The sequence below is a fragment of the Bacillota bacterium genome (assembly GCA_013177945.1).
Lineage (GTDB): Bacteria > Bacillota > DSM-12270 > Thermacetogeniales > Thermacetogeniaceae > Ch130.
This window is the reverse complement of sequence record JABLXW010000003.1, coordinates 1-170952: the sequence shown is the minus strand read 5'-3', so window position 1 is coordinate 170952 and position 170952 is coordinate 1. Positions and strand designations below refer to the sequence as shown.

The following is a 170952-nucleotide window of genomic DNA, read 5'->3' as shown; positions in this document are numbered from 1 at the left end:
TATGTGGCGAATATCTAGCATGAGACCTCACACTCCTTTTTGGGGTGATAGATTTTGGGTGCCGAGGTCTCTTTTCTTTTTAAGGAGCCGATCCCCTTCTTTTACCTACTGAAATTTTACATGGCCGTTGCATCAAGTGGGGGATGCTTTCTCAAAAGGGCTTCCTTCAAGCTGCCCTTCATCCTTCCAGTAAATCCGAATTTTATCACCATCCTTAAGAGGGGTTGTAAACTGGGCTTCCTGTCCGTTGACAAGCATGACAAGGCGTGCCGCAGCCCGGAGCGACTTCTGCTCAATAGTGATGTACTTAAAGACATCAGCCAGGATCGGAGTGGCTGTATTTTCGCTGCTTATTCTGATCTCATCACCATCTTCTATCACATCCTCAAGATCAACCTCGGTTCCGTTCTTTAAAATACGCCTCCCTCCCAAGGCTAAAGTGATCCGTTCACCGTTGACAAAAACCCCAATCTCTTTTTGGGCTAATCCAACCCCTTCCTCTTCCTGCAGCAAATCCTTAATCTGGTAAAAAACGGGGGTGGAGTCGTAAACCAGTTCGTCTCCTTCATTAATTTCATCTTCAAGCAGAGCGAGACGACGGTTTTTATAGATTCGAAAGGGATAGTAACTTACCTCCTTTGGCTTCCCGTTTAAAGTAACTTTTAGAATTCTCCGTGATAACTGAGATTCGGAAAAACCCAGTGCCGCCAGGGCCTCGAAAACCGTCCTCACCGGGCGGCAATTCACCCGAGCGCCATCTTCAAGAGGAGTATCTGGCGTTGCCGCTTTTCCGTTGACAAGAATTAAGGGCTCCAGTATTTTGGGGACTCCGTGATAAAATATTTTTACGGCAGGTACATCGGGAGGCAAAACATCTCTAACCAGTGCAGTGGCATCAAGGCCGGATTCCGGTTCCCCCACTTCGATTACAGCATCGGGAGGAAGAGGGGTATCAAGACCTGCCGGCACTCCGTTGAGAAAAATTTCGGCCGGCTGTCCCATTTTCCCTTTTATGATCCTGATTTTTCCATTTACCTCAACTGTCAGGGGGAGACCGGGCTTCCCGAGCAACTCCGTAAATCCCATTCCTGCCGCAAGGAGAGCATCGCCGACCGTGGTCTTTTCTCCCCGGAAAAACCTCACGCTTTTTCCGTTCACCTGAACCTGACTCAGGGTGAGGGCCTGGGGGCGCGCTGCCATCATTGCAATTCCCAAAGGAGTCACTCCCTCCGGGCCTGCAAGGATGCGGGTTAAACCCTCCACCCGGGGTACATCCTCGGAGCCCCGAACCGCCACCCGCTCCTTTGGAAGACCCAAAACGAGCGCCAGTTCCTCCGTGAGGCAGGGCGTCAAGCTCCCCCCTCCGATGCAGAGCACGGCCTGGGGAGGACCCTGATTTAATTCAAGGATGGTTTCACCAATGCGGCGGGCTATTTCCTGGATTGTTCCTCTTAAAGAAGCAATAATTTCCTCGCTCGACACCTTGTGCCGAATCCCCAAAACATCTTTAAAAGTGACAACTTCTTTTTCTCTTAGTTTTCGTTTCACCTGTTCTCCGACCATGAAATCTAAAAGATATAAACTGCACAGCTTCTCGGTAACCTCGTCACCGGCAAGAGGGACCATCGCAAAGGCAATCACGCTTCCCCCTGCAGTAACTGCGATATCGGAGGTGCCGGCTCCTATATCAACCAGAGCAAGATTCAGCTGGCGCATTGTAGGAGGGATGATGTATTCCAGAGCGGCGATCGGTTCAAGTGTCAGAACTTCTATTTCTAAACCGGCCCGCTCTAAAACTGCAATCAGAGAATCCACCACTACCTGGGGCAAAAAGGTTGCAATCAAATCTACTCCAAGCAGCCTTCCTCTGTGCCCTATAGGATTTCCAATCACTTCACCATCCAGAAGGTGCCTGACTACACTGTAACCAACGCAGTAATACTTATCTTTTTTTTCCTTATTTTGCGCCAGGGACTGTTCTGCCAAACGAATCGCTTCAAGTTCTAAACCCCGCACTTCATCCTCTTTGATTTCATACCACGGCGAGATAGTTCTTTCCAGCTGCTGGCGCCTTGTCAGTAAAGCCCTGCCAGCAGCAGCAACGGCAGCCTTCTGGAGGGAAAAACCTAATTTTTTCTCAAGCTGTCGTTTCACCTTGAGAACAACCCCGGCCACCTGGTTTACATCATGAATCTGTCCGTCAAGCATTGCCCTGCCCTGGTGTTCTTCCCGGAAAACAGCAAGCACTTTGGAAGATTCGGAACCTACCTGGACCACAAGACCCACGACAGACCTGGTACCGGTATCCAGGGCAAAAATAGTTTTTGGCTCGGCTCCCATCTCTCCCACCCACTCAAAAACTATTTCCAATTATTGACAAAATAATTTTCGATTCGATGGTTTAAGCTAAATTATAGAAACCGTGTCAAGGAGGTATTTTTTAACCAGATGAAGCTAAAACAGATTCTCTTAAGCCTGGCACTTGGTCTTGCCCTATCTTCTTGAGCATCTCCTCCTGCAGCATTTGCAAATCAGCTGCACAAAAATCAGCAGGCTGCAACATATGCCTGGCTTGACAACCGGGAAAGCTACCGTGCAGGCCGCTCTTTCCCGGTAGAGGTTACAGCCTACTGTCCATGCTCTCTATGCTGCGGCAAAAGCGACGGGATTACAAGCAGCGGCAACCGCGCCCGTGTAAACCGTACCATCGCCGTTGATCCTGAAGTGATTCCGCTGGGAAGTATTGTTTATCTGGAAGGAATTGGCACCTTCATTGCAGAGGATACCGGCGGCGCAATCAAGGGCAAGCGAATCGACCTGTTCATGGAAAGCCACAACCGCGCCCTGGCATTCGGAATCAAGAGAACAAAAGCATACCTTGTCCAGGAAAAAATTTGAATTTAAAGGACCCTTCTGTAAAAAAATGATGCAACGGCCTCCAATCCGAGCTGGGAGGCCTGGAAAATTTGTTCTGTGCTGCCGGTGAAGAGAACACCCCCCGGCCGCAGGGCGTCCCGAAATCGCTTATAGAGAAGCTCCTTTGCCTCCTCGGTAAAGTAAATAACAACATTTCTGCAGAGAATCAAATCGAAAAAGGAATCAAAGGGATCTTTGAGGAGGTCGTGGCGCTGAAAATTAACCAGTTTTTTAATTTCATCCTTAATCTGGTAAGTATCACCGCTCTGCAAAAAATATTTTCTCAACTGCTCCTTGGGAACGTTGGCAACCGCTTTTTCTTGATAAATACCGGCTCTTGCTTTTGCAAGCACCCTCTCATCAATATCTGTAGCTAAAATCCGGGGGAAGGGCCCAGCAACACTTTCCCGCAAGACCAAGGCAAGCGTATAAGGCTCTTCCCCTGTAGCACAACCCGCGCTCCAGGTCTTGGGGCGTGGGTTAACCTTTAAAATTTCCGGAAGGATCCTGGTTTTTAAAACCTCCCATTGAGGAGGATTCCGGTAAAATTCGGAAACATTGATGGTCAGGTGGTTGAGAAGCTTTTCCAGCTGCACAGGATTTTTCTGCAATTCGTGAAGGTATTCAAGATAATTGTGAAAACCCTGGGCGCGCATTAGTGAGTTAATGCGGCGCTCCATTTGAGGGCGTTTGTAGCTGGTTAAATCAATCCCGGTAATGCTTCCGATTTTCTTAATAAAAAGTCCATAATCCATTTGGCAGAAGACTGCACCACACTTCTGTTTAGCTTACCTCACGCAGCCAGTGGGCTGCGTCTCTGGCATGGTAAGTAACAATCAAATCCGCACCTGCCCGCTTAATTCCGGTAAGAATTTCAAGCACCGTGCTTTTTTCGTCAATCCAGCCCTGGGCTGCGGCAGCTTTCACCAGAGAATACTCCCCGCTTACATTGTAGGCAACAAGTGGACAAAGCACTCGTTCCCGAACCTCCCGGATGATATCGAGGTAGGCCAGAGCCGGTTTTATCATGACCATGTCTGCCCCCTCGGCCAAGTCCAGCAAAACCTCCTGCAAAGCCTCTCTCCGGTTTGCCGGATTCATCTGATAAGAGCGCCGGTCCCCGAAGGCCGGCGCCGAAGCGGCAGCCTCCCGGAAGGGCCCGTAAAAAGAAGAGGCAAACTTGGCTGCGTAGGAAAGGATGGGAATATGGGAAAAGCCGTGGTAATCTAATTTTTCGCGGATTGCCTTGACGCGCCCATCCATCATATCTGAAGGTGCGACAACATCCGCTCCAGCCCGGGCGTGGGAAAGGGCGGTTTGAGCCAAAAGGGGAAGTGTTTCGTCATTGGCAACTACCCGGTCCCTGATTACGCCGCAGTGGCCGTGGCTGGTGTAGCCGCAGAGACAGACATCGGTAATCACGATTAAATCCGGAAAGTGGGCTTTCAGCAAGCGAACCGCCTCCTGAACAACCCCCTGTTCGTCATAAGCCCCCGTCCCTGCCTCATCCTTCCCCTCAGGAATGCCGAAGAGCAGAACCGCCAGAATTCCAACCTCCCGTGCTGCTGCCACCTCCTGCAAGAGCAAATCAGGGGAAAAGCGAAAAACGCCGGGCATAGAAAGAACAGGATCCTTGCATCCAGTCCCGGGGCAGACAAAAAGGGGGTAGATCAGGTCCTGCACGGTAAGCCTTGTTTCCTGAACCAGCTCGCGCAAGGCAGGACTCTGACGCAGCCGGCGCAATCTCAACTGAGGATAATACAAGAAACTCTCCCTCCCTTCACCTGCCGATCACACTTCGCAGCTTTGAACTTCCGGAGAAAATGTCCCGCTTTCATCGCACTCCACTTCCAGGTCAAATAAGTTTTCCAGCACCTGGCTGTACAGATGGCCCTCGTGGGTGCCGGCATATTCTTTTAAACGCACGATCGGTGTATGCAAGAATTTGTTCATTAAAGAGTGGGCCAGGGCGCGGATTAATTTTTCGGAGCGCGCGTCCAATTTTCCCAAACGATTCAAATACCGCTTCAATTCCGCCTCTTTAATGGCTTCCCCCTTTGCCCGGAGGGCTTTGATGGTCGGAACAACCGACAGCGAACTGAGCCACCTCAGAAACTCCCCGACGGCCTCTTTGATCATTTCCTCGGCCGCCGCCGCAGCTTTCTTGCGCTCATCCATATGTTCAAGCACAACGTGCTCCAGGTCATCAATATCGTAGAGCACCACTCCGGGAATTTTTCCGACAGAGGGATCGATATCCCGGGGAACGGCAATATCAAGGAAAAAAAGGGGGCGCCCTCTCCTTGCGGCCACAGCCTGGCGAACCTGCCCGGCGGTGATGACAAAGTGAGGCGCGGCCGTGCAGCCGATGATGATATCCGCGCGCTCCAGTTGAGAGAAAAGAAGGTCGTACCGGATCGCCTCCCCGCCGTAGACCCGGGCCAGGGCTTCTGCCCGTTCAAATGAACGGTTTGAGACCAGGATAGTACTGACACCCTGGGCCACCAGGTGTTTTAAAGTAAGTTCACCCATCTCCCCTGCTCCAATGATGAGAACGGTACACCCCCGCAGATCACCAAATGTTTGTTTGACGAGTTCCACGGCGGCATAGCTAACCGAAACCGGGTGCTGATCGATCCCGGTGACGGTCCGGACGCGCTTTCCAATCCTGATTGCTTCCTGAAAAAGAGTGTTGACAACATTGTTTCCAACCTTCAGCCTGCAGGCCAGTTCGTAAGCTTCACGAACCTGCCCAAGGATCTCCGTCTCACCGAGGATCATGGAATCAAGACCTGCAGCAACACGGAACAAATGATTGATGGCTTCGTAACAGGTCCAGCTCTGGAAAAACCGGGAGGCCTCCCTGTCAGTGAGCTGCGCCTTGTTTTGGAGGTAATCTCCCAGAGCTTTAAGTCCTTCTTTAATTTGGGTTACGGCAGCATAAATTTCCGTGCGGTTGCAGGTTGAAAGAACAACACAGCCGTGCACGGGCGGCAATTCTTTGACTTCCAGGAGGACCGGAATGAGACCTGTTTTCCCAAAAGCAAGTTTTTCCCTCACCTCTACGGGAGCCGTTCGGTGATTTATTCCAACAGCAGCGATAAACATGCCTCCACCTGCTCCTTCAGGAGTTCTATATTTCCTCCTTTTAGCTGGTTAATTATATCCCGGGTTAAAATTTTTTCCCAAACCTTTTGACGCTGGAATTGATCGGGAATCTTGACCCGAATCTGCTCTCTCAAAGCTCCCAGTAAAAGGGCGAGTTCTCCGAATTCGGGGCCTATTTCGGTCTGCAAAAATTCCCGGAGGCGGCGTGCGAGCAGAGGATTCTTTCCCCCTGTAGAAATGCTGATGCAGAGGGGGCCCCGGTGAAAATATGCAGGAACGAAAAAGGTGCTTAAGGCCGGATTATCTGCAACGTTGACCAGAATTCCCCGTTCCTCACACATTCTTGCAATTTGCGCATTTAATGCCCGGTTATCGGTAGCAGCGATCACCAGCCGCATCCCCTCAAGATCACGCTCTTCAAACCCCCTGCGGAAGTACTGAAAATCCCCCCGCGCGGCCGCCCGGGCCAGAACCGGAGTTAATCTGGGGCTGACCAAAAAGATCGCCGCTCCGCATCTTTTTAGCCCCGCTACCTTCCGCTGGGCAACCTTTCCACCGCCGACAACCAGGCACTTCTGCCCCTCCAGCTTCAAGCAAACGGGATAGAGATTTGCCTGCTCCATAAGGTTTCCCCGCTTTTCAGGGAGATCTCCCAACTTTATTGAAGTATTTTGCCTCCGGGACGCGTAAATCCTTCTCGAAAGGCGATCATATCCAGCAATAAGGTCCTGACATCCTCCAGCACCCAGTCATCATGCCCTGTTCCCTTTTTCTCATTATAAGTTTTCAGGTAACCCCGGCATTTTTCGCAAACGTAGACTTCGTACCCCGTGATTTCGGCCACTTCAAAATACCTGAAACTCCTGTGCTCCTCGTTGCCGCACCAGGTACAGACAAGGTAGCGGTAGCACCACTCCGTAGCGCAGAGAGGGCATACCAGCACTCTCTTCCCATCCTCCCTCCGGAGGTAAGAAAGGAGGGGTTTTTCGCCGCAAACAGGGCAGTAATCTCGCATCCATTGCTCGTCCTGAATCAAAGAACGAGCCTGAAGAGCAAACTTTTGCAGAAAGGGGCGCATGGTCTGGTAAACAATGAAGTCTAGAAGTTCGGTTTCCTCCCGCAAATCAGCAGGGGGAGAAAAACTCCTGTTTTGCTTGAGAAAATCTTCGTAAACCCGGGGATGGGCAGCCAGATATGCACCGATTTTTTCAAGCTCAAAATTTTTTTCAGGTCGGTGTTTCGAGACTAAACGGCAAATTTCCTGCTGCAGCTCGGAACACAAACAAAGATCAACAAGGGGTAAATAGAAACTCAAGAGATTTTCACCCTGGCCCAGGCGCCGTTCAACCTCTTCTTGAGAAAGAGAGGGTTGAAAGTGGGAAATTTTCGGCAGGTAACTTTCCTGAAGCGCAAGCAGTTCGGCAAACAGGTTAAAGGCGCCCTCGATGATATTGTTGAGCTCTGTCAAGACAGTCCCTCCTCGCAGTTCTGGCAAGAAATAACAGAATAAAAGAGGGGGTGCTTTCCCAACCCCCTCTTTGAAATTTTAAAAAGCATCAATCCTTTCCATAAAGCTCCTGGTACCACTTTGTATGGTGGTGCTTAGCCCAGCTGGCTCTCACCTTTCCATCGCCGAACATCGCCCAGAAAGACTCACCAGAACCAGGGTGAAGGGAACCCAGATAAGCGTGAAACATAAGCTGGGCGGTCCCAATGATCCAGGCAACGTCATGAACAGGATAGGCAAGGCGAACCAGCCAGGCAGGAAAATTGCCAGGAAACCACATGACGATTCCACTTAAGGCGATGAGTAAGCCCATCAGCGGAAAAAGGAAAGAATTTATTTTCTGACCGGCATTGATCCTGCCCTGGGGCGGCATCTTGACAGGAAAACCCAGAAAATCAAGGGGAAACTTCATCATGAACTCAATTTCGTCTTTGCCCCAACTGGCTGCTTCCTTCATCCAGTTTACGAAGCTGCGCGGCCTCAGCAGAAGCCCAATTAAGGGAATTGCGATAAAGATGACTGCCATGATTCTGTGTACCAGATTTGCCCCGTTTACTCCTCCAAAAACCGGCGCAAGCCAACCACACCACTTAGAAGAGAACATCACCAGACCCGTTAAGAGCAAGATAAACCAGCAAATGGTATGGCTCCAGTGGACAAACCGCGCCCCGCCGCTGCACTTGAGAATTCTCTCTTCGCTCTTAGCCATGGAGTTTTTCCTCCTCGTGGGCAGCTTTGCCGGCCCCCATCAGGCGGGTTGTGAAGAAACTCAGAACCGAACCCGCTGCGGTGAGGGCAATCAGCCACGGCCCGTAAGGTTTAATGTAATCGTTCCAGGCAATCGTAACAGGCGAAACCTTGGGATCTTCGGGGAGACCATATTTGCTGGGGCGATCTGCAAGGACGTACAAAACATTTGTTCCTCCAACCTCGGTTTCCCCATAGACATTTGCCTGCGGACAACTGGGAAGGAGGGAGTTCACCCGCTCTTTTGCCAGGGCCAAAAGCTCCTCCCTCTTCCCGAACTGGAGTGCACCGGTTACACATGCTTTAACACAGGCAGGAGCCAGCCCTTCAGCAACCCTGTTTGCACACAGGGAGCATTTGGTTACTTTATCAATTGCAGCATTGTACTTAGGCACATGGAAGGGGCAGGCATAAGTACAGTACTGGCAACCCACGCACCTGGTCATATCCCGGACAACCGCGCCCGTCTCCGTTCGCGAAATCGCCTTCCGAGGGCACACCTTCATGCAGGCGGGGTCCAGGCAGTGCATGCACTGGCGCTTCGCAAAGTACCACTTTAGCTGCCCGTTTTCTTCGTACTCGTTATACGCCACAATGGTAAAGTTATTTGCCGTCAGGTCCGGGTGATTCTGGTATGTTCCCTTAAAGGTAGTGGGCTCAGCAGGGAGCTGGTTCCACTGCTTGCAGGCCACCTGGCACCCCCGGCAGCCGATGCACTTTGTTGTATCGATGAGTAATCCCAGATACGCCACTTTAGCTCACCCCCTTGTAGACATTGCAGAGCCAAGCCTTATATTCCGGAATTGTCGTGTTGGCATCACCGATATGGGGAGTCAGCCTGTTTGCCGGATCGCCAGTAGCCACGCCCTTGTACCCATAATGCCAGAGAATTCCGATTTGGTGGATCTTCTTCCCGTTTATATTGAAGGGCTTGAACCGCCTGGTGACACAGGCGATAGCAGTTACCTTCCCGCGCGCCGATTCTACTGTAACCACATCTCCATTTTTAATTCCTTTTTCTTCGGCCAGCTCTTCGCTCATCTCCACAAACACATTCGGCATTAGCTCTGCGAGCCACGGCAAGTTGCGCGTCATCGCCCCGGCCTGCCAGTGCTCAGAAACCCGATATGTTGTCCCGATAATCGGATATTTATCAGGGGTACCCTGCTCGTTCATAGGCGTATTCCAGATCTTCACAGCCGGGTTCAGCTGAACTGAAGAGAGGAGATTTGGCACCGGGCTCTCCCAGGGTTCGTAGTGCTCGGGGAAGGGTCCATCGGCCATTTTCGCAAAGAGGCCGCCCACACCGTCGTCCTTCATGATGAAGGGTTCTTTTCCGCCCGGATCCGAAGGTGCCAGCGTCGGCTTGAAATCAGGCACATCGAAGCCTACCCATTTTCCTTTCTCGCCCTTGGCCGGATCGCCTTTGGTGGGATCCCACCAAATCAGCTTCTTAATCTCAGACCAGGGTCTGCCCTCCAGATCTGCAGAACACCTGTTATAAACGATCCGCCTGTTAATCGGCCAGGCAAAGGCCCAATTGGGATACTGACCAATGCCGGTAGTATCTCTGTTGTCCCGCTTCTGGGTTTTGTTCCCCTCCTCCGTGTACATGCCGCAGAGGACCCAGACGCCGCTGGAGGTAGTCCCGTCATCTTTAAGATCTCCGAATTTCTCCATAAGCTTCCCGGTAGTCAGGTCATAGCCGTTGATCTCCCGCTGGACTTCATCTAAAAGCTTCTCTTCCTCCTCGCTGTAGTTCCAGGTGAGATCGATGATTGGCTTATCTTCCGGTTTCGTGCTCCCTGCATACAAACTCTTAATTCTTTTGCCCAGTTCGTAAACAATTTCGAGGTCGCTGCGCGATTCGCCAACGGGGTCGACGGCCTTCCAGCGGAACTGCACCCAGCGCCCGCTGTTTGTAACCGTTCCCTGCTTTTCAAAAGACGAACAGGCAGGGAGGAAGAAAACCTCTGTCTTGATTTTTGCGGGATCAACACCGGCCTCTCGAGACCAGAAGGCAGATGTTTCCGTTTCCCAGAGGTCAACGGCCACCATCCAGTCTAAATTTTCCAGAGCCTTGGCCTCTTTATTGGCGTTGGGGCCTCCGACAACAGGATTTGAACCAAAAACAAAGAGCCCTTTAATAACGCCGTCGTACATCGCCTCAAATAAGCCGATATGGGTGTAGTTCCGGTTGGCATCGCGCTTGGGAAGGTACTGGTAAGCGAATTCGTTTTCCCTGGTAGCAGCATCTCCGAACCACGACTTCAGCATACTGATGAGGAACTTGGGCCTGTTGCTCCAGAAGCCTGCCTTCGGGGTCTCCTTCTTGACGTAGCCTTCGAGGGTTGCGTATGCCGGATCGTTCGTAGGCGCCGGGTTGTAAGCTGTAAGGTAATGGCTGAGGAGCCCCATATCCGTGGAGCCCTGGACGTTGGATTCGCCCCGCATCGCCGCGATGCCTCCTCCCGGCACCCCGATATTGCCGAGCAGCAACTGGAGAATTGCATAGCTCCGGACGTTCTGGGAGCCTACTGTATGCTGGGTTGTCCCCATCGCATACATGATTACTCCGGACTTATCCGGCGCCCCTGTTGCCCCGAAAGCTTCCGCTACCTTTAAATAAAGATCTCTCGGAGTTCCTGTGATCTTGCAGACAGTATCTACATCGTACCGTTCATAATGTTTTTTGAGAAGCTGGAAGACGCAGCGCGGGTGCTGTAGTGTCGGGTCTTTGAGCGGTTTTCCCTCGGCATCGGTTTTATATGTCCAGGTTTTCTGATCGTATTTCCTCTTCTCAGGGTCATATCCGCTGAAGATCCCGTCTTTGAAATCAAACCCGTCATCGATGATAAAAGCAGCATTGGTATAATTTACTACGTAGTCGTGGTGGTAGAGCTTGTTTTGAATAACGTAATTAATCAAGCCCCCGATAAAAGCAATATCTGTACCCGAACGGAGTGGTGCATAGATATCCGCCATTGCCGAAGTCCGGGTAAAACGTGGATCTACGTGGATAATCTTGGCCCCCCGCTTCTCTCTGGCTGCTGTCAGCCACTTAAAAGACATCGGGTGGTTTTCCGCAGCGTTGCTCCCGATGATCAACGCACAGTCGGTATTCTGCAAGTCGTTCCAGTGGTTTGTCATTACACCTCTGCCAAAAGTTGGTGCCAGACCGGCAACCGTCGGAGAGTGTCATATCCGTGCTTGATGCTCGAGGAACACCACCCCGAGACTCCGCATTAACTTTGATATAAGGTAGCACTCCTCGTTATCCAGAGCCGCCCCGCCCAGGCTGGCTATGGCTTCCGTCCTGTTAACAGTAACTTCTACCTCTTTTTCCGCCCCGGTTTCGGGATCCTTTGTTTTTACTTTCTCCTTTGAGATAAAGCTGGAATCACGAGTTTCCTTGACTTTTTGTGCAATTTTTTCTAAAACCCAGTCCCAGTCCTTTTCCTCCCAATGGTCGCTTCCCGGCGCACGGTAAAGAGGCTTCCGCATCCGCCGCGTGTTGTCATAAATCTGGTAAAGCGCGGCCCCCTTGCTGCATGTGGACCCCTGATTAATGGGGTGATCAGGATCACCCTCGGTATTGATGACCTTTCCCTCTGCAGCATATACTACTAAACCACAACCGCACCCGCAATAAGGGCAAATTGTAGGAACCGGTTGAACGTTCTTGATCCGGAACTCTCCAACCTGAGCCCATGCAGGCGCGAGGTCGAAACCGAGGGCCGGCAAGGTGGCAACCGCGGCGCCAGAGATCTTGAGGAATTCGCGCCTTGTCAGTCTCACCTAATCCCTCACTCCTTTTTTCTTTTTTGGGCACTGAAGGAACCCTTTTTCGGAAAAAGGCCCCTCTTTCAACGAACTGCGCCTTTTCGTTTCCCGGTCTTGAAAACAAAAAACCTCCCCGCTCCTGAGTTTTTTTCACCCCCCATCATTTGTAATTAAATACAATTAAAATGAGCAATTTTAAGAAAATAAATCTAAGACAACAGTCCCTGTATAATATTCGTCAGCTACTTAAAAATTCCTGCTTTGTACAGAAATAAAAAGGTCCCCCCTTCAGAGGGAATTATTCCAAAAATTCAAAATAGTTGTCCTATCAAATAGTACCTTCCTCCTCTGCGAGTTCGCTAAACCGGGCATGCCTCTTTCTGGCTACTACTTTAGCCACAAGAATCCCCACTTCGTAAAGAACAAGCATCGGTGCCGCCATAATTGACTGGGAGAGAGGATCCGGGCCCGGGGTCAGGATCGCCGCAAGGATGAACGTGAAAACAATTGAATATTTCCGATTTCGCACCAGCCATTCGGGGGTAATCACCCCGATTTGGGCGAGAAAATAGACAATTAAAGGCAGCTCAAAAATTAGCCCGAAAGGAATTAAAAAGGTCAGGGTGAAGGAAAAATACTTGCTTATTGTCAGCATCGGCTCGAATTCCCCGGCAAGCTTGATTAAAAAGAAAACCGCCACCGGGAAAACTGCAAAATAAGCAAAAACAACCCCCCCTGCAAAAAGCAAAATGGAAATGGGAACAAGTCTGAGGATGTACCTTTTTTCATGAGGGTAAAGAGCAGGAACTAAAAAGCGCCAGAACTGCCAGAGTATAACAGGAGAGGCGGCAATCACCCCCGCCAGCAGGGCAACCTTGAATTTAGTGAAGATGCCCTCCGTCATTGCGGTAAATACAATATCATGGCCCAGATCCCGGACGGGCTTTGTAAGAACCGCCAGAATCTGGTCCACAAAAAAGAAGGAGGCGATGCTGGCAATGCCAACTGCAACAAGGGAAACAATAATGACCTTCCGGAGTTCTTCAAGGTGTTTCAGCAAAGGCATCGCTTCCTGTTCTGCCTCATGAAGTTCTTTTTCCGTCATGCTATCCCCTCCCTTACTGAGTTTAAAAATCCCGGTTTCCGACAAAATCCGTGATTGCAGCTAGAATTTGCCGGGGCGGGAGATCTGGGAGCAGTGCAAGCTGCTGTTTTGCCTTGGCAAGGTATTGATTGCAGAGGTTCTGTGCAGATTCCAGGGCACCCGAAACCCTAATCAACTCCAAGATCTCTTCCCATTCCGGCTCTCCTTTATTTTCGCTTAAAATAAGCTGCGCCAACCGGGGCCCCCAGGTTTCATCCTTTAAAGCATAAATGACGGGCAGGGTGATAATTCCCTGGCGCAGGTCGCTCCCGACAGGCTTCCCAAAAGTTTCTTCATTCCCCACAAAATCAAGAATATCATCGCTAATCTGGAATGCCATTCCTATATAATAGCCGTAATTCTTCAAACATCTCCCAACAACAGGCGGGGCGTCGCTGGCCACAGCACCGATCAGGCAGCAAGAAGAAATGAGAAGAGCCGTTTTTCGTTTGATTCGCCGCAGGTAAGCACGAACCCCCTGATCGAGTTTTCCGGTTGTTTCAATCTGCTCAATTTCACCTTCGCACATTTTAAGGCTTACCTCAGCAAGGATCCGGGCAATCTGAGCGTTTCCGTGCCTGGCAACAAGTGTCAGGGCCTGGGCAAAAAGGTAATCCCCGGTATACAAAGCAACGGGATCTCCCCACCGCGCCCTCACCGTGGGCAGGCCCCGGCGCGTGGGAGCACCGTCAATGATGTCATCGTGCACGAGGGTTGCCATGTGAATCAACTCAATCGCGACTGCAAGCGGCCCCAGGCGTTCGAGTATATAATTAGAAAACTTCCCGGCAAGAAGGACAAAGGCGGGGCGCAGCCTTTTTCCGCCGGCCCTGAGCAAATGGCCTGCGGACTCCCCCAAAACGGTCTTTGAGGTAAGGGCATACCTTTCCAACTCGGTTTCCACATATGCCAGATCGCTGAAAATCTCTTTTAAAATATCCCGGTAATTCATTAGCCCCACCTGAAGAAAATCGTCAAAGAAATAATTCGGGAACCCTCGGCAAACTCCTTTCAAGCGCAGCATGAAACTTTTTTCAATTTTCTGTTCGGTTAAGGAAAACGGTGCTCGTACCCTATTAAATTGAGAAGGCGCGCTGTAAAAAATTCTACCAGGTCCTCGATACTCCGGGGGCCGAAATAAAAGGCGGGCATCGGAGGGACGATATGAACACCGATTTCCGCGAGGGTAAGCATGTTCCTGATCTGGATGGGGTTGAGCGGCGTTTCGCGCGGCACAAGCACCAGCGGGCGCCTTTCTTTCAGCGTCACATCTGCAGCCCGCTCTACGAGGTTCCGGGACATGCCTCCTGCAATCCCCGCAAGGGTAGCCATGCTGCAGGGAACTACGAGCATTCCTTTTGTTGGAAAAGATCCGGTTGCAAGACAGCAACCAACATCCCGCCAGTCAAAGTAGGAAAGAGAATCATCCCTGGGGGCGTATCCCAAATAACCCCTGAGCTTCCGTTCGATTTCCTCTGGTGTTCCGCCCAACGTCCAGCCCAATTCGTCTTTGACCACACGCATTCCCGGCTCTGTGATGACTAAACAAATTCTTGTCTTGTGCACTTTTAAAGCTTTTAAGAGTTTTTCTGCGTAAATTGCTCCCGTAGCACCAGTAATTGCAAAAACCCAAGTATCCATCCAAAATCCCCCTAGGTGTTAAAACCATACTCCCGCCACCTTGCGGTGACCAGTTCTTTTATTTCCTGCAACATCTCGATCTCCTCAGGCCATTCCCTGAAATGCCCTTCACCGGGACCCTTTTTGGTGGCATCTATCCCCACCTTGGAACCGTAAGCAGGAAATGGAGAGGCATGGTCCAGAACTTCAACAGGACCCTCTACGAAGAGAAAATCCCGCTTTGGATCCACATTATTGTAAACCCTCCACCATACCTCGGCCATATCGTGCACATTTACGTGGGCATCCACCACAATAATCATTTTGGTAAACATCATCTGTCCCAGACCCCACAGGGCGCACATTACCTTTTTCGCGTGCCCGGGGTAGCTCTTCTCTATTGCGACAACCGCGCAGCTATGAAAAACTCCCTCAAGGGGAAGGTTTAAATCAACCACTTCGGGAAGATAAAACTTAATGATGGGGAGGAAAATTCTCTCGGTAGCTTTCGCAAGAAAACAGTCTTCCATCGGGGGCTTCCCTACAACAGTCGCGGGATAGATGGCATCCCGGCGGTGTGTGATGCAGGTTATGTGAAAAACCGGATACCAGTCGGGGAGGGAGTAATACCCCGTGTGATCCCCGAAGGGCCCCTCCAGGCGTTTTTCCTCGAGATCCACGTACCCTTCTAAAATAATTTCCGCATGGGCAGGCACTTCGCAGTCAACGGTAATGCACTTAACCAATTCCACCGGCTGCTGCCGGAGGAACCCTGCAAAGAGCATTTCGTCGAAGCCATGGGGAAGAGGTGTGGTGGCGGCATAAATAGTGGCGGGATCTCCTCCCAAAGCAACTGCCACCTCCATCCGCTTCCCAAAAGCCTGGTGTTTTTTATAATTCTCGGCCCCGTTTTTGTGAATGTGCCAGTGCATTCCCGTTGTTCTGGCATCAAAAACCTGAAGGCGGTACATCCCTGCGTTGCGCTGGCCCGTTTCGGGATCCTTTGTGAAGACAAGGGGAAGAGTGAGATAGCGGCCCCCGTCCCCCGGCCAGCATTTTAAAATCGGAAAAATATCCAAAGAAGCATCATCGGTATGAACGACCTCCTGGCAGGGAGCATTCTTGACCAGTTTTGGAGTCCAGCTGCCCATTTCCGCCAGGCGGGGCAAAAGTTTAATTTTTTCCAGGAAGGAGCCAGGTAAGTTCTGAAGCTGGAGAAGCTTCCCAACCCGGGCCCCGACCTCGTCGAGATCGCCGACCTCAAGCGCCAGTTCCATTCGTTCTTTGCTGCCAAAGGCATTTATTAAAACAGGAAAATCAGAACCCTTAACCCTTTCAAAAAGAAGAGCAGGCCCCCCTCGTTTGCTGATCCGGTCCGTGATTTCCGTAATTTCCAGAACTGGATCAACCTCCGCCTTGACCCTGTGGAGTAAACCCCTTTTTTCGAGGACCGTAATAAACTCCCGGAGATCACGATAAGCCAAATTTATCCCTCCCAAAACTGCCGTCAGCCTTGACTATTTTTGCTTATTTCTTAAGTTTAGCGCACATTTTCCGCAAAAACAATAAGGATCGCCCAAAATAAAAAAAGGTGCCCTAAAAAGCACCGTTTTTTATTCTCTGTTAATTTGCAGCACAGGATAGTTTCTCCGGGGTGGATAAAACAATTTCGCGTGCGGCTCTTTCAAGCTCTTCCTGACCGGGGCCAACCGAAAAGGATGCTAAAAATTCGAGCGCCCGATTGAGGTGAGAAAGAGAAAAGGTCGGCTCCAGGCCAATTTTCTTGGCACCGTATGCGATCCCAAGCTCCACACCAAAATGGCGCATCAACAATTGCTTTTCTTCATCCCCCCCTGCAAAAAGGCATCCCAGGGCGCAGCTCTCCCCAAAAAAACTGCCATACTGTTTCTTAAGCTGCTCTAAAACATCCCGGTTTTTCAAGGCACGCTCTTCCTGCCGGCCCGCTTCTAAAAGCGTGAATCCCTCACTCATCTCCCGAATCAACCGGGCCAGCCTGTCCAGCAAGAAAAGGCAGTCAAACTTACAGAGCAAAAAAAACAGATGCCCGAAAAGGTAATCCCCTCCGAGAATTAAAAACTGGCTTTCCTTTCTATTTTTTTGGGAGGGAAGGGTGTGAAGGGTGGTGGCCAGATAAATAAGCTCCATAAAAAGAGCAGGCAAAATCGCGGCCCCGGCATGTGCAAAAAGGCGCGCTCCCAACAAAACAAGCCCCGGCGGAATCACGCTGTCCAAATCAAAGTCCGGGTAAAATTGCTGAAGCAGCAATTTTGCCTGGGGATGGAGAAGCACTTCCAGTTTTTTAAAAACAACCTCAAGTTCTCCTTGGATTTCCTGAAAGAAGACCGGAAAGCGCCGGGACATCGAAAAAAGGTCCTCCCTATGAATAAGGGGTTCTTTGGAAGCAAGAACCCCCTCGCGATTTTTTCCCTAAAGAGAGACGCCTCATTAAGCTGCTCCAACTTTCCGCAGAACCATCACAGGATCGACAAACAATTTCTTAAAGCCAAGCACCTTGGGATCGAGACCTAAAGCCAGCCCGATTAACTGGGTGAAGAAGGGAATTGGCATCCGGTACTGGGTGCCATATTTCTTCTCAACGGTGATTTGCCGCATATCAAGATTCTGCTGGCAAAGGGGGCACGCGGCCACAATGCAGTCGGCACCTGAGTCCTTGGCAATTTTGAGGATGTCATTGCACAGCTTTGTGCAGGCATCCTCTCTGGTCATTCCCAGGGAAGCACCGCAGCACTCGGTTTTATAAGGCCAGGGTAAAGGCTCCGCCCCCAGGACGCGCATAATGTTGTCCATTGCCTGAGGATTTTCGGGATCGTCAACGAAATTTACAAGTTTCGGTGGTTTTACAAACAAGCAGCCGTAGTAGCAGGCAACCTTCAACCCTTTCAGGCTTCTTTTTACCTTTTTCCGAATCTCTTCCAAGGTCGCAGGATTTGCAAAAACATCGAGATAGCTCCTCAGTCTTACTTTGCCTGTATAGGGGCGCTCCAGCAAGGAATTTACCTTTCGCCGCAGGTCCTCATTTTGAAGCTCGTACTCAACAGCCGCAAACCGCTGATGGCATGCCGCACAGGGAGCAACCATTTCATTTACAGGCAGCGTTTCTGCCAGGGCCAGAACACGAGCGGGAAGAGCGAGGGATAATAAATGATCTGTCATGTGAGCAGAAGAAGCACCGCAACAGTTCCAATCGGGAACTTCAAGAAACTCAATCCCCAGGGCTTCAGCAACTGCATGACTGGACATCCCATACTCGATACCGCCGGTTTCCAGGGAGCAGCCAGGATAAAAAGCGTACTTTGCCATCTATTTTCCCTCCCTCCGCCTGGTCTCTTCAAAAATTTTCCTGATTTCTTTGCGCCCTTTGATCCGATGTGGGAACGGCTTGGCCTTGCCCTTGAGCATCATGGGAAGCCCAAACTGCATGTCCTTCATTAAGTTCCCCGTTCTCATGTTGTTCATCATCAAAAGGCCTGCCTCAAAAAGACGGCCGTAGCTCCGAACTGTTCCTAAAAATACGTCATTGAAAATGAGAACAAGCCTTCCCTTCTCCGTGTAACCATGCTTAACCGCCTCTTGACGCAGGGTGTCCATCACCCGGGCGACGTCAATATCCCTGATGCAGCGGGTTGTGCATGTGTTGCAGGCCATACAAACCCAGATGGTTTGGGATTTAAGAACTTCCTCCTTCATCCCCAGCATCAGCATCCGCATGATTTGGTTGGGAAGGTAATCCATCGCAAAAGTCCCCGGGCAGCCACCGGAACACTTGGCACACTGGTAACACTGCCGAATATCCTGACCACTTTCTGCGATAACCTTATCCACAAAAGACCGGTTCGTTTCCAAGGCCTGAGACAAATTGAACTCGCTCATCGCGACCCCCTCTTAAAAAGCGTAAAAATCTCTCATAGAGTCTATTCTCTCTTTTCTGAATAATTCCTCCTTTAGAAAACAAGAAATTTTTAATTTTCCTGAAAAACAAATAAGCCTTACAACACTCCTTGTAAGGCTTATTTGCTAACCCTTTTGTTTTTCTGGGCGGTCTAAAATAAATATCCCTCCTAAAGATTCACCGCCGCCCTCTGGCTAATTTCCATAATGCCGCGTCTTACTTCTGTAGCGGTTATGTGTTCAGCTTGAAATTTCTCAACAAGATACCGGCAGGCGCTCCAGGGATCAACCTTTTTTCCGCATGTAAAGACATCCACTGCAGCGTAGCCTAGCTCGGGCCAGGTATGGATCGCCAGATGGGACTCGGAAATTACCACTACTCCACTTACCCCTTGAGGGCTGAATTTATGGAAGACGCATTCTCTGATTTCGGCTCCTGCTGCAAGTGCCGCATCGATCATGTACTGCTGGACCTTCTCGATGTCGTCCAGAACCTCGAATGCGCAACCATAAATTTCAGCTAAAATGTGACGCCCCAAAGAGTCCAGATTTGTCATTAATAGTCTCAACCTCCTTTAAAAATTCTATTAACATGCATTATTAATGAAAAACGGAAGGAAATCGGAGCCAGTTCAATTTCTCCGGCGCCCGATTCCAATCCTATTAAATTTTAGCACTTCCTGATGTTTTGTCAACAAAATTTTTAGACTCTTCGGCAATAACTTCATTGGTTAAAACACCAATTCCTTCAATTTCGACACTGACCAGATCGCCAACCTGGAGCGGCCCTACCCCAAAAGGTGTCCCCGTCATGATTACATCACCCGGGTAAAGCGTCATGATGGTTGAAATATAACTCACCAGCTGCGCAACAGAAAAAATCATCTCCTTTGTTGATGAATCCTGGCGAATTTTACCGTTGACCGTAACTTTTATGTCAAGGGATCTGGAGTTTAAACCAACGGCAAGAAAGGGGCCCAGGGGGCAAAAAGTATCAAAGGATTTGGCCCTCGTCCACTGGCCGTCTTTTCTTTGAAAGTCACGGGCCGTAACATCGTTGCCGCAGGTATATCCGAGAATCCTGGAATCCGCCTCGGCCTCCGCCACGCACCTTGCTTTCTCTTTTATAATTACTGCAAGCTCTCCTTCGTAATCCACCTGGTGACTGCAGCGAGGGTAAACGATTTTCTGGCCGGGGCCTATGACCGCAGAGGGAGGTTTAAAAAAAAGAAGCGGTTCCCCGGGCAGTGCCATTCCGAGCTCCCGGGCGTGATCCCGGTAATTAAGGGCAACGCAAACAATTTTGCTGGGAGTACAGGGAGGAAGCAGGCTGGCCCCGGCCAGGGGAATCTTTTCTTCGGTAAGCCTCCAGTGTTGAAAAGGGCTGCCTTCAATCACTCTGATAAAATCTCCCTCAACCAGCCCCCAGGTCTCCCTTCCCTGATGATAACAGCGTGCATACCGCATTCGAACTCTCCTTTCTTGTGTATTAGAAAAAGGTTTCCTGCTCCTGCAAAATCAAAAAGAAAAGAGTAGCTGCAGGGAAAATAATGGCAGTCGCAGCTGCAACAATGCCCGAGTCATTAAAGATCAAAGCTGCAAATGCACCCAGCAGGCTTCCCTCGAGCCCTGCAGCAAGAGCAGGGTGCTTTGTTAAAACCCGGCGGAAGATTCCTATGGGGCGGTAAAAGAGAACCCCCAGCGCAAGGAGGGTTCCAATCAGAACCCGCGTCCAGATGGTGTATTTGATCAACCGGTAGTTCATCGTCAATTTTCTGGCAACAACCTCCAGAAAAGCACTTGCTCCTGCGGTCTGGATGGCCGAAACCAGCTGACCAAAATGGGAGCGCAGTTCCGGAGGGCGCAAATAATCCATAGCAAACAATCCCAAACTGGCCAGGAGCGAGGCGATTCCGATAACCAAAACTTCACGCTTGCGGATGCGAATTCCCAAAAATCTGAAAAAGGTATAGCTGAAGGCAACCAACAAAGCCAGCATCCCCCCAAAGTTGCTTCCCCACTGCGGTGCTCCGGTGATACCCACGGTAAAAAGGAGGAGGCCCCCTACCAAAAGAAGGAGACCCCGGGAACATCTGCCCAGGCGTTCGATAAAAAGTGAGGCCCCCATTAGCGCGGCACCCAAAAGAACGCCCATATACTCGTTGCCGATTCCGTAAAAGCGCGCTCCCGCCATCGGGTCGTAGCCCAGCACCGAATTTTTCTGAAAGAAATTTCCGGCGAGAGTATCACCAAGAAGCAGTCCTACAGTGGCCAGACAAAGAAACAAAAGGGAATCTAAGACTTTGTTGCGCGCCAGCCGGATGCTGCCCGCGACCAGAACGGCAACCATACTGAAAAATATGAGCAGGTACAGCCAGATGTTAAGGGGCGAAAAAGAACCTATCAGCAGCCAGACAGAAGGGACTGCAATGAGGCCCAGAAGAAAAGGGGAAAAATATTTACTTTTCCGGGAGTTGACCAGCAGGCAGAAAAGGATTCCGGCCAGAATGACAAGGTAAAGGAGAACATACCCTTTAACCAAGGTCGGGCGAAGAAGCGAGATAAAAAATGTCCTGGCTTCAACATCCGCAAGGATCTCGAGATTACCGGCTGCTGGTGCAACCGTCCAGGGCCGCCCCTCCATGTTTTTAAATTCGGGGGCTCCCAAATATTTAAGAATGCTCGGTGCGATATCGTATAAAGCAACAATTCCTGGCCTGCGCGTCGTGGGGGAAACCAGCAAACCAGGACTCATCTTCTCCCCCTGCACCCCGATAAAAGTAAAAAGCCTCTTTTCGTTCAAAGCATCCGGGGACGGGACCAAAGAGGCAACAATGACCTGACTGTGCCGGAGATCGGTGTTCTGCAATAACCACCCCAGGAACTGGTCGAATTCCCTCAGGATAAGTCTTCTTTCTCGAAGATAAACCTCATCGGTCAGATATTCTTTAGTTTGCTCCAAACGGACAAGATCGCCCAAATCGACGACAAGGAAATTGACCTCCTGCCGCAGGGCAAGAAAATCTTTCTTCAATGCCTGGTAGTCCGTGCGATATCCAAGCAATCCCTCCTGATGAGGCCGCAGCAGGCCGGTGGAAACATTTCCGGCATCAACGATTCCCCGCCGGTCCATCGCGATTACGGCCATGGACCGCTGCGGAACGCCGGGTAAATCAGCATTTCCCAAGGCACCGGTGCGCATTCCCGCCCGGTGCAAGGCATCCCCCAGTGCTCCCGGAACTGCATCGGCCTGACCAGCTTCATTCGCCCGGACAATCAAAGGCAAATCAACAACAACAAGATTCTCCGGGCGCGGAGTAAATCCCGTGCGCGCCTGAAAAAGAGACACGGGGTCCTGGCCCTGGTAGGTTTCGCTGCCACCAAAAACAAGGGTTTCCTCGGCAGTGCCAAATGCAACACTGCCGGCGCTTACTGTAGCCGCAACATGGGGAGATGTACGGGCAGCAGCGGTATTGGTGTTGAGAAGGGCCCCGGCCCCCTTTCTGAAAAAGGCCCGGAAGGCGGGAAGGTCGGAGGAATTCAGATCGCCCAGTTCTAAATAATTGCAAACCAGGAGGACTACCTGGCGGGGGTGATGCCGGCTTTGGGCCCAGATGGTGTCCTGTTTGAGAAAATAAAAAAAGCCGATGGTTAAAAAAATTAATAGAACCTTCTGAAGAGCCTTCCCTCTTTTTGCTTCCAACTCTATCCAAATCCCCTTATTATTTGAGAATCCTTTCCATCAAAACCTTTTCATAAATCTGCTCCGTCTTCTTAATCATTTGGGTGTGAGAAAAATTCCGCGCCACCAGCTCCCTCCCCTGACGGGCCAGGAGGGCGGCAAATTCCCGGTTTTTAAGCAGTTCCCCAACCGCCTGCGCCAGGGCCGCGGGGTCGGCCGGAGGCACCAGCACTCCCGTCTCTCCATCCCGGATAATCTCCCGGAGGCCCCCTACAGAAGTGGCAACTACCGCCAGGCCGCTCGCCAGAGCCTCGAGACAGAAGATCGAAAGCCCCTCCTGAACTGAAGGGATGACAGCTAGGTCAAAAAGTGACAAAAGGCGTGGAATGTCGGAGCGAAATCCCGTAAAGACAACCCTCTCCGTCAGGTTCATTTTTTTGGCAAGCTCTTCCAGGCTCTCGCGCTCCGGTCCATCCCCTACAATAAAAAAATAAGCGGGCCCGTAGTACTTGTCAACTAAAGGAACTGCTTCGATCAGGTACTTAATCCCTTTTCTCGGTTCAAGACGCGCCACTGCACCAACAACCGGTAAATTACGCGGCAGCCCAAACGAAAGGGGCGTCAGGTGCGGCAGTGTTCCCTGGTTGCTGAAGACCTGTTGATCTATTCCATTATAAATGACCGTGATTTTTTCAGGCGGCGTCCAGGTATACTTTTGGACCTCTTCCTGCAAAGCTTTTGATACGGTTATGATGTGGCTTGTCGCAAACCTGTTGAGAAAAGCCTGAAGAAACCGGAAAAAAACAAAAAAAGAGGTTTTGGCATCGAGCAGATTGTGAAATGTGGCAACAACAGCACGGTGCCCGGCAAAAAGTGCAGCCAGCCGCCCCAAAACCCCGGCCCGCAATCCGTGGGTGTGAACAAGATCGATTCTTTCGCTTTTGATGAGGGAGCAAAGAGTTCTCACGATCTGCCAATCCCTGAAGGGATCCCATCCCTCGGCAATTGGAACCGGAAAAATTTTTCGGGCGAAGGGTTCCAGTGAAGTGATGATTTCGTTGCCGGGGGGAGCAGCCAGGTAGAGATGGTACTTCTCGCAATTGAGACCCCGAAAAAGGATCTCCAGGTGTTTTTTCATTCCCCCCCGGGCCGGGCGCACTACATGAAGAACCCTGTAAACCATGGCCATCTCCGAAAGAATAAAGAAATAAACTTGAACAAAAAAACGGGGAATCATCCCCGCCGATTTCAATGGTCAGAGTGGCGGGATTTGAACCCGCGGCCTCTAGCACCCCAAGCTAGCGCTCTACCAAGCTGAGCTACACCCTGACTCCTCATCCGTATAAAATTTTATTAGTTTTTCCCTTCAAAGTCAAGGCCACTTTTCCCCTGGTAGCTGTCAACTCCGAGTGGGAAAAAATTTCCATACTTGGCGCTCTAACACATAAATTCGTGCATCAAAATTAACATTTTCCATGTTCGATTTAGAGAGAGAAAAACTAATTCGGTTTGGAAGGTTTTACGATATTTAACAGATAAAAAATGGCTGTTTTTTTAACCCTGCTATTTGAACCAATCCTTTCTGAAAAAGTGTGCGAGAACTTTGTGTAGCGGTACTAGTTTCCTTCCTTGTAAAACATCTTCCTGGTAATTTCCTGACCGGGCTCGACTACAACAAACCGGTCGTCCCACGGGCTCTTCACAAGAGCTTCCAGGATAGCCAGGGATCCAGGGATAATCTCGAACTTAAGACCAAAAACCTCTGCTGTTTTTTTGACCTTGGCTATGTAAGGGGTAATGTCGTAAACGCCTGTATCGATAAGGGCCGCCCGCGTGTAATTCTTCATCATCTCTTTGGCAAGCCACCGGGCCTTTTCCTTGCTGTATTTCCTAGTCCATTCGTGCTCTCCCAGATACATCGCCAGGGGTCCAGTGCCATCCTTTAAGAATCCCTTTGTAAAATAATAGGTTCCAGGTTGTTTTCTAAATTGCTCCAGGTACGCTTCCCTGGACCCCAGAAAGATGGCAATGCAGTCATCGGTTCTCGGCAAAACGAGTTTAGCCCGCTTCGTTTTCAAACCAACCGTTCCTTCTGAGCAGAGGCCAAACCCAAGCAGGATCACGTCCCACTTCTTTTCCTCTTCCAGTTCGGATAACACATTACTCAGTTTTTCGTTGAGCTTCTTGGGATAATCGTGCAAGCCTAACTCAATTTCCCTGATTTCAAGATTGGTAGGTACGATCTTTTTGATCTCCTGGGCCAAGGATTCGCAGATGACCAGGGCGGTGTTCTTCTGCTCCATTTTTTCCCTCCTGTTCTTCAGTGATTGGTATCATTCAGGTTATTCGACATATCGACTGATCCTTTTTTATAATCTTATCTTTGTTGATCCGACGCGAGGCCGCACAATCCTGAGTCATCCTCACTTTTTCAGCCCGCCTTACCTAAGAGATCCGCAACGTGCCTGAATACTAAGGACTTTAAAGAGGGTAGTTTCCGCCACCACAGGCTTAGTTTTCTTGCGGGCAGTGCCCTGCCTAAAGAGGTTGCGGCACCAGGCCAGTCGATTGAGCCAGCTTCTTCGGGGAAGAGAAGCTCCGCACATCCCCAATTTCGGCTAAGATGGTCATGATGCTCACCACATCCAGGCCCGGGACGCCGAGCAAGAGCCGGGCCTCTGGTATGGTCCTGGCCCTGGCGCAGAGTTCCCCCTCCAGGCCCCTGAGTTCCTTGTCCAGGGCGTCGATGAGCCCGAGGGCCGACTGGAAAAATGTTTCGTTTCCCCTTGAGGCAAGGTCAAGGTCTCAAGGAACTCCGGCCCTTTCGACCGAAGAGGTCGCTTGCTGGACTCTGGTAGCCGTTGCGTGCTAGCACCGCATGAACGATGTTCTTCAAGCGGGTCTTGAGCTGCATCAGGCGGGTGCGGTACTGGAGCAATACTCGCAGCTGGCGCTGCTCGGGAGTTGGCACCCAGACCTTTGGTGTGAAGCACCCAAAAGGCGAACCAGGGTTTCCGCGTCCAGCCGGTCGGTTTTTTGCGCTCCTTTCCTTTGGCATTTCTCTTTGAGTGTCTGAATTCCTATCTGCATAGCGTTGGCAGCAGCAATAACATCAACCATGTAAAGCTCGTAACTTTGGAACTTGGAGCTCACTGTTTCCATCCCAGGAATGAGACCTTCCTTAACGATTTCTTCCGGGGGGAATTCCGACCCCTAAAACAACTTCAAGGTGCTTCCTTCACCCGGGAAGCATTCTTGGCGCTTATAGCCTTGCCAAGTTAGCGAAAAAGAGCAAATTTCACTAAATTTCATTAATTTTAACCCCCCTAGCCGTGGAACTTCGAAGTTCTGGGAACTCCAGAGAAGCAGTAAAAATGTTGTTGAACCCAGGATAGGCGGAAAGCTCTACATACTCAACGGCGCGCGCGATTGCTCCCGCGCGTCGGCACTCGTGCCGCGAGAGGAGGGCGATCTTGGCTCCTGCCCCCGCGGCGTTGCCTATCTGGCGCACCTTCTCCAAAAGCTGCGGGGGAAGGAGGCCAATAGCGCAGGCACTCCTGGGATCGAAGTAGTTACCAAAGGCTCCAGCAAGGAGTACCTCATCCACGTCCTCTGGCTTGAGGCGGCGCTCCTCGAGGAGTACCTGGATCCCGGCGGCGATGGCTGCTTTGGCAAGCTGGAGCTGGCGCACGTCGCGTTGGGTAAGGAGGAGGGGCCGGCCGTGGGAGGTGGAGGCTTCGTCCGCGAGGAGGAAGGCGTTCGTGCCGTTATGCTCTACAATGCGATTTCGGTACCTTCGGGCGATGGGTGATTCTACTTCGAAGGGAGGAAGCATCCTCCCGCTCTTGTCGATGATGCCTAGGGTAAGAAGGCCAGCCGCGAGGTCGAGGAGTCCCGAACCGCAGATGCCGCGGGGCTTTCCTCCCCCGATGACCGAGTACTCCAAGTCCTCCCCGAACCAGACGTGGTCAATGGCACCAGCAGCGCCCCGCATCCCGCAGCTGATCTGGGCCCCCTCGAAGGCAGGGCCTGCCGCGGCCGAGCAGGCTATAAGGCCTTCCCCGGTCCCAAGCACAATCTCCCCGTTCGTCCCGATGTCTACCGCAAGCTTGACACCACCGCCGAGGTCCATCTGGGTGGCGAGGATCACGCCTACAGTGTCGGCCCCCACGAAGCCGGCGATGATTGGGAGAACATAAAGGCGCGCCCTGGGGTTTGCCCTAAGACCGAGTTCTGCAGCCCGGAGGACAAGGGGCTCTTTTACCACGGGCACGTAAGGAGAACGGGCCAGTTGCCCGGGAGGGATCTTCAAGAAGAGGTGGTGCATGCAGGTGTTTCCCACCACACTCAGAACGTACACGTCTTGAGGGCTTGCTCCTGCCCGGATGCTTGCCTCTGCAAGGAGTTCGTTAAGCCCAGCGATGAGGCACTGGTGGAGCTTTTCTAGTCCTTCCGGCTCCTCCGAGGTGTAGGCGATGCGGGAGATGACGTCTGCCCCGTAGGCGGCCTGGGGGTTAAGCATGGATGCAACACCCAGTTCTTCCCCGCTCCGGAGATCGAGGAGGTAGCAGACGATCGTCGTTGTTCCGATGTCGAAGGCGGCTCCCAAGAGCTTTCCGGTGGTATCGCCTGCTTCCAGCCCGAGGACCTCGGCGCCGGAGGTGACTGCAGTGAGGCGGTACCCGGAGGAACGGAGGAGGACAGGCAGTTCTCGCAAGACGTCAAGGGGAGGGGGAGGGGCGGCCCCGAGGGCGTCGCGGAGGCGTTCCCAATCGGGACGCTGGTCGGCCAGGGAGGGAGGGGGAACTTCAAGAAACGTCTTGGAAACAGGGGGAGCAAGGGCCACTACCCGGGACGCGGCCTCCATCAAGATCTGGGTTTCCTGCCTCACCTCCGGAAGAAAAACGGCAAGATCGGACCGGACTTCTACCATGCAGGCAAGGCGTATACCACCAGCAAGCTCTTCTTCCTCGAGGTGCTCTTTTTCCGCCGGGGCGGGAGGTGGGAGGGGAGCACCTTTTGCCTCCAGGCGCACGCGGCACTTCCCGCACCTCCCCTTCCCGCCGCAGGAGAACTCCAGCGGGACTCCCGCCAGGGCGAAGGCTTCCCGGAGCGTCTTCCCTTCCTTGACAACTGCTTCTTTTCCTCCGGGTTTGAAGGTGACCCGAAACTTCTTCATTTCTCACACCCCCAGCGGAAGCTCTGCTCGGCCAGTCATGACTTACCCGCGGCTTTCGACTCTCGCTTCCGGTAGTACCGAAGGTAATTGCGGCAGTAAGGATCCTCGCCTAAGACAAGCTCTGTTGCCCAAACGGTCGCCATCAGCTCTTCATCGAGAGGGTCGATGATAGCAGCGTCCATTCCTGCTGCCCGCGCCAGCACAAGGAAGGTTCTGTTGATGGTGCGCCTGTATGGCAGCCCGAAAGAAACGTTACTGAGCCCGGAGATGATGTAGACGCCAGGGAAGCGCTTCTTGATCTCACCGGTAGCCTCGAGAAACACCTGCGTTGCCTTGTGCTCTGTAGCAAGGGCAACAACAAGGGGATCGACGTAGATATTCTCTTCCTTTACACCATACTTGGCCCCTTCTGAAATCAGCCGCTCCGCAATCTCTACCCGCGTCTTGGCGTCTTTTGGAATCCCCCCTTCGTCAAGGGTAAGAGCTACCACTCCAAAACCGGAAGCAGCAGCAAGTGGAAAGACCTTTTCCGGCTTGCCCGGTTCGGCGGTGACCGAGTTCAGAAGACCTGGCCTCTTCACAAGCGGGAGGACCTCGGCCAAGGTCTCGGGGCGGGGGCTGTCGAGGCAGAGAGGTGTATCCACAGTTTCCTGAACAACTTCTACCAGCCACTTCAAGTCCTCAGGCTCACGCTCAGGTGATGTGCCAGCGTTCACATCAAGATAGTCCGCCCCAGCTTCTGCCTGCCGCTGCGCTAAATCAGCAATAAAATCTCGATCTCGTTCGGCAATCGCTTCCCGCACCTTAGTCAAAGTGCCGTTGATCTTCTCTCCAATAATAATCACTGGGCTTGACCTCCTTCGTGTTTCTCATGTTTTTCTTTTGTTTCTACAGTTTTATCCACCCTCAGTTTTGTCAAGGGTGAGGTTGGAACTCCTCGCTGTCGCCGAGAAGAGCTTTTAATTTTGCTACCACTTTTTCTAATTCTTCCCGATTAAAATCAGTTTTGTTTGTTCTCGGGATTCCCAGATCAGTAATTATAACCGAAACCTGGGGGCTGATCCCTGCTTCTTCAAAAAGAGCACGACCACACCCTTCGGAACAACCATCCACAAGCACCCAGAAAGGACTTTCCTGGGCTGCTTCTTTGAGGCTACTCACCCTTTGCAAGCGAAACTTCTCCCCAGAAGGTAAGCGAAGAAACCTGACACAACCTTCTTTCTCCAGTGCCTTTGCTGCACTGTAGGCAAGCAGAGATACATTAGAACCTCCCGGACATGTCACCACAATCACCTTTCGAGAAGGAGCCTTTTCAAAATTCGTTTTCCTTTACCTCCTTATTTCCAATTTTCCATCTTCAAGATAAATTTCTGAAGCCAAATGTCGCGGCCGATGATAAACTGATCCAAGATGGTCGTAATGAAATTGATCCACCCCCGGCGGAACTAGCCCCCCGGATAAACCCGAGTCCGGAGGTGCTACAAAGCTTGCTAAAGGGGTGGTAAATAAGAACGTCTTCGAGTTGACGGCACATGGCTACAGCATCCCGGAAGATTGCCGCGATGACCAGCCCAGGGCCACGTCTTCCGGGGTAAAGGTGTCATCCGAAGTGCGCAAAAGGTATTTGCCGTCCAGCTTTTCTTCTTCCTTTACTTTTTCCCAGTTGATCTTGAGCTTCCCTTTGGAGTCGAGCTTGAGGTAGCGGCCGTAGCTGGGATGACTCAGAAGCTCGCACAGTTTCCTGGCATGGGGGTAGATAGGCTTGCCGCTTGCTTTTTTGATCTCTTCCTTGAGGTCTTCGAGAAGGGCTTTGCGCCTGGCCTTGTCCTTTTCGGCTTCTATGGGGTTTCGTACCAGGACGTAACGCTCCCTCTTCTCTCCTTCACCGACGACGATCTCCTTTATACTTCAAGGTTGTTCCGCACCTTTTTGAACCGGCCGGCGCGGGCCAGGGCTTTTTTTGGCAACTTTCCTTGCCGCTCCTTAGCTTCTCCCCGGCTATTGTTTTGGCCACTGCCCTCTGCAGGTACTGGAGATTCTCCTCAGAGGTAAAACCCCTGTCCACTACGGTGATCACCCGGCCCAGTTTCCAGCCTACAAGGTCCTTCTTTACTTCCTCAACCACGGACATGTCACAAGTGTTCCCCGGCCACACCCAGCACTTTACCGGGATGCCTTCCCTGGTCACCGCAAGCTCTATTACCGCCTGCGGCAGGTCCAGAAATTTCCAGTGCTTCTCTCCAGCGCGTTTTGGCTTCGCTTGATTTAAAAAAGACCGCACCAGTGGAAAGCTGGCTGGAGAGCCGGGACCCGGAATTCGAGGCAAAACAAATGCAGATCGTCGGCTTAATTCTTTAGCCCACCGGGAAACGCCCTGGTGATCAGCGTTGATGAAAAGACCGGAAGAGTATTAGGGCGGCCCGAGCCGCCCAAGGCCCCTTCGCCCGGGACAGCCGGAAAAGATGGACGCTCATCACAAGCGCAACGGAACCCAAAGCCTTTTAGCGGCGCTTTTGGTTCACGAAGGACAATTTAAGTGTGCACAAGCACCGTAAAGTTAAGGAGTGGTTGTCTTTACAACAGAACCGGACACTTTGTTTTCACCCCCCCAGAGCCTCCTGGCTGAATCAATAGAACTCTGGTTCAGCATTTTAACGCGCAAAGTAATTAAACGCGGTATCTTTGCTTCCAAAGAAGAACTGGTTCAAAAAATAATACAGTTTATTGAAAAGTATAATTCAGAAGCAAAACCCTTTAAATGGACATATGCGGGTGATCCCTTATAAAGTAAAAATCTTGAGCAATTTTGGAGTACACCGCGTCCACCGGGGCGAAGATGGGATTTTGCCCCAGGGAGTTGTCTTTGTCTTTTTCGCCGTTACCGGGAAGGACTTCGATCTTTTTTATCTGTGTCTCCTTGCTTTTTTCTTGACGCCAGGAAAAAGGTGGTTATGTATGGTATTATAACAATATTGTTTTATGATGCGGTCTACTAGAATAACCTTTCTTCGGTAAACCCCCTTCCCCGTCCTCTTCCTCTACCTCGAAGGAGACCGAGGTGGTGTCAAAGTATAAAAGGTCCACTTCGAGGTTCAGGGAGGTGAGCTACCGAACCGTACACCTGCCACTGGTGGTCTTTCTCTGCCTCAAGGAGAAAATCCATGACCCGGTAAAGCTGGTGCACGCCCACTTCCTCCAGCTCCGGGATCACCACGTCTTCCTTTACCCAGTCCTCGACCTTAAGCTTGGAGGATGGCGCCAGGGCTCTATTGGCCACCATGGCAAAGATGGCTCTCTCTACCGGAGTCTGGAACTTGCGCTTTTTAGCAAGGCCAAGGATCGCTTCCTTTATGCCCAGCTCCCGCCAGAGCTGGTCTAACACCCAGGCACCGCCCAGGGGACGGCTCCCAAAAACTTCAACGCGCCTTGTGTTTCTCATGCCTGCTTTCTTAGTACCTCTTTCGGGCCAAGGAAACAGTTGATGCTTGCTACCAGCCGCTTTAAAGCCTCCCGGTCGACCTCCTCCTCGCGGCCGAAGTTGTAAAGCACCTTGCCTTGGAGCACCTGGCCTTGAGATCGTATACTAGCGAACTGGCAACAAAAAGCTGTAAATCGTGGCCTATGTAACTTCTTGATACCATCCACCTGTAAACCCCGCCAAGCCTTGAAAATCAAGCACTGCTCCAATCAAAACGCAGTTCAATTGCCTTGCAACTGTCGAACTCCGGGTTTCGTGATAACACTGTGCTGCTCCCGGGACATGTACGTGGAGTTCGTACCCCGGGCGGAAGTGAAAACCTTCACACCGGTGCAGCTAGCCGTCCGATATGGCATCCCCTGCTCGTGAACTTGCGCAAGGTCATGGGCTTCTTGCCAACGATATGCCGGCCCTACCGCCGGACAAGGTGGAGTCGGGCAAACAAACTATGTCAAGCGCAGGCTTTTTGGTCCCGGCGGAAGTTCACCGACCTGGACGACCTCAACCGCCAGGTCTTGGCCTGGTGCCAGGAGGTGGCGCTACTAAGGTGCCACGGCACCACCAGTAAACACCCCTAGATCTTGCGGCAAGAAAAGCACCTGTAGCCCTGCCGGAGCCAGCCAGACTCGCCCCCTTCCTGGTGGCGCGGCGCAAAGTCCAGCGGGACGGATTCATAGCCTACGAAGGTGTGCGTTACGGCGTGCACTGGACTTTGGCCGGCCGCGAGATGGAGATTCGGGTAGTCGGAGCCTGTCTGGGGCTTTCCTATCGGGGTCAGGTGGTGGCCCCGTACCGACGGGTAGCTGGCCCGGCTACGGTGGCCCTGCCAGGGCAAAGGTGGATCTCTCGTACCTTTAGAATCCTCCACTACAGCAAAGAGCAGCAGCAGTGCTCATCATTCGCTCCCTTCATCAAGAATTTAAACTAAACAGGGACTTCCACCCCTGCTTCTTTGGCCACCGCTAGCAAGGCAGCTTCGAGGCTATGTTCCTTCTCCTGAGACAGTGGGGTTCCCGGATGGCTCTGAAGAATCGCCTTAACCTGCTCGCGCGCTCTCCTAAAAATGTCCTTACTCCCTTCCTGCTCCCAGGCTGCTCTGTCTTTGCGATCCACAACTGGGCCCACAAAGTACTGCTCTTTCTTGAACCAATGTCTGGTGTGCTTTGTGGAGAGGAAGTCCCCACCTGGCCCTACCTGCTGGAACAGTTCTGCTGCCAGGGTTTCTTCATTGACAAGGATGCCCCTGGTGACCCTTTTGATCATCCCAATGACTTCAGCATCTATGACTAGCTTCTCCAGAGAAAAGGTGCCCACAAAATCGAGGATCCCGGCCCCCGAGATCACGTTGATCCCAGCGAGGGCAGCCAAAATCCCGCTCAGGGCTGTTTCAAAACCAGCCTGGGCATCGACAATTTTGGCGTCTGAGAGAGCAGCATAGGTATGGGTAGGTAGCCCGTAGTACTTAGCTACCTGGGCACAAACACAGGAAATCATCACCGCCTCCACCGCAGACATCGGAGTGGTCCCTGTCCGCATATCAAAGACCACCGGGGCCCCTCCATAGATCACCGGGATACCTTTTCTGACCACCTGGGCAAGGGTGAGGCCGCTAAGGGTCTCGGCTACATCCTGGACCACAGAGCCGATAATGGTGGCTGGAGAGGCAGCACCAAGCATCGACATGGAGATAAATTCAATTGGAAGCCCAAACCTGGCGCAGTCGATGATGTTCTGGGCGCTGATGTGAGTCCACTTCAGCGGGGGGGAAGGACAAATAGTAAAAATAGCGTAAGGCTTTTTCTCCACCTCGTCGTAAGAGTCCCTCACTGCCTTTAATAGCTCCCTCATCCAGCGCACGCCAGGGACACTGAAGGCTCCAGCAGTAACCGGTTTTTTCGACTCTTTCATCACCAGGTAGAGTCTGTAAAGATCCCCAACTTCGTAAGGAATGTCAGAGCAAACCAGGGCAGTGGTCTGGAAGTCGATTTGGGACAAAAAGTCGGTGATTTTAACAACAGCCTTCATGTCTGCACTGGTGGAGTCGCGCACAGTGATGCCATCATCTAGAAGCACCCGTATTGCCGCAGACCCTGGATCAAAATAATTGGTGTTGTTTCCCAGTTCAGCGTAAAATTCCCCATCACGGTCAAAGATGGCTATGGTCTCTGGAGCAGCCTCAATTGACTCCACCACCAGAGAAGGAGGAAACTTGACAATCTTCTTTTCCTTGTCTACTTTACACCCTGCTTCTTCAAGGATTTTCAAGGCTTCCTCAGAATCGAAGTAGACCCCTACATTTTCTAAGACCTTTAATGCCTCTTCATGAACCCTTTCCACTTCTTGAGGAGTAAGAAAAATCAAACGGGGCATCTTCTCAAAGGTGAACTTGGCCATCGCTTTCCCTCCTCTACTCTGAACGTCCAACAAGCTTTTTGGCGAGTTCCACAGCTTCTGCAGCACTACGGCCATAACCGTCTGCTCCAATCTCGTGAGCCCACTTCTCAGTCACAGGCGCTCCTCCCACCATCACCTTGAATCTTTCCTTAAGCCCTCTTTTCTCTAAAGTCTTAATCAGCTCTTTCTGCTCCATCATCGTCGTCGTAAGCAAGGCGCTCGCCCCAATAATCTCCGCCTGATGGGCAACGGCCTCATCGATAAATTTTTCCACAGGGACATCCACACCTAAATCAAACACCCTAAAGCCTGCGGTGCGGAGCATGACGGCCACCAGGTTTTTGCCGAGATTGTGAATGTCGCCTTTGACTGTTCCGATGACCACAGTTCCCAAGTGCTGAACGTCAGAGCCCCCGGTTACTAGGTGAGGCTCGAGGTAGTCAGCAGCCGCCTGAAAGACCTGGGCGGCAGCCATCACCTCAGGAATAAAAACCTCTCCCCTGTTCCATCCCTCTCCAAGCTCTGTCATTGCTTCTGTAAGAGCTTCCTGAAGAATGGCCTGGGGTGAAACTCCGCTCTTCAATGCTTTGGCGACGAGGGCAACAGTAACTTCTTCTTCACCAGCCATTACCTGTTCCTTAATTTCGACCAAAAGTTCTTTCACAAACATCACCTCCAAAGGTTTTTAAGAAGTCTACTGCAAAGAGACATATCAAACAAAAACCGCTTTAAAAAAGGAGCTTAAAGCCTTGGAGGGAGAACTCTGCGCCCAGGCTAAAACCCAGCTGCAAGTCCGGTTCTTGCTCGGCGTTCCGGGCCTGGATGTGGTGAGCATCATGACCATTTTGGCCGAGATTGGCAATGTACACCGCTTTTCCTCCCCCAAGTGACTCATGGCGCCTGCGCCTCCACCGGGGCATGAAAATTGTGCTATATGCTTTCCCTGGACCGCCCCGTCGAGCTCGCTGCTTCTTGGTACGCGAAGCCAGGGTGTTTTCCTGGTTCCCTAACAGATCCCACCAGGGTGTCAGCTTTTTCTGCTTCATCATTGTAGTCGTAAGTAGAGCGCTCATTCCTATTACCTGGCTTGTTCTGCAATGCCTCGTCGATAAACCTTGAGGACGTCCACTCCCAGGTCGATTACATTGAAGCCGGCGGTGCGCATCATGATCGAGACAAGGTTTTTCCCCAATGTTATGTAGGTCGCCCTTCACCGTACCGAGGACGATTGTCCCCAGGCTTTCCTCAACCACCCGGCCGGCGAGGTGCGGCACAAGGTAGTCCGCTAGTTGAAAACCTGGGCTCCGCCCATCACTTCGGGGATAAAAATCTCACCCCTGTTCCACATCTTGCCGAGCTCAAGCATAGCCGGGGTCAGAGCATCCTCCAAGATCCTTTCGGCTGTAACCCCGTTGGCAATGACCTCCTCAACCAGAGGTAATGACACATCCTTTGCGCCTTTTATCACTGCTTCTTTAATCCTTGCAATCAGATCCTCGCTCACTTCTAATCCCCCCTCTTTTCTTTCTTAATACGGGCTTCATTTTCGGCGATGATTCTCTCAAGTTCCTCCATCTCGGTTTCGCTCAAAATGATTTCCGCTTCCTTCCTCAGCAGGTCGAGGACTCCTTCATGCAGGATTTCGACCAGGGTACTGCCACCCGTCCTCTGCCAGCGATGGAAGTTCTTGCGGTTCAAATACCGGGGGCACCAGTGATCCCTTTCCAACTCTTTTGCAAGCTGATCGGACTGGTAATCTCCGCCAGGGCCGATTCGTTCGATCAGCTCTATACAAAATTCCTCTTCGTCTGGTTTGCTCCCTTCCATGAACCTTTTTACAAAACCGATCAATTCGTCGGCCAGGATGAGTTGCTCCAGGCTGCCCAGAAAGCCGTTTCCCATGTATCCGCAGTCGTGCACCAAGTTTGTGTCGCTCAATGCGGCTAGCAGGATGGAATATGCAGCATCTAACCCGGCCTGGGCGTCGACCGCCAGCGCGTCAGTATAGCCTGCAGTGCCAAAAGTAGGCAGCCGATAGAAGTGCCCTAACTGTCCTCCGATGGTGTGAGCGAGGGTCATTTCGGGCCCCCCGTACGGCGAGAAGCCCGTCCGCATGTCCAACACACCTACCATCATCCCGTGGATAAACGGCGCACCCGGCTTTTTCAACTGGTGAATCACCAGACCTGTCAGGCACTCGGCGTTGGCCATGGCGATTCCGGCAGCGAGTGTAGCTGGGGCGGTCCCACCGCACATCGAGCCCGTGCTGTAGGTAACGGGAATCCCGTACTCAGCGCACAGCAAGAGCTTCTCGAGAGATTCTCGGCCGTGTACCAGTGGAGAAACCGGTTCCGTGTAGACCACAAGAGTGGGCTTCTGCCTGAGCTGCTCGTGGCCCCCCGCGAGGGCAGCTGCCATGTCGATCATAGGCTTCAGTGTTCCCGGGTTTGCGGCATGGGTCAAAATGGGCTTATTCGAATATTTTCTGATTGCTAAGAATTGGTAGAGTTCATATAGCTCCAAGGTTACATCAGAAGCGAGGCCCAGCGATGACACCCAATCGATGTTTGTTAATTTTTCGGCCAATCTGGCGGCCCGCTCTGTGTCTGCAAGGACTGTCTGTCTGATCTCCCCTGAAAAAGGATCGATAAAGTAAGGAAGGTCCGCCCCCATACCGTAAGCTACCGTACCCTTTTCCAGCGGTAGTACCGTCCGGCCGTCCTTAGAATAGAGGCTGATACGCTCCGGAGCGCTTCTGATCGCGCTTTCCACAAGAGTTGGCGGAATCTTCACCCTTTCCCCGTCTACGTATGCTCCAGCCTCTTTCAGCAACTTTAAAGACTGAGGTTCCTGGACAAGCACTCCGGTTTGCTCCAGAATCGCCAACGACGCCAGGTGCAGTTGTTCAATCTGGTCTTCCGACCATATCCGGTAAAATGGAAAACCGTTGAATTTTTTAGTAGTGATCAAAAATCTTCCCTCCCCAAAACTAGAATCTTTAGAATCTTTCTTCCCCAAAACTAGCGGCACTCTTTTTCAATGTAGGCCAGTAAGGACTTTTCTATTGCTTTGGGAAGATCGGGAGCAACGAACTCGGCAAGGCGCTTTTTCCAGGTCTCGTGGGCGCTATCCAGGACAGATTTCCCGCTGGCAGACCAGGTGCTCCAGTTGGTGCGATCGCTAACAACTGGGGTGTAAAATTCTGTTCTAAATCGGGTAATAGTGCTGGGATGCTCCAGGAAATTGCCTGCGAACCCCGTTTCCCGGATGCTTTGAATATCATCATCCGTCAGGCTCTCGATCCCCCGCAGCAACCTTTTGATTCTCCCGCAGATCTCATCATCGACGATCCACTTTTCATAACTCACGGTGAGGAAGGAGTCCACCATGCCCAGGCCGTGTAAAACGTAGTCTACCTTGTTGGCAAAGGTGAACAACAAATTTGTTGTTGCTTCGATTCCTGCCTGGACATCGACTACCTTGGCGTCAGTTAGGCCTCCGCCTCCCCGGAAGGGCAGTTTGTAATAACGGGCAAGTTGACAAGCAGCTGTTAGTATCAGCGCATTCTCCGGCGCACCAGTACAGAGAATTGTGGTTTTCATATCGGCAATTGAGGACGTGTTTCCATATACCACTGGAGTTCCCGGTTTGATCAGCTCGGCCAACACGATGCCGGCGAGGATTTCGGCGTTGTTCTGGACAAGGGTACCAGCCAGGCTGGCGGGGGATGTCAGCCCTGCCATTGAGCAGGCGGTAACTACAACTGGCTGCCCAGCACCCGCGTACGTGTGGATCGCCTCCAGCATGCTATTGTCCCATCCCATAGGCGAAAAGCTGTTAACGATGGCAATGATAAAAAATTCACCGTCAGCCGGTTCTGTGGCAATCCTGGCCATCTCAAGGCATATCTCGGATTGCCTGCGTCCGTCCGACATCCCTTCAAGCGGCTTGTCGCTGTTCCTGATGCACTCCAACATGGAGATACAAACCTTCGCGTCTCCTCTCAGGTCAGCCGGGTCCACGATGGAAGCGTCGGAGATTTCGATGTGTTCGCTGCTCTGTTCTAGTTTGATAAAATTGATCAGGTCTTGTAGGGTGCCCGGTCTGCGGCCATTTTTTATATCGTGGACGTAAACCTCACCTCCCGTGGGGACGAAGACTAGAGATCCGTTCCCAATTCGGACAGACCGGTCGCGGTTTCTTGCGATAAGCGTAAACTCGCTCGGGGCGAGCGAGAGTGCTTCTTCGACCAGTCTGGCCGGGATTTTAACGACGCTTCCATCTACTTCAGCTCCGTGTCGGGCAAGTAGCTCTCTTGACTCCCGGTGGTGGAAGGTGACCCCCATGGTCTCAAGTAAGTCGAGCGTTTTTGAATGCAGTTCCTCAATTTGCTTATCTGTAAAGACCTTGGGTTCTAACAACATTTCAATTGCCTCCCGTATAAAGGGTCCCGTCACCGGCTTTATCGATAATCCTGTCCATCTCAGCCAGCACGGAATCGGGTAATTTTTCGACATTAAAGGTCTCAAGCACCTCTGCAGCTCTATCCGAGACCAAGTCGGCGATCGTCTTAATTATTCCTTCTTCGAGCCAAGTCTTTAGAGGTTTTCTATTCAGAAAGCTCGGGTACCATGTTTCCTTTTTGAAATACCTGAAGGTATGTTCCTCGGCGAGGAAGCTGCCGCCAGGGCCAACCCTCTCAATTACCTCGAGTGCAAGAGTCTCCTCGCTCAATTCAATTCCCTTCAAAAAGTGCTTCGTGAAGGAGATGCACTCGTCGTCGAAGAGAACTTTTGCCGGGCTCCCTACGGTGCCTGAGCCGAGTTCGCCGCCGCCGAACGCCAGATTTGCTCCTCCCAGTGCGGCCACCAAGGTGAAAAAAATTGCCTCTGCCCCGGCTTGGGCGTCAACTGCAAACGAATCCGTCGTTCCGTAGCTACCCCACGCCGGCAATCCGTAGAACTGAGCGATCTGTGCTGCAAGGGCTTGCATCATTGCTACTTCAGGGCCGGCTGCTGAGCTGTGTTCACCTTCACAGAAAGCAAACTCTATCCCATAGATGAAAGGAGCACCCCAGTGCTTGAGCTGGTGCAGCACGAGTCCCGATAGGACGGCGGCATTCCCCAAAGCCAGCGAACCGATGATCTTAGCTGGTGCCGTCTTTCCAGGGATTATCACTGGCGCGAAGACCACCGGGATACCGTTCTCTGCGGCCAGGAAGATCTGCCGGGTGGTTTCCGCGTCATAAATAAGCGGAGGTTCTCCCTTTAAGACGAAAGCAAGGGACGGGTTCCTGCGCAAACCGTCACGGCCTCCCGCGGCAGAGGCAGCAGCCATTTCCAGCAGAATTCTCATGTTATTGGAACTAGCAGCCCTCACAACAACCGGTTTTATACAACAGGCGCGCACCGCCCGGAAGCAGCACAGATCGGCCAAGCTGCCACGGCTGCCGGCAAGGCAAGCAACGAAATCGATGTTGGGGGCGTACTGCGCCATTGCTGCCATTTTTTCGGCATCCTTTTCCTCCGCCAGCCTGATTTCCCTGCTCTGGGGATCCATGAAGTAAGGCTGTCCGCACCCGGCTCCAAAGCTGATCTTCCCCGGTTCTAAGTACACCTTTCGGGAGCCATTCCGGTCGGCGAGAACAACCCTTTCCGGAGGACCGGAGAGCGCATCCCTGACCATTCCGGCGGGAATCCTTACAAGGTCACCATCTACGAACGCGCCGGCTTCTGCAAAAATCCTCAAGGCTTCACTATCTTGCACCCTGACGCCGACGCGCTCCAGGATTTCAAGTGATGCCAGGTGTAGGGCACGGATTTGACCCTCACTCCAGAATCCGAAAACATACGAACCGTCAGGCTTTTTAATGAGCATCTTTTCTCCCTCCTTAGTCGTGATCTCTGATTCCTATAAATCACCCTTTAGATAACTGCAGCAAGCCTTCGGGTACTGCGCGAGAGGAGTACCTGACCGGCAGTACCTGCAGGGCGTGGATAAAAAAAGCATTATCCGTGCGGCCGAAGTGCCGGGAAGCGATCTCCATTTCTGCGGTTATTCTTTGGGAAGTTCCCTCTTGTCTGATGGTTCCGGTCTTCCTCATGACTTCCACCATAATACCTTCTATTTTCCAAGCAGTTTCTTGCAGAGTTCGACCGCCGAGGCGGCGTCGGGGGCATACCCGTCGGCCCCGATTTCATATGCAAATTCCTGTGACACCGGGGCACCGCCTATGATGACTTTTACCTGCTCCCTTAGATTGGCTTCTTTCAAGGCTTCGATTGTATTCCTCATCATTTCCATTGTTGTCGTCAGCAAAGCGGACATACCGACAATGTCCGGTTGATTCTCTTTCGTGGCCTCCACAAACTGTTCCGGGCTGATATTGACTCCGAGGTTGATGACGGTAAAACCGCTGCTTTCAAGCATCATGGCCACCAGGTTCTTCCCGATATCGTGGAGGTCGTCTTTGACGGTACCCAGTACTACTTTGCCGATGACGGGAACGTCCTGCCCCACGAGGAGCGGTTTGAGCAACTCCATTCCCGCTTGCATCGCCCGGGCACACATGAGTACCTCGGGAATAAACATTTCGCCGGCCTTAAAACGCGGTCCCACGATGTTCATCCCGACAATGAGGCCATTGTTGATCACTTCAAGCGGGTCTTCTCCGGCGGTAATAGCCTGCCGTGTTAATTCCCTGACTCTTTCCACATCCCCATTGACAACACTTTTCGCCAATTCTTCAAAGATGGGCATATCACTTAACCTCCTTGTACTATAGAGTTATATTAGTTAGCTCCAAGCAAATAAATTTGATCTTTGACACAAATAAATTTGATCTTTGACAACCACACAGGAATCCTGGGGCAACTCGGATAAACATTCTCGTAGAGGCAGGGGGCTTCATTCAACCTCCTTGGGAAGCTTAGCTGTCCCGACGATAAGAGTGAAGCCTCGCCCATACGAGAGGTTTATTAGGGTATCTGATCAATTCGAGGGAAGTTGTAACCGGATGTCCAAGCGCGGTTCCCCTGGTCTGAGAAACAGCCTGTGATTAGCAGCTGATTCAGTCCGGCGCTTTAAAGAACTGAAAGAAAGCTTATTATGAGTTAAAGCGCAACCAGGGAAAACACTCAAGCGTTGCTACGAGAGCTGTTGCCACGCGTTTGGTTCATTTGATTTATTTACTCCCTTTGGAAAGATAACCGGCTGTCTGACCCGAATTACCAATGGTCCCCACCTAGCAGTAAAGAGTGACCAGGAATCCTTATGTGATTGTCAAAGATCTTTTAGCCTTAGTCTATTGACTTTTCATAGCAAGTCTTTCCGGTTACCCTTTAACTGTGTTTACGCAACAGGCTTTTCCGTTCCACTTACGCTTACTGTTTTTCTGAAAATAACGGTCAGGATAAGGCCGAAAACTGAAAAGAGCGCAAGGATGAGGAAAAAGTACTTGTACCCCAGCCCTCCCGGGTACTTATCGAGAAGGCGCCCCGCAACGTAGGGGATGAAGACATCGGGGGTGTACGCGATGAAAGAGATTAATCCTGTAGCTGTTCCGGTAAGGATGCGCGGTATGGCTCCCTCCTCAAGGAGGGCGTAGTAAATTCCGCGGAGTCCATAGATTGTACAACCGATGACAATGGAATTGACAAGCAGTACGTAGTAAAGCGACGCTCCCCCTTTGACAAAGACAAAAATGGACCAGCTAAGAACCAGGATGATAAAGCTATAAATGGTTGCCTTCGATGTGGTGATCCTGTCTGCAATAAAGCCTGCGACCGGAGATGCGAAAATAGAGGTCCACTCCATGATCGTGTAGAGGAGGCCTCCGAAAACAACACTCTGCTTGTAAACGTCCGTGGCGTAAGGAGTGATGTAGGTAATCCCGACGGAGGTGACGTAGGCGGAAAGGATGATGAGCATAACCATCCACACCGCCGGGAGTTTGACTACTCTGGTGATTCCCTCCCAGAGTGGCACCTGCTCCTTGTCGTCGCTAGACTCTTCCTGCGCGACCTCCTGCTGGTCCGAGATGCTGAACCAGCTTAGGAGGGCGATGATGAACACTCCTACCGAGAGGAGAATGATTGCCCAACGGAGCCCGATGGCGTTGCTTCCCATTTTGGCGAAGAGGGCGAGCGCGCCTGCGACTACGACTACGGTTATCAGGTTTCTGCCGGCCTCGAGGAAGCCGAAGAACCTTCCCTGCTCCGTGCTGGAACCGAGCTGCCTCGTAGCCTTGATCATGGCCGACCAGAAAGTGAGAGTTGTGAAGACGCCCATTAAAAGTTGGATGACGATCAAGATTTTAAACGGCGGAAACGTAGCCATCCAAAGACCCAGGAGTCCGACAGCGCTAAGAGAAAGCGTTACCAGTTTTCTCGGGGAAAAGCGGTCGGCTACCCAGCCCCCTGGCCAATAGAGGATCATGGCGGCGATACCGAGGGCGCTTCCCATCAGACCCAGCTGTGTATTGTTCAGGTGCATTGCTTCTTTCATGGGTATGTAGAAGTAACAACTCAGGTACGGCAGGATGTAGATGATGCCGCCGCCCATAGAGAGCACCGCCAGAATACCCCAGCGTCTCCATTTGCTCAGTTTCATTTTCATTTCATTACTAATCAAACTGGGTTCCCCCCTTGTGCAAGTTTGTCTTGCTTCCTGGCATCATTTCAGGTCGCGGTTTGACCGTTCACGTCATTGTAAGCAAATCCCTCCTCTCCCTGGTACTACTGCGGTTGTTTTTGCTGAAGTTCTTTGACGGCAGAAACGAAGAAACCTGTAGAGTATTTCGGAAATATGTGACCGTTTTTTACCTCTTTAAAGTGGATTTTTTTGTTGTTTCGGTAAACAGGAGAAACAAACTGTTGCCCGGCAGGTATTCAGGGAGAATAAAAGAATATGGGTACTTATAACATCCTCATCCTGTTTCAGAGCGGGGGTGTCGAACATGCACTTTCACAGCGTGGCGCTTGTCATCTGCGAGGCTATCGCGCCGGAAGTCGAGCACTTTCTCCCTTCATACATCGAACCACACGTGATCGAATTTGGTCTTCATAATCATCCTGGCAAGCTCAACGAGAGACTGCGCGCCGTGCTGCGGGATCTGGAAGAGAAAAGGGACTGGGATGCGATTCTCTTCGGTTACGGCCGCTGCGCCGATGGAGTGGTGGGCCTAAAAGCGAAAAGAACAAGATTAGTGCTACCGAAAGTGGACGACTGCATTCCCCTTTTTCTCGGCTCGAAGGAACGCTACTGCGCCCAGGCACGGGAAGAAGCTGGGACGTTTTATCTTACTAAGGGGTGGATCGAGAACGGAGAAAATCCCCTATCCATTTATTTGCAAAAGCCTGCCTGGACGAAAAAGTATCCTCCGGAAGTTGCCCGGTGGACGGCGCGTGAGATTATGAAAAATTACAGCCGGGTTGCCCTGGTGAATACAGGTTCTTACTGCCTGGAACCGTATATCGGCTATGCCCGGAGAACGGCGGAAACCTTTGGCCTTAAGTTCGAGATCGTTCCCGGTTCCCTGGAATACCTGCAACAACTCCTCGGCGGGCCCTGGAATGATGAAAGATTTCTTGTGCTCGGGCCGGGTGAAGCCGTAACAAAAGAGATGTTTTATGATGACGAAATTTTTGCCAGACTGAAAAGCAGTTAAACTTCCAACACCCTGTGCGGCAGCTCTCCGCAAGGAGTCTTCGCAGCTGCGGCAGAACTTTCATGCTCAGGATAAAACAGCCGGTTTCCCGGAAGCCGGTTTTCTTGTGCGCCCCGCATGGGCGAAGGCTTAAAGGTGAAAGTCCCGAGTGGCAAAGGTACCAGTAGTCGTTAGCTTAAGGCAAGGGTGTCCATCGTGAGATGGAATCTGAAGGAAGCCGGCGTCAAACCTCCGGTCCGAGGGCTACGAACCCCAGGCGAGGCTAGTGACGGTTGGATGAGCTTGCAAGACGAAGCGAGTCCTTTAACGTGCGGCTGCCAAGAGTAAATGGGGCGGATAGGTGGAGGATAAACAACGTTCTTACCCGGGGAGGTCTGGCGGGGAACGCCAGGTAACCTGGCAAACTACGTCAAGAGGCGTGGAGAAATAAGCAGAAGTCAGCAGAGGTCATAGTACCTTCCCACGACGTTAGGAAGAAGGGCTGAACATGAAAAGAGAGGGAAGCCGATAATGAGTTAGTTAGAGAGAGGAACTACGACAGCAGAAAATCCTGCAAGGGAGCTATCCGCGGAAGGAAGTAGTGAATCTACGGGAGAACTGTGGAAGCGCCGAGTTCCTCACCGGCACGAGACACCGAGTAACCCCGCGGAGGGCAGTACAACCTGATGGAGAAGGTGCTGGAGCAGGGCAACATGCTTCTTGTCCTGCGCCGAGTAGAGCGGAACAAAAGAGCGGCGGGAGTAGACGGTATGGAGATAAAATTCCTTAGTCCACATCTCATCGAGAACCGGCCGCGAATCAAAAAGCAACTGCTGGCGGGGACCTACCAAGCCGGACCCCTACGTCGAGTCGAAATCCCGAAACCAGACGAGGGTGTGAGGTTGCTGGGAATCCCCACGGTGCTAGGAGTTCGTTGCAAATAACCTTATTTTCATCTCGCTCCGTTGGGCTTGAAAAAATTGCGTCAGACGGAAAATGCATACATGAACCCCATAATAACCGGCCCAAGTCAAGAGAAGATCCTTTTACGTTCTCCTCCTCATAAATTTGCTGTTACATGGGCAGACTACCCCTATGCAGCTAAAGGAGGTGTGTGGCAGCTGCCAGGGCTTTCTTTTTGTGCTTTTTGGATAAGCAACTTCCAGTAACGTTTGAAGTTCGCTACGGCGCCGATTGATGTACGCCTGGAGAGTGACTTTGGCCAGACCGATGTAGCGGGCCTTCCGGAGACCGTGCCTCACCACTTCTAGTTGAAAAAATTTTTTCGGTTTTTGTTGGCCTTTTGGCATGATGCTATAGGGTTTTGCAACAGATTCCTAGACCGCCTTATCCAACAGGCCATACTACAAACACTCACTCCAGTCTTTGATCCAGGGTTCTCCCGATACACCTATAGTTTCAGGCCGGGCAGAAGTGCCCACCAAGCGGTGAAGCAAGCGAGGCAGTACATTGAAGAAGGTTACAGTTACACAGTTGACCTTGACCTGGAGAAATTTTTTGACCGGGTCAACCATGACATACCCATGGCCAGAGTGGCACGCAAGGTTAGAGACAAGCGGCTACTCAAGCTCATCCGGGCAATCTTGGAGCAGGAGTAATGGTAAACGGGATATGTATCCGAAACGAAGAAGGGACACCGCAAGGAGTCCTCTAAGTCTGCTGCTAGGCAACATCGTGCTGGACGACCTGGATGAAGGACTGGAGAAAGGAGGGCACAAATTTGTTCGTTACGCCAATGAATGCAACATCTTACGTAAAGAGTAGGAGAGCAGGCGAGCGGGTAATGGAAACCGGAAGTTTGTAGGAAATGGCTCAAACCGAAAATCAACCCGCAAAAGAGTGCAGTTGCCCATCCCTGGAAATGAAAACTTCTGGGGGTTCTCCTTTACCTGGGAACGAAAGACGCGCATCAGAATAGCGCCAAAGACACTGAAAAGATTCAAGGACAAAATCCGACAACTGACAAATCGCAGCAGATGCATCAGCATGGAACAAAGAGTCAAACAACTGAACACATACCTGTGGGATGGATAGGTTATTTCCGGCTGGCGGACACGCCGAGCGTCCTGCAGTCCCATGATGAATGGATACGCAGGCTCTTGCGGATGTGCTTGCTAAAACAATGGAAGAGGCCCAGAACCAACCACCGCAACCTTCTTGTAGCGCTTGGTATTCCCGAGGAATGGGGCATGTCTTATAAGCGGTTCACGGAAAGGGTACTGGCGCCTTGCCAAACACTCCCCAAGTAAACAAAGCCCTTGGCCTCGCCTATTGGCGAGGCCAAGGACTAATCAGTTTAGTCGAAAACGTACCATAATCTTCGTAGTGCTTCATGAACCGCCGGATACCGAACCTACGTACGGCGGTGTGAGAGGACGGGGATTAGTCGTCCCCTTCCTATTTAATTCGCCCCATCCGCAGGTGCAAAAAACATGTTTCGCCTCACCCCAGCCGTATGAAGAAGGCTTTCTATTCCCCCACCTTATTTTTTCCTTATCCTCCACTGAAAAAAGCCTGATCTGACAACGATTTTTTACGTGAAAATCGTATAAAAAGGAGGATGCAAAAAAATGTCGAATATACCCCTAGGAAATGTCTTTTAGTCATCGTTCCGGCCTGACCGTACATGAAACCGGCGCGGGAAGGGATAGCGAGAAGAGAACAGAGCAAAGGTTCCGGTTGAACTACCACCTAAATACCGTCCGCACTACAGAAACAGAATGTACTACCGCCAACGCACCAATGAGCTGTGTTCCCCTCGACTGAATTGGAAACTTCTCCCATGACCAAACCGAAAGGATCGCCACTACGAGCAGTTTTCGTGCCCCCTCATTGCTCTGGAGTCACTTTTTGAGCCGAAAGAAGGTTATGGTGTGGAATCTTTTCAAAAGTTTCATTTGTTGGCGGCTGGCGCAGGGTATAACGTTTTCCCCGGCAAAACCGAGTGAAGACCTGCGATTGCGACAGTGACGGCAAAGTGCGATGGGGAAAAACCAAAAAAGGGCACTTAACCGTTGGAGATGATGTTAGCTAGATTCTGCTGAAAAAAGCAGTTCGCCGACCACTTCTCGGCAGGTTGTTCCTTGACAATTTGATCATGGTTTGGCGTTCGCCTGGCTTAAATCAGCTTGGCAATGCGGTTCAGGTTGTATCCCCAGATGGCTCCGCCCACACAGTGGCGGCAGCCGTGCAAACCGCGGTAAAGTGACCGATCAAACCCATATCGTCTTTTCAGCTCGCTGATCGTCCCTTCCTGACTGGCCCGCCAGCGCTGCAGCTGCCGGAACCAGGGCTGGCGTTCATGCTCGGTGCGACTCCGACTGCGTTTACCCCTGCAGGGCAGGCTGACTTTGCGCAGCACAATCGCCTTTAGCGCCCTTTCGTTCTCTGGACTCCAGAACCCCCGGTCGGTTGCGGCGCCTTCCGGCACCCGGCCGGTGCGGTGAATGTGCTCCGCCACCCCGGGAATGAGCAACTCCTGGTCCGGAGGGTTACCCGTCATAACACCGTACGCGGTGATCAGTCGCTCCGCACTTTCCGTCAACCGCACTTTGTAGCCGAACTCAGTCTCGCGGTGTGCCTTGCCGCGTTTGATGGGCCGGGCCTTCGGGTAAAATGTTTACCACACGCTCCAGCAGTGTTAGCTGACCGGCGTTCACCTGTCGCACTTGTTTGATTATCCGCTCTCCCAACGCCAGGGTCTTCTCCAAACGGGCCGCAAGACGTTGTTGTCCGGCCCGGGCCGTCTCCGCAAGGTGGGAGGCACCCTGGCGCAGTTGCTGGACTACTTCCCGGGCGGCCTCGAGGGTCTTTTCAGCGATGTCCGCCATTTCGCCGGTAATCCGCCGCACTTCCTGCACCGCGTCTTGCGTGCGCCGCCGCTTCAGTACCTTGGCAATCGCCAGGACCCGTTTTTTAATGCTGCGCGTGCGGTCCCGGATGGCTGCCCCGGTGCCGTGAGCAGTGGCCTGAACCTGTTTCGCCAGACGCGTCACCACGCTCACCGTGTCCGCAATTAAGCCGGAATCGGTGGGATGATGGATGTTCGCCTCGACCACGGTGGTGTCCACCCGCACTTTGTTGCGGCTCTTTAAAAGCTTTTCTTCCTGCGCCTTGCGGACCAGGTGGGCGTTCAGCTCGGCCATGTGATCGCCCCCGCCAGCATCCAATCGTCGCTGGATCTTGGACAGGCTTGAGGGATGGGGCACCAGCTTATGCCAGGGAAGGCGGTAGAACCGGCGCCAGCTGATTCGGTCGTTTAGCAGGGCGCAAAGGTGCCGGTCACTGAGTCCGTACTGGTGCTTGAGGGCGACCATGCGCAAATAGGTTTCCGCCGGTACGGAAGGCCGCCCCAAACACTACGCCCCAAACACTAATGGTATTTGTCCCGAAACGGTGTGAAGAAACGCTCATCATCCAGCCAGGCGTCCAGTTTGGCCAGATCTTCCGGAAGCTCAAGCACCTCGGGAGCAGCAGCTGGTCCAGGAACGATACTTGGCGGCTCTCTTCCTGCCGGAGGCGCTTTCATTTTTCACCTCCGCAGACCCGAGTTTGCGCGTCGAACCATGATCATCACAGGGATTCCCTCCTGGCATTTGTTTGGTTTGTCACCTTAAACAATTCGCCACGGAGACCGGAATCCCTTGATTTATCTGTGTTCTCAAGGATCTTTGTCGCCGACTTTTTCAGCAGAATCTAGCTAAGAACGGTTGCGCGCCACGCCGGGACAACGGTTTCCCGGGAAAATAACCTTTTGCGCAAAGGAGGATATAGGGCACATGTCCTCCGGCAATCATGAAAGCAGGAAGCAGTTCGAACTGCACAGGCTGGTGGAAAGGCAATTTCTCCAGAGATTGCTGAACTCGTTTACCACGGCGGCCAATCTACATGTTTCTTTTACCGATGTCGACGGAAACTGCCTTCTTTCCTCCGAACAGGGGGAGAGCGATTTTTGCAAGTTGATTAAATCGAACTCTCTTGGCCTGGCAAGGTGCCGGGGTTCTTACGCGCGTGCCGGAAAGGAGGCCGCAAAATGGAACGAGCCGTATATTTTCAGATGCCACGCGGGATTGATAGCCTGGGTATGTCCGCTCCTCTACAGGGGCAACCACATAGGAAATTTCGTCTGCGGCCAGGTCTTGATGTGGGAACCCGAGGATTTTTTCTGGCTCGAGATACAGGATCTTACTAGGGACCTGGGACCAGACAGCAATAGCTTCGTGGAGGCGGCGCGGAGGCTGAAGATCGTTTCCGCAGCCAGCGTCCAGGCTATGGCAGACATCCTGTACATTGTTGCCAGCTACATTGCGGAGCGCGGCGTCGGATTCTTAAATTATCAAAAAAAATTGAGAAACATCGGTTCCTGGTTGTGGGCCGAAAACAGCAAGCAGAATTTTTACGATTCGGACGGCTCGGAAAACGAGTTGAAATACCGGATCTTTAATCTCCAAAGCCAGATCTTCCGCGAGATTATGCAGATGAACCCGGGCGAAGCCAGAAATTTGCTAAAAAAACTGGTAATGGAGTTCTTTATCCAGAGCAAGGGGCAGATTGAGATCATCAAGGGTTTATGTGTGGAATTTATTAGTGGCCTAGCGAGGCTGGCGATGGAGAACGGGAAAAAATTCGAGGACACAGTAAAATACGGACTTCTCAAATTTAGTGAACTCGAAGATGCCGATACTGTGGAAAAAGTCTTCCTCTGGCTGTTAACGATAGGGGATTACTATATTAATCTGCTTTCGCAAAGTGCTGCCGAAAAACAGGAAAAGGTGATCAACAGGGTGGTCGGTTACATCGAACAGAACTACCAGCTGCAGGATCTTTCGCTGAAGAAAGTGGCAAGGGCAGTTTACCTGAGTCCCACCTACCTAAGCAGGTTGTTCAAAAAAGAAAAAGGGATGACTCTGACAGACTACATCAATAACATCCGAGTCGAAAAAGCAAAGGTTCTCCTGCGTCAAAACAGTCAGACTATAGAGGACATTGCGCGGAGCGTCGGTTTCAGGGACCGGAGCTATTTCTGCAGGTTGTTTAAGAAAATTGTCGGAATCAGCCCGACTGAGTACCGGAGTAGAATAATCCTCACCGAGTGAGCCGGACTTTCTTCTTGAGAATTCTGACAGGAAAGGAAGAGGGGCTCTCATGAACACAGGGCGGAACCATATCTTTCAGCAGATCATCACCGCGATTTTGGCGGGAAAAGCCGATTTGGTTCTGAAGTCCGTTTCATCAGGGCTGGCAATGAATATAAGCGCAATGGAAATAATGGAATATGCGATCATGCCGGCAACGAAACAGCTCGCGGTAAAGTTCCAGGGGGCGGACTTTTATATCCCGGATGTTCTCCTGGCTTCCCGCGCGATCAAGGCCGGTCTCTATGCTTTAAAGCCTTTAATTCAAACGAATTCCCGTTGCCTCAAGAAAATTGTGATCGGTACCGTAGCCGGAGACATACACGATATTGGAAAAAATATGGTATCTCTTTTCCTAAGTTTTTCCGGTTTTGAAGTAATCGACTTGGGTGTAGATGTCACAGCGGTAGAGTTCGTCCAGGCTGTAAAAAAATACAGGCCGAGTTTGTTGGGACTCTCTGCTCTGTTAACCACCACAATAGGGGAAATGGGGGTCGTTATCGAACAACTGAATCGAAATCACTTACGGCATACAGTGAAAATCCTTGTCGGCGGAGCTCCTGTGACAAAGGAGTTTGCGGCGTTCATCGGAGCGGATGCCTACGCCCAGGACGCCCAGGAAGCGGTGAAATTGGCCAGGGAACTAGTCAGGCAGGACCAGCCTTGAGAACGACCTGGGAACAGGGAGATGCAATAGGTGAACGGAAGGGCGATGCTGCATCTCCCTTTCTGAGGTGGAAGACTTTTTGAGTTACAGGGATAGGCTGACTCCACCTCAGCGGCGATGGCGAGGAGCGTGTTTTCAAGGATGCGGGCCTTGGATGGCTCAAGCGGTGTACCGGGATGTTTCTTTATTATTTATGGGTCTGTTGCCAAAGACCTAGAATTCAAATGCCAGAACACCAAATTCGGTCGTGAATCTGATAGTAGACATGAATCTGGTAGTAAAAGAGTGCAGAAAGCATTGGCTTCCCGCACTTTGGGGCCTTCTCTTGACTGACTCTACCAGTTGCTTGATGTTGTGCACCGCCATAGCCAGTAGCACTTGTATTTGAACTTTGTCTCTCCCTCGTAATGTCGCTCGGTTCAGACCGTGCACAACCTTCATCTCAGCAAACACGGTTTCAGCCCAAGACGCCCTCTTTTTGATGCTATCTCGCGCCCTTTCTGTTACCAGGTACCGCTCAACCCAGTCCATAAGTTCCGTTTTTGCCTTTCTTACGATTGAGGGCCGTTTCGCCTTGCAGAGAGTTCCTCTGTGGGGGCAGCCTTTACAGGCAGTTCTAGACGCCCGGTAGAGTACGGAACCGTTTCGGTAAACTTCCATGCGCTACATCTTCTTTCCCTGAGGGCAGATGTAAACGTCCTCTTTCTCGTCGTAGACGAAGCCGGCCTCGAGCTTCTCCTTGCGTTTCTTCTTCCCAGGGCTTTGGGTAAGGGATGCTGGGCAGGATCCCCGCATGTTTAAGAAAGGAGTAAAAGTGCTTTCTGCCATAACCCTTGTCGGCAACTGCTTCTTTGAGGAGGCAACCAGTATTCCAGGTGTGCTTGCCACTTGCCATCGCCAATTAAAGTTGAGGCCACGTGAGCTTCAGCAAGGCTCCCTGGGGTCACTTCAACCGCGGTCACTATCCGGGCTGGTCCACCGTCAACGGCAACGCGCACCTTGTGAGCGAGAAGGACCCCTTTGGAGTTGTTGCGGGTGATCAGGGCAGCACCGGGGTCGGTCCTGCTGAACAAGCGCTCGTTCTTTTCAGCCTTTTGCCTTTGCTTAAACCAGCACTGCCGGAATTGCTGTGGCCTTTCATCCGGCTTATCTTGGCTGCTGTTGATCATCCTCCTGCTGCTGGTTCTCGACCCAGACCCTGTCCAGGTACTGCTCCGGTGTATACTTGAGCGTGCAGGCCTCTTTGCGCTCCTCGAGGGAGTCGAGGGAAGCGTTGGCCTTGAGCAAAGTGGCATCTAGAAACACTTTGTTACCTTCCACAAGACCTGCTTCTTCGCAGAGCTTGAACACTTGTTTGAAAAACTGCTCATAGGTCTTGCGCCCAAAGCGCGCTCTCGCCTTTGAGAGGATACTGTGATTCAGAGGTATCTCGTCTATGTCCCAGAAACCCCATGAAGGCTAAATTAAGGCGGACTCATTTTGAAAACCACAACCGGGTCGATTGAAGGTGCTCCTGCGTGGCTGTAGTAGGGACGCACTAGGTCATATATGAAACTGAAGTCTACCACTTTGCTTATCTGCCTCAAGATCGGTCTTCAGGAACACATTCATCTAAGTTGAACATGTAGAACACCTTGCGCTCTGTTGGCTTATATCCCATCATCTTTCCAAGTCACCACCAGGCTGGTAAAGTTTCTAGGTCCCCTTGCCTTAATTTCGCCATTGAATATCTGATTTCCTGGTAGCTGGGAAGAGTTTGGCAACAGACCCTTGTTGGTCAACATCTAAGATATATTTTCGGATACTTACAAATTCGCCGGTTTTTCAGGTAATATCACATAACCACCTTCAAATACACGCCTCATCTCTTTCTCGGTCAAAGCTCGTGGCCAGCCGTGAAAGATAACAAGACCGTTTATTTGATTGGCTCCATTTCGGCCTGAGCCGATCCAAAGTCTGTTTTCTGTGGGAACTTTCTGCCAGTCTTTTTTATTTCTTTTTCTCAATATTTCTTCGTCTTGCTTTCAGTTATCCCTTCTTCTCTCCGAGTTTTCTCTCCTGGGGTCAATTTCGGCAACCCGCCTCCACCCATTCAATGAAATGCGCCTAAAACCTGATTCCGGCCGGGGTAAAATTTTTTGGCTGCTACCCTAAAACGGCCTCTTCATCTTGGCTTCCGGACAGCGCAAATGACTTTCGTTTGCAAAAAATTTGGCATGCAGGGCGCGGACCGCCTTCAGGGCATGCTCTTCTTCAATGACACAGGAAACTTTAATCTCCGAAGTGCTGATCATTTCGATATTGATTCCCTCATCGGCAAGGGCCTCGAACATTGCTGCGGCAACTCCGGGGTTTGTTACCATTCCTGCCCCCACAATCGAGACTTTTGCAACCCGATCGTTGTACGCCATTCCCGAGGCCCCAATTTCCTGAACAACCCTCTCCACAACCGGAAGGGCTTTGGGAAGATCGTCTCTCGTCACTGTAAAAGCAATGTCATTCCGGCCATCATGCATCCAGCTCTGAATAATCATGTCAACATTGATGTGCTCCGCAGCCAGTGCTTTAAAGAGGTGCTTTGCAATGCCGGGCCGGTCGGGAACGTTAAAAAGCCCGATTTTTGCAACGTTGAGATCGTGGGCAATCCCGCTCACCAAACGACACTTTTCCATCCTGGCAACCTCCTCTACGCGAGTTCCTTCCTGATCGTTAAAACTCGATCTGACATGAAGAGAAACAGAGTATTGTTTTGCGAATTCCACCGCCCGGGGCTGCAGCACCAGGGCTCCCAAACTCGCCATTTCCAGCATCTCATCATAAGAAATAGAGTCGAGTTTTTTTGCTTCGGGAACAATTCTGGGATCGGCCGTATACACCCCATCCACATCGGTGTAAATCTCGCACGTTGCTGCTCCAAGAGCGGCCGCGAGGGCGACAGCAGTGGTATCGGAGCCTCCCCTGCCCAGGGTGGTTATTTCGAAATCATCCGTTATCCCCTGAAACCCCGCGACAACAACGATCTTTCCCCGGGCCAGCTCCTCGTGAATGCGCCCGGGCTCAACTTTTAAAATGCGCGCCTTGGTGTGGGCACGGTCGGTAAAAATGCCCGCCTGAAACCCCGTTAAAGACACGACAGGATGTCCAAGTTCATTGATTGCCATCGCAAGCAAAGCAATGGAAACCTGCTCTCCGGTGGCAAGCAGCATGTCTACCTCCCGCTCGGGGGGACGAGAAGCCAGGGCCTGGGCAAGCTCCAGCAACTGGTCCGTTGTATGGCCAAGTGCAGAAACAACGACAACAACCTGGTTCCCCTGCTCCTTTGTCTGAACCACCCGGCGCGCCACATTTTTAATTAACTCTGGACTGGCAACCGAAGTGCCTCCGTATTTTTGAACTACAATCTGCACCAAAAAGGCCTCCCTAAACAATTTTATTCCAGAATACGAGCACCTTGAGGACTCGGCTCAAGATCCCAAACCTGCGCTTGAAAGCCGTGGCTGCGGAAAGCCTCTCTCATCGCCTCCCCCGCCTTTGAACCAGGGGGGGCAAAAGCAACCACAGAAGGACCCGCCCCGCTTAAAACCGCCCCGTAGGCACCCGCCTCCCGGGCGGCCTTGAAAACCTGCCCTAAACCGGGAATCAGTTCGGATCGGTAAGGCTGGTGGAGCCGGTCGCGAAGCGCCGCAGACAACAAATCCCAGTTTCCTTCCCGAAGCGCAAATGTCAATAAAGCAACCCGCCCCAGGTTGAACACGGCATCCTTAAAAGGAATGACCTCGGGCAAAACGCTTCTTGCAAGCTTTGTCGCAAGGGGAAAATCGGGGACAACCACGCAGACTCTGATCCCCGGAGGCGGAAAAAAGCGCGCGTACAGGTACGAGTCTTCATGCTCAACGATGATAACCACTCCACCCAAGAAGGCTGCAGCGACGTTATCGGGATGGCCCTCCATTTCAATCGCCAGCAGGAGAAGTTCGTGAGGAGAGAAAGGGCTCCCCGCAATGATATTCGCGGCGGTCAAACCCCCTATGATTGCGGCGGCGCTGCTCCCCAAACCGCGCTGGAGAGGAATCCTGTTTTCCAGGTGGAGCCTCCAGCCGGGAGAGCGGTAAAAAGCCCGCCTGAAAAGGGTGTTAATCGCACGAATGACCAAATTGGAGGAATCCCGGGGAAGGAAGGCTGCTCCTTCCCCCGTGATTTCTACTTCGCAGCGATAGCCTGCTCCTTCTTCGAGAGTCACCGTATTGTGCATGTTCAAAGCCATGCCCAGGCAGTCGAAGCCGGGACCCAAATTCGCGGTTGTTGCAGGAACCTGAACCGAAACTCTTTTATCCATCAGCCCCACCTTGTCCCATTAAAGAACGTTGATCTTTTGCAAAATCTCCAGAATCATCTCTTCCCGGGGGGGAACTACCGTAGGCTGGAGGCAGCAGGTGCTCAGGGTTGTGTCCGGGTCCTTCAGGCCGTGACCCGTCATAATACAGACGACCCTGCTCGCAGGAGGGAAAAAGCCTTCTCCTGCAAGCTTCATAACCCCGGCCAGAGCGGCAGCCGAAGCCGGTTCTACAAAGAGCCCCTCTTCCCTGGCAACAAGCTGGTAGGCAGCGATGATCTCCTCGTCAGTTACCATCTCAATTTTGCCTTCCGATTCCCGGACCGCCTGCAGAGCGCCCTGCCAGCTCGCAGGATTGCCAATGCGGATTGCGGTGGCAATGGTTTGAGGCTCCGGAACCACCTCCCCGCGTACAATCGGGGCCGCACCCGCCGCCTGAAAACCAAGCATTCTGGGGGTTTTCTTAATGCGCCCGGCCGAGGCATATTCCTTGAACCCTTTCCAGTAGGCCGTAATGTTGCCCGCGTTTCCAACAGGAAGGGCGAGGTAGTCAGGCGCCGAACCCAGCTGGTCGCAGACCTCAAAAGCCGCCGTTTTCTGGCCTTCAATTCGGTGGGGGTTAAGGGAGTTAACGAGGGTCAGGGGGTAATCCCGGGTAATCTTACGGACAAGCTCCAGGGCTGCGTCGAAATTGCCCTGAATCGCAATAACCTCTGCTCCGTAGATCAACGCCTGAGCAAGCTTTCCCAGAGCAATATAGCCATCAGGCACCAGAACAATGCACTTCATTCCTGCCCGCGCCGCAAAAGCCGCAGCAGAGGCCGAGGTATTCCCGGTCGAGGCGCACATCACCGCGCGCGCCCCGTTTTCCAGAGCCTTGCTTACGGCCACGGTCATCCCCCGGTCCTTGAAGGAACCGGTGGGGTTTTGGCCCTCAAACTTTAGATAAAGTTCGATCTTCAGCCGTGCAGAGAGCCGGGGAGCAGGAAGTAAAACCGTATTTCCTTCGTAAAGGGTCACCACCGGGGTCTTTTCCGTCACCGGGAGAAAGGGGTGATAAGCTTTAATAATCCCCTGCCAGATCATTTCTCCCCGCTTCCTTCCACCCGGATTACATTTTCGACGGAACCGACAATGGAAAGGCCCCGGATAATGACAAGCGCATCCTGAATGTTTTGTTCCTGAACTTCGTGGGTAATCACGACAATTTCGGCCATTATTTCGCCGGACATTACAAGCGTCCTCTTTTGAATTACAGAGGCAAGGCTGACCTGGTGGTTGCCGAATACCCCTGCGATACTGGCAAGCACACCCGGCTGATCTTTTACAACTAAACGGACGTAGTACTTGCTCGAAATTTTCCCCCGGGGCCGGATCTTCTTTTCTAAAAAGCAGGTGCAGGCAGAGCGCCCTGTACTCTTGCTTTCCATATTGCGAATAATTTCCATGATATCTCCGACAACGGCGCTTGCCGTCGGCATCTGTCCTGCCCCCTGGCCGTAGAACATTGTTTCTCCAACGGCGTTTCCCCTGATAAATATCGCGTTAAATACCCCCCGCACCGAGGCCAGGGGGTGATTTTGGGGGAGAAACGCCGGGTGAACGCGCACTTCGATTTCTTCCTCGCGGGCCCTGGCAATCGCGAGGAGTTTAATTACATAGCCGAGTTCCCGGGCGTAGCTAATATCCTCGGGAGCAATTTTTGAAATGCCCTCTACGAAGACATCATCAGGAGTAACCCGCGTGTTGAAGGCAATAGAAGCCAGAATTGCGATCTTCCGGGCAGCATCATAACCTTCAATATCGGCGCTCGGATCCGCTTCGGCGTACCCGGCTGCCTGGGCAGCGCGAAGCGCCGTCGCAAAGTCCAATTCTTCTTCACTCATCCGGGTGAGGATGTAATTTGTTGTACCGTTGACAATCCCGATTACCTCTTCGATTCTGTTGGCTGCCAGACTCTCTTTTAAAATCCGGATCACAGGTATCCCGCCGCCCACGCTGGCCTCAAAATAAAGATCAGCGCGCCCCAGCGCGGCTGCTTCAAACAATTCTTTTCCATAAGCTGCGATAACATCTTTATTGGCCGTAACTACATGCTTTCCCTGGCGCAGCGCCTCCCTGATGTAGCCCCGGGCCGGATCAATGCCTCCCAGCAGTTCCACAACAATCTGGACCTCAGGATCCTTCAGAACAGCTTCGAAACTATCTGCCACGCGCTCCCTGGGGATACCCAAAAGGCGCGGCTTCTCCGGGTCCCGCTCCAGGACTTTTTTAATTTCGACCCGTTTCCCCACGCGCTGCACAATTTGCAAAGCATTTTCCGAAAGAAGCTTGACCACGCCCGAACCGACGGTCCCCACACCCAGCAGTCCGATTCCAACCACTTCGTCCACCGCGATCTCTCCTACTCCCATTAAATAGTCATTCTTAATTTTTATACCCTTAGAACTCAGTTCGAGACAATCGCGGTCAAGTCCTGCTTTATTCCGTTTTTCGCTCAACTAAACCTGTTTAAGCAAAATAAACCCGCATTCTTTTGCAACCCAAAAAAAATCGGCCAGATATGAACGCATACCCTTAAATGATAATGCAGATGAGCCCCCCGCTCCCCTCGTTGACAATCCGCTGGACTGTTTCCTGCAATTTGGCCTGGGCATTCTCGGGCATCCGGTGGAGCTTGTTTTGAATTCCATCTCTTACCAGTTCATGAAGCGATTTCCCGAAGATATCCTTCTGCCAGATTTTCTGGGGATCGTCCTCGAACTCTTCCAGCATGTAGCGAACAAGTTCTTCGCACTGCTTCTCCGTTCCGATAATCGGGGTAATTTCGGTGGTAATATCGGCCCTGATAATATGAAGGGAAGGCGCACTCGCTTTTAAACGCACCCCGAAGCGGTTTCCTTGCCGAATCAGCTCCGGTTCTTCCAGAATCATCTCATCAAGACTTGGTGCAACAACACCGTATCCGGTTTCCCGAACCTCCTCCAGCGCCGGAGCTACTTTTTCCAGCTCGCGGCTGGCCCTGCTCAGGTCCCGCATCAACCGGAGGATATCGTGATCTCCGGCAACAGAAAAGCCGCTCAGCTCTTCAAGCACTTTGTAGAAAAGTCCTTCCCGGGCCCTGACGTCAACCACCGCAACACCGGTTCCCAGGTTGATGTCTTCGAGCGTTGCCGCTGCCACAAATTCGTTTTCACGTATCTGTTCAACTGCCCTGTCGATATCGCGAAGCCTGTTGACGCTCTGGATTGCCTCCTGGATGGCACGCTGAAAATCGGCACGCAGCCAGTGCATGGGATCAAGCTCCTCAACCCAACGGGGGAGGTTGACGTTGACCTCCTGAACGGGAAACTCATAAAGCGCCTCCTGCAAAATAGTGAGGATGTCTTCCTGGCTCATTTCTGCACAGTTCAGCGGAAGCACGGATACATCATACTTCTCCTCCAAATCCCTTACAAGTTCGGTTGTTTCTAAGGCTTCGGGATAAAGGGAATTAAGAATAACGATAAAGGGTTTGCCCAGTTCCTTCAATTCCCCAATTACCCTTTCTTCGGCCTCCAGGTAGTTCTCCCTGGGGATTTCCGTAATTGTACCGTCGGTTAAAATCACGATTCCAATTGTGGAATGATCTGCGATCACCTTTCTTGTACCGATTTCTGCAGCTTCCTGAAAAGGAATCGCCTCCTCAAACCACGGTGTCATGACCATGCGGGGCCCGCCCTCTTCCTCGTACCCCAAGGCGCCCTCTACCGTATACCCCACACAGTCAACCATTCTCACCTTCATTTTCAGTCCGTTCTTAATAGAAATTTCTACCGCTTCCTTGGGAATGAACTTGGGCTCTACGGTCATGATCATTCTCCCGGCGCCGCTCTGGGGAAGTTCGTCCTTTGCCCTTTCCCGATCGTGGGGATTGATAATGTTCGGCAGCACTAACAGTTCCATAAAACGCTTAATAAAGGTCGACTTTCCGGTCCGAACGGGCCCCACGACACCCAGGTAAATGTCCCCACCGGTCCTTTCTGCGATATCACGAAAAATATTAATGCTCTCCATGGTAACCCCCTCCCTACTTCTTTTTATGCAGCACAATCACCCTTTATTCCGTTTCCACTTCAAGGCTCAGAGGCAGTGCGTTTTTCGCGGGATTCTGCTGCCGGTAATATTTATATGTAAGTGAGGAACCGGTATTACCAAAAAACAACATTTCGGAGCAAAAAAATGAAAACGGGTTTTTATAGAATCCTTCTTATTGCGGCACGTAAAGAGAGGTCGTACTGGAGAGGGTCTCGGAGGAGGACGAAAAAGTCACCCAGCACCCGCGCCGTCTCGTCATGGTATTTCTTGATTAACTGGTTAGTGCTCTTGTCGATTAAATCGCTATCTGTTAACACCAATATCCCCAAAATCCCCAAAAATCCCACAAAGAAAATTATATCGCTTTTTCCAACGCCTCTTCCAGGAAATCCATTAGCAATGCCTGTTCGGATTGGTTAAGCTCAGCCAGGTTGTCCTGGAACCTGTCCAGGTGGCTGACAATCTGGGAAAGCAGCGGGAACTGGGTGGCTGTTTTCAGCATGCTGCCCATGGCGACGCCGGCAAACATGGCCAGTCCTGTTTCCGCCTTCGCCGCGCCCAGCACCACGTTTTTGACCAGCCCGAGGCTCTTTTCACTTAGGGTTTGCAGTTGCGCGATCAGGAGGGCGATCATGTACGCGCTGAAAATGAGGGGGCGTTCCAGGCCGGGCAGTTCGGCCATCAATTGCTCGATCAGTTCTTTGGGATTGGTCTTTTTCAGCTCTTCATACAGGGACAACAACCGTTCTTTGACTTGCCGCCATTCCTTAAGAGGGGCCTTCTCCTCCAAATCTTTCCCGGACAGCACCAGATCAGCCAGGTGGGTAGGCGCGAACAGCACCATTGCCCGGCCGGGAAACTTTTCTCCCTGGTTCACTTCGTACTGGCTGGACAAAAAGCCTTCCTTTTCTAATGTTTTCAGCATCTCGTACGCGCTCCACTTGCTGACTCCCAGCAGTTCGGCCACCCGCGCGTAATGCACCGGCAGGTTGGTAGCTTCGTAAAGCTGTTTAATCTTTTGCAGGAAGTCCATGCGCCGCCGGGTGATGCGCATTATATTTCCCTCCCCCAGGTTAGTCGTTGCTGTCAATTGATATTATCACCCCCCTGTACCTGCCCCGTCAAGGGCTGTAACATTTGAGCGAAACAAAACATGTTTTCAGGCCAGGATACGGTCTTCGATGTTGCCGGGACCATACCTCCGCAACCGTTTCCGCCCAGGCCGCCGCCCGCCGGTCCAAGAATTTGCCCACCTCCCCTTTCAGCACGTCGCCGGCGCCGTCGTGGGTGGGCGTGGCCCCGCTTTCCGCCACGATGTCCCGGAGCGCGGCGGTGATTTAGCCCGCCAGCCGGTAAGTGGCGACACAGGTGCCCCAGGCCAGGCCGGCGCCGAAACCCACCATCGCCACGACAGAGCCGGGTGCCAGGCAGCCGCTGCTGGCGGCTTCGTCCAGGGCGATGGGAATGGAAGCTGCGGAGGTGTTGCCGTACCGCTGGACATTAACGTAGACCCTGTCCCGCGGCAGGCCCAGCCGCTCCACTACCGTTTCGATCATCCGGAGGTTGGCCTGGTGGGGGACGAAAAGGTCGATCTGTTCAGGATCCAGGCCACATTGTTTCATGGCCAGGCGTAATTCCTCTTCCATCACCCGTACACCAAACTTGAACACCTCCCGCCCGTTCATGTGGATGTACTGAAGCCCCTGCCGCACCGTTTCCTCCGAGGCCGGAAATCGCGAACCGCCAGCCGGGACCTTCAAGATGTCCGCCCCGCGCCCGTCCGCCCCCAGGTGGCTGTACCACAAAGCGCCGCTACCCGCCGGGCGCAGTACCACCGCGCCGGCCCCGTCCCCGAAGAGGATGGCGGTCTGCCGGTCGCGCCAGTTGACAATGCGGGAAAGAATTTCAGCCCCGACCACCAGGACCGTCCGGTAGACACCGGTCCTGATAAACTGGGCGCCGACAGCCAGGCCATAGGTAAAACCGGCACATGCCGCCGACAGGTCAAACGCTGCCGCCCGGCTCATACCCAGGGCCTGCTGCACTAAGCCGGCAGTAGGTACCGTAAATTGGTCAGGCGTGGAGGTGGCTACCAGGATGAGGTCGACCTCCTCCGGGGTTACCTGCGCATCCTGCAATGCCCTCCTTGCAGCAGTCGACGCCAGGTGGTAGGTGGCCGTCCCGTCCCCGGCGATGCGCCGTTCTTGGATGCCGGTCCGCTGGACGATCCACTGGTCGGTGGTATCCAGCATCTTTTCCAGTTCGCGATTTGTCAGCACCCGCTCCGGTACGGCAGCGCCGGTACCGGTGATCGTCACAGAAGCACTGCTATCAGCCCTCATTCCTTCCTCCCATGATCTTTCTTTCACGCCCAAAAGAAAACCATCCAGAAAACTGGTGTGGTTGCCATCACAATCACCGGGCCGTGCGGGGGATATTGTCTTTCCCGGCAATGACCGGATTCCCCAAAAGCCACAAAAAACATTTAGAAATTATCCTGACCAACGTGCAGATCATCCGGTCACTCCCCACCTTTAAGACAGGTTACGCAGGATAGTTGGCTTATAAGAAGTTGCTGATGGGCAATAAGATAAACCAAAATTTCCCCAATTTCCCCGTTTTCTAAACTATAATACGCCTCCTGAATGATGTCAAGATGGCTAACAAACGATATGATCCTTACTCCCTGTCAAATGTCGAATATATCCCCCCGCCTCCCCTACAGTTGGAGTGGTGAGGTATTTTTGATTGCGCTCTTCTCTACGGCTTTTATATGGGCGGTCACCCTCCTGTATTTGCGAAAGGTTTGGTTTTACCGCGATCCGGTGCGGGAATGCCCCAGGGAGGACGGAGCGATCGTCGCCCCCGCAGACGGGCAGGTCATCTACATCAAACCCTTCCGAAACGGGGAGGTCGCCTCCGAAAAACTGGGCCGCTCGATCAAGATTGAAGAGATCACCAGGCTTCCGGCATATTTATAAAGTTTATGAATGCCTCCTCCACCTCGTGACGCTTGGATCTCAACATCAGATTAGAAACCGCAGCTCGAGGCGGCAAACCGGCAAAAAGGACCTGGTATGTTTGTTCTGTAATCGGCATTTCAATCCCGTAGCGAAAGGCGAGTCTCCGCGCGGCAGCGGTAGTCTTGATCCCTTCGACTACCATCCCCACTTTCTGGAGGGTTTCCTGAAGGCTGAACCCCTGGCCCAAAAGGATCCCCGCCCGCCTGTTTCTACTGTGCACGCTTGTTGCGGTAACAACCAGATCTCCGACTCCCGTAAGCCCGAGAAAGGTCAGGGGATTGGCTCCCAGGGCCACGCCCAGGCGGGCTATTTCCGCCAGGCCCCGGGTGATCAGGGCCGCCTTGGTGTTATCCCCAAAACCCAACCCCTCGGCGATTCCCGTTCCCAGTGCAATGACGTTTTTCAGGGCACCCCCAAGCTCGACACCTACCAGATCGGAATTTGTATAAACACGAAAACTGGAAGCCATAAAAAGATCTTGAATGCACTCGGCCGTTTCCCGGTCCAGCGCGGCAACCACAACCGCAGTAGGTATCCCCCGGCTTACTTCTTCCGCGTGGCTTGGCCCCGAAAGCACTGCCAGACGTCCGGCAAATTCCGGCAGCTCCTCGAGGATCACCTGGGAAAGGCGGAGGCAGGTCTGGTTCTCCAGGCCCTTCGCGGTATTAACCAGATAACAGCAGGAGCGCAGGAGAGGTCTGAGCAGCCCTGCCACCTCCCGGACGCTCTGGGAAGGAACAGCAAGCACGACAACCCTGGCATCTTGAAGAACCAGTGCCAGGTCTGAGCTGATTTCGATGCGGGGGGAGAGGTAGACACCCGGCAAATATTTTTTATTTTCGCGGGTTTCCGCAAGCTGCCGGGCCCTTTCCGGAGACCGCGCCCAGAGCTTAACCCCATACCCTTTGCCGGCAAGGTGAACGGCAAGAGCCGTCCCCCAACTTCCTGCCCCCATGACGGCAATTCCTTCTCCCAAGAACCTTCCTCCCTTCCTCTCCGGGTTTACCAGAAGCGGATCCGGGGCTCGGTGCCTTTCTGCAAACGGCGGATGTTGGGAAGATGCTTAAATACAATAAAGAGGGGAGCAGGAATGGCAAACAAAAAGTAAATCCAGGGTTCGCGGAAAAAAAGCGCAACCAGGGGAACGGACAGAGAAGCAACAATGGAGCCCAGGGAAACGTAACCGGTCAGGAGAACAACAGCAACCCAGATCCCGAAAGCCAACAGGATTACTTCTGGCATCAACGCAAGCACTACCCCCGCCCCGGTCGCAACCCCCCGGCCCCCCTTGAAACCGAGGAAAACCGACCAGTTGTGACCGATCACTGCGGCCAGTCCTGCCGCCACACCCCAGCCGGGCCCCAGGAGCGTCTTCCCCAGCAACGCCGGAATCAGACCCTTGATCAGGTCGCAGAAAAAAACAAGAATTCCCATTTTCCGCCCCAGCACCCGAAAGGCATTGGTGGTCCCGATGTTGCCGCTCCCGTGGGAACGCAGATCGATTCCCTTCAGTCTTCCAAAAAGGTAGCCGAAGGGAACTGCTCCCAGCAAATAACTTCCTGCAAGAAGAAAGACAGGCAAGCTACCCCTCCTTAGTTAACAATCACCTGCGACGGGCACGAAAGACCAAACGAACCGGGGTCCCTTCAAAACCGTAGGTCTTCCGGAGCTGGTGCTCGAGATACCGCCGGTAGGAAAAATGAACAAGTTCGGGGTTGTTGACAAAAAAAACAAAAACAGGGGGTTTAACTCCGGCCTGAACGGCATAGTAAATTTTCAATTCCTGCCCCTTCGACGACGGAGGGGGATTGAGGTAAACCGCCTCGCTCAGCCAGTTGTTAAGATTTCCGGTGCCAATTCGCTTTTCTCGTTCTGCAGCGACGTAATCCACAACATCGAGAACCCGGTCCACGCCCTTCCCCGTCAGGGCCGAAACGTAAAGGATGGGAGCATAAAAAAGAAAATCGAGTTCCGACCGGACTAAATCGTATTGCTTCACCTCATCCCCGTCTTTTTTAATTAAATCCCACTTGTTGATTATGATTATAAGCCCTTTTCCGGCTTCTTCAAGATACCCCCCGATCTTTTTATCCTGCTCGACCACCCCCTGGGTTGCATCCAGAACAAAAAGCACCACATCTGCCCGGTTGATCGCCTTTAAGGAACGGATCACACTGAAACGTTCCACACCTGGAGCCACACGGCTTCTTCTGCGGATGCCCGAGGTATCTACAATAATGTATGTTCTGTCGTCCTTTTTCAAAAAGGTGTCGATCGCGTCCCGCGTCGTTCCGGGAACCTCGCTGACAATCACCCGGTCTTCTTTCAAAAGGGCGTTCACCAGCGAAGATTTACCGACATTAGGCCTCCCCACCACAGCCACGCGCCTGCCTTCCCCCTCTTCTAAATCTTCATAAGCTGCATGGGGAAAAAGGGCAACAACCCGGTCCAGGAGTTCATCTACATTGAGTCCGTGCAGGGCCGAAATTGGAACGGGTTCACCCAGCCCCAGGGCTAAAAAGTCGTAGGCAACCTGGGAGTTTTTGAAGTGATCCACCTTGTTCACCGCGAGGACCGTCTCCTTCCCTTCCCTCCGGAGCAGCCGCGCAATCTCTTCCTCTTCGGTGGTGGGGCCGACCCGGCCGTCGACTACAAAAATAATGAGGTCCGCTTCTTCAATGGCTTTTTGAACCTGCGCCCGGACATGCTCGCCAAATTCGGGATCCTCTAAAAAAAGCCCCCCGGTATCTACTAAAGTAAAAGTGCACCGGTTCCATTCCACATCCCGGTAGAGACGATCCCGCGTGACTCCCGGGTGGTCCGCCACAACCGCGGTGCGGCTCCCCGTCAGGCGGTTAAATAACGTTGATTTTCCGACATTGGGACGGCCGATAATGGCTACAACCGGTTTTCCCAACCTTTTCTCACCACCTGTTCTCCGAAAAACCTGGAGCTTCCCCCGAGCACTGCTTCCAACAGGGCGCGGGCTGTGGGCTCGATCACCTGGAGCCGGCACCCCAGCTTTGAAGCAACCTCCCCGATCGTGCTGCCATCCAGCAGAAGGGAACTTCCCTGCCGCAGCAAAACCCGGGGGAGCAGAACCCTTTCTCCTTCAAGACCCCTCAGCCCCCACAGGAGATCCCTACCGGTCAGCAACCCGGCTACATTGATCCGGGGGCCAAAAAAAGTGTTGGGTATGGGTATGAGCCTGATATCCAAATTTCTAATCAAATTGAGCCGCGCAATCAAAGGGCGCAGCACCTTCGCTCCTGCAACTCCGGTCGCGATCAGAAAACGCCGGGGGCGGTGCAGGCGACCGGGAAGAAAGGGCAGGCAGCGGGCAAATTCTTCATAAAAGAGCCGGGAGAGACCGATCCCGTTTTCCAGTTGGGGAAAGTCGTCATAGAAAGCGTGCGGAGGAAAAGGGAGGTTCGCCCGGAGGTAAAACTCATCCGCCAGGTAAACAAAAGAGACTCCGAATTTCCGCCGAAAAAATTTTTGAACTACCGCGATCTGCCTGATGAGCCTGATGCATTCCGGTTTCGCAAAGGCCCGCAAAAAGGGGAGCTTCTTGCGGAATTTGGTCAAGCCAACGGGTACGATTCCGATTGAGTTCGCTTGCGGCCAAAACTCCGCGAGTTCCCTGATTGTTCGCTTAAGGTTTTCCCCGTCATTGATGCCCGGACACAGGACAATCTGGATGTGCATGGTGATGCCACCCCCGGCGAGGGCGGCCAGTTGATCCAGGACGGGAGCGGGTTCTCTTCGCCCCAGCATTTTCCCCCGGAGAACCGGATCTGTGGTATGCACCGAAAGATAAAGGGGGCTCAGGTGAAAGGTGAGAATGCGCTGGAGGTCGCAGGATTCGAGATTGGTTAAAGTAATAAAGTTTCCGTGCAAAAATGAAAGGCGGTAATCATCGTCTTTTTCATAAAGAGAAGGCCGCATTCCTGGAGGGAGCTGATCTACAAAACAAAAAATGCACCTGTTCCGGCAGCGACGGACTCCGTCGAAGCAATCCGTTGGAAAAACCAGGCCCAGATCGGCATCATAGTCTTTCGCGATTACCAGCTGTTCGATTTCTCCGTTCCGCCGGCGGATCTTGAGTTTAACCCTTTCCCCGCTGGTTAAATACCTGTATTCGAGCAAATCACGTGGGATTACGCCATTTACCGCAAGCAAATAATCTCCCGGCAGAATATTAAGAGAACATGCGAGCGAGCCGGGTTTCACCCCTGCAATTGTGATTCCTGATCTCTTTCTGCGGTCCATTCCTCAAGCCCAAACCTCAGCTTTTTTCAACATTATCCTTGAGCAAACCGGATTAGTCAAGAACCCCTTCCTTCAGGCGGGCCTGCACCCGGGCTCCCTCGGCACGGCAGGCAGCAATCGTTTTCCGGAAAACCCTTTTTTCAAAGAAACGCAACCCCTCCACCCAGCCAAAAAACCTGAAAAGATGCGCAAGCCCCCGGTAAAACCAGGAGGGCCTCACCTGAGATTCCACCACACACCAGTCCACCTCGGGTATTCCCAGCAGATTGCGCAGCTCCCGCAGGGTCCGGGCGACGACCTGAGGGTCTCTTCCTGCTCCTGCAAGATAGAGATCGCAGGTGTCGCGAGAGCCTACATGAGCTAAAGTTCCAACCTCCCCCGTAACCTGCTTTTGCCCGAAAACCCACTTGAGCACGAAATCGTCCTTCGCTCCGGGGTATAAATGAAAACCGGCGGTGAGCAGGACAACCCTGTAGTCTTGGGGACAGAGATAAAAAACTATCCGCCGGGGGAAAGCACATTTCTGGTAGTTCTGCCGCTCCTGAACCCTTTTTCTGAGTTCTTCCTCGACCTGATCCGCAAGCTGCACAAACCTGAAATATGCCAGCCGGGTTCCCAGGATAACCAGCGGCCTCCCCAGGGCCACCATTTTCAGGCGCCGCGATAGAAACCCGCCCAGAACCATGAAAAGGTTGATGGGTCCTGTTGTATCAACAGGATAAAGAGCATGATCGCGCCCGAAAATTTGGGCCGCCTTTTGCAAAAGAAGGGTTACATTGCGCCCCAGGGTGCGTTTTCCCAGCACGTACACCTCGTTTCCGGCCCGGTCGTGCCCGATCAGGCGGAAATGCCCGTGAGTTAACGGTTCGTCCCCATCGAAGTGGGGCACCTGGAGCAGCTCCCGGGCGCCGGGAACGCGGTCCCGGGGGAGAATGCCCAGGTGAATTCCCGCCGTTGTAACAGAGGAATGAGAGCCGCCATAGCAGTGGTAAATAACTTTTATCATCAACAAACCCCTAATGCTTGACGATAATCAATAGACCGTTTTCAAGATCGTGAACCATTCCCTTTAAGATCCGGCTCAAAACAAGGGCCATCCGCTCCTGCTCCTCCCGCGAGCGGGCAACAAAAACGGGCGCGCCCCCGGCAACAAGCCCCGGGTCCAGGGCAATCACCGCCAAGATCATTCCGATCAGTTCTGTTCCCATCACTTTCCAGCTCCTCAATCGGCCGCAATCGATCCTGCCCGGGAAGCCAGAGGCTTCCGGGAGGCGCTTTCTAAAACGGGGACTCTGTTGATGATCTCCCGCAGGCAGTCGAAATCCTTTTCAATCGGCAAAATAAACATGCCGATGGCGCCGGTATCGATGTTTTTCCGGGCAAGCGGAGTAAATTCCAGCTCCCCGATCTCCCGCTTTGTTCCCAAGAGGGCGGCGGCAGTATGGAGGATCGCCTGCCGCTGCCCGACATGATGGAGGGTTGCCCTGCCGTTGTCATCTTTTGGCTTAATCAAAACGGCAAGCCCTTCGGCAAGAATCTTCTCCCTTGCTTCAGGCAGGCCCACGTTCATCATAAAGATATCATCCACCATCAGGAGCGGCCCCTGGAAATGGAGGCGCGCCGGGACCACCTCCGCGAGATCCCCCACAACCTTTCCCTTCATCAAGAACTGAGAAGCAATCAGCAAGAAAACGGCAACTCCCAGGGCAGCCCACCAGCCAAGCGCAAGGGCAACCCCGCTTACGGTGAGAGCAGTTGCCATCGTCAGATAATTCCGGGCCTCAAAGGTCTTTGCAATCCCCTCAATGTAGTCGAAGCCCCGGGGGACAAGCTCTGCATCTTCCAGTTTCGCGAGGGTTTCCCTTTCCATGTTCCGAACCTGCCGGAACTCCTGCGCTGCCAGGGCCAGAAAGGTTACTGCAGTGAACTGCTTGAATGCCAGGGCAGGAACCAGCACAGAACCTATTAAGGCCGCAATAAAACCCAAGGCCAGATGCGTCACATAACCGTGGGGGTAGGTGGGGTACTGCCTGTAGTCCACCCGAAGCATAAAGAGCCTGGCCAGCACCCCGGCAGCCAGGCCCAGGACAATGCTCCAACTGTATGACATCTGCCGAAACTACCTTCCTCCTCCTTTTTTCCTGTTCGGAAACTCCACCTGGAAGAAGTTGCGGAACTGATCCCAGGCGCCCTTCCAGCTCCCTGTGTTGAGGTACAAGAAGCCGGCAATCGCCCCTCCCACAATCAGCACACCCCAGAAAAGCGCGCGCCAGTCTCCCCGGTTGGTAGGAGGAGCCGGAGGCCCGACCTCGGGCCTCACTCCTGTAATCCCGAAAACCCTGGGTAAAGCTTCGGCAAATAAGGCCACCCCCCGCTGCGCCGCTTCGCGGCTGTTGGTGTGGGCGCCTACTTCAATTAAAACAGAGCGAGGTGCAAGGTCTTGATTGAAATTTCCCCTGGAGATGAGAATCCCTTCGATCAGGCCGGGATGGGTCCTGTCAACCGCTGCCTTCAGCTCTTTAGCAAACTGAAGATTGGCGCTCATCCGGGGGTTCTCCCGGCCCACCACGATTTTCACCCTTGTAACGGGCTGGCCCTTGATTCTCGTACTGTAAACATCGGCCGGGACGGCATCCCGGTGGACGTCGATTAAAGCCAGGGGCTGCTTCTGGAGCAGCTGCGCCGCGGTGCGCCGGGAGCGGTAATAGGCATTGGCATCATGGGGATCGTGAGGCCTTAAGCTATGCAGGACGTTAAAACCCATGGAGCGCAATTTTTCTGCAAAAACATCCCCCACCTTAAAAATCCCTCCACGGGCGTAAATGCTGTCAGTTCCATCTGTGGGAACGTAGGATTCGTCGCTATGGGTATGGTAGATTGCAATCGCATTGCGCTGGCCTCTTGCCCGGCCCGGAAAAACCTGACCCTGCACAAGGTCCGAAGTGCTATAAATCGCCAGCTTCGCTTCTTTTTCTTTCCCTACCAGACGCGCGTAGGCATAATCCCCCTTCACCCTGATGATCCGGTAGCGCAGGTTATCTGCGGTGATGTACTCATCACCCCGGTAGAGGCGATGTGCCGTCCGGTGAATCACCTGATGATTTTCATCGAGAACCGTATAGTAACCCCCGTCGGTCCGCTCAATTTCAAAACCGCCGAAAAGATCTTTCCAGCCAGACCAAACGGGCTCCACCCTCCCGGTCAGTCCAATGCCGGCCAGAACAGCGAAAGTCAGCAAGAACATAAGGAGCTTAAAACTTTTCCCCCGGGCCACGGTCCTCACCCTCCTTGAAATCTTTCTGCGAGTTCACTTCATGAGACCTGACACGCAAATGTTTTAAGAGAGCCTGGGCCCTCCCGGTTTCCGCAGGGCCACCCTGAAGCCATTCTCTCGTTTCTCCGATGAATTCCGCTAAGAGCACGGCCAGCAAACCAGCCATCACAACCGCGTCAAAGGCGCCTCCCCCTCCGATCAGAACCGCACCGGGAGTCCCCGTAACCAACAGGCGAAAGTAGGTAATCACATCAACCAGGAGAATTCCCACCGTTGCAGCAATAAAAGCGCTCCGCCGCGACCGGCCGGTTAAATACGCAACAATGCCGCCGACCAGCGGGTAAACGTAAAGGGGATCCAGAAACATGCTTTCCGGTTCGGCTCCCAGGAGAATTCCCGTTAAATAAACAGCCCCTGCCGTTGCGAACACCCCTCCAAGAGCCCGCAATTTTTCCTTTGCGGTTTCCGTCTGAGTAATCAAATACCCGGCAAGAAATAGGGGAACAAGTCCTCCCCCTACATTCAACGAAGCCTCGAGGCGGGGCCCCCGGGGCAAGGGAATGTTAATAAATCCGCCAATAATGAGAGCGGCAATGACGGCGAGCGCTCCCTTGTCGGACAAGCGGAGCCGGTCCAGCACCCGCTGGGCAACTCCAAAATAAATGAGAATCGAGATAATCAGGAGGATGATGATTCCGACTGGAATCCGGGGCAAGGTGCGACATCTCCTTTCTTTGTTAAGGTTGTGCAAATTCAGAAGACGATATGCAGGGGAAAGAAAAAAAAGCCTGGTTTAAGAAACCCAGGCCTGCTAGCTTGTCCGGGGCGCAATCCGCCGCGAGATCTCTGCCAGTTCTGAAGCAAAATTCGAGACCGGTTTTCCTTTTTTAACGCCATCGGCAATCCTGCGCAGGCGGGCAACCAGGTCCGGATCGGAGGTAACATTTACCGTTGTTATACCCGGCTCTGCGGTTTTGACTCGCCTCACCACTTCGTTCTTGATTGCCGTAGTCCGGGTTTTTTCCACATTTGCCTTGAGATCCAATCCGACGAAGGCTGTTTTACCCGAAATGACAACGGTAGCCCGCCGGACTCCAGGCACCTTTGCGGCCTCCCGCGCAACCCGGTCTGCCATCCGTCTTGCTTCAGCCGGTGTTGTGGGAGCGGGCTTTCTTGCCGGGGAGGGCGCCTGCCTTGTCGCGCGCGGAGAGGAGGGAGCAGGTTTCCGTGCAGGCCGGCAGCCCCCCAGCAACAACCCGGCAACCAAAAATGCTGCGGTCAACAGCCCTGCCAAAAACCGCTTCTTCATTGTTTCACCACCTTTCCCGGCATATTTTTGAGCCTGCATTTTTAAGTTTCCACATCGTTAAGAAACGATACACGGTAAGATTAACCACCCCTGAAGAAAAAAAGGTTCGGTATTCACCGAACCGCAGAAGTTTTACCCGGCCCCTGAAGCCTGTTTGCTAAGGCCCTGGCCTCACAATCCGGGAGGCTTTTTTCAGGTCTTCTCTCGTGTTAATGTTGAAAAAGCTCCTGGCTCCTCCAAAAGGTGCTAACTCCTCTTCGGATACATACCGGATGCGAACGGAGCCATAAAAAGAAGTTACTTTGTACTTTCCTTCCTGCAAACTGGCCTCAATAAAAGGAAGGCAGGTCTTCCGGTAGACAGCAAAAAGGGGCTCCGGATACCCTCCGACCAGGGGTACCACCGCGTCGTCAGCGGGGCGCGCCTGCCCGACTAAATACGCCGCGAGGGCTCTGTTAACAAAAGGCATATCACAGGCTGTTACAAGGTTAAGATCACAAGGAGAAACAACGAGGCCTGTGTGAATCCCGCTTAAGGGACCCCGGCCCGAAATCAAATCACTGACAACCTCCACCCCCAAACCCTGGTACTCGGAGGGGGAGTTGGTGACGAGAATCAGCTTGGGAAAAACATCCTTTAAAACCGAGATAATACGGTCAATCAACCTCTGCGAAGCCAGTTCCGCAAAAGCCTTGTTGCCCTGAAACCGCGAACTCTTGCCTCCCGCCAGAATAATTCCCGCGGCTTTCATGCCCCCGGCTCCTAATAGCTCGGCAGGTGTAGTTTGTTCTTTGCATATTTCCCGCACCCGAACCTTTTTGCGCTCACGCAATTCCAGGCGACCCCGCAGCCGGGATCGTATTTCTGAGTAATCTTGACGTAATTAAAGCGCCGGAAAAGCTGCTGCAGTTCCTCGCCGCCGCAGCGGGGGCACCTCACTTTTTCCTGGTCCTGCCTTCTTACCAGCTTTGTAAATTCTTCCCCGCATCTTTTGCAACTGTAGCTGAAAACAGGCATCCTGCCTCCTCCTCCGCTTCTTTATTCCACCTTTTGTTCGGCCCGCGAAAACAGCTCTCCGAAAACGTCACCCAAATTCAGACAAACTTCCGATCCGGACGATGCAGGGTTTTTCTCCACTTTTTCGTGATTTACCCTGGCGTCCCGAATGCTTAAGCCGATCCTCTGGTCTTGTTTATTAATATCGAGGATTTTTACTTTAACCTCCTGCCCCACAGCAACTACGTCTTCGGGCTTTCCGACGCGGCGGTCCGCAAGACGGGAGATGTGAACAAGACCTTCCACGCCCGGTTCGATTTCCACAAAAGCCCCAAAGGACACCAGCCTCACGATCGTTCCCGTAACAATTTGCCCCACCTGGTACCGCTCGTCCACCGTATCCCAGGGGTTGGGCAGGACCTGCTTTAAACTGAGGGAGATCCGCTTGTTTTCTTTATCTACGGATAAAACGTAAACCTCTATCTCGTTCCCTTCCTGGACAACCTCCGAAGGGTGGTTAACCCTTCCCCAGGACATCTCCGAGATGTGAAGCAAACCGTCGACTCCTCCCAGGTCTACAAAGGCACCAAAATTTGTCAGATGCCGGACCGTGCCTTTTCTGATTTCTCCGGGTTGAATTGTTTCCCAGAGTTCCTTCTGGGCTTTGAGATGCTCCTCCTGGAGAATTGCCTTCTGGGAAAGGACTACTTTACCCCGGTTCCGGTCAAATTCGATCACCCTTAAACGCAGGGTTTTTCCCAGGTACTTTTCAAGGTCTGCAACATAACCGCGCTCCACCAGGGACGCAGGAACAAACCCCCTGATTCCCAGAACGTCAACGAGCAGTCCACCCTTGACTACCTTAACCACTTCTCCTGCAAGCTCCGTTTTCTCCTGCAGCGCCTGCTCCAAAAAGTCAAGGGCTTTCATCCGGTCCGCTCGCTTTTTAGAAAGGATTAAATGCCCTTCATCGTTGTCGACACGGAGGACATATACATCAAGGACATCGCCAACCTTTACGATTTCCTGCGGGTGTCCGATGTTCTTTAAAGACAATTCCTGGCGGGGGATTATCCCCTCCGACTTTCCCCCGATATCGAGCAAAACTTCATCATCCCGCACCTGAACAACAGTGCCGCTGATTAAATCGCCCTGCTGGATCTGGCGCGGGGTTCCCGCCAGGTCTAAATCCATCATTTCCTCCGGTCCAGAGTCCGGGCTGTCCTGCCTCTCGGAGAGATTTTCTGCCTGCCTGTTAGACTCAGGTGCTCCGGCTTCCCCTGTCTCCGGGGTAACTTCCTGAGGGCCGACCTGTACCTCCTCTCCTAGTGCTTTTCCCGTTTCGCCATCAAAAATCGTCATTCTTTCAATAACCTCCTCAATTATCCAATCTGGGGTCGAGGCCCCAGCAGTTACCCCTACCAGACCTGCTTTCTGGAGCAACGAAAGATCCAGTTCCCTCTCATCCTCAATATGATAGGTGGGAACATAGGCCCGGCAAATCTCGGCAAGCTGACAGGTATTTGCACTGTTTCTTCCTCCGATCACAACCATTGCCTTTACCTTTTTAGCAATTTCAGCCGCTTCTCGCTGCCGTGCCAGGCTCGCCTTACAAATTGTATCATGGATCCGCACTTCCCGCGCTTTTCCGATAAACTCCCTCGCTATTGCATAAAACCTTTCCGGGTTCAGGGTGGTCTGCGCCAGGATCCCGATCTTTTCATAGCCCTTTAAATTTCTTGCTTCTTCTACATCGCGAACAACAGCAACCCCTGCTCCGGCCCAACCGACAATCCCCTGAACCTCGGGGTGATCCGCCTCCCCTACAATTACCACCTGGTACCCCTGCTGCGCCAGCTCCTCGGCGCAGGCCTGTACCCTTCTCACGAAAGGGCACGTGGCGTCAATAAGAACAATTCCTTCTTCCTGGGCTTTCCGGAAAACCTCCGGCACCGCGCCATGAGACCTGATCAACACCGGCCTTCCCGCAGCCCCGGCCAGGTCGTTGATGACCTCAACACCCTTCTGTTTCAAAGAGTCAACCACATGGCTGTTGTGGATTAAAGGGCCGAGGGAACATATCCTTCCGTACTTCCCCAAAGCCTGCTCGGCAAGTCTGAGCGCTCTCCGGACCCCAAAGCAAAAACCGGCCGAACGGGCACGAATAATCTCCAAACCGAACCTGCTGCCCCTTTCGCATAATAAGGTCAGGACTTTAAAGGAGGCTTGATTCTTCAATAAGCTTTTTCGGCATAAAGGAGAAGATTCCTGCTTACTTTGACCTGAAATCCAATAATTCTTGAATTTTCTCCATCATCTTGTTTGCCACCGTTTCGAGATCCTGATTTTCAGCCTGTCCAAACTGGATTGCTGGTCCAATTCTTACCTGAAACTTCCGAAAAAAACCGCGGTAAAAAATGTGCTTCGTGCCAATTAAAGCAACCGGACAGACCGGGGCCCCCGCCCGTAAGGCAATGTAAGCAGTTCCGGCGAAGGGGGGAAGAAGCTCGCCCGTTTTGCTTCGCGTTCCCTCGGGAAAGACCCCGATCACTTCCCCTTTTTTCAGGTGAGCCAGTGCTTTTTTGATAGCAGCACGGTCGGGCCGCCCCCGGCTCACCGGGAAAGCTCCCAAAAGCCTGAGAATGCATCCAAAAACCGGATAAGAAAACAACTCCTTTTTTGCCATAAAATGAACCTGGCGGGGAAGGGCGCTTCCCACCACAATGGGGTCCCAGTAACTGACATGGTTCGCGATTACGATTACGGGACCCTCCGCGGGAAAGTTTTCCAAACCTGTGATCTGCCAGCGGCATATAAAGGCAAATAAAAAACGGAACAGAGCCCGCCAGAATCTGTAAAACACGGCTAGCCTCCTCCGCAAACAGCCAGGATCTTATTCACAACCTCCTCGATGCTCAGTTCTGTGCAGTCGATGACAATGGCATCAGGCGCAATTTTCAGCGGGCCGACCTCCCGCTTGAGATCCATCTCATCCCGGAAAACCAATTCGCGGCGCAATTCCTCTCTCTCACGGGGCGAGATCCGGCAATTAAGCTCCTGTTCCCGCCGCGCCAGACGCACCTCAAGGGAAGCGGTTAAAAAAAACTTGTAGTCGGCATCAGGCAAAACAAAGGTTCCGATGTCGCGCCCCTCCATCACAACCCCGCCGTTTCTGGCCAGCCTTCGCTGGTACCGGACCAGGTGGAGACGCACCTGGGGAACTGCCGCAACCAGAGCCACCTTTTGAGAAACCTCGCGCATTCTCAAGAAGGGAGTTACATCCTCGCCGTTGCACCAGAGTGCAATGGCGCCGCTCTTGAAATAATGAACCAGAGAAAACTTCGTCTCTCCGGCAAGGGCCGCAAGAGACCTTTCATCATGGAAATCAATTGATGCCTTCAGGGCGAGATAGGCCACGGCGCGGTACATGGCACCGGTGTCAACGTATAAAAAACCAAGTTTCCGTGCTACCGCCCTGGCAACCGTACTCTTCCCTGATCCGGCAGGGCCGTCAATCGCAATATTCGGCATGCGGGGCACCTCAATCACTCCCCCGCATATTCTATCACAAGTTTTTCGTTCTGACCAGATTCAGGCGAGCCCCCAGGCTCGCGAGGAGGGCGGCAAAACCCGGGAAAGAGACGTCGATGCACTGAACATCACGGACAGTGGTCGGGCCTGTTCCGATTAATCCTGCAACAGCAAGCGCCATTGCAATGCGGTGGTCCCCCCAGGAAGAAACGGAGGCGCCCCGGAGCGCGCGGCCGCCTCTGATCAGCAGGCCATCGGGCTTTTCTTGAATATCAACCCCCATTTTCTGCAACTCGGTCGTGATTGCCCTCAGGCGGTCTGTTTCTTTCACCCTGAGTTCGGCGGCATCGGAAATCTCCGTAACTCCTTCGGCGGCTGCGGCAGCCACCGCCAGGATCGGGATCTCGTCGATCACCCGGGGAATCAGGTCGCCCTTAATCTCCACCCCCTTCAGCGGTGAAAATTGAACCTGGAGATCTGCAACAGGTTCCCCACCCTGAACCCGCTCGTTTGCAACGAAAATCTTTGCTCCCATCCTTTCCAGCGCTTCAAGGATGCCGGCGCGGGTGGGATTAATCCCAACGTTCCGGATGAAGAGTTCGCTCTCGGGCAGGATGCTCGCCGCCACAAGCAAGAAAGCAGCAGAGGAAAGATCTCCCGGAACATCTATCTCCCGCCCCTGAAGCCGGGTCTTCTTCCCCTGAATCTGAACCGTCAGGTTACGCACTTCAAGGGAAGCGCCGAAGGCGCGTAACATCCTTTCTGTATGATCCCGGGAGAGAGCCGGCTGGATCACCGTGGTCGTCCCCTCCGCGTTCAAACCAGCCAGGAGAATTGCCGATTTCACCTGGGCGCTTGCCACCGGAAGCCGGTAGGCGAGGGGAGCCAGGCGGGGGAAACCTTTGATGGCGAGGGGAGCCCGGGAGCCCCCGGCGCGGCCCCAGATCTGTGCTCCCATTTTTTGCAGGGGCTGAACAACCCGGCCCATCGGACGCCGCCGCAAGGACTCGTCCCCGGTGATCACCGCAAAGAGGTCCTGACCGGCCAGAACCCCCAGCAAAAGCCGCATTGTGGTTCCGGAATTCCCCGCATCGAGGACAACCTCGGGCTCCTCCAGCCCGTTCAAACCCTTGCCGGTAACGCGGACCACGCCCTCTTCTTCTTCAACCTTGACCCCCAGCGCCCGCAAACACCGGAGAGTGCTCAAACAGTCCGCTCCCCGCTGAAAGTTTTTAATGGTGGTGGTCCCCTCGGCAAGGGCGCCGATTAAAGCTGCCCGGTGGGAAATCGACTTGTCACCGGGAACCGTACAGGAACCTGAAATTTTTTCACCTGGAATTACACGCAGTTCCATCGAGCACCCCCTGAAATCAACGTCTCTTCGCAATCACGCCTTTTTCTCGCAAGGCGCGGAGGGCCAGCTCCGCTTCCGCTTCTTTGGCGAAGGCCAGCCTGATCGTGCCGCCATCTCCTTCTCTGACGCGCAAAATCTCAATATCCACAATGTTGATTCCCCTCTCCCCCAGGATTCCCGTTACATTGGCGATGCTGCCGGGGCGGTCCGGCACGGTGACGACCACTTCGTAAACTGCAGGAAGAAAACCTCTGATTTTAAGGGGGATTTTCTCCCTTTCCCGCCGGGCCTCCTCCATAACTGCAACGAGAGCCTCATAATTCCCTTCCTCCAGGCGCTGCTCCATTTCCTCTAAGAGACCCCGGAATTGACGGCACGTGTTGATGATGTAATCCCGGTTGCTGGCGTAAATATCCCGCCAGATCAGGGAATGACCTGCCGCCACCCGGGTCACGTCCCGAAACCCGCCTGCAGCCAGAAGCAGGGTTTCAGGGTGGCCTGAGGCAAGCCTTCCCGCGTGGTACATCAAAGCAACAGCCAGAAGATGCGGGAGGTGGCTCACGGTAGCCACAATCAAGTCATGCTCTTGAGGCGAAAGACAGAGTACGCGCGCTCCGATTTCGGAAGCGATCCCTTCAACTACGGCAAGGGCCGCCGGATCGGTGCAAGGTGTCGGTGTCAGAACATATAAAGCATTTTCGAAAAGATAGCGGTCCGCCCCCCTGATCCCCGCGTACTCGGAACCGGTCATGGGATGGCCCCCTACAAACCTGGAGGAAAAGATCTCTTCCAGTTCCGCAACAACCAGCTCCTTGGTGCTCCCCACGTCGGTGATGACGGCCGAAGGGGAAACAGAATCTTTAATCTTTCGCGCAACCTTAAAAATTTCTCCGATCGGAACGGCCAGAAAAACAACCTGCGCCCCGGAAACACCCTCGCAGCAATCCGGAGTAACTTCGGAAACGGCGCTGGTTTCCTGAGCCACCTGAAGTGTCAGGGGGTCCCGGTCGATTCCCACCACGTGGTACTTTCCGCTTGCAACAAGGGCCATCCCCAGGGAGCCCCCGATAACACCCAACCCAACAATTGCAATTTTTTTCTTTTCCAAAGCGGACCACCTCTAGCAATCAACACCCGGCGCGCACGGATACGATCCCAGGATCTTCAGCATCACCGTGCATCCTTTTAAATCATCAAGCACCTCGCGGAGGGGAGAAAGCGCAGCGTGACCCATGCAGTCGAGAAAAAAGATGTAATCGCCCAGCTCACTTTTGGCGGGCCGCGACTCGATCCTGGTTAAATTGATCGAAGCCCTGGCAAATACCCCCAGGATCCCGTAAAGCCCGCCCGGGCGGTCCTCGGGCAGGGCCAGCACCAGGGAGGTCTTATCCCGTCCTGTCGCCGGGACAGGCTCTCTGGAAAGAACGAGAAATCTCGTCTTATTTCCGGGGCTGTCCTGAATTTCCGGGGAAAGCACGGCCAAACCATACCTTGCTCCGGCCTCCTCTCCTGCAATCGCCGCCCAGCCCGGGGGAGCTTCCCTTACCCGGCGGGCCGCCTCGGCAGTGCTGGAAACCAGCTGCACCTCGACATCAGGAAGATTCTCCCGGAGATACCTGTAGCACTGAGCAAAGGCGTGGGGGTGGGTGACCAGGACCCTGATATTGTTCTTTGTTTCCGGCCTGCCCAGCAGAAAATGCTTGATTGAGAGAATCACTTCCCCCGCAATCGGGAGGTCGATTTCGTGCGCCAGCATGTCGAGGGTAATGTTGACAGAGCCCTCAAGGGAGTTTTCGACAGGCACCACACACGCCTCCACCTTCTCCTGCAAGACCGCGAGCATCGTTTCCGGAATTGAGGGGTAGGGAGAGAAAACCGGTTCGATGATTTTAATTCTCTCAGCATAAGTCCTGGCCGCCCGCTCTGCAAAAGTTCCTTCGGGCCCCAGGTAGCCGATTCTTTTCACACCAGTTGCTCCCTCCGGCCAGCCCCGACATCTACGAAGCACCGGCCTACCGCCTGGGAAACCTCGCGCACTCCGGCAATGAGAGAACGGAAGTTCTCCGGCGTAAGGGACTGCTGCCCGTCGGATAAAGCCTCGCTGGGGGAGGGGTGAACCTCCACCATGATTCCGTCGGCTCCCGCCGCAATGGCAGCCCGCGCCATCGGCGGAACCAGCCACCACTTGCCCGTACCATGGCTTGGGTCCACGATCACAGGAAGGTGGGACAGCTGTTTCACCACAGGAACGGCGCTCAAATCAAGAGTGTTTCTCGTAAAGGTTTCAAAGGTTCTGATGCCCCGTTCGCAGAGAAGGATCTGGTGGTTGCCGCCGAGCATGATGTATTCCGCCGCCATCAACCACTCCTCGATCGTGGCTGAAGGGCCGCGTTTTAACAAAACGGGCTTTTGAATTTTTGCCACCTCCCGCAGGAGAAAGAAGTTCTGCATGTTGCGGGCGCCGATCTGCAGAATATCGGCGTAGGCAGCAACAAGAGGCACCAGTCTGGAGTCCATCACCTCGGTTACGATCAGGAGCCCGGTCTTTTCCCGGGCTTCGGCCAGAATTTCCAGCCCCTTTTCTTCAAGCCCCTGGAAGGAGTAGGGGGAAGTCCTGGGTTTAAAAGCGCCGCCCCGCAAAAAGGTGGCACCAGCTTCCTTCACCGCAAATGCCGTTTCCAGCAACTGCTCCCTGCTCTCCACCGCACAGGGCCCTGCAATTACGTGAACTTCCCTGCCGCCCAGGAGGTAAGGCCCCACCTCGATTACAGTATCCTCCTGCCTGAATTCGCGACTGGCCAGTTTAAAAGGATTGAGAATCGGGATCACCTTTTCCACGCCCGGCATTGCACCCAAAGACAAACTGAGCGCCCTTGTGCGGTCCCCAATCACTCCAATGATGGTTCTTGCAACTCCCTGAGAAAGATGGACTGAAAACCCCTCCTGAACTAATTTTGCCCGTACCGCCTCGATCTCCTCCTGCGTTGCTGAAGCCTCCATCACAATGATCACAGCTATACCCTCCTTGAAAATTGATCTCGGAGAACAGCACGCCGGAAGGCAAAAAGGTACTCCGCAAGGAGTACCCTTTACGAACTTCTCCCTGCCGTCCTGCCGTCCTACCCTTGCATTTTGAACTTTCCTGGCCACCGGGTACACCTTTTCCTGCCGTCCTGCAGCCCCGGTTTTCAATATCTTATCACAACCCTGCAGGAAGGGCAACATTCACCCGGCGCTCAGGAGCGCCGGACGTGCTGGGTGAGGGCAGTTTTTAAGTTTTTCGCGCGTTCCCTCAAATCTTCCTGAACCCTTTCGGGATCTCCCTGGAAGGAGCCGATCAGATCCACAAAGGCGCTCCCGACAACAATTCCGTCAGCGAAGGAGGCGAGCAGGGCGGCCTGTTCAGGGCGGCTCACACCGAAACCGACCACCACCGGGAGGGAACTGAAATCTCTGATGCGTGGAATCAAGGAGCGAATGCGGGGATCCACGACATCCCGCGGACCCGTCACTCCGGTGACGGAAATGCAATAAACAAACCCTGTCGCCCTCCGGACAATTTTCTGAAGCCTCTCCTCGCGCGTCGTAGGGGCAACGAGAGGAATGAAAGAAACTTTCTGGCGGTGCAAAAGCTCCCTTAAATCATCTCCCTCCTCGTAGGGAAGATCCACGATGATTGCCCCCTTAAAACCTCGCAGAGCCAGTTCTCTGGAAAACTTCTCCGCCCCATACTGCAGCACCGGATTGAGGTAGGTCATCAAAACAAGGGGCACCTGTTTGGGGAGTTTCTTCATGATTGTCTCTCCCAGAGCAAGAACCTTTTCCAGGTTCACACCTGCAGCCAGGGCACGCAAGGAGGCTGCCTGGATTACCGGTCCATCAGCCAGGGGGTCGGAGAAGGGTACGCCCAACTCGAGGCAATCGGCGCCTCCTGCCACCAGCGCTTCGGCCCAGAGCACCGTTTTTTCCAGGTCGGGGTCGCCCGCGCAAAGGTAGGCAACCAGCACTTTTTCGGCAAGCGGGCCCCGGAACGAAAAGAAGTTACCCTTCTGGCAAGAATCGATCAAAGGTCCCTCCCCCTTTCCCGGGCAACGACCTCGACATCCTTATCACCACGTCCCGAAAGATTCACCAGAATAATTTTTTCCCTGCTCAAAGCAGGCGCGAGCTGGCAGGCATAGGCAAGGGCATGGGCGCTTTCCAAAGCAGGCAAAATTCCTTCTGTTTCGCTCAGTAAAGAGAAGGCAGCAAGGGCCTCGCGGTCGGTTACCCCGACATAGGTAACCCGGCCGCAGTCTTTCAGGTAACTGTGCTCGGGTCCAACCCCCGGATAGTCCAGCCCTGCCGCAAGGGAGTAGGCCTCCTGAATCTGCCCCCATTCATCCTGGAGGAGATAGCTGTAAGAGCCGTGCAAAACCCCGGGCTTTCCCCTCTGCAAACTGGCAGCGTGCTCACCTGAGTTCAAACCTTTCCCTGCACCCTCGACCCCGATCAGGTCAACCCCGGAGTCCAGAAGGGGGGCAAAGATGCCCAGGGCGTTGCTCCCTCCTCCCACGCAGGCAATCACATAGTCGGGAAGGCGCCCCCACAACTCCTGGGCCTGGGTCTTTACCTCTTCCCCGATCACACTTTGGAAATCCCGGACCATCATGGGGTAGGGGTGAGGGCCCACGGTGGACCCGATCAGGTAGTAAGTGGTCTCCACATTTGTAACCCAGTCTCGCATTGCCTCACTTGTCGCGTCTTTCAGAGTGCCCCTGCCGTGGGGAACCGGGATCACCCGCGCCCCCAGGATTTCCATGCGCAGAACGTTAAGGCGCTGCCGTTCGATGTCGTGGACCCCCATAAAAACTTCACATTGCAACCCCAAAAGAGCCGCCACCGTGGCCGTTGCAACACCGTGCTGCCCCGCTCCGGTTTCCGCAATAATTCGGGTTTTCCCCATCCGGCAGGCCAGAAGCCCCTGCCCCAGGGCGTTGTTGATTTTATGAGCACCTGTGTGGTTGAGGTCCTCCCGCTTCAGAAAGATTTGGGCCCCTCCCAGCCTCTCCGTGAGCCGGCGGGCATAGTAAATCGGAGTGGGGCGGCCCACGTAATCCCGCAGATAAGCGGACAGCTGCTCGTGAAATGAGGAATCGGCCCGGGCCTCCAGGTAGGCCCTTTCCAGGTCTTCAAGGGCCGCCCAGAGGGTTTCGGGAACATACCTTCCCCCATATTTTCCAAATCGTCCCCGGCTGTCTGGCAGAGTTCGTGTTGCTGCCATATCTGCTCCTCCCTTCATTCCGTACCGGATCTCGCCAAACCCAGAAAAGAGCGCATCTTAGCAGCAGGATTTTGAGCGCGCATAAATGCTTCGCCAATCAAGACCCCGTCCACCCCGGTTCGGGCGATCCGCTCCCAGTCTGATCTGGTTTTAATCCCGCTTTCGCTGATGCTCAAACACCCTGCAGGAACCAGTTTTTTTAATCTTTCAGTAGTTGCAAGGTCGATCTCAAAGGTTTTCAGGTTCCGGTTGTTAATGCCAATAACCTGCGTTCCCGACTCGAGCGCCCGCGCCAGCTCCTCCTCATTGTGGACCTCAACAAGGGGGGCCATGCCCAGAGAGGCCGTAAGAGCAACAAACTCCCGCAATGTCTCAAGAGAAAGCAGAGATGCAATAAGGAGCACGGCATCCGCGCCCTGGATCCGGGCCAGGTAGATTTGAACCGGATCAATGATAAAATCTTTGGCTAAAACTGGAAGGTGAGTCAACTTTTTTACTTCTTGCAGCAGTTCTCCCGAACCCAGGAAAAACCGGGGCTCGGTCACCACGGATAAGGCGGAGGCTCCGCCTTCCCCGCAGGCATGCACGTATTGTGAGGTGTTCAGGTTCCGGCAGAGAATCCCCGCAGATGGGGAAGCAACCTTGATTTCCGCAATCAACCTCATGGGTGCTCCTTTATCCCGCCGGAGGGCGCTGGTAAAGTCCCTCACCGGGGGAGCCTGGGCCAGTCCTGCGGCAAGTTCTTGAGGGGAAAGGCGGGCCGAATATTCGTTGACATCGATCCGGCGGGCCGCAACAATTGCGTTCAGCACGGAAGGCACCTCCCCGTAAAGGCTTTTAAGGCTTCAAACTTCGCAAGGGCGGCGCCCCGGTCGATGCTTTCCGCCGCCAGGGCAATTGCCGTTTCCCAATCCGGCGCCTTTTCTGCCGCCAGCAAAACTGCAGCACTGTTGAGTAAAACCACATTCCGCCGGGTGCCCGGCGCCCCCTGGAGCACTTCATAAAAGATCTTTGCGTTTTCCTCCGGGGAACCCCCAATCAGTTCCTCAAGACTCCCCAGGGGCAGTCCCACTTCTTCCGGGTGCAGATAATAAGTTAACAGGCCCCCGGGCTTCACTTCGGTAATTTTTGTGGGACCGGTAATCGAGATCTCGTCCAGGCCGTCGCTTCCGTGCACCACCAGCGCCCCACGGCACCCCAGGCGCCGCAGGGCGTCGCCAACCAGCTCGGTCAAATCGGCGCGATAAACCCCGACCAGCTGGACCTCCGCACCTGCAGGGTTCGTCAGGGGGCCCAAAATGTTAAAAACGGTCCGGATTCCCAGTTCCCGCCGGGGGCCGAGGGCATAGCGCATCGCCTGGTGAAACAACGGCGCGAAGAAGAAGGCGATTCCGACTTCCCGGAGGCAGGCAACCGTTGTCTCAACTGGAAGGTCGATCTTTAACCCCAGGGCCTCCAGAAGATCGGCGCTCCCCGTTCTGCTGGAAACGGAACGGTTGCCGTGCTTTGCCACTGGAAGCCCCGCTCCCGCCACAACAAAGGCCGTGATCGTGGAAATGTTAAAGGTGTGCCTGCCATCCCCACCGGTTCCGCAGGTATCGACAACAGGCCCGGGCAGAGGGGGAATTTTAACCGGAAAGGCGCGGCTCCGAATTGCCCGGGCAAATCCTGAGACTTCTCCGGGCGTTTCCCCCTTCATCCTTAAAGCAACCAGCAGGGCGCCGATCTGGGTGTTGGTGAGATTGCCCTGCATCAACTCACCCATCACCAGTTCCGCCTCTTGTTCGGAAAGATGCTCGCAGGCAATCACCTTTTCCAGCAGGTCCCTAATCACCTGGCCGTCCCTCCCTGCAGAAAAATAGTTTTTGGCTGTTTTCCCGCCTCTAATGAGGCAAGCAACGCTGCAGCTTTGTTGCAGGTTTCTTCATACTCCCGCTCGGGCTCAGAATCCGCAACAATCCCGGCTCCAGCCTGGGCGTAAAAATATCCGTCCTTAATCAGAATCGTTCTGATGGCGATGCAGGTATCAAGGCCTCCTGTAAAGCTTAAATAACCGACCGCTCCCGCATAAACCCCCCGGCGCTGGGGCTCCAGTTCTTCGATAATTTCCATCGCCCGGATCTTCGGGGCACCGGAAACGGTGCCTGCAGGAAAAACGGCTTTTAAGGCGTCGCAGACGGTATGTTCGGGGGCCAGTTCGCCGCGCACCTCGGAGACCAGGTGCATCACGTGGGAATAGCGCTCGATTTCGAGAAACACCGGCACTGTTACCGAACCGTAGCGGGAAACCCGGCCCAAATCATTCCTCCCCAAATCGACCAGCATTACGTGCTCCGCCCGCTCCTTCTGGCACCGGCGCAGTTCTTCCTCAAGCCGGAGGTCTTCCTCCCTGTTTTTTCCGCGGGGGCGCGTTCCCGCCAGGGGACGGGTGATCAGGAGGTTTCCCTGGCACTTGAGGAGCATCTCAGGGGAAGAGCCGATGATCTGCATCTCCGGAAAGGCCAGGTAAAAAAGGTAGGGCGAAGGGTTCACCCGGCGCAGGGTGCGGTAAAGGAAAAAGGGGTTTCCTCGAAAAGGAGCCTTCATCCGCTGCGAAAGTACAACCTGAAAAATGTCTCCTGCTTCAATGTACTGCTTGGCAAGGCGGACGCGCGCCAGAAACTCATGCCTCGTAAGGTTGCTTTCAACCCGGCCCGTTTGAAAAGCTGCGGGTACCCGCCCTCTCAAATCAACCGGGCGCCGCAAGGCGGTTAAAATCTGCGCCTCCAGGCGGGCCAGCAGGTCCTTTCCCTGCGAAGAAAACCCCCTTCTCCCTTTTTCATCAAGAACAATGATCTTAATCAAGCCCTGCACGTGGTCGAAAACGATCACGGCCCTGCTCAAGATCAAATAACAATCAGGAATCCGAAGGTCATCTGCCGCTTTTCTGGGAAGACGTTCGTAGTAACGCACAAAATCGTAGCCGAAGCAGCCTACGGCACCTCCAACAAAGGGAGGAAGGGGTTCTTCGCTCTCGACCCGAAACCGGGCAAAAAACCGGGCAAGAACTGTCAGGGGATCCCGCTTGAAAATAATCCTGCGCCTTCCCTCTTGAACTTCAACATACCCATCCTGCGCGCGCAGAATGGCAAAAGGAAGATAACTGATAAAGGAATAGCGTGCGATGTGCTCCCCCCCTTCAACACTTTCCAGGAGGCAGGCAGGCGGGTGGGGGCGCAGTTTTGCAAAAAGAGAGACAGGTGTTTCGCAGTCGGCAGCGATTTCCCGAACGAGAGGCGACAGGACCCTTGGCTTTTTGGGATTGTGCCCGGAAAAGAAAAAACCAGTGCCCAAATGGGCGCTGGTTTTGTTCCCAAGACGCCTCATCTCGACTTTCTCTCCTTTCTCATCTCAGCTCAGCTCATCTCGATATTCTCTTTTCAGGTAGAAGAACCGGCCCTACTCTTCTAAGGTAATTGCCTCTTCAGGGCACTCCTCGACGCAGGTTTCGCACGCCGTACAGTCGTCAGGACGCACAACCTTGGACTTTTCGTTTTCGATTTCGAAAACTTCACTCGGACAAACATCCACACAGGTCCCACAACCGGTACACTTGTCGAGATCAACTTTCGGCGGCATCCTTTTTCTCCTCTCCCCTTTGATAAAATTAAAAGGCACCGTTTTGATAATAGCAAGACTGAAAAAGATCTGTCAACTGTTTTTTGCATTTTAAATATGGAGGTCCGGTCGCAGTTTCACCGCCTCCCCCAGATAAACATGCCGCACTTCCGCTTGAGAGCGCGGGAGATAGGCGTGAACCAGAACCCGAATACACTTTTCCAGGGAGCCGGGGACGGGTATTTCCGTTGTGCAGAGGAGAGGAACCATCGTCCAGCCCAACTCCCGGGCCGCTTCTGCAGGAAAAGCGGCATTCAAATCAACGGAAACGGAAAAGATAATGCTGATGATATCCTCAATTTTAATCTCGTTTTCCTTGACAATTAACGTGAGCAGTTCTTTTGTGGCTTCACAGATCACGCGCGGCGAATTTTCCGGCACCGTTACGGCCCCCCGGATTCCCCGGACCCAAACCTCTCTCACCCTCAACCCTCCTTAAGGAACGGCCCGGTGGCCCAGACCAATTGCAACCTCGTCCAGATGAAGGAGCCCGATCCCGAAAAAAACGGCGACGCTGATGTGGTCCTTGTAGCGCGCAATTCCCATCTTTCCCCCCACATTAAAACCGATCGCCTTCGGGCTGATCTGGCTTAAGGCCTCCCTTGCAGCCCCGGCAACCGCCCCCTCGTCGCTGTGTGTTTCCTTAATCACTCCCTCCCTTTTTGCAGCAACAATGGCCCGCTCGATGAATTTCTTCACCGAACTGATAAATTCTCCACCCAGGTCAACAGCAGCAGTTTTAATGCCCAGCCTCGCAAACTCAGCCTTTTTCCTTGCTTCTTCCTCCCGGGTTTCTGTCAGGGCCATCAGCACCGCAATAGCAGCGACCTGCCGGCTTCCGTATTCGCTCAAGTTCACCACCTCAAAAACCTCTATTTCAGCTTCACCTTACCCATCGATACCCGTGTGCCGTTGGTTTCGATCAGGCAATTAACCCGGGGCCAGCTTACCTCCGGAGAAACTTTTGAAACCCGAAAAGCTAAAGGAGAGACGTAAGCGGAAGCATCAATCTGGATTTCGTCACCTTCCCGGACCTTGACCCAAACTTTTCGTTCCTTAAAACTTGCCACCGGCCGCCCGTTGACAAGCACCGCAGCGCGAGGAAGGGAAAAATATCCGACTGCCGTGATCTGGACCTTCCCCAGGCGTTCTTCCCCCTGGACAAGAGCAGGAAGCCCCTTGTCCGGCCAGGCAACTCCCTCCAGGCGTTCTGCAAAGCTTAAGTAGAATCGAAAGGGCTCCCTTGTAAACATCAGCTGCAAAGTCACAAGGCCGAGAAAGCAGATAATTAAGAAACCCTGCAGGCCCCTTTCCCATTTCTCCAACAGGTCAAAGAAATTTTCCGGCACTTTTATTCCCCCAATTCCTGGCGCATCATAAGCTATGATCTTGTTTACGCATTTGGCCTGTTCTTTATGCAGGGCAGCTATTTTTCTTCTCCGGAGAGAAAAGCGTTCTCATCCACAAAGAGATCCCCCAGTTCTCCCATGATCGCCTCGATATCCTCCGACTCCAGCCCCAGCAAAGAAAGCGCTTCCGGGGCAAGGGGGTAGTACAAACCATCGCCCCCCAACCCGATTCCCATCATCATGCAGATGGCATCTGCAAGGTGCACGAGAGCAGCAAGCTTCTGGTTTTCCTTCGCCAGCTGGGGGTTGTGGTGAAAGGCAATCGCCTCCACAAGGGGAACGGGCAAATTCCATTTATCGGCCACTTTCGAGCCGATTACCGCATGGGTAAACCTCAAAATTTCCTCTTCCGCCTGGATAAAGGGGATTTGTGCTTCATGCACCTTTTCGATGATTTCTTCAAAGGCTTCCCTTACGTAAACGCTCAAGATAACCTTGCCGATATCATGCAAAAGCCCTGCGATAAAAGCCTGATCGGGGGACGGGAACCGGACGCGCCGGGCCAGGGTCCTTGCCGCCATCGCACAGGCGATGGAATGACGCCACAATTCACCCCGCCCCAACTGGTAGCCCGGCACCTCCTTGCAGAGCAAACTGTGCACCGAAACCGCAAGAACCAAATTTCTGATGGTGTTAAATCCCAAAATTATAATTGCTTCGACAATGGTGCCGATCCGGCGGGGAAACCCGTAATAAGCAGAGTTTGCCAGCCGGAGCACCTTTGCCGTGAGCGCCTGGTCCTGGCAGATCACATCATTCAGTTCTTTGACGGTTGAATTAGGATCCTCGGTAAGCTTTAAGACCCGGGCCACGATTTGGGGCAAAGCAGGCAGATCCCTGACACGCTGCGCAATCTGATCGGGAGAAACCTTCACCATGCCACCACCTTTTGGGTGCCTCGCAGCTTCCCTTTAATTATTGCCTGCGCTCAGGATTTCCCAAGCGCAAATTACTTGGAAGCCAGTCTTTTTTCCAGGTAAAGGCGGTAGGTCCGCAGCTCCTCGTTCATTTTATAGATAATCCGCTCAATCTCATGCCTGTCTAAAGTAAGTTCAGGTGGCTGAAGCACCTCTATTTTCCGAAACTCTTCCCTTAAAAGAAAGGGAAGCACATCTTCGATGGTATCCGCCTCCATAATAAACTCAATGGGCGCATAGGCCACATCCCGGCCCGTACCGTCATCCCTGATTGTGTAAATCTCACCGTTCGTATTAATCTCCTCGATGCGGACACCCTGGATGGGGATGTTGCGCAGCAAAATTGCCTTTTGCTCCCTGATTTCTTCCGCAACCTGCTCCCCCTCTTTTCCCCTCCAGAAAACGCGGCCGGATTTGCCTTCCCCCCGGTAGTCAAAACGAACCTTCAAGCGGAGCTTCTGGTGGTTTCTCTCACCCATTTACCTTCTTTCTAACCTCCCCTAGAAAAATACTCCAACCCTCAAAGTAAATTTCGCCCTCCGCCCCATAAACTCCTCTTCAGGACTAATATTCAATCCCGCGCCGGCTGGGAATTCCCCTCTGAAAGGGGTGTTTAACCAGAGTCATTTCGGTCACCAGATCCGCCCGCGCGATGATCTCCGGGGGGGCGTGGCGCCCCGTGAGGATAACTTCAATCTGGGCAGGCTTTTTGGCAAGCAGTGCAAGAACTTCGTCCACCGAAAGGAGCTCGTAATAAAAAGCGTTGTTGATTTCGTCGAGAATGACAAGGTCGTACTCTTCAGAACAGATGGCCTCCTCCGCGGCCCTTAAGGCTAACCGGGCAAGTTTTCGGTTCTCCTCTGTGGCTTTTCCTTTTTCTGTAAAGCACTTCCCGCACCCCCGGCAGTCTGCCTCCCCCTGTCTGATTAAGGCGCTGTAGGGGCAGGTAACCCCGTACTGGCGAAAGACAAGGTAGGGGTATAGCCTTTGTGCCGCAAACAACTCCCCGGTATAGGCCCCTCCTTTTAAAAACTGAATTACACAGACCCGGAAGCCGTGTCCGATGGCGCGCAGGGCAAGACCCAGAGCAGCGGTTGTTTTGCCCTTGCTATTTCCCGTATAAACCTGAATAAGACCTTTTTCCAGACGCGGTCTCGGCATTGCTCTTCTCCTTTCCCAAGCTGTGGATCACCTGATAAACGGCTTGCTGGTCGGGAAGACAGGATAAACCCTGCTCCCGGAGGGACGCTGCCAGGCAAACTGCCCTTCCCCCGGTGTAATCCCGCTCCGGCAGATGTTCAAAATCCACCAGATAGCAGCGTTTTTGAGAGGCAAGAAGAGGTTCAAGGATCTGGAGGTTGGGAAGGTTGCCGTAACCGAAGGGAATCTCAAGAAGGAAAACCGCATCGGCGGCGCGGGCCAGCCTTAAATTTGCCTGATATGCAGCACGCCCAACCGGAGAAAAGGGCTTCTCCTCGGCAACAGGGAGGCCAAGGGCCCGTGCCACCTCCCAATCCGTATCCATAATATTCAGCACCCCCGCCGAAACGAGGTACCCCATTCTCGTCAGCTGACCCATTAAAGGCGCTCCAACGCCTCCCCCGCAAATAAGATGGAGGTGAAGCTGGGGAAGAGAAGGTTTTTCCCTGTCAGGCTGGGGTAAAAGCACAACCTGGGGCATGCCTGTTAAAGGATGTTTGATGACCAGGGCGTCGGTCCGGTAAACTGCCCGGATCGTTTCCCTGGTAAGCACCCTTTCGGGAGTTCCTGCCGCGAAAATTTTTCCCTCGTGCAAGAGAACCAGCTGGTCGCAGAACTGTGCTGCCAGGTTCAGATCGTGAAAAACGGCAAGTACCGTCAGCCGCCGCCGGGTGTTGAGGGTCTTCAGCACTCCCAGGATCTCCAGCTGGGAGGTCAAATCAAGGTGAGTGGTCGGCTCGTCCAGTAAAATAACTTCCGGCTCCTGAGCAAGCGCCCGGGCAAGAATCACCCGCTGCCGCTCCCCTCCGCTGATTTCGAGAATGCTGCGGTCCCTCAGGTGCCAGCAGTTGGCAGCTTCCATGGCCTCCCTGACAAGCGCGAAATCCCGTTTGCTTTCCCGGGCAAACCTTCCCAGATGAGGATGGCGCCCCATCATCACCACCTCGTACGCGGTGAAAGGGAAACTCACGCTTGTTTCCTGGGGAACTACCGAAACCTGCCGGGCCAGGGCGCGCCTCGAAATTTTATCCAGTTCTTCTCCGTTGAAAAGAACAACTCCCCGCCTCGGCTTCAAAGTAGCCGCAAGGGTTTTCAAAAGGGTAGATTTTCCGGCGGCGTTGGGGCCGATTAAACCAAGGAAAATACCGCGCGGAACAACCAGGCTCACCCCCTGAAGGGCAGGGTGGGCTTTGTAGCGGCACTCCACGTCATGAACTTTGAGCACTGCCTCCATCTTTCAAGCAACTCCCTGGTGAATAAACTGAATTAAACCCTTAAAAGCCCCGGCGCTTCCGGGTTCGCAAAAGATAAACAAAAAAGGGGGCACCCAAAAAAGCGGTAACCACCCCCACCGGAAGTTCGACAGGCGCCAGCATTGTTCGAGCGATGGTGTCTGCCCAAATTAAAAAGATTCCCCCTCCCACCGCAGAAACGGGAAGGAGAACGCGGTGGTCGGGACCCAAGAGAAGCCGCACCAGGTGCGGGACGATCAGCCCCACAAAACCGATTGTCCCTGCCAGGGCCACAGCAATGCCTGTCAGGAGGGTGGCAAGCAAGAGCAAAATCCGCTTGGTTTTCTCCACCGCCACCCCCAGCTGTCCTGCCGTTTCCTCACCAAAAGTCATGATGTTTAATTCCCGCCCGAAGAAGCAGATGAGGGTGATGCCGCCAACCAAGTAGGGTAAAGTGTAGATCAGGTATTCACTCCCCCGGAGAGCAAGATTCCCCATCAACCAGTAAATAATCTGGTGGAGGTTTTCCCCGGCAACAGTGAGCAGGTAGGAGAGAATTGCGGACATAAAGGAACTCATAATCACTCCTGCAAGAATCAGAGTTTCCACCGCCAGGTACCCCTCAATCTGGGCCAGGTAGTAAACCAGAACCCCCGTGACCAGCGCCCCCAGAAAGGCGGCAAGGGGGAGCCCTGCCGCCGCCAGCGTGGAACCGGGACGGAGGATAATTAAAGTGAACGCCGCCCCTACTGCCGCCCCGGAAGAGACCCCGAGCGTATAGGGATCTGCCAAAGGGTTTCGCAAAAACCCCTGGAGCGCAGCCCCGGCCGTTGATAAAGCAGCTCCCACAAAAAGAGCAAGGATCACGCGCGGGAGGCGGATCTGGAGGATAATCACCTGGACCGCAGGGTCCACGCCGGAATGAATAAAGGCCGTCCCGCCCGTAAGATAAGAAAATAATACCTTTAACGCCGTCCAGGGGGTTACCGCCGCGCTTCCCAGGGTGATGCTGAAGACAACGGTAAAAATGAGCAGCAAGAAAAGGATGAGCAGAGAAAAGAGCAGGCGGTAAAACCAGTTGGTTCCGGACATCTCATTCATCCCGGGCTTTTTCCGGGAAAATTTCTGGGTAGAAAGCCTTTGCAATTGCTTCCACGGCCTCGGCCGCACGGGGGCCCGGCCGGTTGATTAAATTGGGGTCAAGCTGGGAGATAATGCGATTGTTCTTGACGGCCTTGATCTGTTCCCAGCCGGGGCGCTTCTTGAGGACCCGTCCGACATCCACGTAGTAACTGTCGGGAGCAAGGATGATATCTGGATTCTTTTCTACCACAGCCTCGCTGCTGTACATCTGGTAGCCCTGAAGGTCTCCCGCGATATTGATCCCCCCCGCCAGCCTCACCAATTCGTCTATAAAGGTACCGCTCCCTGCTGTAAAAAGGGGATCATCTCCTACCTCAATAAAAACCTTCGGGCGCTGAGATGCAGTCAGGCCTGCCAGCTTCCTCTGAACCTCGTTGATTTTGGATTTCATCCTCTCCACGATCCTTCTTCCGGCGTCCTCGGTGCCGGTGACCTGAGCAACCATTAAAATGGCCCGGTAGACCCCTTCCATGCTCTCAGGTTCGACGCACAGGACGGGAATCTTCAATTTGCGCAGCTTGATCACCGCATCTTTGTTGAGGGTCCATTTCGCCAGAACCAGATCCGGCTTTAAAGCTACGATTTGCTCTATATTCGCCTGAAGATCGCCCACTTTGGTTTTTCGCCTCGCCGCCGGAGGGTAATCGCAGTACGTTGTAACGCCAACAACCCTGTTTTCCAGGCCCAGGGCAAAAAGAATTTCCGTGTTGCTGGGGGCAAGGGAAACAATCCGCTTTGGAAAACCGGTAAACTCCAGAAGAGCACCCGAATCGTCCCTGACCACAACCGGGGCGGCGGGACCCCTTGCTTCTCCTCCCTCCTTTTGTTCAACCCGGCAGCCGCCTGAGTAAAAGCTCAGGCAAAAAAGGAGAAAAACTGCCGCGGCACGAAAAAAGAAAACAGGCCCTCTTCCTCCGCGCTTCATCCCGAAAAAACCTCCCAGGTTAATGCAGGTCTAAAACTAATTCTACTCTTCTCGAGGTTTATCCTGCCTTGAACTGCCTCTCAAGGCAATCTTTTTCAGGCGAAGCACCTCTCCGGGTGTAAGGAAACGATACTGGCCGGGCCGCAGTCCCTTGAGATCGAGAAAAGCAAGCCTGGTGCGCTTCAGCTCGAGAACGGGATGGCCGACGGCCTCGCACATCTTCCGAACCTGGCGCTTCTTTCCTTCCCGCAAGCTGATCTCAAGACAGGCCCGATCCTCAAACTGCTTCAGCAATCTGACACGCGCCGGGGCGGTCTTGCCTTCGGGGAGAAGCACTCCCCGCCTCAGCTGCGCTAAAGCTGCCGGGTTGGGCCTGCCTCTGACAAGAGCCTGGTAGGTTTTCCAGACTCCGAACCTGGGGTGAGTTAAAAGATATGCAAGTTCCCCGTCATTCGTTAAAAGAAGCAAACCGCTCGTATCCAGATCGAGCCTTCCCACAGGAAAAAGACGCACCCCAGGAAGATGAACGAGGTCCGTCACCTTAGGCCTCCCCTGGGGGTCCTCAACCGTAGAGATGTAACCCTTGGGCTTATAAAGAAGAAGAGAAACGTAATTTTTACATGTATCGACCTTTTTTCCATCCACGCAGATCGCGGCCTGTGCCGGGTCCACCTTCATCCCAAGCGTCGCCACTTCTCCGTTGACCCGGACCCTTCCGGCCCGGATCAACTCTTCGCAGGCGCGCCGGGAGCCAACTCCCGCCCTTGCCAGCACTTTTTGGATTCGCTCCAGGGTAATCTTCAATCTGCCCTCCTGTCAGCTCAAGTAAGAGCCGCCAGGCGGTGTGCAAACTCCTCAAGGCTTCCGGCCAGTTTTCCCAGTTGCTCAATGGTCGCCGCGACCTGTTCGGTTGCCGCTGCCTGGCGCTCGCTTACTCCGGCCGTTTCTTCGATCCCTTTTATTATTTCTCCCACAGATTTTTCTATATTGCGCAGGATCGCTTCGATCTGCTCGGCAGACGCCCCGCTGTCCTCTGCAAGCTTCCGCACCTCATTGGCAACAACGGCAAAGCCGCGTCCGTGCTCCCCCGCCCGGGCCGCTTCAATTGCAGCATTCAACCCCAGGAGTTTGGTCTGGGTGGCAACTTTCTTTATAAAATCAAGCACCTCTCCTGTATCCTGAACATGGCGCCTTGCAGTGCCGGCGATCGCACCCAGGTTCTGCCCCTGAACGGCGAGGTTTTCCGCCCCTCCCGCCAGTTCCTGAACGGTTGCCGTGATCTGCCTCACATTCTCGTTCAGCTCATCCGCCATGGCGGCCAGTTGCTGGGCCCGGGCATGGAGTTCTCTGATCATGGCCTCCTTTGTATCAACCATTGTCATCATCAAGCGCGCCGCATGGGCATCCACAACAGTCGTTTCTTCCCTCTTCTTGCTGTGCAAAAGCTCCTGAACCTTGGGATTTCCCGTTGCCTCAATTATGATATCCAAACGCGGCTGCTGCAAAAGCTCCAAACAGTCAGTAAAAGTTCTGATGCCAAGCTTCCGCGCCAGTTCCATCCCTGGAGCATTTTCGTTCAAATCGGCAATCCCGACCACCTTCACCTCCGGAAGCCCATGGGTCGCCCTCAGGACTGCGCTTCCACCTTTACCTGCCCCAACGATCCCCACATGAATCATATTCCCCCCCTCCCGCTGAAGAAAATTCGCCATTTTTCTCCCATTTCCTTCTCAAACCACAACAACTGATAATTTTCAGCCAAATAAATGACGGCAGATCAAGAGGGAAGCAAACAATCCCGTTAAATCAGCAAGCAGGCCCAGCGCCACCGCGTGGCGGTACCGCTTCACTCCAACCGAACCGAAATAGATGGTCAGAACGAAAAAGGTGGTATCCGTAGTTCCCTGCATTACGGAGGCAAGCCTCCCGATGAAGGAATCAGGACCATGGGTCTTGATCAACTCGGTGGCAATGCCCAGAGCACTGCTGCCGGATAGGGGGCGCATCACCGCGAGGGGAAAGACCTCGGCAGGCAGCCCCAGAAGTTCCAGCAGAGGGGCGAGAAACCGCGTCAGAAGCTCCATTGCCCCCGAGACCCGGAAAACCTTAATTGCTACGAACATTGCAACCAGGTAGGGAATGATGCGGACGGCAGTATAAAAACCTTCAGACGCCCCCTGGATAAAAGCCTCGTAAACAGGGACGCGGCGAACCCACCCCAGGAAAAGAAAGGTAAAAAAAAGAGCCGGAATCGCCCAGCGGGAGACCTGGTTGAGAATTAACTCTAGCACTTTTTTAACCTCCGGAACCTGGCGCGCAAAAAATTGCGCCACAAGAAATCAACCGCAAGGACGAAAACCATCGAAAACCCTGTGGCAAAAATGGTGGGCCCCACAATTTCGGTGGGATTATGTGAACCCGCAGCAACCCGGACCCCAATCATCGTTGCCGGAATTAAGGTAAGACACGAAGTGTTTGCCGCCAGAAAGGTGCACATCGCATCAGAGGCTGTATCAGGATGGGGGTTGAGCTTCTGGAGTTCTTCCATCGCTTTCAACCCGAAGGGGGTCGCGGCATTTCCCAAACCGAGAATGTTGGCGCTGATATTCATAATGATTGCACCCAAAGCAGGGTGGCGGGGGGGAACCTCGGGAAAGAGAAGAACGGTCAAAGGGCGGACGAGGCGGGCAACAAGGCGGATCAGGCCGGCCTGCCTGGCAATCTCCAGCATCCCCAGCCAGAGCGCCATCAGACCGATCAAATCTAGACACATCCTTACCCCTTCGTTTGCCCCCTTAAAAAGCGTCTCCGTGACCAGTTCGATTCTTCCATTCAGGGCCGCAACTGAAATCCCACCCAGAAGCAAGAAAAGCCAGATCAGGTTGAGCATTTACTTTCCCTCCTCCAGTCTCTCCCTATCTCACCTTTATGTAGGAAAGAAAATAAATAGACCACCTGTTTGTCAGGACGTAAACTGCGCGAAGCTTGGGAGCTGGGATTTCAAGAAAAATTTGACGTAGCCGAGCAGAATTGACCAGAAGGAGGGTTTAACCGGGACATCGGCTCCGGCAACAAGTTTTACCTCTCCAATTTTTTTGCCCTTTAAATAAATCCGGTAGGAGCCGAGCAGATCCCCCTTCTTCACAGGAGCCTGCACCCGTTTCAAAGTTTTTACTCTTACATCCAGCATTTTCTCCTCCCCGGGGCGCAACGCCATAATGACATCACGCTCTGGTTTCGCTTCAACGAACCTGGAGCGGCCCTTTACTACCCTCACCTTGCCCTGGGTCTGGTTCCTTCTCTCCAAAAGAACACCCCGATACCGGGAGAACCCGTAATCAAACAGGGCTTCGACATCTTCGTAAACCTGGGGTGAATTAAGAACAACGGCAATCAACCTCAGCGACCCCCGCCGGGCGGCTCCCACCAGGCAGTTTCCGGCTTTTTTTGTGTAGCCGGTCTTTACCCCCACCGCGCCCGGGTAGCGGTAAAGCAACCTGTTTTTGTTGATCAAGAGCCGGTTCCAGGGGTGTCCCGGCCAGGGAATCGCCATCTCCCTGGTGGCAACAATCTCCCGAAAAAGTGGAACCAGAAAGGTTTGCCGGGTCAAAACGGCAAGGTCGTAAGCAGAAGTATAATGGCCGGGGGCTTCCAGGCCGTGGGGATTTGCAAAATGCGTATCCTTCAAGTTCAGCTCCCGGGCGCGCCGGTTCATCATCTCTACAAAGGAGCGCTCGGTTCCGGCAACACTCTCCGCCAGGGCCACCGCCGCGTCGTTGGCCGAATTCAGCATGAGGGCGTAAAGCAGCTCCCGCCTGCTCAATACCTCGCCGGCTTCCAGCCAGATCGAACTCTCCCCTGTTTCCGCCGCTTTTCTGCTGATCCGCACCTTTTGTTCCAGGTGGCCGTTTTCCAGGACCAAAAGGGCGGTCATGATCTTCGTTAAACTGGCGGGAGACATTCTCTGTCGGGCATTCTTTTCGAAAAGAATGCGACCAGATCCTTCATCCAGCAGGATTGCTGCCGCCCCTTTAATTTCGGGATAATCATGGCCGGAAATTTCTTCTGCAGAACTGCTGGAGATAAAAACAAAAAAAAGCAGAAAGAAGCAGGGCAATTTCCGCCGCACTACTCCACTCAACTCCTGAGGCTGAATAATTCTGCAGCATCTCGGAAATTCCTGCCGGCAACACAGAATGGCTCCAAACAAAAAACCGAAGCAGAAGCGAAATCTGGAAAATAAAAAGAGCCCGTCCGGCCTTCCAGCAATAAACCAGGCTTTTTGGAACCATCCGGGCTGCCGTGCAACCACTCTTCCTTATTATGATGTTACAGGCTCACGCTGGATAAAACTCTGAAACCTTTCCAGTAGCGTTGGTGCCAGATCAATCAGGCGGTCAACGACAGGGTTTCCATCAACAGGTAAAAGGCGAACCTGGTTGTGCCCAACAACCAGAAAACCTACCGGCTGGACGGAAACACCCCCTCCGCTGCCGCCCCCAAAGGGAAAAGCGCCCTCTCCCTCCCGGCGTCCATCAGGTTGAAAATCTGCTCCACCGGCCGCAAAACCGCAGCTCACCCGCGAAACAGGCATGATAACGCTTCCATCCGGGGTTTCCACAGGATCACCAACGATCGTATTGACATCGACCATTTCTTTAATGCTTTCCATCGCCGTCTTCATGAGAGCCTCAATAGGATGATCGGCCAATCCTTCCACCTCCTTGCGCGTCCGGTTTTCCCTTTAATTTTTTTCGCCACACCAGGTATCTCAGGAGTCCAATAATAATATGACCGAAACGGGTTTCCAATATGCACTCGAGCCTGAACTCAAAGCGTGGTTTACCAAAATCAGGAATTACCAGAATTTTGATGCCAGCCGGAGAAATCCTGAGAAATTGAGACAAAATCCCGAGAGCCGACCCTTTCCAGGCCCAGGCCATTCCTGCAATCATCCCCGTTGCCGCGTAATCGGTGAGGCCGACGGTGGTCTCCCAAAAGAAGCGGGAACAAAAACTTTTCCGGAAAAAATCGCGAAGCAGAAAACCAAACTTTTTCAACCTGGAATAATAAAAACGCAGCTCCTGGAACAACAAGAGCCAGCGAGAGCGGGCGATCCGGTGGGGCGGCGAAAAACTCCTCGCCCTTATTTTTCCAATCAGCTTGAGCCGGGAAGAGAGCATCTTCTTTTTTCTCCCTGAAAAAAATCTGGTTCCGATGCCTATCCTCCCGTTGAAGATTCCAATCCTCAAGAGAAGAGACTGCCTCCCTCCCCTCCTCTCAAGCAAAAAACGAACCTGCACCGGCAAGACAAAAAATAAAAAAAACCCTGCCCCCAGCAAGAGGAATATGAAGATGATCAGACCACCGGCACGCAAAAACCCTGGTCACCTCGATTAAAGCAGCATCTCTAACCATAAGTTTTGCGCCTGGTGCAGAAAAGTATACCATTTTTACTTTTCCAAAGCGAAAGAGGTCAAGTTCAGGCCTCTTTCAGAGAATCAAGGGGGGGTAAATCGGAGAGGTCCTTGAGACCAAAATACTCCAAAAACTTCGAAGTCGTCCCGTAAAGAACAGGCCTGCCCGGCCCCTCGCTCCTTCCCACCTCTTTAATCAGCCCCCGCTCCAGGAGGTTTGCAAGGACGTGGTCCACCTTAACCCCCCGGATTGCTTCGATCTTTGCTCTGGTTACCGGCTGGTAATAAGCAATAATGCCCAGGGTTTCGAGGGCGGCCCGGGAAAGGGGAAGCAATTTTTCTCTCCCCTGTCGAAGTTTTTCAATGTATGAGTGATGTTCAGGCCTGGTCACGAGCTGGTAGCCCTGCGCCACCTCTACCAGTCGCAGTCCGTGCCCCGGCCGGTTGTAAAGCTCAGTCAACCGCTCCAAAAAGTGCTTTACATCCTCCGGCGCAAAACCTGTAATCTCGCTGAGCATTTTTACCGAAAGGGGTTCTGATGAAGCAAAAAGAAGAGCATCTATTACCGCCATTGCCTCATCAGGAAAAATGACCGGCATCCTCATCCCTCCCGAGAGTCTTTTCGGAGCCGGCCGGGGTGAGAACAATCTCCCCGCGGCCGTCGCTCTGGTTTACTTTAACCCTTCTCTGGTAAACCAGCTCCAAGAGGGCAAGAAAGGTAACGATAATCTCTTCTCTCGGCGCGGGAGGAGAAAAAAGTTCTGAAAAAAGGAGACCCCCGGGCTTGAGTTGCAGCCGGTTTAAAATATACTCCATCCTCTCCCCGAGATCCACCGGAACCGGCTTGACCTCATAGGGCTCGAAAAGAGGGGGTTTCCGCGCCAGGATCTCTTTTAAGGCCTGAATCAGGCGGAGCAAATCCTCGCGGGCAGCCTGGGGGACAGGCCTCTGCTGAAACAAAAAAGGAGGCCGTTTATGGCACAGCTGCCAGTTCCGGGCACATGCCTCCAGGGTTACGGCTACCTCCCGAACCTGCTGGTAAGTTAAAAGGTTGTGCCCCGGCCCGCCCGCCTCGGCTTCCTCCTGAGGAAAGAAGGAAGAATCGATTTCCATCTCCTCTTCCCGGCAAGGCAGGACCAGCTGAGCCTTAATTGCCAGCAGGGTGGCCGCCAGCACCAGAAACTGGCCCGCCTCTTCGAAGTCTGCAAACTCCGCCCGGGCAAAATACTCGAAAAACTGCTCAACGATCTCGCGTACCGAGATCAAAGCAACCGGCAATTCCTGCCTTTCAATCAACTTCAAGAGAAGGTCCAGGGGCCCCTCAAAGGCCTCTAGCTTGACGCGGTAGTTCAAATCCCATCGCCGCCCGAATCTCTTCCATGGTCTGGCGTGCCCGGAGGCGCGCCTGCTCCCCTCCCTGCCTCAGGACATCCCAGACGTAATCCGGATCTTTTTCCAGCTCGCGGCGCCGCTCCCAGTAAGGAGAGAGGAACTCGATCATCATCTGGGAAAGCTTCTTTTTGCAGGGGACGCACCCGATTTCCCCCCGGCGGCAAACCTGCTCCAGCTCTTCCACCTGGGCCTGGTTAAAAAGACGGTGCAGGGCATAGATTGTACAAACCTCCGGGTGTCCGGGGTCCCGGGCGTGAATCCGGGCAGGGTCCGTCACCATCATCCGCACCTTCTTTTCTATTTCTTCCGGCGTCGCCGCGAGGGGCACTTCGTTCCCGTAGCTCTTGCTCATTTTCCGACCATCTATCCCGGGAATGAGGGCAACCTCGGCCAGGTAAGCCTGCGGCTCGGGAAATATCGTCCTCTTATACAAGTAGTTAAAGCGGCGCGCCACCTCCCGGCACAATTCCAGGTGCGGAAGCTGATCCTCCCCCACCGGAACGAGATCCGCTTTATAAATTAAAATATCCGCAGCCTGGAGGAGGGGGTAACCGAGAAATCCGTATGTGGTAATATCCTTTCCCTGCTCCCGAAACTGTTGAACCTGATCTTTATAAGTAGGGCAGCGCTCAAGCCAGGAAACAGGTGTAATCAGAGAAAAGAGAAGGTGCAGCTCCGCATGCTCCTTTACGTGCGACTGCACGAAGATGGTGCTTTTCTGGGGATCAAGCCCGACCATCAGCCAGTCCAGCACCATCGCCCTGGTGTTTTCCACAATCTGCCCAGGCTCGTCAAAAGCCGTCGTCAGCGCATGCCAGTCGGCAACCATAAAAAAGCAGCGGTGCTTTTCCTGGAGCCTGGCCCAGTTTTCCAGCACGCTTAAATGCCCCAGATGGAGAGGGCCTGTGGGCCGCATTCCGCTCAAGATCGTACTCTGTTTCATCATTCATCCCTTCTCCTGTAAAAAGTTCTTTAATTTAAAAGCCAACGAAAGGAAGTGCAATCCAGCGGGTAATCACACTCATCAGACCGATCAAAAATTTTGCCAGCGGGAGGATGATCCATCCGATAAAACCCGTGAAGATTAAGACCAGCAAGATAAAAGGGCCGTAAACCTCCAGATGCCGATGAAGTTCGGAGGCGGGAAAGATCCCCGCAAGAACCTTTGCGCCGTCCAGGGGAGGAATGGGGATCAAATTAAAAAGGGCAAGGTAGACGTTGATCACGATAACCCCCCGCAGGATTCCCACCAGGGGGTGATCTGTGCCGGTGGGAACCTCGCCGGGCAGAGCAAGGCTCATGATTAAGGCCCCGGTGAAAGCCACGAGAAGGTTCATCAAAGGCCCTGCCAGGGCAACAAGCATCATTCCCCTGCGCCGGTCCCCCTGGAAGTTTAAGGGATTGACCTGAACCGGTTTCGCCCAACCAAAACCTGCAACGAGAAGGAGAAGGAAGCCGAGCGGATCGATGTGAACAAAGGGATTTAAGGTAAGCCTCCCCTGGTAGCGAGGCGTGGGATCTCCCAGCCAGTCTGCGGTTTTGCCGTGGGCAAATTCATGAAAAGTAAGGGCAACAATCACTGCAGGCAACCAGAGGAGGAGCCTGGTTAAACTGAGATCAGGCATGGTCAACCTCGCTTTCAGGGCTTTCCGTTTAAGACTTCCCTCAAGTCCTCTTCGCTTAAAAGCCCGGCAATCTGATCCCACAGTTTAAAAGTTTCGAACCGTTGCAGGATCCCGGCGCGGTTTTTTTCGCGCAGGCACTCCTCAAGCTCATCCTTGATGCGGGCAGGGGGAACCCTTTCAAGAAAATGCTCTGCAACCGCATTTTCAAGGAGGATTTGCGTCTGCCTTTCGAGGCGGTAACCCAGAGCCTGCTCAAGCCTCAAGGCGCGTAAAATCCGCAGAGGATCCTCCACAAAACTGAAGTTGTGAAGCACGCGAATCAAACCTTTAAGCAAATCCCGCTGCCCCCCGAAGAAATCAAGCAGCTGAGCAAAGCAGGGAGGGTTTAGAGCAACAGCTAGAGTGTTAATGGTAAAGTCTCTCCGGTAGAGATCGTGGCGCAGGGAGGAGCATTCTGCCTTGAACTGGGTTGCCGGATACTCGTAAAACTCGGCCCGGGCGAGATTCACCGCAACAGCATAACCAGAGGGAAGCGCAAAAAAGACAGGCTGGAGGCCATCCGGCGAAATCTCCCCTAAAACAGGCTGCTTCAGGTACGCTCCCAGCTTCTGAATAAATTCGAAGCCGCCTTCAACAACGATTTCCAGCCGGGCGCCGGGCTCGCCCCGCAAAAGATCCCTTACAAAATCTCCTGCAAGGTAAACTGAAGCCCCGTGCTTCTCACCGAGCATCCCGCTTTCCCGGAAAAACTCCAGCAGGAATCGGGGCAGGCGCCGCTCCATCAGCCCGGAAATGTTCCAGCTCCTTCCGTACACGACCTGGTCAGCGGCATCTCCGCTTAAATAAAGAATCCGGTAAGGGTGAAGATACTTCCCCTGGTGCAAAACCTTTAGAACATCACTCCGGGAAACAATCCCGAGAATCTGCCCCTCCTGGCCAAGCACAGGCAGCCGTCCAACGTCGTATTCTACCAGAAGCTGCTGAATCTCCGCAAGTGTCGTCTCCGGATGAATCGCCACGATCTGCCTGCTCATGTATCCCTTTACAGGGGCGTGCTCCAGACCATACTGGCGCGCTCTATCCACATCCCGCCTGGAAATCAGCCCTACCAGCCGCCCGTCCTCGACAACGGGCAGTCCGGAGTGGCCGTATCGCAGCATTACCTGGCCTGCTTCCTTCAGGGAGGTCAGGGGTGTAATTGTTTTTACCGGTGTTGTCATGAGATCCCGGGCAAGCGGCCCCGGCTCCGTCTTTTGACGAAGAAAATCATAAAGTTGCCGCTCGATTTCGTCCAGATCGGCATTTCGCACCATGGCAGATGCAGCCTGTTCATGGCCCCCGCCCCGCCAGGCCCCAAGAATTTCGTTAACGCGAAGGAGCTTCGTTTTGCTTCTCGCAACCAGATAAACCCGGTCCACCATTTGCACGAGGGTAAAAATCGCGTCAAAGTCTTCAATCTCGCCGATCTTGTGGGTCAGGAAATCCAACCCCCGGATGTAGTGGTTTTCCCTGGCCTTTGTCACAAAAATCCGCAGCCCGTGAATTACCGAAATCCGCCCTGTTTCAAGCAGCTTTTGCAGCAACCTTCTCTGCTCCGGCGTCAAAGGGTAACCGAGGTAACTGGAGACAACGTTCAAATTGGCCCCGCAGCGCAGCAGAAAGGCTGCAGCCTCCGCGTCCCGCGGGGTCGTGGAAGGAAAGGTAAGAGAACCGGTGTCTTCGTAAATTCCCAGACAAAAAAGGGTGGCCTCTAAAGGGTCAACCGGCAAACCCCTTTTTTTTAAAAGTTCGACCAGGATTGTCGTTGCCGCACCGATCGGTTCAATACAAGAAAAAGCAGCTTTCAAATCCCCGGGGAGGGAAGGATGGTGGTCGTATATGTGAATTTCTTCGGCTCTTGCCGCAAGATCGCGCAGGTTCCCCAGCCTTTCAGAATTTGCAGTATCCACGAGAACCAGCCGCCTGATCCCGGCCGGAGGAAGTTCCGAAACCCTTAACGGAAACCAGACGTCTTTGTAGAGGGCCATATAGCTCCGAACATTGGGCTGGGTGTGACCGCTCAGGACGATTTCGGCGCCGGGGTAAAGCTTGCGCGCCGCAATCATTCCGGCAAAGCCGTCAAAGTCGGTATTGGTATGGGTTGTGATTACTTCCACACGGCCCCCTCCCTGCGCTTCCGGCCCTTTTTGAAACCCCCACTAGCCCCGCGTGCAGCAGGAACGAAGCAAGAGGCGCTCCGGGATAAGGTGATGTTCTATCAGATCTTCATAGGTTTCCCTCGCGACAATGAGATCCGCGTTCCCGTCGCAAACCAGGACAACGGCAGGGCGAGGGAGGCAGTTGTAATTGCTGGACATGGAATAATTGTACGCGCCTGTACAGGAGATTGCCAGAAGATCGCCAGGTTCCACCCTGGGCACAGAAAGGTCCCAGATCAGCATATCCCCTGATTCACAGCACCTTCCCGTAATGGAAACCACCTCCTGCACCGGCTCCTTTGCCTTATTTGCCACCACCCCTTCATATTTCGCCTGATAGAGGGCAGGGCGCGGGTTGTCGGTCATTCCCCCGTCAACGGCCACATACTTGCGAACACCCGGGATTTCCTTGACGGCACCAATTGTATAAACCGTGGTTCCTGCAGGGCCGACAATTGAACGCCCGGGTTCCACGAAGAGCTTGGGACGCGGAAAATCCCACTTCCGGCACGACTCATCCACGCTCTCACGAATGGCGCGGGCATATTCCCCGATCGCTGGAGGGGTATCGCCGGCACTGTAGTAAATTCCAAGGCCCCCTCCCAGGTCCAGTTCTGAGGCGGCCCAACCCGTTTGTTCGCGAACCTCCTGGAGAAAATCCACCATGACGCGGGCCGCCTCCCGAAAGGCATCCAGTTCAAAGATCTGCGAACCGATATGGCAGTGAAGCCCCTTGAGATCGAGGTGATCCGCGGCGAGGGCCCTCCGAACGGCGCGCAAAGCATCCCCGTTTGCGAGGGTAAAGCCGAACTTCGAATCCAGCTGCCCCGTCTTAATGTAGGCATGGCTGTGAGCCTCGATGCCAGGGGCAATCCGCAATAACACCGGGGGGCGACACCCTCTCTCACCGGCCAGGCGGTTGAGAAGCTCCAGTTCGTAGAAGTTGTCGACCACAATCCGGCCCACACCGCTCTCGAGGGCGAACTGCAACTCGGCCGGTGATTTGTTGTTGCCGTGCAGAAAGATCTTCTCGGGAGGAAATTTCGCCTTTAAGGCAACATAAAGCTCTCCTCCCGAAACAACATCGAGCCCCAAACCCTCCGATTCCACGATTTTGCAAATTGCCTGAGCCATAAAAGCCTTTGCCGCGTAAAGAACACCGTCAGGGTTCTCTCCCCCGGCAAAGGCCCCGTAATACTCCCGGCAATTTTTCCGGATCAGGGCCTCGTCCAGAATGTAAAGAGGAGTTCCAAAGGTACGGGCAAGTTCGACAACGCTGCAGCCGCCGATTTCAAGATGACCCTGAGGGTTAATGCGCATGGTTCCGTGCAGCTTCATGCAACAAAAGCTCCTTTCCTCCCGCTCCAGACCTGATCTCTCCACATTTAGGTTATTCTAACACGCTCATCCTGGGGGTGTCAACGAACCAGATGTGAAGGGGCCGCCCTCAGGCGGCCCCTCTGCAATCCTTTCTCCTGAAGCTCAGTCAAGCTTGGGAACGGTTTTCAGGCTCTCTGCCAGCATTTCCGGGGAAAAGGTGATGTTGTCAAGCCTGTTTTCCAGGTAAGCATCGTACGCCGTGAGGTCGAAATGGCCGTGCCCGCTCAGGTTAAAAAGAATAACCTTCTTCTCTCCCGCCTCCCGCGCCGCCTCCGCCTCGACAACAGCCGCATGAATGGCGTGGGCAGACTCGGGAGCGGGAAGAATCCCTTCCGTTCGGGCAAAAAGGACCGCGCTCCGGAAAACGTCCGTCTGGCCGTAAGCCCGAGCCTCAATGTAGCCATCATGATAAAGCTTGCTCACCAGTGGTGCCGCTCCATGGTAGCGGAGACCCCCGGCATGAATGCCGGGTGGAACGAAATCGTGACCCAGGGTATACATTCTCATCAAAGGGGTTAATCCCGCCGTATCCCCGAAATCGTAGAGGTACTCCCCTTTTGTTAAAGTGGGGCAGGCCAGGGGCTCGACGGCAACGACCCGGATCTTCTTTCCCTGAAACTTGTCCCGTAAAAAGGGAAAGGCCAGACCGGCAAAATTGCTCCCCCCGCCATGGCAGCCGATTACTATGTCTGGATAAAAACCGGCCTTTTCCATTTGCGACCTCGCCTCCAGGCCGATTATGGTCTGGTGCAGGAGGACGTGGTTCAAAACGCTCCCCAAAGAATAATTCGTGTCTTCGTGCCGGGCTGCATCTTCAACCGCTTCGCTGATCGCGATCCCCAGGCTCCCCAGCGAGTCCGGGTGTTCGGCCAAAACCCTCAGTCCTGCTGCCGTTTCAGGGCTGGGGCTCGGAATCACCCGCGCCCCGTAAACTTCCATAAAGGAGCGGCGGTAGGGTTTCTGCTCATAACTCACCCGCACCATGTAAACCGTACAGTCCAGCCCGAAGAAGCTGCAAGCGAGACTGAGAGCGCTCCCCCACTGCCCGGCCCCCGTTTCGGTAGTCAGACGTCTGATTCCTGCCTTTTTGTTGTAATAGACTTGCGCGACAGCAGTGTTGGGTTTATGGCTTCCGGCAGGACTGACACCTTCATACTTGTAGAAAATCTTTGCCGGTGTCCGGAGCGCCTCTTCCAGCCGCTTTGCACGGTAAAGGGGAGTCGGTCTCCACAAACGATAAATGTCCAGCACTTCGCCGGGAATTTCGATCCAGCGCTCCCGGGCAACCTCCTGGGCAATCAGATCAGGTGGAAAAATCGCCGCCAGATCCTCGGGAGCAACCGGCTGGCGGGTGGCGGGGTTTAAGGGCGGAGGGGGAAGCTCGGGCATATCCGCCTGGATATTATACCAGGCCTGCGGAATCTCCTTCTCTTCCAGCGTAACCTTCGTCTCGCTCATCTTTTCTCATCTCTCCTCATTCATGAATAAAGAAAGGCTGACACCTGTATTTTACCGGGTGGGCTCACCAGGCGTCAACCTTTCCCGGAGAACATGCTGGATTATAAAAGATCCCTGAGAGATTAAATTAAGAAATCGACTTAGCCTCCTCGTTCACCTCTTCGGCCCCGGTCACGGAGCTTCCCCAGCGCCCGCAGCGATCCCCCCAGCGCGCCAGCACCCGTTTTCCTTCTCTGATTTCGATTACTTCGCAGGCATTGGAGCACCCCTTGCACTCAAAACTCCTGGGCTGAAACTGGAGGGTGGCCACCTGAAATCCGCGAAAACTGGTTTGCCCTCCTTCTTTCGCATAATCCCGTGCCAGCAGCGCCGCGCCGTAAGCCCCCATCACGTTAAAGTAAGGAGGGACGATAATTTCCGTTTTCAATACCTTTTCAAAGGCGGCCCGCATCCCCAAATTTGCGGCGACACCACCCTGAAAGACAACAGGAGGAAGGATTTCCTTCCCCTTTCCGACATTATTTAAATAGTTGCGCACCAAAGCCTCACAAAGACCGGCAATAATATCAGGCAGGGGATGTCCCATTTGCTGCTTGTGGATCATGTCGGACTCCGCAAAAACGGTGCACCGGCCCGCGATCCTGACGGGGTTGGTGGCATCTTTTGCGAGGGCTCCAAATTCCTCGATGGAGAGGTTGAGGCGAAAAGCCTGCTGGTCCAAGAAGGAGCCTGTTCCCGCAGCGCAGACCGTATTCATGGCAAAATCCACCACAATTCCATCCCTTAAGATAATGATCTTCGAGTCCTGGCCCCCGATCTCGAAAATCGTCCGGACATCGGGCACAAGATGGAGGGCAGCCACGGCGTGGGCCGTAATCTCGTTTTTGACAATGTCCGCCCCAACCAGGACCCCGGCCAGAAAACGCGCGCTTCCAGTGGTTCCCACAGCGCAGACCCGGTCCCGGGAGGAAAGCTGCTCGCGCAAAAGCGCAAGCCCCTGTTGCAGAACGGCAATTGGCCGGCCCTGGGTCCGGAGATAAAGCGGCGTCAAATAGGGCTCTCCTGCAGGATCGAGCAAGACCAGGTTGGTGCTGACCGAACCCACATCAATTCCCAAAAAAAGGTCCATCCTAGTGCTTCTCCTTTCTCACTCTTTCCCGGCGCGCTGAGATTAAATCCACAAACGCCTCAAGCCTTGTCTGAATTCCTGCCTCCCCGGACTGCTCATCCAGATAGAAAGTTAAGGTGGGGATGCCGTAATCTTTCGTAACAGAAGGAAGAACCGAATGGGCAACGATCTCGGGCATGCAGGTAAAAGGAGCCACATGAACAACTCCGTCGTAACCCTGCCGGGCAAAGTCAACAGTAGAGCCAACCGTCTCCCTGCCGTGCCCTCCCACGAAGAAATTCAAATAGGGAGCAGCCAGTTTTTTCACGTGTTTCGTCCCTTTAACCCGCAGCAAACCTCCAAAAAGGTGTTCGTTGATCCAGGCGCTCAAGAATATACTTCGGGTTACTTCGACCCCCAACAATCCAAGCCGCCGCTCAAGATCATAATTAGCAAATGGCTCCAGTACCGTGAAGATCTCTCCCACCAGCCCTACCCGCAGCAAGGAACCGGAGCGCCGGGGCAGCCTGTTAGAGAAACGGAAAAAGCCCTTGACAACGCTGTCGAGTTCCCGTTTGCTGGCGGCCTGATCGATCTTGCGCAGGGCCTCGCGGTAGCCGCTTTCCAGCTCAAACGGCTCAAAAACCCGGGGCCGCAAGTAAAGAACCCTTGCCTCAACCAGGTCAACAGCCCTTGCCTTGTACCAGGCAAACCTGATCGCCTTGATAATTTCCCACCAGGACCGGTCCCCTACAAGCCACCTGATCTTATCTTTGAGTTCGCTCCAGTGAGTATCAGGAGGCTCCAGGACCACCATCTCCATGGAAACACCCAGATCCCTCAGTATTTCCCGCTGCACCTGAGCATAGTAGCCGAAACGGCAGGGCCCTACCCCGCCCGCCATCAAAATCGTGTCTGCTCCCAGCTCCCGCGCCTCAAGAAAGTTCCCCAGATTCAGCTTCAAAGGAAAACAGGCAAACTCCGGAGCATACCGGACCCCCAGTTCCACGGTCCGGTTTGAAGTAGGAGGCGGCAGAACCAAATCCAGGCCCAGGCTTGTTAATAAAGCCCTGATTACAATGTACAGGTTACCCATATGTGGGTAGGTAATTTTCATTTTTCTTCCTCCTCTTAATCATTTCTAAAAACGCCTCTAAACGGGTAACAAGTCCTGCCTCACCGGTATGCTCGTCGATGGTCAGGAGCATAAAGGGGAGCACAGCACGTCTTTTCGCCCATCTCTCCACCAACTCCCCGACCAGGGACTCCGGGCCGCATCCAAAGGAGGTGAGGTAGATAATCCCATCGAGCTTCCTGTTTTCAAAAAAATTTAAGGCGGCACCGATCATTTTTTTCCCCAGCGTCCAGAACAGCCTTTTAGGAAGCCGCCTCGCCTTTTCTTCAATGAGATCTGGAGCCAAACAGTCGGCAGTAACAACAGATGCTCCCAGTTGACGCAATTTTTTAATCAGGTTCATGCTGATAAAAGGGTCGTACAGGTTGTAGGCATGTCCGAGGAGGCCGATTTTTAAAAGGCAGTTCTGCTGCTGCACCGGAATTTCCCCTTCCCCTTTCTCCAGAACTGAAATTGCTTCCGGCGGAAGCAGGCCGCTTTCGAGAAGCTCCTGAAAACGGGAGTGAACTTCGCAAGCCGACTGCGTGGCCCTCCGGATCAGGTGGCGGTCCCGGGTAAAAAGCTTCCCAACCTCCTCGAAAAAATGGTCCCAGGTTTGCCCGGAATGACGGAAATCCACCGGAAGGTCGATAATCGGGGGCAAGTGAGGCAGCCGCGCCCGGAGCATATCGGGCAACCCCATAAATTTCGGGCAAATATAAGCCTTCTGCTCAACGCTGACCAGGCGGGGTACAAATAAATAATCCACCTGATCGGCCAGGGCCAAGACGTGCCCGAAGAAAAGCTTGACGGGAAGACAGGCCTCGTCTAGAGCGGTACGCAGACCGGAATCCAAAATCTTTTTGTTGGTAACCGGAGAAACAACTACTTGCACACCCAACTCAGTGAAAAATGCCCGCCAGAGCGGGTAGTAGTAGTAAAACAGGAGGGCGCGGGGTATTCCGACGATAACCATATTTTTTGGGAGCCTCTTTTCTGAAAAAAATCTTCTCCTTCTTCATTCTAGGTAAATTATCCCTCAAAAGCAAATATTTAATAAGATTTCCTTTTCTGGTTTGCTCCCTATAAATCTTCCTCGCCACCCGTTTTTCTAACTTTTTCGCCCCAATTGGAGCCCTTTTTTTCCTCAGGCTTTAGCGCCGGAGAGGGCTGCCGGATTACATCCTGGGGCTTTAAAACAGACGGCCGCAGGTTGTGGAGAGGGACAGGATAGCGCAGCAGAACCTGCTTGAACGCATCCCAGTTAAAAGGAATCAAAGGCCAGAAATAGGGGATGCCGAAGGACTTGCTGGAAAGCATAAAAAAGATGGCAAGCAGCAGCCCCACCAGGAGGCCGGGTACGCGCCAGATTCCCACCAGAAACACCAGCCCCAACCGCACCAAACGGTTGGCCATACTCAATTCGTAGCTGGGTGTTGCAAAGGTCCCGATCGCTGCGACCGCCGTGTAAAGAACCACCTCACCGTTGAAAAGGCCGATCCTGATGGCAATCTCGCCAAGCAAAACAGCAGCTATAATCCCCAGCGCCGTCGCCAGGGGAGAAGGAATGTGGATCGCGGCCATGCGGAGGATGTCTACGGCAATTTCGGCCAGTAAAAACTGCCCAAAAAGCGGCACCTTTCCTGCTTTAGCGGGGCCGATGAATTTCAAAGCAGCCGGGAGAAGCCGGGGCTCAAGGGCAACTAAAAGCCAAACGGGCAGCAAAAAGGTTGATGCCAAAATCGCAAGAAAGCGCACCCAGCGGAGGTAAGCACCGACAAAGGGGCTCTGCCGGTACTCCTCGGCGTGCTGGATGTGGCTGAAAAAGGTGGCCGGTAAGATCATCACGCTCGGAGACGTGTCAACCAGAACAAGGAGATGGCCTTCTAAAAGGTGAACAGCCGCAACATCCGGGCGCTCCGTATAGCGCACCTTCGGAAAAGGATTCCAGTAGCTGCCGGGTGTAATCAACTCCTCCACGGACTTTTCCGCCATCGGGAGGCCGTCGATTCTTATCTCCTCCAGGCGGTTCCGGACAAAGGCAACCAGCTCTGGGTTGGCCACATCCTCGAGGTAGGCCAGGCAGATGTCGGTTTTTGAGCGCACCCCAACCTGAAGAACCACAAAGCGGAGCCGCGGGTCCCGGATTCGCCTCCGGATCAGTGCCGTATTGTAAACAAGTGTTTCCGTAAACCCATCCCGCGACCCGCGCACAACCCTCTCGAGATCGGGTTCCTGGATGTTCCGGAAAGGGTAGATCCGGGCGTCAATGACAATTCCCTGCTCCAAACCGTCCACCAGGAGCACCTGGGGGCCCGCCAGAACCGTATCGACGATATCATCAAGGGTGTCAAGGGTTTGAATCTCCGCGTAGGGAAGCTTTTCTTTGACGATTTTACTCAAAGTCAAAGGCTGCAGTTCTTCCCGGGGGAGGTCGAAAAGTGCCCAAATCAAATAGAGCAGAACCTCATCTCTGCTCAGGCCATCTACGAAGAGGAGGACAGCCTCTTTCCCGCCGATTTTCAATTCGCGGGTGATGATGTCGAAATTATCTGCCACGCCCAGGGCTTGATGAAGATAGGCAATGTTATCGGCAAGGCGCTTGCTCACCCTGGCTTTCTTTTTTGCCCCGTTCCCACCCAAATGGGATTAAAACCTCCTTAGCTGCGCGGGTTGAAGAGTACGGCCATCGCGTAGCCGAAAACAACGGCAGCAACAATCCCGGCAGCCGTGGCCTCAACGCCGCCGGTAAAGGCCCCCAGGAGCCCCTTGCTCTGCACGGCGCGGATCGCACCCTGGGCAAGACTGTGCCCAAAACCCGAAAGGGGGATCATTGCCCCGGCTCCTGCAAGATCAACCAGAGGCTGGTAAAAGCCGAGGGCGCTTAAGACGGCCCCTCCTGTCACAAAACCTACAAGAACATGAGCAGGCGTAATCGAGGACCGGGTCAGGTCCATGAAAAGCTGCCCGATTACGCAGATAAGACCGCCGATAACAAACGCAAGGAGAAATTTCACCCTGCTCCCCCTCCTGAACCTTTAGAACTCGATAACCACCGCATGGGTAACCCCGGGAATCGATTCCCCCTGCTGAACGCTGGTCGGGCTCATCAGCGCTCCCGTTGCCGCAAAAAGAATCTTCCGGTACTGTTTTTCCCACAGCTGGCGCAAAATCAGGCCCGAAAAAACCACGGCGGAACACCCGCAGCCGCTTCCGCCCGCATGAGCATCCTGCTTTTCCAGATCGTAAATAAGCATTCCGCAGTCATGGTAATTTTCGCCCAGCACATAGCCCCGCTTGGCAAGGAGTTCCTTCAAGGCGGCTCCCCCGACTGCACCCAAATCTCCGGTCAAAATCAAATCATAAGCACCGGGGTTGGTTCCCGTATCCTGAAAATGGGTCAAAAGGGTATCGGCCGCCGCCGGAGCCATCGCTCCGCCCATGTTGTTGATATCGGTAATCCCTAAATCGACAACTTTTCCAATTGTTCCCATCGCGACCCGGGGGCCCTCCCCTGTCTTCTCCAGGAGAAGAGCCCCGCTCCCCGTTACCGTCCACTGGGCAGACGGGGGGCGCTGCACCCCCTGCTCGGTGGGAAACCGGTACTGACGCTCCGCGGTATTGTGGTGGCTCGAGGCAGCCAGCAGGACTCGTTGCCCAAAACCACCATCGATGAGCATGGACCCCACAAGAATTCCCTCAACAAAAGTTGCACAGGCCCCAAACAACCCAAAAAAGGGGATTTCCAGGCTCCGGGCGGCGTAATTTGCAGAAATAATTTGATTCAACAAATCTCCCGACAAAAAAAAGTCAACGTCCTGACACTGCAGGTTTCTTTTTCTGAGGGCCAGTTTTGCGCTTTCCTGAAGCATTTTGCTTTCTGCCTTTTCCCAGGTTTGCTCCCCAAACAAGAGATCTTCAAGAATCCAGTCAAAGGTTTGGGCAAGCGGCCCCTGCCCCTCCATGGGGCCGGCAATGGTGGCGCCTGCAGTGATGACAGGAGGCCGGGAAAAGGAAACGGTATGCTGGCCGAGTTTGTTTCCCATCTCTCTCACCCTAATGGACCAAGAAATAAACGATCCCGATGAGGGCAGAAATCAGGAATCCATAAACAAGAACGGGTCCCGCGACGGTGAAGAGCCGGGCTCCAACCCCAAAAACAAAGCCCTCCCGCTTGAACTCCATAGCCGGAGCCACAATGGAGTTGGCAAACCCCGTAATGGGCACAATGGAACCTGCTCCACCGTATCTCCCAATCACATCGTAGACCCCCAGCCCCGTCAGAAAGGCCCCCAGAAAGACCATTGTGGCGGCCGTTGCGGCTCCCGCCTCCCGCTCGCCTAGCCCCTGGCTCAGGTAAATTTGGAGAACAGCCTGACCGATCAAACAAATGACTCCACCCACCAAGAAGGCTAAAATGCAGTTCCTTAGAACCCGGGGTTTGGGTTTAATCTCTTTGACAAGCTCCTGATACTCTTTTTGCATTTCCTGCTGCCTTTGCTGCTCCAGGCTCTTCTGCTCGAAACCCATCCTGCTCCTGCTCTCTCCTTCATTGTCTCCAGATGCTCAAACTTTATTCCCCGTAAAAGTTTGAGGGAGTACCCCTGCCGGTACTCTCCCGCCTTTACCGCCCTTTCTCATCATCGGTATAGGCTATTTTGACATTGGCCTTATACTCCACAACATCCCCGTTCTGGACGTTTGCCGTAAGATTCATCACCTCTACCCCGGTAATACTATTAATCGTCTTTGACGCTTCTCGAACCGCGGACCTTACGGCATCCTTCCAGCTTGTTGGGGATTCGCCCACAAGTTCCACAACCTTCACGTACAAGCCACACCCTCCTCTTCAGCTTGATTTTCATTTCGTATTATCTCCGCCCGCCGGACATTTATACCAGGAACTTTCTTGCAAGGAGACAGAGGGAGCCGCGCGAAAGATTAAGGGGAACGCAGGTATTCCCGCAACCTCGCAACCGCCTGGCGCTCCAGGCGGGATACCTGAACCTGGGATAAACCCAGCAAAACCCCAACCTCGGTCTGGGTTTTATCCTGAAAGAATCTGAGCCAGATAATTTGGCGCTCCCGGGCGGGAAGCCTGGCGAGGGCCTCACGGAGGGCAACCCGCTCCAGCCACACCTGCTCCTGATCGTGCTCGCACTTTAAATTATCCAGGAGACAGAGGGCATCTCCGGCATCATCATGGTGAACCGTTTCGAAAATCGAGATGGGAAGCTGCACCGCTTCAAGGGCTGTTACAACTTCCTCTCTCCCAACCTCCAGGGCCTCCGCGATTTCGGCAACGGTGGGTTCCCGCCCGAATTCATGCACCAGATTCTCCCGGGCCCGCTTCACCCGCATCCCCTTTTCCTTGAGGGCCCGGCTCACCTTAATCGGGTGATCATCTCTCAGGAAACGCCGGATCTCCCCGATTACCATCGGCACCGCATACGTTGAAAACTTGACTCCGTAAGCAGGATCAAAGTTGTCTATTGCCTTGATCAATCCGATCATCCCGATCTGGAAGAGATCCTCCAGATCGAAGCCGCGCCCTTCGAAACGCTTCACAATGTTGAAAACCAGACGGAGGTTGCAGTTAATCAGCTTTTCCCGCGCCCTGCGGTCACCCTTATGCGCCTTCTTTAAAAGCCGCAGCGTCTCCCGTTCGGAAAGGAGGGGAAAACGAGGCAAACCCATTTCCTGTAAAGAACCCATCTGCGGCCCCTCTTCAGTGTTCGGCGCAGTTTTTGCTGAGCACACCCGGCAAGATTTTAACCAGCTTCACCCTCGTTCCCCGCCCCGCTTCAGACCAGACATCCACTTCATCCATAAAGGATTTCATAAAGATAAACCCCAGCCCCATCCGCTCGGGATCGGTGCTGGCTCCCGGCTGCAGGGCCCGTTCAAGATCCGGAATCCCCTTCCCTTGATCCTCAACAATAATTTCAAGCACATCCTGGTAGAGGCTGGCGGTGAGGAAAACCGTTCCGGTCGGATTTTCTTCATAACCGTGCACGATGGCGTTGGAAACCGCCTCGGAAACTGCAACCTTAATTTCCTCGAGATCGCTCAGGTTAAAATCCACCTCGGCGGCAAAGGCCGCCACCGCCACCCGCGCCAGGCTCACATTCTCCGGCCGGCTCAAAAACTCCAACTTCATCCTGTTGCGCAGCTTCAACTGTTTTCTCCCCTCCTAAGCAAGCTCTTTCAAAGCCGTGGATTCGTTCGGGTACACGGGGATCAGACGGGTAATCCCCGAAAGTTCTAAAATCCGTGAAATCCGGGGCGGCACGTCGCTGATCGCCACCTTTCCCCCGTTTTCTTTAACCTTCCTGTATCTCCCCAAAATGACACCCAGGCCCGAGCTGTCGATAAAAGTAACTCCCCCCAGATTAAACAGAATGTGCCTTGCCCCCTGGGTCCGCAGCTTCTGGTCGATGTCGCGGCGGCAGTAATCCGCCGCCCTCAAGTCAAATTCCCCGTAAACCCGGACAATCAGAGTATCACGCTGGTTCTGGATCTCAAAGCTCAAAACCCCTTAACCTCCCCATTCCCGTTTAAAATTTCAATAATTTACTGAATTCTCCATTCACAGGATAAATCCTGCTAAATTCTGGGATTCAAAAAATAAAAAGCCCCGCTCCAGGGACTTTCTATTGTAGAAGCTTTTAGTAAACCAGGGCGCGAAAAGTTTTGTTTAACAGGCGCAGAAAGCTCCCCCGGGCAACTTCACGCTTTGCAACCAGAGGAACTTTTTCGAAAGGTTCCCCCTGCACCATCACCCTCAACTCTCCCAGAGCCTGGCCTTTTGCAACCGGAGCCGGAACAAGGGAGGGCAGCCTGACCTCGGTCTTCACCTCCGGCTCTTCACCCTTTTTGATCAGAACACCAACGCGCCTGGGTGCAATAACTTCGACCTGGTCCTTTGCCCCTTTACCAACCGGGACCCTTCCCATTTCCTGGCCGGCCCGAACCAGTTCCCGGAAGCCAAAGTTGGCAAACCCCCAGTTGTAGATCTTCATGGATTCCCGGAAATGCCCCCGGGAGTCGGGCACTCCAAAAACGCAGCAGATCAAGCGCAGCCCGTCCCTTTTCACGGTTGAGGCCAGGCAATACTGCGCCTCGGTGGTCCAGCCCGTTTTAAAACCATCGGCTCCTTTATACCACCAGAGCAGCTTGTTGGTGTTATCCAGCTTCGGCCTGCCCCCCCGCAGTTTGTAGTAATGTTTCATTGAAGTCAGCTCAAGAATTTCCGGGTACTTCAAGGCTTCCCGGCAAATCCGGGCCATGTCGTAGGCGCTCGTATAGTGCCCTTCGGCGGGGAGGCCGTAGGCGTTTACGAAGTGGGTGTTTTTCAGCCCCAGGGACTTCGCCTTCTGGTTCATCATCTCTACAAAGGCTTCGTGGCTTCCCGCGATGTGTTCGGCAACCACCACGCAGGCATCGTTGGCGGAACCAACCGCAATCGCGATCATCATTTCCCGGAGGGAAAACTCTTCGCCCGGTTCCAGCCAGATCTGAGAGCCTCCCAGCTCCCAGGCCGCCTCACTGGCCACCACCCGGTCCTCCCACTTCACCTTTCCTTTAGCAATCGCTTCCATCGCTACAAGAAGCGTCATGACTTTAGTGACACTCGCGGGTGCAACCCTTTTGTGGGGCTCCTTTTCATACAAAACCTTTCCCGAGTAAGCGTCCATCAGCACCGCCGAGGCAGCACTCGTTTCCAGGGAGATGCCTGCCGCCGCGCGCCCATCCTGAGAAGCGCTCCAGGCAGGAGCCCCCGGGGAAGCCAGTTGGAAGAGCAAACTAAAGAGCAGGGCAAACTGAACCATCCTCCGACGCATAAAAACTGCCTCCTTATAGCCTTCTTCTCCTTATTAAGTATTTGCACTTTCCCGGCGATTACCCCAGGAATCCCCTGCCAATCAAGAACTAAAAGAAAATAGAGGCAGTTTCACAGGTGCAACATTATGTAAGGACTTCGTATATCAGAGGTGCCGGAGTTGGGGAGGAAACAGAGTCGAGTTCGAAGGCTCCGACAACCCGGCTCCCGGCTTCAGGGAGAAAATCCTCCCTGTTCACGTGGAGGACCGCAAGGACCTCGCCCGGTTCAACATAATCTCCCGCCTTCTTTTTCAGGGTGATTCCCACGGCAGGATCGACCCGATCTTCCTTGCACAGCCGGCCTGCCCCCAGCAAAAGCGCCGCCCACCCAATTTCACGGGCGTTAATTGCCCTGATCCAGCCAGCCGCCGGGGCTGTGACAGGAATCTCCCGGGAGGCCCGGGGGAGAAGGAACAGGTCCTCTACGACTCTGGGGCTCCCTCCCTGCGCCGCGATGATTTCCTGCATTTTCGCCAGCCCGGCCCCCTGGCGCCAGAGATTTTCCAGTTTATCCCGGCCCGCTGCGGGTGATGGAACAACCCCGGCAATGTGAAGCATCTGGCCGCCAAGCTCCAGACAGAGTTCGACTAAATCCCGCGGGCCCTCCCCCTGCAGGGTTAAAATCGCCTCCCGGACCTCCAGAGCGTTGCCGACCGCAAATCCCAGGGGCTGCTCCATGCTGCTGAGCACGGCAACCGTCCGGCGGCCAAAATCCCTCCCCAGGGCAACCATCAACCTGGCAAGGGCGCGGGCCTGCTCAAGTGTGGGAAGGAAACCGCCTGAACCCACTTTGACATCCAGCACAATCCGGTCCGCACCACCGGCAATCTTCTTCGACATCACACTGCTGGCAATCAGCGGCAGGGAGTCGACGGTTCCCGTTGCATCCCGGAGGGCGTAGATCTTCTTATCGGCGGGAACCAGGCTGGCGGTTTGACCGGTGAGCGCAGCGCCGGCGCGCCTCACCACCTTCTTGATCTCATCCAGATTTAAATCAACCCGGAACCCGGGGATGCTCTCCAGCTTGTCAAGCGTGCCTCCGGTGTGGCCGAGGGCGCGCCCGGACATCTTCACCACCGTAACCCCGGCAGCCGCCACCAGGGGAACCAGAACGAGGGTGGTTTTATCCCCGACTCCACCAGTGCTGTGCTTGTCGACTTTAATCCCGGGGACGTCTCCCAGATCCAGAACCTCCCCCGAGTCAACGAAGGCGCGGGTGAAGGCCCTGGTTTCTGAAAAATCAAGCCCTTTCAGATAAACGGCCATTAAAAAGGCGGCCATCTGGTAATCGGGAATTTCGCCCCGGGTGTACCCCTGGACCAGAAAGCTTATTTCCTCTGCGGTTAACTGCTCCCCGTCCCGCTTTTTGATAATTAAATCAAGAGCGCGCACAATGCTTTCCCTCCTCCTTACAGAATATCGGGCAGCGGCGTCCCCTCCCCCCGCTCCACACCGAAATATGCACCAAGGGTTGCCCCGAGATCTGCCAGCGTGGCGCGGGTTCCCAGCGCAACCGGCTTTACCGCCGGCCCCGCCACCAGCAAAGGTACGTATTCGCGGGAGTGGTCGGTGCCTGGTGTCGTCGGGTCGCAGCCGTGGTCGGCGGTGATGACCAGGAGATCTCCGGGGCGCAGCAAATCAAGAAAATCGGGTAATAAGGCATCAAACTCCTTTAAGGCGCGGGCAAACCCCTCCACGTCGTTGCGGTGTCCGTAGAGGGTGTCGAAGTCAACGAGGGTGGCAAAAACAAGCCCCTGCTCGAGTTCCCGGAAAGCGCGGAGGGTCATGGCACAGATCTCCGCGTTGCCACCTGCAGGCACCGACCGGGTAATGCCGCGGCCCGCAAAAATATCGGCAACCTTTCCCACGGTTATTACCTGGAAACCGGCCTCCTGCAGGCGGTCAAGGAGGGTGGGCCGCGGGGGTGGGAGGGAAAAATCGTGGCGCCGGGGTGTGCGCTTAAAATTCCCCGGCTCCCCGACAAAGGGGCGGGCGATCACCCGTCCCACCGCGTGTTCGCCGGTGAGAAGCTCACGGGCAATCTTGCAAATCCGGTAAAGTTCCGGAACGGGAATCACCTCTTCGTGGGCCGCAACCTGGAAAACACTGTCAGCTGATGTATAAACGATCGGGCAACCTGTCGCGAGGTGCAAAGGGCCGAGTTCTTCGAGAATCTCCGTGCCCGAGGCAGGCTTGTTTCCCAGGACCCTTCTTCCGATCCGGGCCTCAAAGGGCTCGATAATTTCGGGGGGAAAACCGCGCGGGTAGACGGGAAAGGGATTTTTCAAAATTACTCCCATCAACTCCCAGTGCCCGCTGGTTGTATCCTTTCCGGCAGCCTGCATTCCCATTTTTCCCCAGGCGGCACAGGGTCGGGCAACAGGTGGCACACCCTTGATGGGTATGATATTCCCCAGTCCGAGTAAACCAAGCCGCGGCAGGTCCAGGCCCCCCACGGCAAGTGCCAGGTTGCCTAGTGTGCATGATCCCGCGTCACCGTAGAGATCCGCATCAGGCAGAGCTCCAGCCCCTACCCCATCCAGAACCAGAAGCAGGACACGCTTCGCCCCGGCCCTTTTTTCACGCGCGGGGATGTGCTCTTTCATATACTTCCCTCAACCTCTTCTGACTCAAGTGGGTATAGATCTGGGTAGTTGCCACATCCGCGTGGCCCAGCATCTCCTGAACAATCCTGAGATCCGCACCGTTTTCCAAAAGGTGTGTTGCAAAGGAATGACGCAGAATGTGGGGGGTGATTTCCCTCTGAATCCCCGCTTTTTGGGCATATCCCTTGAGAATTTTCCAAAACCCCTGGCGGGTAAGGCGCTTCCCGTGCCTGTTTAAGAAAAGCGCCTTCTCCCAGCTATTTTTTCTTAGCTTAACCCTGCTCTTGAGGAGGTATTCCCTTGCATAACGAACCGCGACCATTCCGATCGGAATAATTCTTTCCCGGCCGCCCTTTCCCACACACCTGACGTAGCCCATCTCCAGGTTGAGATGTTCGGTATTCAGCCCTGTCAACTCCGAAACACGCATCCCTGCAGCGTATAAAAGCTCAAGCATTGCCCGGTCCCGCAGGCCGGTGACGGTGCGGACATCAGGCTGGGAAAGAAGCAATTCAACCTCCTGGACGCTCAAGACCCGGGGGAGACGCTTTTCCAGTTTCGGGGATGTGAGGTTCTGGGTGGGATCTACACTGATGTAACGCTCCTGCAGAAGATAATGGTAAAAGGAACGAATTGCCGCAAGATACCGGGAAAGGGTGCGGGCCGAGCGTCCCTGGCCCTTCTGGCAACTTAAATAGTTGAGGATCAGGCCCTCGGAGGCGTCCTTTAAGGTCGAGTTTTCCCTTGCCAGGTACGCAGCAAACTGGATCAGGTCGTAATGATATGATTCCACCGTATTGTGAGCAAGTCCCCTCTCGACCCGAAGGTAGTTTAAAAACTCTTCAAGGAGATGATCTTTTGGCGCCCTGCTCAAAAAAATCCCCCGTTAAAATTTTCCTTATTTCACATAAGAGTTCCACAAATAAAAAAAAATTCCTCCTTGCTTTTTAAGAATTAAGGAGCCTCAGCGGGGCCCCTGCCCGTGGTAAAACCGGCGCAGCTTCTCTAAAAAGGAGTCGCCAGCGGGCTTGCCGGCATCGCCAGGAACTTCCCTTTCAACGCGGAGCGCAGGAGGATGTTTCCCTTCAGCCCCACCCTTGAAATCGGCAATCCCCCCGGCAATAAAATTGAGGAGCTGGGGAATGATCAAACCGATTAAAGCCAGGAACAAAATCAGCCGGAAAATCAACCCCAGCTTCCGGCGCCAGTCTGTGATCGTAATAAGCAGCATGCCTGCCCCTCCTCTCCGGACCCGGGTAAACTCTTCCGGAGGTTTTTCCTGATTATATGCATGTCCCTGGCCCTCTTAGAACAACCAGAAAGGGAACTATCACATTAAGAAAATCGTGAGGCGGACTGCCCTGGGAACAAGATAAGCCTCCAGCCAGGTACCGAGCAGAACAAGGAGGAAGATAAGGAGAAAAACCAGGGAGTAAATCAGGATACTGGGGAAAAGGGTGTATTCCCGGCAGCTCTGGAAGAGAGAGCAGGAAAAATAAAAGGCGAGCAAACCGGCACCGAGAAAGGCGGGCACATAACACAAATTTTGGGGGAGAACCGCCACGAGCGCCAGGATCAAACCCTGCCACGCCTTTTCCTGGACCAAAAAACCCACCGTAAAGCCCAAAACAAAACCACGCGCCCCGATGATAAAAACAATCAGGGGAACCCCCAAAACGGTTAAGCCCGAAAACCAGAGCAGAACAAAGGCAAGCAGCTGAGTCTTGAAAATCTCCTGCCAGGCTTGCAGCCCCCCGGAAACGGTTCTGCCCTGGGAAAGCGAACCCGCCTGCTGGAGAAACGCGTTCAAATACTGCTGAAGGTCTCCCCGCTGGACCGGAGTCAGCCCGTGAAGGACCAAAGCCCCGCTTATTAAACCACAGAGAAAGGCTCCGCCAACAAAAAGGGACGGGATGAAGATTTCGCGCTGGCGCGCCAGCAGAAGGCGCGGTTTTAGAACCTGCATGGCTTCCGCTCCCGGACAGCTCAAAAGTATGGATTGAAGAAAAAGTTCTCTTTAGAGTCTATGCCGGGAAAAATAAACCAATTCCCGCGCCAGCCAAAATCGCGTCCTTCAGCCCGAGGAAAAAGGGATGGATTGCCGCCTGTCCACCCGATTTAAGCCCCTTCCCGGAAATCAGACCACCCTGACCTGGAAGCCCCGCGCCAGAATCCGCTGGTAGAAATACTGGGCGGCCAGAACGTCCTCCAGGGACTTACTGCTGGAAGCGACGACGCAAAGACCGCGCCCCTCCCTTTCCGCAAGGGTGAGGACCCTCTCAACGGCAGCCTCGGCATTCTCCCAACCCGTGTGCCCGAAGGTGCGCGCCACAGTCCCGGTAACAACAGGGGCCCCGGCATTGAAGGCGGCATCAAACGCCGTGCCCCCACAGGGAGAAACTGCGACCACAATGCGATTCTTGAAGCTCACCAGCTTCACCGTTTCCGCCCCCAGGTTAGGATGAATCCCTTCAGGCTCCACCCCCTCTTCTTTGAGCCCCTCCAGGACGCCGGCCGCGTGAGCCAGGCGCTCCTCATCCCGGCCGACCCGGGGTTCGGCAATTAAAACAATCCCGGTTCCCTCCCTCCGGGCCTCCCGGGCGGCATGCCTGCCGACGGCGCGGGGATTCACAGGAACAGGGGCCCTGCAGGGGGTGGGGCTTGCTCCCAAAACAAGACGCGCCCCGGATTGAAGGGCAGCCTCGAGGGTGGTACCCATGTCAATAACATCAACAACCAGGACCACCTGTCCGGCGCAGGCAGCCTGGTAGGCCCCGCTGGCATCAGCAGCAAGAGTCAGGACCTTCCCCATAAACCTAACTCCTTTGCGAAATTTCTGAAAAAGAAACCCTTCCGTAAAAGCCCCCTCCTCCGGCACTGATGGAGAGGTCTCCAGTTCGGGCGCGCCAGATAAGCTCCCCGATGCGGGGGCCCACGGTTTCCACCAGCTCCTCGCGACCCGCCCTGTGCAAAACCTTCATTTCCGTGCCGAACCTCGCCAGAAGCTTCTGAATTGTTTTCGCGCCGATACCCGGCAGAAAGGGGAGGGGAACCTGGTAGTAGTAAGGCGGCCGCGCGGGGGGATGGTTGGGCAGGGACCAGTCTCCGATCTCCCGCACCCGGTCGAGCACCCCCTTCACCACCCGTTCGCTTCCGCAGAAGAGGCACTTTAAGACAGGAGGCTCACCGGAGGCAATTCTCGAGCAGGCAAGACAAAAGGTCCTGTGATATTTTCCAAGCCTGGGGTCGAGTCCGTAGTTCGCGGAAATCCCGCGCCCTCCTTCCTGCCTGAGGGCCTTTACCAGCTCCTCCCAGGTGGGTTCTGCAAGGCGGAAAACATTATACTCGCGCCCCAGGCTCTTCAAGGAGTGGGCGTCGGAATTGCTCAAAAAGGCAACTCCCGCCAGCTCCGCAAGGTGATCGGCAAGGAAGGTATCCGCGCTCAAACCCAGCTCAAGGGCGAAAATCAAGCGAAAGTTTTCTTTGCCAAGCAGGTCCTGCAGGCGCCGCGTCCCCTGACCGTAAACACCCCGGTGGGGGGTGAAGGCATGGGCCGGAAAAAAGATCCCTCCTCTTGCCGCAACCTCCAGGAGAAGCACGCGCGCCGGAAGGAGGCAGCGCTGGGTGCTCAGTTCGGGGTTGGTAAGATGCCGGGATAAAAATTCGGAAAAAGAGCGGAGCTGGGCCAAAAAAGGAAAGTAGGCAAGCCAGTGGGCCCGGGAACCGTTCTCCCCGGTTACTTCAATCTCTGCACCGGGGATTACAGTCAGGCGCTCCCGGTAGCGCAGCCCCCCCTGCGGAAGCTCCCTGGCTTCGCCACTCTCCACCATTTCCTCCAGTTCCCTGCAAAGCCGTGGGCAAACCGCATCCACAATCCCCAGGATGTCAAGACCCTTTCTGGTGATCGCTTCTTCGAAAACAAGAGGAAGGGTCTGGTTGCGCGCCGCGGTTACCTTGACGGGAAAACCATCCAGGGTATAACCAATGTGGACATGGAGGTCCCCGAAGTATTCAGAAAGCACCTTTCTCCTCCTCCAGGAAACTCAGGGCAAGAATCCCGATGATCGTTTTGGCATCTTTGATTTCCCCCTGAAAGATCATCTCCCGGGCGCGGCTTAAGGGAACAGAAACCACCTCCAAAAACTCTTCCCCTTCAGGCCGGGCCTCCCCCTTTTCCAGACCCCGGGCAAGGAGCAGGGTTAACAGCTCATTGCTGAAACCGGGTGTTGTAAAGAAAGAAAAAAGAACCTTCCATTCCTGCGCTCTACAGCCGGTCTCCTCTTCCAATTCCCGCTGGGCGCAAGCCAGCAGGGGCTCCTGCTGGTCTCTTTTTCCTGCAGGCAGCTCCAAAAGAATTTCCCCTGTCGGCTGGCGGAACTGGCGCACCATGATTACTTCATTCCGGTCGGTAACGGGGACCACGGCCACAGCCCCGGGGTGCTCCACCACCTCCCGAGTTGCTTTCTCCCCGTCGGGAAGCAGAACCGTGTCAACGCGCACTTTAATGATTCTTCCCTGAAAAACCTCCTGAGAAGCGACTGTTTTTTCCTTAAGTTTTTGATCCATCTGCCCCTACCCTCCTCAAATTTCACTGAGACTCCCTCCGGTTCTGTATAAACTCCGCAGCAATCCGGCCTGCCGCCCCGGCAGCAAGGAAGAGGGCAGGGTCTTCGTCCGGCCCCCTTCCCATGCTGCGCACCTGAATTCCCCGCTCCGCCAGATACTTCAGAGCGGGCTCTCCATCCCGCACCAGAACCTGGTGCCGTTCAAGAACTCCTCCCACCTCCAGCTGCTGTTTGACTGCAGCCAGCTCCGCCGGGGGCAGGTCTGGCAAGGCCACCAGGGCCGGAGTCAGCGCCACCCGTCCCAGCGCCGTCAGGGTATGATGGCTCACACCCCGGTGCCGGGGGCGCGCGTCCGCAAAACTGAGGCGGGGAATTGCAATCGCCTTTCCCCCCAAAATATTTACGGCATTAACAACCTCCCCCTGCTCCAGGGCGGTTGTCCCCCACTTTGTTCCCGTTCCGACAATCCCCGGCCCCATCGTGACAATAATGACATCGGCCCGGAGCGCCCCGGCTGCGGCAATCAGCCCCGAATAAATGTTTACAGCTTCGAGGTCTCCGCCGAAGGCGTGCCCTACCGTCACGGTCCCTGCCAGCAACCCGGCCCTCTTCAAGATGCGGACGGTTTCGCTCAAAAAAATGGGAAGAGCGGCCCCATCGGTCATCACATAAACAATCCGGAGCTCCTCTCCTGCAGCAGCCCTGCAACCGGCGGCAGCCGGGGCAAGCAGGCTGTGCAGGGTGCCGACAATCACAGGAGCCCCGGCAAGTGAAGTGAAACCGGTTACGGCAGAACGGCAGGGGCTTGCCTCCTCCTCCGCACTCAATACCTTCAACTGATAGGGGGTGTAGCGAAGTTTCATAATGTGGCCGGCCCGCGGGGGGTCGGGAGGGAGGCGGGTGAGGTTGGCGATGACGCAGTGATAACCCCCGCTCCCCAGGCCCAGCTCAACCGCAGTGGTATTCAAATAAACCTCATCACCTGGGTGCGCCTCTCCTGTCAGAGCCGGGTAATTCCACGCCCTGCCGGAGCCGCCCTCCAGCTCCACCTCCACCTCCTGCAGCTCCGGTTCGGACCGGAGGATGCGGGTGATTCTCCCCTTTCTCCACCAGATCAAGAGCTCTTCTCCCTTTCGGCTGCAGTTGCCTTAATGATTTCCCAGAGCCAGCGGACATCTGCCACCAGATCCCTGAGATCTAAATGCTCTTCCGTTGTATGCACCTGCTGCATCCCGATGCTCAGGTTGGCCGCGGGAATCCCCGCCGCATTGAAGATATTGGCGTCGCTCCCGCCCCCGCTGGCCTCAAAGCGCACCGGCAAACGGGCGTTTTGGGCCGCGGCGGCAGCGTATTTAAGAAGTGGCAGCTCGGGATCAAGGCGGAACTCGGGGTAAAGGAGATTCACCTTCACCTCACTTTTGGCGCCAGAGTCAGCCGCGACCCGGTTGAAAACTGCAGCAATCTCTTCGGTGAGGGCCTCCATCTTCTTCCTGTCAATGCTCCTCACCTCGCCCTGAATGTAGACAAGGTCGGGGACAATATTCGTTGCCTTGCCCCCTTCAATGACACCGATATTCGCCGTTGTCTCGGTATCGATTCTCCCGAGGCGAAGCTGCGCCAGTGCCTGCCCTGCCGCCTGAATGGCGTTGATTCCCCGCTCCGGATCGATCCCGGCGTGCGCGGCGCGCCCCCGGACTGTAATATCCAGCTTGTTCTGAGCAGGAGCCGCCACAATAACCGTCCCCGGGGGGCCGCTGCTGTCCAGGACGTAACCGAATTTTGCCCTGACTTTGGAAAAATCAAGGTTCTTGCTTCCCAAAAGACCCTGCTCTTCCCCAACCGTAAAAATGATCTCCAGGGGGCCGTGGGGAACCGGAACTACCCGGAGCATCTCGAGAACTTCTAAAATTGCAGCAATCCCTGCTTTATCGTCCCCCCCGAGGATCGTGTCTCCCTTGCTGCGAAAAACCCCGTCCTGGAAAACAACCTCAACCCCTGCGGCCGGTTCGACAGTATCCATATGGGCGCAAAAAAAGACGGCGGGGTACTTCCCATCGCCCGGCAGGCGGGCCAGAAGATTTCCGCAATCCCCACCGATTTTCGCTCCCGTTTCGTCTTCTTCAACCTCAAGACCGAGCGCCTTCAAACGTTCCGAGAGATAGTCCTTTAGAGCCCCTTCCCGGAAAGAAGGGGAAGGGATCTCCGCAAGCCTGATAAACTCCCGGATCAGCCTTTCCTCATTGATTGCTAGAGAATTGTTCACCTGCTTCTCCCTCCTTATTCGAGATCGGCCCGTCCCAAGCGGTCTAAAAAGCGCAGGAAGCGGTTTTGATTAATGACTTCCGTAAGGGAGTACCTCTCCGTAAGAAAATGAAGGAAAACCAAAAAACCCAGGACGGCAAGCTGGGCGGAAAAAGAAAGGGACCATCCGGTAACCATCCCCAGGGCAATCCCCAAAAGGTTGGCGCCCACGTCACCCAGCATCCCCTTTCCCCTAAAATCATACGGTGCACAGGCAAGGAGGCCGCCGGCAAGGGGAAAAAGCAAAATCAGGGGACCGCCCCCCCTCACTGCTCCGAGGAGGATTAAAAACCAGAGAAAAAAAACTTTAATCGCCCGCCCCGGCCGCAAATCAAAGAGGTTAATGGTATTTGCGCTGAGCGCCATTAAAAGGGCGCCTGCCAGAATCTCCCACCAGGGCCGGAGCGGAAAACTGACCAGAGCAATCAGGAGGGCTCCGAGGCCTCCCCCCAGGGCCTTGAAAGCCCCGGTGGTAAGTATTCCCCGGAAAAGGGAGCCGAAGTGGCCGCGCAGGCCCCTGCTGCTCCGGGAGCCCAGAAGATCGTCAACAACTCCCAGAAAACCAAAAAAGACGATTCCCAAGAGAAAGGGGGTCAGAAGCTTCTCCGGAAAAAAATCAAACATCAACAATGCCGTTAAAAAATAAGCGGGAATCAAAACAATGCCGAGCCCGGTGGGAATTTGATTTCCCAGGTAATTGGATCTGGTTGCCCCTCCCTCCTGGAGCAGCTTCACGAACGCAGGAAGGAGGAAAAACGTCAAGAAAAACCCTGACGCGCCTCCCAGGAGAAATTCCACACTTTTCACCTCAGCCTCACCGCTCTAAACAAAGCCCAGAAAACGTGCCAGAACTGTTTTCCCCGGTGGCAGAATCCCGCCCAGTCTCTTCCCGTTGCCCGGTGCCGCATGGTTGTGGGGACCTCCGCGATCCGGAAACCCCGGCGCGCTGCCTTCACCGTCATTGCCACCTCCACCCCGTAACCTTTTGCAAAAGGAAGAACCGCCTCCACAACCGCCCGCTTCATGACGCGCTGGCCGGAGAGAGGAGCGCTCAGCCTTAATCCGGTGAGGAGGTAAACGCCGCCGCGGGCGAGCCCCCTCACAAGTCCGAAACCACCCCCCCGGGAAGCAGGAGGAAAACAGGCGATGGTTAAATCGGCGCGATCCTCCAGCACAGGTGCCGCAAGTTTTTCCAGTTCCCGCGCGCTCTCCCCCAAATCTCCATCCAGCAAGGCAATAAAGGGTTGTGTCAGCCGGGGAACGCCCTGATTTAAGGCTCCCCCTTTCCCCGCGTTGCGGGGGAGCCGGAGAACCTCGGCGCCTGCCGCTGCCGCCCGGGCTGCGGTGTCGTCCTGAGACCCGTCATCTACTACCAGCACCTGGCGGACCCCTTTCACCTGCCAGGCCGCCTTTACCGTTTCACCGATGCAATCCCCTTCATTGTAAGCAGGAATTAATACCGAAATCAAAAGAACGCCCCCTTCACTCCAAAGGAGGGATAAAGGCTTCGGCCGTTTCTTTAATCCCGTAATGACCAGGGTAACCACCCATTGCCCGCACCAGGGCAACCTGGCCGTACACGGTGTCGATGTTATCCACGGTTGTGAGCCCTGCACTCTGGTAGTAGCGCATGTAAGAGACAGACACCCGGCTGTCCTCAACCCCAAAAACACGGAGTCCATAGCTCTGCCAGGTCTTTATCAGAACGAGATCAAAGGGCTTTGCATAATCCTGATCTTTCCCTTTGCCCCCGCCGATCAGGATGACATCATGAGGGGCGACTCCGTAGGCTCCGGAAATCCGGACAATCTCCTGCTCTTCCAAAAAACCGGTTAATTCCGAAGCCTCCCCTGTCAGCAGGGCCCTTGCAAGAGTGCGGGCGAGATCCGGCAAGTACCTGTCCGGAGGGGCTTCCCTTTCCCTGCCCAAAAAAACTGCCACCCGGCTGCTGGTTTCAGGATTTCTGAGCGCGCTCAAGTTCACAACGGTTACGGACTGCACCTCCGCCCCGGCGGTCCGCAGCACGTTGACCAGGCCATCGTGCTCTTTCCGGTAGTTCAAATCCACCAGCGCAACTTTCCTGCCCTGGAGCCTCCCCTGAACGAGAACCGGGAGCACCTCCCGGTTAAACTGCTGCTGGTAAGCCAGGTCCTCCTGCATTGCCGCAAGGGCTGCGGCGGTTCTGCGGTTCTCTTCTCTCAGGGAAACGAACTCCTGCTGGAGGTTCATGACCAGGCGCTCCTGCTGCTTCATGATTACGTCGCTTCCGATCATGGTGGTTCCTATTAAAATCCCGATTCCCAGGGCAAGAAAAACAGCTGCCAGGGAGGCAATGTGATATTTCAAATCAATGATCAAAAAAGAATACCCCCTTTTCCGGGATCAGATCCGAAGAATGAGCTTCAATTGAATAATGAGGAGTTGAAAGAACTGTCTCATTGCCGGGGAAACAGCAGCAACAACAACAAGGGGGATCAGAGCGGCCAAAAAGATCTCGGCAATATGCCGGAAAAGCAGGTTTCGCCGGTAGAGCTTGCTCACCCCTTTGGCATCAACCAGGATTGAGCCCACTTTAAGCCGCACTAAAAAAGTGCTGGCCATCCCGGGACGGCCTTTTTCCAGAAAATCTATCATATTTGAATGAGTGCCCACGGCCACAATAAGTTCGGCACCCTTTTCATAAGCCAGCAGGAGGGCAATGTCCTCGCTTGTGCCAGGAGCCGGAAAGAGGACCGCCTCCAGACCCAGATCTTGAACCCTTTTCAGGCCCGGCGCCGTTCCATCAGGATAGGCATGCACGACAATTTCCGCTCCTGAAAGGAGCGCCCGGTCGGAAACGCTGTCCATGTCTCCGACAATAAGATCCGGGAGGTAACCAAGCTCCAACAGAGCATCAGCCCCCCCGTCTACGCCCACCAGAACCGGTTTCACTTCGTCTATATAAGGTTTAATAGCCAGGATATCCTCCCGGTAACCCTGGCCCCGTACCACGATCAGGGCATGGCGCCCCTGCAAACCGGTCCGTAAAGCCGGAACAGGGTAATCCCCAAGGATCAAACCCTGTTCCTGCCTGGCATAGGTAAGAGTGTTTTCCACAAATTTAACCAGTTCCTTTTTTAAATTCTCCTGGGTTGCTTCCATTTTCGCCCGGACTGCGTCTTCCGAAAGCCATGTGCCATTCCCTATCCGCCTGCCGTCACGGTAGATTCCATCGCTGCAGAGAAGGATTTCGTCACCATCCCGGAGTTCGTTGATTACGCCGGCTCCGGCTTCATCAATCAAAGGAATCCCTGCTTTCAGAAGGGAAAGAGGGCCTGTATTGGGATACTTTCCGGTAATTGAGGAACTGGCGTTGACCACCGCACGCGGGCGGCAATCTATCAAACTCCTGGCTGCTACTTCATCAAGATCTTCATGGTCAATGACGGCAATTTCATGGGGCCGCAGGCGCTTTACGAGGTTTTTTGTCCGTCTGTCTACCTTTGCCTTTCCCCGGATTACCATCTCTTGTACCCCGCTACCAGTTGATTACACTCATAATTAAATTTTAAATCAAGGATGCCTCTGGTGCAAGAAATCTCCAAAATTCGTTTCTCAACTGACCCTGGCGCCGATCCGGAGCCGGTCCGCAACCATTGCAATAAACTCCGAATTTGTGGGTTTTCCCCGATCCACGTCAATTGTATACCCAAAAAATTTATTCATCAATTCCACATTGCCCCGGTCCCAGGCCAGTTCGATGGCATGGCGAATCGCCCTTTCCACCCGGCTGGGGGTTGTATTGTGCTTTTCTGCAATCATCGGATAGAGTTCTTTGGTCACCGCTCCCAGCAAACTCATTTCGCCGATGACGAGAATGATCGCGTCCCGAAGATACTGGTAACCCTTGACATGGGCCGGCACCCCCATCTGGTGAATCAAATTGGTTACCTCTACATCTAAATTGCGCATCTTGGGGTGCGGGACGGGAGTCTGGAAAGCGCCGTCGCTGGCCAGCTGCCGGACACGGTTTCCCAGCACCTCGAGATCAAAGGGCTTCAGGATATAGTAATTGGCTCCCAGCTCTACTGCCCGCTGGGTCATCGCCTCCTGGCCAAAGGCGGTTAAGATAATAACCTTGGGGCGCACCTCAAAATCAAGGCAGAGTTTTTCCAAAACCCCGATCCCGTCAAGGTGAGGCATGATGATGTCCAGAATCACCACATCAGGAATTTCCTGGTTGAGAAGCTCCAGAGCCTGCAGCCCATTGTGGGCGATTCCGGTAACCAGACAATCACTTTGTCCTTCGAAGTATTCTTTTAAAATTTCGCAAAATTCCCTGTTATCGTCAACTATCAGGATTTTAATCGTCTTATTCACCTTTTCCGCCTCCTAGTTACTCTTTCTTTTGATTTGCAAAACCTGCAAGTTAAGATTCGACGTCCGAAAACCAGATCCTTCTTCGAATCATGGCAAAAACTGGCTAATCCTGGTATTTTAATGGGATTAACACGCTGCAAGATTTTCTCCCTGGCAATTCCTCCGGAGACAATATTTTTAACTGTCGAATTCACGAGGCTCCAAAACAAAAGGCCAGGCGTCACCTGCCTGGTCTTGAAATGAAGCAATCCGGCTTCTTCCAGCATCGATTCTATGAGAACCCCGTACCCGCGCGTGGGATCATTGATAAAAACGTGTGTTACCGCACCAATCAACCTTCCGTTCTGGATAAGCGGGCTCCCGCTCATGCCCTGGACAATTCCCCCTGTTCGCCCCAAAAGTTCGAGATCGGTAATCTTCAGGATGAAAGCCTTCCCATCAGGGCGGGGCTGCGGAAAAACACTCTGAATCTCAACGGCAAAGGACTCTATTTTTTCGCCATTCAGGACGGTCAGCAGCCGGGCCGGCCCTTCCCTTACCTGGTGGCCCAGAGCAACAGGTACAGGCTCAGGAAACAGCGGATTTTTCAAATTTTCTGTTAGTTTTCCGAAGATGCCATACTTGGTGTTTTTGTCAATATTTCCTGTGGTTGCATCGCTCCCGAGAAAAAGTCCGACTTTTTCCCCTATCCTCCCGCGCTGCCCCTGCTGGATTCCCTGCACCGTTGCTCTGACAATTTTGCCATCACTCAAATCCAGCCACTGATTCGTTTCCGAATCTGTAATCACGTGGCCCAGGGCTCCGTACCTTTTCGTCTTGGGATCGAAAAAGGTGAGGGTTCCCACTCCTGCAGCACCGTCACGAACGTACAACCCAATGCGGTAGCGCCTTGTTTCCTGGCAGAAGATAGGTCTTACGCGGTACTCCCTGAAAACCCCTTGATGCTTAACCCTGAACCTGAGCACCTCTTTCTTCCGGGCAAGGCGATCGATTAAGAAGCTTACCTGGGCGTCACTCCGGACCGGGGTATCCTCGATTTCAAGGATGAGATCCCCGGGGGCAATCCCCGCCTCCCGAGCCGGACAGGCTTTCCTCCCAAAGGAATCCGTTATTCCTGCGTAGCCGACAACCGCCACACCCTGGGTGTGGAGAAGCACCCCGATGGAGTGCCCCCCCGGCACCACCCTGACAGGAGGAACCACCTCCACCGTAACCCGTTTCAGAGGCACTTTCCCAAAGAGCCGGAACTCCAGGTGCACCTGCCCCGGGAGGGCGGCAATGGGAGATTCGTCGAGAAAAGGGCAAAACAGCGCTTTCTTAAACCCTGCTTCTCTCCATCTCAGCATCCCCTCTCCATCCTGAGAGACGTAAGCAGTGATCCTGGAAGAGATCTGGCGCGGCAGGATGTTCTTGAACCTGACCTGTTCTCCAACACTAACCCGGTAAGTGGAGGGAATGCCGACAAAGGATTGAAGGAAAAGAGCAAAGATGCTCGCTCCCAAAAAAATAAAGAAGAGAAGGCTAAGAAGCCTGCGCCGCGCAGCGCGCTCCATTTTCCGCTCACTCCTTAGTCTCCCCCTGCTCAATCTTCCTCCGCGCTTCTTAACTTAACCCCTTCGCTTCCCTTTTATGCACAGGGCTAGCCCTGCTGTAAGATCTGCTCCGCGTGGATACGTGTTACCTCCTCATCCCCGCTGCCTCCCAGCATCCTTGCCAGTTCTTCCACCCGCGCCTGGTAATCCAGCAGGCGGACAAGTGTCCGCGTCTCTCCCCCCGAGATGATTTTTTCGATGTAGAAGTGTCTCCGGCCCCTTCCGGCAATGTGAGGAGAATGGGTCACACATAAAACCTGTTTTGTGCGGGCGACGGATGAGAGCCGCTCTCCCACCACCTGAAGCGTCCGGCCTCCAATTCCGGTGTCAATTTCGTCGAAGATAAGCGTTGGGATCTCGTCATTTTCGGCAAAAATGACTTTGAGTGCAAGCATCACCCGGGACATTTCGCCGCCTGAAGCGATCTTTGCAAGCGGCTTCAGGGGTTCGCCCGGGTTTGCGCTGAACAGAAATTCCAGGCAGTCCCACCCCGCTGGAGCAGGCTCATCCAGCTTATCCCATTTGATGTCAAAGCGGGCATGCTCCATCCCCAGGCTGCGCAGCTCATCTGTTACAGCCTCGATAAAGGAAGCCGCCTTTTCCCTCCGGAGAGCGGACAAAAGGCGGGCCGCCTCCTCATACTCGCGCAAGACCTTTTCGTACTCTTCAGCCAGTTCGCAGGAACGGGTCTGCACCAAGTAGAGCTCCTCCAGTTCGGCGGCGGCCTGCTCCCGGTAGGCGCACACTTCAGCCAGGGAGGGGCCGTACTTGCGCATCAAACCTTTCAAAGTAAAAAGCCTGTCTTCCACCTCCCGGGCGCGCTCCGGATCGAAATCCAGATTTTCCCTGTAACGGTGCAGGGAATCAACCACATCTTCGAGTTTGTACTTGATTTCTTCCAGGGAGGCGTTGATCTTCGCCACCGAGGCATCGTAGCGCGCCATTTCCCGGGTTAAATCCAGCGCCCGGCTCAAAAGGTCAGAGGCGGAAACCAGATCCGCACCCCCTTCTGAAAGGCTAAAAACCACCTCGCGGGTGAGTTCCACCAGCCTTTCCCTGTAGCGGAGGCGCTCCCGCTCCTGCTGCAGTTCTTCTTCTTCCCCCGGGACGGGCCTTGCCCGCTCGATCTCTTCAATGGCATGGCGGAGGTAGTCCGCCCGGCGCCTGACTTCGCTCTCATCCAGCCGCCGTTTTTCTTTTTCCTTTTTCAGAAAAGCAAGGCGCTGGTAAAGGTCTTCCACCAGGGAGCGCTGCCTCAATACCTCACCCCCGGCGAAGCGATCCAGCAGTTCCCGGTGCCGTTCTGTTTTAAGCAGGGACTGGTGCTCATGCTGCCCGTGCAAATCGACCAGAAGCTCTCCCAGCGCCCGGTAAACCGCGAGGGGAACAATCCGCCCGTTAACCCGGCAGAAACTTCTTCCCCCGCGGACCACCTCCCGCGCAAGCAAAAGAGAGCCGTCTTCACTCGCGGGCAAACCGAACTCCGCCAGTTTTTGAGAAATCCGGGGCAGGGAGGTGCAGTCAAAAAAACCTTCCACCAGGGCCCTTTCGGCCCCGGTCCGCACCTGTTCGCCGGAGGCCCGCCCCCCAACCAGAATATTCATGGCATCAACAACAATTGATTTTCCTGCCCCTGTTTCCCCGGTCAAAACATTCAGACCGGAGTCCAGGGTCAGGGTAATCTTCTCGATCAGTGCCAGATTTTCGATGGAAAGCTGGACAAGCACGGGCTCTCCCTCACTCCAGAAGAGACTCAAACCTTTCCAAAACCTGATGCACAAGATCCCGGGGTTTCACCACAACCAGAATCGTGTCATCCCCTGCAACGGTCCCGATAATTTCCCGCCAGCCCACCTGATCGATCACCGAGGCAATGCTCTGGGCGGCACCGGGCAAGGTATGAACAACGATTAAATTCTCGCTGTAATCGAGACTCACCACGGCATCCTGGAAAACACGCCGGAGGCGCTCATTTACCCGGGGTGCTTCCAGCTGCTGCAGCGGCCTGGCATAACGGTATGAATTATCACCTGTAGGAATTTTCACCAGCTGAAGCTCCTTAATATCGCGGGAAATGGTAGCCTGGGTTGCGCGGATTCCCCTGGCCCGCAGTTCAAGGGCCAGTTCTTCCTGGGTAGCAACCGGCTTTTCTTCGATAATTTCCAGGATCAACTGCTGGCGCCGCAGTTTCATAGAACCTTTTCTTCCCCCCGGCAACCGGAATTTTTCTGAAAAGCTACCAGAAAGGGGGCGCGGGGTGAACGGTTGGGAAATTCCGTTAAGATTACATCCCACTGCCTGGGGTTGAGGCTCTCAACATATCGCAGAACCGCCCTCCCCTCATCCCCTCCCCCCTCATGACCCCGGTAAACAACAACCGTCACAAGGCCTCCCGGTGCCAAAAGATCCGCCGCCTGCTCCAGGGCCGCAACTGTGGTATCCGGATGGGTGATGATCTGGTGGTCCCCCCCGGGCAAATATCCCAAATTAAACATCACCACTTTGATCCCGGGCGGAACAAATTCCTTGAGCCGCTCATGGCCCGCCCGGATCAAAACCACCCTGCTCTCAAATCCCTCCACCCGGAGGCGGGTTGCGGTATGGAGAAGGGCTTCCTCCTGGATGTCGAAGGCATAAACCCTCCCCTGCTCCCCTACCCTCCTGGCAAGGTAAAGGGTATCGTGGCCGTTTCCCGCCGTTGCGTCAACCGCCTGATCTCCCAACTGCAGCACCCGCCCCACCAGAAGCTGGGCAAGGACCACCGGGGTTGCAAAAACCCTCGGCATCAATGGTCGCTCTCCCGGAGTTTAAGCCGCAGAACTTCAAAAAACGTTCTCCTGCGGAGCTTCACCAATCTTGTGCGGACCTCCGCCTTACGGACCAGAATTTGATCCCCCTTGCGCAAGGGAAAACCGACCTGCCCGTCAATTGTCAGCATAACCTCGGGGGAATCGGACTTCAAGATAATTCTGATGGTCTGGTGTTCGGGAAGAATAAAGGGCCGCGCATAAAGGGTGTGAGGACAGATGGGAGTCACAATCATGACATCAAGGTCCGGACTGACAATCGGTCCGCCTGCGGAAAGGGAATAGGCGGTCGAGCCTGTAGGCGTGGCCACGATAATTCCGTCTGACCGGTAAGTAACAAGGTATTCATCCTTTACATAGGTCTCCAGCCTGATAATGCGAGAAAGAGGCCCTTTTGTAATCGCGGCATCGTTTAAGGCATAAAAGCGGGCAATCGCTGCACCCTCCCGCAACACCTCGGTGGCCAGCATCATCCGCTCTTCAATTTCGTAATCCCCCCGCAAAAGCCTTTCCAGACTGGGAAACAAATCCGGCATTTCCAGATCTGTAAGAAAGCCCAGGTGACCCATATTAACACCTAAAATGGGAACTCCCGTCCCTGCAGTGCGGCGCGCCGTTCCCAAGAGGGTACCGTCTCCCCCCAGGGAAATGATCATGTCCACCTGCTCTGCAAATTCGGGGCCAGGGCAACCCAGTTCGGCCAGCTCCGCATCTTCAGCGGTACACTGGGGCATAATCACCTGAACATCGCGCTTTTCGAACCACTCCCTCAAAAGCTGCAAGATCTTGCCGCCCCGCGCCTTCCGGAGATTCACCACCAAACCAACCCGTTTCATCGTTTGCCTCTCAACTCCTAAAAAGAATCTCAGCAATCCGAACGGCCCCTGAGAGCAGTGTGAGCTGTTTCAACGACCCTGCGCACCTCCCCGGGTGAAACCATTCTGGACGGCCCCTCCTGCGCCAGATGCATCCATAAAAAAAATTCCAGATTTCCATCTGCTCCTAAAAGAGGGGAGTGAGTGAGCCCCCTGATATCGAAACCCAAATCCCGCGCTGCGGCCATTACCCGTTCCAGGACCTGGATGTGGACCTCAGGGTCCTTGACGACTCCGCCCTTTCCCACCTGGGCGCGCCCCGCCTCGAACTGGGGCTTGACCAGGGCCACAACCTCCCCCTCAGGTTTTAACAGTTCCCTGACCGCAGGAAGCACCTTTTCAAGCGAAATAAAAGAGAGGTCGAGCGTCACCAGATCCACCCTGGCACGTAAAACTTCCGGCGTCAAGTAGCGAATGTTGGTCTTTTCCAGCACCACAACCCGCGGGTCCTGGCGCAGTTCCCAGGCCAGCTGACCGTACCCGACATCAACGGCGTAAACGCGCTTTGCTCCTCTCTTCAGGAGGCACTGGGTAAACCCCCCTGTCGAGGCCCCGGCATCGAGCACAACCTTGCCCCGAACATCAATCCCAAACTCCTGCAAAGCGGCTTCCAGCTTGATCCCCCCGCGGCTGACATAAGGGCAGGGAGGAGCCTTGACTTCAATTTCACCCGCGGGCGCGACAAAGGTTCCGGGCTTTTCAACTTTGCGCCCTTGATGGAACACAAGACCTGCCATGACCGCCCGCCGCGCCTGCTCCCTGCTTGAGAAAAAGCCCCTTTCCACCAGCAGGAGGTCAATCCGCTTTTTGCCCTGCCGACCCAAGGCTACCATCCCTTTGCCCGGATGAAGTCGATCACGCCATCCACATCCAGTCCATACTGCCGGCGCAAAATTTCCGGTGCACCGTGCTCCACAAAACAGTCAGGAATCCCGATCCGGACCACCTCGCCCCGGAAGCCCCGGTCTGCCAGAAATTCCAGCACGGCGCTTCCGAAGCCCCCGGCCCGGACATTTTCCTCAAGGGTCAGCACCCGCTTCGTTCTCTCGGCCCAGGAAAGGATCAAAGCTTCATCCAGCGGCTTCACAAAACGAGAGTTAATTACAGCCACATCTTTGCCCTGTTCTGCAAGGACCTCTGCCGCTTTCAGAGCCGTGTAAACAGAGGGTCCAACCGCAACAATTACAAAATCTTTGCCCTCCCGCAGGAGTTCCCCCTGGCCGGGCGAAAGACGGGCAGGAGGGGGATCCAGATTCACATTCAGAGCAAAACCGGCCCCGCGGGGGTAGCGAATTGCTACTGGCCCTTCGTAATTAAGGGCGCTCCACAGCAGCTCCACCAGTTCGTTCTGATCCTTCGGCGCCATCAGGATCATGCCGGGAATGTGGCGCAAATAAGAGAGATCGAATATACCCTGATGCGTTTCTCCATCTTCTCCCACCAATCCCCCCCGGTCCAGGGCGAAAATCACCGGAAGTTTCTGGAGGGCCACATCGTGGAGGATCTGGTCATAAGCGCGCTGCAGGAAGGTTGAATAAATGGCAACAACGGGGCGGCAGCCGCTCTTTGCCAGACCTGCGGCAAGCGTTACCGCATGCTGCTCTGCAATTCCCACATCAAAGAAGCGATCTGGAAACTTCCGGGCAAATTCAGTCAGGCCCGTTCCGTCCGGCATTGCCGCAGTAATCGCCACAACCCCGGGATTCTCCCGGGCGATCCGGATGAGGCATTCCCCGAAAGTTTGCGTAAAAGTAGGAGCCGGGCCTGAGGAGAGGGGCTCTCCCGTTTCTAAATTAAAGGGTCCCAGCCCATGAAATTTATCAGGATTTCTCTCCGCAGGAGGATACCCCTTTCCCTTCTTGGTGTAAACGTGGATGAGAACGGGCCCCGGCAGTCCCTTTGCCCGCTCCAGGGTGAGGCTTAAAAGCCTGAGGTTGTGCCCGTCTATGGGCCCCAAATAGGTAAAACCGAGTTCTTCAAAAAGCATCCCGGAAACAAGGAGGTACTTCAAGCTGTCTTTAAAACGCTCGACGGCCCTGACCATGCGCGGCCCGATATTCGGAATCCGGCGCAGGACTTCTTCTATTTCTTCTTTGCTGCGGTGGTAGAGGGGATCGGTCCGCAGCCTGCTCAAATAACCCGATAAAGCACCGACATTGTTGGCAATGGACATTTCATTATCATTGAGAACAACAATCAAACGGGTGCCCAGGTGGCCCGCGTGGTTCATCGCTTCAAAAGCCATCCCGCCGGTGAGGGCTCCGTCTCCGATCACCGCCACCACCGCGTAGTTTTCTTTCTTGAGGTCTCGTGCTAAGGCAAAACCCAGCGCGGCGGAAATCGAGGTGCTGCTGTGCCCGGTTCCAAAGGAGTCGTGTTCGCTTTCCCGGGCCTTCGGAAAACCGCTCAAACCACCGTACTGCCTTAAGGTGGAAAACTGTTTCCGGCGCCCGGTGAGGATCTTGTGAACATAACACTGGTGCCCCACATCCCAGATAATCTTGTCCCGCGGGGAATCAAAGACCCGGTGCAGGGCAATGGTCAACTCCACCACCCCCAAATTGGGAGCGAGGTGCCCCCCGGTGCGCGAAACCGTATCAAGTAAATAAGCCCTGATTTCCCGGGCTAAAGCTTCGAGCTCTGCAAAGGTAAGGCTGCGCAAATCCGAAGGGGACTCAATTCTCTCAAGGATCACTTTTTCTTCACCTTTTCCCCTCTGGCCGGACGGAAAAATTCATATCCGGTCAGCTTCTCGACCCAGGCAACCAGCTGTCCCAATCGGAACATAATTTCCGTGGCCTCCCGCAGTGCCAGCCCCTTCCCGAGGGCTTTCCCCCCCACGCTTGCCGCTGCCACCAGTCCTGTCATCACTGTAGTCAGCCAGCCAACCTCAATGCCCGGGCGGTTTGCCAGGAGGCGAAAAACAATTACCGCCCCCAGGGCCCCGGCAAGCGTGCTTGAAATATCTCCCATGACATCACTGCAAAAAACTGCAACCTGATCGGCGTTCTTGATTAGCCTGACCGCCTGGCGCGCCCCCCAGACCTTATTTGCAGCCCGCGCGTTTAAAGGGCCGCATTCGGCTGCGGCTGCCGCAAAACCGATCATGTCCGAAATCACACCGATCAGAATAACCACCAGCAAAAGGAGAAAAGCTAAGAAAAGAACTAAAATCTGCCTCAAGAGGACTTCGGCCAGGTAGCTGAAAATCAGGCTGAGAACGAAGGTAAGAGCGGCATTCCCTAAACCCCGGCGCAGCCACCGGTTCCGCATCCTGGATTCACCTGCAGATGATAAAATATCCGGAAAAAATTTAACCAATTAAATAAGTTGGGGTTGAGGTTTGACCTCTTCCTCCAACCTGAACCTTATATTTTAAGCAGGTGGTCACCTGCTGAGTAAATATTGTGGCTTAGGTCTAGCAGGTTTTCCCCACAAGGCGCCAGAACGTCGCCGTTCTGGTGGTTCCCCTTTAAGCCTGTTCTGTTTCGTCGCCGAAAACAGGGCTAGATTACCACTTAGTCCACACTTTAATCCTCAACAGGTGCCGCCCCGAGGCGGACAGTCTAGGAGTTTTCCTCGGCGGTCCGACCGACTTCTAGCCTCTTTTGCAGTGATGGTTTCAAACGGTGCTTTCTGCTTCTAGGGCCCCTCGAAACAAAAAGCTTTTTCTCGTTATCCACCAGCACCACTCAAGGCAGGCTACTCTGCACACAGCACCTTTCGGCGCCACATGCAGAATCCACCCACGCCGCAGTTTGACTCCTGCGTACATGGGCCTCCGCGGAGGAAGGGTCAACGCCTACATGCCTTTGTAGATCGCCCTTCCTCCTTAACTCCCGGTGCAAACCCCCGACTGGGCTTCGGAAGCCCGCACCAGGAACTTCATCGTAGCGCCCGCGACGGATTTTTAGGCCCGCCTTTGAAGTCAGCCGTCCCGACTAGAATACTGCACCACCTGCTTCCGTATTCACCTTGTACCGCAATTATTCGGTGTTATGCAGGACTTATTATAACATATGTACGAAACGCAAACAAATATACGCTTAAGTCAAGAGCGGCGGTGTAAGAGGCAACGAGCAGCTTCCCTTAAAAATTCTGCCTCAGCCCCAAAAATTTCGAGACTTTGCAGGGCTTTACGCACCTGAAACGCGGCCAACTCACGCGCCCGCTCCAGACCAAAGAGAGCAGGATAAGTGGCTTTTTGCCTGGCAAGATCCCGCTTTACAGGTTTTCCGAGCAAAACCTCATCACCAGTGAGATCCAGAATATCATCGGTGATCTGAAAAGCCAGACCGAAAGCAACCGCGTAGTCCGTGAGGGCGCTCAAAGCGTGTTCCCCTGCCCCGGCAAGCAGGGCACCTGCCCGCACCGCGACCCGGAAGAGGGCGGCCGTTTTATGAAGGTGAATGTACTCCACGAGGTCTGGCGCAACCTGCTTCCCCTCAGACTCCAGATCCACCACCTGACCGGCAATCAATCCCCTTGTACCTGCTGCAGCCGCCACTTCCTCGATAACCTGGAGAACCAACCCTGGGGGGAAATCACGTTTGAGGTGGCACAGGGTTGCAAAAGCAAGGGTAAGAAGCGCGTCCCCTGCCAGAATTGCCGTAGCTTCTCCAAAAACCCGGTGGCAGGTGGGCCGGCCGCGCCGGAAATCGTCGTCATCCATCGCCGGTAAATCGTCGTGAATCAACGAGTAGGTATGGAGCATCTCAAGGGCGCAGGCAGCCGGGAGAATCCTGGCCTGTTCTCCTCCAAGAGCTTCAGCTGCGGCCAGGGTGAGGGCGCCCCGGAGGCGCTTTCCCCCAGCAAAGATGCTGTAGCGCATCGCCTCGTGGATCGACGGTGGATACAGCGCAGCAGGAGGCAGGTAGCGGTCCAGCCCTTCGTTGATCAGGTCCGCCCTGGCGGCAAGCTCCCTTTCCCAGTTCATTTCAGCTTTCCCCCCGAATCCTTTCTTCCAGCCAGGAGGGAACATCGGAATAATAATCGCTGAGTAAAATTTCTATTTGCTCTTCGAAAACATTTAACTTGGCAATGCAGATACGCAACAAATTGATCCCTTCCTGAAATGCGGCCAGGGCCTCCTCAAGGGTAAGCTCCCCCTTTTCCAGTTCTGTGACTACTTTTTCAAGGCGCGCGACAGCCTCTTCAAAAGCTATTTCTTCCTGGTGAACTCTGCGATCTTCCAAGGGGTCCCCTCCTTCGCTTCTTCTACCCTGCAGTCCAGGCTCCCTTCTCCCAGGATCACTTCAAGAGAGTCGCCCTTTTTTACCTGGCGGCTGCTGCGGACAACCTGGCCGGTTTGCGGGGCCCAGCACAGACTGTACCCCCGCTGCAAGATGGCAAGGGGGCTGAGAGAATTTAATTTCCCGGCCAGGACCTCCACCTTTGCCCTGGCACCCTCCTGAGCTCTTTGCATCCCCTGGATCAGCCGGAGGCTCAAAAGCTTCACTTCCTGCTTATGAACAATTGCCGTATTTTGAAGGATCCGGGTGAAATTCCGGCCGGCGCTCCCCCGGACCCTCTCCCTTCTTTCCCTGAGAACCTGAAAAATTCCTTGAATCAGGCGATTCTGAAGAGAATAAAGCCTGCTTTCCAGTTCGGCGCGAGAAGGAACCACAAGCTCTGCGGCGGCCGAGGGGGTGGGCGCCCTTAAATCCGCAACAAAATCTGCAATCGTATAATCGGTCTCGTGGCCCACGGCGCTTACTACGGGAATGCGCGAGTCGAAAATCGCCCGCGCCACTTCCTCGGTGTTAAAAGCCCAGAGCTCTTCGAGAGAACCTCCCCCTCTCGCAACAATAACGACATCGAGATCCGTCCGCCGGTTCAAGGCAGCCAGGGCAGCGCAGATCTGCAGCGGAGCCTGCTCTCCCTGAACGGCGGCAGGAGCCAGCAGAATGGGAATTCCCGGAAAACGCCGGCGCATCACCGTAACCAGGTCGTGCCACACCGCGCCGCTCGGAGAGGTGATCACCCCCACCTTCCGGGGAAGAAAAGGGAGCGGCTTTTTGCGCTCGGGTGCAAAGAATCCTGCTGCTTCAAGCTTATTCTTCAACCGGCAGTAGGCAAGGTAAAGGGACCCCAGCCCATCAGGTGTCAATTCTTCCACATAGAGCTGGCAGCTTCCGTCCCTTTCGTAAAAGGAAACGTACCCGCGCACCAGCACATTCATCCCGTTGGCAGGCAAAAAGGAGAGCAGGCTGCTCCGCGAGCGAAACATCACACAACGCAGGGAACCGGTTTCATCTTTGAGGGTAAAATAAAGGTGGCCGGAAGCATGGGACTTAAAATTCGAAATCTCACCGCGCACCCAGATGTTGTTGAGAACGGGGTCCCCTTCCAGGAGATTTCGGAGGCGGCTGGCAACCTCTCCGACGCGGTAAACTTTTCTGATAACCACTAGCTGACCGCGGCTTTTTGCCTGGCCGCCTGGACAAGGTTGTAGATCAGCATGATGATCCGCATCGGCCCCACTCCGCCGGGGACGGGGGTAATGTAGCCGGCCACTTCAGCGGCGCTCTCGTAATCAACATCCCCCACCGACTTCCCGTCAACCCAGTTCGATCCCGTATCGATCACAATCGCGCCCGGCTTAATCATCTCTCCCGTAATCGCCCTTGGCCTTCCCACTTCGGCAATCAGGATGTCCGCCTGTTTCGTGTAGGGGACGAAATCGGCATCGGGGTGAACAAGGGTCACCGCACACCCTTTTTCAAACAGCATCATCGTAACCGGTTTTCCGATTTCGATGGACCAGCCGACCACCACAGCATGTTTCCCTTTAAACTTGATGCCCAGGTTTTCAAGGATTTTGACGCAGGCATGAGCAGTGACGCCCCAGTAGCACTTGTCTCCGATCACCAGGTTCCCGATGTTGACCGGGTGAAAGGCATCAATGTCCTTCTCCGGCGCAATCGCATCCATCACCTGCTTCTCATAGGGATGGAGGTGGTGGGGCAGGGGAAGCTGGACGAGAATTCCGTGCACGCTGTCATCCCGGTTCAGCTTATCAATCAAAGCAAGCAACTGTTCCAGGCTGACGTCTTCCGCCAGATGGTGGGTTTCGGCAAAGCCTCCTGCACCCTCGCATGCCTTTGCCTTACTCCGTACATAAAGGGCTGAATCGGGAGCATCCCCGACCAGGATCAGGGCCATGCTCGGGTTGATCCCCTTCTTCTTAAGATCCTCGACCTCTTTTGCCAGCTGCTGCCTGATCTCCTCGGCCATCGCCTTGCCGTCAATGCGAACCGCTGCCATCGAAAATCCCTCCTTAAAAATTAATCAGGGTTTTCATTTGCCGGATAATTTCCAGACAAGGAAAGGAGAACTGGACCCCTCCCGCGGTCCAGTTCTCCAGGCCACCCATGCACCCTACTGCCTTTTCTCCAACTGCCACTTGGCCGCTTCAACGGTATTCCGCATCAGAATCGCGGTTGTCGCAGTGCCGGCGCCGCCCGGAACCGGGGTAATCCAGGCTGCCCTTTCCTTCGCCACTTCAAACTCAACGTCCCCGACAATCTTGCCGTCCTTGGTTGTATTGATTCCAATGTCAACGACAATTGCGCCCTCTTTGATCCATTCCCCTTTGATTAAATGAGGCACACCTACGGCAACCACGAGAATCTCGGCACGTCTTACGTGGGATTCGGTAAGCCCCCGCTGGCCCGTTGCAATGTGGCAAATGGTTGTGGTCCCGAAGCTGTTCAAAAGCAGGAGCGCTGCCGGCTTTCCTACGATGTCGCTGTGGCCGACAACAACTACCTCTTTCCCGTAAATATCAACACCCGTAGATTTTATCAACTCGTAGGCCCCCAAGGCCGTGCAGGGTGCCATGCGGGGCTTCCCAAAGGAAACCAGACCCATGTTCGTTGGGGTAACACCTTCTACGTCCTTTTCGTAGGCAATGCTCCACTGGCATACCTTGGCATCAATCTGGGGAGGAACGGGCATCTGGAGAATGATTCCCGTAACACCGGGATCGGCGTTCAACCCTGCAATATGCTTTAAAAGCTGTTCCTGGGTGGTATCGGCCGGCAACTCCTGGAGTTCGTACTTAATCCCGCAGGCCTCGGCATTTTTCCGCTGGGCATTTGTGTAAACACGCGAGGCTTCGTTTTCGCCCACCTGAACTGCCACCAGGCTCGGATAAACTCCCCTGGCCTTCAATTCTTCAACTTCTTTGATCACCTCGGCCCTGATCTTCTCCGCAAGGGGCTTTCCTAACAGAAGCTGTGCAGCCATTTCTCTTCCTCCTCACTATTAAGAGTAAACAGGCTTCCTGCTTCATCGGAGCGCCCACCGACGCCGCACCGGCAGGCGAATCCCCGGGCAGTACCTGTCGCCCCCGCCTTTCGCCCCTCCTCCGGAAGGGCTGCCCGGCGGGAGATTAAAAAAGCAGATACTCGAGACTTCTAAACCCTCTTCCTTCACCTCCCGGCTCTCTGGTTGATATCCTTCCTGTACACCTTAAGCACGTCAGGGAGGAGTCCCTCTCGGCTTCCCCCCGCGCCGCCTGAACTGGAAAGAGCAGTTCACCACATCAGGTGGTTATATTCGTGAAAAACTTACCAAATTCCTGCCTCGGAAGCCAAAACTTTGATGATTTTCTTCAGCCAATATTTGCAAGATAACGATTGATTGCCAGGGCCGCCCGCTTCCCTGCAGCCATCGCTCCGATCACAGTGGCAGAGCCCGTCACCAGATCCCCCCCGGCGTAAACCCCGGGCAGGGGGCTCTGCCCGGTGGCCGGATCAACAGCAACCCCTTCACCGCCGGGTGCAAGAAGCTCAGGCTCGTCGGAAAGCGCAAGAAGGTTCGGGTTCTGACCGATGGCAATGATCACCGTATCAACAGGAATGGTAAATCTGGAATCGGGCAGGGGAACGGGCCTCCGCCTTCCCGAACTGTCCGGTTCTCCAAGCTCGTAGCGGATGCAGGTTGCCGCCTGAACCCAACCCGAGGAATCCCCGTGGAACCGGACGGGACTCACAAGGAACCGGAAAGCTATCCCCTCACGGCGCGCAAGCCTGAACTCCTCGGCGCGCACCGGCATCTCTACGGCAGTCCGCCGGTAAAGAACAACAACCTCCTCTCCCCCCAGGCGCACGGCCACCCGGGCAGCATCAACGGCCACATTGCCCCCCCCAACCACGGCAACCCGCTTTCCCACTTTGACAGGAGTGATGTAGTCGGGAAAGAGGTAGGCCTTCATGAGGTTGACCCGGGTCAGAAATTCATTGGCGGTGTAAATGCCGTTCAGGTGCTCCCCGGGAACCCCCATCAAACGGGGCAGTCCCGCTCCCGTTCCCAGAAAAACTGCATGGTATTCCCGCCGCAACTCTTTCAGGGTGTAAAGCTTTCCGACAGGGGCGTTAACTTCAATGGCAACACCCAGGGACTTCAGGTTCTCTACCTCCGCGGCGACAATCCTTTTCGGGAGGCGAAATTCGGGAATCCCGTAGGAGAGCACCCCGCCGGGAAGATGGAGCGCTTCGAAGATCGTCACCTCGTGGCCGAGCCGGGCCAGTTCCGCTCCGGCACTCAAACCTGCAGGCCCGGCGCCGACAACAGCAACCCTTTTCCCGGAAGAGCGGAAACGCCCGGCAGGAGCCACCCCGTGCTCCAGCCCCCAATCTCCCACAAAACGCTCAAGCCTGCCAATGGCGACAGGCTCGTGTTTTTTGCCCAAAGTGCAGTATTTTTCGCAGTTCAGCTCCTGCGGGCAGACCCGCCCGCAAACAGCGGGGAGGCTGTTCTTTTCCCGGATCCGCAAAACCGCTTCCCTGTATTTTCCTTCTCGCAGCAAGGATATAAAGCCTGGGATGTCCACCCCGACAGGGCAGCCGCGCTGACAGGGAGCTTTTGGACAACCCAGGCAGCGGGAGGCCTCTTGCCGGGCCTGTTCGGCGGTGTACCCCAGGGCCACTTCGTCAAAGCTCCGGACCCGCATTGTAGGGTCCATAACCTGCATCGGAACACGAGTGCTGATTCCAGAACTCATCTGCGGCACATCCCCCTGCCCTGAAATCCGCGCGAAAACAGGGAGTCGGCTGCCCTTTCTTCATGCCGGTACACCTGAAGCCGGGCTTTGAGCAAATCCCAATCCACCAGGTGGCCGTCAAACTCGGGCCCTTCCACACAGGCAAATTTTACCTCGCCGCCAACCAGTACCCGGCATGCTCCACACATCCCGGTTCCATCTACCATAATCGGATTCAGGCTGACGGCGGTTTTAATCTGGTAGCAAGCGGTAAGACGGCAAACAGCCTCCATCATCTGGGGAGGGCCGATGCAGACACAGTACCGGGGCGGTTGATGCTGCTCCAGGTACCTCTTGACCCCTTCGGTCATAGGTCCCCGGATTCCCTCGCTCCCGTCGTCGGTTGTTATGATTAAGGGCTTGCAAAACCCCTCCATCTCTTTCTTTAAAATGAGAAACCGGCTGGAGCGCGCCCCAATCACTCCAACCACCCGGTTCCCGCAGCCGGCCAGGGCGCGCGCAATGGGGTAAAGGGGAGCCGCTCCAACCCCTCCGCCAACGCACAAAACAACTCCGTAATAATCAAGCCTTGCGGGTTTGCCCAGGGGGCCCGCCAGATCCCGGATTACGTCCCCCACCTGGAGGGAACCCAGCTGTCTGGTGGTGAACCCCACTTCTTGAAAAATCAGGGTGATTGTACCCTCCGCACGGTCAAAATCGGAGATCGTTAGGGGAATCCGCTCTCCCCGAGGGTCAAGCCGAAGGATTACAAACTGCCCTGGCCCGGCCCTGGCCGCCAGGAGCGGTGCCTTTACAACTATTTTTTTAATGCCTGGCCCCAACTCGGTCTTCGCCACAACCGGAAAGTCGTTCATTCCGTTCTTTCCTTACAGAAAGATTCTCTGGCGATGCGCCCCAGAATACCGTTGATAAACCTGGGGGCATCATCGGTGCTGAAGGTTTTTGCAAGCTCGAGAGCCTCGTCAATGGCAACATTTACAGGAACTTCGCGGCAGTAAAGCATTTCAAAAAGAGCCAGCCTCAAAATATTCCGGTCCACATTGGCCATGCGCGGTAAATCCCAATCGGTGGCGTACTTTTTGAGCAAACTATCAATTTCCTCAAGATGCGCCAGCGCTCCCTCCACGAGGGCCCGCGCGTATGCGGCCGTTTCCCCCGTAATCTGGAATTCATTGAAAGTAAAAATCAGCGCCTTTTCGGGTCTGACTTTTCCAACATCAACCTGAAACAAGACCTGGAGAGCAACTTCTCTGGCCCGCCGCCTTCCCAATCCTGAACCCTCCTGACGCCTTGCTTTGGGCCCCCCAATATCACCGCTCCCGGAAGATGCGCTCCCACCACTCTCCGGGACCGCCTCCCTCATCAAACCGCCTTCCCAAAAAATAGCCGATTAAAACACAGAGCAGCACAAAGACAGTTTTCCAGAAACCGAAAAGAATGATCAAAAGCCCCACCGCGAGGCCCAGGACGACTCCCAGCACCTTTCCCCGGTGTCTTTCAAGCAGATCCTCGAAGATTTCTCGTAAAGGCCTTCCACCCCACATCAAAGGCTCCCCTTCTTTCCGTCTCACGAGCCTACTCCACACGTGCCCGCTGCTCCAGGGAAACGCTTCCGATCCGTACCCGGACCTGGAGCACCCGGATCCCCGCTTTCTCCTCCAGGTAGTCCTGAATCACCTGCTGAACCGTTTGGGAAACAGCCGGAAGGTTTGCCTCCGGGTTGACGTTTAAATTAAGAAAAACCGCAAGACCATCCCGGCTGTAGCGCAGAACCGGCTTGACTTCACGCACATCCCGGATCTGGCGGGCAGCCCTGCGGATCAAATTCTCGAGGGCCGGGGCCGCAATTTCTATTCTTCCGAGCCCCGTTTCCTGGACGGTGATCTCATGTTCCCTCTGCCCCCTGAGCACGACAAGGAGAAGCTGGAATGCCATGAGAAGAAGAAAGAAACTGACAATCCCTACTCCCCAGCGGTTTGCCGGTACAGTAAAAAAGCCAGGCAAAAAGTAAAACGGCTCCGTCCACCCCAGCGCGAGAGAAATCGCAAAACCTGCCAGAATGATCATGATCAGCGAATAAACCACAAGGAGGAAACGGTAAGGTAGGCGCATCAAGTGCTCGAAAACTCCTTTCGCAGGCTTCCTATTTCACGCGCTGCTCTTCCTGGGCTTCCTGAAAGTGTACTCCCTGGACGTGGACGTTGACCTCAACCACGGTGAGCCCCGTCATGCTCTCAATGGCCTGCTTCACATTTTCCTGAACCCTCACGGCAACATCGGGGATGCGCACCCCAAATTCCACAATCACAAAAAGGTCTACCGCCGCCTCCCGCTCCCCCACCTCAACCTTGACTCCGCGCGCGAGGTTGCGCCTGCCGAGCATTTCTGCAATCCCGCCGGCGATCCCGCCGCTCATTCCCGCAATTCCCTCGATCTCAGTTGCCGCCAAACCGGCAATCACCGCGACAACCTCGTTGGCGATCCGGATTGCCCCTAAAGAGGTGGTGCGGCTTGTTTCCTCAACTTTACCATCAACCATTCCTGACTACCCCCTTTTGAAAATTCCCCAAAACCATTATACCAGGCAGGGGCGCAATTGCAAGGAAAACCTCGCCTCAGGTCAGGCGGCGCTGGATGAAGTTCGTATATGTTTCACCGCGCTGGAAAAAGGCGTTATCCATAATCCGTTGCAAAAAGGGGATCGTTGTGGCAACACCTTCAATTTCAAACTCCCTTAAAGCCCGCCGCATCCGTCTGATCGCCTCGCTGCGGTCTTTTCCCCAGGTGATCAATTTCGCAATGAGAGAATCGTAATAAGGCGGGATCCGGCAGCCCGGGTAAACCCCGCTGTCAACCCGCACTCCAAACCCTCCCGGAGGAAGGTAGGCAGTAATAACCCCGGGGCAGGGGCGGAAATCCAGCTCAGGATCTTCGGCATTGATCCGGCACTCGAGCGCCGCCCCCGAAAACTTAATGTCCTCCTGCCGGTAGCCCAGGGGCTCACCTGCGGCGATCCGGATCATCTCGGCAACGATATCTATCCCGGTGACCCACTCTGTGACGGGATGCTCCACCTGAAGCCTTGTGTTCATCTCGATAAAATAGTAGTTGCCCTGTTTATCCAGCAGAAACTCGACAGTTCCCGCCCCGACGTAGTTTACGGCCCTGGCAGCCCTCACTGCGGCAGCCCCCATTTCCTCCCGGAGCGCCGGAGTCAGTGCCGGACAGGGAGTCTCTTCCACCAGCTTCTGGTGCCGTCTCTGAATGGAGCAGTCCCTTTCCCCCAGATGGACTACATTTCCGTACTGATCTGCTAAAACCTGGATTTCCACATGCCGCGGCTCCACAATGTACTTTTCCAGATAAATCCCGCCGTCTCCGAAGGCTGCTTCTGCCTCGGTCCGCGCCGTGCTGACCGATTTTTCCAGCTCCGCGCGGTTCTGGGCAATCCGCATCCCCCGGCCGCCCCCGCCGGCAGATGCCTTGATGATGACGGGATATCCGATGGCCTCGGCGATCTCGGCAATTTCATCATCTTTTGTAAGCAAGCCAGGAGAACCGGGCACAACCGGCACACCGGCCTTTGCCATAAGCTCCCGGGCGCGTGCCTTTGCCCCCATTTCTTCAATTGCCGAGGCAGGGGGGCCGATAAACTTGATCCCGCACGTCTCGCAGATTTCCGCAAAGTACGGGTTTTCGGCAAGGAAGCCGTAGCCGGGGTGAATCGCCTCGGCCCCTTTAACTTCGGCGGCACTGATGATATTGGGGATATTCAAGTAGCTCCGGTTCGGAGGGGGTGCTCCGATGCAAACCGCTTCATCGGCCATTTTTACATGAAGGGAGTCCCGGTCCGCTTCTGAGTATACGGCAACTGTTTTTATTCCCATTTCGCGGCAGGTCCGGATGATCCGAACGGCAATTTCCCCCCGGTTTGCCACGAGGATCTTTTTAAACACAGAAAAACCTCCCCAGAATAAAGTAAGACCGCATGTCCTGCAAATACATGCGGCGCCTGGAAAAACAAAGCCTTTCCCTATTCTTCGGGGGCAATGAGGAAGAGAACCTGGCCGAATTCCACAGGCTGGGCATTTTCAACGAGGATTTCCACGATTTCCCCCGCGCACTCCGCCTCGATCTCGTTCATGAGCTTCATTGCTTCAATAATGCACAGAGTATCCCCCTTGCGGACTTTGGATCCGACCTCGACAAAAGGCGGGGCATCTGGAGCAGGTGCCCGGTAAAAAGTACCGACCATGGGAGCCGCAACCTCGACCAGGTTTGCCGGCCGCCCCTTATCAGGCTCCGGAGCCGGGAGCAGACCTACCGCGCCCTTTTCCTCCTGAGCGGTGTTAGCAGCAGCCGGCCGGTCTGATCCGAACGCGCCGAAGACTGGAGCTTCCTTAAAAAACCCTTTACGGATGTTTACCTTCATGGAAGCCGTTTCCACATGGAGTTCGTTGATATCCGTTTCGTGAATCAGCCTGATAAACTCCTTCACATCTTCAATATTCATTACTCCATCCTCCCTGGCAGCCCTCGGGGTTTCGGTTTTAGCAGGCGGAGCTACACCCTTTCCTTTTTCTGGTGCTCCCTCCGCCCGGGGCGCCTCCTTCTTTTCCTCTTCGGCAACAGGCTGGATTTCGCCATTTCGCACCTTCCTCCGGTACTCGAAGAATTTCCTGGCAACCTGAGGAAAAAGGGCATAGGTGATGTAGTCTTCCTCCGATTCCGCCAACTCTTTGATCTCTTCCCTTGCTTTTTCAAGCCTGGGCTCTAAAAGATCGGCAGGCCGGCAGGTGATGGGCTCCTCATCCCCGATGATCAAGCGTTTGATATTTTCGTCAATCGGCGCCGGCGGCCTCCCGTAGAAGCCCCGGACGTAGTCCTTCACCTCCTGCGGCACCATTTTATACCGCTCACCCAGGAGAACATTGAGCACCGCCTGGATTCCCACCACCTGACTTGTGGGAGTAACAAGGGGTGGATAACCGAGTTCGGCCCGCACCCGGGGGATTTCTTCCAGCACCTCGTTCATCCGGTGAAGAGCCTTCTGCTCTTCCAGCTGGATGACAAGGTTTGTGATCATCCCCCCCGGCACCTGGTGATCGAAAACTTTCATATCGTTGATCCGGGTCACGCCGCGCTCAAAGCCGCGCCGGCGCCGCAGTTCTTCCCAGTAGTTGGCAATTTCAAAGAGGTGGTGGAGGTCCAGCCCGGTGTCCCAGGGCGTTCCCTGGAGGGCGCGTACAAGGGTCTCTACCGGCGGCTGCGAAGAGCCAAAGGCAAGGGGGCCGGAGCAGGCGTCAAAAACATCAACCCCTGCCTCCACAGCCTTCAGGCAGGCCCCAATTGCCATCCCGCCGATGTAGTGGGTATGGAGCTGGATGGGTACGCCCAGCTTTTCCTTAAACAGGGAAACCAGATCGTATGCTGCATAGGGAGAAATCATTCCTGCCATATCCTTGATGCAGATAGAGTCGGCGCCCATGTCCTGGAGGCGGAGGGCCGTCTCCAGATAGTGCTCGTAGGTGTGAACCGGGCTCAGGGTATAAACAACACAGGCCTGCAGGTGCTTGCCCGTTTTCTTCACGGCCCGCATGGGGACCTCAAGGTTCCGGACGTCGTTCAAGGCGTCGAAAACCCGGAAAATATCAATCCCGCATTCGGCTGCCTTATCTACAAAGGCTTCCACTACATCATCGGGGTAGTTGGCGTACCCCACCACATTCTGACCCCGGAGCAGCATTTGAAGGGGCGTCTGCCTTACGTGCTTTTTGATGATCCTGATCCGCTCCCACGGGTCTTCATTAAGGTAGCGGATACAGACATCGAAGGTGGCTCCCCCCCACATCTCAAGTGAGAAATAGCCCACTTTATCAATTTCTTCTAAAATGGGGACCATATCCTCCGTTCGCATCCGGGTCGCCCAGAGACTTTGATGCGCATCCCGCAGAGTTGTGTCAGTAATCCTCGGCCTCTTCACTACCGGCTCCCCCTCATCCTTTAATAGAACCATAAACATAAAGAAATCCGGTTAAAAAACCGTTTCCCAAGCCAGTTGCGTATTGAAGTTAATTATATCTTGATTTAACCATTTTTTCAACCCGAACAGGGACTGTATACAATATTCGGGGCTTCTTCAGGGTTTCGGAATGATGGTGATATTTTCAGGGTCGATCTCTGTTGTCCTGGCAACAAGGTCTGTAATCTTGTTCACCTCGGAGGGGGAGAGAGATCGTGTTTGCACAATCACGGTAGCGGACCTCGGCTGGATCAGGACGACGGCATCCTTAAACCCCCGCGCCACGATCAGCTTTTCAAGCTCCGTTTCCTTTCCCATGTTTTCAGTAAGCTTCATCAATTCGCGCTGCGCCCGGTCGCGCACTTCCGCACTCGAAGCAGGATTGCTGGCAACCTCCTGGTAAAGCTCGATCTGCTGGCTGCGAATGCGATCCCGGGCAAGGCGGCATTCCACAAAGAACTCCTGCCTGTCGGGTTGAGAGGAGCCGCCCGGCTGCCCTCCGGATACTTCCCGGGGCCGGGCAACCTGGACCTCCACGGGGGAGGTCAACGAAGGCTTTCCCTTTTCCCGTTGGCTCACCGCAAAGTGGCTCTGAGAGCTGGACCTTGCCTGGCAAAAGAGAAATCCGGCCAGAAAAATCAGAAGTACACCAAGCAGCAGCACCTTTTTTTCCACGAATACAGAAACCATCTTCTCACCAGCTTTCTTTGGGCAGTACCGTTACTTTATGGGGGGGAACGGCAAGCACCGTTGCCACCGCCTGAACCAGTTTTTCGCGCAGTTCGGCATTCCTGGCTCCTTCGGCGAGAACCAGGATCCCGGCAATTTCCGGGCGCGTTGCCTTGATCAGCACCGGTTCCTCCCTTCCGCCGCTCACCTCCTGAACAAGCACAAGGCTGCCCTGCTCGTTGGCCTCGGTGGTCGTCCGGGTGCCTCCAGCCTGGTCTTTTTCTGAAATTGTCCTCTTCTCCTGGGAGGTGTTTTTTGCATAAACGTATTCCGGGCCGGCAGCCAAGGTTACGGTGACCTGAACCTTCCCCGCCCCGGCCACAGCGCCCAGAATCTCCTCAAGCCTCGCTTCCAGATCCCTTTCCGCAGATGCCAAACCCCCCTCCGGGGCCGACTCCCTCTGGGAGGAACGGGAGGGCTCCCGCGCGGAAGTTGTCTGCCGGGGCTGAACCCAGGACCCCGCGGAAACCAGGAGGAAGATCCCCGCTCCGAGCAAAAGAAGGAGCCGCCACATCTGGGGAGATCGAAAACCCGGCCAGTCTTTCTTTTCCTTCACCTGCTCCCGCCACTTCTCAAAAACGTCCTTTAAATCAGGCCTCAAAGCTGGCATTCCATCCACCCCTACCCTCGAGATTCTAAATGAACAACCACCTGTTCAGGCCGCAAACCGAACAGGGAGGCTACAGTTTCCTGGACCCGGGAAAGGAGTTTCCTTTCCTCCTCCGAAAGAACCCGGCTGCTCCGAACGCTTTGCGCTTCCTGCCCTGCCCCCTTTCCAATCCGGATTTTTTCCACAGGAGCTGGGAGTTCCCCGCCTTTTCCCTTCTGGCCCACCCTAATTTTAACGTGAATACGCGCGATTGCTTCCGGAGACTGGAGGGAAGAAGGAGGGCCCGGCTCCACCCTGACCTCCGCCTCTTCCACGCCGGGAACAAGGCGGGCCAGGACCGCCACCTGCTCTTCAAGGCGCTTGATGGAGGCAGCCCGGGCCTGCTCCACCGCGGCCTGCCGCAACTCTTCCCCCTGGGCCAGAATGGAGCGGACCTCGCCCCTTCCCTCCTCCGCTTCCCGGGAGAGGTCGAGATTCAGGAGGGGAGCCTGGCGAAAAAGGGCAACCACAGGATTGAGAATTAAAGCCAGGATGAAAAGCCCCAGCACCACCTGGATGTACCTGCGGGAGCCCTTCAGGGGAAGAAGCATTTCCAAAAAAGCAGCAAGCAGGACCAGGTAGACCAGGTTTTTTACAATTAAACGAACCGTCTCCATTCCGATCACCTGCTCAGGCTATCTCAGCATCACCGCCATGTTGCCCAAACCCACAATTATTGTCAGGACGACAAAGAACATCAGTCCCACCCCCGCCACCGCAGCAAAAACGAGAAAGAGATAGCTGCCCAGCATCTGCAGGCACTCCCCCAACTGGTGCGCACCCAGGGGCTGCATCAGCGCCGCCGCCAATCTGTAGATGAAAGCCGCGGAAAGGATCTTGATGACAGGCAAGGCGCAGAGAAAAAGAAGGGTGAGCGCGCCCAGGATCCCAACCGCGTTTTTTAAAAAAAGGGAGCAGCCTGCAACCGCTTCCACGGCGTCGGACAAGATCCCCCCTACCACCGGAACGAAGGCCCCGGTCAAAAATTTTGCCGTCCGCAGGCCGATCCCATCGGTCACCGCTCCCGCCACTCCCTGGATCGCCAGGATTCCGACAAAAATGGTCAGGAAAAGGCTGAGCAGGGCAACGCTCCCGTCCCGGAAAAGCCCGGCCAGCCGGGAGACCTGAAAGCGCTCGGAAAGATGACTCACGATCGCGAGCACGGCTGCACAAAAAATCAGGGGGAAAACGATGTTCCGGGTCAGGGTTCCCAAAAGGTTCAGGGAAATCAAAATCACCGGGTGCATCAGCGCAACCGACGAGAGATTGCCCAGGGCCGCCATCAAAGTCAGCAGCACGGGAAGCAAGGCGTGCATGAAACCAACCATGCTGCCGATCGCCTCCCGGCCGGTGTTGAGGGCCAGCGCAAAAGAGCTGATCGCAACCGTAAGGAGGCTTAAAATTCCCACCCCGTGCGCCAGCCTGGCCACCGTATTTTGCTCAAAAGCACCCTGCAGGTGCTCCAGAACGGCGAGAACCACCCCCAAGACCAGGAGCTTTCCCAAAAGCACGGCGTGGGCCAAAACCGTCCGGAAAAAAAATTCAAGCAGCGCCCTGAAAAAACCGGTAAGATCCAGGTCAAGCTTTCCCCGGCGAATGGAAGCAAGGATTTTGCCCAAACTCACCCCGGAAAGCTGCTGCTGGAGTTCCTGATCCACCTGGTGGAGGAAGGCTCCCAAATCCTCCAAACGGAGCCGGTCAAACTGGTCCGATATAAGCCCGGAAGGCTCCGGGAAAGCCGGAGGAGCGGCAACTGCACAGCCGGGGAAAACAAGAAAAAAAAGAGGCAGGCCCAAGACCCAACAAAAACTTCGCAGAACTCTCAAGCGCTCTTCCTCCCTGGCGAAAGCCAAAATTCTCAAGGAAGCAAGCGGACGATTACCTCCAGGATCGCCACAAAGATGGGAAGGGCCAGGATTAAAATCAGGATTTTTCCGGCCAGTTCGATTTTATTTGCAATCGTCCCCTCCCCGGCATCCCGGCAGATCTGGGCGCCGAACTCCGTGACATAGGCGATTCCCAAAATCTTCAAAAGGGTGGTGAGATACAGTTCATCAATGTGCGCACGCCTGGTGAGATCCCGGAAAACAGCAATAATTTCTCCCATCTTTCCTAAAACCACGATAAAGATCGAGATCCCGAATCCCAGCACGAGAAGCAGCGCGGTTTCGGGGCGCTCCTCCCGCAGAAGAACCGCCAGCACGGCCACCACAAGACCGAGGCCGATCACCTGCAGGATTTCCAAGGCAATCCCCCCTTTAAAAAAGGCGGAAAACGGAGCGCACCATGCTGTAGAGCTGGTTGATCAGTTGAACCACCATGATCAAAACCACAACCACCCCTGCAAGTGTCAGCATCTGGGCCTGTTCTTCCTTATCCGCCTGCTTGAGAATGATATGAAGAACCGAGATCAGGATGCCGATCCCCGCGATCTTGAAAATCAGGTCGACATTCATGCCGCAACCCCTCTCACTGTTCTTTTATAAAAACAACAAGACAATGCCGATTCCAGCCAGAAACCCGCCGTACCGCCAGAGGCGCACATTTTTATCCCGATCCCGCTCCGCCCTTTCCTCTTCCCGGCGCAGGTGCAGGGAGGTGAGGGCAATGTTTTTATGCTGCTCCTCCCGGTCGGAAACACCCAGCCCTTCTCCAAAGGACCGGAGGATTGCAAAGTCCTCCTTATTGAGAGCAGTTTTTTCCCATTCCTGCAGCAGCGCCTGCCTCCAGGCTTCCGCGGCCGTACAACCCCGGGGCGTCCCGAGCAGCTCCCCTGCAGCGAAAAAAATCGCGCCGACAGGAGGCTCCGCTGCCTGTCCGATCTTTTTCAAGGCTGCAGGAAGAGGGGTTGCCGCGTACATAATCTCCGTATCCAGCATCTGCAGGGCCGCCTGGAGCGCCCGCAGTTGCTGGGGGCGGAGCCAGAAGAAGGAGGCAACGTGCATCCCTGCCAGCCCCGCAGCCGAGACTACAAGAAAGGCACCGGCAAGCTTAAGAAACACCGGCACTCCATTCCCTTCGCCCGCCCAGAAGGGGGGTCCGCAGTTCATCCCACACCCCTTCAATCGTCCCCGGCCCCTTCCGCCTGCTTAAAAAAACATAACGCTGGAAGACCCGCCGGGAGATCAAATCCTGAAGGCAGGGGCGCTGCTCCAGTTCTTCCCAGCAGGAGGCGTGGGCGGTTGTCAGAATACTGACACCTGTATTTACCATCTCCCAGAGGGCTGCCACGTCTTCAAGGCGGCCGATTTCGTCGGTGGCAATCACCTGGGGAGACATCGAGCGCAGCAGCATCATCATCCCAGCCGCCTTGGGGCAGTGGTCGAGCACATCCACGCGGGGGCCGAGGTCGTGCTGGGGAACCCCCGCGAAGCATGACGCGAGTTCGCTCCGTTCATCCACCACGCCTACATTCAGCCCCGGAAATTTCAAATGGGGAACCCCGCAGCTTAACTGCCGGATCAGATCCCGCAAAATGGTCGTTTTGCCGGCGCGGGGGGGAGAGATGATTAAAGTATGGTAGACCCGGCCATCCCTGAGGTTCAAGACGTAGGGTAAAAGGGGATCGGCAGCGCCGGGGACGGCGCGGGCAATCCGGAAGTTCAAACTGCTGAGATCGCACAGGGTTTTGATCACCCCTCCCTCCAGCACCGCCTTCCCCGTGAAGCCCACCCGGTGCCCCCCGGGCAGGGTGAGGTACCCCCTGCGGAATTCCTCTTCAAAGGCATAAACCGAACTCTGGCTGATCAACTGGACCGTTTTCCAGAGATCCTCCCCGGAAACGCAGTAGGCCTCTGAGGCTGCAGCAACAGGATTCCCCCTCGCATCCAAAAAGAACTCCCCCCGGTCAAAACGCACCGCAAGGGGGCGGTTTTTCCGGATCCTGATTTCCTCGAGGCCCTGAACCTTCGACGGGGGCAACTGCACCAGGATCGCCCTTAAGGAGGGAGCAAGATACGGCAGAATCTCCTGGAGAACCGGTGATGCAAGGCAGGACACCCCAACTCCTCCTTTCCCCGTCTTTCCATATCCGTCTTTCCATATATAGATATTTATTTTTTACCAGGTTTATGAAAAAATAAAAAAGCCCTCTTAATGAGGAACTTTTTTATTTCAGGTTTATTTTCAGATCAGGTTGAGGAGTTGAAGCCTAAAGATCCTCCTCCTCTTTCTCTGGCAAAGGGGCCGCGCCTGTCCGCCCCCTCCTTCTCTCATAACCTTGAGGAAGAGGCATGGAACCGTCGTTCACAAAAACAACCTCGTTGCAGTTGGGGCATGTAATCTCCACAACATCCTCATCATCCACGAGATCTGCTTCGAAACAAATGATGTCGCGGCACCTGGGGCACTCCATCTCCACGTAGTCCAGCTCTTCTTCGGAGCTTAAAGAACTGCCGTCTTCTTCCTCTTCCTCTTCTTCATCTTCATCTCCCAGGGCTTCTTCTTCCTCTTCGTCTTCGAATTCATCCTCGAGATCCTCATCGAGGCTTTCCAGGTAGTCCTCAAGGTCCTCCTGGGCGACGCGAAGCTCTTCAACCTCATCCACGAGATCGGCAAGGATATCGATAATCTGCTTGATGATCTTCGCCTCATCTTTTCCTTCTTCCAGCTTCAGACCTTCTGCCAGGCCCTGGAGATAGGCAACCCTTTCCCGTAAATCATCCACTTTTTGTCAAACCTCCCCGGTTCTTTTTTAAATTATTATTTCCCTCCGCCAACTCGATGTTTCACGATCAGACACGCTCTAAATACTCCCCTGTCCTGGTATCAACCCTGACGATGTCGCCCACTTCTACAAAAAGGGGCACCTGGATCACGAGACCTGTCTCCAGGGTGGCAGGCTTTGTCCCTCCTGTTGCCGTATCCCCCCGGATCCCCGGGTCGGTAGCAACAACCTCAAGGTCCACAAAGTAGGGGAGTTCGATCCCGATTAAATTTCCGGCGTGAATCAGCAGATAAATGTTCATGTTCTCCTTCAAGTACTTTACATTATCTCCTAACTGATCTTCGTTAAGGCTAACCTGATCGTAAGTCTCGTTGTCCATAAAGACAAAAGAGTCGCCCTCCCGGTACAGGTACTGCATTTCTTTTCTTTCCAGGTGGGCGCGGGGAACCTTTTCTCCCGCCCGGAAGGTCCGTTCAATCACGGCTCCCGTCCGGAGGTTTTTCAGCTTGGAACGCACAAAAGCCGAACCTTTTCCGGGCTTCACATGCTGAAAATCTACCACGCTGTAAACTTCCCCATCAACCTCAATAGTCAGTCCGGTCCGAAAGTCGTTCGTCGAAATCATCCTTCTCCCTGGCTCTCATCCTACCCGCTCAGGCACGGGCTACTCCGCTTGACCAGGTTTCCACTCCTTTCTTTTAAATAATAAGCAGGTCTTTCGTGACAGGTGTCAGGATTTCGCAGCCGTTCTGCGTCACCAGCACAGTGTCTTCGATCCGAACACCCCCCCAACCCGGCAAATAGACACCTGGCTCCACAGTAATCACCATTCCCGGTTCCAGCACCCTTTCCTGCCGGGGGGCAAGTCTGGGGTCCTCGTGGACCGAAAGGCCCACCCCGTGGCCCAGGGAGTGGGGGAAAAATTCCCCATAGCCCAGCGCTTCGAGAAACCCCCTTGCTGCCGCGTCCACCTCCCCCGCCTGAACCCCAGGGCGAACGTGAGCCAGCGCCCGCGCCTGGGCTTCCCGGACAGCTTCATAAACCTCCCGCTGCCGGGCGTCGGCCCGGCCCAGGCAAACCGTCCGGGTGAGATCTGCCGCATAACCCTGAAAGCGCGCTCCAAGATCCAGCACAACCATCTGGCCGCGCCGGATCTGCTGTCCCGAGGCAACCCCGTGCGGGAACGCCCCCCGCTCCCCCGCTGCCACAATCGTCTCAAAAGCAGGAAGGTCCCCGCCGTGGCGCCGCATAAAGAACTCCATCGCCCCTGCAACTTCCCGTTCAGACTGACCGTACTCGAGGACGCCCAGCAGGTACCAGAAGGCCGCCCCTGTGATCACTGCGGCTTCCTGAATGCAACCGATTTCTGCAGCGTCCTTAATCAAGCGCAGCTCCTCTACAAAGCCGGCCACCGGGCGCAGGGTGATCTGGGAAAGGTGCTCCCGGAGCTTCTCAAACTGCTGGTACGTGAGGTGGTCTTTCTCAAAGCCGACCTCCCGCAGCCGCAGTTCCGCACAAACCTCTGCAAGGGCCTCGTAGTAAGAATTCTTAAAGGTAGCCAGCTTCCAGGCGGGGGCCTCCCGGCGCGCCTGCGCCTCGTACCTCCCATCGGTCAGCAGCACCGCCGCCCCGGGGGCAACGAGAAGCACCCCTGCGCTTCCGGTGAACCCGCTCAAGTACCTTCTATTCTCCGGCTTTGTTACGAGAAGCGCCTCCAAATCCTGAACCGCAAGGAGGCGGCGCAGCCTTTCCAGTCTCTCCTGATGACAACCCCCGGTCATTTCTCTCCTACCCTATCGGTCAAGAGCAGATGGCAGGCGGCCTGAAAGGCAAGGGTATAGCTGAAGGGGCCAAACCCGCCGATCACGCCCCGGGCAACCGGCGCAATCACCGAGCGGTGCCGCCAGGGCTCCCGGGCGTAGATGTTGCTTAAATGGACTTCGATCACCGGCAGCCGGACCGCCCGCAGGGCGTCCTGGAGGGCGAAGCTGTAGTGGGTAAGGGCACCCGGGTTGATAATAATCAGGTCCGCGGAGTTTTTGGAGGCATGAATGCGGTCGATTAAATCTCCTTCGTGGTTCGACTGAAAAAACTCCACCTCCACCCCGGCGGCTTCCGCCTGCCGGGCCAGGTCCCGGTTGATGTCTGCAAGGGAAGCACTGCCGTAAATTTCTTCTTCCCGCTCGCCAAGCAGGTTAAGGTTGGGACCATGCAGCACCAGAATCCGCGCCACTTTGCTCACCCCTCAAAGGAGCCGCCTGCTACTTTCCACTCACGGTTAAACCGGTCACCCGGATTGTGGGCGCCCCTTTCCCGACAAAAAAGCGCAGGTCGTTGCCGACGGCATCAACCGCTTCCAGCAACTCCAAGATATTTCCAGCTATTACCATTCCCCTTACCGGTTTACTTAGTTCTCCATGCTCAATCCAAATTCCTGCCGCGCCCACAGAAAAATCACCGGAAATCGGGTTTGCGGTGTGCATCCCCATCACCTCGGTGAGGTAGAGGCCCCAGGTTGTGCTCTCAATGATCTGCTCCGGCGCGAAACCCCCCGGCGCCAAATAAAAATTGGTGCTCCCCACCTCGGGGGTTGATTTAAAGGAGCCCCGCGCCGCGTTACCCGTCGAAGCCACCTGATCCCTGGCAGCCGTGTATGTATTGTAAAGAAAACCGCGCAGCTGCCCCCCCTCAATGAGAACGGTCCGCTGCCCTGGAACCCCCTCCCCGTCAAAGGGGGAACTCAGCAAACCGCCGGGAAGGGTTGCATCATCCACAATTGTAACACCGGGAGCCGCCACGCTCTTGCCCACTTTTCCCGCGAAGAGAGAACGCCCCTTTTGCACCGCTTCCGCACTCAGGGCGGAGGCAAGCATCCCGAGGAAACTGGCAACCACGTGGGGATCCATCACAACAGGCACCCGACCGGTCTCCAAACGGCGCGCCCCCAGCAGCCGGACCGCCCTGGCCGCCGCCTCCCGGCCGACCGCTCCGGCATCCAGCTCCTTAAATTTGCGGGTAAACTGGATCCCAAACCCCGTCTCCTGTTCCCCGTCCGCCTCAGCCACCAGCACCGCGTACCCCCCGCAGAAGGACCCCCGGCAGGAGGCCAGGAGGCCCCGGGAGTTGGCAATGGCCACAAGATAACGGGCATCCTCATAGCTGGCGCGCTCGGTAAGCCTGATGCGGGGGTCAAAGGCGCGCCCCGCCCTCTCGATCTCCCGCGCCTTTTCGATTTTCTCAGCAAGAGAAACTTCTTTCAGGAGGGGGTCCTCCAGTTCGAGATCGGGGTATGCCGGAGGCGGTTCCGGGAATGAATGATAGGGATCTTCGCTCGCGGTCCCGGCATTGGCAAGGGCGCCGGCAACTGCTTCCTTCACCGCAGGCCAGCTCAAGTCCGAGGTATAGGCAAAACCCAGGCGGCCCTTCCGGATCACCCGGACTCCGATCCCCTCCTCCCGGGCAAGCTTTAAGGTTTCCACTTCCCCCTCCCTGACCTCCACAAGCAGTTCCTCGCTCCGGGCAAAATAGGCCTCGGCCAGTTCCGCCCCGCCTCTTCTGGCTTTTTCTACCACAGCCGCGGCCAGCTCCCGCTCATCTTGCTTTGCCGTCCCCTTCAATCACGGTCACCCTCTTTTTCCAGGATTCCTCCTACAATCAGTTCTGGAATCCTGATCGTCGGCTGGGCATCCGAAACGGGAACTCCCTGCCCGTCCTTTCCGCAGGTTCCAATGGCAAACCCCAGGTCGCGCCCCACCAGATCGATTTGCCTCAGCACCTCGGGGCCGTTTCCCGTCAGGGTTGCCCCCCGAACGGGAACGCTCACCTCGCCGTCCTTGATCAAATAACCCTCGGCGACCTCAAAGACGAAGTCGCCATTGGTCGTATTGACCTGTCCGCCCCCCATCTTGCGGACCAGCAGCCCCGTTTTGGTCTCCCTGATGATCTCCTCGGGGGAGGCGTCGCCGGGAGCAAGGTAGGTGTTGGACATCCGGGGAATCGGTTTGTGCTGAAAAGACTCCCGCCGCCCGTTTCCGGTGGGGGATTCCCCATCCCTGGCGGCCGTGAGATGATCGTACATAAACGTCTGCAGAATCCCTTTTTCGATTAAAACCGTACGCCCTGCCGGGTTTCCCTCGTCGTCGAAGCGAAACGAGCCGTATTTCCCCGCGAGGGTCCCGTCGTCCACCACCGTGACCAGTTCCGAGGCGACCTGCTCCCCCTTTTTTCCGGCGTAAACGGAAAGCTGCTTCTGGACGAGGTCGGCCTCCAGCCCGTGTCCGCAGGCCTCGTGGATCATGGTACCCCCGGCCTCGCCGGCCAGCACCACCGCCATCCGGCCCGCGGGGGCGCGCCGGGCATTGAGCATCAAGAGAGCGCGCCGCGCCGCCCTTCTCCCGAGTTCCCAGGGCGCCTCCGTTTCGTAAAGCTCCAGGCCCTGGGCTCCCCCGGCCGCCTCAAAACCGGTCTGGATCACCTCCCCCTCGGCGGCCACCACATTTACGGCAAGCCGGGTCCGGATCCGTTCGTCCTCCACATAAGTCCCTTCGGTATTCGCGATCGTAACCCGCTGGATGACATCACCGTAGTTTACGGTAACCTGGCGCACCAGCTTCTCATTGACACTCCGCGCCGCCTCATCAGCAGCCCGGACAAGGGCGGCCTTCCTTTCGATTTCCACCTGATCCGGGCGCTGCCTGATCGGAAGGGCAACGGGAGACTCCCGGGTTTCCAGCACCACCCGCGCCTCCGGTTTCTCCCGCGCCGCCCGCCCCACCTGGCGGGCAAGCGCAATTAAATTTTCTTTATCCAGGGCGTTGGTGTAGCCGTAAGCGGTGTGCTCCTCGCGCAGGACCCTGATTCCGGCCCCCTGCTCGGCTCCTGTAATCACCCTTTCGATTTTTCTCGCTTCACAGCCGATTTTTGTAATTTCCCTCTTTTCGAGAAAAACTTCCGCAAAATCCCCGCCTTTCCGGGCAACCTGCAAAATCTCCTCGAGATCTGCCTTCTCCAGCATTTTGCTCCTCCGTCTCGCTTAGTATTATTTTCTTTATATTACTGTTATTACTATCCATCATACTCCTGCTGCTTCCTATTGTCTACTTTTTCTGCGCCCCCTATACCAGGAAAAAGAGCCAGGCAAAAAACATGAAATTTCCCGGCTCCGGCCGGTAAAGCCCCCGGCAGCAGGAGTTAACTTCTCTGCGTAATAAATAAAAGTATGGTACCAGGACTGCTCGAAAAAGCGGGTGAAAAAATGGCCAAGAAACACAACCCGCAGGATGCCCTTTTTTACCGGCAGGGAGAGAGAAAAGAAATCGTGGTGGCCGCCCCCCACCACGGCTGCACTCCCGGGTCTGATTATTTCACCAGAGAAATCGCCACCCTCCTTGCCTCCTCCCTCAGAGCAAACCTTCTCGTAGCCGAGGGACTGCGACCCCTTGTGGATCTCAACAAGGACCCCTCTCTGGCGCCGTCTCCGGAACTTCGCGATCTCTGCCTCACGTACCAGGGCCATGCTCTTGCCAATCCCGTCGAACTCTTTCTGGAGATTCACGGGCATGTCCGCGGCCGCTACGACCTCGAGCTTTCGTGCGGATTTGAGTTCGAGCCGTACCACCCGCTGGACAAAGAGTTTGGAGAGAAACTCGCCTCTCTCCGTGCTTTGCTCCCTCAAACCCTGAGCCGTTACTGGAAAGAAGATTTTCCTCTGCCTCAACCATCGGTCGGACTTTTTCCCTTTGACAAAAAAGTCGTGATGCGGGCAACTAAAACATACCTTTTCAGGAAGATCAGGGAACTGCAGCTTAAAGGAAGGAGGATCTTCGGCCTGCACATTGAAATTTACCGGGACTATAAAACAGGGGACCCCAACTCCCCCATCTTTGCCTGCCAGGAGGCGCTGGTTGCAGCGCTCGCCGCAAGCATCACCCGGGCCTTCCAGCTAAAAGAGCTCCGCGTTCAAAGCAGCCGCGCCGAAGCAGCCTCTCAAGCCTTAGGACAGACTACTTGAGCGGCAGCAAACTCGAGCCCCTTTCCTGCTCCGGCGAAACGCCGGCACCAGGCGAAACCTGCTCCGCCTGGTTCTCGGGAGCTGGCGGCTGAGCCTGGTGCTGGTAGTCCGGGGTTACAACAGTGTTAGGGGGAACGACACCAGGCGCGGGAGTTCCGCCCCGGACGGAGAGAAAGGGATTGCCGCGGCCCAGAAGCCAATCCCCCAGTTCTTCGAACTTGAACTCCTCTTCAGGTTTTGGTGAGGCAAAAACAACTACCGTAAAACGTGCCGTAACAAACCCGTTGGTCAGGGAAGGGAACTTCTCTCCGCTCTGCCCTTCCCCAAAAGCTTGGGGCTCGATCACTAGCTTTCTAATCTCGGAGATGTTCGGAAAGGCCTCGACACTCCTCAAAAAACTCAAGACATCAAGATACCACCCTCCGATCTCGAACTCGAGGGGCAGTTCCACGTAATAGGTTTTGCCGGTTGGTTTTCCCAAACGGAAGCTCTTGATGGAAACGCGGTTCTTGACAGCCTCGAGGCCCAGCTTCGCGAAAGCCCGACCATCACGCACCTCCGCTTCAAAGTAAGGTTTTAAAAGATCTAACTTTTGCTTCGCTGCAGCCAGGGCGGCTTCTTCATGTTTCAAGTTTCCGATTAAAGCCCGCTCCCTCCGCACCTGGTTCTGCAAGAAAATGACCCTTTCCCGGTCCTCCCTGTAAGTTCTCATCTGAGGCCCCAAAAGGGTATAATAAAAAAGCAAAGAGCCTGTAAAAACTAAAAGGCCCGCCACCGCCGCTTTTTCGCGCCTTGTCAGGTTTGCCCACCTGATCAACGGGAAACCCCCTTCTTTCCCACGATTTTGAAAGTAAAACTCCCGTCCCTGGCAAGGGCGCACTCCTCTAGCTTCAAGTCCTCGAAGTAAGGCAGGTGGTACAGGTTATTGAGAAAAACGCCAACCGAGGGAGGGGTAAGGGATGCACCCTCAATAACCACCGCATCAGCCTTGGGTGGAGCAACAGGCGGTGCCGAACTCCCCGCCGCGCCTCCTCCGGAGCCAGCAGGTGCATCCAAGCCCTTCTCCTCCTTACCCGCGGCGGAGATGGAAACCCTGGTCAGCCAGGTGTCAACCGGGAGGGCGGAGTTCAGGTCGTTCAGGAAACCGGACCAGGTCTGGCGCTGCTGGATAACCTGGCGCCACGCTTCAAGGTTTTTCTCGACACCCTCCCGCTCCCTTCTGATCATCTTCACCTGCTCTACCCCGGGCCGGAGGGTAGCTAATTCTCTTTCAAGTTTCTTTAGCTCTGCCCGGGTGCCGAAATAAAACCCCAAAAACAAGGCATAACTCCCCAGCAGCACCACACCAACTCCGGCAAGCAGGACGTGCTGCCACGAAACACCCTCCATCAAGGGCGGGCGTACCAGATCTGCTGGAAGGAGATTAATCTGGTAGTTCATCTCACCAACTCCCAAAGCGCAAGGCCGATGGCCACAGCGAAAGACGGGTTGTAAGTCTGGCGCAGCCTGCTGTTGAACCGGACGGGAGGCTCGCCAATCTCCACAGGTACTCCCAACAATTCGGCAAGGTGGCCGGGGATCCCTTCGATGTTAGCCGCGCCCCCGCTTAAAAGCACCCTCTCGATCGTGCTCTGGCGCTCCTGGGTCAAATACCAATCAAGAGAGCGCCGCACCTGACGGGCGTAGTCCTCGAAAGCCATCCTGAAGATCGCGCTGTTGATCTCGCTCAGTTCAGGCCCGCTCCCGCTTCCATCCAAAGTCTTTATTCCTTCAAACCCGGAACCTCCCTGGGGAAGAACCCTCGTGTAGGCCATCTCTCCATCCCGGACGATGACGAGCTGGGAAAATTTCGCCCCGATGTCAAGGATCACCCAAGACCCGGCGCCCTTCTGGCGTGAAGCACCTACAAACAGGCGCCACAGCGCCAGACTCTGGAGGTCAACGGCTACCAGATTGAGCCCGGCCCGCAAAAAAAGTTCGTAGTAATTCCTGACCAAACGCTCTGGAGCCGCCGCCAGGAGAACGTGCAGTTCCGGCCCCCGCTCTCCTTTCACTTCTCCCAAAACCACGCTTCTGACCACCAGTTCCTCGAGGGGCACCGGGATGTAACGCTCGGCCTCCCACCTGAGCGCTGACTCGAGCTCCTTCCGGGGCATGGGGGGCACGCGGATGTCCCGCGAGATTACCTTCTCTCCGGTGATGGCCGCGATCACCTTCCCGGCAGGCGCCCCCGCCTCCGCAACAATCTTCTCCAAAGCAGCTACAACTTCCCCCGCGAGCAGGCCTTCGCTCCAGGCAGCAGGCGGAGTAGGCGCGAGGGCGAGCGCAGTAACCTCGGGCGCGCCGGAGGCGGCACGCGCTGCAGCCACCTTGATGTACTCCGTACCGATGTCAACCCCTGTAAACTCGGCTTTTCTAAAAAATCTTCCCGGCTTCCACATCACAGGACAGGATATTGCTCCTTCCAGGACTCGACCTTGAGGCTCATTGAGGTTCCTTGGGCAACTTCTGAGGGGATGTTCTGGACGACCAGGTCGGGGTTACAGGCAATCGTCACCCTGCCTCCGCCCTGCCCGGGGAAGTCTAATCCCTGGGCGAGCACCCCCCCGTACAGAGAAGCATTTCCCTGCGCAGAAAACCTTCCTTTGGCAACCACCACCGCGTCTACCTCGTGGTTCTTGATGTCAACGTCCCCGAGGGAGATGAGGACGAGCATGTCGCTTGCAGTGTTGTCCGCCTTCAGGTCGCCGGTAACCTCTATTTTGCCCCTCGCCACTATCACAGCCTGCCCGCTGTATCTTCCCGAGATCTCGACATTCCCCTCAACAAAATAGATGCCGCTGTAAGAGGTGGTTTCATTCTTGCCACCGAACGTTTTGTCGCCCTGGTAGTACTGGTAGCTTTCGAGGGCCCTGGATTTGTAGTGCTCCACATCCAGGGAAGGGAACGAGGGAAAACCCGGGTGATTCGGATAAGTATTTCCCTTAATGTTGTCGTGTTGCTCGGTGATGCTTCCGGAGGCGTAGGCATCGCCACGGATCTCGGTCGACCCCGAGAGGGTAAGGCTGCCGTTCAAGACAAACAAAACCTTTTTGTCTCCTTTGTATCCGGGGTCCGGAATAAGCGAAAAATTGCCGCTGATGGTAAGATCCTGCGCCACCGGCGGGAGAATGCTGATGCCCCTCACGAGGTCGGAGACCCCGGAGACAAGAACGCTCGCCACGATGGTCCTGCGTGCCGTGTGAAAGGTGCCGACGGAAGTAATAACAATTTTCGTGCCAGGCCCGACAGCCTCTTCTTTTTTCACTCTTACCTCCTGGATTTCGCCTCCGGCATAGGAAACGTGAGCGAAAACAGTTTGCTCCAAGTTAAAGGGCAGCCCAGCGTACCACCCGGGTTCTTCCCTGATCTTCACGAGCAGCCTCTCCACGCCGGCATCGGCGGCGTAGTACGCCTGGACGAGGTCGCGCTGGTAAGCGGCGTTTCTCCGGTGGCCCCCCGCGAGAGTCACCACTGCCGTCGCCAGCAAGAGCAGAATAAACAGCACCACCATTACCAGGACCAAGGCCTGGGCGCGCTCCAAGCTCTTTTTCTGTCCGCCCAAATTTCTTCTTGCACCCCCGGCAAACAGTTCACTCCCGGACGTGTTTTAAACAGAGCGCAGGCGCACACCTGTGCTCATGGTGACGGTGCCGCTTCTGTCCTTCTCGCCCGTGAGCCGGATGTGCACAAAGGTTATCTTTTTCGGGTCTGCAGTTTCTGCCGGTTCGTACGTGATTTCGAGAGCGGTCACGTAGCTGGCCACCGGGTTCGCAGTGCCGCCGACACCGCGCAGGAGCTGGCAGGACTTGGCAGTGTCGGAGTACCTAACATAGTAGGAGATATACTTCTCATCGGAGCTGAAAAACATCACCGAATCAGGCTTCGCCTCCACGAGGTAGAGGGCGCCCCGCAGCTCCCTGCTCATCCGGTCAAGTCCAAGGCGCAGGTTCTCCTGAACCTCCACCCTGTCCCGCGTCCTCAGCCAGCTCACCACTCCCCGCTGGTAGAGGAGCAGGGCTGCCCCAAAGACCACGGCCAAAACGAGGGAGGCAATCAGGACCTCAACCAGAACAAAACCATTTTTTCTTCCTGAAACTCCCCTCATTCCCTCCACCGGCCCCTATCCATAGTCAAAGAAACGGTCCTGGGCCCGGACGCGGTCTCGTAGTAAACGGTGACCGTCACGGTCTTGAGATTCGGCCCCGTTGAAGCGACATCAACACGGTAAGAGTAGGTGCTGTCTTCCTGAAACTGGAGCGGCAGCGCCCCCGGGTCGGGCCGGGTACTTACATCTTCAAAGCGTGCGTTTTTGAGCTCCTCGAGCTTATTTTGAGCCAGGTTAACGGCCGTGATCAGGTGGCGGGAGTCGGCGGTCCAGCGCGTTCCGTGGACAAAGAGGCCAAACAGGGGTACGAGAGCAACCGCCACGACGGCCGCAGCAATGAGCACCTCGACCAAAGTGAAGGCTCGCTCTCCCGGATCAGATGTCCTCCACATTCTTCGGAGCCTGGTCACTCACACGCACCCTCCCTGTGACCGCAGCCACGATCACGTACTTGAAAGAGCCCGAAACCCCGTCTCTCAAAGTAACTGTGCCGCCTGCAGTGGGCGTGCCTTTCGCCGAGAACCTGAGCTCGTGATCGGTAAAGTTCGTGTTCTCGAGTACAACTCCGGACGGGAGACTGACCGCTTTCACCACCCGCGGCCCCAGATTTGCAGACTTCTTCACATAATAGGCGTTGCCTGGAGACGGGTAAAACTTGATGGAGTAAAGGGAGCTTTCCTCGTTCAGGGCAAGCTGGCTGGTTTCTCTGATGTCTCCCGCGAGCTGGTCGGCGGCAGTCTGGAGGCGGCAGCGCCCGAGGCACCTCCTGAGATCCGGGACCGCCACAGAGAACAGGATCCCAACCACGAGAACAGCAAGGGAAACTTCCAGGAGCGTAAAGCCGGACAAGGCCCCGCGCTTTTTCAAAGGCAGACCGAACATCACTTTACCCCATCACCAGAAGCGGCCCAGGTACCAGGAAATGACCTCTTTTCCCCACAGCAGAGCAAGGAAAGAGCCCAGAGCAATAAAAGGCCCGAAGGGAAGAGGGTCTTTCCGCCCTTTAATCCTGAAAAGCAAAAGAAAAAAAGCCACCAGCCCACCCACGCAGGCGCCCAGAAAGATCCCTAAGGAGCCTAACGGCCACCCCAGAAAAAGCCCCGTCACTGCAGCAAGCTTGACGTCCCCGCCTCCCATGCCGCCCTTGCTAATTACGACAACGAGAAGCAAAAATCCTGCTCCCGCAGCGCATCCCGCCAGAGCCGACCAGATTCCTACGTCACCGGCAGCAAACCCCAGGACAGCGGCGCCCGCCAGCCCGGCCAGCACAAGGCGGTCCGGGATCAGGTAGTGCTCCAGGTCGATGAAGGTGGCCGCGATCAAGACGGCACCGAGAAAAAGATACTTGGCCAGCGCCGGCGTCGGCCCGAAACGGTAAAAGAGCGCGGCAAAGACCGCGCCGGTCAACAGCTCCACCAGGAGATACCGCGGGGAAATCGGCGTCCTGCAATAGCGGCACCTCCCCCGCAGGGCAAGGTAGCTCAGCACTGGGACGAGATCGTACCAGGCCAGCGCCTGCCCGCAGGCGGGGCAGCGCGACCTGCCCGCAACCACCGATTCCCCCCGCGGCATGCGGTAAATGACCACGTTTAGGAAACTGCCGATAAAAAGACCCAGTAAGAAAAGGACCCAAAACATACTTTCTTTATCCTTTACTTCTGTAAAACTTATTCGGTAACCGTGTGTCCATCCATAAATAGCCTTCGCCACAGCACGCGCCTTACTGGTCCTTAGAAATCAAAATGTAGGTGATACCGCTGTTAAAATTGACAACATCTTCCCCCAAATCTTCCTGCAACTTTCTGGCGGCACCCGTAAGCGGAGATGATCCTGCACCCGGCAGGGAACCTAGCGGAATCCCCGCGAGTCCGGCTTTAGAAATTCAAAAATGCCGTTTACATAAGTGTAATAGCCTCCCCACGGGTTCTTGCCCGGCCAGCGCTCCAGGTAGGAGCCGTTCCACGTATCCTGGGCACCGTTCTTCCAGTTGCCTTTATCCACGAGGCCGGGGTCCTGACCTTGCTGCTGCGAAGAAGGCGGCCAGGTCCCCGTATCCGTATACGCGCTTAACACCGCTGCTTTGATCGCCCTGTAGTCGGCCTCGGCCGCCGCCACTTTGCTTTTCTCAATAGCCTTAAAGGCGTTAGAAAGAATTACGGCGGCCAGGATGCCGATGATGGCGATAACCACCAGAAGCCCTACCAGGGTGAAGCCGCGGCTATCACGGCAAAGGCTAGGAAATCTAAACATATTGTCATCAGCTTTTAAAGAGCACTTCTCACACGCCAAATGAAATCAGTTGGCCAAAACTCTCTACATAAATTTGCAAAAACACCCTGTCTTGACTACTGCTGCACATCCGCCACCAGTACAATGACCAGTTCTCCCTTAGCCGCTGCATACCCTTCCCCGTCTCCCTGCACAAACCCTGTAGCCAGATTCCCATCATCAAGGGTACGGTCGATTTCTTCCATTGACCGACGCGGAATCTTACCCTGGTTATCATTGGAATCCCGTGTATGGTCATCGTCGAAAACAATAATCGCGTCCTTGGCAGGTCCCCCGGTTACGTTTATGCTCGTGTCCCAACGCAGCCGACCGTTCCAGGGGCTGAATTTCCATTTCTCCAGGTACGGCCCGTTCCACCCGGGCATGCCGTCATCTTTCAAGAAGCCATTGATGTCACTGTAATTGTCAGTCATCGCGGGCCAGTGCCCTGTATCCGCATAGTACTGTAGTGCAGCCGACTTTATCGCCTTAGCAGTCTCATAGGCCTGGGCGATTTTGGCTTTTTCGGTGGACTGAAATGTATTTGGCAGCACAATTGCGGCCAGCACTCCGATGATGGCGATAACCACCAGAAGCTCCACCAGCGTGAAGCCTTTTTCACCTTTACACACTCGTTTAAGCAACCCAAATCCCTCCCGCATGTGGCAAAGCGGGCTGCACACCCGGCCCGGTAGCCAAGCGCGCCGGCGCTACAACCCCTCCATCCAGATGATCACCGAGATATAGTACGTGCCGTTTTCCTCCCCCACATAGGAGTAACCGACACTCTCCCGGATGCGCCGATCCACGGCGTCACGGATACCCCGGTCGGGAAAGCCGCCAATGGTGACCACGGCGCATTTGGTGTTGTTAACTGCAGTCGAATTACCCGCGGCGTCATAGACAGTACCGCTTATTACGCTCTTCCAGTAACGGTAGCGACCGCCCCAGGGTGTGGCGCCGGGCGGCTTCTCCAGGTACGGCCCGTTCCAGCCACTGCTGCCGTCGGTCTCCATGAAGTACCGGAAGCCGTAGTCGTCGCCGGAGCCGGGGTCGTAAGAATCCTGCCCTGCCTTCGGCCAGTCACCGGTATCGGCGTAATAGGCGTAACCGGCCGCCTTTATGGCGCGCACGTCGGCAACGACCCGGGATATCTTCGCCTTTTCTACCGCTTTGAAAGCGCTGGGAGTGATGATGGCCGCCATCACCTCGATGATGGCGATGACCACTAAAAGCTCCACTAGGGTGAAGGCGGAGCGACGGCTGTTCTTACATGCGCTTGGAAAAAGTTGTTTAAAAGTAAGACAGAACATGAACAAGTACTACCCCTTTGTCATAATTGCAGGGGACGGCTCTTTTCATAAGGGCCGCCAGCAAAGAGCGTAATCAATTGCTGTACGCTACGCAGTAATAAGCTGTATGTTGGGGCCAGTTGGTGCTTGGACGATAACGAAACATACCAGTGGCAAGGTTTCCATCATCCAGAGCTGCGTCTATGTTTTTCATAATGGCGGAAATCTGGTCATCGGTAAAACCAGAGCCGCCAAAGTTCAGCTCAATGCAGGGGTCGGCTGTGTTGTCGCCATTGAAATCCAGGGGCGTGGAGCCGTAATTATAAACCCCCTGCCATTGGTATGTGCCACCATGGTTGCCCGCCCAGTACTGGGCCTGGGGCCATTTTTCCAGATAGGGGCCGTTCCAGCCGGAGGGATTCCATGTCGTACCGTTACTCATATTAACCGATTGCTGAAAAAAGAAAATCCCCCGTTTCCCCGGTGCAGTGGGCCCAGCGCCCGTCACATCATCATCATTGGGCGGGAATGTTCCCGTATCGGCGTAATAAGCTAATGCGGCTGCCTTGATGGCCTTCAAGTCGGCCACCGTGCGGCTGATCTTGGCC

Annotated in this window: 180 protein-coding genes, 1 tRNA gene and 2 pseudogenes; 9 read left to right on the top strand and 174 right to left on the bottom strand. The window is 54.6% G+C overall.

Annotation, left to right across the window (positions count from 1 at the left end; translation table 11 throughout):
• Positions 1-132: 132 nt before the first annotated feature.
• Complete coding sequence (locus HPY58_03320; protein NPV28686.1) at positions 133-2349, bottom strand: cell division protein FtsA; 2217 nt, start codon at positions 2347-2349, stop codon at positions 133-135.
• Between the two features lie 186 nt (positions 2350-2535).
• On the opposite strand from HPY58_03320, the gene HPY58_03315 reads away from it, so the two are divergent.
• The gene (locus HPY58_03315) at positions 2536-2898 is read left to right on the top strand and encodes a 3D domain-containing protein (protein NPV28685.1); all 363 of its coding nucleotides are present in this window, start codon (positions 2536-2538) and stop codon (positions 2896-2898) included.
• A gap of 2 nt (positions 2899-2900) precedes the next feature.
• Here HPY58_03315 and HPY58_03310 read toward each other — a convergent pair whose 3' ends face one another.
• The 32 genes from HPY58_03310 to HPY58_03155 all read right to left on the bottom strand — a co-directional run bounded on the left by HPY58_03310 (position 2901) and on the right by HPY58_03155 (position 34152).
• On the bottom strand, positions 2901-3671 hold the full coding sequence (locus tag HPY58_03310; protein ID NPV28684.1) for a protein-glutamate O-methyltransferase CheR: 771 nt from the start codon (positions 3669-3671) through the stop codon (positions 2901-2903).
• Positions 3672-3699: 28 nt separating this feature from the next.
• Positions 3700-4680, bottom strand: a complete 981-nt coding sequence (hemB, locus tag HPY58_03305) for a porphobilinogen synthase (GenBank protein ID NPV28683.1) — start codon at positions 4678-4680, stop codon at positions 3700-3702.
• 27 nt (positions 4681-4707) lie between these two features.
• On the bottom strand, positions 4708-6024 hold the full coding sequence (locus HPY58_03300) for a glutamyl-tRNA reductase (protein NPV28682.1): 1317 nt from the start codon (positions 6022-6024) through the stop codon (positions 4708-4710).
• On the bottom strand, positions 6000-6647 hold the full coding sequence (locus HPY58_03295; protein ID NPV28681.1) for a bifunctional precorrin-2 dehydrogenase/sirohydrochlorin ferrochelatase: 648 nt from the start codon (positions 6645-6647) through the stop codon (positions 6000-6002). The genes HPY58_03300 and HPY58_03295 overlap by 25 nt, the downstream gene beginning before the upstream one ends.
• Positions 6648-6682: 35 nt before the next feature.
• Positions 6683-7492 carry a formate dehydrogenase accessory protein FdhE gene (locus HPY58_03290; GenBank protein NPV28680.1) on the bottom strand — a complete coding sequence of 270 codons (810 nt, stop codon included), beginning with the start codon at positions 7490-7492 and terminating at the stop codon, positions 6683-6685.
• Positions 7493-7580: 88 nt separating this feature from the next.
• Positions 7581-8240, bottom strand: coding sequence for a formate dehydrogenase (locus HPY58_03285; protein NPV28679.1), 660 nt, complete (start codon positions 8238-8240; stop codon positions 7581-7583).
• Positions 8233-9030, bottom strand: coding sequence for a 4Fe-4S dicluster domain-containing protein (locus HPY58_03280; GenBank protein ID NPV28678.1), 798 nt, complete (start codon positions 9028-9030; stop codon positions 8233-8235). Before HPY58_03280 ends, HPY58_03285 begins: the two co-directional genes overlap by 8 nt.
• Before the next feature lies 1 nt (position 9031).
• Positions 9032-12076, bottom strand: a complete 3045-nt coding sequence (fdnG, locus tag HPY58_03275) for a formate dehydrogenase-N subunit alpha (protein ID NPV28677.1) — start codon at positions 12074-12076, stop codon at positions 9032-9034.
• Positions 12077-12389: 313 nt separating this feature from the next.
• Positions 12390-13166, bottom strand: a complete 777-nt coding sequence (gene tatC, locus HPY58_03270) for a twin-arginine translocase subunit TatC (protein NPV28676.1) — start codon at positions 13164-13166, stop codon at positions 12390-12392.
• Between the two features lie 22 nt (positions 13167-13188).
• Positions 13189-14157 carry a heptaprenyl diphosphate synthase gene (locus tag HPY58_03265; GenBank protein ID NPV28675.1) on the bottom strand — a complete coding sequence of 323 codons (969 nt, stop codon included), beginning with the start codon at positions 14155-14157 and terminating at the stop codon, positions 13189-13191.
• A gap of 98 nt (positions 14158-14255) precedes the next feature.
• The gene (locus HPY58_03260) at positions 14256-14846 is read right to left on the bottom strand and encodes a UbiX family flavin prenyltransferase (protein NPV28674.1); all 591 of its coding nucleotides are present in this window, start codon (positions 14844-14846) and stop codon (positions 14256-14258) included.
• 11 nt (positions 14847-14857) lie between these two features.
• Positions 14858-16309, bottom strand: a complete 1452-nt coding sequence (locus HPY58_03255) for a menaquinone biosynthesis decarboxylase (GenBank protein ID NPV28673.1) — start codon at positions 16307-16309, stop codon at positions 14858-14860.
• 139 nt (positions 16310-16448) lie between these two features.
• Positions 16449-17207: a hypothetical protein gene (locus HPY58_03250; protein NPV28672.1), complete on the bottom strand. Its 759-nt coding sequence runs from the start codon at positions 17205-17207 to the stop codon at positions 16449-16451.
• An 84-nt stretch (positions 17208-17291) separates the two neighbouring features.
• Complete coding sequence (locus HPY58_03245; GenBank protein ID NPV28671.1) at positions 17292-18167, bottom strand: CoB--CoM heterodisulfide reductase iron-sulfur subunit B family protein; 876 nt, start codon at positions 18165-18167, stop codon at positions 17292-17294.
• Positions 18168-18737 (bottom strand): heterodisulfide reductase subunit C, encoded by a 570-nt coding sequence (locus tag HPY58_03240; protein ID NPV28670.1) that lies wholly within the window; start codon positions 18735-18737, stop codon positions 18168-18170. It abuts the gene before it with no gap.
• Between the two features lie 188 nt (positions 18738-18925).
• Positions 18926-19312 carry an S-adenosylmethionine decarboxylase proenzyme gene (locus HPY58_03235; GenBank protein ID NPV28669.1) on the bottom strand — a complete coding sequence of 129 codons (387 nt, stop codon included), beginning with the start codon at positions 19310-19312 and terminating at the stop codon, positions 18926-18928.
• 106 nt (positions 19313-19418) lie between these two features.
• Positions 19419-20222, bottom strand: a complete 804-nt coding sequence (locus HPY58_03230) for a fumarylacetoacetate hydrolase family protein (protein ID NPV28668.1) — start codon at positions 20220-20222, stop codon at positions 19419-19421.
• 22 nt (positions 20223-20244) lie between these two features.
• A complete protein-coding gene (locus HPY58_03225; GenBank protein NPV28667.1) occupies positions 20245-22458 on the bottom strand; it encodes a hypothetical protein in 2214 nt (737 codons plus the stop codon).
• 19 nt (positions 22459-22477) lie between these two features.
• The gene (locus tag HPY58_03220; protein ID NPV28666.1) at positions 22478-23689 is read right to left on the bottom strand and encodes a glycosyltransferase family 4 protein; all 1212 of its coding nucleotides are present in this window, start codon (positions 23687-23689) and stop codon (positions 22478-22480) included.
• Positions 23690-23766 (bottom strand) — tRNA-Pro (locus HPY58_03215).
• A 287-nt stretch (positions 23767-24053) separates the two neighbouring features.
• Complete coding sequence (locus HPY58_03210; GenBank protein NPV28665.1) at positions 24054-24740, bottom strand: DUF1638 domain-containing protein; 687 nt, start codon at positions 24738-24740, stop codon at positions 24054-24056.
• Positions 24741-24975: 235 nt separating this feature from the next.
• Complete coding sequence (locus HPY58_03205; protein ID NPV28664.1) at positions 24976-25104, bottom strand: transposase; 129 nt, start codon at positions 25102-25104, stop codon at positions 24976-24978.
• A gap of 130 nt (positions 25105-25234) precedes the next feature.
• Positions 25235-25408, bottom strand: coding sequence for a hypothetical protein (locus tag HPY58_03200; protein ID NPV28663.1), 174 nt, complete (start codon positions 25406-25408; stop codon positions 25235-25237).
• Entirely contained in the window at positions 25351-25599 is a 249-nt protein-coding gene (locus HPY58_03195; GenBank protein ID NPV28662.1) for a hypothetical protein, read from the bottom strand. Before HPY58_03195 ends, HPY58_03200 begins: the two co-directional genes overlap by 58 nt.
• Before the next feature lie 139 nt (positions 25600-25738).
• Positions 25739-27616, bottom strand: coding sequence for a DUF4445 domain-containing protein (locus HPY58_03190; protein ID NPV28661.1), 1878 nt, complete (start codon positions 27614-27616; stop codon positions 25739-25741).
• A gap of 35 nt (positions 27617-27651) precedes the next feature.
• Positions 27652-28461, bottom strand: coding sequence for a methyltetrahydrofolate cobalamin methyltransferase (locus HPY58_03185; GenBank protein NPV28660.1), 810 nt, complete (start codon positions 28459-28461; stop codon positions 27652-27654).
• A 70-nt stretch (positions 28462-28531) separates the two neighbouring features.
• Complete coding sequence (locus HPY58_03180; GenBank protein NPV28659.1) at positions 28532-28909, bottom strand: hypothetical protein; 378 nt, start codon at positions 28907-28909, stop codon at positions 28532-28534.
• Between the two features lie 589 nt (positions 28910-29498).
• Complete coding sequence (locus tag HPY58_03175) at positions 29499-29897, bottom strand: hypothetical protein (GenBank protein NPV28658.1); 399 nt, start codon at positions 29895-29897, stop codon at positions 29499-29501.
• Between the two features lie 783 nt (positions 29898-30680).
• Positions 30681-31055 carry a hypothetical protein gene (locus HPY58_03170; GenBank protein ID NPV28657.1) on the bottom strand — a complete coding sequence of 125 codons (375 nt, stop codon included), beginning with the start codon at positions 31053-31055 and terminating at the stop codon, positions 30681-30683.
• 613 nt (positions 31056-31668) lie between these two features.
• Positions 31669-31962 carry a hypothetical protein gene (locus HPY58_03165; GenBank protein NPV28656.1) on the bottom strand — a complete coding sequence of 98 codons (294 nt, stop codon included), beginning with the start codon at positions 31960-31962 and terminating at the stop codon, positions 31669-31671.
• A gap of 56 nt (positions 31963-32018) precedes the next feature.
• On the bottom strand, positions 32019-33488 hold the full coding sequence (locus HPY58_03160) for a hypothetical protein (protein ID NPV28655.1): 1470 nt from the start codon (positions 33486-33488) through the stop codon (positions 32019-32021).
• A 13-nt stretch (positions 33489-33501) separates the two neighbouring features.
• Positions 33502-34152, bottom strand: coding sequence for a corrinoid protein (locus HPY58_03155; protein ID NPV28654.1), 651 nt, complete (start codon positions 34150-34152; stop codon positions 33502-33504).
• Between the two features lie 85 nt (positions 34153-34237).
• Between HPY58_03155 and HPY58_03150 the strand changes: the two genes are divergently transcribed.
• Positions 34238-34378: a hypothetical protein gene (locus HPY58_03150; GenBank protein NPV28653.1), complete on the top strand. Its 141-nt coding sequence runs from the start codon at positions 34238-34240 to the stop codon at positions 34376-34378.
• Between the two features lie 395 nt (positions 34379-34773).
• Here the strand turns inward: HPY58_03150 and HPY58_03145 are convergent, their stop codons facing one another.
• The 7 genes from HPY58_03145 to HPY58_03115 all read right to left on the bottom strand — a co-directional run bounded on the left by HPY58_03145 (position 34774) and on the right by HPY58_03115 (position 42119).
• A complete protein-coding gene (locus tag HPY58_03145) occupies positions 34774-34992 on the bottom strand; it encodes a hypothetical protein (protein NPV28652.1) in 219 nt (72 codons plus the stop codon).
• 2 nt (positions 34993-34994) lie between these two features.
• On the bottom strand, positions 34995-36458 hold the full coding sequence (locus HPY58_03140; protein ID NPV28651.1) for a hypothetical protein: 1464 nt from the start codon (positions 36456-36458) through the stop codon (positions 34995-34997).
• A gap of 50 nt (positions 36459-36508) precedes the next feature.
• On the bottom strand, positions 36509-37912 hold the full coding sequence (locus HPY58_03135) for a trimethylamine--corrinoid methyltransferase (GenBank protein ID NPV28650.1): 1404 nt from the start codon (positions 37910-37912) through the stop codon (positions 36509-36511).
• Position 37913: 1 nt separating this feature from the next.
• Positions 37914-39365, bottom strand: coding sequence for a hypothetical protein (locus HPY58_03130; GenBank protein ID NPV28649.1), 1452 nt, complete (start codon positions 39363-39365; stop codon positions 37914-37916).
• A 40-nt stretch (positions 39366-39405) separates the two neighbouring features.
• Entirely contained in the window at positions 39406-39603 is a 198-nt protein-coding gene (locus HPY58_03125; protein ID NPV28648.1) for a hypothetical protein, read from the bottom strand.
• An 8-nt stretch (positions 39604-39611) separates the two neighbouring features.
• Positions 39612-40247 carry a corrinoid protein gene (locus HPY58_03120; GenBank protein NPV28647.1) on the bottom strand — a complete coding sequence of 212 codons (636 nt, stop codon included), beginning with the start codon at positions 40245-40247 and terminating at the stop codon, positions 39612-39614.
• Positions 40248-40838: 591 nt separating this feature from the next.
• Complete coding sequence (locus HPY58_03115) at positions 40839-42119, bottom strand: MFS transporter (GenBank protein NPV28646.1); 1281 nt, start codon at positions 42117-42119, stop codon at positions 40839-40841.
• Positions 42120-42444: 325 nt separating this feature from the next.
• Between HPY58_03115 and HPY58_03110 the strand changes: the two genes are divergently transcribed.
• From HPY58_03110 to HPY58_03100, 3 genes and pseudogenes are all read left to right on the top strand, one after another.
• Positions 42445-43155 carry a DUF1638 domain-containing protein gene (locus tag HPY58_03110; protein NPV28645.1) on the top strand — a complete coding sequence of 237 codons (711 nt, stop codon included), beginning with the start codon at positions 42445-42447 and terminating at the stop codon, positions 43153-43155.
• 665 nt (positions 43156-43820) lie between these two features.
• On the top strand, positions 43821-44078 hold the full coding sequence (locus HPY58_03105; GenBank protein ID NPV28644.1) for a hypothetical protein: 258 nt from the start codon (positions 43821-43823) through the stop codon (positions 44076-44078).
• 327 nt (positions 44079-44405) lie between these two features.
• Positions 44406-45472, top strand: a pseudogene (locus HPY58_03100) (group II intron reverse transcriptase/maturase).
• A gap of 801 nt (positions 45473-46273) precedes the next feature.
• Here the strand turns inward: HPY58_03100 and HPY58_03095 are convergent.
• A pseudogene (locus HPY58_03095) lies at positions 46274-47640 on the bottom strand (ISNCY family transposase).
• Between the two features lie 332 nt (positions 47641-47972).
• Between HPY58_03095 and HPY58_03090 the strand changes: the two are divergent.
• Positions 47973-49250 carry an AraC family transcriptional regulator gene (locus tag HPY58_03090; protein ID NPV28643.1) on the top strand — a complete coding sequence of 426 codons (1278 nt, stop codon included), beginning with the start codon at positions 47973-47975 and terminating at the stop codon, positions 49248-49250.
• 49 nt (positions 49251-49299) lie between these two features.
• Positions 49300-49956: a corrinoid protein gene (locus HPY58_03085; GenBank protein ID NPV28642.1), complete on the top strand. Its 657-nt coding sequence runs from the start codon at positions 49300-49302 to the stop codon at positions 49954-49956.
• Between the two features lie 213 nt (positions 49957-50169).
• Here HPY58_03085 and HPY58_03080 read toward each other — a convergent pair whose 3' ends face one another.
• From HPY58_03080 to HPY58_03030, 11 genes are all read right to left on the bottom strand, one after another.
• Complete coding sequence (locus HPY58_03080) at positions 50170-50616, bottom strand: hypothetical protein (protein NPV28641.1); 447 nt, start codon at positions 50614-50616, stop codon at positions 50170-50172.
• A gap of 137 nt (positions 50617-50753) precedes the next feature.
• Positions 50754-51125 (bottom strand): hypothetical protein, encoded by a 372-nt coding sequence (locus HPY58_03075; GenBank protein NPV28640.1) that lies wholly within the window; start codon positions 51123-51125, stop codon positions 50754-50756.
• Positions 51103-51306: a hypothetical protein gene (locus tag HPY58_03070; protein NPV28639.1), complete on the bottom strand. Its 204-nt coding sequence runs from the start codon at positions 51304-51306 to the stop codon at positions 51103-51105. Before HPY58_03070 ends, HPY58_03075 begins: the two co-directional genes overlap by 23 nt.
• A gap of 800 nt (positions 51307-52106) precedes the next feature.
• Entirely contained in the window at positions 52107-53363 is a 1257-nt protein-coding gene (locus tag HPY58_03065) for an aspartate kinase (GenBank protein NPV28638.1), read from the bottom strand.
• A 23-nt stretch (positions 53364-53386) separates the two neighbouring features.
• Positions 53387-54292, bottom strand: a complete 906-nt coding sequence (locus HPY58_03060) for a homoserine kinase (protein NPV28637.1) — start codon at positions 54290-54292, stop codon at positions 53387-53389.
• 18 nt (positions 54293-54310) lie between these two features.
• Positions 54311-55375: a threonine synthase gene (locus tag HPY58_03055; protein ID NPV28636.1), complete on the bottom strand. Its 1065-nt coding sequence runs from the start codon at positions 55373-55375 to the stop codon at positions 54311-54313.
• Positions 55372-56703, bottom strand: a complete 1332-nt coding sequence (locus HPY58_03050; protein ID NPV28635.1) for a homoserine dehydrogenase — start codon at positions 56701-56703, stop codon at positions 55372-55374. Before HPY58_03050 ends, HPY58_03055 begins: the two co-directional genes overlap by 4 nt.
• A 163-nt stretch (positions 56704-56866) precedes the next feature.
• A complete protein-coding gene (gene spoIVA, locus HPY58_03045) occupies positions 56867-58345 on the bottom strand; it encodes a stage IV sporulation protein A (protein ID NPV28634.1) in 1479 nt (492 codons plus the stop codon).
• A gap of 179 nt (positions 58346-58524) precedes the next feature.
• A complete protein-coding gene (locus HPY58_03040; protein NPV28633.1) occupies positions 58525-58695 on the bottom strand; it encodes a hypothetical protein in 171 nt (56 codons plus the stop codon).
• A 26-nt stretch (positions 58696-58721) separates the two neighbouring features.
• Positions 58722-59420 carry a hypothetical protein gene (locus HPY58_03035; GenBank protein NPV28632.1) on the bottom strand — a complete coding sequence of 233 codons (699 nt, stop codon included), beginning with the start codon at positions 59418-59420 and terminating at the stop codon, positions 58722-58724.
• Between the two features lie 283 nt (positions 59421-59703).
• Positions 59704-60708, bottom strand: a complete 1005-nt coding sequence (locus HPY58_03030) for a ketoacyl-ACP synthase III (protein NPV28631.1) — start codon at positions 60706-60708, stop codon at positions 59704-59706.
• Positions 60709-61059: 351 nt separating this feature from the next.
• Between HPY58_03030 and HPY58_03025 the strand changes: the two genes are divergently transcribed.
• Positions 61060-61347, top strand: coding sequence for a hypothetical protein (locus HPY58_03025; protein NPV28630.1), 288 nt, complete (start codon positions 61060-61062; stop codon positions 61345-61347).
• Here the strand turns inward: HPY58_03025 and HPY58_03020 are convergent.
• The 110 genes from HPY58_03020 to HPY58_02475 all read right to left on the bottom strand — a co-directional run bounded on the left by HPY58_03020 (position 61322) and on the right by HPY58_02475 (position 161641).
• The gene (locus tag HPY58_03020; GenBank protein NPV28629.1) at positions 61322-62344 is read right to left on the bottom strand and encodes an NAD(P)H-dependent glycerol-3-phosphate dehydrogenase; all 1023 of its coding nucleotides are present in this window, start codon (positions 62342-62344) and stop codon (positions 61322-61324) included. The two genes, HPY58_03025 and HPY58_03020, sit on opposite strands and share 26 nt — an antisense overlap.
• A 47-nt stretch (positions 62345-62391) precedes the next feature.
• The gene (gene plsY, locus HPY58_03015) at positions 62392-62970 is read right to left on the bottom strand and encodes a glycerol-3-phosphate 1-O-acyltransferase PlsY (protein NPV28628.1); all 579 of its coding nucleotides are present in this window, start codon (positions 62968-62970) and stop codon (positions 62392-62394) included.
• Positions 62971-62992: 22 nt separating this feature from the next.
• A complete protein-coding gene (gene der / locus HPY58_03010; GenBank protein ID NPV28627.1) occupies positions 62993-64306 on the bottom strand; it encodes a ribosome biogenesis GTPase Der in 1314 nt (437 codons plus the stop codon).
• On the bottom strand, positions 64288-65661 hold the full coding sequence (locus tag HPY58_03005) for a DUF512 domain-containing protein (GenBank protein ID NPV28626.1): 1374 nt from the start codon (positions 65659-65661) through the stop codon (positions 64288-64290). The genes der and HPY58_03005 overlap by 19 nt, the downstream gene beginning before the upstream one ends.
• A gap of 52 nt (positions 65662-65713) precedes the next feature.
• Complete coding sequence (locus tag HPY58_03000) at positions 65714-66667, bottom strand: DUF3189 family protein (protein NPV28625.1); 954 nt, start codon at positions 66665-66667, stop codon at positions 65714-65716.
• 10 nt (positions 66668-66677) lie between these two features.
• Positions 66678-66869: a hypothetical protein gene (locus tag HPY58_02995; protein NPV28624.1), complete on the bottom strand. Its 192-nt coding sequence runs from the start codon at positions 66867-66869 to the stop codon at positions 66678-66680.
• A 14-nt stretch (positions 66870-66883) separates the two neighbouring features.
• Complete coding sequence (locus HPY58_02990; GenBank protein NPV28623.1) at positions 66884-67771, bottom strand: hypothetical protein; 888 nt, start codon at positions 67769-67771, stop codon at positions 66884-66886.
• Positions 67772-67780: 9 nt separating this feature from the next.
• The gene (locus tag HPY58_02985; protein NPV28622.1) at positions 67781-68935 is read right to left on the bottom strand and encodes a stage II sporulation protein P; all 1155 of its coding nucleotides are present in this window, start codon (positions 68933-68935) and stop codon (positions 67781-67783) included.
• A complete protein-coding gene (locus HPY58_02980) occupies positions 68913-69650 on the bottom strand; it encodes a DUF1614 domain-containing protein (protein ID NPV28621.1) in 738 nt (245 codons plus the stop codon). The genes HPY58_02985 and HPY58_02980 overlap by 23 nt, the downstream gene beginning before the upstream one ends.
• 96 nt (positions 69651-69746) lie before the next feature.
• Entirely contained in the window at positions 69747-70244 is a 498-nt protein-coding gene (locus HPY58_02975) for a YhcN/YlaJ family sporulation lipoprotein (GenBank protein ID NPV28620.1), read from the bottom strand.
• A gap of 157 nt (positions 70245-70401) precedes the next feature.
• Positions 70402-70995 (bottom strand): molybdenum cofactor guanylyltransferase, encoded by a 594-nt coding sequence (locus HPY58_02970; GenBank protein NPV28619.1) that lies wholly within the window; start codon positions 70993-70995, stop codon positions 70402-70404.
• Positions 70996-71006: 11 nt separating this feature from the next.
• On the bottom strand, positions 71007-71261 hold the full coding sequence (locus HPY58_02965; protein ID NPV28618.1) for a zinc ribbon domain-containing protein: 255 nt from the start codon (positions 71259-71261) through the stop codon (positions 71007-71009).
• A gap of 21 nt (positions 71262-71282) precedes the next feature.
• A complete protein-coding gene (locus tag HPY58_02960) occupies positions 71283-73415 on the bottom strand; it encodes a bifunctional 4-hydroxy-3-methylbut-2-enyl diphosphate reductase/30S ribosomal protein S1 (GenBank protein ID NPV28617.1) in 2133 nt (710 codons plus the stop codon).
• A gap of 97 nt (positions 73416-73512) precedes the next feature.
• Positions 73513-74103, bottom strand: coding sequence for a 1-acyl-sn-glycerol-3-phosphate acyltransferase (locus tag HPY58_02955; GenBank protein ID NPV28616.1), 591 nt, complete (start codon positions 74101-74103; stop codon positions 73513-73515).
• 2 nt (positions 74104-74105) lie between these two features.
• Positions 74106-74771 carry a (d)CMP kinase gene (locus HPY58_02950; GenBank protein NPV28615.1) on the bottom strand — a complete coding sequence of 222 codons (666 nt, stop codon included), beginning with the start codon at positions 74769-74771 and terminating at the stop codon, positions 74106-74108.
• 34 nt (positions 74772-74805) lie between these two features.
• On the bottom strand, positions 74806-76125 hold the full coding sequence (gene aroA / locus HPY58_02945; GenBank protein NPV28614.1) for a 3-phosphoshikimate 1-carboxyvinyltransferase: 1320 nt from the start codon (positions 76123-76125) through the stop codon (positions 74806-74808).
• A 16-nt stretch (positions 76126-76141) separates the two neighbouring features.
• The gene (locus HPY58_02940; GenBank protein ID NPV28613.1) at positions 76142-77233 is read right to left on the bottom strand and encodes a prephenate dehydrogenase; all 1092 of its coding nucleotides are present in this window, start codon (positions 77231-77233) and stop codon (positions 76142-76144) included.
• Between the two features lie 12 nt (positions 77234-77245).
• Positions 77246-78091, bottom strand: a complete 846-nt coding sequence (gene pheA, locus HPY58_02935) for a prephenate dehydratase (protein NPV28612.1) — start codon at positions 78089-78091, stop codon at positions 77246-77248.
• Positions 78088-79137 carry a 3-deoxy-7-phosphoheptulonate synthase gene (gene aroF / locus HPY58_02930; protein ID NPV28611.1) on the bottom strand — a complete coding sequence of 350 codons (1050 nt, stop codon included), beginning with the start codon at positions 79135-79137 and terminating at the stop codon, positions 78088-78090. Before aroF ends, pheA begins: the two co-directional genes overlap by 4 nt.
• Before the next feature lie 224 nt (positions 79138-79361).
• Positions 79362-80189: a tryptophan synthase subunit alpha gene (locus HPY58_02925; protein ID NPV28610.1), complete on the bottom strand. Its 828-nt coding sequence runs from the start codon at positions 80187-80189 to the stop codon at positions 79362-79364.
• On the bottom strand, positions 80189-81388 hold the full coding sequence (gene trpB / locus HPY58_02920; protein ID NPV28609.1) for a tryptophan synthase subunit beta: 1200 nt from the start codon (positions 81386-81388) through the stop codon (positions 80189-80191). The genes HPY58_02925 and trpB overlap by 1 nt, the downstream gene beginning before the upstream one ends.
• Positions 81389-81402: 14 nt before the next feature.
• Positions 81403-82188 carry an indole-3-glycerol phosphate synthase TrpC gene (gene trpC / locus HPY58_02915; GenBank protein ID NPV28608.1) on the bottom strand — a complete coding sequence of 262 codons (786 nt, stop codon included), beginning with the start codon at positions 82186-82188 and terminating at the stop codon, positions 81403-81405.
• Between the two features lie 5 nt (positions 82189-82193).
• Complete coding sequence (gene trpD / locus HPY58_02910; protein NPV28607.1) at positions 82194-83222, bottom strand: anthranilate phosphoribosyltransferase; 1029 nt, start codon at positions 83220-83222, stop codon at positions 82194-82196.
• Entirely contained in the window at positions 83219-84754 is a 1536-nt protein-coding gene (trpE, locus tag HPY58_02905; GenBank protein NPV28606.1) for an anthranilate synthase component I, read from the bottom strand. Before trpE ends, trpD begins: the two co-directional genes overlap by 4 nt.
• A 72-nt stretch (positions 84755-84826) precedes the next feature.
• Entirely contained in the window at positions 84827-85006 is a 180-nt protein-coding gene (locus HPY58_02900) for a 4Fe-4S binding protein (protein ID NPV28605.1), read from the bottom strand.
• 90 nt (positions 85007-85096) lie between these two features.
• On the bottom strand, positions 85097-85468 hold the full coding sequence (gene aroH, locus HPY58_02895; GenBank protein NPV28604.1) for a chorismate mutase: 372 nt from the start codon (positions 85466-85468) through the stop codon (positions 85097-85099).
• 12 nt (positions 85469-85480) lie between these two features.
• Positions 85481-85897 (bottom strand): hut operon positive regulator HutP, encoded by a 417-nt coding sequence (locus HPY58_02890; GenBank protein NPV28603.1) that lies wholly within the window; start codon positions 85895-85897, stop codon positions 85481-85483.
• A gap of 20 nt (positions 85898-85917) precedes the next feature.
• Positions 85918-86394 carry a hypothetical protein gene (locus HPY58_02885; protein NPV28602.1) on the bottom strand — a complete coding sequence of 159 codons (477 nt, stop codon included), beginning with the start codon at positions 86392-86394 and terminating at the stop codon, positions 85918-85920.
• A gap of 77 nt (positions 86395-86471) precedes the next feature.
• Positions 86472-87332 carry an HDOD domain-containing protein gene (locus HPY58_02880; GenBank protein NPV28601.1) on the bottom strand — a complete coding sequence of 287 codons (861 nt, stop codon included), beginning with the start codon at positions 87330-87332 and terminating at the stop codon, positions 86472-86474.
• 71 nt (positions 87333-87403) lie between these two features.
• The gene (locus HPY58_02875; protein ID NPV28600.1) at positions 87404-87850 is read right to left on the bottom strand and encodes a hypothetical protein; all 447 of its coding nucleotides are present in this window, start codon (positions 87848-87850) and stop codon (positions 87404-87406) included.
• 85 nt (positions 87851-87935) lie between these two features.
• Complete coding sequence (gene cobO / locus HPY58_02870; GenBank protein ID NPV28599.1) at positions 87936-88532, bottom strand: cob(I)yrinic acid a,c-diamide adenosyltransferase; 597 nt, start codon at positions 88530-88532, stop codon at positions 87936-87938.
• Complete coding sequence (locus HPY58_02865; protein NPV28598.1) at positions 88480-89805, bottom strand: heme ABC transporter ATP-binding protein; 1326 nt, start codon at positions 89803-89805, stop codon at positions 88480-88482. Before HPY58_02865 ends, cobO begins: the two co-directional genes overlap by 53 nt.
• A 40-nt stretch (positions 89806-89845) precedes the next feature.
• On the bottom strand, positions 89846-90904 hold the full coding sequence (locus HPY58_02860) for an iron chelate uptake ABC transporter family permease subunit (protein ID NPV28597.1): 1059 nt from the start codon (positions 90902-90904) through the stop codon (positions 89846-89848).
• Positions 90897-91871 carry an ABC transporter substrate-binding protein gene (locus HPY58_02855; protein NPV28596.1) on the bottom strand — a complete coding sequence of 325 codons (975 nt, stop codon included), beginning with the start codon at positions 91869-91871 and terminating at the stop codon, positions 90897-90899. The genes HPY58_02860 and HPY58_02855 overlap by 8 nt, the downstream gene beginning before the upstream one ends.
• 42 nt (positions 91872-91913) lie before the next feature.
• Positions 91914-92663, bottom strand: coding sequence for an rRNA pseudouridine synthase (locus HPY58_02850; protein ID NPV28595.1), 750 nt, complete (start codon positions 92661-92663; stop codon positions 91914-91916).
• Positions 92664-92692: 29 nt separating this feature from the next.
• The gene (locus HPY58_02845; GenBank protein NPV28594.1) at positions 92693-93550 is read right to left on the bottom strand and encodes a Gfo/Idh/MocA family oxidoreductase; all 858 of its coding nucleotides are present in this window, start codon (positions 93548-93550) and stop codon (positions 92693-92695) included.
• A 75-nt stretch (positions 93551-93625) separates the two neighbouring features.
• Complete coding sequence (locus HPY58_02840) at positions 93626-94162, bottom strand: spore maturation protein (GenBank protein NPV28593.1); 537 nt, start codon at positions 94160-94162, stop codon at positions 93626-93628.
• A complete protein-coding gene (locus tag HPY58_02835; protein ID NPV28592.1) occupies positions 94156-94761 on the bottom strand; it encodes a spore maturation protein in 606 nt (201 codons plus the stop codon). The genes HPY58_02840 and HPY58_02835 overlap by 7 nt, the downstream gene beginning before the upstream one ends.
• 72 nt (positions 94762-94833) lie before the next feature.
• Positions 94834-96000: a D-alanyl-D-alanine carboxypeptidase gene (locus HPY58_02830; protein NPV28591.1), complete on the bottom strand. Its 1167-nt coding sequence runs from the start codon at positions 95998-96000 to the stop codon at positions 94834-94836.
• A gap of 192 nt (positions 96001-96192) precedes the next feature.
• On the bottom strand, positions 96193-96582 hold the full coding sequence (gene ytfJ / locus HPY58_02825) for a sporulation protein YtfJ (GenBank protein ID NPV28590.1): 390 nt from the start codon (positions 96580-96582) through the stop codon (positions 96193-96195).
• On the bottom strand, positions 96563-97123 hold the full coding sequence (locus HPY58_02820; GenBank protein NPV28589.1) for a DUF2953 domain-containing protein: 561 nt from the start codon (positions 97121-97123) through the stop codon (positions 96563-96565). The genes ytfJ and HPY58_02820 overlap by 20 nt, the downstream gene beginning before the upstream one ends.
• A gap of 230 nt (positions 97124-97353) precedes the next feature.
• Positions 97354-97887, bottom strand: coding sequence for an SMC-Scp complex subunit ScpB (gene scpB / locus HPY58_02815; protein NPV28588.1), 534 nt, complete (start codon positions 97885-97887; stop codon positions 97354-97356).
• Positions 97868-98641 (bottom strand): segregation/condensation protein A, encoded by a 774-nt coding sequence (locus HPY58_02810; protein NPV28587.1) that lies wholly within the window; start codon positions 98639-98641, stop codon positions 97868-97870. The genes scpB and HPY58_02810 overlap by 20 nt, the downstream gene beginning before the upstream one ends.
• Positions 98610-99623, bottom strand: a complete 1014-nt coding sequence (gene trpS, locus HPY58_02805) for a tryptophan--tRNA ligase (GenBank protein ID NPV28586.1) — start codon at positions 99621-99623, stop codon at positions 98610-98612. The genes HPY58_02810 and trpS overlap by 32 nt, the downstream gene beginning before the upstream one ends.
• Positions 99624-99657: 34 nt before the next feature.
• Positions 99658-100305 carry a site-2 protease family protein gene (locus HPY58_02800; protein ID NPV28585.1) on the bottom strand — a complete coding sequence of 216 codons (648 nt, stop codon included), beginning with the start codon at positions 100303-100305 and terminating at the stop codon, positions 99658-99660.
• Positions 100306-100319: 14 nt separating this feature from the next.
• Positions 100320-102461 (bottom strand): CBS domain-containing protein, encoded by a 2142-nt coding sequence (locus HPY58_02795; GenBank protein ID NPV28584.1) that lies wholly within the window; start codon positions 102459-102461, stop codon positions 100320-100322.
• A gap of 42 nt (positions 102462-102503) precedes the next feature.
• On the bottom strand, positions 102504-103841 hold the full coding sequence (gene lysA, locus HPY58_02790; protein ID NPV28583.1) for a diaminopimelate decarboxylase: 1338 nt from the start codon (positions 103839-103841) through the stop codon (positions 102504-102506).
• A 144-nt stretch (positions 103842-103985) separates the two neighbouring features.
• Entirely contained in the window at positions 103986-105341 is a 1356-nt protein-coding gene (locus HPY58_02785; GenBank protein ID NPV28582.1) for a TrpB-like pyridoxal phosphate-dependent enzyme, read from the bottom strand.
• 127 nt (positions 105342-105468) lie between these two features.
• Positions 105469-106470: a 2-hydroxyglutaryl-CoA dehydratase gene (locus tag HPY58_02780; protein ID NPV28581.1), complete on the bottom strand. Its 1002-nt coding sequence runs from the start codon at positions 106468-106470 to the stop codon at positions 105469-105471.
• A gap of 1 nt (position 106471) precedes the next feature.
• Positions 106472-107566, bottom strand: a complete 1095-nt coding sequence (locus tag HPY58_02775; protein ID NPV28580.1) for a CoA protein activase — start codon at positions 107564-107566, stop codon at positions 106472-106474.
• Positions 107538-108539: a hypothetical protein gene (locus HPY58_02770; protein NPV28579.1), complete on the bottom strand. Its 1002-nt coding sequence runs from the start codon at positions 108537-108539 to the stop codon at positions 107538-107540. The genes HPY58_02775 and HPY58_02770 overlap by 29 nt, the downstream gene beginning before the upstream one ends.
• Before the next feature lie 107 nt (positions 108540-108646).
• Positions 108647-110206: a spore germination protein gene (locus tag HPY58_02765; protein NPV28578.1), complete on the bottom strand. Its 1560-nt coding sequence runs from the start codon at positions 110204-110206 to the stop codon at positions 108647-108649.
• A gap of 17 nt (positions 110207-110223) precedes the next feature.
• On the bottom strand, positions 110224-110580 hold the full coding sequence (gene spoVAE / locus HPY58_02760; GenBank protein ID NPV28577.1) for a stage V sporulation protein AE: 357 nt from the start codon (positions 110578-110580) through the stop codon (positions 110224-110226).
• 21 nt (positions 110581-110601) lie between these two features.
• Complete coding sequence (spoVAD, locus tag HPY58_02755; GenBank protein NPV28576.1) at positions 110602-111609, bottom strand: stage V sporulation protein AD; 1008 nt, start codon at positions 111607-111609, stop codon at positions 110602-110604.
• A gap of 10 nt (positions 111610-111619) precedes the next feature.
• Positions 111620-112093: a stage V sporulation protein AC gene (gene spoVAC, locus HPY58_02750; GenBank protein ID NPV28575.1), complete on the bottom strand. Its 474-nt coding sequence runs from the start codon at positions 112091-112093 to the stop codon at positions 111620-111622.
• 94 nt (positions 112094-112187) lie between these two features.
• A complete protein-coding gene (locus tag HPY58_02745) occupies positions 112188-112397 on the bottom strand; it encodes a dodecin domain-containing protein (GenBank protein NPV28574.1) in 210 nt (69 codons plus the stop codon).
• 107 nt (positions 112398-112504) lie between these two features.
• Complete coding sequence (gene sigF, locus HPY58_02740; protein NPV28573.1) at positions 112505-113278, bottom strand: RNA polymerase sporulation sigma factor SigF; 774 nt, start codon at positions 113276-113278, stop codon at positions 112505-112507.
• Between the two features lie 13 nt (positions 113279-113291).
• Positions 113292-113741 (bottom strand): anti-sigma F factor, encoded by a 450-nt coding sequence (locus tag HPY58_02735; GenBank protein ID NPV28572.1) that lies wholly within the window; start codon positions 113739-113741, stop codon positions 113292-113294.
• 15 nt (positions 113742-113756) lie between these two features.
• Positions 113757-114095: an anti-sigma F factor antagonist gene (gene spoIIAA, locus HPY58_02730; protein NPV28571.1), complete on the bottom strand. Its 339-nt coding sequence runs from the start codon at positions 114093-114095 to the stop codon at positions 113757-113759.
• Between the two features lie 136 nt (positions 114096-114231).
• Positions 114232-115407 (bottom strand): D-alanyl-D-alanine carboxypeptidase, encoded by a 1176-nt coding sequence (locus HPY58_02725; protein NPV28570.1) that lies wholly within the window; start codon positions 115405-115407, stop codon positions 114232-114234.
• Between the two features lie 124 nt (positions 115408-115531).
• Positions 115532-116839, bottom strand: a complete 1308-nt coding sequence (locus tag HPY58_02720; protein NPV28569.1) for a thymidine phosphorylase — start codon at positions 116837-116839, stop codon at positions 115532-115534.
• A gap of 17 nt (positions 116840-116856) precedes the next feature.
• Entirely contained in the window at positions 116857-118053 is a 1197-nt protein-coding gene (locus tag HPY58_02715; GenBank protein ID NPV28568.1) for a phosphopentomutase, read from the bottom strand.
• On the bottom strand, positions 118028-118927 hold the full coding sequence (gene xerD / locus HPY58_02710) for a site-specific tyrosine recombinase XerD (protein ID NPV28567.1): 900 nt from the start codon (positions 118925-118927) through the stop codon (positions 118028-118030). The genes HPY58_02715 and xerD overlap by 26 nt, the downstream gene beginning before the upstream one ends.
• 90 nt (positions 118928-119017) lie before the next feature.
• Positions 119018-119284 carry a hypothetical protein gene (locus HPY58_02705; protein ID NPV28566.1) on the bottom strand — a complete coding sequence of 89 codons (267 nt, stop codon included), beginning with the start codon at positions 119282-119284 and terminating at the stop codon, positions 119018-119020.
• Positions 119285-119383: 99 nt separating this feature from the next.
• Positions 119384-120019, bottom strand: a complete 636-nt coding sequence (gene spoIIM, locus HPY58_02700) for a stage II sporulation protein M (protein NPV28565.1) — start codon at positions 120017-120019, stop codon at positions 119384-119386.
• Between the two features lie 171 nt (positions 120020-120190).
• Positions 120191-120865 carry a hypothetical protein gene (locus HPY58_02695; protein NPV28564.1) on the bottom strand — a complete coding sequence of 225 codons (675 nt, stop codon included), beginning with the start codon at positions 120863-120865 and terminating at the stop codon, positions 120191-120193.
• A 4-nt stretch (positions 120866-120869) separates the two neighbouring features.
• A complete protein-coding gene (locus HPY58_02690; GenBank protein ID NPV28563.1) occupies positions 120870-122075 on the bottom strand; it encodes a TIGR00375 family protein in 1206 nt (401 codons plus the stop codon).
• On the bottom strand, positions 122065-122619 hold the full coding sequence (locus HPY58_02685; GenBank protein ID NPV28562.1) for an NUDIX hydrolase: 555 nt from the start codon (positions 122617-122619) through the stop codon (positions 122065-122067). Before HPY58_02685 ends, HPY58_02690 begins: the two co-directional genes overlap by 11 nt.
• A gap of 22 nt (positions 122620-122641) precedes the next feature.
• Entirely contained in the window at positions 122642-123736 is a 1095-nt protein-coding gene (locus HPY58_02680) for a DUF3866 family protein (GenBank protein NPV28561.1), read from the bottom strand.
• Positions 123733-124881: a M20/M25/M40 family metallo-hydrolase gene (locus HPY58_02675; protein NPV28560.1), complete on the bottom strand. Its 1149-nt coding sequence runs from the start codon at positions 124879-124881 to the stop codon at positions 123733-123735. Before HPY58_02675 ends, HPY58_02680 begins: the two co-directional genes overlap by 4 nt.
• A 14-nt stretch (positions 124882-124895) precedes the next feature.
• Entirely contained in the window at positions 124896-125726 is an 831-nt protein-coding gene (locus tag HPY58_02670; GenBank protein NPV28559.1) for a glycosyl transferase, read from the bottom strand.
• Complete coding sequence (locus HPY58_02665) at positions 125723-126388, bottom strand: glycosyltransferase family 2 protein (GenBank protein NPV28558.1); 666 nt, start codon at positions 126386-126388, stop codon at positions 125723-125725. Before HPY58_02665 ends, HPY58_02670 begins: the two co-directional genes overlap by 4 nt.
• A 13-nt stretch (positions 126389-126401) precedes the next feature.
• Complete coding sequence (locus HPY58_02660) at positions 126402-127277, bottom strand: copper transporter (protein ID NPV28557.1); 876 nt, start codon at positions 127275-127277, stop codon at positions 126402-126404.
• A 24-nt stretch (positions 127278-127301) separates the two neighbouring features.
• Complete coding sequence (locus HPY58_02655; GenBank protein ID NPV28556.1) at positions 127302-128423, bottom strand: hypothetical protein; 1122 nt, start codon at positions 128421-128423, stop codon at positions 127302-127304.
• 90 nt (positions 128424-128513) lie between these two features.
• A complete protein-coding gene (gene spo0A, locus HPY58_02650; protein NPV28555.1) occupies positions 128514-129278 on the bottom strand; it encodes a sporulation transcription factor Spo0A in 765 nt (254 codons plus the stop codon).
• Positions 129275-130831: a SpoIVB peptidase gene (gene spoIVB / locus HPY58_02645; protein ID NPV28554.1), complete on the bottom strand. Its 1557-nt coding sequence runs from the start codon at positions 130829-130831 to the stop codon at positions 129275-129277. The genes spo0A and spoIVB overlap by 4 nt, the downstream gene beginning before the upstream one ends.
• Positions 130832-130917: 86 nt before the next feature.
• Entirely contained in the window at positions 130918-132597 is a 1680-nt protein-coding gene (gene recN / locus HPY58_02640) for a DNA repair protein RecN (GenBank protein NPV28553.1), read from the bottom strand.
• 10 nt (positions 132598-132607) lie between these two features.
• On the bottom strand, positions 132608-133063 hold the full coding sequence (gene argR / locus HPY58_02635) for an arginine repressor (protein ID NPV28552.1): 456 nt from the start codon (positions 133061-133063) through the stop codon (positions 132608-132610).
• Positions 133060-133656, bottom strand: coding sequence for a class I SAM-dependent methyltransferase (locus HPY58_02630; GenBank protein ID NPV28551.1), 597 nt, complete (start codon positions 133654-133656; stop codon positions 133060-133062). The genes argR and HPY58_02630 overlap by 4 nt, the downstream gene beginning before the upstream one ends.
• A complete protein-coding gene (locus HPY58_02625; GenBank protein ID NPV28550.1) occupies positions 133656-134513 on the bottom strand; it encodes an NAD(+)/NADH kinase in 858 nt (285 codons plus the stop codon). The genes HPY58_02630 and HPY58_02625 overlap by 1 nt, the downstream gene beginning before the upstream one ends.
• A 29-nt stretch (positions 134514-134542) precedes the next feature.
• Complete coding sequence (locus HPY58_02620; GenBank protein NPV28549.1) at positions 134543-135385, bottom strand: TlyA family RNA methyltransferase; 843 nt, start codon at positions 135383-135385, stop codon at positions 134543-134545.
• Positions 135379-137247, bottom strand: coding sequence for a 1-deoxy-D-xylulose-5-phosphate synthase (locus HPY58_02615; GenBank protein NPV28548.1), 1869 nt, complete (start codon positions 137245-137247; stop codon positions 135379-135381). The genes HPY58_02620 and HPY58_02615 overlap by 7 nt, the downstream gene beginning before the upstream one ends.
• Entirely contained in the window at positions 137244-137825 is a 582-nt protein-coding gene (locus HPY58_02610) for a hypothetical protein (GenBank protein NPV28547.1), read from the bottom strand. Before HPY58_02610 ends, HPY58_02615 begins: the two co-directional genes overlap by 4 nt.
• Positions 137826-138603: 778 nt before the next feature.
• Positions 138604-139488 (bottom strand): polyprenyl synthetase family protein, encoded by an 885-nt coding sequence (locus HPY58_02605; GenBank protein ID NPV28546.1) that lies wholly within the window; start codon positions 139486-139488, stop codon positions 138604-138606.
• 1 nt (position 139489) lies between these two features.
• Entirely contained in the window at positions 139490-139747 is a 258-nt protein-coding gene (xseB, locus tag HPY58_02600) for an exodeoxyribonuclease VII small subunit (GenBank protein NPV28545.1), read from the bottom strand.
• Positions 139714-140961, bottom strand: coding sequence for an exodeoxyribonuclease VII large subunit (gene xseA / locus HPY58_02595; protein ID NPV28544.1), 1248 nt, complete (start codon positions 140959-140961; stop codon positions 139714-139716). Before xseA ends, xseB begins: the two co-directional genes overlap by 34 nt.
• The gene (locus tag HPY58_02590) at positions 140961-141818 is read right to left on the bottom strand and encodes a bifunctional methylenetetrahydrofolate dehydrogenase/methenyltetrahydrofolate cyclohydrolase (GenBank protein ID NPV28543.1); all 858 of its coding nucleotides are present in this window, start codon (positions 141816-141818) and stop codon (positions 140961-140963) included. The genes xseA and HPY58_02590 overlap by 1 nt, the downstream gene beginning before the upstream one ends.
• A 114-nt stretch (positions 141819-141932) precedes the next feature.
• On the bottom strand, positions 141933-142802 hold the full coding sequence (locus tag HPY58_02585) for a bifunctional 5,10-methylenetetrahydrofolate dehydrogenase/5,10-methenyltetrahydrofolate cyclohydrolase (GenBank protein NPV28542.1): 870 nt from the start codon (positions 142800-142802) through the stop codon (positions 141933-141935).
• 367 nt (positions 142803-143169) lie between these two features.
• On the bottom strand, positions 143170-144561 hold the full coding sequence (gene gltA / locus HPY58_02580) for an NADPH-dependent glutamate synthase (protein NPV28541.1): 1392 nt from the start codon (positions 144559-144561) through the stop codon (positions 143170-143172).
• Complete coding sequence (locus tag HPY58_02575) at positions 144558-145415, bottom strand: sulfide/dihydroorotate dehydrogenase-like FAD/NAD-binding protein (GenBank protein ID NPV28540.1); 858 nt, start codon at positions 145413-145415, stop codon at positions 144558-144560. Before HPY58_02575 ends, gltA begins: the two co-directional genes overlap by 4 nt.
• Positions 145412-145831: a transcription antitermination factor NusB gene (gene nusB / locus HPY58_02570; protein NPV28539.1), complete on the bottom strand. Its 420-nt coding sequence runs from the start codon at positions 145829-145831 to the stop codon at positions 145412-145414. Before nusB ends, HPY58_02575 begins: the two co-directional genes overlap by 4 nt.
• Positions 145832-145871: 40 nt before the next feature.
• Complete coding sequence (locus HPY58_02565; protein ID NPV28538.1) at positions 145872-146105, bottom strand: DUF2273 domain-containing protein; 234 nt, start codon at positions 146103-146105, stop codon at positions 145872-145874.
• A 31-nt stretch (positions 146106-146136) separates the two neighbouring features.
• On the bottom strand, positions 146137-146676 hold the full coding sequence (amaP, locus tag HPY58_02560) for an alkaline shock response membrane anchor protein AmaP (GenBank protein ID NPV28537.1): 540 nt from the start codon (positions 146674-146676) through the stop codon (positions 146137-146139).
• A 28-nt stretch (positions 146677-146704) separates the two neighbouring features.
• Positions 146705-147100, bottom strand: a complete 396-nt coding sequence (locus HPY58_02555; protein NPV28536.1) for an Asp23/Gls24 family envelope stress response protein — start codon at positions 147098-147100, stop codon at positions 146705-146707.
• Positions 147101-147176: 76 nt separating this feature from the next.
• On the bottom strand, positions 147177-148517 hold the full coding sequence (gene accC, locus HPY58_02550; GenBank protein NPV28535.1) for an acetyl-CoA carboxylase biotin carboxylase subunit: 1341 nt from the start codon (positions 148515-148517) through the stop codon (positions 147177-147179).
• Positions 148518-148594: 77 nt separating this feature from the next.
• Entirely contained in the window at positions 148595-150577 is a 1983-nt protein-coding gene (gene accB / locus HPY58_02545; protein NPV28534.1) for an acetyl-CoA carboxylase biotin carboxyl carrier protein, read from the bottom strand.
• Between the two features lie 123 nt (positions 150578-150700).
• Entirely contained in the window at positions 150701-151273 is a 573-nt protein-coding gene (locus HPY58_02540) for a SpoIIIAH-like family protein (GenBank protein ID NPV28533.1), read from the bottom strand.
• A 4-nt stretch (positions 151274-151277) separates the two neighbouring features.
• Positions 151278-151922, bottom strand: coding sequence for a stage III sporulation protein AG (spoIIIAG, locus tag HPY58_02535; GenBank protein ID NPV28532.1), 645 nt, complete (start codon positions 151920-151922; stop codon positions 151278-151280).
• An 11-nt stretch (positions 151923-151933) separates the two neighbouring features.
• Positions 151934-152578, bottom strand: coding sequence for a stage III sporulation protein AF (locus HPY58_02530; protein NPV28531.1), 645 nt, complete (start codon positions 152576-152578; stop codon positions 151934-151936).
• An 18-nt stretch (positions 152579-152596) separates the two neighbouring features.
• Positions 152597-153787, bottom strand: coding sequence for a stage III sporulation protein AE (gene spoIIIAE, locus HPY58_02525; GenBank protein NPV28530.1), 1191 nt, complete (start codon positions 153785-153787; stop codon positions 152597-152599).
• Positions 153788-153819: 32 nt separating this feature from the next.
• On the bottom strand, positions 153820-154206 hold the full coding sequence (spoIIIAD, locus tag HPY58_02520) for a stage III sporulation protein AD (GenBank protein ID NPV28529.1): 387 nt from the start codon (positions 154204-154206) through the stop codon (positions 153820-153822).
• Positions 154207-154219: 13 nt separating this feature from the next.
• Positions 154220-154417: a stage III sporulation protein AC gene (gene spoIIIAC, locus HPY58_02515; protein ID NPV28528.1), complete on the bottom strand. Its 198-nt coding sequence runs from the start codon at positions 154415-154417 to the stop codon at positions 154220-154222.
• A 24-nt stretch (positions 154418-154441) separates the two neighbouring features.
• Positions 154442-154969, bottom strand: a complete 528-nt coding sequence (gene spoIIIAB, locus HPY58_02510) for a stage III sporulation protein AB (GenBank protein ID NPV28527.1) — start codon at positions 154967-154969, stop codon at positions 154442-154444.
• On the bottom strand, positions 154953-155960 hold the full coding sequence (spoIIIAA, locus tag HPY58_02505) for a stage III sporulation protein AA (protein ID NPV28526.1): 1008 nt from the start codon (positions 155958-155960) through the stop codon (positions 154953-154955). The genes spoIIIAB and spoIIIAA overlap by 17 nt, the downstream gene beginning before the upstream one ends.
• 151 nt (positions 155961-156111) lie before the next feature.
• Positions 156112-156627: an AraC family transcriptional regulator gene (locus HPY58_02500; protein ID NPV28525.1), complete on the bottom strand. Its 516-nt coding sequence runs from the start codon at positions 156625-156627 to the stop codon at positions 156112-156114.
• 67 nt (positions 156628-156694) lie between these two features.
• Complete coding sequence (efp, locus tag HPY58_02495) at positions 156695-157252, bottom strand: elongation factor P (protein ID NPV28524.1); 558 nt, start codon at positions 157250-157252, stop codon at positions 156695-156697.
• 73 nt (positions 157253-157325) lie between these two features.
• On the bottom strand, positions 157326-158408 hold the full coding sequence (locus tag HPY58_02490; protein ID NPV28523.1) for an aminopeptidase P family protein: 1083 nt from the start codon (positions 158406-158408) through the stop codon (positions 157326-157328).
• Positions 158405-158860: a type II 3-dehydroquinate dehydratase gene (aroQ, locus tag HPY58_02485; protein ID NPV28522.1), complete on the bottom strand. Its 456-nt coding sequence runs from the start codon at positions 158858-158860 to the stop codon at positions 158405-158407. Before aroQ ends, HPY58_02490 begins: the two co-directional genes overlap by 4 nt.
• 28 nt (positions 158861-158888) lie before the next feature.
• Complete coding sequence (locus HPY58_02480; GenBank protein NPV28521.1) at positions 158889-160211, bottom strand: TldD/PmbA family protein; 1323 nt, start codon at positions 160209-160211, stop codon at positions 158889-158891.
• 29 nt (positions 160212-160240) lie between these two features.
• Positions 160241-161641 carry a TldD/PmbA family protein gene (locus HPY58_02475; protein ID NPV28520.1) on the bottom strand — a complete coding sequence of 467 codons (1401 nt, stop codon included), beginning with the start codon at positions 161639-161641 and terminating at the stop codon, positions 160241-160243.
• Positions 161642-161881: 240 nt separating this feature from the next.
• On the opposite strand from HPY58_02475, the gene HPY58_02470 reads away from it, so the two are divergent.
• The gene (locus tag HPY58_02470) at positions 161882-162637 is read left to right on the top strand and encodes a hypothetical protein (protein NPV28519.1); all 756 of its coding nucleotides are present in this window, start codon (positions 161882-161884) and stop codon (positions 162635-162637) included.
• Here HPY58_02470 and pilO read toward each other — a convergent pair.
• The 12 genes from pilO to HPY58_02410 all read right to left on the bottom strand — a co-directional run bounded on the left by pilO (position 162630) and on the right by HPY58_02410 (position 170924).
• Positions 162630-163454 carry a type 4a pilus biogenesis protein PilO gene (pilO, locus tag HPY58_02465; GenBank protein NPV28518.1) on the bottom strand — a complete coding sequence of 275 codons (825 nt, stop codon included), beginning with the start codon at positions 163452-163454 and terminating at the stop codon, positions 162630-162632. The two genes, HPY58_02470 and pilO, sit on opposite strands and share 8 nt — an antisense overlap.
• On the bottom strand, positions 163451-164077 hold the full coding sequence (locus tag HPY58_02460) for a hypothetical protein (GenBank protein ID NPV28517.1): 627 nt from the start codon (positions 164075-164077) through the stop codon (positions 163451-163453). Before HPY58_02460 ends, pilO begins: the two co-directional genes overlap by 4 nt.
• Positions 164074-165081 (bottom strand): type IV pilus assembly protein PilM, encoded by a 1008-nt coding sequence (gene pilM, locus HPY58_02455; protein ID NPV28516.1) that lies wholly within the window; start codon positions 165079-165081, stop codon positions 164074-164076. Before pilM ends, HPY58_02460 begins: the two co-directional genes overlap by 4 nt.
• Positions 165078-166220 carry a hypothetical protein gene (locus tag HPY58_02450; GenBank protein ID NPV28515.1) on the bottom strand — a complete coding sequence of 381 codons (1143 nt, stop codon included), beginning with the start codon at positions 166218-166220 and terminating at the stop codon, positions 165078-165080. The genes pilM and HPY58_02450 overlap by 4 nt, the downstream gene beginning before the upstream one ends.
• A gap of 66 nt (positions 166221-166286) precedes the next feature.
• Positions 166287-166784 carry a prepilin-type N-terminal cleavage/methylation domain-containing protein gene (locus HPY58_02445; GenBank protein ID NPV28514.1) on the bottom strand — a complete coding sequence of 166 codons (498 nt, stop codon included), beginning with the start codon at positions 166782-166784 and terminating at the stop codon, positions 166287-166289.
• A complete protein-coding gene (locus HPY58_02440) occupies positions 166781-167137 on the bottom strand; it encodes a hypothetical protein (protein NPV28513.1) in 357 nt (118 codons plus the stop codon). Before HPY58_02440 ends, HPY58_02445 begins: the two co-directional genes overlap by 4 nt.
• A gap of 22 nt (positions 167138-167159) precedes the next feature.
• Positions 167160-167666: a prepilin-type N-terminal cleavage/methylation domain-containing protein gene (locus HPY58_02435; GenBank protein NPV28512.1), complete on the bottom strand. Its 507-nt coding sequence runs from the start codon at positions 167664-167666 to the stop codon at positions 167160-167162.
• A gap of 12 nt (positions 167667-167678) precedes the next feature.
• Entirely contained in the window at positions 167679-168422 is a 744-nt protein-coding gene (locus HPY58_02430) for a prepilin peptidase (protein NPV28511.1), read from the bottom strand.
• Between the two features lie 210 nt (positions 168423-168632).
• Entirely contained in the window at positions 168633-169034 is a 402-nt protein-coding gene (locus HPY58_02425) for a prepilin-type N-terminal cleavage/methylation domain-containing protein (GenBank protein ID NPV28510.1), read from the bottom strand.
• Positions 169035-169129: 95 nt separating this feature from the next.
• A complete protein-coding gene (locus HPY58_02420) occupies positions 169130-169714 on the bottom strand; it encodes a prepilin-type N-terminal cleavage/methylation domain-containing protein (GenBank protein ID NPV28509.1) in 585 nt (194 codons plus the stop codon).
• 48 nt (positions 169715-169762) lie between these two features.
• A complete protein-coding gene (locus HPY58_02415; GenBank protein NPV28508.1) occupies positions 169763-170365 on the bottom strand; it encodes a hypothetical protein in 603 nt (200 codons plus the stop codon).
• 73 nt (positions 170366-170438) lie between these two features.
• Positions 170439-170924, bottom strand: a complete 486-nt coding sequence (locus HPY58_02410; GenBank protein ID NPV28507.1) for a hypothetical protein — start codon at positions 170922-170924, stop codon at positions 170439-170441.
• Positions 170925-170952: the final 28 nt, after the last annotated feature.

Coding starts and splice junctions, on each gene's coding strand:
- HPY58_02990 (NPV28623.1), bottom strand. CDS start 67,771: ATGTCATACAGTTGGAGCATTGTCCTGGGCCTGGCTGCCGGGGTGCTG.
- HPY58_03005 (NPV28626.1), bottom strand. CDS start 65,661: ATGGACCGCAGAAAGAGATCAGGAATCACAATTGCAGGGGTGAAACCC.
- HPY58_02685 (NPV28562.1), bottom strand. CDS start 122,619: ATGGATCAAAAACTTAAGGAAAAAACAGTCGCTTCTCAGGAGGTTTTT.
- cobO (NPV28599.1), bottom strand. CDS start 88,532: ATGCCGAGACCGCGTCTGGAAAAAGGTCTTATTCAGGTTTATACGGGA.
- HPY58_02435 (NPV28512.1), bottom strand. CDS start 167,666: ATGTTCGGTCTGCCTTTGAAAAAGCGCGGGGCCTTGTCCGGCTTTACG.
- HPY58_03310 (NPV28684.1), bottom strand. CDS start 3,671: ATGGATTATGGACTTTTTATTAAGAAAATCGGAAGCATTACCGGGATT.
- spoVAC (NPV28575.1), bottom strand. CDS start 112,093: ATGGGTTTCGAGCAGAAGAGCCTGGAGCAGCAAAGGCAGCAGGAAATG.
- HPY58_03295 (NPV28681.1), bottom strand. CDS start 6,647: ATGGAGCAGGCAAATCTCTATCCCGTTTGCTTGAAGCTGGAGGGGCAG.
- HPY58_02900 (NPV28605.1), bottom strand. CDS start 85,006: ATGCCGCCGAAAGTTGATCTCGACAAGTGTACCGGTTGTGGGACCTGT.
- HPY58_03080 (NPV28641.1), bottom strand. CDS start 50,616: ATGGAAGTTTACCGAAACGGTTCCGTACTCTACCGGGCGTCTAGAACT.
- HPY58_02540 (NPV28533.1), bottom strand. CDS start 151,273: ATGGTTTCTGTATTCGTGGAAAAAAAGGTGCTGCTGCTTGGTGTACTT.
- HPY58_02800 (NPV28585.1), bottom strand. CDS start 100,305: ATGCCTGATCTCAGTTTAACCAGGCTCCTCCTCTGGTTGCCTGCAGTG.
- HPY58_03025 (NPV28630.1), top strand. CDS start 61,060: ATGTCGAATATATCCCCCCGCCTCCCCTACAGTTGGAGTGGTGAGGTA.
- HPY58_03120 (NPV28647.1), bottom strand. CDS start 40,247: ATGCCCATCTTTGAAGAATTGGCGAAAAGTGTTGTCAATGGGGATGTG.
- spoIIIAC (NPV28528.1), bottom strand. CDS start 154,417: ATGAATGTCGACCTGATTTTCAAGATCGCGGGGATCGGCATCCTGATC.
- HPY58_02575 (NPV28540.1), bottom strand. CDS start 145,415: ATGAACGACTTTCCGGTTGTGGCGAAGACCGAGTTGGGGCCAGGCATT.
- HPY58_02620 (NPV28549.1), bottom strand. CDS start 135,385: ATGGTAGCCTTGGGTCGGCAGGGCAAAAAGCGGATTGACCTCCTGCTG.
- HPY58_03055 (NPV28636.1), bottom strand. CDS start 55,375: ATGATCTGGCAGGGGATTATTAAAGCTTATCACCCCTTTCTCCCGGTG.
- tatC (NPV28676.1), bottom strand. CDS start 13,166: ATGACGGAAAAAGAACTTCATGAGGCAGAACAGGAAGCGATGCCTTTG.
- HPY58_02420 (NPV28509.1), bottom strand. CDS start 169,714: ATGCGGGAGGGATTTGGGTTGCTTAAACGAGTGTGTAAAGGTGAAAAA.
- HPY58_03245 (NPV28671.1), bottom strand. CDS start 18,167: ATGGCAAAGTACGCTTTTTATCCTGGCTGCTCCCTGGAAACCGGCGGT.
- spoIVB (NPV28554.1), bottom strand. CDS start 130,831: ATGGAGCGCGCTGCGCGGCGCAGGCTTCTTAGCCTTCTCTTCTTTATT.
- accB (NPV28534.1), bottom strand. CDS start 150,577: ATGGTTCTATTAAAGGATGAGGGGGAGCCGGTAGTGAAGAGGCCGAGG.
- HPY58_03075 (NPV28640.1), bottom strand. CDS start 51,125: ATGATCAACAGCAGCCAAGATAAGCCGGATGAAAGGCCACAGCAATTC.
- HPY58_02605 (NPV28546.1), bottom strand. CDS start 139,488: ATGAACTGGGAAAGGGAGCTTGCCGCCAGGGCGGACCTGATCAACGAA.
- HPY58_02775 (NPV28580.1), bottom strand. CDS start 107,566: ATGAAAATTACCTACCCACATATGGGTAACCTGTACATTGTAATCAGG.
- HPY58_02715 (NPV28568.1), bottom strand. CDS start 118,053: ATGAAAGAGCACATCCCCGCGCGTGAAAAAAGGGCCGGGGCGAAGCGT.
- HPY58_03135 (NPV28650.1), bottom strand. CDS start 37,912: ATGTTGTTAGAACCCAAGGTCTTTACAGATAAGCAAATTGAGGAACTG.
- HPY58_02975 (NPV28620.1), bottom strand. CDS start 70,244: ATGAAGAAGCGGTTTTTGGCAGGGCTGTTGACCGCAGCATTTTTGGTT.
- HPY58_03160 (NPV28655.1), bottom strand. CDS start 33,488: ATGGCCAAGTTCACCTTTGAGAAGATGCCCCGTTTGATTTTTCTTACT.
- efp (NPV28524.1), bottom strand. CDS start 157,252: ATGATTTCGACGAACGACTTTCGGACCGGACTGACTATTGAGGTTGAT.
- HPY58_02625 (NPV28550.1), bottom strand. CDS start 134,513: ATGAAACGGGTTGGTTTGGTGGTGAATCTCCGGAAGGCGCGGGGCGGC.
- HPY58_03130 (NPV28649.1), bottom strand. CDS start 39,365: ATGCTCATTAAAAAGCCTGACGGTTCGTATGTTTTCGGATTCTGGAGT.
- HPY58_02590 (NPV28543.1), bottom strand. CDS start 141,818: ATGGCAGCGGTTCGCATTGACGGCAAGGCGATGGCCGAGGAGATCAGG.
- HPY58_02865 (NPV28598.1), bottom strand. CDS start 89,805: ATGGAGGCAGTGCTCAAAGTTCATGACGTGGAGTGCCGCTACAAAGCC.
- HPY58_02445 (NPV28514.1), bottom strand. CDS start 166,784: ATGAGGGGAGTTTCAGGAAGAAAAAATGGTTTTGTTCTGGTTGAGGTC.
- spoIIM (NPV28565.1), bottom strand. CDS start 120,019: ATGCAGGTTCTAAAACCGCGCCTTCTGCTGGCGCGCCAGCGCGAAATC.
- HPY58_03035 (NPV28632.1), bottom strand. CDS start 59,420: ATGCGCATCACCCGGCGGCGCATGGACTTCCTGCAAAAGATTAAACAG.
- HPY58_03285 (NPV28679.1), bottom strand. CDS start 8,240: ATGGCTAAGAGCGAAGAGAGAATTCTCAAGTGCAGCGGCGGGGCGCGG.
- HPY58_02835 (NPV28592.1), bottom strand. CDS start 94,761: ATGCTCAACCTGATCTGGCTTTTCTTGCTTCTGGGTGGGATTTCAGTT.
- HPY58_03240 (NPV28670.1), bottom strand. CDS start 18,737: ATGAGCGAGTTCAATTTGTCTCAGGCCTTGGAAACGAACCGGTCTTTT.
- HPY58_02880 (NPV28601.1), bottom strand. CDS start 87,332: ATGGTGAAGGTTTCTCCCGATCAGATTGCGCAGCGTGTCAGGGATCTG.
- HPY58_02490 (NPV28523.1), bottom strand. CDS start 158,408: ATGACCGGGGGTTGTCATCAGGAGAGACTGGAAAGGCTGCGCCGCCTC.
- trpE (NPV28606.1), bottom strand. CDS start 84,754: ATGAGGCGTCTTGGGAACAAAACCAGCGCCCATTTGGGCACTGGTTTT.
- HPY58_02555 (NPV28536.1), bottom strand. CDS start 147,100: ATGGTTGATGGTAAAGTTGAGGAAACAAGCCGCACCACCTCTTTAGGG.
- HPY58_03235 (NPV28669.1), bottom strand. CDS start 19,312: ATGACAAATCTGGACTCTTTGGGGCGTCACATTTTAGCTGAAATTTAT.
- HPY58_03210 (NPV28665.1), bottom strand. CDS start 24,740: ATGGAGCAGAAGAACACCGCCCTGGTCATCTGCGAATCCTTGGCCCAG.
- HPY58_03260 (NPV28674.1), bottom strand. CDS start 14,846: ATGGATACTTGGGTTTTTGCAATTACTGGTGCTACGGGAGCAATTTAC.
- HPY58_02460 (NPV28517.1), bottom strand. CDS start 164,077: ATGAACTACCAGATTAATCTCCTTCCAGCAGATCTGGTACGCCCGCCC.
- HPY58_02855 (NPV28596.1), bottom strand. CDS start 91,871: ATGAAGCGCGGAGGAAGAGGGCCTGTTTTCTTTTTTCGTGCCGCGGCA.
- spoIVA (NPV28634.1), bottom strand. CDS start 58,345: ATGGAGAGCATTAATATTTTTCGTGATATCGCAGAAAGGACCGGTGGG.
- HPY58_02875 (NPV28600.1), bottom strand. CDS start 87,850: ATGGGTGAGAGAAACCACCAGAAGCTCCGCTTGAAGGTTCGTTTTGAC.
- HPY58_03030 (NPV28631.1), bottom strand. CDS start 60,708: ATGAGGGCTGATAGCAGTGCTTCTGTGACGATCACCGGTACCGGCGCT.
- HPY58_03085 (NPV28642.1), top strand. CDS start 49,300: ATGAACACAGGGCGGAACCATATCTTTCAGCAGATCATCACCGCGATT.
- HPY58_03000 (NPV28625.1), bottom strand. CDS start 66,667: ATGATAAAAGTTATTTACCACTGCTATGGCGGCTCTCATTCCTCTGTT.
- HPY58_03230 (NPV28668.1), bottom strand. CDS start 20,222: ATGCGGTATGCACGCTGTTATCATCAGGGAAGGGAGACCTGGGGGCTG.
- HPY58_02995 (NPV28624.1), bottom strand. CDS start 66,869: ATGGGAACAGAACTGATCGGAATGATCTTGGCGGTGATTGCCCTGGAC.
- HPY58_02415 (NPV28508.1), bottom strand. CDS start 170,365: ATGTTCTGTCTTACTTTTAAACAACTTTTTCCAAGCGCATGTAAGAAC.
- HPY58_03170 (NPV28657.1), bottom strand. CDS start 31,055: ATGAGAAACACAAGGCGCGTTGAAGTTTTTGGGAGCCGTCCCCTGGGC.
- HPY58_02530 (NPV28531.1), bottom strand. CDS start 152,578: ATGGAGACGGTTCGTTTAATTGTAAAAAACCTGGTCTACCTGGTCCTG.
- HPY58_02585 (NPV28542.1), bottom strand. CDS start 142,802: ATGGCTGCACAGCTTCTGTTAGGAAAGCCCCTTGCGGAGAAGATCAGG.
- HPY58_02970 (NPV28619.1), bottom strand. CDS start 70,995: ATGAAAGCCGCGGGAATTATTCTGGCGGGAGGCAAGAGTTCGCGGTTT.
- HPY58_02430 (NPV28511.1), bottom strand. CDS start 168,422: ATGTTTTGGGTCCTTTTCTTACTGGGTCTTTTTATCGGCAGTTTCCTA.
- gltA (NPV28541.1), bottom strand. CDS start 144,561: ATGAGTTCTGGAATCAGCACTCGTGTTCCGATGCAGGTTATGGACCCT.
- HPY58_03125 (NPV28648.1), bottom strand. CDS start 39,603: ATGGTGGAAGTCATGAGGAAGACCGGAACCATCAGACAAGAGGGAACT.
- lysA (NPV28583.1), bottom strand. CDS start 103,841: ATGAAGCTGCACGGAACCATGCGCATTAACCCTCAGGGTCATCTTGAA.
- sigF (NPV28573.1), bottom strand. CDS start 113,278: ATGGGTTCTTTACAGGAAATGGGTTTGCCTCGTTTTCCCCTCCTTTCC.
- HPY58_02705 (NPV28566.1), bottom strand. CDS start 119,284: ATGCTGCTTATTACGATCACAGACTGGCGCCGGAAGCTGGGGTTGATT.
- HPY58_03195 (NPV28662.1), bottom strand. CDS start 25,599: ATGGAAACAGTGAGCTCCAAGTTCCAAAGTTACGAGCTTTACATGGTT.
- HPY58_03250 (NPV28672.1), bottom strand. CDS start 17,207: ATGTCCCGGCGCTTTCCGGTCTTCTTTCAGGAAATCCAAGGAGAACTT.
- HPY58_03020 (NPV28629.1), bottom strand. CDS start 62,344: ATGGGGGCAGGAAGTTGGGGGACGGCTCTTGCCGTTCACCTTGCCGGC.
- spoIIIAG (NPV28532.1), bottom strand. CDS start 151,922: ATGCCAGCTTTGAGGCCTGATTTAAAGGACGTTTTTGAGAAGTGGCGG.
- HPY58_02695 (NPV28564.1), bottom strand. CDS start 120,865: ATGGGGAAGGTCCTGACTCTTGCTGCTGATGCCAGCGGGGCCTACCAG.
- trpB (NPV28609.1), bottom strand. CDS start 81,388: ATGGCAGCAACACGAACTCTGCCAGACAGCCGGGGACGATTTGGAAAA.
- spoVAD (NPV28576.1), bottom strand. CDS start 111,609: ATGGGAAACAAACTCGGCCAGCATACCGTTTCCTTTTCCCGGCCTCCT.
- HPY58_02950 (NPV28615.1), bottom strand. CDS start 74,771: ATGCCGAATATTGCGATTGACGGCCCTGCCGGATCAGGGAAGAGTACG.
- HPY58_03265 (NPV28675.1), bottom strand. CDS start 14,157: ATGAATTACCGGGATATTTTAAAAGAGATTTTCAGCGATCTGGCATAT.
- HPY58_03060 (NPV28637.1), bottom strand. CDS start 54,292: ATGGATAAAAGAGTTTCGGTTCAGGTTCCTGCAACAACCGCGAATTTG.
- HPY58_02785 (NPV28582.1), bottom strand. CDS start 105,341: ATGAGCGAGACGAAGGTTACGCTGGAAGAGAAGGAGATTCCGCAGGCC.
- aroA (NPV28614.1), bottom strand. CDS start 76,125: ATGGAACTGCGTGTAATTCCAGGTGAAAAAATTTCAGGTTCCTGTACG.
- HPY58_02780 (NPV28581.1), bottom strand. CDS start 106,470: ATGGACCTTTTTTTGGGAATTGATGTGGGTTCGGTCAGCACCAACCTG.
- HPY58_02630 (NPV28551.1), bottom strand. CDS start 133,656: ATGCCGAGGGTTTTTGCAACCCCGGTGGTCCTTGCCCAGCTTCTGGTG.
- HPY58_02860 (NPV28597.1), bottom strand. CDS start 90,904: ATGAATGAGATGTCCGGAACCAACTGGTTTTACCGCCTGCTCTTTTCT.
- HPY58_03050 (NPV28635.1), bottom strand. CDS start 56,703: ATGGGAGTAGGAGAGATCGCGGTGGACGAAGTGGTTGGAATCGGACTG.
- HPY58_02655 (NPV28556.1), bottom strand. CDS start 128,423: ATGGTAATCCGGGGAAAGGCAAAGGTAGACAGACGGACAAAAAACCTC.
- HPY58_02610 (NPV28547.1), bottom strand. CDS start 137,825: ATGCGGAACCGGTGGCTGCGCCGGGGTTTAGGGAATGCCGCTCTTACC.
- HPY58_02470 (NPV28519.1), top strand. CDS start 161,882: ATGGCCAAGAAACACAACCCGCAGGATGCCCTTTTTTACCGGCAGGGA.
- HPY58_03300 (NPV28682.1), bottom strand. CDS start 6,024: ATGTTTATCGCTGCTGTTGGAATAAATCACCGAACGGCTCCCGTAGAG.
- HPY58_02770 (NPV28579.1), bottom strand. CDS start 108,539: ATGGTTATCGTCGGAATACCCCGCGCCCTCCTGTTTTACTACTACTAC.
- HPY58_02475 (NPV28520.1), bottom strand. CDS start 161,641: ATGCTGGAGAAGGCAGATCTCGAGGAGATTTTGCAGGTTGCCCGGAAA.
- HPY58_02725 (NPV28570.1), bottom strand. CDS start 115,407: ATGCGTCGGAGGATGGTTCAGTTTGCCCTGCTCTTTAGTTTGCTCTTC.
- HPY58_02965 (NPV28618.1), bottom strand. CDS start 71,261: ATGCCTGTTTTCAGCTACAGTTGCAAAAGATGCGGGGAAGAATTTACA.
- HPY58_03105 (NPV28644.1), top strand. CDS start 43,821: ATGGAGAAGGTGCTGGAGCAGGGCAACATGCTTCTTGTCCTGCGCCGA.
- argR (NPV28552.1), bottom strand. CDS start 133,063: ATGAAACTGCGGCGCCAGCAGTTGATCCTGGAAATTATCGAAGAAAAG.
- HPY58_02565 (NPV28538.1), bottom strand. CDS start 146,105: ATGTGGGGTGGAAGGCCTTTACGAGAAATCTTCGAGGATCTGCTTGAA.
- scpB (NPV28588.1), bottom strand. CDS start 97,887: ATGCCGGTCATTTTTCCTGATGAGGCAATGGCGGTAATAGATGCTCTT.
- trpS (NPV28586.1), bottom strand. CDS start 99,623: ATGAAACAGAGTACGATCTTGAGCGGAATGCGGCCCACAGGCCCTCTC.
- HPY58_02845 (NPV28594.1), bottom strand. CDS start 93,550: ATGATTCATGTGGGGATCGTTGGGGCAGGTAAAGGTGGAAGCGCAGTC.
- HPY58_02425 (NPV28510.1), bottom strand. CDS start 169,034: ATGTTTAGATTTCCTAGCCTTTGCCGTGATAGCCGCGGCTTCACCCTG.
- HPY58_03190 (NPV28661.1), bottom strand. CDS start 27,616: ATGAAGAAGTTTCGGGTCACCTTCAAACCCGGAGGAAAAGAAGCAGTT.
- HPY58_03110 (NPV28645.1), top strand. CDS start 42,445: ATGCACTTTCACAGCGTGGCGCTTGTCATCTGCGAGGCTATCGCGCCG.